Annotated in this window: 217 protein-coding genes, 8 tRNA genes, 6 rRNA genes and 1 pseudogene (2 of these 232 running past the window's edge); 75 read left to right on the forward strand and 157 right to left on the reverse strand. The window is 38.7% G+C overall.

Annotation, left to right across the window (positions count from 1 at the left end; all coding sequences use genetic code 11):
* A protein-coding gene (locus tag I9192_RS18535; protein ID WP_005033774.1) for a YwqG family protein crosses the window boundary here: on the reverse strand, window positions 1-368 show its beginning. 430 nt of this gene lie to the left of the window's left edge; only the first 368 of its 798 coding nucleotides appear in the window; the start codon lies at window positions 366-368; the stop codon falls past the left edge of the window.
* Window positions 369-538: 170 nt separating this feature from the next.
* On the opposite strand from I9192_RS18535, the gene thyA reads away from it, so the two are divergent.
* The 4 genes from thyA (at window position 539) to I9192_RS18555 (ending at window position 3589) form a co-directional block, all read left to right on the forward strand.
* A complete protein-coding gene (thyA, locus tag I9192_RS18540) occupies window positions 539-1381 on the forward strand; it encodes a thymidylate synthase (protein ID WP_005033776.1) in 843 nt (280 codons plus the stop codon).
* Window positions 1382-1460: 79 nt separating this feature from the next.
* Entirely contained in the window at window positions 1461-1973 is a 513-nt protein-coding gene (locus tag I9192_RS18545; RefSeq protein ID WP_005033778.1) for a dihydrofolate reductase, read from the forward strand.
* Between the two features lie 31 nt (window positions 1974-2004).
* Window positions 2005-3066 (forward strand): Lnb N-terminal periplasmic domain-containing protein, encoded by a 1062-nt coding sequence (locus I9192_RS18550; protein WP_005033780.1) that lies wholly within the window; start codon window positions 2005-2007, stop codon window positions 3064-3066.
* Between the two features lie 82 nt (window positions 3067-3148).
* On the forward strand, window positions 3149-3589 hold the full coding sequence (locus tag I9192_RS18555; RefSeq protein WP_005033782.1) for an META domain-containing protein: 441 nt from the start codon (window positions 3149-3151) through the stop codon (window positions 3587-3589).
* Window positions 3590-3904: 315 nt separating this feature from the next.
* On the opposite strand, the gene I9192_RS18560 is transcribed toward I9192_RS18555, so the two are convergent.
* On the reverse strand, window positions 3905-5941 hold the full coding sequence (locus I9192_RS18560) for an Ig-like domain-containing protein (protein ID WP_005033785.1): 2037 nt from the start codon (window positions 5939-5941) through the stop codon (window positions 3905-3907).
* A 143-nt stretch (window positions 5942-6084) separates the two neighbouring features.
* Between I9192_RS18560 and I9192_RS18565 the strand changes: the two genes are divergently transcribed.
* Complete coding sequence (locus I9192_RS18565; protein WP_005033788.1) at window positions 6085-7464, forward strand: dihydrolipoyl dehydrogenase; 1380 nt, start codon at window positions 6085-6087, stop codon at window positions 7462-7464.
* A 159-nt stretch (window positions 7465-7623) separates the two neighbouring features.
* Here I9192_RS18565 and rrf (I9192_RS18570) read toward each other — a convergent pair.
* From rrf (I9192_RS18570) to I9192_RS18590, 5 genes are all read right to left on the reverse strand, one after another.
* Window positions 7624-7738, reverse strand: a 5S ribosomal RNA gene (gene rrf, locus I9192_RS18570).
* Between the two features lie 170 nt (window positions 7739-7908).
* Window positions 7909-10799 (reverse strand): 23S ribosomal RNA (locus I9192_RS18575).
* A gap of 357 nt (window positions 10800-11156) precedes the next feature.
* Window positions 11157-11232: transfer RNA gene (locus I9192_RS18580), tRNA-Ala, on the reverse strand.
* A gap of 44 nt (window positions 11233-11276) precedes the next feature.
* Window positions 11277-11353: transfer RNA gene (locus I9192_RS18585), tRNA-Ile, on the reverse strand.
* A gap of 59 nt (window positions 11354-11412) precedes the next feature.
* Window positions 11413-12951: ribosomal RNA gene (locus tag I9192_RS18590) — 16S ribosomal RNA — on the reverse strand.
* Together the 16S, 23S and 5S rRNA genes with 2 tRNA genes alongside form the textbook arrangement of a ribosomal RNA operon.
* Before the next feature lie 614 nt (window positions 12952-13565).
* On the opposite strand from I9192_RS18590, the gene I9192_RS18595 reads away from it, so the two are divergent.
* The 3 genes from I9192_RS18595 to I9192_RS18605 are packed head-to-tail and all read left to right on the forward strand — an operon-like array spanning window position 13566 to window position 15691.
* The gene (locus I9192_RS18595; RefSeq protein ID WP_009584663.1) at window positions 13566-13973 is read left to right on the forward strand and encodes a YfiR family protein; all 408 of its coding nucleotides are present in this window, start codon (window positions 13566-13568) and stop codon (window positions 13971-13973) included.
* A gap of 4 nt (window positions 13974-13977) precedes the next feature.
* Window positions 13978-15195 (forward strand): sensor domain-containing diguanylate cyclase, encoded by a 1218-nt coding sequence (locus I9192_RS18600; RefSeq protein WP_200149986.1) that lies wholly within the window; start codon window positions 13978-13980, stop codon window positions 15193-15195.
* A 16-nt stretch (window positions 15196-15211) separates the two neighbouring features.
* On the forward strand, window positions 15212-15691 hold the full coding sequence (locus I9192_RS18605) for an OmpA family protein (RefSeq protein ID WP_004830223.1): 480 nt from the start codon (window positions 15212-15214) through the stop codon (window positions 15689-15691).
* Window positions 15692-15831: 140 nt separating this feature from the next.
* Here I9192_RS18605 and I9192_RS18610 read toward each other — a convergent pair.
* The 8 genes from I9192_RS18610 to secA all read right to left on the reverse strand — a co-directional run bounded on the left by I9192_RS18610 (window position 15832) and on the right by secA (window position 22226).
* Window positions 15832-15908, reverse strand: a tRNA-Pro gene (locus tag I9192_RS18610).
* A 23-nt stretch (window positions 15909-15931) separates the two neighbouring features.
* Window positions 15932-16007 (reverse strand) — tRNA-His (locus I9192_RS18615).
* Window positions 16008-16048: 41 nt separating this feature from the next.
* Window positions 16049-16125 (reverse strand) — tRNA-Arg (locus I9192_RS18620).
* A gap of 44 nt (window positions 16126-16169) precedes the next feature.
* Window positions 16170-16246, reverse strand: a tRNA-Pro gene (locus I9192_RS18625).
* A 152-nt stretch (window positions 16247-16398) separates the two neighbouring features.
* Entirely contained in the window at window positions 16399-17466 is a 1068-nt protein-coding gene (gene nadA / locus I9192_RS18630) for a quinolinate synthase NadA (protein ID WP_004830225.1), read from the reverse strand.
* A 149-nt stretch (window positions 17467-17615) separates the two neighbouring features.
* Window positions 17616-18836 carry a bifunctional glutamate N-acetyltransferase/amino-acid acetyltransferase ArgJ gene (argJ, locus tag I9192_RS18635; protein WP_151781589.1) on the reverse strand — a complete coding sequence of 407 codons (1221 nt, stop codon included), beginning with the start codon at window positions 18834-18836 and terminating at the stop codon, window positions 17616-17618.
* A 168-nt stretch (window positions 18837-19004) separates the two neighbouring features.
* The gene (locus tag I9192_RS18640) at window positions 19005-19367 is read right to left on the reverse strand and encodes a hypothetical protein (protein WP_004830228.1); all 363 of its coding nucleotides are present in this window, start codon (window positions 19365-19367) and stop codon (window positions 19005-19007) included.
* Between the two features lie 138 nt (window positions 19368-19505).
* On the reverse strand, window positions 19506-22226 hold the full coding sequence (secA, locus tag I9192_RS18645) for a preprotein translocase subunit SecA (protein ID WP_046760118.1): 2721 nt from the start codon (window positions 22224-22226) through the stop codon (window positions 19506-19508).
* A 331-nt stretch (window positions 22227-22557) separates the two neighbouring features.
* On the opposite strand from secA, the gene I9192_RS18650 reads away from it, so the two are divergent.
* On the forward strand, window positions 22558-23196 hold the full coding sequence (locus I9192_RS18650) for a peroxiredoxin (RefSeq protein WP_004830231.1): 639 nt from the start codon (window positions 22558-22560) through the stop codon (window positions 23194-23196).
* 177 nt (window positions 23197-23373) lie between these two features.
* Here I9192_RS18650 and lysM read toward each other — a convergent pair whose 3' ends face one another.
* The 6 genes from lysM to I9192_RS18680 form a co-directional block, all read right to left on the reverse strand.
* Window positions 23374-23847, reverse strand: a complete 474-nt coding sequence (gene lysM / locus I9192_RS18655; RefSeq protein WP_004830234.1) for a peptidoglycan-binding protein LysM — start codon at window positions 23845-23847, stop codon at window positions 23374-23376.
* A 288-nt stretch (window positions 23848-24135) separates the two neighbouring features.
* The gene (gene acpP / locus I9192_RS18660) at window positions 24136-24372 is read right to left on the reverse strand and encodes an acyl carrier protein (protein ID WP_004723957.1); all 237 of its coding nucleotides are present in this window, start codon (window positions 24370-24372) and stop codon (window positions 24136-24138) included.
* A gap of 86 nt (window positions 24373-24458) precedes the next feature.
* Window positions 24459-25193 carry a 3-oxoacyl-ACP reductase FabG gene (gene fabG / locus I9192_RS18665; RefSeq protein WP_005031128.1) on the reverse strand — a complete coding sequence of 245 codons (735 nt, stop codon included), beginning with the start codon at window positions 25191-25193 and terminating at the stop codon, window positions 24459-24461.
* Window positions 25190-26176 carry an ACP S-malonyltransferase gene (fabD, locus tag I9192_RS18670; protein ID WP_004830238.1) on the reverse strand — a complete coding sequence of 329 codons (987 nt, stop codon included), beginning with the start codon at window positions 26174-26176 and terminating at the stop codon, window positions 25190-25192. Before fabD ends, fabG begins: the two co-directional genes overlap by 4 nt.
* Window positions 26177-26342: 166 nt before the next feature.
* On the reverse strand, window positions 26343-26528 hold the full coding sequence (gene rpmF, locus I9192_RS18675; protein ID WP_004830240.1) for a 50S ribosomal protein L32: 186 nt from the start codon (window positions 26526-26528) through the stop codon (window positions 26343-26345).
* Between the two features lie 74 nt (window positions 26529-26602).
* Window positions 26603-27166, reverse strand: coding sequence for a YceD family protein (locus I9192_RS18680; RefSeq protein WP_005031131.1), 564 nt, complete (start codon window positions 27164-27166; stop codon window positions 26603-26605).
* 97 nt (window positions 27167-27263) lie between these two features.
* Between I9192_RS18680 and I9192_RS18685 the strand changes: the two genes are divergently transcribed.
* Window positions 27264-27929 carry an elongation factor P hydroxylase gene (locus I9192_RS18685; protein ID WP_004830244.1) on the forward strand — a complete coding sequence of 222 codons (666 nt, stop codon included), beginning with the start codon at window positions 27264-27266 and terminating at the stop codon, window positions 27927-27929.
* A 268-nt stretch (window positions 27930-28197) separates the two neighbouring features.
* Window positions 28198-28815: an L-threonylcarbamoyladenylate synthase gene (locus I9192_RS18690; protein ID WP_004830246.1), complete on the forward strand. Its 618-nt coding sequence runs from the start codon at window positions 28198-28200 to the stop codon at window positions 28813-28815.
* An 85-nt stretch (window positions 28816-28900) separates the two neighbouring features.
* Here the strand turns inward: I9192_RS18690 and I9192_RS18695 are convergent, their stop codons facing one another.
* Window positions 28901-29695 (reverse strand): MipA/OmpV family protein, encoded by a 795-nt coding sequence (locus I9192_RS18695; protein WP_005031134.1) that lies wholly within the window; start codon window positions 29693-29695, stop codon window positions 28901-28903.
* Between the two features lie 476 nt (window positions 29696-30171).
* Here I9192_RS18695 and I9192_RS18700 point away from each other — a divergent pair, with 476 nt between their 5' ends.
* Window positions 30172-30987 carry an MBL fold metallo-hydrolase gene (locus I9192_RS18700; protein ID WP_005031136.1) on the forward strand — a complete coding sequence of 272 codons (816 nt, stop codon included), beginning with the start codon at window positions 30172-30174 and terminating at the stop codon, window positions 30985-30987.
* A gap of 2 nt (window positions 30988-30989) precedes the next feature.
* On the forward strand, window positions 30990-31586 hold the full coding sequence (locus I9192_RS18705; protein WP_005031138.1) for a dual specificity protein phosphatase family protein: 597 nt from the start codon (window positions 30990-30992) through the stop codon (window positions 31584-31586).
* A gap of 23 nt (window positions 31587-31609) precedes the next feature.
* Here the strand turns inward: I9192_RS18705 and I9192_RS18710 are convergent, their stop codons facing one another.
* Genes I9192_RS18710 through trpA form a run of 4 tightly spaced genes read right to left on the reverse strand, consistent with a single transcriptional unit; the run spans window position 31610 to window position 35587 of the window.
* Window positions 31610-32614, reverse strand: coding sequence for an SPOR domain-containing protein (locus I9192_RS18710; RefSeq protein WP_005031140.1), 1005 nt, complete (start codon window positions 32612-32614; stop codon window positions 31610-31612).
* Complete coding sequence (gene folC, locus I9192_RS18715; protein ID WP_005031141.1) at window positions 32605-33894, reverse strand: bifunctional tetrahydrofolate synthase/dihydrofolate synthase; 1290 nt, start codon at window positions 33892-33894, stop codon at window positions 32605-32607. The genes I9192_RS18710 and folC overlap by 10 nt, the downstream gene beginning before the upstream one ends.
* On the reverse strand, window positions 33891-34787 hold the full coding sequence (gene accD, locus I9192_RS18720; protein WP_005031142.1) for an acetyl-CoA carboxylase, carboxyltransferase subunit beta: 897 nt from the start codon (window positions 34785-34787) through the stop codon (window positions 33891-33893). The genes folC and accD overlap by 4 nt, the downstream gene beginning before the upstream one ends.
* A complete protein-coding gene (trpA, locus tag I9192_RS18725) occupies window positions 34784-35587 on the reverse strand; it encodes a tryptophan synthase subunit alpha (RefSeq protein WP_005031143.1) in 804 nt (267 codons plus the stop codon). Before trpA ends, accD begins: the two co-directional genes overlap by 4 nt.
* 422 nt (window positions 35588-36009) lie before the next feature.
* On the opposite strand from trpA, the gene I9192_RS18730 reads away from it, so the two are divergent.
* Window positions 36010-37335: a Na+/H+ antiporter NhaC family protein gene (locus tag I9192_RS18730; RefSeq protein ID WP_200149987.1), complete on the forward strand. Its 1326-nt coding sequence runs from the start codon at window positions 36010-36012 to the stop codon at window positions 37333-37335.
* A gap of 75 nt (window positions 37336-37410) precedes the next feature.
* Here the strand turns inward: I9192_RS18730 and I9192_RS18735 are convergent, their stop codons facing one another.
* Window positions 37411-38445, reverse strand: coding sequence for an AraC family transcriptional regulator (locus I9192_RS18735; protein ID WP_005031146.1), 1035 nt, complete (start codon window positions 38443-38445; stop codon window positions 37411-37413).
* 154 nt (window positions 38446-38599) lie between these two features.
* Here I9192_RS18735 and I9192_RS18740 point away from each other — a divergent pair, with 154 nt between their 5' ends.
* Window positions 38600-39475, forward strand: coding sequence for a metal-dependent hydrolase (locus I9192_RS18740; RefSeq protein WP_005031147.1), 876 nt, complete (start codon window positions 38600-38602; stop codon window positions 39473-39475).
* Window positions 39476-39524: 49 nt separating this feature from the next.
* A complete protein-coding gene (locus tag I9192_RS18745; RefSeq protein WP_004830260.1) occupies window positions 39525-40400 on the forward strand; it encodes a metal-dependent hydrolase in 876 nt (291 codons plus the stop codon).
* A gap of 131 nt (window positions 40401-40531) precedes the next feature.
* Here the strand turns inward: I9192_RS18745 and I9192_RS18750 are convergent, their stop codons facing one another.
* The 7 genes from I9192_RS18750 to I9192_RS18780 all read right to left on the reverse strand — a co-directional run bounded on the left by I9192_RS18750 (window position 40532) and on the right by I9192_RS18780 (window position 48122).
* Window positions 40532-41527 (reverse strand): DUF2804 domain-containing protein, encoded by a 996-nt coding sequence (locus tag I9192_RS18750; protein WP_200149988.1) that lies wholly within the window; start codon window positions 41525-41527, stop codon window positions 40532-40534.
* 218 nt (window positions 41528-41745) lie between these two features.
* On the reverse strand, window positions 41746-43878 hold the full coding sequence (locus tag I9192_RS18755; protein WP_046760127.1) for a 3-hydroxyacyl-CoA dehydrogenase NAD-binding domain-containing protein: 2133 nt from the start codon (window positions 43876-43878) through the stop codon (window positions 41746-41748).
* A gap of 11 nt (window positions 43879-43889) precedes the next feature.
* A complete protein-coding gene (locus tag I9192_RS18760) occupies window positions 43890-45095 on the reverse strand; it encodes an acetyl-CoA C-acetyltransferase (RefSeq protein ID WP_009584685.1) in 1206 nt (401 codons plus the stop codon).
* A 208-nt stretch (window positions 45096-45303) separates the two neighbouring features.
* Window positions 45304-45786 carry a hypothetical protein gene (locus tag I9192_RS18765; protein ID WP_227567209.1) on the reverse strand — a complete coding sequence of 161 codons (483 nt, stop codon included), beginning with the start codon at window positions 45784-45786 and terminating at the stop codon, window positions 45304-45306.
* A gap of 94 nt (window positions 45787-45880) precedes the next feature.
* On the reverse strand, window positions 45881-46405 hold the full coding sequence (locus tag I9192_RS18770) for a GNAT family N-acetyltransferase (protein ID WP_200149989.1): 525 nt from the start codon (window positions 46403-46405) through the stop codon (window positions 45881-45883).
* A 92-nt stretch (window positions 46406-46497) separates the two neighbouring features.
* Entirely contained in the window at window positions 46498-46971 is a 474-nt protein-coding gene (locus tag I9192_RS18775; RefSeq protein WP_200149990.1) for a GNAT family N-acetyltransferase, read from the reverse strand.
* A gap of 140 nt (window positions 46972-47111) precedes the next feature.
* A complete protein-coding gene (locus I9192_RS18780) occupies window positions 47112-48122 on the reverse strand; it encodes an AraC family transcriptional regulator (protein ID WP_004724010.1) in 1011 nt (336 codons plus the stop codon).
* Between the two features lie 211 nt (window positions 48123-48333).
* On the opposite strand from I9192_RS18780, the gene I9192_RS18785 reads away from it, so the two are divergent.
* The 3 genes from I9192_RS18785 (at window position 48334) to I9192_RS18795 (ending at window position 53655) form a co-directional block, all read left to right on the forward strand.
* Window positions 48334-49452, forward strand: coding sequence for a CaiB/BaiF CoA transferase family protein (locus I9192_RS18785; protein WP_200149991.1), 1119 nt, complete (start codon window positions 48334-48336; stop codon window positions 49450-49452).
* Window positions 49453-49864: 412 nt separating this feature from the next.
* Window positions 49865-51118 carry a carbohydrate porin gene (locus I9192_RS18790; protein ID WP_005031158.1) on the forward strand — a complete coding sequence of 418 codons (1254 nt, stop codon included), beginning with the start codon at window positions 49865-49867 and terminating at the stop codon, window positions 51116-51118.
* Window positions 51119-51267: 149 nt separating this feature from the next.
* Window positions 51268-53655, forward strand: coding sequence for a glucose/quinate/shikimate family membrane-bound PQQ-dependent dehydrogenase (locus I9192_RS18795; RefSeq protein WP_004830273.1), 2388 nt, complete (start codon window positions 51268-51270; stop codon window positions 53653-53655).
* 72 nt (window positions 53656-53727) lie between these two features.
* Here the strand turns inward: I9192_RS18795 and I9192_RS18800 are convergent, their stop codons facing one another.
* From I9192_RS18800 to I9192_RS18850, 11 genes are all read right to left on the reverse strand, one after another.
* Window positions 53728-54132, reverse strand: a complete 405-nt coding sequence (locus tag I9192_RS18800; RefSeq protein ID WP_005031160.1) for an NUDIX hydrolase — start codon at window positions 54130-54132, stop codon at window positions 53728-53730.
* 28 nt (window positions 54133-54160) lie between these two features.
* Complete coding sequence (locus tag I9192_RS18805) at window positions 54161-55330, reverse strand: low temperature requirement protein A (RefSeq protein WP_005031162.1); 1170 nt, start codon at window positions 55328-55330, stop codon at window positions 54161-54163.
* A gap of 431 nt (window positions 55331-55761) precedes the next feature.
* A complete protein-coding gene (locus I9192_RS18810; RefSeq protein WP_004830276.1) occupies window positions 55762-56226 on the reverse strand; it encodes a YybH family protein in 465 nt (154 codons plus the stop codon).
* Window positions 56227-56881: 655 nt separating this feature from the next.
* Window positions 56882-57226, reverse strand: coding sequence for a YegP family protein (locus I9192_RS18815; RefSeq protein ID WP_004830277.1), 345 nt, complete (start codon window positions 57224-57226; stop codon window positions 56882-56884).
* Between the two features lie 238 nt (window positions 57227-57464).
* A complete protein-coding gene (locus tag I9192_RS18820) occupies window positions 57465-57923 on the reverse strand; it encodes a hypothetical protein (protein ID WP_004830278.1) in 459 nt (152 codons plus the stop codon).
* A gap of 99 nt (window positions 57924-58022) precedes the next feature.
* On the reverse strand, window positions 58023-58667 hold the full coding sequence (gene bioD, locus I9192_RS18825) for a dethiobiotin synthase (protein ID WP_005031164.1): 645 nt from the start codon (window positions 58665-58667) through the stop codon (window positions 58023-58025).
* Window positions 58664-59452 (reverse strand): malonyl-ACP O-methyltransferase BioC, encoded by a 789-nt coding sequence (gene bioC, locus I9192_RS18830; protein WP_005031166.1) that lies wholly within the window; start codon window positions 59450-59452, stop codon window positions 58664-58666. The genes bioD and bioC overlap by 4 nt, the downstream gene beginning before the upstream one ends.
* 23 nt (window positions 59453-59475) lie before the next feature.
* Window positions 59476-60645: an 8-amino-7-oxononanoate synthase gene (locus tag I9192_RS18835; RefSeq protein WP_005031167.1), complete on the reverse strand. Its 1170-nt coding sequence runs from the start codon at window positions 60643-60645 to the stop codon at window positions 59476-59478.
* The gene (gene bioA / locus I9192_RS18840) at window positions 60642-61961 is read right to left on the reverse strand and encodes an adenosylmethionine--8-amino-7-oxononanoate transaminase (RefSeq protein WP_005031168.1); all 1320 of its coding nucleotides are present in this window, start codon (window positions 61959-61961) and stop codon (window positions 60642-60644) included. Before bioA ends, I9192_RS18835 begins: the two co-directional genes overlap by 4 nt.
* Before the next feature lie 110 nt (window positions 61962-62071).
* Window positions 62072-62791, reverse strand: coding sequence for an alpha/beta hydrolase family protein (locus tag I9192_RS18845; RefSeq protein ID WP_010590849.1), 720 nt, complete (start codon window positions 62789-62791; stop codon window positions 62072-62074).
* Window positions 62792-62917: 126 nt separating this feature from the next.
* Window positions 62918-63274: a DUF6176 family protein gene (locus I9192_RS18850; RefSeq protein ID WP_005031170.1), complete on the reverse strand. Its 357-nt coding sequence runs from the start codon at window positions 63272-63274 to the stop codon at window positions 62918-62920.
* Between the two features lie 131 nt (window positions 63275-63405).
* Here I9192_RS18850 and I9192_RS18855 point away from each other — a divergent pair, with 131 nt between their 5' ends.
* Window positions 63406-63975 carry a peroxiredoxin gene (locus I9192_RS18855; protein ID WP_005031171.1) on the forward strand — a complete coding sequence of 190 codons (570 nt, stop codon included), beginning with the start codon at window positions 63406-63408 and terminating at the stop codon, window positions 63973-63975.
* Window positions 63976-64130: 155 nt separating this feature from the next.
* Here the strand turns inward: I9192_RS18855 and ftn are convergent, their stop codons facing one another.
* On the reverse strand, window positions 64131-64595 hold the full coding sequence (ftn, locus tag I9192_RS18860) for a heteropolymeric bacterioferritin subunit Ftn (RefSeq protein ID WP_005031172.1): 465 nt from the start codon (window positions 64593-64595) through the stop codon (window positions 64131-64133).
* 386 nt (window positions 64596-64981) lie between these two features.
* On the opposite strand from ftn, the gene I9192_RS18865 reads away from it, so the two are divergent.
* The gene (locus tag I9192_RS18865) at window positions 64982-66046 is read left to right on the forward strand and encodes an SDR family oxidoreductase (protein ID WP_005031177.1); all 1065 of its coding nucleotides are present in this window, start codon (window positions 64982-64984) and stop codon (window positions 66044-66046) included.
* A 102-nt stretch (window positions 66047-66148) separates the two neighbouring features.
* Here the strand turns inward: I9192_RS18865 and I9192_RS18870 are convergent, their stop codons facing one another.
* The 7 genes from I9192_RS18870 to I9192_RS18900 all read right to left on the reverse strand — a co-directional run bounded on the left by I9192_RS18870 (window position 66149) and on the right by I9192_RS18900 (window position 77814).
* Window positions 66149-68296, reverse strand: a complete 2148-nt coding sequence (locus I9192_RS18870) for a TonB-dependent receptor (protein ID WP_200149992.1) — start codon at window positions 68294-68296, stop codon at window positions 66149-66151.
* A 385-nt stretch (window positions 68297-68681) separates the two neighbouring features.
* The gene (locus tag I9192_RS18875) at window positions 68682-69461 is read right to left on the reverse strand and encodes a hypothetical protein (protein ID WP_005031181.1); all 780 of its coding nucleotides are present in this window, start codon (window positions 69459-69461) and stop codon (window positions 68682-68684) included.
* A gap of 70 nt (window positions 69462-69531) precedes the next feature.
* Window positions 69532-71562, reverse strand: coding sequence for an NAD-dependent DNA ligase LigA (gene ligA, locus I9192_RS18880; protein ID WP_004830293.1), 2031 nt, complete (start codon window positions 71560-71562; stop codon window positions 69532-69534).
* A gap of 80 nt (window positions 71563-71642) precedes the next feature.
* Window positions 71643-72680: a cell division protein ZipA C-terminal FtsZ-binding domain-containing protein gene (locus I9192_RS18885; protein ID WP_005031182.1), complete on the reverse strand. Its 1038-nt coding sequence runs from the start codon at window positions 72678-72680 to the stop codon at window positions 71643-71645.
* Window position 72681: 1 nt separating this feature from the next.
* Entirely contained in the window at window positions 72682-76134 is a 3453-nt protein-coding gene (smc, locus tag I9192_RS18890; protein WP_005031183.1) for a chromosome segregation protein SMC, read from the reverse strand.
* A 13-nt stretch (window positions 76135-76147) separates the two neighbouring features.
* Window positions 76148-76843, reverse strand: coding sequence for a GntR family transcriptional regulator (locus I9192_RS18895; RefSeq protein WP_005031184.1), 696 nt, complete (start codon window positions 76841-76843; stop codon window positions 76148-76150).
* Window positions 76844-77010: 167 nt separating this feature from the next.
* On the reverse strand, window positions 77011-77814 hold the full coding sequence (locus tag I9192_RS18900) for a sulfite exporter TauE/SafE family protein (protein WP_005031185.1): 804 nt from the start codon (window positions 77812-77814) through the stop codon (window positions 77011-77013).
* A 30-nt stretch (window positions 77815-77844) separates the two neighbouring features.
* Between I9192_RS18900 and I9192_RS18905 the strand changes: the two genes are divergently transcribed.
* Together I9192_RS18905 and I9192_RS18910 are read left to right on the forward strand one after the other, a co-directional pair.
* Window positions 77845-78600, forward strand: a complete 756-nt coding sequence (locus I9192_RS18905; protein ID WP_005031186.1) for a biotin--[acetyl-CoA-carboxylase] ligase — start codon at window positions 77845-77847, stop codon at window positions 78598-78600.
* A 99-nt stretch (window positions 78601-78699) separates the two neighbouring features.
* Entirely contained in the window at window positions 78700-79437 is a 738-nt protein-coding gene (locus I9192_RS18910; protein WP_004830299.1) for a type III pantothenate kinase, read from the forward strand.
* Between the two features lie 2 nt (window positions 79438-79439).
* Here the strand turns inward: I9192_RS18910 and I9192_RS18915 are convergent, their stop codons facing one another.
* The 3 genes from I9192_RS18915 to ffh all read right to left on the reverse strand — a co-directional run bounded on the left by I9192_RS18915 (window position 79440) and on the right by ffh (window position 82405).
* Window positions 79440-80036: a glutathione S-transferase family protein gene (locus tag I9192_RS18915; RefSeq protein WP_004830300.1), complete on the reverse strand. Its 597-nt coding sequence runs from the start codon at window positions 80034-80036 to the stop codon at window positions 79440-79442.
* Window positions 80037-80295: 259 nt separating this feature from the next.
* Window positions 80296-80865, reverse strand: a complete 570-nt coding sequence (locus I9192_RS18920) for an RBBP9/YdeN family alpha/beta hydrolase (protein WP_004830301.1) — start codon at window positions 80863-80865, stop codon at window positions 80296-80298.
* A gap of 133 nt (window positions 80866-80998) precedes the next feature.
* Window positions 80999-82405, reverse strand: coding sequence for a signal recognition particle protein (ffh, locus tag I9192_RS18925; protein ID WP_004830302.1), 1407 nt, complete (start codon window positions 82403-82405; stop codon window positions 80999-81001).
* Between the two features lie 144 nt (window positions 82406-82549).
* On the opposite strand from ffh, the gene I9192_RS18930 reads away from it, so the two are divergent.
* On the forward strand, window positions 82550-83359 hold the full coding sequence (locus I9192_RS18930; RefSeq protein WP_004830303.1) for a cytochrome C assembly family protein: 810 nt from the start codon (window positions 82550-82552) through the stop codon (window positions 83357-83359).
* Window positions 83360-83497: 138 nt separating this feature from the next.
* Here I9192_RS18930 and I9192_RS18935 read toward each other — a convergent pair whose 3' ends face one another.
* Window positions 83498-84244, reverse strand: coding sequence for an IS5-like element ISAbe13 family transposase (locus I9192_RS18935; protein ID WP_058971775.1), 747 nt, complete (start codon window positions 84242-84244; stop codon window positions 83498-83500).
* A 268-nt stretch (window positions 84245-84512) separates the two neighbouring features.
* On the opposite strand from I9192_RS18935, the gene I9192_RS18940 reads away from it, so the two are divergent.
* Window positions 84513-85439 carry a tRNA dihydrouridine synthase gene (locus tag I9192_RS18940; RefSeq protein WP_010590853.1) on the forward strand — a complete coding sequence of 309 codons (927 nt, stop codon included), beginning with the start codon at window positions 84513-84515 and terminating at the stop codon, window positions 85437-85439.
* On the opposite strand, the gene I9192_RS18945 is transcribed toward I9192_RS18940, so the two are convergent.
* The 16 genes from I9192_RS18945 to I9192_RS19020 form a co-directional block, all read right to left on the reverse strand.
* Window positions 85428-85805, reverse strand: coding sequence for an SseB family protein (locus I9192_RS18945; RefSeq protein WP_004830305.1), 378 nt, complete (start codon window positions 85803-85805; stop codon window positions 85428-85430). The genes I9192_RS18940 and I9192_RS18945 overlap by 12 nt on opposite strands.
* A 36-nt stretch (window positions 85806-85841) precedes the next feature.
* Complete coding sequence (locus I9192_RS18950; protein ID WP_005031187.1) at window positions 85842-86396, reverse strand: hypothetical protein; 555 nt, start codon at window positions 86394-86396, stop codon at window positions 85842-85844.
* Window positions 86393-86956, reverse strand: coding sequence for a hypothetical protein (locus I9192_RS18955; RefSeq protein WP_010590854.1), 564 nt, complete (start codon window positions 86954-86956; stop codon window positions 86393-86395). Before I9192_RS18955 ends, I9192_RS18950 begins: the two co-directional genes overlap by 4 nt.
* A gap of 20 nt (window positions 86957-86976) precedes the next feature.
* Window positions 86977-88040, reverse strand: a protein-coding gene (locus I9192_RS18960; protein ID WP_128080853.1) for an IS3 family transposase whose coding sequence is annotated in 2 segments (ribosomal slippage) — window positions 86977-87788 and window positions 87788-88040 — 1065 coding nt in all. Because the reading frame shifts where the segments join, the coding sequence is not laid out codon by codon here.
* A gap of 65 nt (window positions 88041-88105) precedes the next feature.
* Window positions 88106-88303: a hypothetical protein gene (locus I9192_RS18965; protein WP_005031193.1), complete on the reverse strand. Its 198-nt coding sequence runs from the start codon at window positions 88301-88303 to the stop codon at window positions 88106-88108.
* A gap of 41 nt (window positions 88304-88344) precedes the next feature.
* A complete protein-coding gene (locus I9192_RS18970; RefSeq protein WP_005031194.1) occupies window positions 88345-88938 on the reverse strand; it encodes a hypothetical protein in 594 nt (197 codons plus the stop codon).
* A gap of 27 nt (window positions 88939-88965) precedes the next feature.
* Window positions 88966-89691 carry a hypothetical protein gene (locus tag I9192_RS18975; protein WP_005031195.1) on the reverse strand — a complete coding sequence of 242 codons (726 nt, stop codon included), beginning with the start codon at window positions 89689-89691 and terminating at the stop codon, window positions 88966-88968.
* Window positions 89669-90382: a hypothetical protein gene (locus tag I9192_RS18980; protein WP_005031196.1), complete on the reverse strand. Its 714-nt coding sequence runs from the start codon at window positions 90380-90382 to the stop codon at window positions 89669-89671. The genes I9192_RS18975 and I9192_RS18980 overlap by 23 nt, the downstream gene beginning before the upstream one ends.
* A gap of 60 nt (window positions 90383-90442) precedes the next feature.
* A complete protein-coding gene (locus tag I9192_RS18985; protein WP_200149993.1) occupies window positions 90443-91132 on the reverse strand; it encodes a hypothetical protein in 690 nt (229 codons plus the stop codon).
* Window positions 91133-91166: 34 nt separating this feature from the next.
* Window positions 91167-91889, reverse strand: coding sequence for a hypothetical protein (locus I9192_RS18990; protein WP_005031198.1), 723 nt, complete (start codon window positions 91887-91889; stop codon window positions 91167-91169).
* 20 nt (window positions 91890-91909) lie between these two features.
* Window positions 91910-92524, reverse strand: a complete 615-nt coding sequence (locus I9192_RS18995) for a hypothetical protein (RefSeq protein ID WP_010590856.1) — start codon at window positions 92522-92524, stop codon at window positions 91910-91912.
* Between the two features lie 47 nt (window positions 92525-92571).
* Window positions 92572-93291: a hypothetical protein gene (locus tag I9192_RS19000; protein ID WP_005031201.1), complete on the reverse strand. Its 720-nt coding sequence runs from the start codon at window positions 93289-93291 to the stop codon at window positions 92572-92574.
* A gap of 20 nt (window positions 93292-93311) precedes the next feature.
* Window positions 93312-94616 carry a hypothetical protein gene (locus tag I9192_RS19005; RefSeq protein WP_200149994.1) on the reverse strand — a complete coding sequence of 435 codons (1305 nt, stop codon included), beginning with the start codon at window positions 94614-94616 and terminating at the stop codon, window positions 93312-93314.
* A gap of 1 nt (window position 94617) precedes the next feature.
* The gene (locus I9192_RS19010) at window positions 94618-95223 is read right to left on the reverse strand and encodes a hypothetical protein (RefSeq protein ID WP_005031205.1); all 606 of its coding nucleotides are present in this window, start codon (window positions 95221-95223) and stop codon (window positions 94618-94620) included.
* Window positions 95223-95771 carry a DUF4123 domain-containing protein gene (locus I9192_RS19015; protein WP_005031207.1) on the reverse strand — a complete coding sequence of 183 codons (549 nt, stop codon included), beginning with the start codon at window positions 95769-95771 and terminating at the stop codon, window positions 95223-95225. Before I9192_RS19015 ends, I9192_RS19010 begins: the two co-directional genes overlap by 1 nt.
* Before the next feature lies 1 nt (window position 95772).
* Window positions 95773-98412: a type VI secretion system Vgr family protein gene (locus tag I9192_RS19020; protein ID WP_010590858.1), complete on the reverse strand. Its 2640-nt coding sequence runs from the start codon at window positions 98410-98412 to the stop codon at window positions 95773-95775.
* Between the two features lie 420 nt (window positions 98413-98832).
* Between I9192_RS19020 and I9192_RS19025 the strand changes: the two genes are divergently transcribed.
* Window positions 98833-99096: a hypothetical protein gene (locus I9192_RS19025; RefSeq protein WP_004830319.1), complete on the forward strand. Its 264-nt coding sequence runs from the start codon at window positions 98833-98835 to the stop codon at window positions 99094-99096.
* A gap of 7 nt (window positions 99097-99103) precedes the next feature.
* Window positions 99104-99970 (forward strand): patatin-like phospholipase family protein, encoded by an 867-nt coding sequence (locus I9192_RS19030; protein WP_200149995.1) that lies wholly within the window; start codon window positions 99104-99106, stop codon window positions 99968-99970.
* A 12-nt stretch (window positions 99971-99982) separates the two neighbouring features.
* Here the strand turns inward: I9192_RS19030 and I9192_RS19035 are convergent, their stop codons facing one another.
* From I9192_RS19035 to I9192_RS19055, 5 genes are all read right to left on the reverse strand, one after another.
* Complete coding sequence (locus I9192_RS19035; RefSeq protein WP_005031218.1) at window positions 99983-100366, reverse strand: hypothetical protein; 384 nt, start codon at window positions 100364-100366, stop codon at window positions 99983-99985.
* Window positions 100367-101050, reverse strand: coding sequence for a hypothetical protein (locus tag I9192_RS19040; protein WP_005031219.1), 684 nt, complete (start codon window positions 101048-101050; stop codon window positions 100367-100369).
* Window positions 101047-101706, reverse strand: a complete 660-nt coding sequence (locus I9192_RS19045; RefSeq protein ID WP_005031220.1) for an HAD family hydrolase — start codon at window positions 101704-101706, stop codon at window positions 101047-101049. The genes I9192_RS19040 and I9192_RS19045 overlap by 4 nt, the downstream gene beginning before the upstream one ends.
* A gap of 71 nt (window positions 101707-101777) precedes the next feature.
* The gene (locus I9192_RS19050; protein ID WP_151807403.1) at window positions 101778-102686 is read right to left on the reverse strand and encodes a pyridoxal-phosphate dependent enzyme; all 909 of its coding nucleotides are present in this window, start codon (window positions 102684-102686) and stop codon (window positions 101778-101780) included.
* Between the two features lie 26 nt (window positions 102687-102712).
* The gene (locus tag I9192_RS19055; RefSeq protein ID WP_005031222.1) at window positions 102713-103144 is read right to left on the reverse strand and encodes a GNAT family N-acetyltransferase; all 432 of its coding nucleotides are present in this window, start codon (window positions 103142-103144) and stop codon (window positions 102713-102715) included.
* 110 nt (window positions 103145-103254) lie between these two features.
* On the opposite strand from I9192_RS19055, the gene I9192_RS19060 reads away from it, so the two are divergent.
* Window positions 103255-103941 carry a hypothetical protein gene (locus I9192_RS19060; RefSeq protein ID WP_005031223.1) on the forward strand — a complete coding sequence of 229 codons (687 nt, stop codon included), beginning with the start codon at window positions 103255-103257 and terminating at the stop codon, window positions 103939-103941.
* A gap of 148 nt (window positions 103942-104089) precedes the next feature.
* On the opposite strand, the gene I9192_RS19065 is transcribed toward I9192_RS19060, so the two are convergent.
* Window positions 104090-105337: a class I SAM-dependent methyltransferase gene (locus I9192_RS19065; protein ID WP_005031224.1), complete on the reverse strand. Its 1248-nt coding sequence runs from the start codon at window positions 105335-105337 to the stop codon at window positions 104090-104092.
* Between the two features lie 101 nt (window positions 105338-105438).
* On the opposite strand from I9192_RS19065, the gene trhA reads away from it, so the two are divergent.
* Together trhA and I9192_RS19075 are read left to right on the forward strand one after the other, a co-directional pair.
* Complete coding sequence (gene trhA / locus I9192_RS19070; protein WP_005031225.1) at window positions 105439-106083, forward strand: PAQR family membrane homeostasis protein TrhA; 645 nt, start codon at window positions 105439-105441, stop codon at window positions 106081-106083.
* A 137-nt stretch (window positions 106084-106220) separates the two neighbouring features.
* Complete coding sequence (locus tag I9192_RS19075; RefSeq protein ID WP_004830329.1) at window positions 106221-107531, forward strand: MFS transporter; 1311 nt, start codon at window positions 106221-106223, stop codon at window positions 107529-107531.
* Between the two features lie 592 nt (window positions 107532-108123).
* Here I9192_RS19075 and I9192_RS19080 read toward each other — a convergent pair.
* The 7 genes from I9192_RS19080 to I9192_RS19110 all read right to left on the reverse strand — a co-directional run bounded on the left by I9192_RS19080 (window position 108124) and on the right by I9192_RS19110 (window position 117752).
* Window positions 108124-108789: an RluA family pseudouridine synthase gene (locus I9192_RS19080; protein ID WP_005031226.1), complete on the reverse strand. Its 666-nt coding sequence runs from the start codon at window positions 108787-108789 to the stop codon at window positions 108124-108126.
* 154 nt (window positions 108790-108943) lie between these two features.
* Window positions 108944-110884 (reverse strand): acetyl/propionyl/methylcrotonyl-CoA carboxylase subunit alpha, encoded by a 1941-nt coding sequence (locus I9192_RS19085; RefSeq protein ID WP_005031227.1) that lies wholly within the window; start codon window positions 110882-110884, stop codon window positions 108944-108946.
* A 359-nt stretch (window positions 110885-111243) separates the two neighbouring features.
* Complete coding sequence (locus I9192_RS19090; RefSeq protein ID WP_005031229.1) at window positions 111244-112077, reverse strand: enoyl-CoA hydratase/isomerase family protein; 834 nt, start codon at window positions 112075-112077, stop codon at window positions 111244-111246.
* 17 nt (window positions 112078-112094) lie between these two features.
* The gene (locus I9192_RS19095) at window positions 112095-113252 is read right to left on the reverse strand and encodes an acyl-CoA dehydrogenase family protein (protein ID WP_042089013.1); all 1158 of its coding nucleotides are present in this window, start codon (window positions 113250-113252) and stop codon (window positions 112095-112097) included.
* A 99-nt stretch (window positions 113253-113351) separates the two neighbouring features.
* The gene (locus tag I9192_RS19100; RefSeq protein WP_004830334.1) at window positions 113352-114965 is read right to left on the reverse strand and encodes an acyl-CoA carboxylase subunit beta; all 1614 of its coding nucleotides are present in this window, start codon (window positions 114963-114965) and stop codon (window positions 113352-113354) included.
* Window positions 114962-115873: an SDR family oxidoreductase gene (locus I9192_RS19105; RefSeq protein ID WP_005031233.1), complete on the reverse strand. Its 912-nt coding sequence runs from the start codon at window positions 115871-115873 to the stop codon at window positions 114962-114964. The genes I9192_RS19100 and I9192_RS19105 overlap by 4 nt, the downstream gene beginning before the upstream one ends.
* 88 nt (window positions 115874-115961) lie before the next feature.
* On the reverse strand, window positions 115962-117752 hold the full coding sequence (locus tag I9192_RS19110) for an acyclic terpene utilization AtuA family protein (protein ID WP_005031235.1): 1791 nt from the start codon (window positions 117750-117752) through the stop codon (window positions 115962-115964).
* Between the two features lie 167 nt (window positions 117753-117919).
* On the opposite strand from I9192_RS19110, the gene I9192_RS19115 reads away from it, so the two are divergent.
* Both I9192_RS19115 and I9192_RS19120 read left to right on the forward strand, forming a co-directional pair.
* Window positions 117920-118519 (forward strand): TetR/AcrR family transcriptional regulator, encoded by a 600-nt coding sequence (locus I9192_RS19115; protein WP_010591459.1) that lies wholly within the window; start codon window positions 117920-117922, stop codon window positions 118517-118519.
* A gap of 68 nt (window positions 118520-118587) precedes the next feature.
* Window positions 118588-119019 (forward strand): hypothetical protein, encoded by a 432-nt coding sequence (locus tag I9192_RS19120; RefSeq protein WP_005031237.1) that lies wholly within the window; start codon window positions 118588-118590, stop codon window positions 119017-119019.
* A 54-nt stretch (window positions 119020-119073) separates the two neighbouring features.
* Here I9192_RS19120 and I9192_RS19125 read toward each other — a convergent pair whose 3' ends face one another.
* Window positions 119074-120243: an acyl-CoA dehydrogenase family protein gene (locus I9192_RS19125; protein ID WP_005031238.1), complete on the reverse strand. Its 1170-nt coding sequence runs from the start codon at window positions 120241-120243 to the stop codon at window positions 119074-119076.
* Between the two features lie 74 nt (window positions 120244-120317).
* Complete coding sequence (locus I9192_RS19130; protein ID WP_005031240.1) at window positions 120318-121481, reverse strand: acyl-CoA dehydrogenase family protein; 1164 nt, start codon at window positions 121479-121481, stop codon at window positions 120318-120320.
* A gap of 194 nt (window positions 121482-121675) precedes the next feature.
* On the opposite strand from I9192_RS19130, the gene I9192_RS19135 reads away from it, so the two are divergent.
* A complete protein-coding gene (locus I9192_RS19135; RefSeq protein ID WP_200149996.1) occupies window positions 121676-125032 on the forward strand; it encodes a DEAD/DEAH box helicase in 3357 nt (1118 codons plus the stop codon).
* Between the two features lie 492 nt (window positions 125033-125524).
* Here the strand turns inward: I9192_RS19135 and I9192_RS19140 are convergent, their stop codons facing one another.
* From I9192_RS19140 to I9192_RS19180, 9 genes are all read right to left on the reverse strand, one after another.
* Complete coding sequence (locus I9192_RS19140; protein ID WP_200149997.1) at window positions 125525-126109, reverse strand: hypothetical protein; 585 nt, start codon at window positions 126107-126109, stop codon at window positions 125525-125527.
* A gap of 112 nt (window positions 126110-126221) precedes the next feature.
* Window positions 126222-126336 (reverse strand): 5S ribosomal RNA (gene rrf, locus I9192_RS19145).
* Window positions 126337-126503: 167 nt separating this feature from the next.
* A 23S ribosomal RNA gene (locus tag I9192_RS19150) occupies window positions 126504-129394 on the reverse strand.
* A gap of 357 nt (window positions 129395-129751) precedes the next feature.
* A tRNA-Ala gene (locus I9192_RS19155) sits at window positions 129752-129827 on the reverse strand.
* 44 nt (window positions 129828-129871) lie between these two features.
* Window positions 129872-129948: transfer RNA gene (locus tag I9192_RS19160), tRNA-Ile, on the reverse strand.
* Between the two features lie 59 nt (window positions 129949-130007).
* A 16S ribosomal RNA gene (locus I9192_RS19165) occupies window positions 130008-131546 on the reverse strand.
* Between the two features lie 436 nt (window positions 131547-131982).
* A complete protein-coding gene (locus I9192_RS19170; protein WP_005035692.1) occupies window positions 131983-133068 on the reverse strand; it encodes a DUF6670 family protein in 1086 nt (361 codons plus the stop codon).
* 34 nt (window positions 133069-133102) lie between these two features.
* A complete protein-coding gene (pssA, locus tag I9192_RS19175; RefSeq protein WP_004826732.1) occupies window positions 133103-133930 on the reverse strand; it encodes a CDP-diacylglycerol--serine O-phosphatidyltransferase in 828 nt (275 codons plus the stop codon).
* A gap of 163 nt (window positions 133931-134093) precedes the next feature.
* Entirely contained in the window at window positions 134094-134951 is an 858-nt protein-coding gene (locus I9192_RS19180) for a 23S rRNA (adenine(2030)-N(6))-methyltransferase RlmJ (protein ID WP_005035691.1), read from the reverse strand.
* A gap of 115 nt (window positions 134952-135066) precedes the next feature.
* Between I9192_RS19180 and I9192_RS19185 the strand changes: the two genes are divergently transcribed.
* The gene (locus I9192_RS19185) at window positions 135067-135669 is read left to right on the forward strand and encodes a 2OG-Fe(II) oxygenase (RefSeq protein WP_005035690.1); all 603 of its coding nucleotides are present in this window, start codon (window positions 135067-135069) and stop codon (window positions 135667-135669) included.
* A 188-nt stretch (window positions 135670-135857) separates the two neighbouring features.
* Window positions 135858-136385 carry a hypothetical protein gene (locus I9192_RS19190; RefSeq protein WP_005035689.1) on the forward strand — a complete coding sequence of 176 codons (528 nt, stop codon included), beginning with the start codon at window positions 135858-135860 and terminating at the stop codon, window positions 136383-136385.
* Window positions 136386-136489: 104 nt separating this feature from the next.
* Here I9192_RS19190 and I9192_RS19195 read toward each other — a convergent pair whose 3' ends face one another.
* The 4 genes from I9192_RS19195 to I9192_RS19210 all read right to left on the reverse strand — a co-directional run bounded on the left by I9192_RS19195 (window position 136490) and on the right by I9192_RS19210 (window position 140898).
* Window positions 136490-136747 carry a DUF2789 family protein gene (locus I9192_RS19195; protein WP_004826725.1) on the reverse strand — a complete coding sequence of 86 codons (258 nt, stop codon included), beginning with the start codon at window positions 136745-136747 and terminating at the stop codon, window positions 136490-136492.
* Between the two features lie 235 nt (window positions 136748-136982).
* Entirely contained in the window at window positions 136983-137969 is a 987-nt protein-coding gene (locus I9192_RS19200; RefSeq protein WP_004826724.1) for a malate dehydrogenase, read from the reverse strand.
* 258 nt (window positions 137970-138227) lie between these two features.
* On the reverse strand, window positions 138228-138887 hold the full coding sequence (locus I9192_RS19205; protein WP_010590786.1) for a ribonuclease T2 family protein: 660 nt from the start codon (window positions 138885-138887) through the stop codon (window positions 138228-138230).
* A 37-nt stretch (window positions 138888-138924) separates the two neighbouring features.
* The gene (locus I9192_RS19210) at window positions 138925-140898 is read right to left on the reverse strand and encodes a lytic transglycosylase domain-containing protein (RefSeq protein WP_005035688.1); all 1974 of its coding nucleotides are present in this window, start codon (window positions 140896-140898) and stop codon (window positions 138925-138927) included.
* A 286-nt stretch (window positions 140899-141184) separates the two neighbouring features.
* Between I9192_RS19210 and miaB the strand changes: the two genes are divergently transcribed.
* The 3 genes from miaB to ybeY are packed head-to-tail and all read left to right on the forward strand — an operon-like array spanning window position 141185 to window position 144282.
* Window positions 141185-142639: a tRNA (N6-isopentenyl adenosine(37)-C2)-methylthiotransferase MiaB gene (miaB, locus tag I9192_RS19215; protein WP_004826717.1), complete on the forward strand. Its 1455-nt coding sequence runs from the start codon at window positions 141185-141187 to the stop codon at window positions 142637-142639.
* 38 nt (window positions 142640-142677) lie between these two features.
* Window positions 142678-143787 carry a PhoH family protein gene (locus I9192_RS19220; protein ID WP_005035687.1) on the forward strand — a complete coding sequence of 370 codons (1110 nt, stop codon included), beginning with the start codon at window positions 142678-142680 and terminating at the stop codon, window positions 143785-143787.
* A 9-nt stretch (window positions 143788-143796) separates the two neighbouring features.
* Complete coding sequence (gene ybeY, locus I9192_RS19225) at window positions 143797-144282, forward strand: rRNA maturation RNase YbeY (RefSeq protein ID WP_004826711.1); 486 nt, start codon at window positions 143797-143799, stop codon at window positions 144280-144282.
* A 312-nt stretch (window positions 144283-144594) separates the two neighbouring features.
* Here ybeY and I9192_RS19230 read toward each other — a convergent pair whose 3' ends face one another.
* Window positions 144595-145446: a PHP domain-containing protein gene (locus I9192_RS19230; protein ID WP_200149998.1), complete on the reverse strand. Its 852-nt coding sequence runs from the start codon at window positions 145444-145446 to the stop codon at window positions 144595-144597.
* Between the two features lie 44 nt (window positions 145447-145490).
* On the opposite strand from I9192_RS19230, the gene I9192_RS19235 reads away from it, so the two are divergent.
* The 4 genes from I9192_RS19235 (at window position 145491) to mnmC (ending at window position 149160) form a co-directional block, all read left to right on the forward strand.
* Window positions 145491-146105 carry an inner membrane-spanning protein YciB gene (locus tag I9192_RS19235; protein WP_004826707.1) on the forward strand — a complete coding sequence of 205 codons (615 nt, stop codon included), beginning with the start codon at window positions 145491-145493 and terminating at the stop codon, window positions 146103-146105.
* Between the two features lie 27 nt (window positions 146106-146132).
* Window positions 146133-146435, forward strand: a complete 303-nt coding sequence (locus I9192_RS19240; protein ID WP_004826704.1) for a YciI family protein — start codon at window positions 146133-146135, stop codon at window positions 146433-146435.
* Between the two features lie 4 nt (window positions 146436-146439).
* Complete coding sequence (locus I9192_RS19245; RefSeq protein WP_004826701.1) at window positions 146440-146964, forward strand: hypothetical protein; 525 nt, start codon at window positions 146440-146442, stop codon at window positions 146962-146964.
* A gap of 285 nt (window positions 146965-147249) precedes the next feature.
* Window positions 147250-149160, forward strand: coding sequence for an FAD-dependent 5-carboxymethylaminomethyl-2-thiouridine(34) oxidoreductase MnmC (gene mnmC, locus I9192_RS19250; protein WP_200149999.1), 1911 nt, complete (start codon window positions 147250-147252; stop codon window positions 149158-149160).
* Between the two features lie 41 nt (window positions 149161-149201).
* Here the strand turns inward: mnmC and I9192_RS19255 are convergent, their stop codons facing one another.
* Entirely contained in the window at window positions 149202-149516 is a 315-nt protein-coding gene (locus I9192_RS19255) for a rhodanese-like domain-containing protein (RefSeq protein ID WP_005035678.1), read from the reverse strand.
* A gap of 91 nt (window positions 149517-149607) precedes the next feature.
* Between I9192_RS19255 and I9192_RS19260 the strand changes: the two genes are divergently transcribed.
* The 3 genes from I9192_RS19260 to I9192_RS19270 all read left to right on the forward strand — a co-directional run bounded on the left by I9192_RS19260 (window position 149608) and on the right by I9192_RS19270 (window position 151282).
* On the forward strand, window positions 149608-150096 hold the full coding sequence (locus tag I9192_RS19260) for a YajQ family cyclic di-GMP-binding protein (RefSeq protein ID WP_004826694.1): 489 nt from the start codon (window positions 149608-149610) through the stop codon (window positions 150094-150096).
* Between the two features lie 28 nt (window positions 150097-150124).
* Entirely contained in the window at window positions 150125-150628 is a 504-nt protein-coding gene (locus I9192_RS19265; protein WP_005035676.1) for a DUF4442 domain-containing protein, read from the forward strand.
* Window positions 150629-150766: 138 nt separating this feature from the next.
* The gene (locus I9192_RS19270) at window positions 150767-151282 is read left to right on the forward strand and encodes a nuclear transport factor 2 family protein (protein ID WP_005035674.1); all 516 of its coding nucleotides are present in this window, start codon (window positions 150767-150769) and stop codon (window positions 151280-151282) included.
* 71 nt (window positions 151283-151353) lie between these two features.
* On the opposite strand, the gene I9192_RS19275 is transcribed toward I9192_RS19270, so the two are convergent.
* From I9192_RS19275 to I9192_RS19285, 3 genes are all read right to left on the reverse strand, one after another.
* A complete protein-coding gene (locus tag I9192_RS19275) occupies window positions 151354-151722 on the reverse strand; it encodes an acyl-CoA thioesterase (protein ID WP_181447883.1) in 369 nt (122 codons plus the stop codon).
* Between the two features lie 74 nt (window positions 151723-151796).
* Window positions 151797-152228 (reverse strand): thioredoxin TrxC, encoded by a 432-nt coding sequence (gene trxC / locus I9192_RS19280; protein ID WP_004826686.1) that lies wholly within the window; start codon window positions 152226-152228, stop codon window positions 151797-151799.
* Complete coding sequence (locus I9192_RS19285; protein WP_004826684.1) at window positions 152229-153125, reverse strand: alpha/beta hydrolase; 897 nt, start codon at window positions 153123-153125, stop codon at window positions 152229-152231.
* Window positions 153126-153251: 126 nt separating this feature from the next.
* Between I9192_RS19285 and I9192_RS19290 the strand changes: the two genes are divergently transcribed.
* Window positions 153252-153590 (forward strand): TIGR01244 family sulfur transferase, encoded by a 339-nt coding sequence (locus tag I9192_RS19290; RefSeq protein ID WP_004826681.1) that lies wholly within the window; start codon window positions 153252-153254, stop codon window positions 153588-153590.
* Window positions 153591-153822: 232 nt separating this feature from the next.
* Here I9192_RS19290 and I9192_RS19295 read toward each other — a convergent pair whose 3' ends face one another.
* From I9192_RS19295 to I9192_RS19310, 4 genes are all read right to left on the reverse strand, one after another.
* Entirely contained in the window at window positions 153823-154602 is a 780-nt protein-coding gene (locus I9192_RS19295) for a hypothetical protein (protein ID WP_005035670.1), read from the reverse strand.
* 75 nt (window positions 154603-154677) lie between these two features.
* A complete protein-coding gene (locus I9192_RS19300) occupies window positions 154678-156036 on the reverse strand; it encodes a metal-dependent hydrolase family protein (protein WP_005035669.1) in 1359 nt (452 codons plus the stop codon).
* A 129-nt stretch (window positions 156037-156165) separates the two neighbouring features.
* Window positions 156166-156945, reverse strand: a complete 780-nt coding sequence (locus I9192_RS19305; RefSeq protein ID WP_005035668.1) for an alpha/beta fold hydrolase — start codon at window positions 156943-156945, stop codon at window positions 156166-156168.
* Window positions 156942-157820 (reverse strand): fumarylacetoacetate hydrolase family protein, encoded by an 879-nt coding sequence (locus tag I9192_RS19310; RefSeq protein WP_005035665.1) that lies wholly within the window; start codon window positions 157818-157820, stop codon window positions 156942-156944. The genes I9192_RS19305 and I9192_RS19310 overlap by 4 nt, the downstream gene beginning before the upstream one ends.
* Before the next feature lie 157 nt (window positions 157821-157977).
* Here I9192_RS19310 and I9192_RS19315 point away from each other — a divergent pair, with 157 nt between their 5' ends.
* The 3 genes from I9192_RS19315 to msrA all read left to right on the forward strand — a co-directional run bounded on the left by I9192_RS19315 (window position 157978) and on the right by msrA (window position 160369).
* Entirely contained in the window at window positions 157978-158694 is a 717-nt protein-coding gene (locus I9192_RS19315) for a FadR/GntR family transcriptional regulator (protein WP_227567183.1), read from the forward strand.
* A gap of 72 nt (window positions 158695-158766) precedes the next feature.
* Window positions 158767-159420 carry a haloacid dehalogenase-like hydrolase gene (locus I9192_RS19320; protein ID WP_005035662.1) on the forward strand — a complete coding sequence of 218 codons (654 nt, stop codon included), beginning with the start codon at window positions 158767-158769 and terminating at the stop codon, window positions 159418-159420.
* 427 nt (window positions 159421-159847) lie between these two features.
* Window positions 159848-160369 (forward strand): peptide-methionine (S)-S-oxide reductase MsrA, encoded by a 522-nt coding sequence (gene msrA, locus I9192_RS19325; RefSeq protein ID WP_005035659.1) that lies wholly within the window; start codon window positions 159848-159850, stop codon window positions 160367-160369.
* A 91-nt stretch (window positions 160370-160460) separates the two neighbouring features.
* Here the strand turns inward: msrA and I9192_RS19330 are convergent, their stop codons facing one another.
* The 5 genes from I9192_RS19330 to I9192_RS19350 all read right to left on the reverse strand — a co-directional run bounded on the left by I9192_RS19330 (window position 160461) and on the right by I9192_RS19350 (window position 164194).
* Complete coding sequence (locus tag I9192_RS19330; protein WP_004826673.1) at window positions 160461-160865, reverse strand: ExbD/TolR family protein; 405 nt, start codon at window positions 160863-160865, stop codon at window positions 160461-160463.
* Window positions 160865-161488 carry a MotA/TolQ/ExbB proton channel family protein gene (locus I9192_RS19335; protein WP_005035657.1) on the reverse strand — a complete coding sequence of 208 codons (624 nt, stop codon included), beginning with the start codon at window positions 161486-161488 and terminating at the stop codon, window positions 160865-160867. The genes I9192_RS19330 and I9192_RS19335 overlap by 1 nt, the downstream gene beginning before the upstream one ends.
* A gap of 28 nt (window positions 161489-161516) precedes the next feature.
* Complete coding sequence (locus I9192_RS19340) at window positions 161517-162332, reverse strand: energy transducer TonB family protein (RefSeq protein ID WP_005035655.1); 816 nt, start codon at window positions 162330-162332, stop codon at window positions 161517-161519.
* Window positions 162333-162551: 219 nt separating this feature from the next.
* Window positions 162552-163418 carry a formyltetrahydrofolate deformylase gene (purU, locus tag I9192_RS19345; protein WP_004826668.1) on the reverse strand — a complete coding sequence of 289 codons (867 nt, stop codon included), beginning with the start codon at window positions 163416-163418 and terminating at the stop codon, window positions 162552-162554.
* A gap of 83 nt (window positions 163419-163501) precedes the next feature.
* Window positions 163502-164194, reverse strand: coding sequence for a TetR/AcrR family transcriptional regulator (locus tag I9192_RS19350; RefSeq protein ID WP_004826666.1), 693 nt, complete (start codon window positions 164192-164194; stop codon window positions 163502-163504).
* Window positions 164195-164305: 111 nt separating this feature from the next.
* Here I9192_RS19350 and I9192_RS19355 point away from each other — a divergent pair, with 111 nt between their 5' ends.
* The 4 genes from I9192_RS19355 (at window position 164306) to I9192_RS19370 (ending at window position 168225) form a co-directional block, all read left to right on the forward strand.
* On the forward strand, window positions 164306-165754 hold the full coding sequence (locus tag I9192_RS19355; RefSeq protein ID WP_009586118.1) for a coniferyl aldehyde dehydrogenase: 1449 nt from the start codon (window positions 164306-164308) through the stop codon (window positions 165752-165754).
* A gap of 165 nt (window positions 165755-165919) precedes the next feature.
* Window positions 165920-166156: a 50S ribosomal protein L28 gene (gene rpmB, locus I9192_RS19360; protein ID WP_000048256.1), complete on the forward strand. Its 237-nt coding sequence runs from the start codon at window positions 165920-165922 to the stop codon at window positions 166154-166156.
* A gap of 12 nt (window positions 166157-166168) precedes the next feature.
* Window positions 166169-166324, forward strand: coding sequence for a 50S ribosomal protein L33 (gene rpmG, locus I9192_RS19365; RefSeq protein WP_003654787.1), 156 nt, complete (start codon window positions 166169-166171; stop codon window positions 166322-166324).
* Window positions 166325-166506: 182 nt separating this feature from the next.
* Window positions 166507-168225 (forward strand): cation:proton antiporter, encoded by a 1719-nt coding sequence (locus I9192_RS19370; RefSeq protein WP_005035651.1) that lies wholly within the window; start codon window positions 166507-166509, stop codon window positions 168223-168225.
* Window positions 168226-168324: 99 nt separating this feature from the next.
* Here I9192_RS19370 and I9192_RS19375 read toward each other — a convergent pair whose 3' ends face one another.
* From I9192_RS19375 to I9192_RS19395, 5 genes are all read right to left on the reverse strand, one after another.
* The gene (locus tag I9192_RS19375; RefSeq protein ID WP_004826658.1) at window positions 168325-168603 is read right to left on the reverse strand and encodes a hypothetical protein; all 279 of its coding nucleotides are present in this window, start codon (window positions 168601-168603) and stop codon (window positions 168325-168327) included.
* A gap of 108 nt (window positions 168604-168711) precedes the next feature.
* Window positions 168712-169215 (reverse strand): DUF6586 family protein, encoded by a 504-nt coding sequence (locus I9192_RS19380; protein WP_004826657.1) that lies wholly within the window; start codon window positions 169213-169215, stop codon window positions 168712-168714.
* A gap of 318 nt (window positions 169216-169533) precedes the next feature.
* Complete coding sequence (locus I9192_RS19385; RefSeq protein WP_005035646.1) at window positions 169534-169785, reverse strand: RNA recognition motif domain-containing protein; 252 nt, start codon at window positions 169783-169785, stop codon at window positions 169534-169536.
* Window positions 169786-169870: 85 nt separating this feature from the next.
* On the reverse strand, window positions 169871-171862 hold the full coding sequence (locus I9192_RS19390; protein WP_200150000.1) for an ATP-dependent helicase: 1992 nt from the start codon (window positions 171860-171862) through the stop codon (window positions 169871-169873).
* Between the two features lie 180 nt (window positions 171863-172042).
* Window positions 172043-173179: a glycerate kinase family protein gene (locus I9192_RS19395; RefSeq protein WP_200150001.1), complete on the reverse strand. Its 1137-nt coding sequence runs from the start codon at window positions 173177-173179 to the stop codon at window positions 172043-172045.
* 100 nt (window positions 173180-173279) lie between these two features.
* Between I9192_RS19395 and I9192_RS19400 the strand changes: the two genes are divergently transcribed.
* Complete coding sequence (locus tag I9192_RS19400) at window positions 173280-173732, forward strand: carboxymuconolactone decarboxylase family protein (RefSeq protein WP_005035639.1); 453 nt, start codon at window positions 173280-173282, stop codon at window positions 173730-173732.
* A 135-nt stretch (window positions 173733-173867) separates the two neighbouring features.
* Here the strand turns inward: I9192_RS19400 and I9192_RS19405 are convergent, their stop codons facing one another.
* The 6 genes from I9192_RS19405 to I9192_RS19430 form a co-directional block, all read right to left on the reverse strand.
* A complete protein-coding gene (locus tag I9192_RS19405) occupies window positions 173868-174431 on the reverse strand; it encodes an HdeD family acid-resistance protein (RefSeq protein ID WP_004826648.1) in 564 nt (187 codons plus the stop codon).
* Window positions 174432-174566: 135 nt separating this feature from the next.
* Window positions 174567-175325 carry a hypothetical protein gene (locus I9192_RS19410; protein ID WP_005035637.1) on the reverse strand — a complete coding sequence of 253 codons (759 nt, stop codon included), beginning with the start codon at window positions 175323-175325 and terminating at the stop codon, window positions 174567-174569.
* Window positions 175326-175330: 5 nt separating this feature from the next.
* Window positions 175331-176125, reverse strand: a complete 795-nt coding sequence (locus tag I9192_RS19415; RefSeq protein ID WP_004826644.1) for an NYN domain-containing protein — start codon at window positions 176123-176125, stop codon at window positions 175331-175333.
* A gap of 79 nt (window positions 176126-176204) precedes the next feature.
* Complete coding sequence (gene topA / locus I9192_RS19420) at window positions 176205-178847, reverse strand: type I DNA topoisomerase (RefSeq protein ID WP_121775431.1); 2643 nt, start codon at window positions 178845-178847, stop codon at window positions 176205-176207.
* Between the two features lie 26 nt (window positions 178848-178873).
* Entirely contained in the window at window positions 178874-179323 is a 450-nt protein-coding gene (locus I9192_RS19425) for an ammonium transporter (protein WP_004826640.1), read from the reverse strand.
* 106 nt (window positions 179324-179429) lie between these two features.
* On the reverse strand, window positions 179430-179768 hold the full coding sequence (locus tag I9192_RS19430; RefSeq protein WP_004826637.1) for a winged helix-turn-helix transcriptional regulator: 339 nt from the start codon (window positions 179766-179768) through the stop codon (window positions 179430-179432).
* 149 nt (window positions 179769-179917) lie between these two features.
* On the opposite strand from I9192_RS19430, the gene I9192_RS19435 reads away from it, so the two are divergent.
* Window positions 179918-180664 carry an SDR family oxidoreductase gene (locus I9192_RS19435; protein WP_200150002.1) on the forward strand — a complete coding sequence of 249 codons (747 nt, stop codon included), beginning with the start codon at window positions 179918-179920 and terminating at the stop codon, window positions 180662-180664.
* A 73-nt stretch (window positions 180665-180737) separates the two neighbouring features.
* Here the strand turns inward: I9192_RS19435 and I9192_RS19440 are convergent, their stop codons facing one another.
* From I9192_RS19440 to I9192_RS19475, 8 genes and pseudogenes are all read right to left on the reverse strand, one after another.
* Window positions 180738-181775, reverse strand: coding sequence for a hypothetical protein (locus I9192_RS19440; RefSeq protein ID WP_200150003.1), 1038 nt, complete (start codon window positions 181773-181775; stop codon window positions 180738-180740).
* A 129-nt stretch (window positions 181776-181904) separates the two neighbouring features.
* Window positions 181905-183644: an acetyl/propionyl/methylcrotonyl-CoA carboxylase subunit alpha gene (locus I9192_RS19445; protein ID WP_199935343.1), complete on the reverse strand. Its 1740-nt coding sequence runs from the start codon at window positions 183642-183644 to the stop codon at window positions 181905-181907.
* Window position 183645: 1 nt separating this feature from the next.
* Window positions 183646-185226, reverse strand: coding sequence for a 5-oxoprolinase subunit B/C family protein (locus tag I9192_RS19450; RefSeq protein WP_151824567.1), 1581 nt, complete (start codon window positions 185224-185226; stop codon window positions 183646-183648).
* A gap of 18 nt (window positions 185227-185244) precedes the next feature.
* Window positions 185245-186051 carry a putative hydro-lyase gene (locus tag I9192_RS19455; RefSeq protein ID WP_151713996.1) on the reverse strand — a complete coding sequence of 269 codons (807 nt, stop codon included), beginning with the start codon at window positions 186049-186051 and terminating at the stop codon, window positions 185245-185247.
* Between the two features lie 12 nt (window positions 186052-186063).
* Window positions 186064-186822: a LamB/YcsF family protein gene (locus tag I9192_RS19460; RefSeq protein ID WP_200150004.1), complete on the reverse strand. Its 759-nt coding sequence runs from the start codon at window positions 186820-186822 to the stop codon at window positions 186064-186066.
* Window positions 186823-186857: 35 nt separating this feature from the next.
* A pseudogene (locus I9192_RS19465) lies at window positions 186858-188109 on the reverse strand (NRAMP family divalent metal transporter).
* Between the two features lie 340 nt (window positions 188110-188449).
* Window positions 188450-189361 carry a LysR family transcriptional regulator MumR gene (gene mumR, locus I9192_RS19470; RefSeq protein ID WP_004826621.1) on the reverse strand — a complete coding sequence of 304 codons (912 nt, stop codon included), beginning with the start codon at window positions 189359-189361 and terminating at the stop codon, window positions 188450-188452.
* 126 nt (window positions 189362-189487) lie between these two features.
* Window positions 189488-189733, reverse strand: a complete 246-nt coding sequence (locus I9192_RS19475) for a SlyX family protein (RefSeq protein WP_004826619.1) — start codon at window positions 189731-189733, stop codon at window positions 189488-189490.
* Between the two features lie 35 nt (window positions 189734-189768).
* On the opposite strand from I9192_RS19475, the gene I9192_RS19480 reads away from it, so the two are divergent.
* On the forward strand, window positions 189769-191676 hold the full coding sequence (locus tag I9192_RS19480; protein ID WP_151750660.1) for an ATP-binding cassette domain-containing protein: 1908 nt from the start codon (window positions 189769-189771) through the stop codon (window positions 191674-191676).
* Window positions 191677-191810: 134 nt separating this feature from the next.
* On the opposite strand, the gene I9192_RS19485 is transcribed toward I9192_RS19480, so the two are convergent.
* Genes I9192_RS19485 through I9192_RS19505 form a run of 5 tightly spaced genes read right to left on the reverse strand, consistent with a single transcriptional unit; the run spans window position 191811 to window position 196147 of the window.
* The gene (locus tag I9192_RS19485; RefSeq protein ID WP_005035617.1) at window positions 191811-191984 is read right to left on the reverse strand and encodes a hypothetical protein; all 174 of its coding nucleotides are present in this window, start codon (window positions 191982-191984) and stop codon (window positions 191811-191813) included.
* Window positions 191974-193281, reverse strand: a complete 1308-nt coding sequence (locus I9192_RS19490) for a type VI immunity family protein (RefSeq protein ID WP_151750661.1) — start codon at window positions 193279-193281, stop codon at window positions 191974-191976. Before I9192_RS19490 ends, I9192_RS19485 begins: the two co-directional genes overlap by 11 nt.
* Window positions 193278-194573, reverse strand: a complete 1296-nt coding sequence (locus I9192_RS19495) for a type VI immunity family protein (protein WP_151750662.1) — start codon at window positions 194571-194573, stop codon at window positions 193278-193280. The genes I9192_RS19490 and I9192_RS19495 overlap by 4 nt, the downstream gene beginning before the upstream one ends.
* An 18-nt stretch (window positions 194574-194591) precedes the next feature.
* Window positions 194592-195605: a nuclease gene (locus I9192_RS19500; protein WP_151750663.1), complete on the reverse strand. Its 1014-nt coding sequence runs from the start codon at window positions 195603-195605 to the stop codon at window positions 194592-194594.
* Window positions 195606-195616: 11 nt separating this feature from the next.
* A complete protein-coding gene (locus I9192_RS19505) occupies window positions 195617-196147 on the reverse strand; it encodes a PAAR domain-containing protein (RefSeq protein WP_005035611.1) in 531 nt (176 codons plus the stop codon).
* 391 nt (window positions 196148-196538) lie between these two features.
* Here I9192_RS19505 and I9192_RS19510 point away from each other — a divergent pair, with 391 nt between their 5' ends.
* The gene (locus I9192_RS19510) at window positions 196539-196754 is read left to right on the forward strand and encodes a hypothetical protein (protein ID WP_227567181.1); all 216 of its coding nucleotides are present in this window, start codon (window positions 196539-196541) and stop codon (window positions 196752-196754) included.
* A 124-nt stretch (window positions 196755-196878) separates the two neighbouring features.
* Here the strand turns inward: I9192_RS19510 and I9192_RS19515 are convergent, their stop codons facing one another.
* Window positions 196879-197856: an acyltransferase family protein gene (locus tag I9192_RS19515; protein ID WP_200150005.1), complete on the reverse strand. Its 978-nt coding sequence runs from the start codon at window positions 197854-197856 to the stop codon at window positions 196879-196881.
* Between the two features lie 33 nt (window positions 197857-197889).
* A complete protein-coding gene (locus tag I9192_RS19520; protein WP_005035604.1) occupies window positions 197890-198441 on the reverse strand; it encodes an O-acetyl-ADP-ribose deacetylase in 552 nt (183 codons plus the stop codon).
* A 115-nt stretch (window positions 198442-198556) separates the two neighbouring features.
* Here I9192_RS19520 and I9192_RS19525 point away from each other — a divergent pair, with 115 nt between their 5' ends.
* Window positions 198557-199492 carry an LpxL/LpxP family acyltransferase gene (locus I9192_RS19525; protein WP_005035602.1) on the forward strand — a complete coding sequence of 312 codons (936 nt, stop codon included), beginning with the start codon at window positions 198557-198559 and terminating at the stop codon, window positions 199490-199492.
* 97 nt (window positions 199493-199589) lie between these two features.
* On the opposite strand, the gene I9192_RS19530 is transcribed toward I9192_RS19525, so the two are convergent.
* From I9192_RS19530 to I9192_RS19540, 3 genes are all read right to left on the reverse strand, one after another.
* Complete coding sequence (locus tag I9192_RS19530) at window positions 199590-200039, reverse strand: membrane lipoprotein lipid attachment site-containing protein (RefSeq protein ID WP_227565884.1); 450 nt, start codon at window positions 200037-200039, stop codon at window positions 199590-199592.
* Between the two features lie 77 nt (window positions 200040-200116).
* Entirely contained in the window at window positions 200117-200434 is a 318-nt protein-coding gene (locus I9192_RS19535; protein ID WP_004826606.1) for a hypothetical protein, read from the reverse strand.
* 313 nt (window positions 200435-200747) lie between these two features.
* Complete coding sequence (locus I9192_RS19540) at window positions 200748-201887, reverse strand: endonuclease/exonuclease/phosphatase family protein (RefSeq protein ID WP_005035596.1); 1140 nt, start codon at window positions 201885-201887, stop codon at window positions 200748-200750.
* A gap of 185 nt (window positions 201888-202072) precedes the next feature.
* On the opposite strand from I9192_RS19540, the gene asd reads away from it, so the two are divergent.
* The 5 genes from asd to truA all read left to right on the forward strand — a co-directional run bounded on the left by asd (window position 202073) and on the right by truA (window position 208056).
* Window positions 202073-203191 carry an aspartate-semialdehyde dehydrogenase gene (asd, locus tag I9192_RS19545; RefSeq protein ID WP_005035594.1) on the forward strand — a complete coding sequence of 373 codons (1119 nt, stop codon included), beginning with the start codon at window positions 202073-202075 and terminating at the stop codon, window positions 203189-203191.
* 162 nt (window positions 203192-203353) lie between these two features.
* Complete coding sequence (locus I9192_RS19550) at window positions 203354-204823, forward strand: type IV pilus assembly protein FimV (protein ID WP_005035592.1); 1470 nt, start codon at window positions 203354-203356, stop codon at window positions 204821-204823.
* A gap of 48 nt (window positions 204824-204871) precedes the next feature.
* Window positions 204872-206182 carry a hypothetical protein gene (locus tag I9192_RS19555; RefSeq protein WP_005035590.1) on the forward strand — a complete coding sequence of 437 codons (1311 nt, stop codon included), beginning with the start codon at window positions 204872-204874 and terminating at the stop codon, window positions 206180-206182.
* 93 nt (window positions 206183-206275) lie between these two features.
* Complete coding sequence (locus tag I9192_RS19560) at window positions 206276-207250, forward strand: asparaginase domain-containing protein (protein ID WP_199958205.1); 975 nt, start codon at window positions 206276-206278, stop codon at window positions 207248-207250.
* A gap of 8 nt (window positions 207251-207258) precedes the next feature.
* The gene (truA, locus tag I9192_RS19565) at window positions 207259-208056 is read left to right on the forward strand and encodes a tRNA pseudouridine(38-40) synthase TruA (RefSeq protein WP_004826595.1); all 798 of its coding nucleotides are present in this window, start codon (window positions 207259-207261) and stop codon (window positions 208054-208056) included.
* Between the two features lie 93 nt (window positions 208057-208149).
* On the opposite strand, the gene I9192_RS19570 is transcribed toward truA, so the two are convergent.
* Window positions 208150-209160, reverse strand: a complete 1011-nt coding sequence (locus tag I9192_RS19570; RefSeq protein ID WP_004826594.1) for an AraC family transcriptional regulator — start codon at window positions 209158-209160, stop codon at window positions 208150-208152.
* 228 nt (window positions 209161-209388) lie between these two features.
* Here I9192_RS19570 and infA point away from each other — a divergent pair, with 228 nt between their 5' ends.
* On the forward strand, window positions 209389-209610 hold the full coding sequence (gene infA / locus I9192_RS19575) for a translation initiation factor IF-1 (protein ID WP_004718087.1): 222 nt from the start codon (window positions 209389-209391) through the stop codon (window positions 209608-209610).
* Between the two features lie 379 nt (window positions 209611-209989).
* A complete protein-coding gene (locus tag I9192_RS19580; RefSeq protein WP_004826592.1) occupies window positions 209990-210397 on the forward strand; it encodes a hypothetical protein in 408 nt (135 codons plus the stop codon).
* A gap of 71 nt (window positions 210398-210468) precedes the next feature.
* On the opposite strand, the gene leuB is transcribed toward I9192_RS19580, so the two are convergent.
* The 4 genes from leuB to leuC all read right to left on the reverse strand — a co-directional run bounded on the left by leuB (window position 210469) and on the right by leuC (window position 214370).
* Window positions 210469-211548, reverse strand: coding sequence for a 3-isopropylmalate dehydrogenase (gene leuB, locus I9192_RS19585; protein WP_009586108.1), 1080 nt, complete (start codon window positions 211546-211548; stop codon window positions 210469-210471).
* A 41-nt stretch (window positions 211549-211589) separates the two neighbouring features.
* Entirely contained in the window at window positions 211590-212159 is a 570-nt protein-coding gene (locus I9192_RS19590) for a hypothetical protein (protein ID WP_004826588.1), read from the reverse strand.
* 106 nt (window positions 212160-212265) lie between these two features.
* Window positions 212266-212916, reverse strand: coding sequence for a 3-isopropylmalate dehydratase small subunit (gene leuD, locus I9192_RS19595; RefSeq protein ID WP_005035580.1), 651 nt, complete (start codon window positions 212914-212916; stop codon window positions 212266-212268).
* 20 nt (window positions 212917-212936) lie between these two features.
* Window positions 212937-214370, reverse strand: a complete 1434-nt coding sequence (gene leuC / locus I9192_RS19600; protein WP_200150006.1) for a 3-isopropylmalate dehydratase large subunit — start codon at window positions 214368-214370, stop codon at window positions 212937-212939.
* A gap of 531 nt (window positions 214371-214901) precedes the next feature.
* Here leuC and I9192_RS19605 point away from each other — a divergent pair.
* The gene (locus I9192_RS19605) at window positions 214902-215144 is read left to right on the forward strand and encodes a DUF2061 domain-containing protein (RefSeq protein WP_004826583.1); all 243 of its coding nucleotides are present in this window, start codon (window positions 214902-214904) and stop codon (window positions 215142-215144) included.
* A 24-nt stretch (window positions 215145-215168) separates the two neighbouring features.
* Here the strand turns inward: I9192_RS19605 and I9192_RS19610 are convergent, their stop codons facing one another.
* Entirely contained in the window at window positions 215169-216038 is an 870-nt protein-coding gene (locus I9192_RS19610; protein WP_005035577.1) for a glycine-rich domain-containing protein, read from the reverse strand.
* 208 nt (window positions 216039-216246) lie between these two features.
* On the opposite strand from I9192_RS19610, the gene I9192_RS19615 reads away from it, so the two are divergent.
* Window positions 216247-217104, forward strand: coding sequence for a LysR family transcriptional regulator (locus tag I9192_RS19615; RefSeq protein ID WP_200150007.1), 858 nt, complete (start codon window positions 216247-216249; stop codon window positions 217102-217104).
* A gap of 65 nt (window positions 217105-217169) precedes the next feature.
* On the opposite strand, the gene I9192_RS19620 is transcribed toward I9192_RS19615, so the two are convergent.
* Window positions 217170-217412, reverse strand: coding sequence for a DUF2789 family protein (locus tag I9192_RS19620; RefSeq protein ID WP_005035573.1), 243 nt, complete (start codon window positions 217410-217412; stop codon window positions 217170-217172).
* A 353-nt stretch (window positions 217413-217765) separates the two neighbouring features.
* The gene (locus I9192_RS19625; RefSeq protein ID WP_005035571.1) at window positions 217766-218416 is read right to left on the reverse strand and encodes an HAD family hydrolase; all 651 of its coding nucleotides are present in this window, start codon (window positions 218414-218416) and stop codon (window positions 217766-217768) included.
* A gap of 184 nt (window positions 218417-218600) precedes the next feature.
* On the opposite strand from I9192_RS19625, the gene I9192_RS19630 reads away from it, so the two are divergent.
* Window positions 218601-219101, forward strand: a complete 501-nt coding sequence (locus tag I9192_RS19630) for an RNA pyrophosphohydrolase (protein ID WP_005035569.1) — start codon at window positions 218601-218603, stop codon at window positions 219099-219101.
* Window positions 219102-219182: 81 nt separating this feature from the next.
* Window positions 219183-221477 carry a phosphoenolpyruvate--protein phosphotransferase gene (gene ptsP, locus I9192_RS19635; RefSeq protein WP_004826571.1) on the forward strand — a complete coding sequence of 765 codons (2295 nt, stop codon included), beginning with the start codon at window positions 219183-219185 and terminating at the stop codon, window positions 221475-221477.
* A gap of 18 nt (window positions 221478-221495) precedes the next feature.
* Here the strand turns inward: ptsP and I9192_RS19640 are convergent, their stop codons facing one another.
* Window positions 221496-221684 carry a DUF7230 family protein gene (locus tag I9192_RS19640; protein ID WP_004826569.1) on the reverse strand — a complete coding sequence of 63 codons (189 nt, stop codon included), beginning with the start codon at window positions 221682-221684 and terminating at the stop codon, window positions 221496-221498.
* 327 nt (window positions 221685-222011) lie between these two features.
* On the opposite strand from I9192_RS19640, the gene I9192_RS19645 reads away from it, so the two are divergent.
* Window positions 222012-223037 carry an OmpA family protein gene (locus tag I9192_RS19645; protein WP_005035567.1) on the forward strand — a complete coding sequence of 342 codons (1026 nt, stop codon included), beginning with the start codon at window positions 222012-222014 and terminating at the stop codon, window positions 223035-223037.
* 385 nt (window positions 223038-223422) lie between these two features.
* Window positions 223423-223617 (forward strand): hypothetical protein, encoded by a 195-nt coding sequence (locus tag I9192_RS19650; RefSeq protein WP_004718119.1) that lies wholly within the window; start codon window positions 223423-223425, stop codon window positions 223615-223617.
* 212 nt (window positions 223618-223829) lie between these two features.
* On the opposite strand, the gene I9192_RS19655 is transcribed toward I9192_RS19650, so the two are convergent.
* Entirely contained in the window at window positions 223830-225488 is a 1659-nt protein-coding gene (locus tag I9192_RS19655; protein WP_005035564.1) for an acyl-CoA dehydrogenase family protein, read from the reverse strand.
* Between the two features lie 81 nt (window positions 225489-225569).
* On the opposite strand from I9192_RS19655, the gene I9192_RS19660 reads away from it, so the two are divergent.
* The 4 genes from I9192_RS19660 to I9192_RS19675 all read left to right on the forward strand — a co-directional run bounded on the left by I9192_RS19660 (window position 225570) and on the right by I9192_RS19675 (window position 229177).
* A complete protein-coding gene (locus I9192_RS19660; protein WP_005035562.1) occupies window positions 225570-226205 on the forward strand; it encodes a TetR/AcrR family transcriptional regulator in 636 nt (211 codons plus the stop codon).
* A gap of 528 nt (window positions 226206-226733) precedes the next feature.
* Window positions 226734-228254: a catalase gene (locus I9192_RS19665; RefSeq protein ID WP_004826559.1), complete on the forward strand. Its 1521-nt coding sequence runs from the start codon at window positions 226734-226736 to the stop codon at window positions 228252-228254.
* Between the two features lie 91 nt (window positions 228255-228345).
* Window positions 228346-228801, forward strand: coding sequence for a thiol-disulfide oxidoreductase DCC family protein (locus I9192_RS19670; RefSeq protein WP_005035560.1), 456 nt, complete (start codon window positions 228346-228348; stop codon window positions 228799-228801).
* Window positions 228779-229177, forward strand: a complete 399-nt coding sequence (locus I9192_RS19675) for a DoxX-like family protein (protein WP_005035558.1) — start codon at window positions 228779-228781, stop codon at window positions 229175-229177. The genes I9192_RS19670 and I9192_RS19675 overlap by 23 nt, the downstream gene beginning before the upstream one ends.
* Before the next feature lie 2 nt (window positions 229178-229179).
* Here I9192_RS19675 and I9192_RS19680 read toward each other — a convergent pair whose 3' ends face one another.
* The 3 genes from I9192_RS19680 to I9192_RS19690 form a co-directional block, all read right to left on the reverse strand.
* A complete protein-coding gene (locus I9192_RS19680; protein WP_005035556.1) occupies window positions 229180-229830 on the reverse strand; it encodes a hypothetical protein in 651 nt (216 codons plus the stop codon).
* Between the two features lie 67 nt (window positions 229831-229897).
* Window positions 229898-230398: a hypothetical protein gene (locus tag I9192_RS19685; protein WP_005035555.1), complete on the reverse strand. Its 501-nt coding sequence runs from the start codon at window positions 230396-230398 to the stop codon at window positions 229898-229900.
* Between the two features lie 24 nt (window positions 230399-230422).
* Window positions 230423-230686 carry the final stretch of an MBL fold metallo-hydrolase gene (locus I9192_RS19690; RefSeq protein WP_005035552.1) on the reverse strand. Its footprint extends 867 nt past the window's final position, so the window shows 264 of its 1131 coding nt (coding positions 868-1131); its start codon lies off the right edge, out of view — the gene reads right to left on this strand; it ends in the stop codon at window positions 230423-230425.

The raw sequence follows: 230686 nt of genomic DNA on the forward strand, positions 1-230686 counted from the left end.
TCATGTTCAATGCTGTCATGAAAGATGATTTTAAAACCATCTTGCTTTTGCTGATCATCAAAATCCATTCCATATAAGTCATCATGTGGATTGATAAAAAATTGCAAAATCCCAGATTGGGGATAAATATTATTTTCTGGTAATTCAGCAAAATTGATTTGCGCCAATAATTGTAAATTTTCGCCTTCTGAGCTTTGCGGATATTGCTGCACTAAAGGTAAATAAGGATGTCCGCCAACCTTACTCTGCCAAATTTCTAAATGCTCAGCAGGCAGTAATGATATTTCGATGCTGTCTTTTTTAGTTGCCGCAATTTGTTGTTTATACGCTTGTAAAGCTACTGGAAGTTCATTCAAATTTATACTCATTTTCAAATTCTCTAAATATTCGATTAAAGTCACAAACAGAAAAATATTCTTTGTTAAAAACAAAGCCAGATTAGTATAAACTCTGAGACTATTCGAAAGTATTACGAATGGGTAATGGTGCGACATAATCTGTCATTTGTACCATCCCCCCTTCCCAAATTGGAACTTCTATGAAAGCGTATTTAGACCTTCTACAACATATCCTAGACAATGGCGGTGACAAAGGTGATCGTACAGGTACAGGTACTCGTTCTGTATTCGGTCATCAAATGCGTTTTGACTTGTCTAAGGGCTTCCCTTTACTTACCACTAAAAAAGTTCATTTCCGCTCAATCGTGATTGAATTATTGTGGTTCTTAAAAGGTGACACCAATGTTCAATATCTAAAAGACAATAAAGTGTCGATTTGGGATGAATGGTCTACTGCGGAACAAACTGCCCGTTTTGGTCGTCCTGAAGGCGAACTTGGTCCTGTTTATGGTCATCAATGGCGTAATTTTGGGGCAACTCAAAAAGAAAATGGTTTATTTGAAAATGATGGTTTTGATCAGATCAGTTGGTTAATTAATGAAATTAAGACCAATCCAAACTCACGTCGCTTAATTGTATCAGGTTGGAATCCAAAAGAAGCAGGCAAAGTTGCTTTACCGCCATGTCACACTTTATTTCAGTTCTTCGTTCAAGATGGAAAACTGTCTTGCCAACTGTATCAACGTAGTGCTGATGTCTTCTTGGGTGTTCCTTTCAATATTGCCAGTTATGCATTACTGACTCATATGATTGCACAAGTTTGTGGTCTAGGCGTAGGAGACTTTGTTTGGACTGGTGGTGATACACATTTATATGTGAACCATTTTGAACAGGCAAAATTACAGTTGACCCGTGAACCTTTGCCATTATGTCAGCTTAAACTTAACCCTGCGATTCAAGATATTTTTGATTTCAAATTTGAAGATATTGAAATTGTGGGTTATGAATCCCATGCTGCAATTAAAGCTCCAGTTGCTGTGTAATTTTTAATAATCCAATTTGTGATTTTGCTCCCTCTTTCAAGGAGGAAAATCATAGAATGGATGACGAAGTGGATTGAGTATGACATTTAAAAATTTTGAAATTGTTCATGTGGTTGCCATGGATCAACAACACTGCATTGGTAAAGCAAATGATCTTCCTTGGCACATCTCGGCAGACCTAAAACATTTCAAAGAAATTACCCAAGGTGGCGTGGTTGTCATGGGGCGTAAAACACTTGAATCAATGGGACGCGCACTACCAAAGCGTGTAAATTGGGTCATTACACGTGATTCAGATTGGCAGTTTGAGGGTGTAAAAACGGCCAACAATATTGAATCTGCTTTGGAACAAGCCATTCCTGATGTTTTGGCTTCAGAAAAACCAACCAGCATCTTTATTATTGGTGGTGGTGAAATTTTCAAGCAAACGATTCATATTACAGATCGACTTGAATTGACTCATATTGATCTTGATGTTCAAGGTGATGCACATTATCCAGAAATTCCTCAAGAATTTAAGAAAGTCGCCAGCGAGTCACATGTTGACGACAAAACAGCTATTGCTTTTGAATTTGCAACATATAGAAAATAGCACTGAACTTTATTAATAAAAATAGCTGCTTATGGATAGCTTAAAAACGAAACCAATGCTAAACAGATTAGGAATGGGTTTACTCCATTCCTTATTTAGCTTATTTGTTTTCATGACGAGTATTTGGTTTTGTCTTGCCATTTGGATTCAACAACCTTTAGGTCAAATCTTTAGCTATTTTATTATTATCCTATGGGCGATTTTTGCGCTGAGCATTCTTGGAATTTATTTCAACAAGAATCTATTTACTCGAAAAATTGACAGTTTGATTTATTTGGTTGCATTTCTTCTGAGCTTGGTTTGGTATTTTAATATCCCCGCTAAACAAGACCGTGAATGGAGTCCTGAAGTTTCCAGAATTTTTAGCTATGAAAAGCAAGGTCAACTGGTCACAATTCATAATGTTCGAAATTTCGATTGGCGCACAGCCGATCAATATGATGAGCGATGGGAAACACGAACGTATAATTTAGATGATATTACAGGTGTAAATATCATCACCTCATATTGGATGGGACCACAAATTGCTCATACCTTAGTGAGTTTTAATTTTTCAAATCAACGACCTTTAGTCTTCTCAATCGAAATTCGTAAAGAAAAAAATGAAAGTTTTTCTGCGATAGGTGGTTTCTTTAGACAGTTTGAGCTAAGCCTCATTGCCGCAGATGAAAAAGATATTGTCTATACACGAAGCAATATCCGAGGTGAACAAGTTTATTTTTTCCCTGTTCGATTACCAAAGGCTGAAAGCCAAGCATTATTTGAAGAATACTTATCTAAATCTGCAGATTTAGCCAAGCATCCAAAATGGTATAACACCCTAACCAGCAACTGCACAACTTTGGTTTTTGATATGGTTCAAGCTATTTCAGCTCAAAAACTTCCAACAGACTATCGTTTAATTGCTTCTGGATATTTACCCAATTATTTGTACGATCTAGGTGCTCTAAATCATCAGTGGTCTATGCATGAATGGTACGAAAAAGCCCATGTGAATCCAAGAACTGATGAATATGCACATTTTAAATATCAAAATAGTGCTAATTTTTCTAAGGTTCTCCGTTTAGGCTTACCAGAAGAATATGCGAAATAATATGTAACGGTGTTTAAATTAATCCAGTGATATACTTCATTTCTATTGATATAAAATTATGACAAGATTAGGGAGAACACTCATGTTCAAAGCCATTATTGTAGCGACAATAATAACATCAACACTTTTTGCAACTGGATGTACCTCAACAACAAGTAGCACTCAGCAAGCACAAAACCTCAGTTTATTACAAAATAAAAATTGGACCCTCACACATATTGGTGCAACAGAATATAAGGCTGACCCAAGCTCACGTAATGCTCCCAGTATTCAATTCGGTTCAGATTTACGTGTAAGTGGCAGTGATGGCTGTAATCGCATCATGGGACAATATGCATTAAAAGGACAACATATTACGATCGGGCAATTGGCTTCGACCAAAATGCTTTGTCCAAGCAGCATGCAAATCGCCACACAATATACTGAAGCTTTAAGCAAAGTTCAGGGCTTTCAAGTCTATGACAAGACCTTAAAGTTAGTCGATCAATATGGTAATCGTGTTTTGCAATTTACGACACCTTAAGCTTTGAAAAGCTAATAACAGACATTGGCTAAAAGTTTAAGCTTTTAGCTTTAAATCAGTAATCAGTAATCAGTAATCAGTAAAAAAATAAAGACAATAATTTTACTACACACGCAAACGAATAATTCGACTTACAATAGTGCTGATTTAAAATTGAGAATATTTAAATGAAAGTTGTTGGTCTGATCTTAATCTCTTGCCTATTTTTATCTGCATGTAGTTCAATGAATGTAAGACCCACTGTTGGCGTGAGTATGGGTACATCCGTAAAATAAAAAACAGCGCAGAAGCGCTGTTTTTTTAAATTAATTCAGACTATTTATAATTTGAACAGCTAGAAATATCTGTTCCATAGGGACTAACACGATCAGGTCTATATTTACCATTTAAATTATCAACATCATCTTCCGCAACAGATGGCATAAAAGATAAAGCCGTTTTGTTATCTTTCGTTGATACAATTGTTGAAGCTGTTAAATTAACTCGTAACCAATTTGAATAGTTTCGATTGTACCTAATTCTGAATGCAAATTTACCTTGTGAATCAGTAACAAAGCTACCCTTTGTATTCAATATGGAGCCATCCGCTGCCAGGATAGAAATAGGATTTGGGAATTCTGTACTTGGACACTGAACATAAGTAACTACACGCTTAGCAACCTTATTTTCGTAAACTGTATAATCACGTGACCAATCAAGATAACTATACCAATCCCAAATTCCAGAACCATCTTGACCATAGGTATAATCACGCACCCACTTAAACTCACCTTTGTAAAAACTGTCTAAATCTAAAGAAATACTAATCTTTTGATTTGGAATAGGATTACCCGCCGTATCAACTACAGTCGCAGAAAAATCTTTATAATAATTGGTATCATCACCAACAATTTTTAAAATCTGTTCATTATGGGCAACTGTGATAAATGCGGATTGCATAGAAACTGTAAGTAATAAGTTTTCAGAATAAACTGGGGCTGGAGCAACAGCACTTTCAGTTGAAGCCTGAATTTCAACGCCCCCACCTAATGTTTGAGCAGAACCAGCAGTATAAATAACTGTAGCACGTCCCGCAGAATCGGTGATAGCAGATGGCTGAGAAATACGACCACTGAGCGAAGTATCTTTCAGAGTTTTAAAGTTAACTTTTATGTTTGGAATTGGTGTACCATTTTGATCCTTTACCAATGCAATAACTTTAGTATTAGCTCCTGGAGCCAAAACACTTGCCTCGGATTGAATTGAAATAGTTTTTGGAACGCCGGCACTCACTTGTTGTGAGATATAAATTACATTGTTGCCAAACTGTGCAGAAATTGTCGCGATAGCTGCAATTGCTCCATTTAGAACAGTTGTAGCATCACCAACCCACTGCCCATTTTCTTGACGAATATTTGTGATTGCAGCTGTTGGAGTTACAGTGCCATTTGTTGTCTCAAAGCTTACTGTCTTCCCTTGCAATTCAGTTTGTGTAAGAGCTGAAACCTTAACCGTAATATTCTTATTTACACCAACACCAACAGGATTACTATCTGAGACTGCTTGAATTACTTTATTGGCAATATTAGCAGTTAAAATAATACCACCTGAGGAAAGTAAATTTGAAACTGTTTGATTTTGTCCTTCTACCGCAATTTTAGCTATTAGCTCCAACTTTTGATTCGTCGAATTTCGAACAGTAACATACGGTATTTTGAAAATAGCATTTCCACTGACATCAGTCGGGATAGCTGAAAAAACCTCTTCACCCGATGCATTAACAAGTGAAGCTTTTGCACCAACCAATGCTTTTCCTGCAGCATCAACTGCAGTTACAGTAACAGTGCCAATTTGGTCTTGTTCAAGTAGACTAACATCAGAAGATATCGCTACAACTGTACCATTTACAGGTATTGTAAGTTCTTGTTTCACTTTTCCAGATGTAATAACGATGGTAATTGTTCGATTCATCTTAAAATTTAAATTTGAACTCGCTGACAGTACAACATTAGTTGTTACAATACCTTTGTCATCACTCGGTAAATTTCCCAGGGTGCTTAAGCTTGCACCAGAATTAGCAGCATCAACAATTTCAATTTTGACATTAGCCTTTGGAATAATTGCACCATTCTTATCTAATGTCCTAATTGTTAAAGTTAAACTATCATCAGTTCCAGCATTCAAACTTGCTTTACTTTGCCCTACAGACAAAAGTTCAGCTGAAGTCAGAGCTATTTCTGTGCCACCGCCATTATTACCATTATTTGAGCCGCTATTATTACCATCATAATAACCGCCACCGCCACCACAACTTGCTAACAAAATTGAAATTGCTATAGCACTTAACTTGCCAGTAACCTTCTTAGTGTCCATAATTTTACTCAACGTAAGAGTCCCCAAAAAATTGTTGTAGATTATTTTGAGTGCTATGTAACCATAGATATTTATATGTGTAAATACGCTATTTCAAAATGTTTTTTAATGTAATTTTTATTATTTAAAATCAGGTTTATACAATGTACGACATCATTATCATTGGTGCAGGAACAGCAGGCATCAGCGCATATAAAGAAGCAATTAAATATACCTCCAACCTATTGATAATTAACAAAGGACCTTGGGATACTACCTGTGTTCGAGTCGGATGCATGCCAAGTAAAGTTTTAATTTCAACAGCCAATCAAATGCATGATATTCAACACGCGGATGAAGTTGCCTTAAGTGTTCAATCAGAAATTAATACAGATCGAGTGATGAAACATGTCCAAAATTTACGTGATCGCTTTGCACGAGCAACACTGAAAGATGTAGAAAGCTGGGAAGAGAAACATAAAATTGATGGTGAAGCTAAGTTTATAAATGCCCATACAGTTGAGGTCAATGGTCAACAATATCAAGCAAAGTCATTTATTTTGGCTGTCGGTTCAACACCAACCTACGACAAAGATTGGAAAAAGAATATTGGGAATAAACTCATCACATCCGATGAAGTCTTTGAACTTAAAACGCTACCTAAATCAATTGCAGTAATTGGGAGTGGCGTAATTGCTATTGAATTAGCCCAAGCCATGCATCGTTTAGGCGTGAATACGACTATTTTTGCTAGAAGTAAAAAAGTTGGTGTATTGACCAGCCCAAGTTTACAAGCAATTGCGCAAACAACACTTTCAAAAGAGCTGGATATTAAATTCGAGATTTTACCCAACTCAATTGAAGACACAGAGCTTGGGGTTGCAGTTTCATTTATAGAAAATGATGAAACCAATACAATACAGGTAGATTATGTTTTAACGGCAACAGGTCGAAGTTCAAATTTATCAACTCTTGCGTTAGAAAATATAGATGCTTCATTTTCAGATTTAAAAAATCTACCTATTCATAAAAACTCAAAACAACTCGCTAATTTTCCAATATTTATTGTTGGAGATGCATTTACACAAACGCCATTACAACATGAAGCAGCGCATGAAGGGAGGAATGTTGTTTCAAGCTGTTTAAATTTCCCAAAAATTCAAGATTTAAATACGCTGGCACCGCTGGGTATTGTCTTCTGTAGCCCTGAAATGGGAATGGTCGGTCAAAATTATGCTGCACTGTCTAAATCAAATATAGAATTTATTACAGGATTCGTTTCTTATGAAAAACAAGGGCGAGCATTAGTTTTAGGAAAAAATAAAGGTGCAATTGAAGTTTATGTGGATAAAAAAACCAGAAAGTTGCTTGGTGCTGAGCTTTTTGTTGAATCTGCAGAACATATGGCACATTTACTGTCTTGGATGATCGCTGAAGATCTCACTATCGATGAAATATTAAGCAAGCCTTTCTATCACCCCACATTGGAAGAAGGCATAAGAACAGCTTTAAAACATGCAAGACGACAATTAAATTTGAGATAAAAATTCCTTTCAGTTAAAAGCTCTACCACAAGGTAGCGCTTTTATTTCTATTCTTAATTTCTTATCATTTCTATCTTTTTCTTTTCTTTATTATTTTCTTTTCTTTACGCATAAAAAAACACCCCCAACATTTTAGTTGAGGGTGTTTTAAGAATTAAAAGCTGGCGATGACTTACTCTCACATGGGTAACCCCACACTACCATCAGCGCTAAGAGGTTTCACTTCTGAGTTCGGGAAGGGATCAGGTGGTTCACTCTTGCTATTGTCGCCAGCAAACTGTTATGGACTTTTTCGGGTCTTATGGGTATGCCTTACTTTGTTCCAAATGAGTTTAACAGAAGAACATTTGAGTTGGTTATTGTAACTAGCTTTACAACTAAATCAAGTTTCTTTGATCTTTTATGAATCAAATGATGCTTCACATACAACTGCTTGGGTGTTGTATAGTCAAGCCTCACGAGCAATTAGTATTGGTCAGCTTCATGCGTCACCGCACTTCCACATCCAACCTATCAACGTCGTAGTCTTCAACGGCTCTTTAGAGGACATAAAGTCCTAGGGAAATCTTATCTTGAGGTAGGCTTCCCGCTTAGATGCTTTCAGCGGTTATCCCTTCCGAACATAGCTACCCGGCGATGCGACTGGCGTCACAACCGGTACACCAGAGGTTCGTCCACTCTGGTCCTCTCGTACTAGGAGCAGATCCTCTCAAATTTCCAACGCCCACGGTAGATAGGGACCGAACTGTCTCACGACGTTCTAAACCCAGCTCGCGTACCTCTTTAAATGGCGAACAGCCATACCCTTGGGACCTGCTTCAGCCCCAGGATGAGATGAGCCGACATCGAGGTGCCAAACACCGCCGTCGATATGAACTCTTGGGCGGTATCAGCCTGTTATCCCCAGAGTACCTTTTATCCGTTGAGCGATGGCCCTTCCATACAGAACCACCGGATCACTAAGACCTACTTTCGTACCTGCTCGACTTGTGGGTCTCGCAGTTAAGCGCGCTTTTGCCTTTATACTCTACGCGTGATTTCCGACCACGCTGAGCGCACCTTCGTACTCCTCCGTTACTCTTTAGGAGGAGACCGCCCCAGTCAAACTACCCACCAGACATGGTCCTCGTCCCGGATAACGGGACAGAGTTAGAACCTCAATATTACCAGGGTGGTATTTCAAGGATGGCTCCATAGCAACTGGCGTCGCTACTTCTAAGCCTCCCACCTATCCTACACAAGTAAGATCAAAGTTCAATGTCAAGCTGCAGTAAAGGTTCACGGGGTCTTTCCGTCTAGCCGCGGGTACACCGCATCTTCACGGCGATTTCGATTTCACTGAGCCTCTGCTGGAGACAGCGCCCCCATCATTATGCCATTCGTGCAGGTCGGAACTTACCCGACAAGGAATTTCGCTACCTTAGGACCGTTATAGTTACGGCCGCCGTTTACTGGGGCTTCGATCAAGAGCTTCGCTTACGCTAACCCCATCAATTAACCTTCCAGCACCGGGCAGGCATCACACCCTATACGTCCACTTTCGTGTTTGCAGAGTGCTATGTTTTTAATAAACAGTTGCAGGGGCCTGGTTTCTGTGGCTGCCAATAGCTCAAGGAGCAAGTCCTATCACCGTCAGCAGCGTACCTTCTCCCGAAGTTACGGTACCATTTTGCCTAGTTCCTTCAGCAGAGTTCTCTCAAGCGCTTTGGTCTACTCGACCTGACCACCTGTGTCGGTTTCGGGTACGATTCCTGTGTAACTGAAGCTTAGAGACTTTTCCTGGAAGCATAGTATCAGCCACTTCACGAGTAAACTCGCTTGCTATCAGTTCTCAGCATAGAGCACCCCGGATTTGCCTAAGATGCATGCCTACAACCTTCCACCTGGACAACCAACGCCAGGCTGACTTAACTTTCTCCGTCCTCTCATCGCATTACACAGAAGTATTGGAATATTAACCAATTTCCCATCGACTACGCCTCTCGGCCTCGCCTTAGGGGTCGACTCACCCAGCCCCGATTAACGTTGGACTGGAACCCTTGGTCTTTCAGCGAACGGGTTTTTCACCCGTTTTGTCGTTACTCACGTCAGCATTCGCACTTCTGATACCTCCAGCATGCTTCTCAACACACCTTCATCGGCTTACAGAACGCTCCCCTACCACGTATACAATGTATACATCCGCAGCTTCGGCATATAGTTTTAGCCCCGTTACATCTTCCGCGCAGGCCGACTCGACTAGTGAGCTATTACGCTTTCTTTAAAGGGTGGCTGCTTCTAAGCCAACCTCCTAGCTGTCTATGCCTTCCCACATCGTTTCCCACTTAACTATAATTTTGGGGCCTTAGCTGGCGGTCTGGATTGTTTTCCTCTTGACTACGGACGTTAGCACCCGCAGTCTGTCTCCCGGATAGTACTCATAGGTATTCGGAGTTTGCATCGGTTTGGTAAGTCGGGATGACCCCCTAGCCGAAACAGTGCTCTACCCCCTATGGTATTCGTCCGAGGCGCTACCTAAATAGCTTTCGGGGAGAACCAGCTATCACCGAGTTTGATTAGCCTTTCACCCCTATCCACAAGTCATCCCCTGGCTTTTCAACGACAGTGGGTTCGGTCCTCCAGTTAGTGTTACCCAACCTTCAACCTGCTCATGGATAGATCACCCGGTTTCGGGTCTATACCCAGCAACTAAACGCCCTATTAAGACTCGATTTCTCTACGGCTCCCCTATACGGTTAACCTTGCTACTGAATATAAGTCGCTGACCCATTATACAAAAGGTACGCAGTCACCGAACAAGTCGGCTCCCACTGCTTGTATGCATGCGGTTTCAGGATCTATTTCACTCCCCTCACAGGGGTTCTTTTCGCCTTTCCCTCACGGTACTGGTTCACTATCGGTCAGTCAGGAGTATTTAGCCTTGGAGGATGGTCCCCCCATATTCAGACAAGGTTTCACGTGCCTCGCCCTACTCGTCATCATTATATGTGCACTTTCGTGTACGGGACTATCACCCTCTACGGTAGCACTTCCCAGAGCTTTCCGCTAATACACATATAACTTAATGGGCTGATCCCCGTTCGCTCGCCGCTACTGAGGGAATCTCAATTGATTTCTTTTCCTAAGGGTACTGAGATGTTTCACTTCCCCTCGTTCGCCTCGCATGACTATGTATTCATCATGCGATACCTACCTTATGGTAAGTGGGTTTCCCCATTCAGAAATCTCCGGATCACAGGATATTTGCCGCCTCCCCGAAGCTTATCGCAGGCTATTACGTCTTTCATCGCCTCTGACTGCCAAGGCATCCACCACATGCACTTAATTACTTGACTATACAACCCCAAACAGTCGTTAATCCCTACAAGGAGGATCAACAATGTGGATTTAACCACTTCTATTTGTTGCTTGTGAACTTAATCACTGTACAGCTTCAATTTAATTCATATACCAAAACGCTTGATTCAGTTTTATCGCTAGTTCTCATTTCATTCCGCTTTAACAATTGCTTGTTAAGCTTCATAAAACGAGTTAAACAATTATTTCAACTCAAATATATTCTGTTAATGATTCACTACCGCCTCGTCAGCAAGTAGTTCACTGTGATAAATCACAGAAGTTAATAAACTCTATAAACTTCAGTTCATTAATTTCTATAATCAATCTTTTTTAATCAGGTAACTGCGTAGTAGTGGTGGAGACTAGGAGAGTCGAACTCCTGACCTCCTGCGTGCAAAGCAGGCGCTCTACCAACTAAGCCAAGTCCCCAGCTTAAGATCTTAATATATCTGCTCTTCTGTGTTCAGTAGACTTGGTGGGTCTGACAAGACTTGAACTTGTGACCCCACGCTTATCAAGCGTGTGCTCTAACCAACTGAGCTACAGACCCTCAGATACATCAATGAAGAACAACTTGTTGTGGATTCTTACCAATCGTCAATCTTTCGTTAAGGAGGTGATCCAGCCGCAGGTTCCCCTACGGCTACCTTGTTACGACTTCACCCCAGTCATCGGCCACACCGTGGTAAGCGTCCTCCTTACGGTTAGACTACCTACTTCTGGTGCAACAAACTCCCATGGTGTGACGGGCGGTGTGTACAAGGCCCGGGAACGTATTCACCGCGGCATTCTGATCCGCGATTACTAGCGATTCCGACTTCATGGAGTCGAGTTGCAGACTCCAATCCGGACTACGATCGGCTTTTTGAGATTAGCATCCTATCGCTAGGTAGCAACCCTTTGTACCGACCATTGTAGCACGTGTGTAGCCCTGGTCGTAAGGGCCATGATGACTTGACGTCGTCCCCGCCTTCCTCCAGTTTGTCACTGGCAGTATCCTTAAAGTTCCCATCCGAAATGCTGGCAAGTAAGGAAAAGGGTTGCGCTCGTTGCGGGACTTAACCCAACATCTCACGACACGAGCTGACGACAGCCATGCAGCACCTGTATGTAAGTTCCCGAAGGCACCAATCCATCTCTGGAAAGTTCTTACTATGTCAAGACCAGGTAAGGTTCTTCGCGTTGCATCGAATTAAACCACATGCTCCACCGCTTGTGCGGGCCCCCGTCAATTCATTTGAGTTTTAGTCTTGCGACCGTACTCCCCAGGCGGTCTACTTATCGCGTTAGCTGCGCCACTAAAGTCTCAAAGACCCCAACGGCTAGTAGACATCGTTTACGGCATGGACTACCAGGGTATCTAATCCTGTTTGCTCCCCATGCTTTCGTACCTCAGCGTCAGTATTAGGCCAGATGGCTGCCTTCGCCATCGGTATTCCTCCAGATCTCTACGCATTTCACCGCTACACCTGGAATTCTACCATCCTCTCCCATACTCTAGCTTCCCAGTATCGAATGCAATTCCCAAGTTAAGCTCGGGGATTTCACATCCGACTTAAAAAGCCGCCTACGCACGCTTTACGCCCAGTAAATCCGATTAACGCTCGCACCCTCTGTATTACCGCGGCTGCTGGCACAGAGTTAGCCGGTGCTTATTCTGCGAGTAACGTCCACTCATCTTGGGTATTAACCAAAAGAGCCTCCTCCTCGCTTAAAGTGCTTTACAACCATAAGGCCTTCTTCACACACGCGGCATGGCTGGATCAGGGTTCCCCCCATTGTCCAATATTCCCCACTGCTGCCTCCCGTAGGAGTCTGGGCCGTGTCTCAGTCCCAGTGTGGCGGATCATCCTCTCAGACCCGCTACAGATCGTCGCCTTGGTAGGCCTTTACCCCACCAACTAGCTAATCCGACTTAGGCTCATCTATTAACGCAAGGTCACAAGTGATCCCCTGCTTTCCCCCGTAGGGCGTATGCGGTATTAGCATCCCTTTCGAGATGTTGTCCCCCATTAATAGGCAGATTCCTAAGTATTACTCACCCGTCCGCCGCTAGGTCAATTACCGAAGCAATCTCCCCCGCTCGACTTGCATGTGTTAAGCCTGCCGCCAGCGTTCAATCTGAGCCATGATCAAACTCTTCAGTTAAAATCATTAGTGACTTAAGGTCACAATTCTGGCTCATCAATTACTGACAAATTCTCTCAAATAAACTTCGAGTAATTTAAACCAATCAATCAATGATAATATTTCGATCAATCAATCAGTAAAAATCCACACAAGTTGTTCTTCATATTCTCTTAATGATCTTCTTCATGCTTCGTCAGCATCAAGCTAGGTCGGCTATATTACTCTCTATCTCTAGAAAGTCAACTGTGATTTCAAATTATTTTTTAAACTTCCTTTCTAAAACCCAACTTAATCAATTCAACCAAGTCATTGTTTTATCAGAAGTTTTAATCTTCATCACCGCCGATGGATGTGCATTCTACAGCATTCCTCAACCAACACAACCCCTTTTTTTAATTATTTTTTGATTTTAGTGCTCAGTTGTATTTTTATTAATCATATTTTAAAATTTTTATTTAAATTTTGACCTATTTATATTTGAATTTTTTCTTTAAACTACTTCAAATGATTTTATCATTAAATAAATTAAGTAAAATATGGCCCTTCTTATAAATAGAAAAACATTCTGTTTAGGAATTTTGCTCTTGTGCTGCAATTATTCCTGGGCCAACTCGTCACATAATATTTTTGTGATGACCTTATCCATTTTGAGTTATGCAAAGTGGAATACACCCTCACCTGAATTATGTGTTGCAGACAATCCAAATTATGCTACTCAATTTTCTAATTACGCAAAATCCAACAAATCATCTTTTAGTGTAAATGCTATTCATGCAACAGATTTAAAAAGTCGTCACTGCGATGCAGTATTCTTTTCGAATATCACCGCGCAAGCTGAGCAGACATTAATAGATAAATCATTGAACTCCACAATTTTATCATTTAGCTCAAATAATGCTGAGTGTGAAATAGGAAGTGTTTTTTGCCTCTCTACCAACAAAACAGGGAATACTATTTTTAAAGTTAATTTAGATAGCTTAGCTCGATCTAAAATACATGTTGATCCGCGTGTTTTGTTACTCGCAAAAAATTCGGATTAAAATCATGATCAATAAGTTTTTTAAATCGAGCTCTTTGCAAACGCTTTTTCGTAAATCACAATTTACAACTTTTGCAATCACGCTATTTATTTGCACATCAACTTTTGTCACGATTTCAGTCTTTACAGTTGAGTCTTATGCAAAACAAAATTTACTATTAATCAGTCGTACAGTTTCTGAACGTGTGCAACCAGCACTCGTATTCTCAGACAAAATCGCGATTTCACAAATTATCAATGAATATACTTTCCAGCATTCTGTACGTCTTATTGAGGTATACGATGCGCAAGGACAAAAGGTTGCACAAAGTTTAAAAAATATTGAACACTATTCTTATATTCAAAATATTTTTGATCATATTTTTTTAAAAGAAGCAATTAAATTGAATGTGCAACACCAAGGACAATTTGTTGGACAAGTTGTTTTATATGGTAGCTCGAATGAAATTTTAATGTTTATCTTTAAAATTTTTCTAGGTCTAGCATTTGGAATGCTGTTTATGGTTTTTGCGGTATGGTGGTCTGTTAATCTCACCTACCGTCATATCATGGGCTCATTTTCTCCAATTATCCAAATCGCGCAACTTTTAAGAAATCAAAAAGCTTATAACTTAAGATTCCCTAAAAGTGATGTTAAAGAGTTCCAAGAGTTAAATAGTGTTTTTAACCAACTCCTTGATGAAATCCAGTCTTGGCATACACATCTTCAAAATGAAAATAGCGAGCTTTCATATCAAGTTCAACATGATCACTTAACACAACTGCCAAACCGTAGTTATTTTTATCAAGTGCTCTGTAGTTTATTTGATGATGCTCATCAACGCCAAAATTTAGCATTACTGTTTATTGATAATAATAATTTTAAAGCCATTAACGATCAGTATGGACACTTGGTTGGTGATGAAGTGTTAAAAGAGATGGCGGTTCGTTTAAGACGTCATATTCGTCAAGATGACTTCGTTGCACGTCTTGCCGGTGATGAATTTGCAATAATTTTACGTTCAATTTCTAAAATTGAGCATTTAATTTCTATTGCAGAAAATCTCATTAAATGTTGTGAAGATCCTTTAATTTACAAAGGACAAGAGATTTATTTTAGTTTCAGTCTAGGCATTGCTATTTCAAGTAAAGCCTCTAGTCCAGAAGACTTAATTTCTCAAGCAGATCAAGCTATGTATAAAGCAAAATCGCTACAACACCATTGGTTCATTTATCATTCTTAATGTTTAGAGGATTGTTATGATTGCAAAAAATATACGTCTTTCTATTCTTGCTTTCGTTTGCTTAGCTCTCACAGGCTGTATGAACCTGGGTGGTCTAAGCTATAAGCAAGCACGCGTACTCAAGAAAGAAGGTTTCGTATTGACGGATGAAGGTTGGAGCTTAGGCTTACCTGAACGCTTGTTGTTTGGTTTTAATGAATCCAATATTCAGCCAGAACATCAAGTTGAGTTGATTCGTTTAGCGAAACAACTCAATAAATATCACTTAGATAAACTAAAAATTGTAGGTCATACTGATAATGTCGGTAATCCTGAATACAATTTAAAGTTGTCCAAAGAACGTGCTCAAAATGTCTCTGATATTTTTATTGCAGAAAAATTTAATCCTGCAAATATTCAAATCATTGGTAAGGGATCTGATCAACCTCTTAAATCCAATGATACTGAAGAGCATAAGGCTGAAAATCGTCGCGTAGCTGTGATTATTATTCCTTAATCATTTTCTTTTATTCAAAATAGATCTCAATAGAGGTCTATTTTTTGTCTTCATTTTTTATATGGATTGAAGCAATACAAATTTCAGGCATAAAAAAACCGCTTCAAAGCGGATAATTTATATTTAAGCTTTAACTTAAATGGTCGGAGCAGTAGGATTCGAACCTACGACCCCCTGGTCCCAAACCAGGTGCACTACCAGGCTGTGCTATGCTCCGAATTTACAACAAACTTAAGGAATTGGGGTGAATGATGGGGCTCGAACCCACGACAACCGGAATCACAATCCGGGGCTCTACCAACTGAGCTACATCCACCGTCACATTAAGTTTTAGGCTCTATAATATCAAGCAACATATGGTGCGCCTGACAGGATTCGAACCTGTGACCATCCGCTTAGAAGGCGGATGCTCTATCCAACTGAGCTACAGGCGCATGACCAATGATACTGATATCACCGTTACCTTGCCTTGAAGAATTGGTCGGAGCAGTAGGATTCGAACCTACGACCCCCTGGTCCCAAACCAGGTGCACTACCAGGCTGTGCTATGCTCCGTTCATCTCAGCTTTAGTGTATCGCACATCGTGCGGTACGGTGTGCATTCTAGGCGTGACGCCACAAGACGTCAACACCTATCTTGAAAAAAAGTTAAAAAAACAAGTCAAATGTATATTAATCAAGCATTTCAGGTGTTTTTTATACAATTTTTAACGTTTCAATTGCGCACTGAAGTTCAACATACGATCTAATGGCAATTTTGCACGCTCTGCTAAGGCTGGATCAACAAATATTTCTTGATCAGCATTTTGTAAAACTGCCAAGATTCCATCGAGTTCATTCATTGCCATCCAAGGACAATGTGCACAAGAACGACATGTCGCTCCTTCACCTGCTGTTGGTGCTTCAATTAATGTTTTATGAGGTACAGCTTGTTGCATTTTATAGAAAATGCCACGATCTGTAGCCACAATCAAGGTATCTTGCGGTAGTGTCTGCGCTGCTTTAATTAATTGTGAAGTACTGCCTACAGCATCTGCAATATCAATCACCGACTCAGGTGACTCAGGATGCACCAAAACAGCAGCATTTGGATACAAGGCTTTCATCTTTTCGATACCACGCGCACGGAACTCCTCATGCACGATACAAGCACCATCCCACAACAACATATCAGCGCCCGTTTTCTTTTGAATATAGCGTCCTAAATGTTGATCTGGTGCCCAAATAATTTTTTCACCCAGACTGTCTAAATGCTCAATAATTTCAACAGCACAACTTGAAGTCACAACCCAATCTGCACGCGCTTTAACTGCTGCCGATGTGTTGGCATAAACCACAACCGTGTGCTCAGGATGTGCATCACAAAATGCTGTGAACTCATCTACTGGGCAACCTAAATCCAGTGAACAAGTCGCTTCTAGTGTTGGCATTAATACTCTTTTTTCAGGGGAAAGAATCTTTGAAGTTTCTCCCATAAATTTAACACCAGCGACAACCAGTGTGGATGCCTCATGATCTCGACCAAAGCGTGCCATTTCTAAAGAGTCTGAAACACATCCCCCAGTCGCTTCTGCAAGTTCTTGCACTTCCGGATCACAGTAATAATGCGCCACTAAAACGGCATTTTGCTTTTCCAGTTCAGCCTTGATTTGATCAAACTTTTGTTGTTTCAGCTCTGGACTTAAACGATTGTCCTTTGGCTCACCCAAACGATCTAAATGCGCTTGCACAATCGATTTTGCTTCGTTGGCAATTAAATTATTCGCATCATTCATAAGAGGTCTTCTCATCCCTTGTCGCTGGCATCATGCTAGCGGTATACCTGTGTGAATTTATTGTACTTTTTACTGCACATAAATTCACCTCGAAAAATGTTTTGTTATAAAAAAGCCTCACGAATGAGGCTCAATTCAAATATCAATGTTTAAGAGCGATAGTCTGCATTAATTTTTACATAGTCATAGGATAAATCACAGGTATAGACGGTATCTTTGGCTGGTCCTCGCCCAAGATCTACACGAATAGTCATCTCAGTTTGTGACATCACACGCGCGCCTGCTTCTTCAGTATAATCTTCTGCAGCACCACCATCTTTACAAATCTGTACGTCATCCAACCAAACTTGAATTTTTTCAACATCTAGATCTTTCACACCTGCATAACCAATTGCTGCAAGGATACGTCCCCAGTTTGGATCAGATGCAAAAATTGCCGTTTTTACAAGTGGTGAATGCGCAATACTATATGCAATATCACAGCACTCTTGTGTATTATGACCACCTTCAACTGCCACAGTAATAAATTTGGTTGCTCCCTCGCCATCACGAATGATCAGTTGCGCCAAACGCTTCATTACACGGGATAAAACCTCAAGCACTACCGTATAGCGGACATCATCTTCTGTAGTGATTTCTACACCACCAGCACATCCGGTTGCTGCAAAGATACATGAATCATTGGTTGATGTATCACCATCCACCGTAATACGGTTAAATGATTGGTCTGCACTAACTTTCAGCATCTTTTGTACAAGTGTTCGTGCAATAGGCATATCTGTTGCTACAAAACTCAACATGGTTGCCATATTGGGACGAATCATACCTGCACCTTTAGAAATGCCGGTCATGGTATAAGTAATACCATCCAGCTCAAATTGCTCTGAAGCGCCTTTAGGTGTGGTATCCGTGGTCATGATTCCAGTTGCGGCATCACTCCATGCATCGTCACGCAAACTTGCTAAAGCAGGTTGTAATCCTTGAGTTAAACGCTCAATTGGTAATTGTTCACCAATAACACCTGTAGAAAATGGCAGGACTTCAAAAGCCTCTACTTGCGCCAATTCAGCAAGCTTTAAGCAGGTCAATTGAGCATTTTGCATACCTAATTTTCCCGTACCCGCATTGGCATTCCCGGTATTAATCACCAGGTAACGAGGATTCGCCTGTGCCAAATGCGCTTTAGAGACATGAACAGGTGCTGCACAAAATGCATTTTGGGTAAATACCCCAGCAACATTGGTACCTTTTGAAAATTCAAAAATAACTAAATCTCGTCGATTAGGATAACGGACATACGCCTCAGCAGAGCCAATTTTTACACCTTGCACCACATGCATATGTGGCATAGACACGTCACCAACAGCCATTTTTAAATGTCCATATGAGTTAAATAAGAACAACAGCTTATTAGAATTCTTGCTAAAAATCGAGCTTATTAAAAAGCTTATTTATTTTTACTATAAGAAATGTTTATTCATCTGAATATAAAATAAAAAAGCCAGTAAATTTACTGGCTTCATACTTTCTATCGCTTGTTATTGTTGCGCTGGAGCTGTGGTATCCACAGCCAATAACGCTTGTTTCACTTTTTCTTGACTAGATGCTGAAAGTGCTGGATTTGATGCAACAACTCGATTTACTGTCGCAGGTGTCACTGCCGCAATTGCTGCTGTTTTGAGAATAATTGGACGTCCACCCGTATTCCCCAAAGTATAACGAATACCTGTACGTGGGCTAATCACTGTGGTTGTTTCGTTTTTAACTTCTGCTTGCGCTGTTACCGCACCTGTCGCTGCTTGTACTTTTTCTACAGTGGTGGTTTGTGGTGCTGTATCTGCAAATGCCAATACTGGAAGGGCTAAAGTTGCAACAAATAAAGGTTGTAATAGTTTTTTCATTGTCTTTCCGAATATCTATTCAATTGAGCAACTTAATACCATTTTATTATATTTCCTGCAATCAAAATTAACTCACCGTAATAACTTGTAAAAAAAGCAGAACAATTGTTCTGCTTTTTTATTGAATTTTCAGTCGGTTTAATTAATTTTACCGTGGCACTGCTTATATTTCAGTCCAGAACCACATGGGCATGGTGCATTGCGACTTTCTGGTGGCTCAACCACATCGTCATTTGCAAATTGTGCATCAACGATATCATTGGTCACATTACCACTTAAACCATCTACTTCATCATGAGCAAAGTTCAAGCGCATTGCATCTGCTTGTGCTTGTTGTTGAGCTTCCATTTCAGCAAGCTCTTCAGGTGTTGGAATATGAACACGAGAAATATCAGTCACCACATCTGACTTAATTACACCTAACATATTAACGAATAAGTTAAATGCTTCTTTCTTGTATTCTTGCTCAGGATTCTTTTGTGCATAACCACGTAAGTGAATGCCTTGACGTAGATAATCCATCGCAGCCAAATGATCCTTCCAATGACGATCTAATGAACCCAACATGAAGTGACGTTCTAAAGTCGCTGCTGTTTCAGCACCCATTTGCTCACGACGACCACGATAACGTTCAACAATCTCATCAGAAATACGCTCAACCAAAGCTTCTTCATCAAGACGGCGGTCTTCTTCCAACCAACGATTAACAGGAAGATCAATCCCTAAATCTTCTTTTAAAGCATTTTCCAGACCATCAATATCCCATTGATCATGGATGGATTCTGGTGGAATATAAGTCTCAATCAAACCTTTTACAACTTCGCGATGCATTTCTTCAATATAATCTTGAAGTGAGCTCTCTTCTAAAATCTCATCTCGTTGAGAGTAAATAATCTTACGTTGCTCATTATTGACGTCATCATATTTCAATAAATTTTTACGAATATCAAAGTTTCGTGCTTCAACTTTACGTTGCGCATTTTCAATCGAACGAGAAACCATCTTATGTTCAATAGCTTCGTTTTCTTGTAAACCCATTGCACGCATCATTGCAACAACACGATCACCTGCGAAAATACGCATCAAATCATCTTCTAAAGACAAGAAGAAACGTGAAACACCAGGGTCACCTTGGCGACCAGAACGACCACGCAATTGATTATCAATACGACGAGATTCATGACGTTCAGAACCGATGATATGTAAACCACCTGAACTCAACACCATTTCATTATTGTGTTCCCATTCTGCTTTTAGACGTGCTTCATCTTCAGCAGTAGGTTGTTCAATTTTGGCTAATTTAGCTTTCCAGTTACCACCAAGCAAAATATCTGTACCACGACCTGCCATGTTTGTCGCAATCGTAACAGCACGTGGTGAACCTGCTTGTGCAATAATATCAGCTTCACGTTCATGCTGTTTAGCATTCAGCACTTCATGCGCAATGCCCGCTTCTTTAAGCTTATCCGATAAAATTTCAGAAGCTTCAATCGTTGCAGTACCGATCAGGATTGGAGCAACACCAGCTTCATGGATTTTTTGAATCTCTTCAATAATCGCGTTGTATTTACCATTACGGTTTAAATAAATTAAATCGTTCTGGTCATTACGAATCATTGGACGATGCGTTGGAATAAGTACAACATCCAAGCCATAAATTTCTTTCATTTCCGCAGCTTCAGTATCAGCAGTACCTGTCATACCTGAAAGCTTTTTGTATAAACGGAAATAGTTCTGGAATGTTGTTGTCGCTAAAGTTTGGTTTTCAGGTTGAACATCTAAGCCTTCTTTTGCTTCAACTGCTTGATGTAGACCTTCTGACCAGCGACGTCCCGGCATGGTACGACCTGTATTTTCATCGACAATAATCACTTCACCATCATGGATGATGTAATGAACATTACGTTGATACAAGAAATGCGCGCGAATTGCTGCTGAAACATGATGAACAAGGTTAAGATTTGATGGTGAATACAAGCTTTCGCCTTCAGCCAACAAACCCATTTTGATCAATTCATCTTCAACAGTTTCATAACCGACTTCAGTCATTTCCACTTGGCGTTGTTTTTCATCAATCCAGAAATGCCCACCATCTGCAACTTTTTCTTCTTTCTGTGCATGAAGCTTAGGTGGAATACTATTGATTGCGACATACAATTGTGATGAGTCATCACTTTGACCAGAAATAATCAACGGAGTACGTGCTTCATCAATCAAGATCGAATCGACCTCATCGATAATCGCATAAACCAAACCACGTTGCTTTTTCTCTGCCATAGAGAAAACCATGTTATCGCGAAGATAATCGAAACCAAATTCGTTATTGGTACCATAAGTAATATCTGAACGATAAGCTTCAGCTTTTTCGATTGGTGATTGCATTGAATAAATCACGCCAACCGTTAAACCTAAGAACTCATAAAGCGGACGGTTTAATTCAGCATCACGTTGTGCCAAATAATCGTTAACCGTAATCACATGAACGCCTTGCTCACTTATTGCATTGAGATAAACAGCCAAAGTTCCCATCAGGGTTTTACCTTCACCTGTACGCATCTCAGCAATTTTACCTTCGTGCAAAGTAATACCACCAATGAGCTGCACATCATAATGACGCATACCCATAACACGCTTTGCTGCTTCACGACATACAGCAAATGCTTCTGGCATTAATTTATCTAGGCTTTCACCATTCTTATATCTTTGTTTGAATTCTTCAGTTTTTGCAGATAAGTCTGCATCGCTGAGTGCAGATATCGTCGGCTCGAGCGCATTGATCTTATCGACAATTTTACGCATACGTTTTAGTTCGCGCTCGTTTTTAGTACCGAAGATTCCTCCGATCAGACTTGCCAACATATAAACTCTCTAAATCTTGTGAAATAAATTTTTCTCAGACGATATTATGGTGTTAGAAATTTGAAGTACAAGGGTTTTGCACAAATCCAATCAAAAAAATCTGACGACCAGTTGGGTACGCATGAGTTAAAGCGCCTTAATGTAGCAAATTTAACCGATATTTACAGCGAGGTCGTGCGCAATTCTGTGTTTTTTTCACATCAACACACCAACATATCTGTTTTTTTCATAAAGAAATAAAAAAACACTATTTTTAATTATAAAAAAACTGCGCAATAGTATTTTGGACGAGCTAAATAACAGATGATTTTTTAATTTTGAGGTTTTTATCATGACGCTACGATTAGGTGACATTGCACCAGATTTCACCCAAGAATCCAGTGAGGGACCCATTCACTTCTATGATTATTTGGGCGACAGCTGGGGAATTCTGTTTTCGCACCCTGCAGACTACACACCTGTATGTACCACTGAACTTGGCTATACTGCAAAGTTAAAAAGTGAATTTGAAAAACGTGGCGTAAAAGCTATTGCCCTTTCAGTAGATGATGTTGAATCACACCGCGGATGGATTAACGACATCAACGAAACACAAAATACTCAGGTGAACTTTCCGATACTTGCAGACAAAGATCGTAAAGTTTCAACGCTTTATGATTTTATCCATCCTAATGCCAGTGAAACTTTAACTGTTCGCTCCTTAATTATTATTGATCCCAATAAAAAAGTACGCCTCATTATTACTTACCCAGCGTCAACTGGACGTAATTTTCATGAAATTTTGCGGGTGATTGACTCATTACAACTCACAGACAACTATAAAGTAGCAACACCTGCCAACTGGCAAGATGGTGAGGATGTTGTCATTGTGCCTTCACTCAAAGATGAAGCGGAGTTGAAAGAGCGCTTCCCAAAAGGCTATACGGCGGTTAAACCTTATTTACGTCTTACACCACAACCGAACAAATAAAATAACCAGCAACTACGTCATTTATTTAAACTAACTACTCTTTCAAAAGATCACATTTTATATGTGATCTTTTTTATGCCATTTCTCTATTCAAGTCCAAGACACTCCTCGTTAAAACCAGACTGAGTCTAAAATCAAAAAAAGGCACAGAAGTGCCTTTAATTCTATCTGTAGCACTTAAGCTGGAATACGCAAAACTTGTCCAGGAAAAATATCATCTGCATTTTTCAGTAATGGGCGGTTTGCTTCAAAAATTTTATTGTATTGATTTGGATCACCATAAAATTCTTTTGAAATTTTTGACAAATTATCACCTGACTTCACCGTATAGAATTTACTTTCTGGCTCTGGTGTAGCAACAGTCATTTGATCATCCACTTGAGCAACATGATCAACATTACCAATCGCAAGAACAATTTTCTCTTTATCTGCTTGGCTGTGTACTTGTCCACGAACAGTAGCTAAGTCTGTTTGAGAATTATAACTCACCGATAAACCGTCAATAGACAGACCTAAACTCTTCACGAGTCCAAGGAGTTTGTTCGCAACTTCTTGTGCAGAAGGTTCTGCTGGTGTTGCTGGTGCAGCTTGTGGCTCAGCAGGCGCTGTATTTTTTTTACCGATACCTTTTACGAAATCAAAAAGACCCATTTATGTTCTCCATATTTTATTTGGAACTTGTTTTTACTGTGAACTTTTATAAAAAATTATAAACTCTATTTTTATAGCGAAAAAACACAGCGAAATGCGTAGTCATTAGTGACAGAAAAGTAACCGTATGTAACCACTATTTTTTTGATTTTAGAATTATTTCAGCATGATCAAATATTTTGTTTAGGTGATTAAGCTTGATTTCATCTTTAAAAATATCCAGCAATAAAAAAACCACCTTTACGGTGGTTTTTACGCATAACAACGACGTGTTATACAATCAACACATTAACCAAGTTTTTTAGTTACATAGTCGATTGCTGATTGAACAGTCGTGATTTCGTTAGAATCTTCATCAGGGATAGTGATGTCGAAGTCATTTTCGAAAGACATAACAAGTTCTACTAGGTCTAAAGAATCCGCACCCAAATCATCCATGAAAGATGCTTCGTTTTTGATTTCTTCAGCTTTAATACCTAATTGTTCTGCAACAGCTTGTTTAATGCGTTGTTCGATATCGCTCACAGGAATTCTCCTCATTGCTTGTGGCGGCTTTTAATTGCCTGATAGTTTAATTGAATATTTACTTTTTTCAAAGTTTATACATCGCATTACGCCATGTATAAACCACCATTTACGTGTAATACTGTGCCTGTAATGTAACTAGCTTTGTCAGAAGCCAAGAAACTCACAGCATCCGCAATGTCTTGTGGTTGACCAAAGCGGTTTAAGGCAACTTGATCACTCATTTTTTTACGAATGTCTTCGCTTAACTGCTCAGTCATTTCAGTCGCAATAAAACCTGGAGCAATGCAGTTCACTGTAATTTGACGGCTACCCATCTCTTTTGCAAGGCTACGGCTAAACGCTTCAATACCTGCTTTTGCCGCTGAATAATTGGCTTGACCTGGGTTAGCAAAATGAGCAACCACAGAACTAATATTAATAATACGTCCAAAGCGAGCTTTGGTCATACCTTTCAATACACGTTTAGACAAACGGAAAACAGCCTTGAGATGAATGTTGAGAATATCGTCCCAATCATCTTCAGACATACGCAATAATAAATTATCTTTGGTAATCCCTGCGTTATTGACCAATATCATCACTGAACCATATTTTTGTTCAATGTCAGATACCAATGCATCAATGGCTGTACCGTCGCGTACATCAAGTACTGCGCCTACACCTTGCTCTGCAAAAGTCACAGAAAGTTTTTCTGCACCTGCTTCAGATGTTGCTGTACCGACAACAAAATAACCATCTTGAATTAATTGTTGAGCGATGGCAGCACCAATTCCTCTGCTTGCGCCTGTCACTAATGCAACTTTACGTTCTTGTGTCATGCAATTTTCCCTTCAGCCACTAAGATAGCATTCAGTGCATCTTCCATACGTGCTTGCGTATCAAGTGGAAATGCTTTTTCAATATTAGGTAAACGTTTTGCCAAATTTGCCAGTACATTACCAGGTCCGCACTCTGCAACATACTGGATACCTTGATCTTGTATGAATTGCATAGTTTTGGTCCACTGTACAGATTGGTACAATTGCGCTGTTAACGCCTGACGTAACTGTGTGGTATCTGTGGCAATTTCAGCATTGACATTTTGTATTACAGGAATACTTGGAAGCTCAATGGCAGTTTGTTCCAAAGCTTCTGCAAACCGTTCAGCAGCAGGTTTCATCAACGAACAATGAGATGGTACGGATACTGGTAAAGCAATCGCTTTGCCACCATTCTCTTTTGCCGCAACCATAACCGCTTCAACCAGCGTCTTATCCCCTGCAATTACAACTTGACCTTGTGCATTATAGTTTGCCGCTTCAACTGAGCCACGCCCTTGCACATTGGCTTGTTCACACAGTTCAATGACTTTTGCATCCTCCAAACCGAGAATCGCAGCCATTGCACCTTGCCCTTGAGGTACTGCAGATTGCATCAACTGACCACGTAGATTGACCAATTTAACTGCATCAGCCAATGTCATTGCATTTGCAGCAACCAAGGCGCTGTACTCACCTAATGAATGACCTGCAAGATACTTTGGTGCAACACCACCAAGATCCAACCATACACGCCAAAGTGCAATACTGGCTGTTAACAGTACAGGTTGAGTGTTTTCAGTTTGATCTAAACCCTCACCACTTTGCGCAATGTGCCATAAATCAAAACCAATGGCATCTGAAGCTTCAGCAAAGGTTTCTTGTACACCACTAAACTGTTCTGCAAGTTCAGCAAGCATACCTACTTTTTGTGACCCTTGACCTGGAAACAAAAATGCAGTTTTTGTTGCTTGAGCTGCTTGTTCGAGTCGTTTGGCAGACATATAAAAAGTCCCTTATTTAATCTTGATCGTTTCCGATGCGGCAATTTTACAGAAAAAAAAAATTTATTTAATTGCGAAATACAACAAAAAATACGCATATACAAAACAAAAAAAGGGAGCTTTCGCTCCCATTTTTTCACTAAGCTTACGCCTAATGCGTCAACAATTATTCAGCATCAGCTGCTTTAGCGAATAATTGACGACCACGGTAGAAACCATCTTTAGTCACGTGGTGACGACGGTGAGTTTCACCTGAAGTTTGGTCTACAGTTAATGCATTCTCGGTTAAAGCGTCATGTGAACGGCGCATGTCACGGCGAGAGCGACTTTTACGGTTTTGCTGAACGGCCATGATGGCTCCTTACAAATCGAAAAAATGGATCAGAACAAATTCGGTTGTCTTAACTTAACAGTATAACACAAAATTTAGTTAAGTTTACCCTTCAAACTTGCCAAAACATCAAACGGGTTATCCCGTTTTTCTTCAACAATGTCCTGAACGGCTGGCTGATGCTTATGTTCACAAGCGTCATGCTTAGGAGACAAAGGCATCAACAATAACAATTCATCTTCTAAAAGCGCGAGTAAATCAACAGTTGCAGGAGTATTGGTTAAATAATCTCCCTTGGTTGTTGCTTCACTTTCACCTAATACGATGAAATCAGCATCCTCATCCAAGCGCTCTATCAGTGACTCATCATCTATTAAAGCCAAATGGAAATCAGAAACCAGAGGAATTTCAACAGAATCCAGACAACGCTGACATTCCATTGGAACTTTGGTATCTACATGACCATCCAACCATACGATACGATGATACGCATCCATTGATAGCTTACAGTCTATATTGATCAATTGATCATCAATTGATCCAACAGCTTCACGGGAAATACGAACAAAGCGAGACAATGGCAGTGTACCTGACCATGTAAAGCCTTGTTCAGCCCATTTAAACGGCTCTATCTGTGCCGGAAAGGTATTTGCTGACATAATTAAGGCGGCAATTCTACAAATTCATAGGTACTCTGTCAAAGATTAAGATACAATTTTGTACTTATTTAGACAGATCTCTTGAGTAATACAAGCCATGCATCAGTTGCAGCCGCAACCTGAAGTCACTACTTCATTACAATTTAACACCCGCTTAACCTCTGAAAACACATTGGAAGTGACCGATGTGCAACGCTCCCAATGGGAGAATTTGCAAACAGAAGCTCAGCAAGTAGATTGGCTTATCTTACACTTTAATCGTTGGTTTTCCCACCTAAATGTAATACTTGTTCGTGGCGATTTTGAACCTGAATATTTTCCTGCAACAAAAGATCAGCCTGCACGTATTCAATTTGCACATGGATTTTTTAATAGTGCTTTACATGAAATTAGTCATTGGACCATTGCAGGTGAACAACGTCGATTGTTACCTGATTTAGGCTATTGGTATGCGCCAGACGGACGTACAGCTGAACAACAAGCATTGTTTGAACAAGTCGAAATCAAACCTCAAGCCATAGAATGGTTATTTTCTAAAGCATTTGGACGAAAATTTCGAGTCTCACTGGATAATCTCACTGGTGAAGGGGGTGATGGTGCTAGATTTAAAGATCATGTTTATGCTCAGGTACAACACTTTTTTTCAGGTGAAACTAAACTTCCTCGCGATGCAAAACACTTTATTGAATGTATTTGTGCATACACTCGAGGTGGCAAAACATTACAAAGCACTGAGTTCAACCGAAATGATTTAGATGGTTAATCAAAATAAGTTAACTCAAACATCTTTACCAACTCATTTCGCCATCTTGATTCTATGGCTGGCGATATAATTGCAATCAGAGTCCACTCATTCGCACTAGATCGACATAGATTTTAGTGAATGTCATATTCAAAAGCCAAAATACCTGAGCCATCGTTCTAATATTATTAAAATATGAATGAGTTCAAATAAAATTACAAATAATGGTGTTCTTAACCATTTATTTTCAATACCATATATCAATAGATAATAAATCAGGAGAATAAATATGCTGCATTTAAGAGTACATCCTGACAATCCTCAACCACGTTTAATTAGTCAAGCTGTAGAAAGAATTCGAGCAGGTGATGTTGTGGTCTATCCAACAGATGCGGCTTATGCCATAGGCTGTCAGATTGGAAATAAGAATGCGATGGAACGTATTGCTCAGATTCGCGGCTTAGGTGCCAAACATCAATACGCCATTATTTGTGCTGACTTATCAGATATCGCCACTTATGCCAAAGTAGACAATGCAATGTATCGACTACTTAAAGCCAATACACCTGCAGTCACCACGTATATTTTACCTGCGACCAGTGAAGTACCGCGTCGCTTAATGCATCCAAAGAAAAAAACCATTGGTCTACGTGTTCCAAGTAATCCTGTTTGTCAAATGCTGTTAAAAGAGTTGGGAGAACCCTTACTGACAAGTACCTTGATTTTACCCGGTCAAGATGCACCAATGGATGATCCCTACGATATTGAACAATTATTGGAAAAACGCATTGATGTATTTATTGACAGTGGTTTGGGAACTTTAACCACCACCAGTATTGTCGATCTCTCTGGAGTAAATCCAGAAATTGTTCGTCGTGGTGTGGGCGATGTCAGCGCTTTTGAATAAGCGCTGGACATTTAAGTTTTAAAGCGATCTCTTTCTCGAAGTCACATGAATAACATTAATCACTCTAATATTAATCATGTGATCATCAAAAATTATAGGTTAATCCCGTATAAAAGATAGTTGTTGTTTTTTCATTTATTAAAGGTCCATTTTGGGCTTTATTGGGTAAGAACTCTTGCTTGACTGCACCACTCAAACTAATGTTCTTTGTAATATTATAGATTGCACCTAGCGAAACTTGCGGGACAAGCAATTGATTTGGTTTGTAAGATGTAACACCTCGAGCAACTTCACTATCCAATACACCATAGTAATAATTTGCTCGCTTATCAGAGAGCCAATTTACACCAACATTTGGAATAATGGTGAGCTCTGGGGTAAGACTCCAAAAATATTCATATTTTAAACGCAACTCCGCACCTTTACTCGCTCCACCAACATCATTGACAGCTTGTAAAGAAAGTTGGCCATAAGGTGAATGAATAAGCCCTTCAAAACCTAAATCAACACTTAAATCTCGGTCTTCCAATTGAGATTTGTTTAGATTTTTTTCTGCTAATTTTCTTCTACTGAGTTTATCAACGTCTAAAATCATCATACTGGCATTTGCAATCGCACTAAATTTAACCACCTGATTTTGATATAGATTAGCACCTGCATACAAACCACGAACAAAAAAACGATCACTTTCATATGCAATAACAGGAACAGGGATAACTTCTGTTTTTTCTCCTACATACATTCCAGTACGCCCAACTACCCCCATGCCTAAACTCACACCCTTAACCTTATTAATTTGCTTAATTGTTTTATCTACATCCGCCGCAAAAACAACAAAAGGGAAACACAATAACGTGGTAAATACAGTTCTTTTCAACATCTTCCATCCCACCTATATTAAGAAATTTTAAATAATAACACTTATTAAACAACGCAAAACACCAACTTAAGTAAATTTAATCAATTAATTAAATTTACTATAGCCGTTATAAATTATTTTTAAATTTACATAAAAATTAATAAAAACAAAATATTACAAACATAATTTATTCAAAAAGATATATCTGATTTTAAAAATAAATGCGAACTTCGTTACAAAGTTGTATACAACCCTACCCCATCATCAAAAAATTATTTAAAAAATCTTAAATTCAACTCTTAATTTATGAAGATACAGCGCATAAAAATTTTGATTTTCAAACAAAGCCCTTGTTGTGATTATTGATCCAATTGAAGATTTCTCTTTTGAAATGCGCTTCCAAGGTAGAGATTTGAGTAGTTTATGATTATTTTAGATTGGTATTTTTTCCAATTCAGTTTATAAACAAAGCACAATCCTAAAAACAAAGCATCATTATGATATACAACATTCATCATTTACATTGTGGAACGATGTGTCCAATCTGTGCACCCATTTATGGGCAAAAGGGCTTACATGCAAAAATGGTCTGCCACTGCCTCTTAGTTGAAACCGATAAAGGCTTAGTACTGATTGATACAGGATTTGGGACCCAAGATTATCTTCACCCTCAAGTACGCCTAGGCAAGTTATTTTCAAAGGTCAGTGCTATTCAATTTGATTTTACACTGACCGCACTCGCACAAATTCAACAACTCGGCTTTCAGCCTTCTGATGTGAAACATATTTTAGTCAGTCATTTAGACCTAGATCATGCTGGAGGAATTTCAGACTTTCCTCAAGCCACGATTCATATTCTATCCAGTGAATATAATGCCGCTCAAAAACTATCGGTGATGAATAAATTACGTTATCGCCCACAACAATTTAAAAATCATCGTCACTGGAACTTTCTTGAGCCCAAGAATGGAGAATCTTGGTTTAATTTTCACAAGGTTCAAGGTTTTCATATATTTAATGATGAAATTTTATTGATTCCATTACTGGGACATACCACCGGACACTGTGGTATTGCGATTAAACAACACAATGGATGGGTATTCTTCTGTGGGGATGCTTATTACAGCCATTTGGAATTAGATCCAAATCATAAGCTTCCACTATTGGATAAACTTGAACGCTTATTTGCAGAAAATAATACCGCTCGTTTAAAAACACTTTCTGAAATCCAACGTTTGGCACACAATGAGCCTCGCATCGAAATAATTTGTGCGCATGATCCCGTTGAACTTGACCGCTACCTTGTAAAATAATCATGAAATTGAAATTACTCGCCTCTACCGTCTTAGTCAGCTTAAGTTTACAGTTTGTAGGCTGTATGACGACATCAGCACTTCCTGATCACCAACGCCCACAGCAATGGGGTACTGTGGTGAATAAACAGCATAATTTTTATCGTATCAGTGACAGCGTTTTCCGTAGTGAACAGCCCAGCACAGAGATTATTCCTGCCTTAAAAGAGCATGATATTGCTGTGGTCATCAATCTAAGGAGCCGTGATAGAGATAAAACTGTTTTGGCACAACAAGATTTTCAATTGGTACATATTCCAATCAACACTTGGGCAATCGATCGTGATGATTTACTTCAAGTCATGAAAACGATTCAAACGGCTGAGAAAAAGCAGCAAAAGGTTCTTATTCACTGTTATCACGGCTCAGATCGTACGGGTGCAAGTGTTGCCATGTACCGTATTATTTTTGAGAATTGGTCAGTCGATGATGCATTAAAAGAAATGAAACATGGTGGTTATGGTTTTCATCCAATTTGGAGCAATATTGAAAAACTTTTTACCCCTGAAAATATAAAATGGATTCGTGAGCAACTCACGAATCCATCTTTAGCGACCTAATCTATAACACTTAACATCAGCTCTTAACGGCGATCCAAAGGAACCCATTCGATCACCCAAGCGGATTTCATGCCTAAACTTGCATCAGCATTGATCTTTTTACGTGATGCATCAGCAGACTCTCGATCTTTAGATGGTCCAACCATGATACGAATACCTTTCGAGGTTGGGCTTTTGGTGACTTTATACCCTTTGGCACGGAGCTTTGCAGCGACTGCATCTGCATTGGCTTCATTGGCTGCAAGTGCAACTTGTACCATCCATTGTTTATCACCATTTTCCAGTAAATCGCGTGCTTTTTCTGCCTCAACTTTCTTTTTAGCTTCCTCAGCTTTACGCTTTTTCTCAGCTTCTGCTTTCTTCTCTTCAGCTTGTTTTTTCTCAGCAGCGGCTTTCTTTTCAGCTTCTACTTTGCGTTTCTCGTCAGCTTTCTGTTGTTCTTCTAGCTTACGTTTTTTCTCTTCAGCTGCTTTACGCTCTGCTTCTGCGGTAGCTTGTCGCTTCTGCTCAGCGAGCTTTTTTTCAGCTTCGGCTTTCTGTTTCAACTGTGCATTTTGTTGCTCAAGCTGTTTCTGTTCAGTTGCTTTCTGCTGCGCTTTGGCTTTTTCATCTTGCACCAGCTCAGGAGGAATATCTGCACCCTCTTGTGCTGCCGCTGCTGCACCACGTCTTGCATTTGCAGCAGCATATTCTTCAGCCGCTTTACGTGCAGCATCAGCCTCTGCCTGTTGTTGCATACGTAAAAACTCAGCAGCCTTGGCTTCTTGTTCAGCCACAGCTTTTTCACGAGCACGCTTTTGTTCTTCCAACAGACGTTTTTCTGTTGCAACATCCACAGTCAATGGTTGTAATTGTACAGCCTCGCCTGCAGGCGTAGTTTTGTTTGGCTGAGTTTGACTTGCAGGTTGTGTTTCAGCCTGTCTTTGGTGGATTTCTTCTTTACCTTTTAGAAGCAATGCCGCCAATAGAACACCACCACTTAATAAAACAACACCGCCCATCCAGCGTTGTTTGTTATTCATTGACATTCTTCTAAATACTCCCAGACCGCTTCTAAGGTATGGAACGAACCACACACCAAAATCAGCTGATTATTATTGGTTTCTGCAAGCGCTGATTGAAATGCGGCTTGTACACAATCAAACTGTTCAACTGTCTCATTCTGCAATGCAGTGTGCAACTGTTCCATTGATGCTGCACGAGGCACAGTTAATGGAGCAATTTTCCACTTTAAGACAGTATTTTTCAACAACTTGACCACAGAATCTATATCTTTGTCAGACAACATTGAAAAAATAGAGACAACTTCTGTGTACTGTTTATTGTATTCTAAGAATTTTCGCAATTGCTTTAACAAAAATTCAACACCATGCGGATTATGTCCCGCATCAAAGATGACTGTTTTATCTTGTATTTTTCTAATTTCAAAACGACCAGCCAATTGTGCCTTTTTGATTCCCTGAGCAATTGCCTGTTGCGAAACATTTAAATCACTGAGTACAACTGCGGCAACAGCAGTAGAAATATTTTCTAAAGCAAGCTGCCCTGTTGGAAATTTCAAAGTCGTACCTGAACTTGCAAAGTTCCAAGTCTGACCATCTTCAGATAGCTGATAAAAATAATCACGATTTACAGCATATAGCTGAGCATTACATTGTTGTGCTTTGTCCTGAATCGCTTGTGGCATTGCTTGTAAGCCACCAAAGACGACAGGAATATTTGGACGAATAATTCCTGCTTTTTCAAAAGCAATTTTTTCAATCGTATCGCCCAACCAGTCGGTATGATCTAAACCAATATTGGTAATCACAGCGAGATCTGGGTCAATCACATTGACCACATCTAAACGTCCACCTAACCCTACTTCAAGCACCCAAACATCACATTGTTTCTGTTTAAAAATAACAAATGCTGCCAGTGTGGTTGCTTCAAAAAAGGATAATGATAAATTGCAGATACGACGTGCTTGATCAACTTGAACAAAAGCATCAATCAGAGTTTGATCATCAACTTCCTGACCAGCCAATTTGACACGTTCATTGAATCTGTAAATATGTGGGGATTGATATAGACCTACATTCAAACCTTGCGCATTGAGTATGGCAGCGAGGGTGGTTGTGGTTGATCCTTTACCATTAGTGCCAGCAACAGTGATCACTTTTGCTGAGGGACGCATGATTTCGAGTTGTTCAGCTACAGGAATGACTCGCTCTAAGCCTAAATCAATTCCTGTAACGTGAACATGGCTCCAATAATCGAGCCATGTTTGTAATTTATCAGTATTTAAAGGTGCTGTTTCGTTGTTCAAGGCAAGTTCATCAGTTTCGCTACAATACGATATACAGTATCACGTAATGCATGACGATGAACAATTTGATCGACCACCCCATGATCAAGCAAGAATTCCGCACGTTGGAACGGTTCTTCAAGTTTCTCACGTACGGTTTGTTCGATAACGCGCTTACCAGCAAAGCCAATCATCGCTTTAGGTTCTGCAATTTGTACATCGCCCAACATTGCCAAAGACGCAGTAACACCACCATAAACTGGGTGTGTTAACACCACGATATAAGGTAGATGTGCATCTTTCATTTTTTGAACCGCAGCTGAAGTACGCGCCATTTGCATAAGCGACAACATGCCTTCTTGCATACGTGCACCGCCAGAAGCTGCAAAACAGACTAATGGCTGTTTGTCTTTAATGGCTTTTTCAGCAGCCTGTACAAAGCGATCGCCCACGACAGTACCCATTGATCCAGCCATAAAGTCGAATTCAAAAGCACAAGCCACCATTGAAATATTTTTCAACTGCCCTTGCATGGCGACCAGCGCTTCAGTTTCACCTGTTTTATCCTGCGCTTCTTTTAAACGCGCTGGATAAGGTCTACTGTCGACAAAATGTAACGGGTCTTTAGCAACAAATTCTTGACCAAGTTCATTGTTAACTTGATCAAAGAACCAGTTCAAACGATCACGTGCTTTCATTTTCAAATGTTCATCACATGACGGACAAACATAAGCATTAAAAGACATCGCTGTACGAGTCACGAGTGCATGACATTCAGGGCACTCAATGGTTGGTTCAGTAAACGTCGCTTTGAGTGTTTGTTGTTGATCAGGCACATCAATGCCTGGAACTTTACGATCTGTCCACGGCGTAATTGCGCTGAGGATTTTCCCTGATTTCACTTCTTGATTCATACTAACTCATCGAGCGCCGCTCGAAGCTCCTTGACTTTATTCACTGCTGCTTCAACAGCTTGTTCTGGTGCAAGATTTGCAAAAGGTTTGACAAAAGCACTTCCAACAATCACAGCATCTGCAACTTGACCAACAGCTTTAGCAGAAGCAGCATCACTGATTCCAAAACCTACACCAACAGGAATATCGGTAAAGGTTTTAATTTTTTGGATACGTGTTGCGACTTCAGTTGTGTCTAATGTTGCAGCACCAGTGACACCTTTTAGAGACACATAGTAAATAAAACCACGGGCTTGATTTACTACATGTTGAATACGCTGTTCAGTAGAGGTTGGTGCGAGCAAAAAGATTTGATCCATATCGTATTTTTGCAATACGTCATCTAATGTTTTTGCTTCTTCTGGAGGTAAGTCCACAAGCAACACGCCATCTACGCCACATTCATGGGCATAAGCCACAAACTTTTCATATCCAATGACTTCAACAGGATTTAAATATCCCATTAAAACAACAGGTGTAGTGGTGTCTTTTTGACGAAACGCTTTGACCATATTCAAAGCATCAAGTGTGTTGGTGCCGGCAGCCAGAGCACGCTCTGCTGCAAGTGCGATTACAGGACCATCTGCCATCGGGTCGGAAAATGGTAATCCAAGTTCTACAACATCTACGCCTGCTTCAACCATCTGATGCAACAATGGTACCGTTACATGAGGTTGTGGATCACCCGCCATCACATAAGAAACCAAAGCCTTACGCTGTTGAGATTTAAGTTGTGCAAAACGAGTGGCTAAACGTGACATAGGATTGTACATTCCTTGAATTGTTCAAACTTGAGGAGTTTTTAGATGATCAGACAACTGAGATGAATTTAAAATTCATTGACTTATTATCTTCCATCATCCAAATGTATAAATACAAGACACTGCATTGTAACGCTATTTTTTACTCAAAGGATAGAGTCACATAGTCGCTCAAACGTATCTTGTTTTATATGACAAATAATAAAACAACCCATATGTACATTTAGCGCTATTTTCAAAATGAGGACAATGATCAAAGTTACCTATTTTTAATATAATGAAAATCCCACATATTTTTTAAAAAATAAAAATAAATCATAACTATAGGGTAAAAAAAGCACTTCTAGAAGATACACAATCATTTTTCAGAAATTGCAAAAGCTGTTTATACTACGCGGGATTCTGATTTTTTATCTCCTCTTATGACCACACTCCCACAGGCTAAAGTGCAAGCCAGTGCGCTTGCGCTATTACCACTTATTGTATTTTTAGCCATTTTTTTAGGCAGCGGTATTTACCATACCATCATTGGTACTGAATTTGCTTTTTATCAAGTCAAAGCCCCGATCGCAGCGTTGCCTGCGATTATATTGGCGATTTTGCTGTATAAAGGAAAAATAAACTCAGCAATTGAAGCATTTTTAAATGGTGCAAGCCATCCAAATTTGATCCTCATGTTTATGGTTTTCATGTTGGCAGGCGCATTTGCGAGTGTGACCAGTAGCATTGGAAGTGTGGATTCAACTGTTCAATTTGGTTTATCCATCATTCCACCGACATTTGTCTTGCCCATGCTGTTTGTGATTTCAGCTTTTATTGCAACTGCAATGGGAACATCAATGGGCACAATTGCAGCTTGTGCTCCGATTGCGTTTGGATTCTCCCAAGCCACAGCGATTCAGCCCATTTATGCCATAAGTGCAGTGGTTAGTGGTGCAATGTTTGGTGATAATCTATCGATGATTTCAGATACCACCATTGCGGCAACGAGAAGTTTAAATGTAGAGCTACGCGACAAATTTCGGGTCAACATTTGGATTGCACTACCGGCTGCAATCATCACCATCATGATTTATTTTTTGACCAGTCACCAATCTCAACTCATTGAGTATAAAAGCTATAACTTATGGTTGATTGTGCCTTATTTGGCTGTTTTCTTTTTGGCTTTTACCCGTTTGCACGTGCTTGCTGTGTTGACGATTGGTATTATCCTTTCTGTCTTAATCGGTCTGGTTGCAAAGCCTGAATTGGATTTACTCAAATTAAATAACGCAATTTATGACGGATTTATGGGAATGTTTGAGGTTGCGCTACTTTCCATGTTTTTAGGTGGACTTTCTGCCATTATGCAAAAGGAAGGTGGTTTAGAGTGGTTAATTCAACGGATTTATTCTGCAACCCGACGATTTAATATTGGTCGACAACGTGCAGGTGAAATTGGTATTAGCTTTTTGGTGATTTTCTCGAATTTATTCGTTGCCAATAATACTGTGGCAATTATCTTATCTGGTGATATGGCACGAGAAGTTGCCAAAGAATATGGTGTAGACCCCAAACGTGCTGCTGCATTCATGGATATTTTTTCATGTGTGATTCAAGGCATTATTCCCTATGGTGCACAACTTTTACTCGCATGCTCAATTGCTAAACTTTCACCTATGGAACTCATCAGCTCCATTTATTACTGCTGGGTATTGGCAATATTTGCAGTTTTAGCTATCGCATTTAGATTTCCAAAATTAAAATAGAAATCATAAATAATAGGCATGAAAAAATTAACTTAGCCTACCGCCATATTGTCTAAGTTAGTTTTTGCAAAGCATTTATGAAGACTTTAAATCTTGCTTTTTTTCTAACAACGTTTGACCACTATATGCTTTATAGGCTCGGGCTAAAGCGGACTGATCCGAGTAACCTAAACGCATTGCAATTTCAGAAAGTTGTATGTCACCACTCAGTAAAAATTCACATCGTTTCATGCGTTCACTTTCAACAATTTTTTTAAAAGAAGTGCCTAAATCACTGAGTTGACGTTGTAAAGTACGTGTCGAAATATGCAGTTCCTGTGCAACATCCTCAATCTTTGGCGCTTGTTCTTTGAGTTTTAAATACTCCGCCACGATAATATGCAATTGCTGGGCAATGGTTTTATAGCGAGGTTTTGCTGCGATCGCTTCTTCTGCCTGCTTGACCAAGAGTTGCATCAAAGATGGGTCAGCTTGTTGTATCTTCAGTTCCAAGCCTTCCATACGCAATACAAAACTATAGTGAGGTTGATTGAATAGCACCTCGCAAGCATAGAACTTTTGATAATGATAGAGTGCCATCTGTGGGGCGTGTGCAAAGTATACTGCTTGTAGGGGAAATTGATTTGGGGGTACGATTTTCCGTGCAAGATGCATCATCAGCGCATTGGTAAATTCATTAATTAAAATATATTTATCATGATGAAATGGCCAAATTAAATGAACATACTGCCCTTTTTGTTGCATCTGCATGGGAATTACTTCATCCCCATCAATCACCAAACGACTAAAGCGCATAATATTTTGTAATGCTTCGGCAACGGTGGTACTTCGGGATGCCATATAACCCAACACTCCAAAATGTTCTGGTCGAACATATTCCGCCATTTCAAAAACAATTTGTGGACAATCGAAAGCCTGTTTGGTTTTTTCAATCAATTTCTGAAAGAATAAATAAGCCGATTGTGTATCAATAGGTAATGACAGGATACTCAGCAAATGTTGTTTTTCATCTGCCTGCAAAAAATCAAGTGTGGCAACATCCACGCCTCGCTCAGCCAAGTACATCTGCCAAAGATGGAAATAGCCGTTCGGAATCTGAAGCTCTTGCATATCCTTGCACTCTTTCAATTCTATATATCAACCAATTTGACATTATAAATTTTCATTCTGTCATAAAATGTATAAAAATTGGCAATATCTGTCAAAACAAAGCTGCAATTTCCCGACATACTGAAATCATCGAAAGCAATGCAAGTAAAACAAAATGAATGCATTAGTTAAATATCAGGTGGACCCAGTCGTTCGCACCAAGCTCGATTTCAAGCTTGAGGATGTTCCTCGCTTCTGGTTTGGCGGAGATCCATTCCGTACACGTTTATTTGATGCTTTGAGCCTAACCTTTCCAGATGGAGAGCGCTACTTTATTGAAAGTGTTCGTTTATTTCGCAATAAAATCACTGATCCAGATTTGCAACAACGGGTTGCTGACTTTATTCGTCAAGAGGCTCAACACGGTATGGCACATGACAAAATGAACCAAGTCATGAAAGACCAAGGAATGCCTGTTGATCGTTTTATTCAGCTTCTACAGAAAATATTTAAATTTGAACTCAGCCAACGTTCTCCACAGTACAACATCGCTATGACCGCTGCAGCGGAACACTTAACCGCACTTATGGCAGAAACTTTTTATCGTCATAAAGCAACTTTAGCTGAAGCACATCCTTATGTTCGCGCTTTGTTAGCATGGCACTCTATTGAGGAAATGGAACATCGAGATGTGGCCTTTGATGTGATGCAACAAGTGGGGGAAGTTCCAGATCATTTACGCCGTTTCGCTTTGGCGTTTACCACAATCATGATGTTCAACTTCACGCTGTACCGAGCCAATATCATGTTGAAGCATGATGGTTTCAGCCGTCTAGAACGAATCAAGATGGCGGCTCAAGGCTTACCCTGGTTCTTTGGAAAGCAAGGTATTCTTTCAGCAATGAGAAGTGAATATTTGGATTGGTTTAAAAAAGATTTCCACCCTAGCCAACATCCAGTAATTCGCCAATATCAAGTTTGGGTCGATACCATGGCTACCACCAATGATCCAATTCAAGCAGGTGAAGCATTTTGGCAAGCAGGTTTATAAGTCTGCTTATGCTACACCTTTGTTGATGGGTAAATGTGAGAATAAAATAATGAATGCATATGTACAACACCAAGTTGATCCTGTAGTCCGAACTAATCTAGATTTTAGATTAAATGAAGTTCCACGTTTTTGGTTCGACAACGACCCTTTCCGAACACGTATGTTTGATGCACTTAGCCTGACTTTTCCTGTCGGTGAACGCTATTTCATCCAAAGTGTACGAGCACTTCGCGATAAAATCACCGATCCAGATTTACAACAACGCGTAACAGATTTCATTAAGCAAGAAGCACAACACGGTCTAGCCCATGACAAAATGAATCAGGAAATGCAACGCCAAGGTATGCCTGTAGATCAGTTTGTTCAGTTTATGGGTGAACATTTTGAGTACATCCTCAAACATCGCTCTAAGCAATACAACATTGCCATGACGGCTGCAGCAGAACACCTCACCGCACTTATGGCAGAAACTTTTTATAGTCATAAAGAAACTTTAGCTGATGTACATCCCTTTGTACGCGCACTCTTTGCTTGGCACTCAATTGAAGAAATGGAGCATCGTGATGTGGCTTTTGATGTGATGAAAGAAGTGGGCGAAGTGTCAGAGAATCTGCGTAAATTCGCGCTGGCTTTTGTAACACTACAAATGTTTGGTTTCACTTTTTATCGTGCCAATGTGATGTTAAAACATGACGGCTTTAGTCGCTTACAACGCGCCAAATTTGCGCTCAAAGGTATTCCTTGGTTCTTTGGTAAGTCTGGAAAATTATCTGCCATGCGTCAGCAATACCTAGATTGGTTTAAAGCCGATTTTCATCCGAGTCAGCACCCTGTGATCCGACAATATCAAGTCTGGGTAGATACTTTGGCTGAAACCAATGATCCAATTGAAGCGGGTGAAGCCTTTTGGCAAGCAGCCCAATAAGACATTGAAATAATTACCCCCCTAGCTGATCAATTTCTTTTTCGGCAACATAAGATTTTATCCAAACCCTTCTTATGTTGCTTTTTTTGTCCTAAATGCTCAATCCAATATTTTAATTCCGAAACGAAGTCTTACCACTTTGCATAATGCTGTTCAAGCAAACCATATTCTTGATTAAGCTGAATGGTTTCACCTGTTTCTGATTCGATGCTACCACTGATCCGTGATTGCCATTGGCTAAATTGACTCCCCACCAAACGTAGGTTTAAATTCTCAAATCTACGCCAACCCGTTTCTATGTGAAGATTGAGTTTCTGATCTAGGGAACGTACTGACCATACATTGGTATCCATTTTTTCAAACAATACATCCGCAACTGCATAGAGTATACCATTGACCCAAAGGCAGTTTTCATTACCAAAACTTTCATTTACACCTGATGCAAGGTTTAAACCAATACGTTGACCTTGCTGATCCCAAAAATTACAAGAAAGCCAAAACCAAGCCGTTTCAGGTCTTAAAAAGCCACAGGTATCATCTAAAGAAGCCAGTGATTGATCATTGAAATGAATCAATTCTTTATGCTTATCAACAAAAAAACCCTCCACAGCCAATGTTGTTTTCTTTTGAGTATAGGTCCAACCATTGATGCCATTAGGACTACATAGGCTTAAAGGTTCAGTACCAGCACAAAATATTCGTGCTTTTAACTGCTCCTCACCATGACGGGTTGCACGAATATAACGCACCCCATTGGCATGTTGCATTTCGAATGCAAACGGCGACTTACTAAAATGGCTTTGGCTATATAAAGGCTGTTCATCAAGTGAAGTACCACGTCCTAAAATGGTATTGGCATTCCACTCTAAAACCTCTTGATTGGTATGATCATATATATAGATGAAACCGTGTCCAGCCCAACCAATATCTGCTATTGCAATCCCAATTGAATATTGTTCGTGCTGAATACCACAAAATTTAAACTTTTTATATTTTAAATGCTTGCGCCAGCCTGTTAATGTTTTTCCATAGGGTGTTTTATAGACATAATCATGAACATTAATTTTGCTGGGCACTTCTTTAAAGCGTCCATAACGTGGCTGACCGTTGCTTTGTATTAAATCCATGTGAATTCCCAATCCTTTTTTATAAGGGAAATATTAGACTTTAGTCGATATTTTGATTATTGCTATTTTTCCACATATAGCAATCTGATTGATCGCAAATCGTAAAAATGGTTTCGCGCATTATATTGAAGAAAAGTGTCACAAATGTATAGTATTTAATCAAAATAAGATAATAAAAAAATAGGGCAATTGCCCTATTTTTCAATGAGATCAATTGATCAGATAATTTTCCCTACTGGAATCTGGTCTATCAATTTCTGTGGTGCTTTAAAACGCTCACCATACTTTGCTTCTAATGCGTTTGCGCGAGCCAATGCTTTTTCCAGACCATATTGGTTGAGGAATTGGATCGCACCTCCTGTCCACGGCGCAAAACCTATTCCAAAAATCGAACCAATATTGGCATCAATTACAGATTCCAAAACATTTTCTTCATAGCAACGTAAAGTGTCCAATGCCTGAACAAACAGGAAGCGATCTATCATTTCTTGCTCAGAAATAACTACATCTTTCTTCCAGTGGCTTAGACCCTCCCATAAATGCTTCTTCCCACCTTCTGGGTATTCATAAAAACCTGCACCTGCTGCTTTACCCTTACGCTCAAAGGTATGAATCATGGTTTCAATCACATCATCTGCACCTGAAAGTGGTAAATCTTTACCTTCTGCTTGCAGTGCTTTACGGGTTTCTTTCGCCACATGTTCAGAAAGCGTTAATGCAACTTCATCCTGAATGGCAAGTGGACCCACTGGCATACCTGCTTTCAATGCAGCCATTTCAATGCGTGCTGGATGGACACCTTCATGCAATAGACGTAAACCCTCTTGTACAAATGTGCCAAAGACACGACTGGTAAAGAAACCGCGACTATCATTGACAACAATAGGCGTTTTACCAATTTGCTGCACATAGTCATAGGCTTTTGCTAAAGTTTCAGCAGAAGTATTCTTACCTTTGATGATTTCCACCAATTGCATTTTATCGACTGGGCTGAAGAAATGCAGACCGATAAAATGAGTATCATCTTTAGAAGCTTTGGCTAAACCCGTAATCGGTAATGTTGAAGTATTTGAAGCCATCACACCACCGTCAACCAAGAACTGTTCAGCTTCTTGAGTCACTTTGGCTTTCAAATCTTGATTTTCAAAAACAGCTTCGATAATCAAATCACAGCCTTTTAAATCTTCTGCAGAAGCAGTTGCTGTAATCAAACTTAAAACTTGATCACGTTTTTCAGCCGTCATACGCCCCTGTGAGACACGCTTATCCAAAAGTTTTTGGCTATATGCTTTGCCTTTTTCAGCATTTTCAACAGATACATCTTTCAGAACAACTTGTATTCCTTTGATCGCTGTAGAATAGGCAATACCTGCACCCATCATGCCTGCACCTAACACACCAACTTTGGTCGCCTGCCATTTTGCAATATCTTTAGGGCGACTTGCGCCAGCTTTGATTGCATTTAAACCATGCCAGAATGTACCGATCATATTTTTCGCCACTTGCCCTGTTGCAAGGTAAGTGAAATAACGATTTTCAATACGGAAAGCTGTATCTACATCAACTTGTGCCCCTTCTACTGCGGCAGCCATGATTGCTTCTGGTGCAGGGTAGCATCCTTTGGTTTTGTCTCTTAACATTGCAGGTGCAATAGCAAGAATTTGCGCAACAGCCGGTGTTTTTGGATCTCCCCCAGGAATCTTATAGCCTTTTACATCATAAGGCTGTTGTGATTTCGGATTCGCCTTAATCCAAGCAATGGCTTTGTCGAGCATGTCTTTCTCATTCTCAGCAAGCTCATTGACTAAACCGAGAGACTTTGCTTTATCCACCCCAAATTGCTTACCTTCCATCAGAAATGGAAAAGCGTTTTGCAATCCAAGTAGTCGTACCATCCGTACGACACCACCACCGCCAGGTAATAAGCCAAGCGTCACCTCAGGCAGACCTAATTTGATTTTAGGATCGTTTAGAGCAATACGATAATGACAACTTAACGCAATTTCCCAACCACCACCTAAAGCAGTTCCGTTAATCGCAGCAACGACAGGTACTCCCAAAGTATCAATTGCACGTAGATCATCTTTGAGTTTTGCAGTCATGTTAAAGAATTCAGTCGCATGCTCTGGTGTTGCTTCAATGAGTTCATCCAAATCACCGCCAGCAAAGAATGTCTTTTTTGCAGAACGATAAATCACACCTTTGAGGTCAGTTTCAGATTTAAGTTTTGAAACAACATTTTCTAAAGCCACACGGAAATCAGCATTCATGGTGTTGGCAGATTGGTTTGGAGAATCCATTGTTAGAATGACAATGCCATCTGCATTTTTTTCATATTGAATTGCGCTCATTATTCTTCTCCTTAAACCAACTCAATAATGGTCGCAATACCCATGCCACCACCCACACACAAGGTTGCTAAACCACGCTTTTTCCCTTGACGTTCTAATTCATCCAACAATGTACCTAAAATCATTGCACCTGTTGCGCCCAGAGGATGCCCCATGGCGATTGCACCACCATTGACATTGACTTTTTCAGCAGGAACGTTAAGTTCAGACATAAAGCGCATCACAACCGATGCAAAAGCTTCATTCACTTCAAATAGATCAATATCATCAATGGTCAGACCCGCTTTTGCCAATGCCTTACGCGCAGCAGGTGCTGGACCAGTCAGCATAATGGTAGGATCTGTTCCAACTAAAGCCGTCGCCAACACTTTGGCACGAGGTTTTAAACCTTGTTCTTTTACTGCTTTTTCAGATGCCAATAACACCACAGCCGCACCATCCACAATTCCTGATGAATTTCCTGCATGATGTACATGGTTAATTTTCTGTGCTTCTGGATATTGCTGTAAAGCAATCGCATCAAAGCCCATGCTACCCATCATTTCAAAACTTGGATTCAGCTTTGCCAAGCCTTCCGCTGTAGTGAGTGGCTTAATAAATTCATCTTTTTCAAGAATCATCACCCCTGCTTTGTCTTTTACCGCCACAACAGATTGATCAAAATAACCTGCTGCTTGCGCCGCCGCTGCTTTACGTTGCGAATTCGCAGCAAACTCATCGACATCCGAACGGCTATAACCATCTAGTGTTGCAATTAAATCAGCGCCAATCCCTTGAGGAACAAAATGTGATTTTAAATTGGTCTCAGGATCAAGCGCCCAAGGTCCACCATCTGAGCCCATTGGAATACGAGACATCGACTCTACGCCACCCGCAACCACAACATCTTCCCAACCAGAACGGACTTTTTGAGCAGCCATATTCACCGCTTCCAAACCTGATGCACAGAAGCGGTTGATTTGTACACCTGCAACATCATTGTCCCAACCTGCTGCAATCGCAGCAGTTTTTGCGATATCACCACCTTGATCTGCAATTGGCGTCACACAACCCAATACGATGTCATCAACTTTGGAAGTATCCAATTGGTGGCGATCTTTCAATTCATTGAGTAATGTTGTTAATAAAGTGATTGGCTTCACTTCATAGAGTGATCCATCTTTCTTTCCTTTTCCGCGTGGTGTGCGAATGGCATCAATGATGTAAGCCTCGCTCATAGCTGTTCCTTCTTATGACTTCTAGATTGTTATGTGCTTCGAGTGTACTTTATAAAGTCGAGAGATCAATGACGAGAACGGAATAGTCGCTTGATATTTTTTGTCAATTGAAAAAAGCTGCAAATTAAAGAGATTTAAATGCCCATATATCAGCACCAAACATTGCTCATTACCTACTAAAACTCATATAAGCATTAAAATCATGTTGCTAAACAAAATCGATATCGAGAATATCACTGAATTCTCTTTTCCCTGTCTGGGCTAAATCAGTTTCATTCCTTGGATAGCTGATGGGTTGATCTTCACTTAAATCTGAATGTAATGTCCCTATTTTTAAGTAGTCTATTTCCGCAAATTGAGGAAATTCATGTTCAACAGCTTCTAATCGTTGAATACATGCAATCGCTTCAGCTTGTGTGAGCGTAATTGCTTTTAAAACCCTTACAATTTGCCCAAAACCCTCAATATATTCACTAATTTCAAAAACAATTTCCCCATTTCGGAAATTACCATCCACAGTAATGATACGGAGATCATCAGCTAAAGATGACTCACGATAAGCTTGATCATGCCAAGGATCATGATCTTTGCGGTATGTCATATACTGTATTCTAGCCTTTTCGGCATCTTCTAAAGTGGTAAAAATACCTAAAATAATGTCAATAAAACGATAAGCTGAGATTGTTCTCATCAACATCCACATACTGTTCTACACCAAATCTTGAGTCCTAAATATTTAATCAAGAATCATCAGTAAACAAATTAACATTCATACTGTATTCACTTTAAATGGATAAAACATTCAATGTCATCGCACAACGACTTTCTCGAAGAAAACCGCATTCAACCTCATGTTGAATTTTTTTTTGGAGATAATCTGGTAAATGATCGTCATCCAGCTTTTGAAAACCTAACTTCTCATAAAATGGGCGATTCCAAATCACATCATTAAATGTCGTTAATGTCAGATTTGAAAAATCATGCTTCCGAGCAAAATCGATAATGTATTCCAGTAATTGCCGTCCAATTCCTTGCTTTTGCAATGTCCCATCCACATCTAATTCAATAATATATAAATCTTGGTTTTGTTTTTCAGCATATAAAAACCCAGTGGCTTGATTTTCAAGATTTACCGAGACAAAGCCATACGCTTTTGAAATCAACTGCATGTGGTCATCTACAGATAAAACTGAGCTGTCTGCTAACCAAGCAAGTGCAGGAATATTCAAAAAAGCTTGCGTTGCCGATTTTTCAATTTCAATTAAGCGTGGAATATCTAAAGTTTCAATTGTTCTAATTAAACATGTCATTTATTGATCTAGCCATACATTTAGCGTTAAGTATGATCAAACTCCCCACTTAAAAAGTTTGAAATTGACATACATCTCCGCTTTACAGAATATCATGCAATGAGCGATGTAACAGACAAGTCTAAATGATAGAACTGATTAAATTCGGTGGCTTGATAGCTTGAGAAAGCATCACCTTTGATAAATCCAAACTTTTTATACAAATGAATTGCTGGATCAAAAGAGGAATGTGTTCCTGTTTCAAGACTCAATTTTTGATATTTTCTCAACTGCGCAATATGCAACAGATGTTTTAAAACTGTAGTTGCTGCGCCTTTACCTAAATGTTGAGGATGAGTCCGCATGGATTTGATTTCGGCATGAATTGGCGAGAGTTCTTGAATAGCGCCACATGCCAAAAGCTCATCTTGATCCCAAAGGGTATAAAAACTGATCTGTGGCTGTTGTAATGCGGCAAGGTCTAAAGCAAAACTATGTTCAATTGGTGAGTTCTCATGCATGCCTGCTAAATGAATGCGAAGCAAGTTTTGTACTTGTATCTCATCAAACTGCCCGAGTTTAATCATTTTTTTAATGCCCTATCGTTTAAACCCATTCCATCATATATCAGAAAATGCATCGACAAAATGCTTAGACATAAAAAAGCCCAAGTCAAACTTGGGCGGAGGATAATCAAAAAATAGTTTTTGATTTCATCATGTTGTCATCAGTGATAACCATGTAATTGGCGATAGAGCCCCGGCGTAACCCCAGTCCATTTTTTAAATGCACGGTGGAAGGTACTGGTTTCACTAAAACCAACTTGTTGAGCCACATCTTCAAGGGTTAAATCTGGATTTAATAACAAATGAATAGCAGCATCACGGCGTAATGCATCTTTAACACCTTGATAGCTTTTACCTTCAGCTGCTAAACGACGGCGCAAAGTTTGTGGGGATAAATACAACATGGATGCTACATCATTCAAGGTCGGCATTTCCTCGCCGATCTGACTCTTCAACACTTCACGGATACGTGATGTCAACGAATTGGTATTTTTAAATTTCACCAAAAGTTGTGCAGGTGCAGCTTTTAAAAACTCTTCTAAACTCGCCTCATCCTGACGAATCGGCAGATCCAAATAGTCGGCAGCAAAGGTAATTTCCGTACGAGGCATGTCGAACTGCATGACAGGTGCAAAGAATAATGCATCATATTCATCTGCATGATTTGGGCGTGGGTAGCCAAAATGTACACGCTCCAGAGGAATACGACGTTCAATTAACCAAGATGCCAAACCATGCCAAATCATCAGCATACTTTCAGTAATGAAGTGATCAGGATCCATGGTTTTTGGAATCAAAGGCACCAAACGTGCTTCATGTTTATCTCGTTCAACTGCTACAGACCATTCATCACCAAATAATTTATAGAATTGGGAGGATAGTTCTAAAGCGTCACCCAGTGTTTTAGCATGGATGATCAATTGGCACATAATGGCAAAAGAGCCTAGACGACGTGGTTGAATATCAAATCCAACATGTTCATCTTGGGTAACCATCCACAACATTTTCACGAAGCGAGTATATTGCTCTGGTGAAATACGTGCTTTAGGCTGACGCAGTAATTCTGCTTCTATGCCAACATGTGAAAGTAAAGTATCAACGTCCATTCCTAAACGTTTTACACCGGTTAAGGCTGCATTCACAAAATGGATACTGATCGTATCACGACTCATGGTAAATCCTTCACTCTCTTTGATGTTCACTAACAATTGACCTAAATGACGCTAAAAAATGTTTTATTGGCGATTTACAACAGTGCAGATCACCTTTTTACATCATAAATTGCCGAAATGATCAAGGTAAATGGCTGAACATGACATTGTTTTGTTAATTTTATATTTCTATTATGGATGTAAAATCAACACTATATTGGTAAAAACAATTATGACAAGCGCTTTAAAGGGATTGAAAGTACTCGATTTTTCGACTTTATTACCCGGTCCATTCGCAACTTTATATCTTGCCGACTTAGGTGCAGAAGTGATCCATATCGAGTCACCTACTCGTCCAGATCTGGTTCGTTTGTTTCCTCCCTATGCAAATGGACAAGCAACATCACATAGTTATCTGAATCGAAACAAACAATCTGTCACCTTAGATTTAAAAGATCCTGCCAGTATAGCGCAGGTCAAGGAAAAAATTTCTGAATACGATATTGTGGTTGAACAATTCCGTCCCGGAGTAATGCAACGTTTGGGTTTAGACTATCAAACCCTGTCTGAAATTAACCCTCGTCTGATTTACTGCTCGATTACAGGTTATGGGCAATCTGGCACATATAAAGATAAGGCGGGACATGATATTAACTATATTGCATTGTCTGGAATCGCGGGGCATTGTGGTCGTCAAGACAGTGGACCACCACCGATGGGAATTCAGATCGCCGACGTCGCAGGTGGTTCATTACATGCGGTGATTGGGATTCTTGCGGCTGTGGTCGAACGTCAAAATAGCGGACTTGGACAGTACATTGATATTTCTATGACAGACTGTGTGGTTGGGCTCAACAATATGGCTGCCGCAGCCAGTTTGGCAGGTGGGCAACATCAACAGCGTGAGTTAGAACAACTGAATGGCGGTACATTCTATGATTATTATGCAACTGCCGATGATCGTTACTTATCGATCGGTAGTTTAGAACCACAATTTATGACAGGTTTAGCAACAGCGCTCGAACTGCCAATTCTATTAGAAAAAGGTACTTCTTTTGACCCTGAAGACCGCCAAATGGTCAAACAAGCAATTCGAGAAAAGATTAAAACTCAAACACTTGCAACATGGAATGATTTATTTAGCCAACTGGATGTTTGTGTAGAGCCAGTCTTAAGTTTGGATGAAGCCCTAAACTCCAAAATTTCCAAAGAACGCGGTTGGGTGATCAATGTTCCATTAAAAGCCAATGCAGATCAAACCGAACCCCAGTTAGCATGTCCAATAAAATTTTCAAGATCACAAATGCGTTATCAATATATTGGTCAGCAACTCGGCGAAGGAAATTTGTAGCAACACACTCACTACAACATCTTTTAAGTTAAATAAAATTACAAATTGGTCATTTTATTTACAATTTGTATGAATTGTAAGCAGAGCATCCTGTGTAATCTTGATACTAATCAATTACACAGGTGTTCTGATGATGCTTCATTATTCCTGCTTCTTAATGCCTCTAAAATCCTCACCCCCTACGTTTCATAATCATTTCAAGCACTATACAAATAAATTTAGTCCAACAAAAACAACAGAATAAATTAACCACAAAGATACCCTTATTTTAATTATGTATTTACAAAGAATTATCACCATACGATAAACCTTTTGCATAAATTACAATTAAAAGTCAAAATTAATAGATTTTTATACGAATATGAGAGTATCATAAACAATTAGTTACAAAGTGTTATCAAGGTCACCAAATATGAATAAATCTAAAGGTTACTTTTATGGGGCAATCAGCCTATTGTCTTTATGTTGTTCTTTTCAAAGTACACAGGCAGCTGATGCATTTGATCCACAAAGTCCGTGGATGCTTGGCGACTGGAATGGCAAGCGAACCGAGTTGCAACAAAAAGGTTATGACTTCAGTTTCGGTTATACTGGCGAATTAGCCACATTACTGGATTCAAAAAATCATTCAAGCCACGGTACCGAGTATGCAGATCAGTTTGCATTGGGTACCCATATCGACTTAGAGAAAGTATTGGGTTGGAAAGATACAGAAGCCCAAATCACCATCACTGAACGTAATGGTCGCTCGCTCTCACAAACCTCAGACGCGCTTGCTGGACAACTCAGCTCGACCCAAGAAGTTTGGGGACGAGGTCAAACTTGGCGCCTTACTGATTTCTGGATCAAGAAAAAATTCTTTGATCAAAAATTAGATATTAAAGTGGGTCGTTTTGGCGAAGGCGAAGATTTTAACAGTTTTGACTGTGATTTTCAAAACCTTGCACTCTGCGGCTCTCAAGTGGGGAACTGGGTTGGTGATCAATGGTACAACTGGCCTGTCAGTCAATGGGCAATTCGAGCGAAATACAATCTCAACCCTGAACTTTATGCGCAACTTGGCGCTTATGAATATAATCCTGAGAACTTAAAGCGTGGCAAAGGTTTCAACCTCAGCACAGATGGTTCTCATGGCACAATTATTCCAGCAGAAGTGGTTTGGCAACCTAAACTCAGCACAGCCAATTTACCCGGCGAATATCGTTTGGGCTATTACTACAGCACAGTCGATGCGCAAACCATCAAAAACCCAAATAAAACCGATCATAAACAAGGCGGATGGGTCGTTGCAAAACAACAATTCACTACACACCAAGGTGATGTAAACCGTGGTTTGACGGGTTTTGTGAATTTAACCTTGCATGACTCAACCACCAATACGGTAGACAATATGCAAAATATTGGACTGGTCTATAAAGGTCCATTTGATGCACGCCCTCAAGATGATATCGCCATCGGCTTTTCACGGATTAGCATCAATTCTGATGTCAATGACATTCAAACTCGTCAACAAGACGAAGAATATAACACCGAAGTTTATTATGGTGTACATGCCACCAACTGGCTCACAATTCGTCCAAATGTACAGTATATCCGCCATGTCGGTGCATATAAAAATGGCGAAAATGCGTGGGTTGGCGGCATTAAATTGCAAACTGCATTTTAGTTTGTAGACGATAAATATTTTGATGCCTACTCATATGTTCTCCCAAGGCATTAAAATATTTAAAGTCTAGTTTTTTAAGTTCTCTGCTTCATCAAACCTTATGGGAATGATCAAGCATTCAAAATTAATTAAATAGATAGGTGGTCAATATGCAAACTCCATCTTCAGGATTTAGAACATTTACCATTGCGATTGCAATCGTATTTGGTTTAGTCCTCTTTATTGGTGGCGTATGGCTTGCAGCACTTGGTGGGTCTTGGTACTACATCATCGCAGGCATACTTTTCATTGCAACAGCAATTTTATTACGTAAGTTAAGCAGTTCTGCTTTATATGTCTATGCCGCATTGGTACTCGGTACTGTGGTATGGGGGCTTTGGGAAGTCGGCTCTGACTTTTTCGCACTTGCGCCTCGTTTAGACATCTTAGGCGTGTTTGGTTTATGGTTGCTTATTCCAGCGGTAACACGTGGTTTCGATGCCAAAAGCGCTAAAATTGCACTTTCTGGTACTTTGGCAATCACGATTGCTGTTATGGCATATTCGATCTTTAATGATCCACAAGAAATTCGTGGGACATTATCCGCAAAACAACCAACCCCTGCTCCAATTGATGGAATCGCTGATGCGGATTGGCCTGCATATGGGCGCACTCAATCAGGTTTACGTTATTCTCCATTGAACCAAATAAACTCGGACAACGTGAAAGACCTGCAAGTTGCATGGACTTATCATACAGGCGAGTCAAAAACCGAGAATGACTCTGGTGAAACAACCAATCAGGTTACTCCGATTAAAATCGGCAATAACATGTATTTGTGTACGACCCACCAAAAATTGGTTTCTCTTGATCCCTCTACAGGTAAAGAAAAGTGGGTATTTGATCCAAAACTTAAATCAGATAATACTTTCCAACACTTAACCTGTCGTGGTGTTTCTTACTACGATGCAAATAACACTGTAGGTTTTGCAACAAGCCTGCAAGCAAAAAAATCATCTTCAACAGAATGCCCACGTAAAGTCATTTTACCTGTAAACGATGGTCGTATCGTTGCCGTAAATGCTGATACAGGTAAAGCATGTTCTGACTTTGGTCATAACGGTGAAGTTGATTTGCAAAAAGATATGCCATTCCCTTATCCGGGCGGCTATATTCCAACGTCTCCACCAGTAGTTACGGGTACAACTATTATCATTGGTGGTTCAACAACCGATAACTATTCTACGCAAGAACCCTCTGGTGTAATTCGTGGTTATGACGTGAATACAGGTGCTTTGCTTTGGGTATTTGACACAGGTGCTGAAGATCCAAACCAGATTCCAGGTCCTGGTCAAAAATATGTCAACAATTCACCAAATGCATGGGCACCACTCGCCTATGATGCAAAACTCGATATTGTTTATGTACCCACTGGTGTAGGTACACCTGATATCTGGGGCGGTAACCGGACCAAACTGCATGAGCGTTATGCCAACTCAATGTTAGCATTGAATGCAACGACAGGTAAATTGGTCTGGAACTTCCAAACCACTCACCATGATTTATGGGATATGGATGTACCTTCTCAACCAACCTTGGCTGATATTAAAGATAAAACAGGACAAACTGTTCCTGCCATCTATGTATTGACCAAAACAGGAAATGCCTTTGTTTTAGACCGTCGTAATGGTCAAGCTATCGTTCCGATTAATGAACGTCCAGTACCACAAACTGTAAAACGTGGTCCACAAACCAAAGGCGAATTCTATTCCCCAACTCAACCATTCTCAGACTTCAACTTAGCGCCTAAAGATAAATTGACAGATAAACAAATGTGGGGCGCAACCATGTTTGACCAATTAATCTGTCGTGTCTCATTCCATCGTTTAAATTATGATGGCATTTATACTCCACCTTCAGAAAATGGCACGCTCGTTTTCCCGGGTAATTTAGGTGTATTTGAATGGGGTGGTTTATCACTGAACCCTGACCGTCAAATTGCTGTGATGAACCCAATTGGACTGCCATTTGTCAGTAAATTGATTCCAGCTGACCCTAACCGTAAGCAAACAGCAAAAGGTGCAGGTACCGAAGCAGGTGTTCAACCGATGTATGGTGTTCCTTATGGTGTTGAAATCAGTGCTTTCCTTTCACCATTCGGCTTACCATGTAAACAACCTGCATGGGGCTATGTTGCTGGTGTCGATTTAAAAACACATGATGTCGCATGGAAACGTCGTATCGGTACCATCCGTGACAGTATGCCAGGGATTCCATTACCGCCGTTCAAAATGGGTGTACCAATGTTAGGTGGCTCTATTTCAACAGCTGGTAATGTTATGTTCATTGGCGCAACGCAAGACGATTATATTCGTGCCATTAATGTCACCAATGGTGATGAATTATGGAAAGGTCGTTTGCCTGCAGGTGGACAAGCAACCCCAATGACCTATGAAAGCAACGGCAAACAATATGTTGTGATCATGGCAGGTGGACATGGTTCATTTGGGACCAAGATGGGTGACTCTATTGTCGCTTATGCCCTACCAGATAAATAAGGTAATGAACTGAGAATAAAAAACAGGTCTTGATGACCTGTTTTTTATTGTTTCCGAAAAAGAGACATCACCTTAAAATGACCGGCTGATGACCTGACCATCAAAGTTAAAACAATCTTCGACCCGAATTTTTTGTACAGGGGAAAGCTGATCAAAATCAAACCATTGGTATTCAGAATGCTCTTCACTTAAATGAATCTGTTGATCACTTGGCAAAGTACATTTAAAAATAAAGGCATGGGAATTAACGGTAGGGTGATAATAAATACCGGATAGATATTCAATCTTCACATCACAACCCAATTCCTCTTGGCATTCACGGCGTAACGTTTCATGTACTGTTTCACCTTGATCCAATCCTCCACCAGGTAAACCCCATGCACAACCTGCATAAGTTGCCTTTAATAAGAGGACTTGCTGTTGTTCGTTGAAAATAACAGCATGTGAACTCATTCGGTAAAAATCATGAAACCCCATTTACGCCACCCTGATCATAAGACTCTGCTTATCTTGCTAAATAACATTTTGAAAAAATAAGACGTAATGCATAAATGATGGCGATCACAAATACAGCATAGCCCGTTTGATGCAATATCATAGGAATACACAGCACAATGACAGCGGTTATTGGATAAAACCATTTCTTTATACCAGACAAATGATGAATATCCTGTAATAACCATAGGCTAGCGCTATATACAATCAAAGAAATTGCAATAAAATATGTTACGATCTCAGCAGAAATTTCAGCTTTATGGGTCACAACATCAACGGCAGCAGCCAAGCCGGCACCCAATGCAGCAATACTCACGAAAATAAAAAAATGACCATAACCCCATGAGAATGCACGTTTACGACTATTCAATCTTTCAGCAACATCGTGATCAAAATACGCCCACCACATGGTAAACATGATCAATAAGCCACCAATGGTTAAAAAGATCAACTCTTGGCTTAACAGCTGATTATTTAAAGCATCAGAAATTGCTGCAAAACATCCTATGATCGACTCACCTAACACAATGATGGTGAGCAATGCATATCGCTCTGAAATATGATGCGGATGCCAAGGTGTCATATTATGTGCTTCGGCAAAGATAGGGACGCTGAGTTCTGCAATCACCAAAAGCACAAATAGATATAGGGTAAAATGAATCGGCGAAAAATGAAAAAGTAACCAACCAATCTGCACAAGGATAATACCAAAAGCATATCTCAAAGCCGTTTGCTTACGCTCTGGATCATTTTTCGCAACCCGAAACCATTGTGTTACCAATCCAAGGCGCATAATGACGTAGCCGATAATAATCACATCAAAATCTTGCTGCTGAAAAGCACTCGGAATGCCAGCCGCCATAACCAAAGAACCGATGATTTGTACAAAAGTCATGATGCGATAAAACACATCATCATTGTCATAAGCCGAGGCAAACCAGCTAAAATTCATCCATGCCCACCACAGTGCAAAAAACACCATGAAATAAAGCAATAAACCATGTGATAAATGGTTTTCAATAATACTATGATGTAATTGCTGCCCTGCTGTTGCGATTGCCACCACAAAAATCAAATCAAACAACAATTCTAAAGATGTTGCCACTCGATGTGGCTCATGAGGATTACGTGGAGTTAAGGGTTTTAACCAACCATATTTTGCAAACAATGAATTTGGCATTATTTTTCACATTTTGAGATTATTTTCATGATTTTTTCAAAACTCGATCTGTGATTCAAGTAGCAAACCAACAAGCACTGAAAAATCTTTTTTGCCACTTCAAATGATTGCTATTGAATTTAAATAAACGCCCAAGAAAGAGCGTTTATTTTATAAAGATTAGGGTCTGTGGGCATTTCATAAATGGCTTGCGTTGTAGGTTAAAATTGAGCAGGCAAGGCATGAAATGAAAAGAATAGCGAGACTATTTTTAAGTTTCATAACGTAGCCTGAGATAATTTTAGCCACAACCCTTCGGGACTAGCGTGTTTTTTGTCGCTTCGTCGTTACGAACTACTCATTTAGAATGACTAAATTTCGTATTTCGCGCCTAGAATCGCCTAAAAAACACACCTAGTCGCAAACATAGACGAATTGTCCACAAACCCTAATTATACTACTAATCTCAATTTTGCCTTGTCTTTTAACATAATGGCTTTGCCAGTCATCATATCTATTGGCATTGAGATATGTTGATGTACCACCAACCATTGCCCTTCTTTCTTTTGAAGACATAATGTGGTTCGACACCAAGGCATTTGTAACTTATCTTTCAGTGCCGTATTTTCCACTTTAGAATGACAATGCAGTATGGCCAAATCGTTTGAGGCATATATTTTCATATTACGTCGAACAATTTTTATATTCTCGCTAAAATAAGGGCTAAACTTTTCCCATTCCTGTTTATAGGCGTGAATACCATCCATTTGAGTACTGACGTCAAACAGACTGACATCTTGTGCACATTGATCTAAGAGGTGTTCAAGACTGTTACCAACAACAGCAGCATCCCATATTTGAATTTGGGAAATAACCTCAGCAGCAATTTGTGAATTACCAGCGATTTCTATTTTCATCGAGAAACCTCACTTATTTGTGACCAATTTAACACTTAATAAATATTATGTGAATTATATTAGTGTTTATTTAAGTGACTGCTGAATCTAAATCAAACCTATCTCTTGTGATTATTCCAATATGATTATTTTATGGAATATCTCCTATAATCTAGATACACTCACCCAACTCCATCGATATAATTCTTCATTACATTAGCAATATTTAAAAATACTCAATTTAATTCACATATTTTCCGAAAAGTATTTGATTAAATGGTCAAATACCCTAATCGCAAATTATTTATTAAAACTCAATAATACCAAACCGATACAGTGAACTTAATTTGATAATAAATTGACCATAACATATTTAAATTTTAAAAATGCTTAAAAATAGTCATATAAATTTATGATAAAAACTCAATTAAGATTTAAAAGTAAATGCAAAGCTAATAAATATAATACTCTTGATGTTTTTATATTCTATCTTTTTAAAATGTATTTGAAGATTTATGTCAAAATTGTAATTTTAAACTTAACAATTTCATTAAAATTCATTTAAATAATTTCATTGAATTGATCAATTTTGATAAATAATGGTATTTTTAATCAACTTAATATTGCCATAAAAAAAGCATGTAAATCACATGCTTTTTTAGAAAATTTTAACAGTCTATTCTGCTTGTTCAGTTAAATCTTTAATTTTCTCAGAAGGACCATTTTTCTTTACAGATTCAATCCCATTATCGCGCGCTGCATCACCCGAATAAAATTGGCTCGTTCCAATGATTTGATGATTTGCGGCTTTTAAATTGAAGTAGGGTTTACCATTTTTGGCTTCAAGGCGATCATAACGAGCATCATCGGGGCTATTTTTTTGTACAGAAGCAATACCGTTCTGTGCTGAAGCCTTTGCTTTATACAATTCACTGGTAAGAATAATTTCTCCATTTCCTGCTTTCAATACAAAGCGATATTGACCATCTTTTGCTTGACTAATTTCATACCATCCTGACATGGCTCACCTCTTGATTGTTTTCAGTTTATTTTATTACACAGCGCTTATTGGATATAAATTACGCTACTGATATGAAATATAAATGACTTTTGATTTTTTAAAAAGACTAATTTGTTATGACTTTATGCTGAATGTAACGACGATAAGAAGCGATTAGGAAAATTTTTAAATATTCTTTATTATCAAACAGAAACATATCTTTAATTAATTTCCTCATTACAATTTAATGTTCAATCATTTATCGACTAAATGCATCTGTATGACCATAGCTTTTATATTTTATCTTGAGTAGTCGTTCAATTTCGGAATCATTGCCACGCAAAAACTTTTCCAAACAGTCACGAAATACCTCAAAAGGCACATCATCGTTATCAAAGCTTGGCATGCTTTCAGATTTAAATAAACCAAAAAGATGTGACTTTTGCTGTTTTTGATACAGTTCTGCATGCACATTAAAATTATATTGATCGTGACTGTAGGCAATCAAAAGACCACCAAACTTACGCCCACTCTGTATCTGCTCAACCTGAAAAAAGGGAAACTCGCCTTGATGTTGCTCTAACATCCCCCAAACAGCTTGTTTCGACCAATCAATTTGATCAAAGCTATTTAAAATTTGAGTGGATGCATTACTTTCAAAATCTAAAGAAGAGCGTTCAGACTCATTCAATAATTCAATTTGAATTTTAAAACTCATCAGCAGCATCCTCTCTCTGTTTAAGCGCTTTCAAGTTAAAACCTACTCTCGAAAGCAAAGTATTTTTATACAGCATCAAGCACTTGATAGCGTGCTTTATCATGAGATTACTGGAATATCGATCCAGATACTGTTCGGAAAATGTTTCCCTAAATAGGCTTTTAAATATTCTGCGGTATCTTTTGAAATTAGTTCATCCTGAGATTCATCATTTAAGTTATAGGCAAGCGCATACAACTCTAAATCACGACTCTTCAATGCTTCTAAACTTAAAATCGTATGATTAATACTCCCTAAACGACCAGAACTCACTAAAATCACTGGCAGTTTTTTCTGAGCGATATAATCAATTGTCAGCAGCTCTGTAGTGAGTGGCACCATCAAACCACCGGCACCTTCCAATAAAACAGCTTCATAGTTTTGTGCAAGTTGATCTGTGGCAGATTCAATTTTTTGGAAGTCGATTTCACGTCCATCTATTTGTGTTGCCAAATGTGGTGATGCAGGATAAGTAAAAATTTCTGGCATGGTCAGTTTGGTTTCATCTTCTGGAAACCAGCCCATGCCCATAATTTCTCGATGTTGTTGAATATCTTCTGATATATCTGTATTACCAGTCTGAATCAACTTTTGAGTAATAGTTTTACGCCCTTGCGCATTCCACAATTTTGCTAAATATCCCGTCGTATAGGTCTTGCCAATCCCCGTATCTATTCCACTAATAAAGTAAACTGATCCAGTCATGACATTCTCCGCGCGATACAATAAATAGGATGATAAGTCAGGCGATACTGAAGTACTCCTGCCTCATCAACATAAGAAAACTGTTGATAATTTTGGTAAAAATCCATAAGGCTTTGCTTTGTCCAACGGAATGAAGAAGCCGTTGCGGTTACACCTGTGGCTTTTAAATGTTGTAAAACTTGTTTGGGATGGGTAAAAGTCAACTGTTCAATCTGCTCAGATAAATGCAAAATTTCAAAACCATTTTTCTGCAATTTAGCCTGTAAGTCCTTGATAGATAAATAGCTCAATCCCTGCCCTGTTAAGCTTTTAATTTCTCGCAAATTGTGCTGACCAAAACTCGAAAAACACAGTTCGGCTTGTGCGGTTAAATGATGAAACGCCTGTTTAAAAATCGCATCTAAATCATTTATCCACTGTAGGGCAGAGCTTGAAGCAACCAAGTTCAAGTTTTGTGGAAACTCAAGTTGTTCAATATCCCCAATTAACCAGTTTACCTGAGGGTTACTTATTACATTAAAGTTAAAATGCTGCTGAACATCTTCATAAAGATCATTCAAAATCAAATCTTTGATATTGAATTTTTGTATTAAAAGCTGGGTTAGATTTCCTGAACCACAACCAATTTCAAATACTTTGTCATACTCACCAACACCATATTGAGTGATTAAATCAGACAAATGCTGAGCAATTTTTCTTTGCACGATTGCTTGTTCTGGATAGCTCTGCCCTGCCTGCGCAAAACGCAACGCAATCTGTGACATATCAAGTTTTAGAGATTTCACATTCAGCTCACAATACGTTCTGCTTACAATAGGGGAATCAGCTGATCTAAATCAGCTCGAGATATTTGAGCAGTTAAAGAAATACGTAACCTTGAGCCGTGTTGTGGAACAGTCGGTGGACGTACAGGCATAATGTAAAACCCTGCTTCTTGTAAAGTTTTTGCCTTCATCACTGTTTGGCTTGAGTCGCCAATAATCACGGGAACAATATGAGAAGTAGATGGACAATCAAAGCCCTTCGCTTGTACAGCCTGTTGTAAGTACCCACTGGTATTGTATAAATGTTGGCGCAATTGATTTAAACCTAAAACTTTCTGAAAGATAAAATTTGTCCAAGCCATACAAACTGGGGGTTGAGCCGTACTAAAAATCAAAGGACGCATCGAATTAATCAGAAACGCTCGAATGACTGGGTGACAAATTAAATAGCCACCAACTGATGCAATTGCCTTACCGAAAGTTCCAACTAAAAAATCAATCTCTTCGATCACTTGATATTGCTCAGCACAACCCAAACCGTGCTCACCTCGAACACCGATTGCATGTGCTTCATCTACATATAACATGACTTTGCAAAACTGCTTTTTAATCTCAACCAATTTTGTTAAATCTGTTTCATCACCATCCATACTAAAAATGGATTCAGTCACCACAATAATCCGCTCAAAAGCCTCATCATCATGATATTTAAGCAACAATTGAGCCAAATGTTCGAGATCATTATGTCGATAGCGCACATATTTTGCGGATGACAAACGGATGCCATCAATCATGCTGGCATGAATTAATTTATCAGCAAGAATCAGTGTCTTACTATCAGCAAGAGCAGGCAGAATACCAATATTCATATGATAGCCACTGTTAAACAGCAACGCAGCACGACCGTTAAAAGCTTGAGTTAAACTTTCTTCTAGCAATTCATATTCTGGAAAATTCCCCGTCAACAAGCGTGAAGATGAAGAGCTCATTCGGTGCTGAGCATTTGGCGTTTCATCAAAGAATTGCTTTCTTAGTTCAAGGTCAGAAGCCAAACCTAAATAGTCATTTGAAGCGAAATTTAGCATTTGCTGATCATGGATATATATCTCACGACCTTGCTGTGTATTTGAACTAAATTGTCGAAAGTTTCCTTGTTGCTTTAGCTCATCCAATTGTTTGGCATAGTGGTCCAGCAATCTATTGGTTGCACTCATATGTTTTGCTCCATACCGCTAACAACTTCAACCAACTGTGTAAGTAAAATATAAAGCTCACTGTCCTTAATCACATAAGGCGGCATCACATAAACCAATTTACCAAACGGACGAACCCAAATACCACGACGTACAAATTCTTGTTGTAAGGTTTTCATATCTACATTAACGGTGAGTTCAACCACACCGATTGCTCCCAATACACGGACATCAGCAACATGCTTGAGTGATTGTAATGGTGTCAAATGGCGATTAAGCTGAGTTTCGATACGCTGAATATTGTTTTGCCAATCTTGATTTATGAGTAATTCAGTGCTTTTTACCGCCACAGCACAAGCTAAAGGATTTGCCATAAAAGTAGGACCATGCATAAATACCCCCGCCTCTCCCTGACTAATCGTTTCAGCCACCTGCTTTGAGGTAATCGTCGCTGAAAGGGTCATATATCCACCCGTCAAACCTTTACCTATACACATGATGTCAGGTTCGACTTGCGCATGTTCCCATGCAAATAATTTTCCTGTGCGTCCAAAGCCAGTTGCAATTTCATCAAAAATTAATAAAACATCATATTGCTCACAGAGCAATTTGGCTTGACGTAAATATTCAGGATGATAAAAACGCATCCCTCCCGCACCTTGTACAATCGGCTCAAGAATCAAACCTGCAATACTGGCATGATGTACTGCCAAAGTTTCTTCAAGTGCCGCTATATCTTGTTGATCCCATTCTTCATAAAAACCAACTTTGGGTGCAGGGACAAAAAAACGGTTGGGTAAACTTGATCCAAAAATTTGATGCATACCTGTTACGGGATCACAGACAGACATCGCATTCCATGTATCTCCATGATAACCAGAGCGGGGGGTGACAAAATTGGTTTTTAGCGCGTTGCCTTGAGCAGACCAATATTGCACTGCCATTTTTAATGCGACTTCAACTGCAACAGAACCGGAATCTGCAAAGAAAATTTTGTCGAGACTTGGCGGAGTGATTTCAAGCAACAACTTTCCCAATTGTATCGCAGGATCATGGGTAAATCCGCCAAACATAATATGTGACATATTTTGGAGTTGATCGGTGACTGCTTGATTTAATTCAGGATGGTTATAACCATGAATCGCACACCACCATGAGGACATACCATCGATGAGTTGACGACCATCTTCAAGTTCAATTGTTGCACCAAACGCCTTTTTGACTTTAAAACTGGGTAAGGGCTGTGTCATGGATGTATAAGGATGCCAAAGATGTTCACGATCAAAACCTAGATCATCTGCGACCAATTCGTTCGCTCGGTTGTTTAAATCGGTCATCCATTTACTCCAGTATCCATAGGTAAAGCAGTTACAGCAAAAACAGTGTACCGATGTTAAACCTACAGAGAATAAAAATAAATTGCGAGATTTACCACTCGTCCAATGATTTATTCTATTTTTTGTAAATATTGGCAGATTTTATCAGAAACCAATTCAAAATTAAAAACTGGAAGCCCATGTGAACCTGTAAATAGCTCAACATCCAAAAACTTTGCATTGAATTTCTGGAAATTTTCAAAGACTTTGTGACTAACTAAGAAATCTTGCTCTGCAAACAAGTGATATTGCTTTCCAGTATAATTTTTTAAGATCTCAACATGATTTAATTGCTCTAAGCACAACAAACCCTGTCTTAATAGTTCTAAATTTTGTGGCTTAATCAAACTTTGCAATTTAGCAAAATCTGCTTTGCTGGTTTCGCTGCCCTGGCAGACCATAAAACCAAATTTTTTCAGTGTGGCAATTGCATCATCTACAAAGGATTGTTTGAAGTTTTGAAATGTAGTTTGAGGCATTGCCGTTTGCCATTCAGCATTTGCGACAAAACATGGATTTGAAGCCAGTGTGATCAATATCTTCTTTTGCTGATATTGTTTTTCGATTTGGTCGACCAACAAGGTTGCCAACTGCCCACCTAAAGACCAGCCACAAATCACATCAAAGGATTGAGCCTTTTCAACATAGTATTGTAAGACTTGTTGATCCAAGGCATTAAAAATATTAATCAGCTCAACGGCATGACCTTGCTGTTCTAAGCGTTGTTGTAATGCCATGAGCAGCTTTGTTCCACCGCCCCAACCAGTAATCAGCAAAATACGTCGATTCAATTCAAATCACTGTTAAAAATCATCAGAAGCGTTGATTAGAGCATGCTTAAAATAATAGAACAACAGATCTGATTACAACGCCAGAATTAGTATCTAAAAATCAAAACGTTAATGTCAATTTTTTAGTTATTGTTGCTTAACATCTAAATCAACCAATAATTGTTGCTTAACATCTAAATCAACCAATAAGCTTGCAGGAATCACTTTTGCCCATGTACTTTTAAATTGTTGATGGAGTTGATCTATTGCAAATTGACTATTTCTCGAAGTTTCATGCGCTTTAGAAATATCATCGGCACGAGTATAAGCAATCAAATAGTCAAGACCATCCAGTTCCACATGAAACCATGATTCTACATGCACACCTTCAGCAACAAGTGTCTGTATTGCCTCAGCTTGTCTACGATGTAATATTTCCTGCCATGCCCTCACATCATCTTTCTTATCCATTTTCAATTGGATGAGTACTGCACCGACGTCCATATTGTTCTCTTGATGATATACAACTTTAAAAATCATAAAGGCGTTTCAAATAAAAGCCAACATTTCTCCACGCGCTGTACAGCTAAACTTTGTTAGTATGGATTTAGGCTCAACGCAGCAAAGGATATACAATGAAATCACTTAAAATATTAGGTATAGGGTTACTTTCTATTTCTACCCTGTTGATGTTGAATCGGGTCAGTCATGCTGAAAATTCAATTTTTTCTTCTTATGAATCAGAACGACAATGGGTTGGAAAACCTGCGCCCAGTTTTAAACTACAAGATCAAAATTCAAAATGGCATGAACTGAGTCAATATAAAGGTAAATGGGTCGTTCTGTACTTCTATCCAAAGGATGATTCACCTGGTTGTACTCAAGAAGCCAATCAATTCAAATCACTCTATCCACAATTCATTAAGAATAATGCTGTAGTGCTTGGTGTAAGTTTGGATGATGTAAAATCTCATCAGAAATTTTCAGAAAAATTGGGACTCAATTTCCCGATTCTTGCGGATACCAATCACCAATTGGCGAATCAGTTTGGGATTGTGCGTAATCTCGGAATTACCAAAATCGCAAAAAGAGAAACTTTCTTAATTGATCCTCAAGGCTCAATTGTGTATCACTACAGCAGTGTAAATACTCAAACGCACGCAAATCAAGTGCTTGCTGATATCCAAAAATTTTCAAAAAAATAATTGTATAAAGCCTTAGCTATGATGGCATGCTATTTAATTAGCACTTAAACATCGAACAAATGATTGAGCTTGTTTGGTGCTGAAATAGCTCGACACCAATAAAAAAAGCCTTTAGATGATAAAATCTAAAGGCTTTTGATCTCATACAGCAACTCTTACATTTGCGACTGAATATAGTTTTGCAAACCAATCAATTCAATCAAACGCAATTGTTTTTCTAACCAATACGTATGGTCTTCTTCTGTGTCATTCATTTGCTGACGAAGCATATCACGGGTAACGTAGTCACCTTTTTCTTCACACAGTTTTACGCCCTGTGCAAGTTTTTCACGCACATGATATTCCAACGCCAAATCTGCTTTTAAGCAAGTCACCACATCTTCACCAGTGACGATATCATCTCGATTCATATTCGGTGTACCTTCAAGGAAAAGTACACGGCGAATTAAAGCATCAGCATGTGAAGCTTCTTCTTGCATTTCATGATCGATACGCTCATAAATTTTGCTTAAGCCCCAATCCTCGTACATACGAGAATGAATGAGGTATTGATCACGAGCAGCCAGTTCGCCACCGATCAACATATTTAGATAGTCTACGACTTCTGGATTGCCACGCATTTCAATTACTCCACATTCTTTTGCAATAGTATGGGCAAATTTTATAAAATTTGCAAAAGGCAAAATGTGTAAGTTTATGATTTTTATAAAATTAAAATGAGAAACATACGCATTTGCAATTCAAATAAGTAATTTTCTATATATAAAATAACCTCTTGCAATAATTCACCATACTTTTGATGGCGATTTATTGCTAAAAATGACAATGATTTATTTTGTAACCATTAAAAATGCTTCTTATTTGCCATCATGATTTTGTTTTCTATTAAATTTTAATCGCGAAACTCAAGCGATCACTTTTTTAATTTTTTTAATGCTAATATTTCAAGACAACATTCGCCTTAATATTTATGATATTGAATATTAAAAATTAGAAGGAAAAAATAATGGTTCAGGGAAATATTTCAGCCCCAATTTTGGTCACAGGTGCAACAGGCTATATTGCGAGTTGGGTGATTCAAAAGCTATTGGAGCAAGGTTATACCGTTCATGCAACTGTACGGGATTTAAATAAAAAACAAAGCTTTGCCCATCTTGAAAAAATAGCACAGCAAAGCACAGGAACACTTAAGCTTTTCAAAGCCAATCTGCTAGAAAAAGATTCTTTCGATGAGGCGATGCAAGGTTGTGAAGTTGTATTACATATGGCATCACCATTTGTAGTGACCAACTATAAAGATGCCATTAAAGATATTATTGAGCCTGCAATTTTAGGAACAGAAAATGTCCTCAATAGCGTCAATAAAACAGATTCTGTAAAACGTGTCATTGTGACATCAAGTATTGCTTCAACCTATGGTGATGCAATCGATATATTAAAAACTGAACACAATCAGTTTGATGAGTCCCATTGGAACATAACCAGTTCAACGACCCATCAACCTTATCCTTACTCTAAAGTCATGGCTGAACGAAAAGCTTGGGAAATGGCAGAAGCACAAAATCGCTGGGAGCTTATTTGTGTAAATCCAGCTTTAGTGCTTGGACCATCACTAACGGCAAATACTCAGTCAGGCAGTGTTGAAGTCCTCGAACAATTTGCCAACGGAATGACGCTATTTGGTGTTCCACCGATGTGGAATGGTATTGTTGATGTTCGAGATGTAGCTGATGCGCATATTTTAGCCGCGTTTAACCCACACGCGTCTGGTCGCTACATTATTAGTGGTGGCTCACTCAGTCTCTTGGAAATGGGAAAAATTTTACGTCAAAATTTTGGACAAAAATTTCCTTTTCCCCGCAATCAAGTTCCGAAAAAAGCTTTTAAATTTATTGGACCTGTATTTGGTTATTCACGTGACTTTATTGAAAAGAATATGGGCTATCCGATCTTCTTTAATGCAGATAAAAGTATCAAAGAATTGGGCATCCACTATCGTGATATTGAGACCAGTTTAGTGGAGCATTTTCAACAATTGCTTGATGATGGTGTGGTGAAAAAATATATTTAGCGTCTCCCAACATTTCAGCCATACACGTTTTCTTTAAAACAACAAGCCTTTTTCATATATGAAAAAGGCTTGTTGTTTTATTACGCTCAAAATCAGCTAGGCTTAGAAATCAAAGGTTACACCAACCTTATATGTTCTAGCACCACCCACCAAAGCGTAATTTGAATTAAAAACTCCTTCCCAATATTTTTTATTGGTCACGTTATCAACATTGGCAAGAAATGTGGTATTTACCCCACCAAGTTTAGTTTTATAACGTGCACCTAAATCAACAATTGTATAATCAGGAAGTTTTAAGCTGTTCTCTTCATTCAAATATTGTTCACTCACATAACTCACACGCGTGTTTATATTGAGACCGTCAATTTGAGGAATCGCATAATCAAGTCCCAAAGAGGCAGTAAAATCAGGAACACCATAAACGTTATTTCCCTGAATCGCTGTTTTACCAGATTTCACGTATTCCGCATCGATATAAGCCAAGCTCCCCATTAAAGATAATGCATCTGTTACATTTCCAGAGAAAGACCATTCGATACCACGTGAACGAGTCTCAGCATCATCTTTAACCTTATTTGTTATAGTGTCCTGATATACCTCGGGCTTTTCAATTTGATACAACGCCACAGTGTTTAACCATGAACCCCATTGATATTTGGCGCCCAATTCATACTGTTTAGTTTGGTATGGTGCAAGCGTATCTCCCTGATTGGTTGCAGTCGGATAGGTAATCTCAGAGACCGTCACGCCTTCTGCTAAACCCTCGACATAGCTTGCATAAAAAGACAGATCCTCGCCAAAGGGTTTAATCACAATGCCCAAACTTGGAGAAAGTTTATCTGAATTATAAGATGTTTTTTTAACCAAGTTCTTTGTATCAATATCTTGATAGCGAGCACCTAAAATGAGTTGCAACTTATCATCTAGCATTGAAATCTGGTCAGTTAAGGTGTAACTCACATACTCATTATCACCATAAGGCACAATTTCAGGATAAGTTGTTGGCATCTTTCCGGTATTGGATGGATGGTATAAATTCGTTGTAAAACTCGAACTGGTTGCTGCTTTATGTTGGGTATACTGACGCGTTAAATAATCCGCACGTAAACCTAATGTATGTTGAATAGAACCTGTATCAAACTTCCCCTCAAAGCCAAAGTTTGCTGCGGTGTTATGTTCTTTTGAACCCACGCGATAATATTGAGATGTGGCATTTCCATTGACATTATTCACAATCATACGCGTACCAAAAAGATGCCCATCGTATGATTTTTCAACATAACCAATACCCGCAAATGCTTTTAAATCAGGGGTAAATTTATATTCACCAGATAACCCCACAAATTGACTGTTGGTATTGCCTTTTAAGTCTGAGAAATAGTTTAAATCACCTTTTGGTGCGGCAAGAACCTGATTAACACTTCCCTTTCCTCCCATCGCAACCATCGCAGGTGAGCCCCCCTTACGATTTCCTTTTACCGCATATGCATCTAAGTTAATTTTGACTTTATCTGTAGTGTAATCGGCAGCAATTGAGCCCAGTGCTTGACGATCATTCATACCATCAATGATATGCTCACCATCTGCATAAGCACCATTTACACGTAGTCCAAATTCTTTCTCTTGACCAAAACGACGTGATACATCAAATCCCGATTGGTAATATCCTCCGTCTTCATATACAGCTGAAACACGTGTTAATTCTTTATCGGCTCGTTTTGAATGACCAATAATAATCCCCCCCACACTTCCTGTAGGAGCAACACCCGCGACCAATGCATTTGGTCCTTTAAGCACTGAAACGGATTCTAAAAACTCTGTTGGCATACGCCCATAAGGGGCTACACCATAAAAGCCGTTATAATTTAAATCTTCATGATTGACATCAAAACCACGGATTTTAAAGTTTTCATTGAGATGCCCTTGATTGGTCGTCGTTCTTACACTGGCATCATTTTTTAAGACTTCACCCGCAGTATTTGCTTGTTGGTTTTCAATCAACTGCTCAGAATAACTATTTATACTAAATGGGGTATCAATAATTTGCTTGTTGCCCAATGGTCCTAACTGGGTATTTTTTTTCAAAGCGCCATTGGCAAAAGTTGCCTCCTCTTGCTGTTTTTCAGCAGTAACTTTGATTGTCGGTAAGGTTGAAACCTCCGTATCAGCCAAAGCTGTTTGTAGAGTCCCCCCACCAAGAAGAGCAACCGCAATAGAATTAACTAAAAGAGTTTGGGAAAAAAGTTTCATATTCAACAAATTATTTTTCAATTGATAATGATTATTATATACACTATTACTATTGTTAAATATTGTAATTTTTCATCTAAAACTTTTTTTAATGGAAAATTCTAATAAATAGGAATGATTATCATATAAAAAATATGAGACTTCTTCGCCATTCAAAATAGGATTCAATACTTTTAAGTATCCATGAAATATGAATAATCGCTTTCTATGGCTAAGCATCGCCTAGCTTAATTGATGTAAATTTTTCATGTAAAGCTTGGTGTTGCAAATAAAAGTCTTACAGATTTATTTTTATCTCATGATCAAGGTTTCATGCTTGATCAAGCTAAAATACATTTAAACGTCTTCCCAAAAATTACTTTTTCAAGCTTTATGAAGAAACTGATTATTGCACGATTAAGTAATGCCCAATATTTTCATATCCCACATTCAACCTATTCACATTAAATTCAGTTGGCATGAGCAACACATCTGGCTCATCAACAAATTGACCGATCGCATATTCTAAGATCACACTTTTTTGTTGATTTAACATTAGCTTCATTTGGCAATATGAAATTCGTTTGTCTTGATCATGTTCCTGATTTAACGTCTTAATTTCTGTAAAGTTAAAATGAAAATTTTGTTGGATCTGTTGTTTTAATAATTTGTCCTCATGAATGTCATACTGAAAAAGCGCATTGATCGCTTGATCTTTCTGAGCATCATAAACCATCAAAAGTTGCTTTTGTTGTTTATCTAATTGCATTGCGATATAGGGTTCTAATAACTTTTCATAATTGGCAATATAGTGGTAAACATCATCCAATTCTGTTTCTTTTGCCTGTTGTTGTTGAGCAATTTTGACAAACTGAGTATTCAAATCATGGAAGATGTTTTGGTTTTTTTGTATCAGTTTTTGTTTGAGTTGGGCTTGTGTATATTGCTTTGACCAAATCAAGTCATTCACCGATTGTTGATCCTGTTTAAAGGATCTAAGCATGAATTCGTTAAAATGTTTAATTCGCAAATACCAATAGTGGTATAAATCATTTTCAATGGATTGATTTAAATGCTCATTCAACTGTTTTAAACCACTCGTATGCTGACAATCATTCACGGCAAAAACTGAGGTTGTTGGCAATAACAGTAGAAAGCAAGCAACATATCGTTTTATTATTTTCATGACCTAAAGATGATTGTAAAGACACACAGAATGTATCTTTACAATAGCTTAGGAATTTATTCAAGCATATTTAAGCTTGACCATAATCAGCCATCAACGCTAAAAAGGCTTGCTCATCCAACACTGGAATGCCCAATTTTTCTGCTTTTTCGAGTTTAGAACCCGCCTTTTCTCCAGCAACCACACATTTGGTTTTACTTGAAACACTGCCACTCACACGAGCACCTAAAGCTTGAAGCATCTGAGTCGCATCATCACGCCCCATCGTTGCTAGTGTTCCAGTAATCACCCAACTCTCACCATTTAAAGGCTGACGTGTTGGAGCTATTGGAGCATCCCAGTGAATTCCTGCCGCCAGTAACCGATCAATAACTTCAAGATTATGTGAGGCTTGGAAAAAATCGACGATCCATTCAGCTGTAATTCCACCCACATCTGGTGTCTTTTTCAAGGCTTCGAGATCAGCATGGCGAATTGCATCAAAGGTTTGGAATGTATTGGCAAGCATACGCGCTGTCGTTTCACCGACGCCACGAATTCCAAGTGCATAAATAAATGCAGCTAAGGTTGTTTTCTTACTGTTTTCAATGGCATCCAGTAAATTCTGAACAGATTTTTCGCCCATTTTCTCAATGGTCAATAGCTGTTCACGATGTTCATGTAAGTGATAAATATCAGCAACATCTTTTAATAAATCAAGATGAAGTAATGACTCCACCCAACGATCACCTAGACCTTCGATGTCCATCGCTTTACGAGAAACAAAGTGTCGAATGGCTTCAATACGTTGTGCTGAACAATACAAACCACCTGAACATCGAGCTAAAGCCTCACCTTCTGGCATCACCACAGGTGACGAACATACAGGACAGTTTTCGGGCAAATGCACTTCAACCACATCGTCTGGACGAAACTCTAACCAAACTTTCTCAACTTTGGGAATCACATCACCACTGCGATAGACACTTACAGTATCGCCAATTCGAACATCTAAACGATGGATTTCACCAATATTATGCAAAGTCACATTTGAAACGGTGACACCACCCACAGCCACAGGGTTTAAACGAGCTACGGGGGTTAATGTACCAGTTCGCCCCACTTGCCAATCAATATTTTCAACTGTTGTCAAAGCAGCAACGGCGGGGAATTTATAGGCTGTTGCCCAACGTGGCTCTCGACTTAAAAAACCAAGCTTTTGTTGTTGTTGTAGGTCATCCACCTTAATGACCATTCCGTCAATTTCAACCGCCAAATTCGGACGCTCTTGATTGATTTGCTGATATTTTTCTTGAACTTCCTGAATACTGTCACAAATAAAATGACGTTCGCCTACGGCAAAGCCAAAATTAGTCAACCATTCAAGGCTTGCTGACATCGAGCTTAACCCATGATTAGGTTCGCACTGTGCAATCCCATACGCATAGAATGCCAAAGGTCGTGATGCAGCAATATTTGGATCTAGCTGTCGCAAACTTCCTGCTGCGGCATTGCGAGGATTGGCAAATGTTTTTTCACCTTTGGCTTCATTCTCAGCATTCAATCGCTCAAAACCAGCTTTAGGCATCAGCACTTCGCCACGAACTTCTAGCAAACGAGGTACTGCAACTTTGTCAGAAGACAACACTTTGGGTAGATTGCGAATCGTTTTGACATTTTGAGTAATCACTTCGCCTGTTTCACCATCCCCACGGGTAACACCACGAGTCAACACCCCGTTTTCATACCAAAGTGAAATCGCCAATCCATCGAATTTCAACTCCACATCATACTGAATTTTCTGGTTGGGTAAGCGTTCCTCAATACGGCGGGCAAAAGCAAACAATTCTTCCTGATTAAACACGTTGCCCAATGACAACATTGGTACAGTATGAGTAATGGTTTCAAATTTAGCCAGCGGTTTACCTCCGACTTTATTCACAGGGCTATCTGCCTGAACTAAGTCTGGATATTGCTGTTCTAATGCTTTGAGTTGGTGAAATAGCTGATCATATTCACTGTCTTCAATACTGGGTTGATCCATCACATAATAAGCATGGTTATGTTTGGCTATGAGCTGAATCAATTGACGCATTTGCGTCACGACAGGATTATTTTCCATAAATTATTTCACCATCTAAAAAGGCGGATAACTCCGCCTAAAATTTTGAATACCAATTATAAAGTAAATATACGCTTATGCTAAGCTTCATGCCCTGAGCGATAATCAATCGCCTTATGACGCCAATGCTCTTTCAACTGTGGTGTAAACTCAAGGTTGTTCTCATCATAGACCGTACCATCAATCTCACGAGCGATTAAACCGGCAATACTGACCATGGTATCAAAACCTTTCTGCACATCTGAGTGTGGCAATGCCAAGAAAAATGCTAATCCTTGTACTTGTTCTGTCGACAAAGTTTCAAGATCAAATCCATCAGGTCCGTTGTCTGTCACCCGCAACACAGAAAACAGTAAATGGCTTTCTTCCTCCGGGTTTTCATAACGATGAAAACAAGAAAGTTCACCAAAACGTAAACCATACTTCAAAAGCATTTTAAGTGTCTTATCACCTGACAATGCTTTACGTGGGTTTGGATATACATTTAACGCAATAATCGTTTCCGCTTTTGAAAGCACACTTTCATCATCGTATTTTTGCTGTTCATTGAGATGCACATCCAAAATACTACTTTCTTCATCAAACTCTTTGATTTCAGCAGTTTCTACATTGGCATTGAGTTGAAATACTGACTCTTTTTCTTTCTCTACAACACTTTTGTCTGATTCAATGGTATCTACAGACGAATTCTCGTCAGTCTTTGTAGATAAATCAGTGCTGTTCAATGCTTCAGATTCAGCATGATCAGTTTTCTGATGCGCTTCAACATTTGCTGGATCATTTTGATCAATATCTTTAATTGAATCTACTTCAGTTGACTGCGTTGAATTTGCATCTTGAACGACATCATCAAGCTTTTGTACTTTTTCTTCAGCAACTTCAACGGAGTCTAGTGCATTTAAATTCGGTTCAACACGTTGTTGTTCTGGCGTAGCACGTGCAATCTGTAACTGGTCACGCACATGACGAGGAATCACAGGTTGCTGACAGTCAGCATTGATGTGTAACTCAGACTCAAGAGAAGGTGCTGCATCATTTGGCTTTCGTAGCATCATTCTCAAACCAACCAGAATGATGATTACGGCAGCAACAATTCCAATAATTGTGGTGATTTCCATACTACGACTCCGCGGCTAAACCGTACTCTCTTGCCTCTTCCAAATTCACAGTGACGAGTTTTGAAGTGCCTGGTTCAGGCATCGTCACCCCCAGCAAATCGGTTGCCATCGTCATTGCAACTTTATTATGTGTAATGTAAATGAATTGCACTTGATCAGAAAGCTCTTTTACCAAATTACAAAAGCGTCCTACATTGGCATCGTCTAAAGGTGCATCAACTTCATCCAAAACACAGAATGGTGCAGGATTTAATCGGAAAATCGCAAACACCAATGCCAGTGCTGTTAAAGCTTTTTCGCCACCTGACAATAATGCCAAAGAACTGTTTTTCTTGCCTGGTGGACGCGCCATTAACTTTACGCCAGACTGCCAATCGTCTTCAAGGCTTAAACTCGCTTCACCACCATTAAAAACTTTAGGGAATAAAACTTTCAGCTCTGAATTAACTTGATCAAAAGTTCCCATAAACAGTTTTTTGGTTTCTTGGTCAATTGTTTTCATGGCATCTTTTAATTGCCCAACGGTATTTTCCAAGTCCTGCATTTGATGGCTTAAATCTTCAAAACGCTTGGACACTTCCTCATATTCTTCTGAAGCTGCAAGGTTAACCGCGCCTAGTTTTTCAAACTGACGTTGTGCTTTTTCAAACTTCTCTTGGTGTACAGGCAAATCTATCAAGACACCTTGCTTAATTTCAGCATTCATTTCTTTCAATTGATCAGAATAATGCTGTAAATCCGATTTTGCCGATTGCCAAGCCAAACGACGTTCTTCTAGCTTGCTACGCAATTGTTCATCGTTCTGTTGGTGCAAATGACGCATTTCAGTAAGCTGCTGTTGTTTTGACTGAATATTGTTCAACTCAACTTGCCACTCACTCCAAGTTTTCTGCAACTTTTCAGTTTGCTGTGCTTGCTCAGCATATTGCGACTCTAGGCTTGGTAACTCCAACTGAATAGGATCAACAAATTTCTTCGCTTGTTCCATTTGAGCAATAATTTGTTGATATTGAGTTTTAGAAAAAGACAGATCTTTGTCTAATAATTCAATCTGCTGTTTATTTTGCTCAGCCAAACGACGGGTCGTTTCAAAGTCCTGCTGTTTAAGTTGTAATTGCTGCTGTTGTTCTTCTACTTGCTCATTTAACTCATCCAACTTGTATTGCAGTGCCTTAAATTCTGGAAGATTTTGCTCAAGTTTGAGAATGACCGAATGCATATCGATCTCAAGATCATCTTTTTGCATTGCATCTTCTTCAAGTTGCTCATCCAGTTGTTGCAACTGATTATTCAGCTGGACTTTATGTAGTTCAAATGCTTGGGAGGCGCTTTGCTGTTTGGCAATTTGTACATCAAACTGTTGTACTCGCGTTTGCTCTTGCTTGAGTGCATCTTGATCTATTTGAATATGTTTTTGCAACTCAGCAAAACTTTGGCTGAGTTGAGGCAAAGCATGTTCAGCATCTATCAGTTTAGGCTGTAGATCGGCAAGCTGATGCTCAATTTCTTCAATACGAATACGATGGCTTAATGCACCCTGAGCTGCTTGACTGGATTCATCAAAGAACAGACCAATCATCCAGTCTTGACCGACATGATAACCGTCCAAGGTTAATATACTTTGTCCTGTCTTGAGCTGTGATTGAACTGTCAGTGCTTGCGCCTTATTTTCAGCAATCGCCACATGATTCCATAATGAATACTGCGGTGACTCAATCCAGTCCGCTAAACAAACCAGACCTGACAACTGGATTTTTTCTAATCCTTGTAATGCTTTAAGCTGACGTGCTGAACTGTCAGCAAAATCTGCACTTTGATCTAAAACTTCTGCTGATAACCACTTGGCTAAGAATTTTTCGATCAAATTGGCATGTGCTTTACCCTGATCATTTAACTGCAAAACCTGCATCAATTGCACTGCATGGATATCTGTTTTGACCGCATGCTTTGCAATGAGCTGATTTAAATTTTTCTGTTCTGACTGCAAAACGTGTAATTCAGATTTCAAACTCGATATCAGCGTTTTTTGCTGGTTGATTTGTTCTTGCAATTGTTCTAATTGCATTTTAGTTTCAGCAATACTCTGCTCTAATTGCAAAATACTTGCTTGCGCTACAGCTTTGTCTTGTTCGAGTTGTACTAAATCTTCAGTCTGAAATTGGCTTTGGATCTGACTTGCCTGAGTTTTTAAGGTTTCTTTTTGCTGCTCAATACGTGCGACATTTTTGGCAAGTTGCTCAACCTGTGCTTGCATCTGAGCTTTTTGCTGCTGTTGCTTTTCAACTTGAACTTTAACCTGTTCATAGTGTTGTTGTGCTTGCAACTGCTGTGCTTTTAAATCACTAAATGCTTGTGTCCCTTGTTGAGTTTCAGACTCAGATTGTTTTAACTGTTCAGCTTGTTGATCCAATTGACTATGCAACGTTTCTAATTGCAACTCCATCAATTGAATTTTTTCTTTGGTTTGCGCTTTTTGTTGCTCAAAACTGCCCAAAGCTTCTGAATTTTGTTGAAACAGACTTTGTTTTTGCTCCAAGGTCATTTTCAACTCAGACAGTTTTTTCTCTGCCTGTTGCCATTCATTTTGCAATGGCGTCGATTGTTGAATTAAACGCTGAAACAGTTCATTGGTAGAGGTGAGATCATGTTCCAAGGTACTCATATCGGAACGAACCAATTTGAAATGTTCACCCAGTTCGTTCATTTCAATCGTATATTGTTCTTGCAAACGAGAACTACGTTCACACTGAAATGAAAGAATTTCAATCTTGAGGGTACGGATCTCAGTTTCCAGGGTCTTATATTGAACCGCAGTTTCAGACTGGCGCTTTAATGTTTTTAATTGTGATTTGAGTTCTGAGGCAATATCTTCTAGACGATCTAAATTTTGGGTGGTGTGCTCTAAATGTTGCAATGTCTCACGACGACGCGCTTGATAACGAGAAACACCCGCAGCTTCCTCAATAAAAACACGCATTTCTTCTGGTTTGGCATCGACCAAACGATTGATCATCCCTTGTTCAATGATTGCATATGAACGCGGTCCTAAACCTGTGCCCAGAAAAATATCGGTAATATCACGACGACGACATTTGGTTCCATTGAGAAAATATTCAGATTTACCGTCGCGATTGACCTGACGACGAACGGCTAATTCCGTATAAGCATTATACGCACCGCCAAGCTTGCCATAGGTATTTTCAAAGCGTAATTCTACACTTGCCATACCGACAGGCTTTCGCTTTGCCGTTCCAGTAAAAATAACATCCTGCATACTGCCACCACGTAACTGGCGTGCACTGGATTCCCCCATGACCCAACGAATGGCATCAATCACATTGGATTTACCACAACCATTTGGACCTACGACCGCGGTACGGTTATCTTTGAATTGTAATGTTGTACTATCGGCAAACGATTTGAAGCCTGAAAGTTTTAAGCTGCTTAAACGCATAATGTCCTAGTTACTACCGACGCGATCTCCGCGCCCAAGCGAGTTCAATTTGTTTCATCCGTGTCAGAGATTCCAACACGAGATTACGCAAGTGTCGACAAAAATCTTCCATAAATAAAGTAGCTTGTTGTGATTTTCGGATTAAAATTGCATCAATCACCAACTTAAGTAATTCTAATGCTTCTTGAAGCTCGCGTCTTGAAGTATTTAAGGTTAAAAAATAACTTCTACGTAGTGATGGTAACAGTTCACGATAAAACTTCATTAGATATGGATTACCCACCATATCTTGCTGAGCAGAGAGAAATTGGAAAATACCATCATAAAATTTTTCTGTATTGCCTTGTTTTACCTGTTCAACCAAATGATTCATCATGTGTTGAATTGCATCAGCTTCATGATTGCGCCATGTTTCACTCATCCGTTGCACAATCTGTCCCAATAATAAAGCACTGGTATCAAACAATGCTCGCACTTGTTGTGCGGACATTTCAGATACGATTGCTCCACGGCGTGGGTAAATTTCAATTAGATGCGTTCTTTCTAAAAGCAAAAGGGCTTCGCGTACCGAGCCACGACTGACATCCAGTTCTTTGGCAATACGTAGTTCTTGTATACGTTCACCTTCAACCAATTCGCCACTAATGATTTGTTCGCTAATATGTTTGGCAATTTGTTCTGAAAGGCTGTCCACTTCTTCCAAATGCATATCGTTCCTATCTCGGTTTATTATTCTTGGACAATGTCAATTGTCATTATTTTAGTTTTACCTGATTTAATTCAAAATAAACCATGACATTGTCCGACAATTTTAATGCATTTTAAGTCAACTTTGCTTGAGGGAGAAGTGCTATTGATCGGATATCAAGCAACAGACTACCTCATAAAACCTTGATAAATAAAATAAAGACCAACCAATGTGAGTAGACATGCAAAACATTTTTTTAACATTGCAGGTGAAAGTGCATGGGCAACTCTTGCTCCTAGTTTAGCCGTGATAAAACTCATCACACTAATCCCAATGAACGCATAGATGTGCACATAACCAATCGCATTCTTAATCTCAGTCTGCTCCTGTGCACCGAAGAACATAAAACCTAATGCCCCTGCTATTGCAATCGGTAAACCACAAGCCGCTGAAGTCGCTACGGCTTTCTGCATGACCACACCATTTTTATTTAAATAAGGTACTGTCAGACTTCCACCACCAATACCAAATATTGCGGAAGCAATCCCAATTCCGCCACCAGCAAGCATTTGTTTGGGTGCAGAAGGCAATTGTTTAGATTCATCGACCTGAACATTTGCCCCTTTAAACATTTTAAATGCCACCCAAAGTGCAAAGGCACCGATAATCAGCTGTAAATGTTGCCCAGATAAAATGTCCGCGATTCCAGCACCAATGAATGAGCCAAGTACTAAACCTGGTGCGAGATTTTTAAAAACATTCCAAAGCACTGCGCCCTTTTTATGATGTGCAGTGACAGAGCTAATAGAGGTAACAATAATTGTCGCCAGCGAAGTTCCTAATGCCATGTGCATGATGACCGATGGATCATAGCCCATTTTGGTAAACACCACATAAAGAATAGGTACAATAATTAAGCCACCACCAACACCAAATAAACCAGCGGCGAATCCAGCGATTGCACCAATACCTAAATATATGATTAACTCCATAAATGTTCCTTCACTCTTCTCAGATTCAACATGGATTTAGAGACTCGTCATCTTAGACAACTGCTTACACAAGCACATCAGCTCCCCGAAGTGCTGCTTTTAAAACAGACAACAACATCAACCAATGATGATGTACGTGAGATTGCGCTTAGTGGCGTCAAGACGGTTTTGGTCTGTAGTGAAACTCAGACTCAAGGGCGAGGTCAGCACCAACGGGAATGGGTTTCCCCAGCCGGCAATATTTATTTAAGCACATTGCTTGAAACTCGAACACCCTTAGATGGGCGTTTAGCCTTAGAAATTGCCTTAAATATCTTACAAATGCCGTCACTAAAGGGCTTAACTGGATTACAAATTAAGTGGCCCAATGATCTCTATAGTGCTCAAGGTAAATGGGGCGGTATTTTGGTTGAACCGATCTCGCCGCATCAAGCAATTGTTGGAATTGGTATCAATCTATTTCCGGTTTCCGAGCAAGAGATTACTCAACAAGCCACCTCAGTAATGCAATTAGGTCTCCAGTTCCCGAACCGCATTCAAATCATTTCTGAAATGTATTTGGCGATTCAACAAGCTGGGCAATGGTTTGATCATGGTTGTTATAACCTTGCTGCACGATTCAATCATTATGCTGCGTTTATGGATCAAGCGGTACATTTTGAACAAGTCCATAATTCAATCAATGGGATTTTTAAAGGGATTTCGGACGATGGCGCACTCAATTTAGTGACACCTCAAGGCTTAGTCAGTGTATACCAAGGACGTTTACGTTTAGCGGAGTCATAAGTTTATGTCTGCTTGATCTTATTGAAACATTTGATTTATAAAGCATGAGGATTCAATCTAAAGCGACTCCTCATTGTATCCCCCATACGAGTTCTGTTAATGAAAGCACTTTGGTTAGATATTGGAAATACCCGGCTAAAATATTGGATCACTGAAAATGACCAAATCATCGAGCAAGCAGCCGAATTGCACTTGCAATCTCCTGCGGATTTATTACTTGGTTTAATTCAACATTTTCGTAGTTTAAGTTTAGACAGCATCGGCATTTCATCTGTTCAAGATAAAAAGAACAATGAACGTATTATCCAGATTTTGAAGTTACTGGATATTCCGGTCACTTTTGCCAAAGTCCATGCAGAATATGCTGGCTTACGTTGTGGCTATGACCATATTGAACAGCTCGGAATTGATCGATGGTTACAAGTTTTAGCGGTTGCGAAAGCTGAAGAAGACTTATGTGTGATTAGTTGTGGAACAGCATTAACTATTGATTTAACACAAGGTTTTCAACATTTAGGCGGTTATATTCTTCCTAATCTCTATTTACAGCGAGACTCTTTGATTCAAAAAACCAAAGGAATTAAAATTCCCGATGCTGCATTTTCAGAGTTAAGCCCTGGTCGCAACACCATAGATGCTGTCCATCATGGGATTTTCTTGGGTTTATTAAGCACGATTGAAAAAGTGCTTGAACAACAACCTCGAAAGCTGATTTTAACGGGCGGTGATGCTTATCTGTTTGCTCAGTTCCTTGAGAAGTATCAACCTCGCATTGAAACAGATTTATTACTCAAAGGCTTACAGTTTTATATAGATCGACAGACAATCATAAAATAGTCTTAAATTGCGAATTTAGGCATTGCCTTAAATTTTGGCAATGCTTCAAAAGCATTAATCCACCGTTGTACATTTTTATAATCCTCTAATGAAATGTTACCTTCTGGTGCATGAGCTACATATGCATAACAAGCAATATCAGCGATAGTTACTTGATCAGTTGCAAGCCATGTACACTTGACCAAATGCAGATCCATAAAATGTAAAATGCGATGCGCGATTCGTTGAGCTTGTGCTAAATCCCAATCACCACCCCATAGTTTTACCATCCGAGAAATAGCACAACCATATTTTATTTCACCCGATGCAATTGATAACCATCTTTGTATTTGAGCAATTTGTGATGGGTCATCAGGTAACCAATGACTATTAGGAGCATAAACTTTTGCAAGATAAACGAGAATAGCGCAACTATCAGATAAAATTAAACTATCATCCACAAGAACTGGAATTTGACCTAAAGGATTCAAATCTAAAAAAGCCTCAGTAGCCCTGAAATCAGCTTGAGCATCGACATATTCAAAAGGAATATCTAAGAACCTTAGAAATTGTTCAATCCTATGCCCATGACCAGAAAAAGGACTTGAATATAATTTCATAGAGCTAATCCTCTAATTATCTATTTTTATTTACATACCATATACTACATTTGGCTTCTTTCATCAGTCCTGTTTAAAACTATAAATCAACATAAATTCACCTCGTCATAGCCATCTACCTTCAAGAGATGGCACTTTCAGTACCTATGTGATTCGTTCAACATGATCATTTTTTGTTTTATGAAAGAGATCTATTCATCAGTGATTTATTTTGTTTATGAGCCAGTAAATTTTAAAAATATCACTCCACAGCCTGCGCTTAGGGTTCCGAGTTGAGTAAAATAACCAGCTTTTCCCAGAGGATCGTAAGCGTATTAAAACCATCCGTTACCATAAAATGCCCTGCACCTTTCACTTCAATCATTTGAGTATTCAACAAATGCCCTAGTTGAATACTGAATGGTGCTGGAACAAAAGGATCATTGTTGGAAAAAAATATAAAACGATGAACGATGTTTAATCGAAGCAAAGCATCATCAATACGGGCGCTATTTAAAAATAAATTAAGCTCTGGCAATGTCGGTAAATTTTGATTGAATCCAGCCACTAAAAACAATGCACCTAATTTTCTTCCAAGTAATTCACTAGAAAGAAAAGCTAAGCTTGCAACACAACCTAGACCATGAGCAACAATAATCACATCTTCATTTAGTGTTTTAATCTGTTGTACCAGATTATGTTTCCAAACTTCATATTGAGGATGATCTGCCTGCTCCAATTGCACAATTTCACACTCATTTCCCGTCGCAAGTATTTGTAATTTAAGCCATGGATACCAATGATCCTCTGAAGAAGCATGATAACCGTGTACGATCAAGACTCTTTTCATAGACCTTTTCTTATCAGAAATTTAAATTTTATCTAAGTAATTACATCAGAATATCTAAAGAATAAGGAGAAGTATGTTGTTTTTAGTTAACAAAAAAGCGCCCTAAGGCGCTTTTTATAGAGGAAATAGAGACTTACTTCTTATCATTATTTCCAAATAGTGGTCCCATACCACCACCGCCACCAAATTGCTTTTGCATTCCACTCAAAGAACGCATCATTTTTGCCATACCCGATGGATTGGCGAATTTTTTCATCATTTTCGCCATTTGTGCATGTTGTTTAATCAGTTTATTCACTTCAACAACATCCATACCACACCCAGCAGCGATACGCTTTTTACGGCTTGGATTCATCAAATCAGGGTTGCGGCGTTCTTTAATGGTCATCGATTGAATAATCGCTTCCATTTTTTTCACTTGTTTTTCAGGGTTTGCTTGTGCAATCGCGTCTTGTATCCCTGAATTACTCATGCCAGGCAACTTATCTAAGAAGCCCATCATTCCGCCCATTTTGTTCATTTGTTCAAATTGCATCAGCATATCTTCAAAATTGAAGTTTCCGCCTTTCTGCAATTTTTTCGCCATCTTCTCGGCTTTTTCTTTGTCGATTTTACGTTCAACTTCTTCGACAAGAGAAAGCACATCACCCATACCTAAGATACGTTGTGCAACACGCTCTGGGTGGAATGGTTCTAAGGCATCGAGTTTTTCACCCATACCTAAGAATTTGATTGGCTTACCTGTAATTGCACGTACTGAAAGCGCTGCACCACCACGCGCATCACCATCAGTTTTAGTCAGAATGACCCCTGTAAGTGGCAATGCATCATTAAAGGCTTTGGCTGTATTTGCAGCATCTTGACCTGTCATTGCATCGACAACAAACAGTGTTTCTGTTGGTGCAACTGCTGCATGTAATGCTTTGATCTCGTCCATCATGTCATCATCGACATGTAAACGACCTGCGGTATCGACAATCAAAACATCGTTAAAATTAATTTTGGCTTGCCCGATGGCACGCTGTACGATTTTAATTGGATCTTCAGCAGCATCTGACTCAATAAAATCAACACCAACTTCACCAGCAACCGTTTGAAGCTGTTTAATTGCGGCAGGGCGATAAACGTCGGCAGAAACCATGGCGACTTTTTTCTTTTGACGTTCTTTTAAGAAACGTCCAAGTTTTGCAGCAGTGGTGGTTTTACCAGCACCTTGCAAACCTGCTAAAAGAATCACAACTGGTGGTTTAGCAGCTAAATCTAGGCTTTCATTCGCCTCACCCATCATTTTGGTGAGTTCATCATAAACAATTTTAACGAAAGCCTGACCTGGTGAAAGCTGGGTCATCACCTCTTGTCCCAATGCTTCTTCCTTAACTTTCGCAATAAACTCACGAGTTACAGGCAAAGCAACATCGGCTTCAAGAAGTGCCATACGCACTTCACGTAAGGTATCTTTAATATTATCTTCGGTTAGCTGCCCAGAGCCAGTAACATTTCTGAGACTCTGCGTGAGTCGTTCTGTTAAGGTATCAAACATTGCAAAATCCGCTTAAAATAGCTAGTAGCAAAAAAATCTTTCTTAAAATAGAAAATTTATGCTCAAGATGCTATAGGATACTGTAGTTCACATAGAATTTATATCATATAGCATGAATATTCATCATCCTGAAAAAGGTTTGACATGATTAGCCTACCCTTGGTTTATACGATTTTAGCATTAATTGCCTATACCTCTTCGTTTTGGTATTTGTTTATGCACTTAATGTCTAAACGTCCTGCAAACCCTTGGTTTATTGGCATCGTGTCAGGTTTAGGGCTGATATTACATGCAAGTGTACTGCATAACGATATACTTACACCACTAGGGATTAATTATGACGTCTTTAATTTGATGTCGTTTACCTCCGCATTAATGTTACTTTTAAGTATGTTGTACAGCACCTATCGACCTGTACTTTCACTCAATTTGATTGGGATTCCCGTTGCTGCTTTTGGATTGATTTTAGGTTTTGGCTTTAGTAAACCCGATCAATTCATCGAACAGCACTCTTTAGGATTAGACATTCATATCATCTTGTCCTTATCCGCCTATGCAGTTTTACTCATGGCAACCATACAAGCTGTACTGATTTGGTTTCAAAATCGTGAATTAAAAAAGAAACAGAAAAAACGTATTTGGGTGAATTTCCTTCCCGCCTATCAAGCAATGGAATCTTTACTTTTTGATATGTTAATCACAGGCTTTGTTCTACTCACGGTAGCCTTATGTTTTGGTTTCTTTACTATTGATGATTTCTTTGCCCAACACTTAGCGCATAAAACAGTTTTTAGTATTGTGTCTTGGTTTGTATATGGTGCATTGTTAATCGGTCACTATAAGTTTGGTTGGCGTGGTCAAAAAGCCATTCGCTTTACCATGATTGGATTCTTCTTACTGGCAATTGGATTTATTGGTTCTAAATTCGTTTTAGAAATGATTTTGCATCGTTGATAAACAGAGCACTTCGCGAGAGTATGCGGTTTTTGTATTGTTAAATAAATATATTGACACAGAAGCGGAAAAAATCGTTTTATATGAATTAGATGAGTAATATTAGGGTCTGTTGACATTTAGGGTTCATAATTTAACCTACAAGGGGAGCCATAAAAATATACAAGCTAATGCAACAGAACTTTCATAGTTCCGTTTTAACTTGTCGTATCGAGTGGCTATCCCTCTAAATTGCTTTAACCTACAAAACATATTTTCTACTAAGTGCCTGATTTTATATAAATACCAATCCATATGGTCATTGTTTGATTGGCTATTGGATTTTTTAGGTATATTCGCTTTTGTTCCAGTTGCTCTAATCTGCTGTCTTAATGGCTCTGAATCGTAACCTTTATCTGCACATACAATCTCTGCCTCATTTAAATTGAGTTTTGAAATTAAATCAGGTGCGACCTTAACATCATGTGTGGTTCCATCAGTAATAATGAAATCAATAGGATTCCCATTTGAATCTACAACTAAATGTATTTTGGAGGAGTTTCCTCCAGCACTTTTAGAGATTGCCTGATCAGCGATACCCGCTGAATGTTGATGAGCGCGAATATGAGAACCATCGATGAACAGCCATTCCATATCTGTATTCAGCGATAATAATTTAAATATAGTGAGTAACTTACCACTGCTAGACCAACGATTAAAACGTTTAAAAATAGAGTTCGGTTGTCCAAAGCAAGTGGGTATGTCACGCCAAGGACACCCAGTTCTAATCCTATAAAGAATCGCTTCAATAAAATTTCTTAAATTTGAGTTGAGATGAATGGATAAATTACGCAAAATAGCTTTCAACTTTTGCCAGTGTTGATCTGTTAACATGGTACGAGGCATAGCGAATAGTAGAATTGGGTTTGGCGATTTAATTTTACTACTTCGCTATTTTTTAATCTAAAAGTGTCAACACGCCCTATTCTTAAGTTAAAAATTAAGCTTTCTATACAAAACTTCAAGCTTAAAACCCTATAGATGAATTTCTCAATCTTTCCAAATTAACAATGCCTCCTCAAATTGACAAGCGCTGCCAGATTATATTTGTATGAGTAGACATCTATTTCAAAAATGCGTATAACGCTGTTTTATCTGATCGGGTAACTCCACTGTGAAACTCATTCTTGCTCCCATGGAAGGCTTAACTGACCCCATCATGCGTGATGTTTTAACGCATGTCGGTAGTTTCGACTGGTGCGTGACTGAGTTTATCCGTGTAACAGACTCTGTCCTACCTGATCATATTTACCATAGCTACTGCCCAGAGCTCAAAAATGAAGGGAAAACTGCTGCTGGAACACCTGTACATGTACAGTTTCTAGGAAATAATCCTGAAATGTTGGCTGCCAATGCCGTACGTGCTGCCGAACTGGGCGCACCTGCCATCGATATGAATTTTGGTTGCCCTGCAAAAACAGTCAACCGTCATCGAGGAGGTTCCGTACTTCTCGATGAGCCTGAGGTTGTACATGAGTTGGTTAAAGCAGTACGTGATGCTGTTCCACAACACATTCCAGTTTCTGCCAAAATGCGTTTGGGTTACATGGATCGAAACTTTACCCTTGAAAATGCGCATGCCATAGAAGATGCTGGCGCTTCATGGCTTACAGTACACGCTCGAACCAAAGCGGACGGTTATACGCCACCTGCTTTTTGGGATCAACTTCAACCTATTCGTGAAGCCATTAAAATCAATGTGATTGCCAACGGTGAAATTTGGACCAATGCCGATGCCAAGCAATGCCAACTTGAATCAGGGTGCGAAGATTTAATGATCGGGCGTGGTGCAGTCACGACACCAGACTTAACACAATGCATCCGTAAAAATACAGATGAGCCGCTGATTACATGGTCAGAATTATTAAATTTACAGATTCGTTTTTTGAACGGCACCTATAAAAAAGAAATGAATATGGTTGGGCGTTATAAACAATGGCTTGGAATGATGTCTAAGCATTACCCCGAAGCCAAGGCATTGTGGGATGAAATTAAGCGTTTGAAAAAAATTGATGAAGTACTCGAAAAATTAAATGCTTAAATTATTAGAGTCTATTTGATCAATTTCTAAAATAGCTTTGATCTCTTCGGGTTGGAATTCTTTTGATAATGCTGAGGTTGGGTTCAATACTAAGGTTGCCCCTTTAGTCATTTCAAAAAACTGACGAGTATTCAAAGCAATATATTCAACATCTACACCAATATCATTTTGAATGGTTTCAAGTTCAATAAAAAATGGAATGGCTTGATCACCTTCTGGTGTTTCCAAAATGCGGAATTCAACGTTCTTGTCTTTGTCCTGCGTCGCTAGACAATAAATTTCTGATGCTAAAAGTTGATCAATGAAATCAGGGATCAATTCGTAGTTTTCTTGAGTTTGAACAAAAAGTTGTTGTAAATTTGACATGTTATATATTATCTATTTTGGTGTTGCTAATATAGCTTATTCTCGATAGATATGGAATTGACCAGAAGAGTCAATTGGATCGCATGATGCTTCAACTATAGTATGTGTCTTAAGCTTGACTTGATTTGTTGAAATTTCATCTTTTTCAAATGCAAAATTAAACAAAGAGTTTATATCATATTTTTCAGTTATTAAAAAATTTGAAAGCTTCAGAATATTATTTAAATCATTTTTTGAAATTTTATTACAATTTGGAAATAAATAATCAATAGATTTTAGCTTACCAGGGTTTTGTGATGGATTTACAATTAACATTGAGGACTCCTCTAACTGGATATATTTTGAATTATCAATATCATTTTCATCGTAATTTTTTAATTTTTCAACTTTTACGATTTCAATTTTAATTAAATAATCCTTTAAGCTAGCAACTGTTACACTTTGCAAATCCAGCTTACTATATAAGGGTAAATTATAATATGGCGTAGATAGCTCTCTTGGTGTACAATCATGATCACAATCAGATTTCTTATAATCATCACAAGATGTAAGTAAAGGGATCAAACAAATCAGCCAAGTAAATAATTTCATAAATCACACTTCTCAGGCACTTCTTTACTCTGATAAATATTAAAATAGGTATTATTTTTTATGCGTTCAGTATTAAATTCCAACCAATAATCTTGAACATTTACTCTAGTCGTCACTAAAAAATTACAATATACATTCACATTGTTTTTGATATTTAAAAGATGCTGATTCATTAGTGATGTATATACTTTTTTCGCTTTCTTTTCATCAACTATGTTTAATGATGAAACAAGACTTATAGGAATAGTAGTATCTATATTGATTTTTTCAAATCTATTTCCATTATACCCTGCACTCAGATTTAATCGAATACTTTTGATTTTATTGAATTTAGGATTCGCTGCATAAATTTCAGAGAAGAGCTCTGGTGTATCACTGACACCATCAAAAAAATAGATTTTCTTTACTGTTCCGCCATATGAAATCACTTCAAAGTGTCGACTGTTTTTGGCTACTTCATTATTCACATATCCGAATTTTTCGATATTTTTTATAACTTTATCTAAAATTATTGGGGTAATACTCCCATTTTTAATTGATTTAATAAGTAGAAAAGCCAAAGTCCTTATCACTGTTTAAATTAAGGTGGTTTACCATCAACTGACATATGTGGTCGTTCATGATTATAAAAGTGTTGCCATATTGTTGTATAGTCTTCAACTTCTTCAAGCTCTCGAAATAAATATTGATTCAAACATTCATATCTCACCGTCCTGTTGAAGCGATCGACATAAGCATTCTGTTGTGGATGACCAGGTTGGGTAAATACATGCTCAATTCCATGTTGAGTACACCATGCTTGCATTAAATCACTAACATACTCGGGTCCATTATCACTACGGATACGCTTTGGCTTACCTCGCCATGCAATTAATTGGTCTAATCCCCTCAGTACTCGTTGAGCTGGCAAAGAAAAATCAATCAATATATCCAATGCCTCACGGTTATAATCATCAATAACATTGTGAATTCGGTAACTGCGACCATCACTCAGTTGGTCATGCATAAAGTCCATTGACCACGATTCATTTGGTGCTGATGGAACTGTAAGCGGTTCAGGCTTTATTCGCTGAATGCGTTTGTTTGGTTTAATTCGTAGGTGAAGCTCAAGCTCCTTATAAATTCGGTAAACACCTTTATGGTTCCATGAGTAGCCTTTGACATTACGTAGGTACAAGAAGCAAAGCTGAAAGCCCCAAGTCTTATTCTCGTTGGTGAGCTTCAGTAGCCAGTCTGCAATCATCTTATTTTGCTCATCTAATTGAGCTTTATAACGATAACAGGTTTGACTAAGTTGAAATATAAAGCAAGCTTTACTCACTGAAATCTTAAATTGTTCAACAGCTCGCTGAGCAAGAGATTTACGTTGTGCAGGCTTTATAACTTCTTTGACAGTGCATCCTGAAGAATATCTGCTTTAAGGCGTTCGTCAGCATACATACGTTTCAGACGAGCATTTTCAGCTTCTAATTCTTTAAGTCGTGTCATCATTGAAATATCCATACCTCCATATTTCGCTTTCCATTTATAAAATGTAGCGGAATTCATACCATGTTCACGGCATAAGTTAGGCACAGGTGTTCCTGATTCAGCTTGTTTTAAAATACTCATGATTAAGCTGTCTGAATATTTAGATGTTTTCATAAAAAATCTCATTGAACAGGATTATTCGATTTTCTACTTTTGAGTTCAATTATTTTGAGGGGGGATTATCTTGGCATTGCATTCAAATTCAGCTGATTGACTGGTGCAAATCTTAAATAATTTATTTCTGTTGATAAGACTGATTTATTTTTATCTTCAAAAATAAAAAAACGCTGATCTACATTCGTTCCATAACTATAGTACGATACAGAAGTACTAATTAAAAATACCACCCCACTCCAAACAAAAATATTATATTTCATAAACTTAACCAAAAAATCACTTGAAACAAAAAAATTAATATTTATCTGCGATATATATTTACTTGTCCAGAATTATTGTTTGGATCACAATTCACCTCCAAGCCAACTCCCTTCTCGTAAAAATTATTAATCATTATTTCACCACCATTCTTGCTAAAATCATAAAAATCTTTATCTGTTTTATCAAAATTAATTAAATTTAGAATATTCCTGACATTATTTTTATCAAAATCAGAAATTTGATTACAGTTCTCAAATCTATATTCAATAGATTTAACACCTGAACCGCCTGAATCTGGATTAACAATTAGAATAGAATTTCTAATTAAAATAGTCAAAGAATTAAAATTATCATCAAAATTTACATTTCTATAATCATTTTCAGTTATGACTTTCTTATAGACCAAACCACCAATAAAATCTTTAAACACAACCTTATCAATTCTTTTTCCTTCAGTAAAAACAATACGATGATATGGTGTGAATAAAGCTCTAGGTGTACAATCTGCACTTAAACAAGGATCATTTATTTTGTGCTCATACTCTCCCATAATTTTTAAGTAAACACTAGGTTTCGCATTAAAATCATAAGATAATAAAAAAGCAAGAATAACAATTAAAAATATTTTACCCATTTTAAATTTTCACAATTAAAAGTTATATTATTCAGTAGCATTTACCCTAGGTGTACCATTGGTTTTGTAAATATAAAAAGTAGTATTATTATGTGTTTGTTCAGTATTGAATTCAAACCAATAATCAGCAATTTTAATTCTATTTGTGACTAAAAAATCTCCATATTTATTTATTCCATTCTCTATATCAGCAATATGTTCATGTAGTAATTTTTCATATACTTTCTTTGAATCTGTCTTATTTAGCCCTAAAACTTTAGCATAAATAATGGGAACTTCTGGATTCAAATTAATTTTTTTATATTTTCCAGTAGATTTGTCAAAATCATGACCCAAATAAATAACGATCTTACGTTGATACTTTAAATTTTCTCCATTTGAATACACTGTAGAAGAAATTTCAGGTAGTTCAAAACCTTGACTATAAAAGAAAATCTTATTTATACCATATGAGTTTGGTTCTATTTCATATCGTTTATGAACTATTGAAGCATCTTTATTTGATTCAATGTATCCTGAAGTTAAGATTGCATTTTCGATTTTAGAAAAACTAACAGGAATCTCTTCCAATTTAAGTTGATTTACAGGTGAGTTTTTACTGAAATCTATTTCTGGAACGACTTGATGTTCTGTAGTACTCTTAAAAATATAATATTTTTTAGAATCTTCAATATTATTCTTACAGCCATAGCATGCCAGAGAAAAAAGTATTACAAATATGGCTTTAATTTTAATAATACAATGATTTTTCATAAATTTTATCTGTCACCTTGGTATAGTAAACAGTATAAGCAAAACTATTGACTTGCCCTTTTCCTACAAACCACTCTGGCTCAGACTCTAAAATGATATGAACACCATTAAAATTTCTTTCAGAAATAACTTTTCCATATTTATCTCCACCTTGACAGCGCCCTTTGGTTAAAAAATTTTCAATGAATTCATTAATATTTTTCTTGTCTAAAGCTGCAATACCTATTAGAAAAGCTTGGTCTGTAATTGATTGATTAATATTTTTATGGATATTATCATCAAATGGCACAAAATTATCACTGGAGTAAAAGTTTGTGTTTGGACCTTGCCCAGTAGTTCGTACTTCTAGCGTAGACATATGATGGTCGTTATCTTCAAAATTTTCATTATGAACGACTCCATTATCAAAACCTTGTACAGCAGATAATCGATCTATAACTTTTAACTTTAGATAATTTGATTTCATCTCTTTATACTTGTTATATATTTTTTTAAAATTATAGTCCAAATACAAATCATTATCCACAACAAATAAATTAATAGCTCTAGACAGATTCTTTTCTATATTTTGATATTTCTCTTCTTTAGCTTTTTTACCATCAACTTTGCATAGGTAACTTAATACTTCTTTAGATGAACAGCATTGTAATAGAGAAAAGCTTAGTATGAGACTTAAAATTATCTTGATCAATATTACACCTCATCATATGCTACATAAATTAAAACAAAATTAACCACCACATAAATAAAACTAATATATTGATGTTTCATACTTTTTATCCGTTTTCCTTGTAAAATAAATAAAAAAGTTCAAACTATTATATTTACTATTTTTAATTTGTTTCCCATCAGCCTCTAAAATAATATGCATATCATTTATATTCCATTCTTCCACTTCAGGCATATTTGAATCACCACATTGTAATTTCCTTATAAAAGCATTAACTTTACTATTTAAATCAACACTACCCACTTTCTCACCACTTACCACATAAATCTGATCCTCAATCATAGACACAATTTTTTCTTCTATATTTTCATTATAAGAAACATAGTTATCGCTACTAAAAAATATATGATTACCCTTTAAATTACTATTAGCTAAAAGGTCGGAAATGTAATCAAAATTCCTCTTCACACTATTATTAACAGTACCATCTGCAAATCCAACTTCAGGAGAAAGACTATGTAAAACTTTCAATATTAAATAATGACTATTTAACTCAAAATACCTTTTTATAATTTCATTTTGATTATAATTTAGATAAATTTTATTATTTTCAACGAATAATGATATATTCCTACCTACTCGAACATCGTAACTATTCCCAGCATCTGAATTTTCACTATTCCTTACCTTACAATCACTATTATTCGATTTAAATAAAAAAGCAAATGCGCTTATTAAAAAAATCGTTAATATCAAAATTAAAAATTTCATAAAAACACTGCCTAAAAACTATAAAATATATTAATTATTTTCTATATATTGAAAAAAACGAAAGCTCTATATCACTATAATTATGGTATTTTCTAGTTTTACAATTAACATCCTTAATTTCACCACTAGCAACTTTAGAAGCAATAAATTTTTTATTAATTGTTGAAATCTCATATACAATTTCATTATCTTTAAAAGACCCTGAATAGATACCATTTTTTAAATTAAACACACCATTCTTCATATTTACCAACAAGTCTCCTAACATCTTATTATACGCGATCTCTGAATCACCATGATTATTCAACACATTTATTACACCTACTATCGTTTTCTTTAAAATTTCTTTTTTAAAAATATCAGGAGCAGATCTAACTTCTAAATTAATATATTTGACATATTCTCCATCTGGAATTATTATAATCCTACCTATTGAATCATAATTATCATCAATAATATAAATATACCCCTGATTTTCATATATATTCATATTATCCAATGTTTTTCCATTTTGAATTTTATCAAAAAAATTCACTACACTTATTCCTAAATTCTTCTTTATAGGATTTTCCATTAAACTTTCCGAAGGTAAATACTTGTTTATATCCAGATTTACATTAGGTTCTTTATTTAGACAGAACTTATTTATCAAATCTATATCTTTACTATTATTCGTTATTACTTTACCATCACAACCAACAGTAAAAGCTAGAACCAACCCTAAATATATCTTGTAATTACCCTTATTAAAAATCATTATTTTAAATCACTTAAAATTTATTTTCTATAAATATGAAATTGACCATTCTGTGACTTAATATCACATGAAATTTCATAAACAATCTTATCTCCATTGTAAATTGTATTAGTTAAAAAACCTTCCTTAATGTTATTAATATCAAATTTAAAAAAACCTTCATTAACTTTAGTATTTTTAAAAATGTTTATAATTTTTTTTATTCTATCTTTATCTATTAATTGAATTGATGAACACATTAAAAATTCATAATCTATCGATTTAACCTTGCCTGTTGATAGATTTGGATTGATTGTTAACATAGCTTCATTTTCAAGATCTATATAATTTGAGTTATCTTTATCTTTAAAACTATATCCCTTCAAAATTTCACTACTCAAGACATCTTTGCTTAATAAGACAGTAGCAAAATTTTCATAATTTAAAAACTCAAGATCCTTTAACTTCTCATATGGAATTTTATAGTAAGGCGAATTAAATTTCTCTGGAGTACAATCTGAATTAAAACATGGATCATTTATATTCTTTTTATTGACACTATGAGCCTCTAATTGAGTATCCCCTTTATTTTCAGAAGAACAAGACACACACAAAATAAAAAAAACTATAAAAAAAAATTCGCTTTCAAAACTCATATTCTCCATTAAATGTAGAAATTTTTTTCTTTAAATTACTAAATTTATTAGAAATCACACTTCTTAGGATTATCTTCACTCTTATAAATATTAAAGTAAGTATTATTTTTTATACGTTCTGTATTTAATTCCAACCAATAATCTTTAAAATTTATTCTTGTTGTCACCAAGTACTTACAATATTCATTTATATTATTTCTTATATTTAAAACATGCTTATTCAAAATTGTTTGATATATATATCTCGACTCATCTTCATCAGCAATATCCAACGACGAAATCAGAGATACAGGAATTTCTGTATCCAAATTTATTTCTTCAAATTTATTTCCATTATATCCCATACTCAAATTCAATCTAACACTTTTGAGTTGATTAAATTTAGAATTTGTTGCATAAATCTCAGAAAAAAAATCTGGCACATCCCCCCCATTATTAAAAAAGTATATTTTCTTCATAGTTAAGCCATAATCAATAACTTCAAAATGTTTTTCATTTATTAATTCATCACTATTTTTATATCCTTTCTTTTCAATATTATTTATTATTTTACCTAAACTGATTGGTATCTCTTTTAATTTAAGTTGATTTACTGGAGCAAACCTTGAGTAGTTTATTTCAGAACTTAACTCTATATCATTCTTATTTTCAAAGACATAAACAGATTTTTCTCTTTTAATGAATTTCTTCTCTGAGTTATTTCCAGAACTACAAGATGAAATAAAAAAAGAGCATATTAAAAAACTTATCTTAAAATAAATATTCATAACGATTCTCCATCATTTTATCAATTCATACTTTTGTCTTGGCGCATGATATCCCACTGCCATTTAAAAAATGTAAATGACTTTTTATCAGTATGAAAAGGGTTGTTATTTCCCAAACTATCTGTCATATAATCCATATAGTTTTCAGTCGAACCACGATAAAAAGTGTGTTTTGCCATACTTCCCTTTTGAAATGTATGAGGTAATGAAAATGAATGACCAAGCTCATGTGGATAAGAATGTGCATGATTCAAATTTGATTTAAAAACAATAACCATATCCCCCCAGACATGACCATCAAGTGTACAAACACCTCCAGCTTCTGTCTGCTTTGTAGTTAAGAAAACGAATGTTTTCTTACTATTTGATATTCCATTTCCATTTTGATCAATTCCACCATTAACCTGTATTGGACCATACTTATTATATAATTCTCGTAAAACTCTTGCGAAATTAGAAGCTTGTGTTTTGCTAGTTGCTCCTTGAATAAAATTTACTAAAGGATCATTCTGATACTTTGTTAAGTCTAACACCGCCTCTCTTTTAATTTCTGCACGAATCAATGCCTGATTAAATGCTATACGTTTTATCAGATATTCATAAGCATCTACACGATCAGGTAGAACTGGTTTTCCACCTCTATATTCAGTAACAACTGGAATCAATATAATATCTGCATGTTTCACAATGCTATTCTTATAGAGCATTAATTTTCCTACTTCAACTTTCACACTTCCTTTCTTTGCAAATACTTTAATTTCCTCATGGTCATTTAACCATCCACCTTGACATTTAATTAAAATACTACGAACCAGATGATAGTATTGTTTTTTTCCATCTGAATCTTTTACTTTCTTTTTAAGTGCATTTACTAAAAGGATTTGTTTAGGTGATAGTTGAATAAAGTTATTTTGACATTCAAAAATCAATTCTGTTCCATCATTACTTAAAGGTTCTATTTCTTCTATAAATAAATCTAATTTTACTCCATCTTTTGTCATCTTTGATATATGTGGGCTATTAGAATCCTCAATATAAGAAAATAGACTTAACCAAGCAGGAAAGTATTCTTGTCCATAAGGTGAGATTGGATTTTTAACATCAGTTTTATATTCATTTTTTAATTTTTGTACGTCAACACAAAGAGGTTTTTTCGCATTACTTGCTTCTGCAATAAATTTATTCGCATAAATATAGTCATCTCTCAACCAATCAAAGCCATAGTTACCACTATAGTCTTGAGGTCTACGAAAATGTACTAAAAATTTTTTCAAACACGTTGCACACGAAGTACCCGCTGTCGGACTTGCGCCACCCACACCCATCTTACACCTCCAAATACGTTATATTTTTTATAAAGACATTTTGATTAAACTCATTTCCTAGCACATATGCGCTATAAGATTGAAGATCATTTGAATAATGATCTTGAAGCGAATCAAATACACCTTTTTCTCTTAAAAACTCAGCTTTTTCTGGATAAAGAATTGAAAATTTTTCTCGATGATCTATTTGACTAAGATTCTGTTTTAATTGAGCTATTGCTGTTAAAAAAAAGTTGAAATCTTGCCCTAAAACACGTTTCTTATAGTCTTCTAAAAGTTTATCGAAAGCCTCGACATAAGTGACTTGCTCCCCAATATCGTGATGCTGCATTTCATTTTCAATCCAAACAAATTGCGGATCAGTTGGATAATCCATTCCCAAATACACATGGCTTTTCACCATATATTTGAGTGTGTTGATTTGGTTGATTCCTTTTTCAAGATATTGATCAACTAGCGTCTGGATAGGTCCTAATAACTGATCGAATTGACCATTCAGCTTTAATACTGGATTTTCCTTAATAATTTCATAAACTAAGTCGTATAAAAACTCTTTGTTTTGTTCAACATCAAGTTCAAATAGTTTTTTTTGGCTCAATACAAACATCAAGCATGCTCCAATATCATTAATTGATTCGTATGCACATCCTGATAATTTCGAATTGCAATCACCCAACGCTCAATGCCTTGAAAAAATTCATCAACCTGTTCATCTTGCAGTATTTTATTAATTTTCTTGATGATTCTTGGGTCAAACCATCTAAATAATTTTTGGGTTCCATCAGGAAACTCAACCGTTAAATAACTTTTCATTTTCTTAACAAATTGAGTCAGATCTAATGAGCTCAATACAATATTGAGCGCCTGTTCGTCTTTCCAGGTTTGATGAATAAAGTTAAATCTCTCATCATTGAAAAGATCTGAATCATGGATGAGTAAAAGAACAGGTGCGACTTCAAAAGGTGCATTCCCCTCTGTGGTACCTGAAAATAAGGAATAGAATTCTATCCTTGAGTCATTTTGAAACTCATGAATAAATGACAGGGCTTGATCTGAAACTTGTGCTGCATCCAAGATTAAATACATATTCAAGTCATCTTGATAATCTTCGATGCAGCGCTGTATCGGTTTAAATGGAATAATTTCTCTTTTCATTTTATTTATCTACAAATGCCATTCCAAACTTTGCGGCATTTAAAAGGCATGGCTTACAGATATTTTCATAGAAAGTAGGCAATGAATAATCTACTTTTGCTCCACCAATAAAACTGTGCTGTCCAGCCTTAACCTCAAACATACCACCAGTCGTCACAAATACGCCTGAGCCATTAATTTTTAATTGTGAAGTGCCAGATGTAAGAATAATTTCTTTTAGGCTTTTGACTTCAATTACATCTTCAGTCGAAATAATCTGAATACCTTTACGGGCAATCAAATCTGCACCATCTCCTTGGGCTTGAATCTCCACTTTACCATTTCCAGCATAAAGCCTTGCGCCTTCCTGTGCTGCAAACATACTGATCTTGTTTTGTGCATGCACCAAGAAATTCTTTTGCGTACTCAGATTGACGCTATCCCCCGCACTATGACTAATTTGTTTATCCGCAGAGACATGAATGTCTTCATTGCTCGACAAGCCAATTGAATTGGGCGAGGCTAAAACCATCAAGGCTTGTTTAAATGCATCGGCTTTATCTTTTTCACCTTTTTCTATTTGATTCAGGAATTGTTTTAACTCATTCAAGACTTCTAAAGGATCGGTCTGTTGGTTCTTGGCAACTTCACTTAAGGCTTTGGCATTGTTCAGGCTACTTTCTAGCTGACTTTTGGCTGCGGTTGTATCTAGATGATTACCTGATGCCCCATCTTGTGCATGCGTACTCAGCAGTAAGCCTTGACCTGCACGTACCGCACCCCATTGATCCGTTCTTAGCTCAAAGCCTTCTCCTCGCCCTTCACTACTATCTGTCTCTTTTGGATGACTGAGGTTGCCAAGATTGAGTTGAGTTGCGCCATGACTACTGTGTAACTGACTGCTGATCTGGTTGGTGGTATCATCAAATCTCAGTTGGTTATAGCCACTGCCTTGATATTCCTTGCTTTTAATCCCTGCCAACTTCTTGGTATCGGGCAACTTGCCTTGGTCATCAAACTTGCTCGGGCTGCGTTGCGCTTCATGGATTCGACCCACCACAAATGGTCTGTCAATGTTGCCATCAAAGAAGTCGATAACAACAATCTCTCCTATCCTTGGTAGGAAGCGAGCTCCATAACCTTCGCCTGCCCATGGGGTCAAGACATCAACCCAAGCTGAGTCGGTATCATTGTCATTCGAGCCTGCACCACCATCGTGACTGTGGTCTTCATTTCGGGTAAAGAGGAAGCGAACCTTGATGCGTCCCCATTCATCTACATGGATTTCTTCTCCACTCGGACCAACCACTTTGGCGCGTTGTGGATACGCCACTGGACGGTGTTTGAGTGGGTTGTATTCTGGCGCTGTACTGATGTTTCTGCGTTGTAAGATCAGCTGATTGGCTTGGCGTTCTTCACTGTTGTTTGTGGGGATACTGGTGAGCTGCCAATGGCTGTGTTCAACTAAACGATTGATTTGTTCGTTGAGGTCTTTGGGTAAATTATTTTGGTTATAAAAGTTTTTGGAGATGATCAAGAACTGCTGATCGGCAGAATCTTTTTGATCGATTTGAGGATGCCCTTTTAGCTCAAGGTAATAGCCGACTTGTGCATCTCGTACCGTCGATATTGCCGTGAATTGTTTGGCTTGGGCATCGTAGTAGTTGCTGAGGTTTTGGTTAAAGCGTTCGATCTGACTGTTGCCTGATGCCGTTGCACCATCTTCCCCATTCAGGTCAGGTATCCATGCAGGGCTAAAGTGCCATACTTGTTCTAAGCCTAGACTGGCGTTGTCGTACTGGTCACTGTGCTGATGTCTGCTTTGTACATTGCCAGCACCTTCTTCGGTTTCAAGAATATCAGCTTGCCAACGGTGAATATGTACTGAAGTCGGTTGGAGTGAACGTATACCTGTAAATGTGGTAATAGTATCTTGCTGTTCTACCGCGGAGCTGCGGTGAAAGCGGATGCTTCTGCGTTCTAGCGCAGTGTATTGGCTGTTGTCATCAATTAAACGTAGTTTTTGAGCTTGGATCGGTGCTGAAATGTTGGCAACATTAAGTTCTGCTTCATCAATCAACCAGCTTAAATTTTCACTTCTCATCAAACGAGTGAGTAGATCGTGGTCGCTTTCGTTCATCTGTATAATCAATGGACGAACATCGTAGTCTTTGGTCAGCCCAGTTTTATCTAAACTCAAACTAGCAGCAAACAGCGGACTTCTTTGCTGCCATTCTTTATGAAGTATTTCAATGACTTGTATCACTGACTTATTCATAAACACTCTGCTATTACGGCGTTTATGCCACAGTGATGTCGCATCCTCAAGTTTGAGCTTATAGACCGTCAGTGCACCATCACTTTGTCCCTGTGCAGCTTCGGTAATGATGCCTGTGGTACGGAACAGTTGTCCTCGGTCGGTGACTTGGTCGATTGCAGCTTGGCAACCGATAAACTGTTTGAGTGGAATATTTGCAGATGTTGCAAGACAGATCAGTTCCACAGACACGCCTTGATTGATGGCATGTTGTCCATCAATACGTTGCAAGAACACTTGGGCAGTCAAATCAGGATTGCTGAACTGAATATGCAAAGCTCTTTTTTGAGCGGTTAATCCTAACTGATCCAATACTTTATAAATACTATTTACTAAGCTATTCATTTTAATAATTTATTCATTTTTAGTTGAGCCTATTATAAATCAAAATCATTTTTTTTCTATTCAAAGAAACAATTTCATACACTAAAGTCCTTAAATTCAAATACATTTTTTTATTATTTGTTGAAAAGTTAAATAAAAATAAAGAAACTAAATCTCATTATTATTTTGATATTTTAAGCTTTAATTTAAATGTTGATGTTATAAACATTGAGAAATGAGTTAAAAAAATGATAGGAATTTATATGATTTGAAGGATGGAAAGTTGAGCTACCATAGGCTAAATCTTAACGCTAATCACTCTTAATTCTTCTCTAACTAGAAAGTCATATTTATTTTATGCCTTTCTTCTTCAAGCTACACTATCAATAGAATTTTTGAGATAAAATAATTGCTATAGTTCATTCTATTAGGCATTTTCCTATGAACGATATAAAAACTCCCAAAAAACCGTTATGGAAATCGAAAGCTGTTATTTTTGCTACGATTTTTAGTTGTCTTTTCCTATTGTTTTTCTATATGGCTGTAAGTAATGAACCTGATTACATGCCGAGTCAACAAAACAAAGTAAGCTCTCATACAACAGCACACACAGAATCTGAACACTCAAACCATGATAAGCAAATGTCTGATCAACAAATGAAAAATATGCCTCATAATGATAGCCATACAGAATCTTCTCGTTAAGTAACCAATGATGACTAATTTACGTAATGCCCTTGTTGTAGAAGGGGGCGGTATGCGTGGCGCGTTTACCTGTGGCGTACTCGATGCTTTTCTTCAACAAAACTTCAATCCATTTGATCTATTTGTGGGTGTTTCATCAGGTTCAACCAATCTTGCTAATTATCTTGCCAAGCAACACGGTCGCAATATTGAACTATACCTCGACCATTCACTGCGTCCTGAATTTATCCGCTATGGTCGTTTCTTTAAAGGCGGTGATTTATTAGATATGCAGTGGATGTGGGATACTGTTGAAAAGGAAAACCCTTTAGATCAAAACACGCTGTTTGCACAAAATCCTGATTTTTACATGGTCTTGACTCATGCTCGATCTGGTCATGCCGAATATTTACGTGCAGGGAAAGACAATATTATTGAGGGGTTACGTGCCTCAAGCTCTATTCCCTATCTTACAAGGAAAGCTGTTGAGATTTTTGGTGAACCTTATTTTGATGGTGGTGTCGCAGATGCTCTTCCAGTGCAATGGGCAGCTCAGCAAAGTAATATTAAAAACTTATTGGTTATACGTACTCGAACCCAAAGTTATTTCAAAGCCAGTAGCAAAGCAGACCAATTTTTTGCCAAATATTTAATGAATCAATATGCTGGATTTTCAGATAGTCTTAAGCAACGTTGCCAACGTTACAACGCAACTGTCGACTTTATGCTTCAAAATAATCAGCAAGGTATTTTAGAAGTTTGTCCACCTGACGATAAAATGTTAGCTGGTCGTTTATGCAAGGATAAACGAAAATTGCAATATACCTATGAGGTTGGCTTGGATTGTGGTCGCAAAGCCATCGAAGATTGGGAAAGATTTTCCAAACAAGCATAAAGTCTTTTTAGTTTAGTTTGTCTTCAACAAGTATGTTGTGTCATACCCTTCACGAGGAAATGCATCTTTGGTGATACTTTCTATCTCAATGATTTGACCTTTTCTTAAAGTCACTGGAAGTGGATGTTCAATTTTTATTTTCATGGTTTGATTGACGAATGTTTGACATCCACTATCAGCTCTTCCATGCTTTTCTGCTTTAAGCACTTTTATGTTGATGAATAATTGACTTTTAACAAGCTTATCTTGGTGCTGATTGTTAACGTTAGCTATTGTTGGGGTTTTAACATCTAAGACCTTAGCACTCAATAAGCAGTGGTTGACATAAGATGCCCAAGTAAAATTAGGAACAGTCACAGTCAACATCAACCCAAAAATATGAATCAAACACTTCATCTAATGGTCCTTTTTCCAAAACTTCCATGACTTTTCAGGGCAAGTATAAAGTTTGTCAGAAACTGAGATTTGAGCATTGGTTTTGAGATCAAATACTTGAAATTGGCATTGGTTATTTTGATATTGACCTAAAATTTCGTAATCATGCCCAGCCTGAGGTCTAAAAGAAGCAACAGCATCCACACATTGATCAATCACTTGTGCTTTCGTCCGAGATGAATCAGTCGCTCCAAATACAAAACCATATAAATTCACTGGTTGATCTGCATTTAAAATAAACTCTTTATAGGAAATCAGTTGGTAGGTTCGCATCGCATTGCTTTCAGCTTCTTTCTGGATTGCACTACGTGGCATCCCTTCTTCGATATTAAAGGTGATTCTCGCGTACGCTTTTAGCGCAGATAATGCACCATTTCCACTTAAGTAATCCCGTATCCCAGCTTTTCTTCCTACACAATCAAATGAATGTTGAATTAAAGTTTTTGTCGCACCCTTTCGATAGACTCGAATCCGCGACTGTGTCGCTGGGTCATAAATTTTTGGCTTTGTTTCCACCTGCACCTCATAAGGTAATGGTGCTGATTGCTGTGTTTCGGCATGTGTAAATACACTGAATTGAAATACGACTCCAAATAAAAATAAAACCTGAAGTCGTACTATGCCATGCTTATATAATCTGTTCATTTTATTTTTAAAATACTAAGTATGTCTTGAAAATACTTTACACGATGATCTGCTTGTGTCGATATTACTTTTTGTTCTGGATCAAATAAAATGGTCTGCATACCGACAGATTTTGCTCCCACAATATCAACAACTTCATTATCACCCACGAAAATACATTGCTCAGGCAAAAGTTCAAGTTGGTGACACGCCAACAGGAAAATTTTGGGATCAGGCTTTCTTAACCCAACGGCTTCTGAAACGATAATGCTAGAGAAAAGCTTCTCTAATCCTAATGCCTGAAAATTACGCTCTTGAAATGGGCTCCGACCATTAGAAATGAGCCCAAGCGAAAAATTAGTCTTAACCAATCGATCAAGTACCGAATCAACACTTTGAAAAGCTACACAAAACTTGTTGAAATCTTGAATATAACTCGCGAGCAAATCTTCTGTTGTATATTTGGAAATCTGAAACTCTTGAATGAGTTGTGCATAAACTTTGTCTTTCCACACAGCACCATTCGCATCGAGAGCAATAAAACGTTGAATAAAGTTTTGCTGTTGTGACAGTGGAACAAGGGTTAATGTATTGAGTTGCCAATTTAAAAATTGCACAAGTGAGGAAGTTCGATCTAAAAGTGTTTGATCTAAATCAAATAATACAGCTTGTATCATTTTATCGTCTACTCAATAATCAAAATATTCCATTCAAAAAATATCTAAGGTTTATGCCTGATTCAATCAGTTTATCCATTAAATCCTTGTAATGTCTCTAAGGTGATACCTGCTCCACCACAGACTATAACCAAAACCTGATCAGATAATTTAAACTGAATTTTTTGATCATAAAGTACAGATAGTGTTGCGCCACATGCGGGTTCAACCAAAAGACGATGATCATCAACAAACTTTAGACATGCATTGACAGCCTCTTGATCTGAAACAATTCGACTGTGTACATCAAATTGTTGACTCAGTTCAAATGCATTTTGACAGACTTTTTTTGCAGCCAAAGTGGTCGCTATACCGCTTACACAATCCAACTCAATATGCTGCTTAGCCATCATTGATGCATTTAAAGATGCTGTGCCCTGTGTTTCAACAGCATAAACTGGAACATGCCCTAGCCCATGTTTATTTAAACCAGCAACCACACCGGAAAGTAGGCTTCCACCACCAACTGATAAAACGACGGCATCAGGTATAACCCCCTCAGCAATCACTTCATCAATCATTGGGATTATACCTTCCCATAACAGTGGGTCATCAAAAGGGTGAATAAAAACATCGTTTTGTGTTAATAAAGACTGTGCTAATGCATTCGCTTCACCCCATGAAGCACCATGTACAATCACTTCAGCGCCTTGTTGAGCAATCAATTCTCGAGCGCGTTGTGCTGTAGTCTCAGGAACAACGACTGTTACAGGAACACCGAGTTGTCGTCCTGTATAAGCAACCGCTAAACCAGCATTTCCCCCTGAAGAGCTGACAAATCGCTGAGCGCCTTGCTCAAAATATTTTTGACAAGCATAACTAATACTTCGCTGTTTAAAAGAAGCAGCAGGTTGTAAAGCCTCCATTTTTAGCCATACCTGACATTGATTGATTTGACTTAAAACGAGTGACTGTATTAACGGGGTTTTTATACTGAGCATTGATGATGATATTCTCTTGCTTGATTTCAACTATTTTTTAAATTTTGGTACATATCGATATGTGGGATTCCACAATCCAAATATGCTTCACCTTGTAATTGAAAACCCAAGTTCTCATAAAATTTTGTTGCATAGGCTTGCGCAGATAGTTTAAGTACGGTTCTACCTTCCTGTTTTGCAACATCAATAATATATTGCATAAGCAGCTTACCGATCCCTTCACCACGGTATGTTTTTAATACCGCAACGCGCCCAATACTGTCATTTTGTAATAACCGCGCAGTTGCAATGGGTTGATTCTGTTCATACATGACAAAATGCAATGAAACAGCATCTTGGTCATCCCATTCTTCCACTTCACTGATATTTTGTTCTTCAATAAAAACCTTTCTACGAATCAATTGTGCATCGTATTGAAGTTGGCTCCAAGGTCCTGATTGAATTTCAAATCGACTCATTTGTTAAATCCTAATATCCAATAAATTGATCATTGATTGTTTCAAATTATGCTACTGTATGCTGACAATGCATTCATTATCACTTACTTAACCAAACCTGTAGAATAATTATGTTTCTAAATCAAAAATTTAAAGTATTTCTTTATAGCGCAATTTTACTCTCCACTCAAAGTATTTACGCTAAAGCATCCGATCTAGATCGTGTCAAGATTATCACCCAAAGTATGATCGGATTATTTTCTCAAGATGATCACCAAGATCAACTCAATATAAAAATGGCTGCGGCAATGGCAGGTATTTCAGAAGCTGAAGCAAAAAAGAACAGTGATGAAAGTGATGAAAAGCAAATAACGGCATCTCAACAAATGAAGGAGATTCTTAAAGAACAGTTCAATACTGATGACTTTAAAATTGTTGCGCCTGCATTTGAACGTCACTTAAAAGCGCAAGGCTCTGCATATAAAAGCTGTCAACAAAGCGGCAAGATCATTGAAAATAATGACAATTTTCAAGTTCCATTAAGCTGTAAAGTTCCGGTCATTAATTTTGATAATATTCAAATGCCTGTACGAGACAGTAAAGACAGTGAAGCAAAATCCGTTGCGAAAGGTACAGACTTTTTAACTGATCTCATCAATAAAGCACCACGTGAAGTATTCGCAACCAGTATCTTGATTCATAAGATAGACGGACAATTGATTCCAGAAATGGATAATCCACAATATTTCCCTGATACTGTTGCTCAAAAAACAGCAGGTGAAACAGAAGCTGAACTCAATAAAACCAACCAAGAATAGCATGTAAACTTTGACCTGATCTTGGTATTTCCTTGTACCTAAATATCAGGTCACTATGGGTTAAGCGTATAAACTTACGCCTAGCCCATACAAAGTATCGGGTGTTTCAATCTGTACAAGATTAATCCACTTCTCAGCTATGCTATAATCAGCACTTTTCTCCAATATCTTGTTGATCCCATTGATTATTTAACAACAATTCCAAGGATTGTTTGTGAATGCCATACATGGTTTTCAAGGCTTGAATCTGTGCCAGAACGGCAGGGTCTGGTTCAACAAAATCTTTACGTTTCGTTGCCAAAATCATTTTATTTTTACTGGTATGTTCCAAAGCAACAAACTCAAAAACTTTGGTTTCATAGCCATAGGCTTTGAGTAATAAAGCACGAATCGTATCTGTTAACATCTCTGCCTGTTGTCCAGCGTGAATACCAAACTGCAACATCGGTTGTAAAACTTGTGGGCTTTTCAACTGTGGTCGTAATTCTTTATGGCAGCATGGCGCGCACATGATCATTTGTGCATTTAAACGAATCCCCGTATGAATCGCAAAGTCCGTTGCAACATCACAGGCATGTAGGGCAATCATCACATCCAGATGTGAAGGATGATAGGTTCTTACGTCCCCTTGGAAAAAGTCCAATTGCTCAAAACCTGAGGCTTTTGCCACATCTTGGCAGAACTTCACCATTTTATCATTCAGCTCTACCCCCGTCACATCAGCAGTTTGATGATGTTTAGTCAAATAATCATACAAAGCAAAGGTCAAATACCCCTTGCCTGAACCAAAATCTACCACCTTTAATGGCTGTTCTTGAGATTGTGTCTGGTCGCGTAGTTCTTGTGGCAGTATCTGGGTCAATGCCCCTGAGAAAATTTCAATAAATTTATTAATCTGCTTCCATTTACGTGCCATGCTTGGAATCACTTGTGCATTGGCATCGGTAATTCCAAGCGGTTGTAGGAAATAACTCTGTTGATCGACAAAACGCTGTTTACTACGGTCGTGTGCTTGCTGTTCGGTTTTAGGGGATTTGCCCGCTTTGTTTTTGCTTACTGTGAGTAAGGCTTTCTTCTTATTCTTTTTAAGCTGTATCTCTGCTTCATCGGTAAATAAATTGGCTTGTTTACACTGTTCTGCCAACTGTTGAATCGTGCTTAAAGCATCGGATAAAGAATAGTTTTTTGTAATATCATTGGTTTTATAACGATATAAACAACTCAAAACAGACTCTTGTTGTAATTGGATGACTCGAAAGGTCATTTTCTCCAAATCAGTCAATTCACCTTTATACTGACTTAAAATTAAACGATCTAAATTTTGATTATCAATAGCTTGCTGTACGCTATCAAAAAACTGTTGTTCTTGCACAGATAAACTCGCGACATCAGACATGATCAAAACTCGTATTAATTAAGTTACCTATTTTAAAACGTCTTACTTTAAAGGTAAAACTGCATTACTATACAAGTGTATTTTTAAGGTCATAAAATCTAATGTCGAATGATCAAATGATTCATACTTATGCCGCACACGAAGAACGCATCAATGCTTTGAGTCATGCATTTGGTGCCATTTTGGCTGCAATTGCGACTGTATTTATGCTGATTAAGGGACATGATCTACACGGATGGCAATTTTTTGGGTTAGTTGTTTATGGATTGAGTATGATTCTATTATTCTCAAGTTCAGCAATTTACCACTTTGCTGTCGATGAAAAAAAGCGACATTGGTATAAAAAACTTGACCATACGGCGATTTATTATTTAATCGCCGGAACATATACACCATTTTTGGCCATTGCAATTCCAACAGCTAAAGCTCATTACTTACTGATTGCACTTTGGGTGATTGCTGCTATTGGAACACTATTCAAGTTAATATTCATCCATCGTTTTGAAAAGATTTCCTTGGCTGCCTATTTAATTATGGGATGGCTTGCTGTGCTTGTTATGGATGATATGCAACAGTTTTTGCGACCAGAAGCATTAAAATTATTGGTCATTGGCGGTTTAGCATATACAATAGGCGCATTGTTTTATGCCTTAAAAAGCGTAAGATACACACATGCTATTTGGCATATATTTGTTCTGATCGGTGCAGGATCACATTTCCTTGCAATCTATCTTTACGTCATTTAATTCATAGACACTCAAAATTCAGTGACCCTGATGGAGTGGATTTGAGTTGATCTCGTTGTTTTTTTAAGAAATTACGCCTTTTTTAAAAAGATTACGCTTTAAAGACTCGTTTTACTTTTAAAAGTGTAAGGTTCACCATGGCGTCATCAACTATTGCTACTCCAGAAATTCAAACAAATTCAAAAACTCGCGTTCTTTTCGCAAGTCTTGTCGGCACAACAATCGAGTTCTTCGATTTTTATATCTATGCCACTGCCGCAGTCCTGATTTTTCCACACTTGTTCTTTCCAGCAAGTACAGATCCGATGACGGCAACCATTCAATCACTCGCGACATTTGCCATTGCATTTATTGCACGTCCAATTGGTGCTGCTGTGTTTGGTCACTTAGGTGATCGTATTGGTCGTAAAGCAACACTGGTCGCAGCCTTGTTGACTATGGGTATTTCAACAGTGTGTATTGGTCTGCTTCCAACTTATGCTCAAATTGGTATTGCTGCTCCACTGTTACTTGCTCTCTGCCGTTTAGGTCAAGGTTTAGGTCTGGGTGGTGAATGGTCAGGTGCTGTATTACTTGCTACTGAAAATGCGCCTGAAGGCAAACGTGCTTGGTATGGGATGTTCCCACAGCTAGGTGCGCCGATTGGTTTTATTCTTGCAACAGGTTCTTTTCTTGGTCTTGGCGCATTGATGTCTGAAGCAGACTTTATGCAATGGGGCTGGCGTATTCCATTTCTTGCAAGTGCTGCATTGGTGATTGTCGGTTTATATATTCGTTTAAAACTGCATGAAACTCCTGCTTTCCAAAAAGTATTGAACAAGCAGAAAGAAGTAAATGTCCCGTTTAAAGAAGTTGTGACCAAACATTATAAAATGTTATTCCTTGGCACAATTGCGGCGGTTTGTACTTTCGTTGTGTTCTATCTGACCACTGTATTTGCGCTCAACTGGGGAACCAAACAACTGGGTTACTCTCGTGCACAATTCTTAGAAATGCAACTTGTTGCGACCCTTTGTTTTGCTGCCTTTATTCCACTGTCGGCTGTATTTGCTGAGAAATTTGGACGTAGAGCAACCTCAATCGGGGTATGTGTTGCCTCAGCACTGTTTGGTTTAGTGTTTGCAAGTATGCTTGAGTCAGGTAGTACAGTGATTGTGTTCTTGTTCTTATGTGTAGGTTTAGCACTAATGGGCATGACATATGGACCGATTGGGACTGTTTTATCTGAAATCTTTCCGATTTCTGTTCGTTATACAGGGTCAGCATTAACCTTTAACTTGGCGGGTATTCTAGGTGCATCATTTGCTCCTTTAATCGCAACAGAGCTTGCGACCAAGTACGGTTTACAAGCTGTTGGTTACTACTTAACAGCTGCATCTATTCTTTCGCTTTTGGCATTCTTGGCAATTCGTGAAACTAAAAATGATGATGTAAACAATCAAGTTTAATCGCGCGATAAGATCAAAGAAGCCTGCAATTTTGCAGGCTTTTTCATTGATTTTTTGAGCTTAGTCAAATTTAATTTAACCTGAGTTCGATAAAAATCCTTGATGAAAGGTGATACAGTCAAACCGCCTGATTACTCATACAAGTGATTTGGATGATTCATTTATTTTGTACTTTTTGAATCATTGATGGTCTTGCTATCGTGAGGCGACATGGATGTCGCTATGTTGAGCAGGGGTAAAGGATGTACCCCTCGCTCAACGAAAGATTTTTGTCACTTTTCATCTCTGAAAAGTGAGGCATCGCTTACGCAAAAGAATTTAAACTTTAGCACTAAAGCGTGGCAGTGCAAGCTTTAGATCATCAAACAATCTATTGATCGCCTTCATTTTATTGATCAAGAGAAATGAAGCTATATTGATGGTTGCGCTTACGGAGCTTCGCTCCTCATGCCAAAACAAGTATGGCGAACCCTTGCGGAGCTCCGCTCCTCATCCAAAATCGGATGAAAATCCACAAAAAATCCACATAAATTTATTATCTTTCAATAATTTGAATATTTAATCGCATCGAATTCACGTTAATTTAATGTGGCTAAAAATCTGGCTTAGAGACGATTTCCACAAGCTGATTGGTAAACGGCTGTAAAAATGATAAATAACTTGCGTGTAGCGCCATACGATTTAAATCAGTATTGAAGGGTTCAGGATGATACAACTTATCTCGGATAATCGGATGTCCGATATACTGCATATGTACGCGTAATTGATGTGAGCGTCCTGTAATCGGAGTGAGTAATACTCGGCTGATATCCTTTTCAGCATCATAGCTTACTGATTCAAACAAAGTTTGTGCAGGTTTTCCCAATTCAAAATGCACAATCTGACGGGGACGATTCTCCCAATCAGTAATGAGTGGCACATCAACTTGACCATTACTATTGATTTCCCCTTGAACCAAAGCAATATAATTCTTTTTGACTGTTCTTGCTTGAAACATTTTACTGGCTGCCACTTCAGCATCACGATGCTTAGCAAAAAGCAAAATGCCTGAAGTTGCCATATCCAGACGATGCGTGATTTTGGCATTTGGATATAGTGCTAATATTCGAAAGTAAGCACTGTCATGATGTTCAGTTAAACGTCCAGGAACAGATAACAAACCTGCAGGTTTATGAATGGCGACAAAATCATCATCTTCAAAAATAATTTCGAGTGGGTCTAAAGGTGGCTGATAAACAAAGCCATCATCAATGGGCATGTGGATTGTGTGTTGATAAGAATTGCCGAAAAATAGCAATAGACTGAAAAGCTGTCAAGAGAACAACAAAGAGATTACTTTGCAAAAATAAAACTCCAATATCCAACGATATTGAAGTTTTATATCAAACCAACATCATTCAACCTAAAACAGCTCAAGCCTGAATATTTAAAACCAGCTGTCGTTTTTTCACCTGTTGCCCAACCTGCCCCACGACCTCTTCAACCACACCATCCACATCAGATTTAATCTGCTGTTGTATTTTCATTGCTTCTAAAATCAATAAAGTCTGCCCTTTAGAAACAGTATCTCCAGGATTGACAAGAATATTGATGATTGCACCATCCATTGGAGCACGGATTTTACCATCCCCAACAATATCTGTACTTTCTGGTGGTGCATAAGTAACATTTTCAACCGCAATATTGCCATTTACGGCATCTAAATATAATCGATTTCCATCTAAGACATAGTCGACTAAACGACGTACCGAATGTGTTTCATAAATCAGTTGTTGTGCATTTTGCTCAATCAAGTGGATGTCAAAGGTCTGTCCACAAATTTCAACACCCACTAAGTTTTGATCACGTTTTACCAGTACCTGTATGTGCTGATCGTCATGTTTCAATTTCAACGGTAAAGATAAAGCAATACCTGTATTCCAACTGCTTTGACTGGCAGCATTGGTGAATAGTGCTGCTGCGACAGCCAAATGCTCTAAAGCTAATGTTTGTGGATGTAGACTTGGATCCGTTTGAAAATGCTCTTGAATAAACGCCGTGTTGGTATCACCTTTGACAATGATCGGATGTCTAAGCAAATTTACCAAAAACTGTTTATTGCTGTTTACTCCCAAAAGAACACAGTCATCTACAGCACGCGCCAATAGCCGAATAGCATCTTGTCTGGTTTTACCATAGGCAATGACTTTCGCCACCATTGGATCATAAAAAGGACTAATTTCATCCTGCTCAAGCAAACCATGATCAATGCGTACATGAGGCAGCTCCGCAGCTTGCCAACGGTATATTCGCCCCGTTTGAGGTAAAAAATCCTGACGAGGATCTTCTGCATATAAACGAACTTCGATTGCATGTCCTGTTAAGCTCAACTCAGATTGCTGAAGTGGTAGGATTTCTCCATTGGCAACACGGAGTTGCCATTCCACGAGATCTAGTCCAGTAATCAACTCAGTTACAGGATGCTCAACTTGCAAACGTGTATTCATTTCCAAGAAGTAAAATTCACCCGATTGATCCAATAAAAATTCGACTGTTCCCGCCCCGACATAATTACAAGATTTTGCTGCGGCTACAGCAGCCTCCCCCATTTGTTGGCGTAAGTTTTCAGTCATGACTGGACAAGGTGCTTCCTCAACCACCTTTTGATGACGGCGTTGAATCGAACAATCGCGTTCAAACAGATAGACATAATTGCCATGTGTATCGCCAAAAACCTGAATTTCAACATGACGGGGGGCGATCACCGCTTTTTCAAGAATGAGCTCACCTGAACCAAATGCATTTTCAGCTTCAGAACGTGCTGTTTTTAAGGCTTCGACAATATCGGCTGATTGTTGAACCAGACGCATGCCTCGTCCACCGCCCCCTGCGGATGCTTTGACCATCAATGGATAGCCAATTTGATTGGCTTGCTGTTCTAAGTATTCAATATCTTGCTGATCACCTTCATAGCCAGGCACACAAGGCACACCTGCCTGAATCATGGCAATCTTTGAAAGTCGTTTACTTCCCATCAATTCAATCGCGGAAGCAGGCGGTCCGATAAAAGTAATCTTATTTTCAGCACACGCTGCGGCAAAGTCAGTATTTTCAGAAAGAAAACCATAACCGGGATGTACGGCATCTGCTCCTGTTTTTTGACATGCTTCGATAATATTCTCTATAGAAAGATAGGATGCTGAAACCTTTGACGCACCGATATAGACAGCTTCATCTGCAAGCTGTACATGCCGTGCATGACGATCTGCATCTGAATACACAGCGACTGTTTGATAGCCCATTGCTTTTGCTGTTTTCATTACGCGAACAGCAATTTCACCACGATTCGCCACCAATATTTTTGAAAATGCCATTCTCGTTTTTCCTATTTTTTATATTCTATTGTGTTGTTTATCTGGATGTTAGGGTCTGTTGACAATTCGTCTATGTTTGCGACTACGTGTGTTTTTTAGGCGATTCTAGGCACGAAATACGAAATTTAGTCATTCTAAATAAGTAGTTCGTAACAACGAATCGGCAAAAAACACACTAGTCCCGAAGGGTTGTGGCTAAAATTATCTCAGACTATGTTATGAAACTTGAAAATAGACTCGTTATTCTCTTCGTTTCATGCCTTGCCTGCTCAATTTTAATCTACAACGCAAGCCATTTATGAAATGTCAACAGCCCCTAATGATAAATCACTCATTTAAAATCAATCCTAATGTCTTGGCTATCTATCAAACCAATTCGGTTCTCGTTTTTGTATAAATGCCATAGTCCCTTCCATGCCTTCCTCTCCACCGACAGCCTGCGCAAATTGCTGTGCTGCATCATCCAAAAGTGCTGTTAAAGGCTCATTTAAGGTTCGATGCAATAATGCTTTGGTCATACGAGAGGCTTGTGGTGCAGTCCGTTTAATTTGCTGAATGGTTTCAACCAATAACACTTCCAATGCTTTTTCATTCTCAACGACTTCATGTACTACACCAACTTTCAATGCGGTGTGACCTTCAAAACGTGATCCCAACAGCGCCAAACGACGCGCTTGTGTTAAACCAATACGCTTGACTACAAAAGGTGCAATCTGCGCTGGAATCACACCTAAACCAGTTTCAGGTAAACCAAATTTGGCATCCGCAAGGCTGATTGCAATATCTGAAACACAGGCTAAGCCAAAACCGCCACCCAGCACTGCACCTTCTAATACCGCAACTACGGTTTGTGGAGCTTGATCAACTTGTTGAATCATATGTCCAAATTGACGATTAAAATCGACATAGGGTTGATGAGAGCCTAGATTCATTGCCTCGCCACGCAGTTGTGCCATATCTTTAATGTCACCACCTGCACAAAAATGCCCACCTTTACCACGTAAAATGACCGCACGAATTGATAAATCTTGTTCGATGACTTGGAATACCTGCTGAATCGCTTTGACCATATTCAAACTCATCGCATTACGACTGTCAGGTCGATTAAGCCATAAAGTTAAAATACTGCCCTCTTGCTCAAGTTCTATACTTGAATCAAATACATGCGCTACTAGAGATGCTGAAAGTGTCATATCGATACTCTCCCTATTTATTTACGCTTAGACGGTAAAATATCCATCAGTTTACAAATAATACCAAGCATGATTTCATCAGCGCCTCCACCAATTGAGCCTAAACGCCCATCTCGATACAGTTGAGAAGCAGGGTTATCCCACATGAAGCCATTGCCACCCCAAAATTGTAAACAACTGTCAGCCACTTCACGGGTTAAACGCCCTGCCTTGAGTTTTGCCATAGACGCTATTTCAGTTGCATTGCCACCATCAATATGAATTTCACATGCACGATAGGTTAAAGCACGTAAAGCCTCGACTTCTGTCATTAACTCTGCAAAACGAAAGTGTACATATTGGTTGTTGATCAAAGGTTGTCCAAATGTGCTACGTTCTTTGGTGTATTGAATGGTTTGCTGAATGACATTCTCTAAACCACCAATGGCATTGGCAGCCGCCCACATACGCTCTTCTTGAAATTGCATCATCTGCATCATAAAGCCCATGCCTTCAGCACCCACCAAGTAACGCTGTGGTACACGAACATTGTCAAAATAGACTTCTGCGGTGGTGGTTGAGCGCATGCCTAGCTTATTTAAAGGTTCTGAGAATGAGATGCCTGCGGATTTTGCAGGAACAATAATCATTGATTTGTTAACATGCGGTTTGTCATCAGACGTATTGGCAAGTAAGCAAAAGAAATCTGCTTGTAATGAGTTCGTAATCCACATTTTACTGCCATTGATTACATAATCATCACCGTCTTTTCTAGCAGTGGTTTTAATTGCCGCAACATCTGAACCCGCATGAACTTCTGATACTGCTATAGAGGCAACATAATCACCTGCGATTGCAGGAGTTAAAAATTCATCTCGTAATTCTTTGCTTCCAAAACGTGCCAAAGCAGGGGTTGCCATATCTGTTTGCACACCTATCGCCAATGGTACGCCACCACAAGCTGCACGCCCAAGTTCTTCAGCCACCACAAGGTTATATGAATAATCTAAGCCCAACCCTCCATTTTCTTCAGGTTTACAAATTCCCAATAACCCCAAGTCAGACAGCTTTTTAAAAACATCATGAATTGGAAAACGCCCTTCGGTCTCCCATGTCGGAATATATGGATTGAGTTCGGTCTCAACAAACTGGCGTGTGGTACGGCGTAGCGCTTCATGTTCTGGTGTAAATTTCATTGTTTTTCCTTAATCTAATTTCCCCAACCTTTCTTTGATCAGGTGGGACATTGTTCCTTTTTAAAGGTGAGGTATGTTGAGTTCCACAATGGGGAATTTTTAAAGCCTTGACACTCCAAATCGTATTGGATTCAATTTTCGATGTTCAGCTTCGTAAATAGTTTCAAGCAAAAAAATCAATACTTTGCGTGTGTCTCTTGGATCGATAATTCCATCATCATGAAGCATTGCCGTATTGAATAAGGCGGTAGACTGTTGTTCTAATTTTGCGGCTGTACTTTGTTCCAAAAAGTCCAACATCTGTTCATTCGGCTCCATGCCTGAAGCTTTCTGTTTGCCTTCAGCCACAATCCGTAGCACCTTACCTGCTTGAGCAGACCCCATTACTGCCACATGTGAGTTTGGCCATGCAAAGATAAATTGTGGTGACAGTGGACGACCACACATGGCGTAATTTCCTGCGCCATATGACCCCGCAACAACAATTGAGATTTTTGGGACCGTCGTATTTGCTACTGCTTGGATCAACTTCGAACCATGTTTGATGATGCCGTTTTGTTCTGCATCTGTTCCAACCATAAAACCTGTGGTGTTATGTAAAAACAGTAAAGGACGCTTGGTTTGCTCGCAGAGATGAATGAATTGAGCGGCTTTGGTTGCACCTTGTGGAGTAATCGGTCCATTATTGGTAATAATACCAATGTGTAATCCACCAATTTTTGCCCAACCGCACACGGTCAATGCATCATATTCTTGCTTCACTTCGAAGAAATCAGAATCATCGACAATCCGTGCAATCACTTCCTTCATATCAAAAGGTTGTTTGGGATTTGCAGGAATAATGCCGAGTAATTCCTCAGCAGGGTAACGTGGCTCTTGATAATTTAAATTGAGTTTTTGCGTTTGCTCTTTCCAATTGAGATGTTCAAATACATCACGTGCAATACGAATTCCATCTGCATCATTTTCAGCCAAGAATTCAGCCGTTCCAGCAACCTGTGCATGCATTTCCGCACCACCAAGTTCTTCAGCAGTGGCAACCTCACCTGTAGCGGCCAAAAGCAAAGGAGGACCTGCAAGCAACATCTCGGTTTGTTTGCGCACAGCAATCACATAATCAGATAAGCCCGGTTGATATGCCCCACCCGCTGTTGCATTACCATGTACTACAGAAACTTGGGGTAGACCTGCCGCAGAAAGTCTGGCTTGATTGGCAAAGGTCATTCCACCATAGGTAAATACTTCAGCCGCGTAGTTGAGATTTGCACCGCCACTTTCGGTCAGGGTCAGCATCGGTAATTTTTGTTCGAAAGCAATCGCTTGTAGGCGTAAGGTTTTTTGAACTCCCATCGGAGACATCGTCCCACCTTTGATCGCACTATTACTTGCAGAAATCAGACAGCGAACACCACTGACAAATCCAATCCCTGAAATAATGCCCCCTCCTGCATCAGATCCATCTTTATCATCATGCATGCCGTAGCCGACTAAACCACACAACTCAACAAAAGGGGAATCCGCATCTAAGGCTAGACGAACACGCTCATGTGGTAAAATTTTGCCTTTTTTATCAAATTTAGCTTTGGCAGCATAAGACTTTTCAATGTTCTTATTTTGAACTGCACGCACTTCAGCAATTTGATTCAATAATGCTTGTTTATTCTGTTCAAATTGCTCACTGCCGACTGCAATTTCGGATTGGAGAACAGTCATGTATTTTCTCCTATTGTTGAGTTATTTGATGAATTGCCTAATTGTTCTTTGAGTACATCTGGAATAAAAGCACGATGGAAGCCATTGAATGATTCGCTATTCACAGCATCCGCCAATGGATACATACGCGTCCCTAAAGAAGCTGCTCCATCGATACGGAGTGTAACTCCAGAAATAAAACCTGCCGCTTCTGAGAGCAAATAACAGATTGCTGAAGAAATTTCGGACTCTGTTCCCATACGTTTGAGTGGCACATTACCTGCCAAGCTTGGAATGATAAATTTGGCAAAATCACCTGAATAATTATCCATTCCCGATGAGATAATCCATCCTGGTGCGACACAGTTCACCCGAACACCTGAACGTCCCCATTCTACAGCCGCTGTTTTGGTCAAATTATCCACACCAGAACGGGCTGCACCTGAGTGTCCCATTCCTGGCATGCCTCCCCACATATCGGCTGCCATATTGACAATACTGCCACCATGTTTTGCCATCCACTGGTTATATGCTTCTTTCATTAAGTAGAAAGTGGCATGCAAGTTATTGCGTACCACGGCATCAAATCCATTGGCTGAAATACCTTCTAAGTTTGAAGGGAATTGCCCACCTGCGTTATTCACCAGACCATCAAGTTTGCCAAATTTTTCAATCACTTCAGCAATCATGTCTTTGACTTGTTGTTCTTCACGGTTATCGCAAACGATCTGATGTACTTTCCCACCATCTTCAATAATTTCTTGACTTACTTTATTGAGCTTTTCAATTTTCCGCCCAGTAATAACAACTTGAGCACCTAAAGATGCCAACTCATGCGCAGTACAGCGACCAATACCAGAGCCACCACCTGTCACAATAATGACTTTATCTTGAAAAGCATCCGATCTAAATATTGAGTGATAATGCATTGTTTTATTTCCAATTTGTTTTCTTTTAGATTGCTTATTTCCTTAGCCTCCGCTTGATCAAGGCAAAGAATTCCACCTTGCCAGAAACTTATACGGGCTTTAAATGTTTAGGAATTTTGACAGGCATATCCAACAGTTGTTGTGCAAAAGCTTTGCCTTGCGGATCAATACGTAAACTGGCAATTCCACCGCCACCCAGTGCATTTTCCAGCATAAAATTCAGCGCATTCAATCCAGGAATTTCATAACGAATCACTTGAGATTTTTCTGGGTCTAACACATGCTGCATATATGCTTTGACATTTTCTTCAGTCAAGTTGGCACGAATCCAAGGCAAATATTCAGCTTGACGTGCAATCACCCCAATATTGCTATGGTTACCCTTGTCTCCACTACGCGCATGAGCGATTTCAACCAAAGGAACCGTTATTTCCTGACCTGAGAATTGGGCAATGTCTCCAACAGGCAATACATCATAGGTCTGTTCATTTGAACCTGATGGAATTTCAACTTTATGGCGCTGTCCAGCAATATCTATTTCTATATTGAGTGTTGATTTGTCCACTAAGAATGAAAAGAGTTTGATCACGGGTGAGGCTTTAGGGCGACCGCCAACGATGCCTGCCAGTGCAGGTGCCATTCCTGTAGATGCTTGTGCAATTTCCGAAGCAAAAAACAGACATGCTTCTTTAAACATATGTTTTACTGCAATTTTGACCACGACTTCACGGCTTTGAATAGGTTTTGCATTGCCCCCATAAGTACTTTCAGTGCCCAATATCTCAACAGACTTTTCAGAAAATGGCGGCACTGAACGTAAAGCTAAAACACGTTCGCATTTATTAAGGATCGCATCTGCAATCACCTGAGCTTTTTCTGGTGCTTCACGCCCTGCGATCAAAAAGCTTACCAACACCCGATATCCATCTGGGTAAGTTGCACTGACCTTATATTGCTGAGTGGGCGCTCGACCTTTTGCACCAATAACCAAAACCCGATCCTGTTCGAGTTGTTGTAATTTTACTTGGCTAAAATCCGCAGTGACATCGGGTAGCAAATAGGCTTGAGGATTACCGATTTCATAAACAATTTGTTCAGCAACTGTCGCAGTCGAAACCAGCCCCCCTGTACCTTTGGGTTTAGTTACAATGAATGAGGCATCGGATTTAACTTCAACAATCGGAAATCCCATATTGTCAAAACCTTGGACCAAACGCCAATCGGTGAAATTCCCCCCTGTGCATTGCGCACCACACTCAATGATATGACCTGCCAAAGCACCTTGGGCAAGTTTGTCATAATCATCCAAAGACCATTGATATTCATGCAATAAGGGTGCAAGTACAACAGCAGAGTCCACCACTCGTCCTGTAATCACAATATCTACGCCTTGATCAAGGGCATCGCGAATTGGAATTGCACCGAGATAGGCATTACAACTGGCAAGCTGATCGGGTAAGTTTTCTCCACTAAACATTTCTTGAATATTTTGTGCTTTTAAAGTGGTCTGTTGAGCGAGTAAGTCATCTCCCAATACCACAGCAATTTTTAAATTTAAGCCTTGAGCATCAATCACTTTTTGCAAAGCATCACGACAAGCCAAAGGATTCACCCCACCAGCATTGCTAATCACTTTAATATTTTTATCGCTAATTTTTTTAAGTAATGGTGTCATCACGCGACTAACAAAGTCTAAAGCATAGCCATGCTCAGGATTGACCATCATCGCTTTTGCCATGATTGACATCGTGATTTCAGAAAGGTAATCAAACACAAGGTAATCAATGTCAGACATATGTACCAGTTGAAATGCGGCAGTATTGGTATCGCCCCAGAAACCTGAGGCACATCCAATTTTCACAATACGCTGATCGTCCATTTTCACACCTATCTTGTTTTGATTGTTCTGAATAAAATTTATGCATCAATTTACCAAGCAAGCGCTTGGTTTGTAAAGTACAAAATGTTATCCTAAATTGGCAAATGTGTTAAAACGCATTTCAAACAATAAAAAAATGGCTTAACTTTATGGAAAAAAATGATCCGATGATCGCTAATTCAATCAATGATATTCAACCCATTGCCTGTTTTGATGACAGCCCTAGAGGTCGTTTATTGCTGGGTGCTGCCTACCTTTTTCACAAACAAGGTTATGCCAAAACAACTGTGCGTGAGTTAGCCAATTTTATTGGAATTCAATCAGGTAGCTTGTTTCATCATTTTAAAAGTAAGGATGATATTCTTGCCCATGTGATGCAACAGACCATTATTTATAATCATGCTCGTCTGTTGGATGCGATTAAAATATCAGATGATCCTGAGCAACAATTGAAACATTTAATTAAAGCTGAACTGATCTCTATTAGCGGTGATACAGGTTCAGCGATGGCTGTTCTGGTTTATGAATGGTTTGCTTTATCCAAACCAAGACAGGATGAGTTGCTTAAACTTCGCAATGCTTATGAAGACATTTGGCTGACTGTGATTGAAAAGCTACGTGAACTCAATAAAGTCCAACATGATGCTTTTATTTGGCGTCGCTTATTGGGAGGTGCAATTGCTTGGACAGTGACGTGGTATAAACCCAACGGTAAAATGACAATGGATGAATTGACTGAAACCGTTTTAAGTATGGCTTTGAAATAAATATTGGTTGATTTCTCTGCGTCAATTTCTTATTTTTTTAAAATTCGAAATGAAATAGTTTTGTTTTCATGATAAAACCGACAAAAATAATCGTTAAAACATACTCTCAACGACACATTACCGCTTCGGCAATTCACGCATTGGCTCAACGCTTTAATTTACTCTATGATCATTTTATGCAAGATTGGGAATATGAGGTTGCTGATCCAAATCGTATTGATGAATTTATAGATGCTTATCTTTCAAATGAACTCAATGAAGACGAAAAATTTGCACTGATGGAAACGATTTTACAATCGTTTGAGGAATCTTCTAAAACGCTAGATTCAGATCAGCAATGGAACACAATTCTTCAGCTTTTAGAAGATAACCTCGACATTCATGCAACGACAATTTGTTATTGGGCATGTGGAAATTCAGCTTACACGCTGTGTTGGAGAATAACGCCCGACTTACGGAAAATTAAACTTCGAAATCATTTAAAAATTACCCCAAAATAAAAGAGATTCTCCTTTGGCATTTCATCATAAACAGATCATTTAATTTGCAAAAAATCAAAACCCCAACTGCTTACTGATCAAATCCTTCATGATTTCTTCTGCACCACCACCAATCATATTAACCTTCACTTCACGGTAGATTCGTTCAGACTTCGTTCCACGCATAAAGCCCATTCCACCAAGCGTCTGTACCGCGGCATCTGCACAAAATTGCATGCATTGTGTTGCAACATTCTTCGACATACAAATCTGTGCGATTAAATCACTTCCCTGTAATTCAGCTTTACTCATACGATAAGCTGTATCTTCCAACAGTGCCCGCGTATAGGTTAAACGCGTTGCCATATCCACCAGTTTATGACGTACCACTTGATGATCAACCAAGCATTTACCAAAAGTTTTTCGATCTTTAGACCACTGTAAAGCTTCTTCATAACATACCAACGCATAACCATATGCCATAGAAGCTAACCAAAAACGCTCCATATTAAAGTTTTTCATAATCACTTTAAAACCTGCGTTTTCTTCTCCTAAAAGATTGTCTACAGGTACTTTGACCTGATCAAAATGCAAATGTGCTGTATCTGAAGCCCACCACCCCATTTTCTTTAACGGAGATTTGGTAATACCTTCACTATGCGCATCCACCAATAGCATCGAAATTCCATTGGCACCTTTTATTTCTGGATTGGTTCTTACAGCAACAGTGTAATAGTCAGCTCGCATGCCTGAAGTAATAAAGGTTTTTTCTCCACTGAGCAGGTAAAAGTCACCGTCTCGTATCGCTTTAGTTTGTAAGGCAGCAACATCTGAACCACCAGTAGGTTCAGTGATTGCCAGCGCAGAAATTTTCTCGCCTGCAATAATTTGTGGCATTACTTGGTCACGAATATGAGGCTGTGCAAAATAATGGATCGGAGGCGTTCCAATGGTATGAATCATCAGTGAGATATGTACTCCGCCTGAACCCGCTTTAGCTGTTTCAACTGCTGCAAGGAACACATGAAATGCATCTGCGTCTGGTATTCCTCCATGATCTTCATCAAACCCTAAACCCAGTAGTCCTATGGATGCAGCTTTTTGATAAAGTTCTCGTGGAAAACTTCCCGCCTCATCCCATTCATTGACATAAGGGCTGATTTCTTTTTCCACAAACTTCTTCACACTGTCAGCAAATGCACGATGTTCAGCGGTGTAGTAAATCGGGTTATTTAAATGATCCATCTCTTGTTGTTCCCTGTTTATTTTTATAACACTTTATTTTCCATACAATACTATCTTAACCAATTACTCAAATTCTAATAGCCCAATTGACGACTGGCGAGATCTTTCATGATTTCTTCTGCGCCTCCACCAATCATATTCACTTTAACATCACGATAAATACGTTCAGACTTCGTTCCACGCATAAACCCCATCCCCCCCAAAGTTTGTACAGCTGCGTCTGCACAAAATTGCATGGTCTGCGTTGCCACATTTTTTAGCATACAGATTTGAGCAATCAATTCATTGCCCTGCATTTCAGGTTTTCCCAGACGATAAGCTGTATCTTCCAATAAAGCCAGTGTGGTGGTAAGACGAGTCGCCATGTCCACAAGTTTATGACGAACCACCTGATGATCTAACAAACGCTTGCCAAAGGTTTTACGTTCTCGTGCCCATTCCAAGGCCTCCTCATAGCAAGTTAGTGCAAAACCAAAACTACTTGCAGCAAGAAAAAAACGCTCCATATTAAAGTTATTCATAATCACCAAAAACCCCATATTTTCAGCACCTAATAAATGATGTGCTGGAACACGGACTTGATCAAAATGTAAATGTGCAGTATCTGAAGCCCACCACCCCATCTTGTCCAATTTTGACTTGCTAATGCCTTTGCTATGGGCATCAATCAATAACATAGAAATACCATTTGGACCTTTGGCATCTACATCTGTACGTACAGCGACCGTATAGTAATCTGCACGAATGCCCGAAGTAATAAACGTTTTTTCTCCACTCACAATATAATCATCACCATCTCGTAGTGCTTTAGTTTTCAACGCCGCGACATCTGAGCCACCAGATGGTTCGGTGATGGCTAAAGCGGAGATTTTCTCACCTGCTAAAATCTGCGTCAGCACTGTCTCTTTAATTTCATCTGAAGCAAAATGATTGATCGGCGGTGCGCCAATTGAATGTGACAATAAAGAAGCGCACAAACCACCTGAACCAGTTTTAGCAAGTTCAATGGAAGATAAAAGGACATGAAAAGCATCAGTTTCAGGGATTCCACCATAGCGTTCATCAAAACCTATGCCTAACAAGCCAATTTCAGCTGCTTTTTGATAAAGTTCTTTTGGAAATGTTTCAGCTTCTTCCCACTCATTGATATGTGGCATTAACTCCTTTTGAACAAACTTACGAACTGAGTCTGCAAAGGCAAAATGCTGATCTGTATAGTAAATTGGGTTATGTTTCATCTTGATGTGCTTCCCAGCATTATTTTTAAAAACTTATACTGACAGATTTTAAAGCATTTAAAGTTGCAGAAATGATCAATTTATAATTAAAAACATGTCAATTTTGCTGAAAACTCATGTATTAATTTCAGCTTCCATTTCAAAAATCCGTTACACTCTTAATAATTTCATTTTAATTTTTAGCTCTAGAAATAATGGCGACACTGAATCAATTTTTATCTCGTTTTAGCCCGGCAACTATTCAACGAAGCTTGAGTTATGTCAAAAAAATTGATCTTAAATCTCTAGAAATTTATCCTGACCGTGACAATTTAGTGATAGAGGCACAAGTTCAAGGGACCGACTATTATGAGACGGCAGTTATTTATAATCCGTTAAAAAATCAGATCGTCGATACCGACTGTAGTTGTCCTGTAGCTTATGATTGTAAACATGCGGCAGCATTAGCCCGTTATTTTTATGATCAAGAAATGTCGAATGCATTGAGTCGACAAAATTTAAACCATTCAGAGCAAACTTCAGCAACAGCCAATCAAACTGCACATGGCACAGCAAAAGCTTGGTTAAATCAATTTAAACAACAATTGGCTCAAATTCAGCCAGCCACAAAAAAAATACCGCATCAACTGGTATACATTTTTCAGGCCAAAAATAATTCGGCTCAACTGCAACTTTGCGTATATAAAGCTCGCTATAATAAAGATGGAAAAATTCGTGATACAGCTCTGTATACCAGTTATGACAATGTGCTTAATGAACGCCTAAAAGTCAGTCCAGAAGAAAAGAAAATCTTTAGTCACCTCTATTTTTTTGCAAAGTTAAATTTCAATAATGCCCATTTTTATCCTTCATCATGGGATATTTCGGGTATTTATCAGGAACATCTTAAAACTGCAATTTTGAGTGGTGATTGTTATGGATTGGATGTACAAAGACCTGCATTAACTTGGTCTGAACAGAACTATAAAATCGAATTTAATTGGCAATCTAAACCTGAGCAACAAACTGAAAAATTAAAAGCACATTTTTTTGATGATCAACAATTAGAAATTACCGGTGAACATGCACAACATATTTATATTATTCATTCTCACCCTTTAAGCTATTTAGATTTGTTCAAAAACCAAGTGGGTGCGCTTGAATCTTCATATTCTAGTGAAATGATTGAAGAACTGCTGAACATGCCTCAGATGCCTGTTGAACTTATGCCTGAATTTCAACAAGCCATCCAACCTTATTCATGTTTTGAAGATTTTCCACAAGCTCAATCTACACAAAATGTAGATATCCTAACTGGCAAACCAACGCCAATTTTACGTTTTGGTACGCATCCACAATATGATCGCTTAGGTCATATGCACCACTATGCTTTTGCAGAAATCGAATTTGAATACCAAGCTGGAAGAATCAAAGCTGGTTTTCCAGATGAATGTTTTGTCAGTAACGTTCAACAAAAAACGGTACGACAACAACGTGATCTTGCCATAGAAAAACAATATATTGCGACCTTAATGGACGCTATTCCATCCCTACAATGGATCACCAAAATACCGAAAAGCAAGAGACCTGCGTTTGATAACATTACTGAAAAATCAATTATTTGTGCAGATCCTACTGCATGGATTGATCAACTGATTCCTGAAAATAAAATTGAACTTCTCGGTTGGAAAGTTGAGCACACTGCCGATAGCCAATTCAACTTACGCGCCACACAAAATTTGCAGTTATCTTTAACCGAATCTGAAAAAAAGCAAGATTGGTTTAATGTTGGCGCAACCATTCAAGATATACATGGTCAAACTTATAATCTAATCGACTTATTGGGCTACGCCATTCAACATAATCCTCATCTCTTAGAAGATGATTATATTATGCAAATGAAGGATGAAAGTTTTCTCATTGTTCATTTAAGAGAAGCTCAGTCTCAATTGGCGTTAAAGGTTCAGGACATCAAACCTATTTTGATTTATCTGAAAGAAATTTTACGCCATCCAGAGTCTGCCTCATTAGACCAATACGATGCTGCACAATTTTTGGATTTACAACATCATTTGGGCATGCCGTGGCAAAGTAGCGAACGTTTACAGATATTTGCTGAGAAGTTGCAAAGTAGTTATCAACATCAAATTGCGACACCTGAAGGCTTTCAAGGAGAATTACGTCCTTATCAACAGCAAGGTTTAGCATGGTTACAGTTTTTACGTGAAACTGAACATGGCGGTATCCTCGCCGATGACATGGGCTTAGGTAAAACAGCTCAAACACTTGCGCATATACTGATAGAAAAACAAGCAGGGCGATTGAAACAACGCCCAGCCTTGATTATTGCACCCACATCTTTAATGCATAACTGGCGTAAAGAAGCTGAAAAATTTACCCCTGAATTAAAGGTTTTAGTCCTTCAAGGTCAAGATCGCTTGGAATATTTTCAAGATATTAACAATGCGGATGTGGTACTAAGTACCTACCCATTAATTGGTCGTGATGAAGAATTTTTATTGCCCCACCAGTACCATTTACTGATTCTGGATGAAGCACAAAACATCAAAAATCCACGGGCTAAAGCATCTCAAGTAGTTCGTCAAATTAAGGCAAAACATCGTCTGTGTTTGACTGGAACACCGATGGAAAACCACTTAGGTGAATTATGGTCTTTATTCCATTTCCTTATGCCCGGTTTTCTTTATAGCCAAGAGTTATTTAATAAAAAATATCGAAATCCTATTGAAAAGCATGCTGATATTCCAACAAAAGTTAAGCTTGTTTCACGTATTAAACCATTTATGTTGCGCCGCTTAAAAACAGAAGTTGCCAAAGAACTTCCAGAAAAGACCACAATTGAAGTCAATATTGACATGAATGAACAGCAATCTAAACTCTACGAGGCTGTTCGTGCAACAATGCAAAAGAATATCCGAGAACTCATTGCAGCCAAAGGTTTTCATCGTAGTCAAATCCAGATCTTGAGCGCCTTACTAAAACTTCGACAAGTATGTTGCCATCCTAGCCTTTTACAGCTTGATCAAATTAAAAATCAAAATGTCGAATCTGCTAAGTTGGATCATTTATTAGAAATGGTCCAAGGCATGGTTGAAGAAGGACGCAAGATTTTAATTTTTTCTCAATTCACAACCATGCTTCAACTCATTGAAGAACATTTAAAAGCATTAAATATTCGAAATGTAAAATTGACAGGACAAACCAAAAAACGTGATGAAGTGATTACTGCATTCCAATCAGGAGAAATTCCTGTTTTCCTGATCAGTTTAAAAGCGGGTGGCGTTGGACTAAACCTAACTGCTGCGGACACTGTAATTCACTTTGATCCATGGTGGAACCCTGCCGCTGAAGATCAAGCTTCAGATCGTGCATGGCGAATCGGTCAAGACAAACCTGTCTTTGTTTATAAACTGATTACCAACCAAAGTATCGAAGAAAAGATTTTAGCCTTGCAGAAAAATAAAGCTGATCTTGCCAAATCTGTATTGAGTATTGATCATGAAAATGAAGTGAAATTGTCTGAAGATGATGTCATGAGCTTGTTGGATTGAAACTAAATACCTAGTTAAGCATTACTTTTTATCTAGCCAATGCTTTCATTCAGCATGGAATTTTGCATAATATCCACGAGTAAATGCTTATTAAAATGGTTAACAGCAATTTTCTAATCCGTTCAATGTAAGCATTTACCTACAACTCCTGCCGAACTTAGCGAATATACGGCTGCTTTAAATTAACCTATTCTATCGTTATTGGGAACAGGAAGTTTCCCAGACAAAACAACAATAACAAAACGTCTGAGCATCAGGAACGTGAGATTCGACAGGAGTCAGATCTAACTCACCAATACGAAGAAAACCCCATCAGGATGATGGGGTTTTCTTTTTGTATTCAATTATTTATTAAAACCTTCTATAAATCAAAAAACGAGATTGAATCTTCATCATATTCTTGATGCTCCCACTTCCTTTGAGAAATGATTGGGATAAGTGGTTATTAGTAATAACTCAATATTTCTTATCATTAACCTTGAATCAATACTTTTAAAAGTTGACTAGTTTTAGAGCTTTGTTAAGCTCTCTACCTCTTTCAGCAATCCTATATTGTAGATTTTGTACATGTTGATTAATCTCCTTACCAGCTTCTAAAACTTTTGATAGATTTTCGTGCCACCCTTGGTTATTTGCTTTAATGTCAATTTGCATAACACTTTCCTGATACCCCCAAAAACAGTTTGCTTGACCAAATATTTTTCTTATTGAATCAGACATTTCGGGATAATATAAATCTGTTATTGCATGTGCATCATGAAGACGATTACAGTTTTCAATATATCTTTTACGGAAATCTGTAAGTTCAGTCTCTGCTAATTTGATATAGCTCATGGTTTGTGAATTTTCAAAAGAAATGATTGAGAGAATTTTATGCAATGTCTCCAATTTTTCCCGTTCTAAAGAAACTTCATCCTTTAATCGCTCATTGGCTAAACGATCCAATTGAAGCTGAACATCTTTCTCGGAATTTTTTTGTGCTATTTTTAATTGAATTCCACTAGTATAACGCGCAACGATATAGCCAAACAAAGCAGTAATCGTAGCACCTAAAAGTATATATATTTCTTTTTCCATTTCAACATCCTTACTCTATTCTTGTATTAAACTGATTATCAACATTATTTTCTTTTCTTCATGCATAAAAAAACACCCTCAACAGTTAGTTGAGGGTGTTTTAAGAATTAAAAGCTGGCGATGACTTACTCTCACATGGGTAACCCCACACTACCATCAGCGCTAAGAGGTTTCACTTCTGAGTTCGGGAAGGGATCAGGTGGTTCACTCTTGCTATTGTCGCCAGCAAACTGTTATGGACTTTTTCGGGTCTTATGGGTATGCCTTACTTTGTTCCAAATGAGTTTAACAGAACATTTGAGTTGGTTATTGTAACTAGCTTTACAACTAAATCAAGTTTCTTTGATCTTTTATGAATCAAATGATGCTTCACATACAACTGCTTGGGTGTTGTATAGTCAAGCCTCACGAGCAATTAGTATTGGTCAGCTTCATGCGTCACCGCACTTCCACATCCAACCTATCAACGTCGTAGTCTTCAACGGCTCTTTAGAGGACATAAAGTCCTAGGGAAATCTTATCTTGAGGTAGGCTTCCCGCTTAGATGCTTTCAGCGGTTATCCCTTCCGAACATAGCTACCCGGCGATGCGACTGGCGTCACAACCGGTACACCAGAGGTTCGTCCACTCTGGTCCTCTCGTACTAGGAGCAGATCCTCTCAAATTTCCAACGCCCACGGTAGATAGGGACCGAACTGTCTCACGACGTTCTAAACCCAGCTCGCGTACCTCTTTAAATGGCGAACAGCCATACCCTTGGGACCTGCTTCAGCCCCAGGATGAGATGAGCCGACATCGAGGTGCCAAACACCGCCGTCGATATGAACTCTTGGGCGGTATCAGCCTGTTATCCCCAGAGTACCTTTTATCCGTTGAGCGATGGCCCTTCCATACAGAACCACCGGATCACTAAGACCTACTTTCGTACCTGCTCGACTTGTGGGTCTCGCAGTTAAGCGCGCTTTTGCCTTTATACTCTACGCGTGATTTCCGACCACGCTGAGCGCACCTTCGTACTCCTCCGTTACTCTTTAGGAGGAGACCGCCCCAGTCAAACTACCCACCAGACATGGTCCTCGTCCCGGATAACGGGACAGAGTTAGAACCTCAATATTACCAGGGTGGTATTTCAAGGATGGCTCCATAGCAACTGGCGTCGCTACTTCTAAGCCTCCCACCTATCCTACACAAGTAAGATCAAAGTTCAATGTCAAGCTGCAGTAAAGGTTCACGGGGTCTTTCCGTCTAGCCGCGGGTACACCGCATCTTCACGGCGATTTCGATTTCACTGAGCCTCTGCTGGAGACAGCGCCCCCATCATTATGCCATTCGTGCAGGTCGGAACTTACCCGACAAGGAATTTCGCTACCTTAGGACCGTTATAGTTACGGCCGCCGTTTACTGGGGCTTCGATCAAGAGCTTCGCTTACGCTAACCCCATCAATTAACCTTCCAGCACCGGGCAGGCATCACACCCTATACGTCCACTTTCGTGTTTGCAGAGTGCTATGTTTTTAATAAACAGTTGCAGGGGCCTGGTTTCTGTGGCTGCCAATAGCTCAAGGAGCAAGTCCTATCACCGTCAGCAGCGTACCTTCTCCCGAAGTTACGGTACCATTTTGCCTAGTTCCTTCAGCAGAGTTCTCTCAAGCGCTTTGGTCTACTCGACCTGACCACCTGTGTCGGTTTCGGGTACGATTCCTGTGTAACTGAAGCTTAGAGACTTTTCCTGGAAGCATAGTATCAGCCACTTCACGAGTAAACTCGCTTGCTATCAGTTCTCAGCATAGAGCACCCCGGATTTGCCTAAGATGCATGCCTACAACCTTCCACCTGGACAACCAACGCCAGGCTGACTTAACTTTCTCCGTCCTCTCATCGCATTACACAGAAGTATTGGAATATTAACCAATTTCCCATCGACTACGCCTCTCGGCCTCGCCTTAGGGGTCGACTCACCCAGCCCCGATTAACGTTGGACTGGAACCCTTGGTCTTTCAGCGAACGGGTTTTTCACCCGTTTTGTCGTTACTCACGTCAGCATTCGCACTTCTGATACCTCCAGCATGCTTCTCAACACACCTTCATCGGCTTACAGAACGCTCCCCTACCACGTATACAATGTATACATCCGCAGCTTCGGCATATAGTTTTAGCCCCGTTACATCTTCCGCGCAGGCCGACTCGACTAGTGAGCTATTACGCTTTCTTTAAAGGGTGGCTGCTTCTAAGCCAACCTCCTAGCTGTCTATGCCTTCCCACATCGTTTCCCACTTAACTATAATTTTGGGGCCTTAGCTGGCGGTCTGGATTGTTTTCCTCTTGACTACGGACGTTAGCACCCGCAGTCTGTCTCCCGGATAGTACTCATAGGTATTCGGAGTTTGCATCGGTTTGGTAAGTCGGGATGACCCCCTAGCCGAAACAGTGCTCTACCCCCTATGGTATTCGTCCGAGGCGCTACCTAAATAGCTTTCGGGGAGAACCAGCTATCACCGAGTTTGATTAGCCTTTCACCCCTATCCACAAGTCATCCCCTGGCTTTTCAACGACAGTGGGTTCGGTCCTCCAGTTAGTGTTACCCAACCTTCAACCTGCTCATGGATAGATCACCCGGTTTCGGGTCTATACCCAGCAACTAAACGCCCTATTAAGACTCGATTTCTCTACGGCTCCCCTATACGGTTAACCTTGCTACTGAATATAAGTCGCTGACCCATTATACAAAAGGTACGCAGTCACCGAACAAGTCGGCTCCCACTGCTTGTATGCATGCGGTTTCAGGATCTATTTCACTCCCCTCACAGGGGTTCTTTTCGCCTTTCCCTCACGGTACTGGTTCACTATCGGTCAGTCAGGAGTATTTAGCCTTGGAGGATGGTCCCCCCATATTCAGACAAGGTTTCACGTGCCTCGCCCTACTCGTCATCATTATATGTGCACTTTCGTGTACGGGACTATCACCCTCTACGGTAGCACTTCCCAGAGCTTTCCGCTAATACACATATAACTTAATGGGCTGATCCCCGTTCGCTCGCCGCTACTGAGGGAATCTCAATTGATTTCTTTTCCTAAGGGTACTGAGATGTTTCACTTCCCCTCGTTCGCCTCGCATGACTATGTATTCATCATGCGATACCTACCTTATGGTAAGTGGGTTTCCCCATTCAGAAATCTCCGGATCACAGGATATTTGCCGCCTCCCCGAAGCTTATCGCAGGCTATTACGTCTTTCATCGCCTCTGACTGCCAAGGCATCCACCACATGCACTTAATTACTTGACTATACAACCCCAAACAGTCGTTAATCCCTACAAGGAGGATCAACAATGTGGATTTAACCACTTCTATTTGTTGCTTGTGAACTTAATCACTGTACAGCTTCAATTTAATTCATATACCAAAACGCTTGATTCAGTTTTATCGCTAGTTCTCATTTCATTCCGCTTTAACAATTGCTTGTTAAGCTTCATAAAACGAGTTAAACAATTATTTCAACTCAAATATATTCTGTTAATGATTCACTACCGCCTCGTCAGCAAGTAGTTCACTGTGATAAATCACAGAAGTTAATAAACTCTATAAACTTCAGTTCATTAATTTCTATAATCAATCTTTTTTAATCAGGTAACTGCGTAGTAGTGGTGGAGACTAGGAGAGTCGAACTCCTGACCTCCTGCGTGCAAAGCAGGCGCTCTACCAACTAAGCTAAGTCCCCAGCTTAAGATCTTAATATATCTGCTCTTCTGTGTTCAGTAGACTTGGTGGGTCTGACAAGACTTGAACTTGTGACCCCACGCTTATCAAGCGTGTGCTCTAACCAACTGAGCTACAGACCCTCAGATACATCAATGAAGAACAACTTGTTGTGGATTCTTACCAATCGTCAATCTTTCGTTAAGGAGGTGATCCAGCCGCAGGTTCCCCTACGGCTACCTTGTTACGACTTCACCCCAGTCATCGGCCACACCGTGGTAAGCGTCCTCCTTACGGTTAGACTACCTACTTCTGGTGCAACAAACTCCCATGGTGTGACGGGCGGTGTGTACAAGGCCCGGGAACGTATTCACCGCGGCATTCTGATCCGCGATTACTAGCGATTCCGACTTCATGGAGTCGAGTTGCAGACTCCAATCCGGACTACGATCGGCTTTTTGAGATTAGCATCCTATCGCTAGGTAGCAACCCTTTGTACCGACCATTGTAGCACGTGTGTAGCCCTGGTCGTAAGGGCCATGATGACTTGACGTCGTCCCCGCCTTCCTCCAGTTTGTCACTGGCAGTATCCTTAAAGTTCCCATCCGAAATGCTGGCAAGTAAGGAAAAGGGTTGCGCTCGTTGCGGGACTTAACCCAACATCTCACGACACGAGCTGACGACAGCCATGCAGCACCTGTATGTAAGTTCCCGAAGGCACCAATCCATCTCTGGAAAGTTCTTACTATGTCAAGACCAGGTAAGGTTCTTCGCGTTGCATCGAATTAAACCACATGCTCCACCGCTTGTGCGGGCCCCCGTCAATTCATTTGAGTTTTAGTCTTGCGACCGTACTCCCCAGGCGGTCTACTTATCGCGTTAGCTGCGCCACTAAAGTCTCAAAGACCCCAACGGCTAGTAGACATCGTTTACGGCATGGACTACCAGGGTATCTAATCCTGTTTGCTCCCCATGCTTTCGTACCTCAGCGTCAGTATTAGGCCAGATGGCTGCCTTCGCCATCGGTATTCCTCCAGATCTCTACGCATTTCACCGCTACACCTGGAATTCTACCATCCTCTCCCATACTCTAGCTTCCCAGTATCGAATGCAATTCCCAAGTTAAGCTCGGGGATTTCACATCCGACTTAAAAAGCCGCCTACGCACGCTTTACGCCCAGTAAATCCGATTAACGCTCGCACCCTCTGTATTACCGCGGCTGCTGGCACAGAGTTAGCCGGTGCTTATTCTGCGAGTAACGTCCACTCATCTTGGGTATTAACCAAAAGAGCCTCCTCCTCGCTTAAAGTGCTTTACAACCATAAGGCCTTCTTCACACACGCGGCATGGCTGGATCAGGGTTCCCCCCATTGTCCAATATTCCCCACTGCTGCCTCCCGTAGGAGTCTGGGCCGTGTCTCAGTCCCAGTGTGGCGGATCATCCTCTCAGACCCGCTACAGATCGTCGCCTTGGTAGGCCTTTACCCCACCAACTAGCTAATCCGACTTAGGCTCATCTATTAACGCAAGGTCACAAGTGATCCCCTGCTTTCCCCCGTAGGGCGTATGCGGTATTAGCATCCCTTTCGAGATGTTGTCCCCCATTAATAGGCAGATTCCTAAGTATTACTCACCCGTCCGCCGCTAGGTCAATTACCGAAGCAATCTCCCCCGCTCGACTTGCATGTGTTAAGCCTGCCGCCAGCGTTCAATCTGAGCCATGATCAAACTCTTCAGTTAAAATCATTAGTGACTTAAGGTCACAATTCTGGCTCATCAATTACTGACAAATTCTCTCAAATAAACTTCGAGTAATTTAAACCAATCAATCAATGATAATATTTCGATCAATCAATCAGTAAAAATCCACACAAGTTGTTCTTCATATTCTCTTAATGATCTTCTTCATGCTTCGTCAGCATCAAGCTAGGTCGGCTATATTACTCTCTATCTCTAGAAAGTCAACTGTGATTTCAAATTATTTTTTAAACTTCCTTTCTAAAACCCAACTTAATCAATTCAACCAAGTCATTGTTTTATCAGAAGTTTTAATCTTCATCACCGCCGATGGATGTGCATTCTACAGCATTCCTAACCTAACACAACCCCCTTTTTTAATCTTTCTGTTCGGATGGATGTTTTTTCCTCAAATTCACCCTTTTTTTTGCTTTTTTATCTATTTTTTGAGCATTATGAGCGCAGGTTGGCTCGATTTACTGGATAATTTATTTTCTTTATCGATTTCTTGCCACTTTAAAGGGCGACAATCAATATATTCACAATAACCACTTTCGCCTTGGTAGCTTTGTTCATTGATTTGCAGTTGATAACTAAAACTACCGACATAACCTGCCGCTAAACCAAATTTATAATCACCCCGACTTTGAGCTTGGATACTGATAGAAATTTTTTCATCTTGGTATTGCCATTCAAACTCTCTGGGCAAATACATTTCTTGTTGGTTAACCGTTTTGACTTTAGGGAAAACACGCTGAATATTAAATACAACTTGTCGATCAAACATTTTGGCTTCAAGTGTTTGGATATTTCGCATATAGATACGAGAATACAAGGTATTATTCATTTGGTCACAACTATAAACACAAATGATTTGTAACTCATCACTCAATTGAATGAGTTGATAAGTGTAGAGCGCATAAGGAAGATATGGAAAATTCACCATACGCATATATTCAAAAGCCGCGTATTGTTGAATATCATATTTTTGATCTTTGTATTGGATACAACCTTCACAGTGCGCAACCAAAGACCAATTCTCAGCAAAACCAAATTTCAAATGAATAAAATGCGAAACCAAAGGCAAAGTCGTAATCTTTAAATCAAAACTTAATTCGCTATCCCACCTTCGCATTACAAAATTTGGAATTTTTCCAAAAACCTGTTCTTTTTGACCAAACTCAAATTTTACTTTGGATTGATCATCAACCTGAAACTGACAATCATGCTGAATCGAATAGCCATTGAGTTGTCCCACCATATGGGCACTTGTACTGCCCAATACAGTGGCAGTATCTAAAGCAGTGGTCGAGATTTCATTTTGATTGCAGAAAACAGCGTTATTCGGTTGCCCGATCAAACTATAGAAATTGAGATAATGTAATGGAGCCGGTAAGTTAGCCAAAACCAACTTTTGATGCGCAATTTTGTATTTATCTTTGGGAGGGTGATAGCAAAGTTCAGTGGGCGTTTGAGCTTGATTCAGTTGTTTAGACTGATCTAAGAAATCTTGAAACAACCGCATATCAAGCTCCTTACCATAGGTTTTATTTTATATCTTATTCAACCGTATTCTTTCTTGCCAAGAATGTTGTTACAAAACCAGAAATAGCATAGATAATTGAAATCACCAATATGCCTACAGGAATATTATAAGTCATTGCTGCAAGGATAAATACAGCGATTGGCAATACAAAGAATGGTACTCGCTTACGATCCACTGTTTTAAATGAATAGTATTTAATATTGGAAATCATCAACAAACCAACGGCAATAATGACAAACGCATTGGTTGCCTGAATAGCACCATCTTTAAGATTAAAAATATAACTGAAATCTTGTCCAACCCAAACCCATGCGATAATAATGATTGCAGCCAAAGGACTCGCAACACCGATAAAATAACGTTTATCGACCACACCAATTTGTACGTTAAAACGTGCTAAACGGAATGCAGCACAAGCTGTATAAACAAAACAGGCAGCTAAACCAATTCTACCTAAATCATGCATACTCCAGCTATACATTAAGATAGCAGGTGCAACACCAAACGCCAGCAAGTCTGAAAGTGAATCGAATTGCTCACCAAAAGCACTCTGTGCACCAATTGCGCGTGCCACTCGACCATCCAAACCATCAAATAATGCTGCCAGGAAAATGGCATAAATCGCTTGAGTAAAATCACCATTCATACTGGCAATAATGGAATAAAAGCCTGATAACAACGCTGAAGTTGTAATCAGGTTAGGCCACAAATAGATCCCGCGACGTTTTACTTTTTGCCCTTCATGCGTATGCTCTTCCTCTTCAACCTCAAAAGTAATGCCATCAAATCCAAGGTCTTGGTTTGAAGAGTTTGGGCTTTCTGGTTTATTTATATTTGTCATTTTCGAATCCTATCTATGGCTCTTATTTTGGAGCTGTTGATATCTCACCTAAGATTTTATCACATTCATTTCTAAGTGAAATTGATACGAATTACTCAAATTATTTGGTCATAATTTGTAATTCGCATCATTATTCACCTTTCTAGCTATTGCCAGAAATGAATTATTCGCCCACCAACCAACGCACAGCAGCATGCCCACCATTTTCACTCATGCGCAAATGTGGGAATAACCATTGCAATGCTTCATCCGCATCTTCAGAAAATTTCCATGGTGGATTGATGACCAACAAACCACAACCATTTAATCCAACTGGTGTATCGTCGGGCCATACACAAACTTCACAAATTAACTGACGGCGAATCCCTGTTTTAATCATTTTCTTTTCAAAACGTTCAATCATGGCACGGTCTTTGATCGGATACCAAATTGCGAATACACCTGTAGACCATTTTTTATATGCAGCAGCGATTAATTCAACCAGTTGCGGAAAGTCTTTACGTTCTAACTCATAAGGTGGATCAATCATCACCAAACCACGTTTTTCTTTTGGTGGAATTACCCCTAAAAGCCCTTCGTATGCATCACGTTCATGCAAGCCTGCACGTTTGTCGCGGATATTAAAATACAATTGCTGAAACACATCACGCTGCATTTCAAAGATTGTTGCCTTGTCTATATCTCGCATTGCTTCAAGTGCAAACCAAGGTGAGCCTGGATAAGCACCTTTTCCAGAACCTGCACGCATATCTTCAACCACTTTGAGGTATTGTTTTACCCCTTCTGGTGCATTGCGTTTAATTGAATCATCAAGCTTAACGAGACGGTGAATGCCCGTTAAGAATTCACCTGATTTTTGCGCTTCAGATGTAGATAAATCGTATTTGCCCGCACCACCATGTGTATCTATATAACGATAGGGTTTGTCTTTAGCATTGAGACGTGTCAATAGTTGGAGCAATAACACATGTTTCATGACATCGGCAAAGTTGCCTGCATGGAAATGGTGACGGTAATTCATGTTTCGATTAATTCCTGAGTTCAATGGTTATTTTAACACGAAAAAATATTTCTTCACTGTCCATCGTTTGTTCTAATATAGCAACAGCCCCTCAAACACTAATTTTTGGTTATTTATGGAAGCACTTTCCCTCCCAAAGTCATGGAATGTTGATCAAATTCTTGATGATTTAGATCAACATGGATTTACTGTTATTGACCATGCCTACCCGGCTGAATATGTACAACAATTGATGCAAGAGTGTACCGAAAATTTAAACCGTTTCCGTGATGCGGCAATTCAAAATGGTGTAATCAGCAAAATTCGCAGTGATCATATTTTATGGATCAATGAAGATTTAGAAATTGCTCAACAGCATATCCAAGCGTTGCAACAGCTCGTTCAAATTTTCAATGCAACATTTTACTTGGGAATCAAAGAAATCGAAGCTCATTTTGCTTGCTATAACGCAGGCGAGTTTTATGCCTTGCATCGAGATAATCCTCAAGGCAAAAATGGTCGTATGATTTCTACAGTGTATTATTTACATAATGAATGGCAGGATAACTGGGGAGGTAAATTGCATTTACAAGACAAAAATAATGTATGGCATACTTTAGAACCCAAACCCAATCGAATCGCCTTATTCCAAAGCGACTTATTGCATGAAGTTCTTGAAGCTAAACATCAACGACTTTCAATTACAGCATGGCTCAGAAGCGATACCCCTATCCTATAAGTGCTTTAACGAAAAGATCAGCCATATTGCAAGTTCTTGTAGTTATAAAAGCTTTTAGGACTATTGAATAGCTTTGACCATTTTGGTCTTGAGTATTTAAATATGCAACGCTCCATCTCAAAGTAATTGGCTTTAAATTATTGAAATAAACCTCATAATAGAGTGTAGAAATTAAGAGGATTCAGCATATGTTTGATAATACAAAACAAATCATCTCGCGTATTGGTGAAACTGATCAATTGTATTTGTCAGGCAATACACCTGAACTTGCACTTGAACGTGGTGATCTACGTTTACAGTTAGTCACGCAAAGTCATTCAAAACAGGAACAGATACATTTTTTACAAGAAGCGATTGTATTGCTTGAAACTGCGCGTCTGGAATACGAAGAAATGCCGATGTCATTGTATATACAGCTTTCTTTGCATTTAGCCAAAGCCTATATGATTTACTTTGAACTGACTAAAGAATCGCGTTATGCCCTGATCACACAGCAAATCTTGAAACCGATGACTCAACATGAGCATGCGGATATTTACTTTATGTTGGCTTATGCTTCTGTAAGCAAGCATGATTTTGCTTTGACTCGTCATTGGTTAAATAAATATATCAAAACTGCAGATTTTGATTTAACACTACTTCGACAACATCATGCTTTTCAACCTGTTCGAAGTGAACATTGGTTCAGCCAAATGATCCAAAGTAAATTACATTAAGCATTTAGTGTAAAGTCACCATGACATGAACTGGCAAACCATAAAAAAAGAAAAGATGGCTAGTGTAGCCATCTTTTTTGTTGCGCTTGGGAAAAGTGAAAGCGTTAAGCTGTTTGTAATTTATAAGCATCTAAATGGAGTTGTTGGTTTAACTCGTCAATCCAAATTGCCCAATCATCATCTTGCACCAAATGACTGATTAATAAATCACGCTGAGATCTATTCCAAAATGGTGCTTCATGTAGAGACACATTTGCGGGTAGCTGGTGGGTTCGTACATAAAGTTCAATCGCTGCTGAACTATTGGCTAAACCCAGTTGGGAAAACAGTAACTCTAAGGATGGTTTGTTCGTCCTGAGCATATCGCCCTCCTTATATAAGTTTATTTGTCATTAGATATACAATTAACTTATAAGAAAGGTCATACAAAAGATAGTTGTATTTTTGGTTTTCTTGTTTCAATTTGTGATTAAAATTCAAACAAAGCTTGCTTCAACAGACAGTATTTCATTGTATTGTGTTGAATTTCACCAATAAAAAAGCACTCTATGTAGAGTGCTTTTTCAAAACTAATCTTAAATAGATTAAATTTTTTAATTATTTAAGCATATCTGCAATTGCAGCACGCTCTTCTTCAAGTTCTTGAAGTGTTTTATCCATACGTTCACGGCTGAATGCGTCAATTTCTAAGCCTTCAACACGTTTGTATTCGCCATTTTCACAAGTTACTGGAACACCGTAGATTACGCCTTCAGGAATACCATAAGAACCGTCTGAAGGAATACCCATCGTTACCCATTCGCCATTTGTGCCGAGTGCCCAATCACGCATATGGTCGATTGCAGCATTTGCAGCAGAAGCAGCAGAAGAAAGACCACGTGCTTCGATGATCGCAGCACCACGTTTACCAACAGTTGGAAGGAATACGTTTGCGTTCCAATCAGCATCGTTGATTTTGTCTTTTAAGTTTTCGCCATTTGCAGTTGCAAAACGGTAGTCAGCATACATTGTTGGAGAGTGGTTGCCCCAAACTGTAAGGTTTTTGATGTCAGCTACAGCAACACCAGCTTTTTGAGCAATTTGAGTTAACGCACGGTTGTGGTCAAGACGTAACATTGCAGTAAAGTTTTTCGCTGGAAGGTCTGGAGCAGATTTCATTGCGATATAAGCATTTGTATTTGCAGGGTTACCTACAACAAGTACTTTTACATCACGGCTTGCTACTTCGTTAAGCGCTTGACCTTGACCAATGAAGATTTCACCGTTCACTTTCAACAAGTCAGCACGTTCCATACCAGGACCGCGTGGACGTGAACCAACCAATAACGCGTAGTCAGCATCTTTAAATGCAACTTTTGGATCATCAGTACCGATCATGCCAGCCAATAATGGGAAAGCACAGTCATCTAATTCCATCATTACGCCTTTAAGCGCAGCTTGAGCTTTCTCAAATGGAACTTCTAACAATTGCAAAATAACGGGTTGGTCTTTACCAAGCATTTCACCGCTAGCGATACGGAATAATAAGCTGTAACCGATTTGACCAGCTGCGCCAGTAACGGCAACGCGAACAGGTTGCTTCATGTAATTATCTCCAATGAGGATCGTTAATGTGATTAAACGGTTAAATCCGTTTTAATCGAATTATCATAAACGGCAAAGATTGTACTCCAATCCTTTAACACTTGCATGTAAAAGAGAATGAATTTCAACAAAAGTATGATAGGAAATATAAATAAAATAGCTCAAAAAGAATGGGTTCTAACGACAATTCAACTTTGTTTGTGAGTATATCTGCTTTTCAGGGATGACCAGACACAAAATCTAAAATACCAACAGCGGCTAATATGTACCCTTGATTGAGAATGTATTTGGGCAATTTGAAACAATATGATTCGAGCATTGTTTATACTGCCCATTGACCCGATAACACACTTGAACTTCAGTTAATACTGGATTTGATGATGAACTTTGACAAGTGAAGCGAATACTATCGTTGTTCATTCCTGGGTTTAATCTTACAAATTGTGTTTTTAAAGCATTGTGCTGAACGTTTTTATTTTCTGAACTGGTCAAGTCTGCTGGAATTTTAAGTCGATCAGCCAAATTGATAACTGTTCTAAAATACTGACTGGCATTCATCGGGACACATCCCCCCACACTCCGCCAAAGTTGAATGCGGGCATTTTCCTCTGGCATCACTCGAGCTACGACCTTTGCCTGTAAGGGCGTTAAGCTTGCAGATGAATTGGTGGTGCAATTTCTCTCAGTTGTTTCGGGCAATAAACCTGAAATCGTTAATGAATATCCTTCTAAACATTTGCGTTGTTTTTGTTTAGACGAATCCAAGGCACAAACCGCTGGCGTCAATTGCACCTGCATCACATAACCTTGTAATTGCGGTGCTGCATGCAACGGCACATTGACCAAAAAAAATCCCGCACAGCATACAGTCAATGCCATGCAAAACTTCTTTAATTTACGAAAAATATTGAAAATCATTGATTTACCAACAAAGTTTCATCCAAGTTTAAAGCGATTATTGCGATACACGAGTTGGAATCACAGGCATACGACTTTCAATGGCTTGAGGTCCTTGTCCTAATAAAATTCCATAATGCGCAGCATTGGTCATCACATTTTTTACATAGTCACGAGTCTCATTCAAAGGAATTGACTCTGTATACTGATCTGCTGAAAGATTTTGATAATCAGGTTGCCAACGTTTAGCACGGTTTGGTCCAGCGTTATAACCTGCTGTTGCCAAAACTGGATTACTGCTTAATTGCCCATGAATCATTGACAAATAGAAAGTACCATAACGAATATTAGTATTGGCATCACTGAGTGCAGCAGGATTATATGTTTCACCCATCTGTCTTGCCACCAATTTTGCCGTGCCTGGCATGATTTGCATCAAACCGCCCGCACCTACATGTGAACGAGCAGCGGTGACAAAACGACTTTCTTGGCGCATTAAACCATATGCCCAAGCAGGGTCAATCCCAGCATTTCGACTATGGCTAACGACTAAAGATTGATGTGGTGTCGCATAACGATAGGTATAGTTATGTTTTTTCTCTGTACGTTCTGCCGCATAAATTGCCCGATCATACCAGCCCATATCAGTGGCACGTTTTGCAGCAGCAAGCAGCAAGCCATCATCATGCTTCAAGTATGCCTGACGTACAGCCCAATTCCATTCTCTATTGGTATAGGTTGCTGGGGCATTGATATTACGTAAAGTAAACGCACGACGAAAATGAATATCACTATTTAGACGTTGTTGATCGTCTGTCGAGGGTTGCTCTCTTGCTGGGCTATCATTATATTTTTGCCCCAAATGATCTTTGGCAAGCAAATTATGATAATCATCGCCTGACATAGCCAAACGCTGATAAATCTCACGTGCTGTTCTTTTCGATTGCGCATCACTACGTTGTTCAGACGCACGTGCTAACCAATATTGCCAACGATCTTCTTGTTTTTGCGTGACGCTCATACTGTCAATTGCACGAATCACACTTTCCCACGCACCAAATCGTATCGCTTGGCGTGCATACACCTCAGCTTCTTCAGCGCTAAAAGGCACACCATAACTGGCATCAAAGTTTTGCAGCACTTCGCGATTAAAATTATTTTTCATGACTGTTGTGCCACCTATATAGCCCACAGTACGATAAATATATTTTTGCACATCTTCTGGCACACCCTGAACCAACTTAGGTACAGACTGCAAAGCACTGGTTAAATCTGTATCCGCTGCACGACCCAAGGCATACACTAAATAGGCATAATCTTGCACATTCGTTTTCGGTGCTGACCATAAGTAATTGAGTGGATTTGCTTGAATTTGATTTAACTGGGTCAAAGATAAATTAATACCAATTGATTGTGCTGTCGCTATAGCCAAACCAGATTGTCCTGCTCTTAATTGTGCATAAAGACGTTGTTGACGATCTTGTGTCGTCATCAGTGGACTAGACAACATCATCCGCCCCAAACCATTACAAGATTCAGGTTGAGTGTTGGTCGTCAGCCAAACATCTTTGAATTCGGCAAAAACCAAGGCATCGCCTGTTTTGGCACGAACTTGTGCGACTGCACAGCGTTCTGCTTGGTCTGGATTGGTCACATATTGCAATACGGGTTGGGCGCTTGAAAAATCTGCCTGTTTGACTTTTTCTTCCACATAGTCTGCCGCTAGCTTTTCAGCCATTGCCGATTGTGGGTAACGTTGCGCAAAGCTAATAATGTTGCCAGCAGGTTGAAAAGCAAGATTAGCATTCAACATCCAATATTCAGGATAGTAGCCTAAAGCATCATTTTGCATTGAAACACGGTACTGTTCTAAAGCACTCGAATTATTCGCATTACGCAAAGCATCATTAAACTGCTCTTCAGCAGCATAAGTCACTTGCAGGCTTGTGCATGCAACTGTGCCTAAAAGGTAAAGTTTTAATTTATTTTGCTTAAGTTGCTGCTTTAACACCGTTTTTCTCTCAACCTGCATGATGTGCCTTAACTTGCTGATGCACTTATTTGTGCCTAGTTTAATTATTCTAATCCATTTCTACTGTTGTGTTATGTAACCTCATGATTCATCATTAATAATCTATTCTGTTTTTCTTGATTTTTTTCATTTGTGTTCCTCACTGTTCTTAAGCTAGCGGTGATATTTAAATATTTCCCTGAATTCCATTTAAATGCTGTAAAATAGCGCGCCTTTTGCAAGTCTGTTAAAATAACAAACTCAATGCGAATTTAAAATTCCCTTTATTCATAGGATAGACCCCTCCATGACGGTTCAAACCTTCATTCCAAATGGTGCCAAAGCTGCCTCAGAAAACACTGTAACCCAGCCACAGCACACCCCAGCCGACGGTACGGTTAAAAAACTGTATATCGAAACGCAAGGGTGTCAGATGAATGAGTATGACAGTCATCGTATGGCAGATCTTTTAGGCGACTCACACGGTTATGTGCTCACAAGCGATCCAAGTGATGCAGATATTCTACTGATGAATACTTGTTCAATCCGTGAAAAAGCCCAAGAAAAAGTATTTTCGGAATTAGGACGCTGGCGCAAACTTAAAGAAAAAAATCCTGATCTTGTTATTGGTGTCGGCGGTTGTGTTGCTTCACAAGAAGGTGACAACATCCAAAAGCGTGCGCCTTATGTTGATATGGTTTTTGGTCCACAAACTTTGCATCGTTTACCGCAAATGTTAGATCAACATGTTGATCAAATTGAAAAACCTAAAAAAGATAAAATCAAGCTGGTGGATATCTCATTCCCTGACATTGAAAAGTTCGACTTTTTGCCTGAACCGCGCGTAGAAGGCTACAAAGCATTCGTTTCTATCATGGAAGGCTGTTCGAAATATTGTTCATTTTGCGTAGTTCCCTACACACGTGGTGAAGAAGTATCTCGTCCTCTGGATGATGTCTTGGCAGAAATTGCAGGTTTGGCTGAAAAAGGTGTGCGTGAAATTAGCCTACTGGGTCAAAATGTGAATGGTTATCGTGGTGAGACCTTTGAAGGCGAAATTTGCACATTCGCAGATTTATTGCGTCTTGTTGCAGAAATTCCAGGTATTGGTCGCTTACGTTATACCACCTCACATCCGCTCGAATTTAATGACGATTTGATCCAATGCTATCGCGACTTACCACAAATGGTTTCACATTTGCACTTACCTGTGCAAAGTGGCTCAAATGATGTTTTACAAGCGATGAAACGTAATCACACCATTGATGTTTATATCGAAAAAATTGCCAAATTGCGCAAAGTTCGCCCAGATATGCATTTATCTTCAGATTTCATCATCGGTTTTCCGGGGGAAACAGATGCGCATTTTGAAGAGACTTACCAGTTTATCCAAGATTTAGACTTTGACCATTCTTACAGTTTTGTATATTCAAAGCGTCCAGGCACACCTGCATCTGAATTACCAGATGACACACCTGATGAAGTGAAAAAGGAGCGTTTAGCCAAAGTTCAGCATTGGATTAAGCAATCCAGTATCCGTAAAACAGATGCTATGTTGGGCACTATTCAACGCGTTTTGGTTGAGAATGTTTCGAACAAAGATCCAAATTTATTGGTGGGTACAGCCGACAATACACGTTTAGTAACATTTGTAGGTGATGCCTCTTGGGTCGGACGCTTTGCAGAGATTGAGATTACGGAGATTAAGACCTTAAATTTAGTTTACGGAGAACTCTTGAATCTTGAGCCTGACGTGGCGTAATGTAAGGGTATAGACTTTACTTTTAAAAAGGATATCTCTTGACTGCAGCGATTCGACGTACAGTAGCTTTTCCAGGTATTTCAGTTGAACGTTTAAAAAGCATGCTTGGTGCTTATAACGGTCATCTGAAACAAATCGAACAACGTTTAAATGTCAGTATTTCACACCGTGGCGACAGCTTTTATATTGATGGTGAATTAGAAGCAGTGGAGCGAGTTGAAGGCTTATTGCAGCGTTTGCATGCTGAAGCTGAACTCTCTCAAGAAATCAGTGCTGATACGATCCATTTAATGATTCAAGGCAGTCAAACTGACCGCGAGTTACAAGAAGACCTTTCGGACAATGAGCACACAGGCTTAGATGAAGTCTGGTTGCAAACCCGCAAAGGTCGAATTAATCCTCGTGGTGCCAATCAAAAGCGTTATGTACAACGCATTTTACAGAGTGATATTTCTTTCGGGATCGGTCCTGCGGGTACAGGGAAAACCTATCTTGCCGTTGCTGCCGCTGTCGACATGCTCGAACGCAACGAAATTCAACGTATTCTTTTGGTTCGCCCTGCTGTTGAAGCTGGTGAAAAATTGGGCTTTTTACCCGGTGACTTGAGTCAAAAGATCGATCCTTATTTACGTCCACTCTATGATGCACTCTATGAGATGCTTGGCTTTGAAAAAGTTGCAAAACTTATCGAACGCCAAGTCATTGAAGTCGCACCACTTGCCTATATGCGTGGTCGAACATTAAACCACTCATTCGTGATTTTAGATGAAGCTCAGAACACCACGCCAGAACAGATGAAAATGTTCTTAACGCGACTAGGTTTTGGTTCTCGTGCAGTCATCACAGGTGATATTACACAGGTCGATTTACCACGAGGACAACAGTCTGGTCTGGCACACGCCTTACGAATCATCGAAAAAATCAAGGAAATTCATATCACACGTTTCCATTCTCGGGATGTGGTTCGTCATCAGCTGGTACAGAAAATCGTCGAAGCTTATGAGGGATGGGACAGTGAACAATATCGTTTAAGTGCTGAAGCACGTGCTGAACGTAAAGCGCGTCAGGAAGCCTTAATTGCTGAAAATGATTCTGCGGCAGATGCTCAACACCAAGACGCAGTTGCTTCAAATCAGGAAAATGTTTAAGGATTGTTTTTGAAACTTAGCTTATCGTTACAACAATCGTTTGAAGCACCAACTCTGGTGCTCAAACGTGCCTATTTAAAGAAAGTCATTGAAACCACTTTACGTCATATCGAAGTTGATCAAGATTGTGAAATTGGAATCGCTTGTGTAGATAATGACGAAAGCCATCAGTTAAACGCTGAATATCGAAAAAAAGACAAACCCACCAATGTGTTGTCTTTTCCAAGTGATATCCCTGAAGAAGTGCTACCACTTTTGGATGCGTTACCTTTAGGTGATTTAGTCATTTGTATCCCGGTGGTGTTGCAAGAAGCCATTGAACAGCAAAAAACGCCGATTGAACATTTTACCCATATGTTGGTTCATGGAACACTGCACTTGATGGGTTATGATCATGAAACTTCAGACCAAGATGCCGAAGAAATGGAAGCATTAGAAATCGAAATATTAAACAAACTTGGTTTCGAAAATCCCTATTCCGTAAAGGAAGATTGATCTTCCAATCAAACTGAAATCCTTCTAAAAAGAAGGATTTTTTATTTCATCAATACAGTACCTATGCACATCATTACTACGCACCACTCGCACGCATAGCGATACCTTAGAATCACCAAATATAAATCAACCTAAGCATATAGTTTGGTATTTTTCATCATAGATGGTCGTACTTACATATGACATGTGGATGCCTTCCAATGCATGGAAGACTCCAAATATATGAATTGTAGCGCTCACACAGCATCAGTAAATCCTAAGCACCAGCGACACAAAATATTTTAGACTGCACGTTTAAGACTTCAAAAAATATTATCGAAAACTTTCCCAAATTCCAATTTGACCTTCTTTCACGTGTGGAATATTGCCCAGTTTAATCCAGGGCATATTATCTCCATGAAAATCACTGCCTACTGAAACCTTTAATGCATGTTCAGCAATCATTCGATCAACCATTTGGCGTGTTGAAGCGGTTTCAATCGCAGGAGGTAACTCAATAGCATCGCCCCCGTGTTGAGCAAATAATTCAATCAAATATCGAATATTGGTTGCTGATAAATCATAGCGTGTAGGATGTGCCAATACCGCAAAGCCCTGACTTTCATGAATCACCTGTATGGTTTCTGCCAAGCCTAAACCATCAAACTTCACATAAGCTTTTTTGCCCTCTTTGATATATTTATCAAATGCTTGCTGTGCGCGCTGCACAATGCCCTTTTCAACCAATGTTTTCGCAATATGCGTTCGTGTAATTCGATCAGGCTCACCATCTACCTTTGCCACAACATCGGCATAAATATCTTGGTAAATCAAAGGAATCAACAACTCACAAATTTCCTTTGCTCGTTCGGCACGAATTTTTTTCTGTGCGGTTAAAAGCCGTTGTAAAGGTTCAGGATTTTGCATATTGAGTGCAACGATATGTACGCCATAACTCTTTTTTGTGGCGGGTCTAGACCACTGACTCGATATTTCTACACCTGAAATGATTTGAATTGGTTGATTTTTTGCAAATTGTTCAGCTTGTATTAAGCCATCCATGCTATCGTGGTCCGTCAAGGCAAGCGTATGTATGCCTTTCTCGATGGCAGCTTCAACCAGTAATGCTGGTGTTAAAGTTCCATCAGAAATATTACTGTGAGTATGTAAATCTATGCCTTGCATCTTTTATACTATCCCATCAACCTGAACAGACTAGATACTTTAACATGAAAGCACTTTTAGACTTTGTGCCCCTCATAATTTTCTTTTATTTATACAAAACGGTTGATCCCAAAGATGTTGATCATCCCTTACTACAGTTGATCGGCTCAGCAGGTGGTGTAAATAACAATAACATTCTTGTTGCAACAACAGGTTTGATTATTTCAATGCTTGTTGTCTATGGTGCTTTATTCATTTCACAAAAATTCCGTCTGGATAAACAACAATGGTTTGTTTTATTTATGACTGTGATTTTTGGTGGAATCACTTTAATGTTAAGTGATGACTTCTATATTCGCTTAAAAGCTGCAATTCTGAATTTAGTTTTTGCAGGCGCTTTCTTGCTTTCTCCTTATTTTGGTAAAGATAAAAAACCACTCATTCAACGACTATTTGGTCCGGTTTTAGACCTGACTGAAAAAGGTTGGAAAAATTTAAACTTTGCTTGGGCAGCGATGTTCATTGTGATGTCAGGTTTACATGTTTTCTTTGCTTTTTTATTTGCAGGCGGCAAATATTGGGGAGAATTTACAGCATTTGGTGACATGATTGTGATGTTTTCCTTTATCATTATCCAGTTTGTTATATTACGAAAACACTTCAAGTCAGGCGACGAATAAAGTGTTTTAGAAAAATCGAGAAATATCATGCCATTATTTGTAATTACCTGTACTGATCAAGAAGGTACAGTAGAAAAACGTCTTGCTGTACGTCCACAGCATTTGGCTCGACTAGAAAAATTAGATGCTGAAGGTCGTGTTATTGTGGCTGGAGCAATGCCCGTTGATCGTGAAAATCCCCAAGCAGGTTTTTATGGCAGTACGATGATTCTTGATTTTGAAAGTCGTGAGGCATTAGATGAATGGCTGAAAGACGAACCTTTCCTTAAAGAAGGAATTTATCGTCATATCGATGTTAAGCCATTCAATAAAGCATTACCTAAGGGATAACAAAATGCGCGTTGTCGTTCAAAGCTTACTTCGTCTGACTTTAAGTTCTACGATACTTCTATCTCCTATGTTATGGGCAGAGCCAACACAGGCACTCACAGCTCAAACAACGACAGCAGCGCCTTCCGCTCAGGCGAACCCAACTGTCGCGCCACCAAAACCCAATATCATTCCTGCAGTTGCTGGTGCAAATGCTACAGTTCAAACTCAGGCACAGGCACAAGAAAATAAACCTTTGACTGCTGAACAAATTGTCAAGGAAAAAGCGTCTCAAGATGCCAAAGTCAAGGCTTTAGTTAAAGACCAAGCAACTCGGTTGCAACAGCTTGAAAAAGCCAATTTAGAAGCCTTGGCGCAGAACCAAGAGTTACAATTGAAAAATGATAATCTTGGAGTGCAGGTTCAAGTCCTACAAAGTGAACAAAGCGCACAAATGTTTTTATATGGTGCAGCTACCATTGCCGTGGGTGTATTACTTGGCTTTTTAATCGCAAGCTATATCTATACCAAACGCCGTCGTCAGTGGTAAACCACGATCAAGACCGCATTCATCCAGATACTCTAATGCCCTCCACGTATAAAAGTTGTTTTCGACATTTTTATGCCTGCAGGGCATTCTTATTGAAATATGTTTTAGAACAGCTAGACTACATTTAAATGCGATTTACCTACTGGAAAAAGTTGTAAATAGTATCTAGCGTCAAATCAAGTGTTGTAAATCTCCGTGATCTGTTGGCATCATAATGCTCTATCATTTTGAATATGAATAATTTCAAGCGTTCTCCACATCTCAATCATTAAAAGGTAATTCACGTTGTCAAATGCCATTCAAACTGCCGACTTAGACTGGCAATGTGTTGATGGAATTGAAGTTCCAATTTCAAAACAATTTGGTGATGTCTATTTTTCAAAAGACAATGGACTACTAGAAACACGACATGTTTTTTTGAATGGCAATGACCTTGAAACCAGACTAGGGGCTTTGCGTGATTTTGAGTATTTTTGTGTAGGTGAGACAGGTTTTGGTACAGGGCTCAATATTCTCGCCTTATGGCAACTTTGGCAACAGGTTCGTCCCGATAATCATAGTCACTTACACATCATCAGCGTCGAAAAGTTCCCACTGTCTAAGCAAGATTTAATCCGTGCTTTAGCAGTCTGGTCTGAGCTAAAAGGTTTTTCACAACAACTGATTGAACAGTACCCCTTACCAATTGCAGGATGCCATCGTTTAAACTTTCCTGAAGCCCGATTTTCAATTGATCTTTGGTTAGGTGATGCACATGATGTCTTTCCCCTTATTGCAAAAACCCATCCCGTCAATGCATGGTTTTTAGATGGTTTTGCGCCTTCATGCAATCCTGACATGTGGGAAGCCAATGTTTTAAACAATCTCATCAGACTTTCTGACATAGGAACAACATTTGCCTCATTCAGTGTAGCAGGCGTGCTTAAGCGCGGTTTAACACAACACGGTATCACCATTTCACGTCCACGTGGTTTTGGACATAAACGCGAGATGTTAAAAGCGATTTGGAATGCGTCTGAGCCCATTGCAGAACAAAGCCAAGAACTACAACTACACAATCATCGCAACTCAACAGATCATTTTGGTCAACGTCAAATTGCGATTATTGGCGCAGGAATTGCGGGTTTAAGTTGTGCATGGGGATTAGCTCAACGTGGACATCAAGTTACGATTTACGAGCAATCTGCCCCATTATCAGGTGCATCTGGTAATCCCTTGGCATTGCTTAATCCAAAACTCAGCCCGATTGAGCAGAGTCCAGAACATTTAATGACCTTAGCTTGGCAATATGCGCTTAATCATTATCAAAATTTTAGTGCCTTTCGTCCGATTGCCGTTCAGCAACTGGCACAAAAAAATCCGGATGAATTACTTCACTTAGCGAGTGAATATCCTCAAGATTTACTTAAAGCACAAACAGCGGAACAACTCGATCTGCACACCCAATACAAAAGTTTGCAGTTGACTCAAGCAGGTTCAGTCTATACGCAACAACTCAAAGATCAAATTCTTGAACATCCGTTGATTCAATTAAAACATGCCAAAATCGAAAATATTACTCAAACAAATGTTCAGCGACTGACCTTATTCGATCATCAGCATAGCCATCTGGGCGACTTTGATCATGTGATTGTTTGCTGTGCCAAAGACAGCCAACATTTTTTTGAAAACTTTCCCTTACTTAAACCCATCCGTGGGCAAGTGAGTTGGCTCAACAACAGTCAACACAAACTCAATCCCAAACATGCTTATAGCTACGGCGGTTATTGCATGCAACTTGATGATCAACAGTTGATCTTAGGCGCTTCTTTTTATCCTAATCGAGATGATACTGAAGTATTAGCGGAAGACCATGTGCATAACTATGATCTTATCCACAGTGTATTTCCACAATATGCAGAAAGGCTCGCACCTGTTGCAGAATGGCATGGTCGTGCATCCGTACGTGCGCAGAGTTTGGATTATTTCCCATTACTCGGAAAAGTTGAGACAGACAAAGAAATTTATACTTTTTCAGGACTGGGTTCTAAAGGTTTTTTATTTGCACCATTGTGTAGTGAAGTTTTGATTGCAATGATTTTAAATGAAGCTTGCCCTGTGCCAGAAGCGCTTTTGAGAAAATTGGATGTCAAACGTTTCAATAAAAAACTAAAACCAAAGAAACCATACTTCAAGCCAAATCATATTGATCGTTAATCACATCTACTGGCAATAAAAAAGCGCCTTTCGGCGCTTTTTTACGAACCTTGTTCTAATGGTAAGCCTGCATCACGTGCAGCACGAGTACCGCCCATAAGCACGACATAATCGCGAGAACCATCTAAACTTTCTAATTTTTCAGCAGCACGAGGTGCCTTACTTCCACCACCACATAAGATGTAGATGGACTGATCCGAATTCACTTGAGTCAAGCTCTCTGCACTTAGGCTATCGATGGGCTGATTTACAGCACCTTTCACATGACCTTCAGCAAAGGCTTTTGCGTCACGAACATCCCAGATAATGGCATCTTCTGGGAACTCAAATGTTGTAATTTCTAATTTACGGATCATTGTGCACTCCTTTGATGTAAACAACACTTGGCAAATGAAGAAAACATCCCTAGCATCTCAGATATTCTTTCTATTTGTAAAGGTCTAAACTATGCCATCTTTCGATATTGTTTCAGAATTAGAGATTTTTGAAGTCAATCATGCGGTTCAAAACACCCAAAAAGAAATTGCTACACGCTTCGACTTCCGTGGTCAGGATGTTTCTATCGAGATCAACGAAAAAGCCAAAGAGATTAAAATCTCAACTGAAAGCGATTTCCAATGTGAACAGGTTTATAGCATGCTTGAAAATCATTTCTTTAAACGTAAAGTTGATATCCAAGCACTTGATCCTCAAAAAATGACGGCTTCAGGTAAGAATGTTATTCAAGTGATCAAACTCAAAGATGGACTTGACTCAGATACCGCAAAAAAAATTAATAAAGCCATTAAAGAAAGCGGCGTCAAAGTGCAATCTTCTATCCAAGGTGACAAGATTCGTGTAACGGATAAAAAGCGCGATACATTACAGCAAGTTATGGCGTTTTTAAAAGAACAACAGTTCGGTGTACCTTTACAATTTAACAACTTCAAAGACTAAAGTCTTTAATAGCCCTATAGGTTAAGACATGACTCAGACCAATCGTTTATCTAAACTTGTAAAAGCGACTTCTAAATTCCCTAAAGGCATTCGTAGTACGCTCTGGAGTAAAGCCTTTGGTCGAGTTGTCCCTATGGTGGGTACAGCCAATATTAAATACCTCGAGGTCAGCTCTTCAAAAGTGGTGGTGGAGATTAAAAACCATCGCGCTATGCAAAATCATATTGGTCAATTACACGCTGTTGCGATGGCATTAATTGCAGAAACAGCCACAGGTTTTGTGACAGGAATGAATGTTCCTGATAGCTCAATTGTATTGATCAAAAGTATGCATATTGACTACAAACGCCCATCTAAGGGTGACATGACAGCAACAGCGACCCTTAGCGCTGAACAAATTTTAGAAATGCAAACGTCTGAAAAGGGTGAAACCCTAGTTCCAGTTACGATTATGGATGAATCAGGCAAAGAACCTGTAGAGTGCCAAATGGTTTGGGCATGGGTATCTAAAGATCGCCTAAAAAATAAATAAATGTAAATAAAACTTACTTTTAAGTAAGTATAAAAATTACTAAAGTCCCCATAATGAATGACGATTGGTCACTATATTCATCAATATTTATTCATCAAGATGATGTTAAAACATCATCTTGAAATATTGAGAATAATCATGAAATCCAATATCCCACCTAAATTAATTGTATTGACGCTCATGCTGAGTCCTGTTTTATTTTTAACAGCATGTGCCCAAAATCAAATCAACTCCAACCTCACTAACAACAGCACAAAAGTCGTGGCGGCAAACCAGCTTGCACAACAGAACAAAGCGCTTGTGACTGATTTTTATGAGGGTGTATTTCAGAAACACCAAGTCAAAACTTATGCTGATCGCTATATTGGTGAACAGTATATTCAGCACAATCCACGTGTTCCTGACGGCAAAGCACCATTTGTGAACTACTTTACCCAATATTTTCAAGACAATCCGGAAGCAAAAAGTGTGATTAAACGTGCGGTCGCTGAAGGAAATTTAGTATTTCTGCATGTTCATTCCACAATGAATCCACAAGATCGAGGTGTTGCGATCATCGACATTTTTAGAGTTGAAAATGGCAAGATTGTTGAACACTGGGATGTACGACAACCCGTTCCTGAGACAAGTGCCAATCAAAACACCATGTTCTGAAACAGCAAATCTGTACTGTTCGAACCCATAAAAAAATCCCAAACAATGTTGGGATTTTTTAGTTGAAGCCATCACACTGTTTGTGATGCAAGGTGCTTTTGTTTTACATCCTCAGGAATTTGTCGTTTATTCCCTGTAACGTCCACAGCAACAAAAGTGAATACACCTGCTGTCACACGCTTGGCAGCACGTGAACTGTCGTGACTGTCCCACACTTCAATCTGCATTTGAATGGAGGTATTCCCCACTTTTAAAATTTTGGTATAACAACTAATCACATCACCCACTTTCACTGGAACAAGGAAAGTCATTTGATTAATCGAAATAGTTGCACAACGCCCTTTACTAAAACGTTCTGCATGAATAGCGCCAGCCAAGTCCATTTGTGAAACAATCCAACCACCAAAAACATCACCACTCCAGTTTGTATCTGCTGGCATTGCGATGGTTTGTAAAGACAGTGTACCTTCAGGTTTTACATGAGAATCTGACACAATAACTCCGAGCCCGTGAATTACTTAAGGGCATTCAATTGTTGATCTAACCATTCTTGTAATTGGTTAGCCCGTAACGCACCGCTAATTCTAGCAACTTCTGTGGTTTTATTCATTAAAACCAAGGTTGGTATGCTACGAATATTAAATGCACTACTCAAACGAGGGTTGGCTTCTGTATCAATTTTGGCAAAAACCACATTGGGATTACTGCCCGCCACTTGGGCAAAATGAGGTGCCATCATTTTGCATGGACCACACCACTCTGCCCATAAATCAATCAGGATAGGTAAGTCGCTGTGACTGACGAAATTACTAAAATTCTGTTCATTTAATTCAATTGGAGCAAGTGGTATAAGATTTTGATGGCATTGCCCACAACTCGGCTGCGCATTCAGCTTGTCTTCAGGAACACGGTTTTTTGCGCCACATGATGGACATACGATAATCATCTAGCTCACTCCTATATGTTGGTGTAAAAAGTCTAATTGGGTCAAAATTGCTTTTTCCAACCATTTCCCGTGATAAATATCAAAATGCGCCATATCCCACTCATGATATTGCACAAAAGGTGCTATGTTCGTCGCCGTTTCTCGACTAGATTCTATTGGGATAAAACTGTCTTTTTTAGAAGCAATAAATAACACAGGAACATTAATACTTCTTACTGTCTGAATTGGTCTAAAACGAATTAAATTAAAGAAAACTCGTGCAGGAACTTCACCACTCCAAAAATAATCAGGATGCACAATCGACATATAACCGTTGTAGCTGTCTTTGGTTGGAATGAAGCAAAGGTCATAGGGATGCACGACAGGTAAGGTACGTGGCAGCATGCCAACTTTTGCCCCCATATAATCTTGACTGGATATTTTTAAAGCTTTAGGAAGCTGCTGAATCGGGAATGATTTTGCCGTTTCTGCCCCATCGACATAAGGTACCTGTACCATGATCCCTTGAACATTTTTAAGTTCACTGGCAAGGCTCAATACATAACCACCACTCAGCGATGTCCCCCATAACACCATTTTCTTAGAATTTATTTTCTTTTGTGTTGCCACATAATTAACGACCGTTTTCCAATCTTCCATCTGATTTTGTAAAGAAATCAGTTCACGGGGAAAGCCGGTACTCCCTCCCCAGAAACGATAGTCAAAGAGCACAACCGCATAACCAGCTTGCGCAAATTTTTGTGCATATGCAATCAGTCTAAATTGTCTAAGACAAGCAAAGCCATGTGCCATAATGATTACAGCTGGTTTCTTTAAGTTTTTAGGACGATAAAAATCTGCGGCTATAACTTCTTGTCCGATCGGGACATACAGTGGTTCAACTGTATATGCGTACATACACACTCCATTGCGTTATCTTTTATAGATATTTCTTTTATAAATCTTTTGTAGTCCAAACTCAGTTCTGAGCTTAATGCTATTATATATAGCATATTTGATTTTAAATAATATAGGAGTGACGAAATGAGTGAAAATGTTGGTTTCGCAGGTCAAATAGGTCCAGAACATATTGCTCAAGTTGCAGAGAAAGGGTTTAAGTCTGTCATCAATAACCGCCCTGATTTAGAGGGTGGTTCAGAACAGCCTACCAGCGCACAGATCGAAGAAGCAGCACGTGCTGCTGGGTTAGATTATGTATTTTTACCTGTTGTTGCAGGACAAATTACAGAAGTCGATGTCAGAACGTTTGCGAATCGTTTTAACGAGCTTCCAAAACCGGTCCTTATGTTCTGTCGCACAGGCAATCGTTCAAATAACCTCTATCAAATTGCTAAGCAAATGGACTTATTAGACGACGAATAAAGATTGTTTCATTAAAACAAATACCATTGAGAAGCATTATTTCTTGATTAATTTTGGAATATGAAAATCATTAAAGCCATTTCAGTATACTGGAATGGCTTAAGTTAAAATATTGATTTAAAGAAAATAAAGCCCATTATATAAGTTATGGTACGTTAATTTTAGGAAATTAATTCATTATAATCTTTTAAAGAGATTAACTACTTGTAATCAAATAATATTATTTTATCCACTAAGGAGTATATTTAAACATTAAAAATGGAGTAAATCTGTCATAATTTCCATTTAATTTTAGTGGATCATTATCATAACTTGCATATTCAAGCCTTACTCCTACTTGAGCTTTAGAATTTCCCCCTATTTCCCATAGGATATCGCCACGTTCAAATACTTCAGTACCATTATTAGTACTTCCATTAATTAAAGAAAGAAGATTAAAATGGAGTTTTTGGTTTTTGACTACTAATGGTTTGGACATTAAGACTGTACGCCATAACCAAGTGTCTGGATCAAAATTAGTATCGCGATAAAGCACTCCTGATTCAAACCAAGAAAAACCAGGAACATCAAAGTTTAAAGAAAATCCATAATTTTGTGCTAGGAACCGATCACTTGATGGATAACTACTAGCTTCCCAACGACTTATTAAACTAACATCACTAATTAGCCCCCAATCTAGTGGCTTATTAGTAAGCTTTCCTATACTTAAACGGGGATTGAGTACTAATAAATGTTGTGTGCTATTGCCATTTTCGACTGGAGTTCCGACATCATTCCCATAAAATAGTTCAGCATCAAAATAAATATCACCCCAATTATGCGTACTAAAATGTTCATATTGAAACATTTGTAAATCTTTGTCATTACTTCCATAGCCATAGATTGCATCAGGTTTAGCTTGGTTCGTAATTAAAAATGAAAATGAATTAAGTGTAAAATTTTCAGCAGAAGTATTTGTAGAAAATATATAGGCGAAAAAAAACACACCCTTTAGCCAATTTAAATGAGCCATGGCGAAATATCCTTATATGTATGAAGGCTGGTTTTACCCTATTCATCAATTAAGGGTAAAACCATTGATAAAAAGTTAAGAGGTATAAGAATCCATTGGATCTATTGGTGCTACTTTGCGTATACCTGATTCTACAAGTGGATTGCCACCATAAACTGAATGAATTACACCACGCGGAGGAAGTATAGTTCTAACATTTTTAAAAATTTCACCATCCTTCATAACCATTAATATTTTTTCTGGATCTTGAAGTAGAGCTAAATTCTCAAGTGGATTACCATCAACCAAAATAATATCAGCAAGGTAACCTTCTTTTATTTGACCTAATTCATCTGATCTCATCATTAATTCAGCACCATGCTTTGTTGCTGCTAATAATGCTTCTTTAGGAGTCATGCCAACATATTGAACTAAATATTCTAAATCACGTGCATTAGTACCATGAGGCATCCAAGCAAAACCATAATCCCCACCTGGTAAAATTCGAATACCACGTTTATGCATTTTAGAAAGTGTTTCTGATGCTACCTCGAGTTCACGCTTATATCCCATTTTGGTAGCAATTTCTTCTGTTATGCCAAATTCACTAGCATTGTAAATTGTATTTATCAACCAACCTAAACCTGGTACCACAAAGTGTTTATCTTTATTTTCTGCTAACATATCTATGGCTTCATCATCAGCAAAGCTCGCATGAAATACGAGTTCAAAACCATGTTTTACGCATGCTTTAACAGACTCATTGGAACGCGCATGAGCCGCAACTCGTTTACCTGCAAGTTTAGCTTCAGCAGCTAACATAGCAATTTCTTCTTCAGAAAATGGGTTAGCTTCAGCTGGAATACCTGTAATATATTCACCAGACAAATTGATCTTTAAGTGGTCAACTCCATATTTTACAAACATTCGTACTATACGACGCATATCTTCTGGTCCATTACAAACTTGACCAAAATTCATAGCAGGGTCGGTAAGATGAGGGAGTGTATTATCACCTAATCCTCCTGATGTTGTTATTTCTTGACTACCAGCAAGGTAGCGTGGACCAGGGAAAAGCTTATCTTCAATGACATTACGAGTTACGACATCTAATCTTGGTTTTGCTGTTGCTGCTCCTAATGCACTTGTCCATCCCATTTCTAAGTAACGTTTTGCAACACGTATACACCAAACAATATGCTCTTCAGGAGGCATAAATTGGATAGCAGATAAACTAGGCTGATCATTCCATGAAAAATGGGTATGCCCTTCTGTCATACCTGGCATTAAGAAAGCACCATGCCCATCAATAATTTTAGCATCTCCAGTTTCCAAATATTGCCCATCTCGAGCAATTGCTTTGATTTGGTTGTCTTCAATCAATACTTCTCCTTTGAAGGGATCAGTACCAGTTCCGTCAAAAATTAATACATTAGTAATAGCTATAGTTTCCATACTTTTATCCTAAAATAATTGAATATTTCTTTTAGAGACTTTTATGAAAGTCCATTAAAATTATTTTTCAACGGACTATTCATAAGTCATCTTGTTAATTAATCTTTCCTTGATGAATTTACAATTTAACTAAATCTTATAAAAATCCGCTAAAATGCGAATACATTCAAAAGGCTTTTCATAAGTGGTCCAGTGACCACATCCCTTCAGAATAAATTGATAATGATCAGTCAATTGTTCAGACATTGCCAAAATTCCCTCTGGTGTGCCGACACGATCCTCATCACCAGTTACAAGTAATACAGGTATTATTAATTTCTTAATATCCGCAGCTTGTGCTTCAGCTAATGCTTCACAATTTAATGCATAACCTTCGGCAGATTGACGCATAATAGATTCACGTATTAAAGCTAATGCTACAGGTCGGTCCTTTTTGGTTTCAGCACTAGTCGCTGCCTGACAAATAGCATCTGCAATTTCTTGCATTGCTATATTCCCTGTACGCGCCTGATTTGCTCTGTTACGCGTTGCTTCACGTGCTGTATCAGTAGGTGCTGTTAATGGACCGAATAATGCTAATGACAGTACGCGATCAGGATGAGAAACAGCTAAATGTTGTGCAATAATAGTACCCATTGAATGAGCAACAACGTGTATTTTATTAATACCAAGTTCATCTAAAATCGTAATTAACGAAGAAACATGGCTACGAATGCTTAACTTTTCAACACATTTAGTACTACGTGCAGCTCCTGCTAAATCTGGACGAATAGTTCGATAACCACTAAAAACTGATAGTATTGGAGACCAAAAGTTAGAACTACCGCCCAAACCATGAATAAGTAGAACTACCTCTTCGCCAATTCCTGAATCTTCAACCCAAAGATTATTAATATTTACAGAACTCATAGGCCAATCTCATTTTCAAGGAGGCCAATTCCTTCAATTTCAATAGCAACTACATCACCGCGCTTAAGAAAACGTGGAGGATTGAAACCAATGCCAACACCTTCAGGTGTACCAGTTGCAATAATATCTCCAGGTATAAGTGTAATACCGGCAGATATTGTTTCAATTAAAGTTGGAATGTCAAAAATTAAGTCTCGAGTATTAGTATTTTGACGAAGTTCACCATTGATCCAGCATTTAAGATTTAAATTACTGGCATCGATGTCATCTGCTGTTACAATAACTGGACCCATTGGACCGAACGTATCAAATGACTTTCCTAAATGCCATTGTTTGTGACGTTTTTGCCAATCACGAGCTGTCATATCATTAATAATTGTGTAGCCCCACACATGATCTAAAGCATTTTCTTTTGAAATTCCACGGCCACCTTTACCAATAATAACAGCTAATTCTGCTTCATAATCCAAAGCATCACTTACACCCTCAGCCTCCCAAATTTTATCTTTGTGAGCAATTACCGTTTCAGGTGTTTTAGAAAATACAATAGGATCTGTTGGAATTGCATCCTTGGCAGTTTGCCCAGCATCAAATCCACTCTTAGTAAATTCGTGAGCATGGTTAATATAATTTTTACCCACACAGAAAATATTTCGTTTTGGTTGAGGAATTGGAGCTAGCAATTTGATTGAATCAAAAGTTAGCTCAGGGCCATCAAACTTAAGTAAGGCTAATGATAGATTGCTTTCAATTAAAGCCTGTAGATCATTAACAGGTCTGCCGTCTGGGTAAGCTAATGGCTGAACATTTCCTGTAGATGTTAGTTGAGCTACAGTATTTTGACCATTTGTATTGCGAAAAGTTAATATCTTCATATTTTAAACCATTTTTAAACCAATATCCATATTTCATGAACCATTATTAATACATTGGTTTATAATGTCAACAAAAAATAAACCATATCCAATTAAATATAGACTTTTTTATTTAATTGGTTTAAAATTGGTTCAATTTATAAGTTATGGTTTCTCTATGAAAGGCTCTATAAAAGGGGTGCGAAAAAAAGCACAAAACAGCAGCGTTGAACTATTACACTACATTCATAAGTGTATAAATGACGAAATTTGGCCAGTGGGCTATCGCTTACCTGCTGAACGAGACTTAGTTGAACAGTTTGGTATTGCTCGTAACACTTTGAGAAAAGTTATGGATAAATTAGAAAGTGAAGGGATAATTACACGCCATGTAGGTCGTGGTACTTTCGTCGCAACTATTCCTAAAACTGAAAGTAATAATGAAGCCGAATCATTATTACAAAGAATATATGGGGCTAGTCCTGCCGAAGTCATGGAATTACGTTTATTACTAGAGCCCCAATTTGTTGAGCTAGCTGCAACACGATCTTCTGGACGTGATTTACAGCACATTAACTATTGTTTAGAAGAAAGTGAGAAAACCACTACTGTACGAGACTTTGAATATTGGGATGGAATGTTACATCAAGCTATTTTAGCTGCTGCCCATAATAATCTTCTAACGGATCTTTATGAAGCTATAAATGGGGTTCGCAAACAACCAGAATGGGAATCTTTAAAACAGCGTAGTCTAACGCCTGAGCGTTTAAGTCAATATCGCGCCCAACATCGTGCACTTGTAAATGCGTTATGCCAACGTGATGCGAAAGCAGCGAGTATTGCTGTGTATAATCACTTAATAGAAATTAGAAATGGTATGATTGGAGAAGTCTAACAACTAAAAAAACTTTACAATTATGTGATATGTTAATTTTAGAAAAACGACTGAAATGGATTAAGACAAACTATGGAATTTGTTGTTTTTGATCTAGATGGAACACTTCTATCAACAGACTCCACAAGAGTCTGGTTAATAAAACAATTAAAATCACATCCTCTCAGGTTTATTGGGGCAATTTCTATTATGCCTATAGCGATTCCTCTAATGAAAGTTAAGAAATATAAGTCCATTGGAGCTTCATTCTTTTTATGGATCGCCACATTCGGGCTGAATAGAAATCAACTGATAGAAAGGTTCAAAATCTTCTCAACTGAAGTTAATACTTCTTCTAATACAAATTTATATTGGTTTGATAAAGGTATTTCTGAATTAAAAAAACATTTAAAAGCTGATCGAAAAATTATCATAGTGACAGCAGCCCCAGAACTTCTAGCACGAGAATTGTTCAAAACTTTAGGTTTAAATATAAATGTTATTGGGACACCACTAAAAAATAAAATGGGGGGATGGATTAGTGGAATCCATTGTAGGCACGAAGAAAAACTTAAACGATTAAAGCTTCTTGGTATAAACTCACCATGGTTAGCAACATATACTGATGATATTGAAGAAGATTATCCGATTTTAATAAATAGTCAGCACCCTTATTTAATTAATAGTGAGGAGCAAAGAGAATTAAATAACAAACTTAAAAATATTCATTATTTAAAATGGAATTAACTTAAATCTGTGTGCAATTCCACCTAATTTCGAGTCGATTTAACACAATCGATCTCACACTAAATAATTGTTTTTAAAGCTTATGCAATTCAAAAAAAGCATCAAAAATTAATTTTTTCTTGATTTCATATCAGGGGTTTGCACAAATCAAAATGACAAATATAAGGTAAATCTCAATCTTGTATTGGGTTGAGATACCAAAAGCATTCTTTTTCAAATGTCTTTTACTCACACGAATGCAATAAGCTTTGACAATTTATTTATATTTTTTTGATGTTAAATCTAGCTACAATTTCCACTGACTGATCAACTTAATCAGGTTGTAATACTATCTATTCTGAAATAGTGATATGACACAATCACATCATTCACGCTATGATCATTTTGATCATATATTTTTCCTATTCAATAATAAAAGGATTTCTCAATGCAACAAGCTTTATTCGGTGGTGGCTGCTTTTGGTGTACAGAAGCCGTTTTTTTACAGCTTAAAGGTGTTCAAAAGGTGGTAAGTGGTTATGCTGGTGGGCATACAACCAATCCTACCTATGAGGCGATTTGCAATGGAGATACCAATCATGCTGAAGTGATTTTGATTGATTTCGATGAACAACAGATCAGCTATCAACAATTGCTCACTGTATTTTTTGCGATACATGATCCAACCACATTAAACCGTCAAGGCAATGATATTGGCACACAGTACCGTTCTGTCATTTATTATTTCAATGAACAGCAAAAGGTCGAGTCTGAAAGCTTTATTGAGCAACTCAAAGCAGATGGGCTAAATATTGTCACTGAACTCAGTCCAGCCCCAATCTTCCATCCTGCGGAAGAATATCATCAAAACTTCTTTGCTCGAAACCCTGCGCAGGGATACTGTAATTTTGCCATTCCTCCTAAACTGCTCAAATTACATAGCCAATTCCAAGACTTACTCAAAGATTAAGTCTTTTTAAAATTTAAAGCGTTTAAAATCCGTATAAAAAAACCTCCCATCAGGGAGGTTTTAAAAAATATTATCATTTTCTTGTTATTTATTAATTATCACTCATAAACGCAAGATCATTTAATCCTGCCTCACTTGCACGTGACATCACTTGTGCAACAGTATCATAACGCGACTCTTTATCGGCTCTTAGCTGAACAGCTGGTTTAACAGCTTTTTGTCCTGCTTCATCAAATCGTTTTGATAATTCATCTAAAGTAATGATTTGATCATTCCAAGCCACTTCGCCTTGCTGATTAATACTAATCGTAATGGCTTCAGGAGGTGGAGCATTCACTTCAGCGGTAGTTTTCGGTAAGGTTAACGGTATCGATGGGTTAGCAACGGTTGCTGTCACCAAGAAGATGATCATCAATACCAACATAATATCGATCAGCGGAATAAGATTCATCTCATTCATGCCAGAATCGTTGTCTTCTCCCAATTGAAAAGCCATTAAGCTTGACCTCCAACTAAACCTTTATTTGTTGCTTCAGCTTCAACTTTTTTTGTTGAAGATTCTTGCTGCAACATCGTATCAATCAATAAACCATGTGCTTGATCTTGTAATTCATTTGACAAAGTGCGATTGAAACGTACACAGATGTTATACGCCAATACAGCAGGAATTGCGACTGCAAGACCAAGCCCTGTCATGATCAACGCCTCACCAACAGGTGTTGCAACTTGCGCTAAACCTGCTTGACCGCTTTTACCGACAGCAACCAATGCATGGAAAATTCCCCATACTGTACCAAATAAACCCACAAATGGTGCCAGTGAAGCAATGGTACCTAATACAGAAACACCCTTTTCAGCATTGGCTTTCTCTACTGAAATCTGACGCAATAAAGCTTGTTCTGCAACTGCTTTACGTTGGTCAAATCCAAGTGGGGTAAGTTTTGTCTTTAATGCACTCAACGCTTGAGCGAGATGGTCTTGAGCAACCTGCTTGAGTTGACGCGTGCCCAAAATACGCAAAATGAACACAGTCCACGTTGCAATAGACATTGCCAATAACACGAAATACAGTGTTTTACTGACCGCATCAGCATGTTGCCAATAAACTGAAAAGTTCATATGCACATTTCCTAATTCTTAAAAAAAATCATTTTTTAGAGACTGACAACGCAAAATCCTGCCTAATTTTAAATGGTACACCAGTGCCATTTTCTTTGTAGGCTTTAAATTTTGCAGATTGTGTCTGTTTAACAACGTAACTGTCTAAACTTGAGTTACCACTCGATTGGATCACACGTACATTGGTAATATTTCCATTCGCATCTGCGGTAATTTCAAGATTTACAACCTTTGTACCATCTTCAGGTGACATCAGTTTAAGTAACTGGTCTTTTGCAATTCGAGGACTGCGATTCCAAGACACTTGTCCGTCACTTACATTACGTGGCGTATTTCTTTGTTCTTGCTCACGACGCTGACGATCACGTTCCTCTTGTTCACGCTTCTGTTGATCCAAACGTTTTTGATCTTCTAAACGCTTTTGCTCATCTAGACGTTTTTGCTCATCCATACGCTTCTGATCTTCTAAACGTTTTTGATCATCTAAACGTTTCTGCTCTTCAAGCTTTCTTGCACGATCGTCATTTACAACAGGTTTTTTTTGTTCAATGATTTTCGGTTTAACCACAGGTTTCGGTTCGATTTTCTTCTCTACCGGCTTGGGTTTAACTTTAGGCTTGATCTGTTCAACAGGAGGTGGAGGCGGTGGTGGAGCATCTTCTTTGAGCTTTAAAAATTTGATTTTTAAAGGTTCTTTCTTGATTTGTGGTAATTCAAAAGCCTTCATATTACTGATTCCCCACAATACACCTACATGCCCAACAATAACTGCTAAGACTGCAGCAAGGACTTTTTTCTTCATCGGTGGAGGCGTTTGAAGTGGTGCAGAGGAAGACTGACTCATAAGAATCTAAATACCTAAAATTGAGTAAACTGTAAAATAGTCAATTTACAGATTAAGCTCATCGGATAGAACAATTAAAGTGCAACAATGATAAATGAGAAGTGTTTTCATTTGCAACAGCTTTTTTTGCGTTTTTTATCATTTTTACAAATAAAAAAATAAAAAGGGATGCTTAAAGCATCCCTTTTTCATCTTAAAAATTTACCCAACATTCACATATTATTGAAATACAACAGTCTTGTTGCCATCGACAATAATACGATCTTCAAGATGCCATTTGACTGCTCTTGCCAAAACATTACGCTCAACATCCTGACCTAATTCACGTAATTGCTCAACAGTAAAATCGTGATTTACACGTTCTACATCTTGCTCAATAATTGGTCCTTGGTCCAAATCAGCTGTGACATAATGGGCTGTTGCACCAATCAACTTCACACCCTTTTCATAGGCTTGCTTATAAGGATTAGCGCCGACAAATGCAGGTAAGAATGAATGATGAATATTAATCACCTTCATTTCCCATTTTTGTACAAACTCTTCATCAAGAATCTGCATATAGCGTGCAAGTACCAGCAAGTCATTGCCTTGCATGAGTTCATCAATTTGCGCATACGCTTCACGCTTATTTTCTTTATTGACTGGAACCACATGGAAAGGAATACCAAAGTTCTCTACTGACTCACGCAAATCTTCATGATTTGAAACCACTTGTGTGATTTCACAATGTAAACCGCCACGTGAATGACGCCAAAGTAACTCAAGTAAAGCATGGTCGACTTTAGAGACCAAGATACCTACTTTTTTAATATCGCTCACCAAGCTTAAACGCCAATGCATGCTATAGCGTTCAGCAACATTACTTGCAAAAGTTTGGATCAGACTTTCACGACGAGATTGCAAATGGTCAAGTTCAAATTCAACACGCATGAAATAACGTCCGCCCTGAGCTTCAGTTGCGTATTGATCAAGCGCGGTAATATTTGCGCCCTGATGATACAAAAAGCTCGATACAGCTTGCACGATTCCTGGCTTGTCTTCACAAGTAATCAGTAGACGTGCTGTGTTGGCAGTAGTCATGTTCATGTTGAAGGATATCACTTATAAATTAGTTTAAAACAGCCGAGTATTCTAACGCTTTTTTAGCAGCTTTCAATCTTGATTCGGCATCAATCGTGTTTTACTGCCGATAAACTTGCAAATAATTCTGAAGAACCAAAACTTTCCAACAAGCGCTCATAGGTTTCACGGCTTTCACCACGCAAATACGGACCTTCTAAAAACACCATTTGACGTAACGCTTGCCAAATCCATTTTTCATCCAAATGATTGGAATCACTCAAATGCCCAGACATATAAAGGAAGTTTGTCCAGTTGGTCAGTACAATCCAAATATTGATAATCAACGCTTCAATTTCAGATGCTGTCATCTGCATCAAGCCCGCTTGAACAAAGGCATGATAAATTTTTTGTCCCTGCTGCATCACTTTTCCAGCGAAACGAGGATATATTTTTCTAAAATCATCATTATTTTCTATTAAGTGATAAACATCACGATGTAAGAAACGATATTCCCAAAGTTGGCTACTCAAAACTTGAAAATAACGAATCTTATCATTTGCATTGACTTTACGGTCATCGGGTAATGAAAGCATATCTAATGTTTCTTTTTGATATTGCTCCATCAACTCTTTAATGATTTCTTGCTTGTTTCGAAAATGATAATACAAATTTCCAGGACTAATCCCAAGCTCAGCTGCAATATGATTTGTCGTAACTGCACGCTCTCCGCGTTCATTAAAAAGTTGCAGACTAATCTGCAAAATTCGATCTTTCGTTTTCAAAGTTTTGGAGCTTGACATCCTATTACCATTTTTAACCGTTAGCACAAGCTAACATAAAGTGACTTGACTATTTAGAGTATTTACTCTAAAAAATATATTATATTAACCTATTCGTAAATGGTGTTTGTCATGAACAGTCATACAAAAACAAATTCAATGACTTCCTATTCACCTGAAGTTCAACATATGCACGATCTGCTTGAACAACAGAAAGCTGCTTATCAGCGTTATCCTGTTCCTACAGCCAAAGAGCGTATTGAACGTTTAGCTCGCTTGAAAAAAGTTTTGGTAAAATATCAAGATCAATTTGCAGATGCAATCAATCAAGACTACGGCAATCGTTCAATCAGCGAAACTAAAATCGGTGAACTACTTACCTGTTTAGAGCAAATTAAATATTATAGCAAGCATTTAACAGCATGGATGAAACCATCTAAGCGCCATGTCTCTATGTTACACCAACCAGGCAAAGCGTGGGTGCAATATCAACCTCTAGGTGTAATTGGAATTATCGCACCTTGGAATTACCCATTGTTACTGTCAGTTGGACCGCTGATTTGCGCCTTGGCTGCTGGTAATCATGCCATGTTAAAGATTTCCAGTTCATCTTCTCAATTTGGTTATGTGCTTGAAAATGCGTTATCAGAAGCATTCCCACAAGAGTTGGTTGCAGTCGTGAATGGTGGTGGACAAATTTCTGATGCTTTTTCGCATTTAGCCTTCGATAAAATCATTTTTACTGGTTCTACCAATGTGGGTAAAACAGTGATGAGTGCAGCGGCAGAGAATCTTGTGCCTGTTATTCTTGAACTGGGTGGTAAATCACCAGTGATTGTACATCCGTCTAGCGACTTAAAATTGGTGGCTGAACGAATTGCATTTGGTAAGCTTTGGAATGCAGGTCAAACCTGTGTTGCACCTGACTATATGTTCCTGCCTAAAGGTAAAACTGCTGAGTTCATTGATTCATTTAAAGAAATCGCTACAGCAATGTACCCAACCTTGCGAGACAATCAGGATTACACCAGCATCATCAATGACAAACAGTACAATCGTATCCAAGGGTATTTAGAAGATGCGCGTCAACAAGGCGCTCAATTCACTGAGATTAATCCCAATCATGAGGATTTAACTGCTGTACGAAAAATTGCCCCAACATTCTTAACAGGTGTCTTACCGACTATGGACATTATGAAGAATGAAATTTTTGGTCCAGTCCTTCCAATCATGGAATATGATCAAATCGACGATGTGATTGACTTTATTAATGGCAGACCTCGTCCACTTGCTTTATACTATTTCGACTTTGACAATGCTCGTGCTGAATATGTTTCCCAACGTACTCACTCAGGGCATTTCGGTCAAAATGCCGTTCTAACCCATGTTGCACAAGACGATCTACCATTTGGTGGCGTAGGTGCTTCGGGTATGGGCAAATATCATGGCCCAGAAGGTTTCTTTGGTTTATCACATGAGCGTTCAGTGATGTCTATTCCTAAGCTATTCAGCTTAAAATTCATCTTAGCGCCTTACGATAAACCCCTAAATAAAATTTTAGAGAAAACTTTCTTACGCTAACTGATCAAGGCATGATCTATCACAATAGATCAGATTGCGTTTTGACGAATTCCGCTTGTCTTTTAAGCGGAATTTTGGTATAAAACGCCCCTTGAATGAATTCAATCCGTTTTATTTTGACTGGCCATACAGATTTGCTGTTGGCTAAATCAATGGAGTTACACCATGTCTAAGGTTTGCCAAGTTACCGGCAAGCGTCCAGTCGTTGGTAACAACGTCTCACACGCCAACAACAAAACTAAACGCCGGTTCGAGCCGAACCTGCATCACCACCGTTTCTGGTTAGAAAGCGAAAAACGTTTCGTACGTCTTCGTCTAACTACTAAAGGTATGCGTATTATCGACAAATTGGGCATTGAAAAGGTTGTTGCTGACCTACGTGCTCAAGGTCAAAAGATCTAAGGAGTCTGAACCATGCGTGATAAAATTCGCCTAGTTTCTACTGCTGGTACAGGTTATTTCTATACCACTACTAAGAACAAACGTACTATGCCGGAAAAAATGGAAATCAAAAAATTTGATCCAAAAATCCGTCAACACGTTATCTTCAAAGAAGCTAAAATTAAATAATTTTAGTTTTCTTAAAAAATACGATCCATTTGGGTCGTTTTTTTTGCCTTTTTTTTCTCCAGCTTGTTAAACTCTTCAACAAATTTGGCACTATTCGTGCATTTTCTATGGTTTCACACAGAGCCATATCCTTCTAGAAATGATTTTTTGAATGATTTCTCCTAAAAATTAAGGAGTATTTAGTGCCTCATGACGTAGATCTGATTATTTTGCTTGCAGTTGGCTTTGGTATAGCCCTCATTTTTGGCTATATCGCTGCACGTTTACGCCTTCCTCCTTTGATTGGTTATCTTATTGCTGGGATTATTATTAGTCCTAATACACCCGGTGTGGTCGCAGACATCACACTTGCCAATCAGCTTGCTGAATTAGGCGTGATGTTTTTGATGTTTGGTGTAGGCATGCATTTTTCCCTCAATGATTTAATGCAAGTTCGAAGAATTGCTTTACCTGGTGCAATTTTACAAATCGCAGTTGCAACCTTGTTGGGAATAGCTGTTTCCATGTTTTGGGGATGGAGTTTTGGATCTGCACTGGTCTTTGGTTTAAGTTTATCTTGTGCCAGTACCGTGGTTTTATTGAAAGCTTTGGGTGATAAAGGTTTACTCGATTCGATCAATGGTAAAATTGCAGTTGGCTGGTTATTGGTCGAAGATCTGGTCATGGTACTGGTTTTGGTTCTGCTTCCTGCAACCGCAGTACTTTTGGGAGGACATCCCATCGCAGGGCATGAGTCAGATCAAAACATTTGGATGACCTTAGGCATCACGCTACTCAAAGTCACTGGCTTTATTGCCTTTATGCTCATTATTGGTAAGCGTCTTGTTCCAATGATCATGCAATATGTCGCTCGTTTGGGTTCTAGAGAGCTTTTTACCTTAACAGTGGTTGCAGCAGCAGTTTCAATTGCCTATGGCTCTTACGCGATCTTTGGCGTCTCTATGGCATTAGGAGCATTCTTTGCGGGGATGGTGGTAAAAGAGTCTGATTTTAGTCATCGTGCAGAAGAAGAAACCTTACCATTAAGAGAAATTTTCTCAATCCTCTTCTTCGTTTCTGTGGGAATGTTGTTTGATCCGCGCATTATTATTGAACAACCTTTACATATTTTAGCCGTGATTGCCATCATCATGATTGGTAAAACACTCGCAGCAATGGCGTTGGTTTTATTCTTCCGCTACCCGATCAATACTGCATTGACTGTTGGTGCAAGTTTGGCACAAATTGGGGAATTCTCATTTATCCTTGCCACACTCGGTCTCTCACTTGGCTTACTCAGCCCTGAAGCACAAAACTTAATTTTGGCAGGTGCATTATTCTCGATTACCTTAAACTCATTCCTGTTCTCAGCCATTGAGCCTGTACAGAACTGGATTCGTGAACGCTCACATTTAGCACGCTTGCTTGAACGTAGTGGTGACCCTTTGGCAATGCTTCCTGATGAAGTCGATCAAGCTTACTTGCGTGACCAAGTGGTGATTGTCGGTCATGGTGAAGTCGGTCGTCGTATCACCAAAACACTTATGGAAGATGGTATTAAAGTCGTGATCGCAGAAGAAAATCGTGAAATCGTAGAAAATTTGCGTGAAAAAGGTATTGCTGCGGTTTCAGGTCGTGCCACTGAACCCAGTGTCCTTATTCAAGCGCATATTCAACATGCAAGACTATTGGTTATTTCACCGATGGATATTGTCGATATTCATAAAATTGTCGACACAGCAAAATTACTGAATCCAGAAATTCAAGTTTTGGTTTGTGCTGAAAATAAAGAAGAGGCAGAAGTTATTCGCAAAGACAATGTTGGTGAAGTCTATTATGCAAAAGAGGAAATGGCGAAAAATATGAGCAATCATATTTTGAATCAAATTCAAATTGCACATCATCATGAACCAACACATTGAATTTGAAATGAGCTTTCAGCCAATTTAAAACATGTGACAAAGAAAACGCACTTTAAAGTGCGTTTTTTAATTATTTTAGAAAACCAAACCTTAGCTGTACTAGCTCATATATTTCGGCTGCACATCAACAACTTCCGCATGCCATTCATCCGCCTGCTTTTCAAGTAAAGCGAATAATGCAGCTTGAATCATTTGTTGAGCTATTGCTGGTGTTTGATCACCCAATAACGCTTTCACTTCTTCATTAAATTGGATCGTGACCAATGGATCCTTTTCAGATCCTGCATTACGCAATGCCAATTCACCACCTTCGAGTTGTACTAACTCCAAAATAGCTTCTTGATTCCCAAATAACTCTTTTAACTGTTCGATAGACATAAATCCTCCATGCTCAACATGGGGCAAAGCACTGAATGCACTTTGCATCTTGTAGATATTTTATATAGTCATTTAAAACAAAATTTCAAGTGAATCTGATCAAAAAGATCAGAATTCAACCATTTCATTACGAAAACCATCAATAAGTTGTGATAAATCACGATGCCATTCTCTTAAAATTCTGGTATCTGGCAACCATGCTTGTGGTGTTTGTGTCACTTTAATAATTAAATTAGAAGATGTCTCGTCTTCAGGTTCTGGCGCACTCGGTTCAGGTGCATATTGGCAAAGTCGATATGCTCTTTTAAGCTCAGCAATAAATCCTTCTTTTGCCAATTTTTGCATCACCAAAACTTCAGGTGATACTTGCCCTTTTGCTGCCATGTTCTCTTCTATCGACTTCAACGTAGGAGACAAATCATTTAAGCGATAATAACGAACCAATTCCTGTAAAAATGCCAGAACTGCGCCATGTAAATGAAATACGGCTGCTTCACGCTGAGCTTGAGCTTGCTGCACATTTTCAGTTTGCTCTGCCTGCATACATGAAAGACGAGCAAAATAAAGTTTTTGGTTGGTACGGTCCGCATGAAAGCGAGCTACACGTGACATGGATGTTCCCTAAGATTTTGGCATTTACTATATAACACCTGTTGATATTTCAACCATGCAATGCTTTATCAGTTAAAACTACATAAACAAGGCATGAAAAAATGTCCACTGTCGCAGATATCTGTGAAGTGTCAACATACTTTACTTAGCTTAATCTTTATTTCACAAAAATCACAATAAATTTTATCCATGTCGAATGTCAATAAAATGAATAGAAAAAATCTAGCAATAAAACATATTTAAATTATTATCTTATAATATTTTTTTTATAAATCGTATTTGCAATAAAAAGGAGCACTCCCTGCTCCCTCTTTTGATTTAAGCTTCTGGTTTTTCTTCAGCAGCTTTGACACGAATCCCATGACCATGTAAACGCAAAGTATTCAAACCCTTGATCGCTTTTACAGCTTCTCTGCCATGTGGCATTTCAACAAAAGCAAAACCTTTTGATTTGCCTGTGGTTGCATCCAGCACCAATGTACAAGAATTCACTGTGCCAAATTGTTGGAACAACTCTAATAATTCAGCTTCTGTTACAGTGCGTTCTAAACTGCGAACTAAAATTTTCATCTTACAACCTTAAATATAAACGAGGCAAAAAACATCAAAAAGCACTCGCCTACCTACTTTTTGAATGAAAAACGATTGCTATAGTTTAATCCAGATCAATGCCAAAATCTAAATTAATCGCTTGTCGCTCGATTAAAGCACTTTTAACCGTTTGTTCTCGTTGTCTGTAATGGGTTTCTGTTGTACATAAATTTCGAGTTAAATCATTGAAGAAATAACTTTCAATTTCTCTGCCTTGTTCATCCGTCTGACGATGCGCCCAAAAATTTAAATTTTGCTTGGTTAAAATCAATTCGTTCTGTGCACGGGTGAGTGCCACATAAAGAACTCTGCGTTCTTCCTCAACTTCATCAAAATCACCTTGTGCGCGTGCATGCGGATATTGTCCTGCGGATACATTGGCAACATAACACACTTTTTGTTCAGTTCCCTTTGCCGAATGAATCGTAATCAGTGTCGCCACATCATCTTGCGACTGACGTTCGATCTCACTAATTGAAACAGGGTCAAGCACATACTCTTCTAAAAACTCACTTAATTGGCTATGTTTTGAGGCAAGCTGTTTAACCAGATCAAAATCACCCACGCGTTTATGCCAGTCCTTTTTAGCATAATTTTCTTCTAACTGATTGAGAATTGCTTTAACACCAAGCCGAACACAAGCTTCAACTTCAGTTTTCAACACACTCATTTGCTTCATGATCAACAAGGTATGGTCTGGAATACGCCCAAATTTCTCAAGTTTCTCCGTAATTTTTTCAATATCAGGATCAAGTAACAGCTGTTGAGCAAGCTTACTTGCACCGACATCACCAACACCATTCCAAAGGGTTAAGAAACGCATCCAAGCAATATCATCAAGCGGATTGGCAATCACACGCAATAAACTCAACAAGTCTTTGACATGTGCCGTTTCAAGTAATTTCATCCCACCAATAAACCGGTATGGAACATTGGCTTGAATAAATGCAGCTTCGATATGTCTGGCAGCAAAAGCTGAACGCACCAAGACCATATGATCATTCCATGCCGAGCCTTCCAACAAATGACGTTCTTTAATGTCGATTGCAATCCACTTTGCTTCATCAAACTCGTTTGGGAAAACATGTATACGTGGTTTAAGACCATCGCCTCGGTAAGCTTCTAGTTTTTTATCATAATGAATCGGGCTTTGCTCCAATAGCCAATTGGAGAGGTCTAAAATCTCTTGAGTAGATCGATAATTTTTTTCTAATTTGAAAATCTCTGCGTCTGGTACTCGATCTTTGAAATGATGAATGTTTTCAAAATCTGCACCACGAAAACCATAAATAGATTGTGCATCATCACCGACACAAAACAATGAGGTTTTTTCTTTCAACGGTTCTAAAATCGCCCATTGCAAAGGATTGGTATCCTGCATTTCATCAACCAGCATGTATTGACATAGGCTTGCCACATACTCAACCAATCCCTCCGATTGCGCCAAAGCCGATGCAACAACAGCCAGAATATCATCGTAATCGAGAAAGCTACGAGTGCGTTTACGGCTTTCGTACTCTTTCATAATTTCAGCAATTTGATCTTTATATTCTAAAAACTCAGGCAACTGTTTTTCTAAAGCTAAGCTGAGTTTTTGACGAGTATTGCGAGCAAAAGAATATAAATCACAAAGTTGTTGTGGCTTGGGTAACGCATTCGGGTTCTTTTTATCATCCTTGCCCCGAATCAAACGAAATAACATCAATTGATCATCACGATCAATGATTGAAAACTGGTCCAGACCAAATGCTTTCGGTGCACGGCGCAGTAGATACATGCAAAAGGTGTGGAATGTCGAAGCGCGTAATCCTCTCGCCTGATCACCCAATGCCAACTCTACTCTTGCTACAATTTCACTGGCAGAACGACGAGTAAAGGTCAAAATCTGAATTTGATTCGCAGGAATACCTTGATCTATGAGATATGCAGCACGAGCAACAATGGTTTTTGTTTTGCCACAACCTGCCCCTGCAAGCACTAGACTATGCTTGTTTTTAGTCGTAGCAGCTTGTTTTTGTTGAGGGTTTAATTCATCAATCAGGTTGGCTAAACTCATTTTCACTCATCACTTTATGGATGGTCGTTAGTTTAGCAGAGCTATCATGAAATTATTTAGTTTAAGCTCATGATCAAGTCGTGAATTGACGCTTTACTCTGGATCGAAGATCGAGAAATATTGAAGATAAAAGATTCAACCTCTATAAAAAACAATCAAAATTTACTCGATCTAGAAACACTATAGATTGATTAAGCGAGCCACATTTTCACAACAACGCTGTAAATTTTTCTCACCTTGCTTCAATGCTGTTTGTAAGTCACAAGCACCATCAACTATTCCAAAAATTGCAGTGAAACCCTCAGTGTATAATTCCTCAATTCCTTGCCCAACGTACCCAGCAAAAGCAATCACTGGTTTATTCAACTTCTTAGCAACTTGCGCCACTCCAAAAGGGGTTTTACCGAACTTGGTCTGAAAATCCATACCACCTTCTCCAGTCAAAACATAATCAGCTTTCGCAACTTTTTCAGCAAGTTGAGTTTCTTCAATCACAAGCTCAACGCCTGAACGTATTTTCGCACCTGTAAATACTATCAGACCAAAACCTAAACCACCTGCTGCACCCGCCCCCTGTGCATCGGCAACATCGACATTTAATTGATGTTTTACCAACCCCGCAAAATGTTTTAAATTTTGATCAAGTTTTTCAACCATCTCAGGTGTTGCTCCTTTTTGTGGGGCAAACACATAAGAAGCGCCAGACGCTCCACACAAAGGATTAGTCACATCACTGACAATGATAATCTCGGTCTGCTTTAAACGATGGTCCATTTGCGAAATATCAATGCTCTCAATTTGCTCCAGTTGCCCACCACCAACATTCACAATGCACCTATTTTTATCTAAAAATTTTGCTCCCAATGCTTGTGCCATTCCTGCACCTGCATCGTTGGTGACACTGCCCCCTAAACCGATAATGATTTTAGACACACCCAACCCTAATGCTGCTTTGATCATTTCACCTGTACCCATCGTTGTTGTCACTAAAGGATTACGTTGGGATTTTTCGATCAAGTGAATACCATTCGCCATCGCCATTTCAATAACGGCTGTTTTGCCATCATCAATTAAACCTAAATAGCTTTGAACATTTTGACCGATCAAAGGACCTGTGACTTCAAAATGTACTTTACGACCATCCCGAGCAGCGACTAAAGCATCAACGGTTCCCTCACCACCGTCAGCCATAGGTACATGAATAAACTGCGCATTAGCAATGACTTTTTCAATGCCGCGTTGCATTGCAAAACAGGCTTGTTCAGCCGTCATACTTTCTTTAAATGAGTCTGGAGCAAGAACAAAAACTTTAGTCATGAGAAAATTTATTTTGGTGATATTCAAAAAATAACATAACGATTTTTTTATAGCGAATAAACTGTGAAGTGAAAAAATTAACACTCAAGAAATAATCATTATGCAACGTATAAATCTCGGTAAAACTGCCCCTGAACTCTATAAAACGGTCATCGAACTTGAAAACTTATCTATGCAAAAAGTTCAACAAGCTGGATTAGATATAGGTTTTTCACATTTATTGAAATTACGTGCTTCTCAAATCAACCAATGTGCTTTTTGTGTGCGCATGCATACCCAAGATGCAGTTAAAGCAGGTGAGACGACTGATCGTATCGCCCTGATCAGTGCTTGGCGTGAAAGCGAATACTTTAATCAAAAAGAACGTGCAGCGTTAATTTTAATTGAAGAAATCACATTGCTTGCCCAGCATCATTTTCCTGACCAAGCTTATGAGCAGGCAGCGCAACATTTATCCAGTGCTGAAATTACTGCAATTGAATGGATTGGGATAGTGATTAACACATGGAATCGCATTGCTATTTCTAGTCAATATCGTGTTGCGCCTGAATAAGCCAACAACATTTGTGTTAGATCTGATGTTTGATCAAGATCAAATTTCATCAACTGAAACTGCAAAATAAAAACGCCCGATGTAACACATCAGGCGTTTTTTTATTATTGATCTATTTTAGAAGCAAAGATTAAATTAGTGACTTGCAGGAGGAATCTGCTTAATTGCTGCGGCAAAAGTCAGGTAATTCACTCCTTGAAATAAAATATCTACGCCTAAGAATAATCCAAGTACCCAAAAAGGAGCATCTGGTGAAGCCAGAATAATTGCCCCAGTTGCCAAAGTTAATAAACCTGAAAATAATGTCCATCCCCATCCAGACATTGGCTTGAGCATAAAAGCATTAAAAATACGAATAAAACCACCAATCAATAAAGCAATTGCCAGAAGATTGGTAAGCACCACTGCGGTAGTCACGGGTGACTTAAATGCATAATATCCAGCAATCAGATACAGCACACCAAACAATGCCCAAAGCCAGCGGAACCCGCCATCAAAAATTTTAAATGCTGCGATAAGATGCAAAACCCCACCAATCATCATCAACGCACCAAACAGTACGACAACTGTAAGTGTTGCCATACCCAATGAAGCCAATAAGACCAATCCAAAGATGACCAACAATGCCCCAAGTAAAAGATACCATTTGCGGTTTTCATGGAGTTGGTGACGAACTAAATCATTTCCGACTGTACGCATATTCTTCTCTTGTTTGTTATTCATTGATTTGATTGTTGATCTAATTCAGCATCTTGTCTGTATAAAATCTGCATCTAAAGCATATAAAATATTGCCTTTATACGAAATCAACAAAATAACAGCATTCCCTAGATACTATTTTACCCACCCCATCTCTTGTGCAGTTAAGCGACTGATCATGGTATCTTCCAAATGTTCAGGGGTTTTACTTTTGCTTTGGGAAAGTGGAATATAACCGCCCATAATTTCTGCGCGCTGTTGCGGGTAAAGTGGTTGTTGCTCAGGATTTGCATAACCTGTTGGATAAAGAGGCTGCCCTGTCGATAAATCATATTTATCTTGCGCACCAAAGGTATGTAATAACTCATGTACTAAGACAACTTGATTACTTGCACTTTGCTTTGGTGAGGCAAATAAGTTGACTGAGCCAATACGCCCACGTTCTAAGGCAGTTGAGTGCTTTAAAACTTTCTGTAACTTTGGATCATAATAATTCAAATACAAGGTCACAGATGGCGTTCCATCTACTCCTTGATGTTGGTTCCATGCATAGAACCTGAACTTTAGACTCCATATTATCGTATTGAATATACTTGAAGATTCAGGAAACTTTGGCGGCAGAGTATTTAATTCACGCCCAAGTTGAAAATGAAAAGATAGCGCTTGACCACGGAAAAGTTGAGATTGCTGCGCCAAATAATGCGTCATCTCCTGTAAATCATCGACAGAAATTTGCTGTATATAATGAGACGTGGAGACTTGTCCATCTGCATTGATCGGATGGAGTAAAACCACAATCGGTTTTGTCCAATCTTGATTCATATCTCGCCAAGCATTCATTCCTACAATAAGCAGAATGATCAATAAAATTGCAATTCGAAGTTTTTTCCACATTGAATTTAGCTCTGTTTTTTACGCTTTTTAAGAAACATTTGACTCCCCTCTATTTTAGTTTCAAAGACTTCCACAGCTTTTATCAGTCCTGATAACTTCGTATAACCATAATCACGAGTATCAAAATCTGGCTTTACTGTACTTAAATAGGTACCAATAGAACCTAGATATGCCCAACCGTTGTCATCTGAGTTGTCTTTTACCGCCTTATAAATCAAATTTAAAGTGGCTTTATCAATGGGTGTTTTCGTTTCTTCTTTGTCGATTGGAGAAGGTTTTTTGGTATCTTCATTATTTTTAGTTTCAGTACTTTGTTTTTCTTCTTCTTTCTCTTCAGCAATCAAGTTTTCAATCGAAATAAATTTATCACAGGCTTTTTTAAATGGCTCAGGTGTTTTCTTACGCCCAAAACCATAAACAACTAAACCACTTTCCCTTATTCTTGAAGCCAAAGGGGTAAAATCACTATCACTAGACACAATACAAAAGCCATCCAATGCACCACCATATAATAAATCCATCGCATCGATGATCAAAATCATATCTGTAGCATCTTTACCGCTAGTATATGCAAATTGCTGTACAGGGGTAATCGCATGCGGCAATAAGACTTCTCTCCATTTTTTTAGAGAATCACTGCTCCAATCTCCATAAACACGCTTTACACTGGCAATCCCATATTTTGCCACTTCCTCCAATACCGACGAAATTGAGTTCACAGATGAATTATCAGCATCAATTAAAACCGCAAATTTTTTAGTATTTTCCACAATATCCCCAATTTTTAGTTTTTTATTCATTCATTTATCATACCGCTTCCCATAATAATTGATATAAAAAATGCCCACTTTTGTGAGCATTTTTATGAGTAATTAAAACTTAGGCTTCAACCCATTTTCCATCTTGGTAAACCAAGGACCACTTGGTTTGTTTACCTTCAGGTGTTTCCGAACCAATATACTGTGCTTGATTCTTACGACTGAATTTCACCAATGTCGGATTTCCATCTGGGTCTTGATCAGGTGCTTGCAAAATAAATTGATATTTTGGATCGAGTTGATCTGCAACAGAACGCAATTCAGCAACCTTAGGTGCACGTGTTTCACGTACTTTCGGGAACTTACTTGCAGCCAAGAATAGACCCGCAGCACCATCACGAAGAACAAAGAAGTCATCATGTTTGGTTGAACGTAAATGTTCCATTTTGATTGGATCTACACGTGGTGGCGCAGGTTGACCATTCTTCAATACTTTACGGGTATTATCACAGCTCATACAGGCAAAATAAGGACCAAACCGACCATTTTTTAACTGCATTTCACCATCACACTTGTCACAAGGAATGGTTGGACCATCATAGCCCTTGATTTTGAACTCACCTTCTTCAAGTTCATAACCATCACAGTCTGGATTGTTTCCACAGATATGCAGTTTTCGACCACCATCAATGACATAGCTGTCCATTGCAGTACCACAAATTGGACAGCGTTTTTTCGACATCAAATCGGCAGTTTCAGCACCATCATCATCGGAAAGTGCTGCCAGTGATTCGACAGGCGTTAGGTTCAACGTGCCCTTACAACGTTCTTTTGGAGGTAAGTTGTAACCTGAACACCCCAGAAAGACACCTGTCGTCCCTGTACGAATCTGCATTGGGCGTTCGCATTCTTTACAATGAACATCCTCAACTTCGACAGGTAAGTTACGGCGCATGCCATTCTCACCTTGAGCTGTGGTTAAACGCTTTTTAAAATCGCCATAGAAACTATCAAGAAGCTCTTTCCAATTACGTTCACCATCTGCAACTTTATCCAACTGACCTTCTAAATCCGCTGTAAAAGCGTAATTCATTAGATTGTTAAAGTTCTCATCCAAACGGTCTGTGACAATTTCCCCCATCTTCTCAGCGAAAAGACGGCGGTTGTCTAACTTGACATAGCCTCGATCTTGAATCGTCGAAATAATCGCAGCATATGTCGATGGTCGACCGATACCACGTTTTTCCAATTCTTTGACCAATGATGCTTCAGTAAAACGTGCAGGTGGTTTAGTGAAATGTTGAGAAGGATCAAGTTTCTCAAGTTTTAAAATTTCACCCACTTTAACTGCTGGTAATAGAACATCATCATCAGATTTGTTTTGACCACGAACTTTGGTAAAACCATCAAAAACTAGAGTACGACCTTTGGCTTTGAGCTCTACGCCATTGGCATCCACTAAAATTGTTGAAGATAAATACTCTGCAGGTGTCATTTGACATGCAACAAATTGACGCCAAATTAAATCATATAAACGTTGTGCATCACGCTCAACGCCAGCCAAGCTGTCGCCTTTTAATCCAACGTTTGAAGGACGAATTGCTTCATGGGCTTCTTGTGCATTTGCCTTGTTGCCATAGCGATTGGCTTTTGCAGGTAAATATTTCGCACCAAACTCTGTTTCAATGTGCTGCCGCACCATACTGACTGCATCATCACTTAAAAATGTTGAGTCAGTACGCATATAGGTAATAAAACCAGCTTCATATAAACGTTGTGCAAGCATCATGGTTTTCTTTACTGAGAAACCTAAGCGTGTACTTGCCGCTTGTTGTAGCGTTGAAGTGATATATGGCGCACTTGGATTAACCTTAGTCGGTTTATCTTCACGAGTGGCAACTTTATATTCAGCATCTTTTAAAATTTTCAACAAAGCATCAGTTTGCGCTTTATTCTGTAATTTTAATGTCTTACCAGCTTGCTTCACTGCTTCTAGGCGAATCTCGTCTTTTTGAGATTTAGTGTCTGCAAAAACTTGCCAATATTCTTCAGGAATAAAGGCACGAATTTCACGTTCACGTTCCACCACCAATTTCACAGCTACAGATTGCACGCGACCCGCAGATAAACCACGTGCAATTTTTTCCCATAACAATGGTGAAACCATAAAGCCAACAACTCGGTCTAGAAAACGACGAGCTTGTTGCGCATTGACTCGGTTTAAATCTAGACGTGTCGGCTGTTTAAATGCTTCTTGGATGGCATTTTTGGTAATTTCATTGAAAACCACACGATGGTAACGGCTATCATCCCCACCAATGACTTCTCTCAAATGCCAAGCAATTGCTTCCCCTTCTCTATCCAAATCCGTTGCGAGATAGATTTCATCTGCATCTTTGGCAAGCTTTTTGAGTTCGGCAACAACATTCTCTTTGCCGGGAAGGACTTCATACTTAGCTTTCCAACCATGTTCTGGATCAACACCCATACGATTGACGAGTGCGGATTGTGCCTTTTCAGCCTTCTGATCTTCCGTCAACTTGGTGCGTGTTGCTGGCTTTTTTTCTGCTGTTTTACTTGAGCCGCCTGTAGGTAAATCACGGACATGACCTACGGATGACTTTACAATGTAATTTGAGCCTAAATATTTATTAATCGTTTTCGCTTTTGCAGGCGACTCCACAATCACTAATGCACGCTTTTTTCCAGCATCAGGAGATTTTGCTGTAGTGCTTTTGGATGTGGACCGAGGAGCGTTCGCCATAATAAACCACTGTTCCTATTATTAAGTTAAATTTCAGCCAATTTGAGTAAATATGCTTTCATATCATCAAGTTGTGTTGCTCTTAGGTCAGATTCTTCATCCCAATATAGCCCTACACAATTTGCCTGCATATCAATAGCATAAATCCCCTTTAATGCAATGGGAAAATCTTTAAATTTCGCATCACCTTGAATCACGTGAAGCTTTTCATCTTCGACACATGCACGCATCAGCGCTAAACGTGCATCAGGAATAAGTACACTATAATAAGCCACCATACTTGCACGAGATTCTGTTGCCATTGGGATTTTAGTCCATTCTGGCGCAGCCACCAAACGCGGATGCAAACCCATCTTTCGGGCTTTTTCACGCATTAAACCTAATGCCTTTTCTCTTGGGCTTACGCGTAAGCCAAAAATTGAGCCCAATACAAAAACAACGATTACGAGCGCAACCCAAAGACCAGTGTGTTCCATAGTTCACCTTTAAATTCCTATATTAGAGTTGCATAAGCTGAATATAAAACGCAAGTTTAAAATTAAAATTACAACGAATCTGTAATTTTAAAGTCAGTTTAATGTCTTATTTTTCATCTCTATTTTTTTCGTAAAACGTCATCCAATCACCCAATGAGCGAATCGAACTTTCCAAAGATTTTCCCAATGCAGTAATTTGATATTCTACACGTGGAGGTACTTCTGGATAAATCTGTTTGGAGATCAGTTGGCATTCTTCTAAAAGCTTTAACTGTTTTGAAAGTTCCTTTTGAGGAATCGGTGCTAAAGCCTTTTGTAATTGATTAAATCGCACAGGATGTTGAGCTTGTATAAGATGATAAACAATCGGCAAGACCCATTTACCTGAAAATATCGCAACGAATCGCATAATTGAACAGTTTTGCTCATATTGCACAGTTGTCATTTTTCACCTTACATAAAGCTACAATTTATAAAAGCTGATTTCAGCCTATTTCAAACCCAACAGCGACTTAGTTACCATTTGGTAAGTTCTTACATCTGCGCATAAATTTTCACAATATACGTGTTTCTTAATGACATTATAGTGAAAAAATGAGATTAAAAGACAAGACTGTTTTAATCACAGGTGCAACCAGTGGAATTGGCTTTGCTGCCGCACAACGAGCCATTGAAGAAGGTGCACGAGTAGTCTTTACTGGACGGAATATCAATCAAATTGCACAAGTTCAACAGCAATTAGGATCGCAAAGTTTCGGTTTTACATGTGACCATGCTGACTTAAATTCACAGCATGATTTTCTCAAAAAATTACAGCAATTATCCTTTATCTTTGATGTGATTTATATCAATGCAGGCAATGTGAACCATCAACGTTTTGGGCAATGGAGCGTTGAACAATTTGATGAGGTGTTAAATACCAATCTAAAAGGTCCTTTCTTTTTGATTCAAAGCCTTCTTCCCATGATTAATCCAAACAGTTCAGTAATTTTATGTGGTTCAACCAGCATTCATATCGCATTAGAAAAAAGCAGTGTGTATGCTGCTTCAAAGATCGCCTTACGCTCCTTGGTCAAAACACTTTCAACGGAACTGTTAAATCATAAAATACGCTTTAATCTGCTTTCTCCTGGACCGACATTTACACCTGCACTGAATAAAGTCGCAGACAGCCCTGCTGAAGTTGAACAGCTCAAAACCAGTATTGAAAATTTAGTCCCACTACAAAGACTTGCCACAGCAACAGAAATTGCCAACGCCTTTATTTATCTTACTTCTGATGAGTCTCGTTTTGTTGTTGGAACAGAACTATTGATAGATGGTGGTGTTGCCAACTTGTAAAGCATTTAAATCAAAAAATCTGAAAGTAGATCAGAGATATCTTGAAGTGTTTCTCTCATCTACTTGAACAGCATTAATTCAAATACATTTCATGACTGTAGACCACTTCATGCCCATTCCAATAAATATAGCCTTTTTCAATCAACTCTTTAAGCAATAAACGAACATCAGATTTAGGGAACATTTTTTCCAATAGATCGCGCAATGCATAAATATCTTTGGGTTTCGATGTTTTTAAATCATTCAGTTTATGAATCACTTCAATTTGAACAGGATCAATCTGCTCAAAGTTTTTAAACAGCACCTGTTGTACAGCTTCAAGTGATTCCTGATCATCTATTTCTTGGATAACCTGTTGCGGATGCGCATGTAAGCTTTCTAAAATTTGATCAATTTTATGTAATTTAATATGCGATTGTTTGTCCAGCTGTTGATCAGCTTGGTCATGAGAATTTGAATTTTCTATATCGAGACTGATCCACTGTTTTAAGACCTTTTTCCGATAAGAAATTTGTTCATCAAGGCATTTCACAATTCTTAAATTAATCAGCATTCCTACAAGATGCTGTGCTTTTTCTGGCACAATTTGCAATGTATTGGCAACAGAGTTGCGTAATTTTTCAATTGTATTCGGCTTTCCTGTCATCTTTGCTAAAGCATCACAATACTTTTTAACCATTTGTAAATACGGTTTATTTTGAATTGTTTCAAGACTTGGAAGCTGTCGTTTTTGACTTGGCAATTGATCAGTTGGATCAATTTGAACAAGACGGCAATCAAGATGTACATTACGGATGATATCTAACAGCGCCGTACAAGTGGGTGTGGCAGAAATAATTTCGATCTGTGTATCTGGCGTTAAGAGTGCCAATAATTGCCCTGCAATCACGGCATACTCATATTCTTTTTGAGCCGCTTGAGGAACGTCTAAAATCACCACTTGACCACTGTTGATCCAACTGGAAAGCGCTGTGAGATCAGTCAGTGAATAATGAAAATACCCAGTACAATTAAAAAGATATAATGTAGCGTAATGCTCAACCATTTTACCCAGCATTGGTGCTGTAGGCATATTATTTTCAAGGTCAAAAAGAACAACTGTATCCGGCATGGTCAAAAGTTTGCAATTAAACAGTGGCGTGCATTACAGCGGGCTTTCAGTAAAAGGTCAAATAAAATTGGAAATTTAACTATAAATTTCCAATTTTTACGCTCAGGTTAAATTGCACATGTCTAAAGACTATTGAATACTGGCAATCACATGATCAGCCTGACAAGTTGTCCCCACGTTTGCCGATATTTGTATTTGACCACTTTGGTGTGCGAGCACTTGAACTTCCATTTTCATGGCTTCCATAATCGCTACTACTTGCCCTTCAGTGACGTGCTCGCCTGTTTGAACTTTCCATGCCACGATTGCACCATTAATGGGTGCAAGCAAATGCTCAGGTAGAGTCTCAAACGATGTTTTTTGTTCTACATGTTGACTCGTTGGCATAATATTTTGGGCAAACAGCCCCGCAGGCAGTCCCAAACGGTGTAATTTCCCATCAATTTCGATATAGCTCAATGTCATCGCTTGCTGATGTTGAGGAATACTTCGCTGCGTCGGTTTTAATACCTGCTTAAAGTCATTTTCAATCCACCGAGTATGGACTTTAAATTCTTCAGTAAAATCAGGTTCATTCAATACAGCACGATGAAAATCTAGTACTGATGCAACACCTTCGATTTTAAATTGCTTTAATGCACGTTTTGCACGTGCAATTGCGATCTCACGGGTTGAGCCTGTCACAATGAGCTTCGCCATCAAAGAATCAAAGTGGCTTGAAACTAACGAGCCTGTACGCACCCCTGTATCAACACGTACACCATGACCAAAAGGTGCTTCAAATAGACTCAATGTGCCAAATGCAGGAATAAAGCCACGACTTGGGTCTTCCGCATTAATCCGGAACTCAATAGCATGCCCAAGTGCCTTTGGTGTATCTTGAATAGACAGTTCTTCACCTAATGCAACTCGGATTTGTTCAACCACCAAGTCTACCTGTGCTGTTTCTTCAGTCACAGGATGTTCGACTTGCAAACGCGTATTTACTTCAAGAAAAGACAATGTACCATTTTGGCTCAACAAATATTCAACTGTTCCAGCTCCGACATATTGTGCTGCCTGACAAATATTTTTTGCAGAACTAAGGATTTCTTGATAAATCTCATCACTGATAAATGGCGCAGGAGATTCTTCGACCAATTTTTGATTACGGCGTTGTAGAGAACAATCTCGTGTCCCCAACACCACCACATGTCCATGCTGATCAGCGATCACCTGTGCTTCTACATGACGAGGATTATCTAAATATTGCTCAACAAAACACTCTCCACGACCAAATGCAGCCTTGGCTTCTCGAACCGCAGACTCATAGAGCTCTTTCACTTCTTCAAGTTTCCAAACCACTTTTAGACCACGACCACCGCCACCGAAAGCAGCTTTAATTGCAATAGGCAAACCATGCTGTTTGGCAAAGGCTAATGCTTCTTCTGCATTATTCAAAGGATCTTGTGTACCTTGAACCAGAGGTGCGCCGACTGAAGCTGCGATTTTACGTGCTTCAATTTTATCTCCTAATTTTTGAATCGCAGTTGGAGATGGACCTACCCATTTTAAACCAGCATCAATTACTGCTTGAGCGAACTCTGCACGTTCTGATAAAAAACCATAACCAGGATGCACCATCGTAGCTTTAGATTTCTTAGCAACATCAATGATGGCATCGATATTTAAATAGGTTTCTTTAGCGGTTGCTCCCGCTAAACCCCATGCCTCATCTGCAAGCTCGACATGTAAGCTGCCGATGTCATCATCTGCATACATGGCAATAGATGTGATACCCATATCACGACACGCTTGAATAATACGTACAGCAATTTCGCCACGGTTGGCGATTAATAGTTTTTCATTGGCATAATTTTGCTTGTTCATTTCAATTCTCTATCTCTACAAATTCGGCAATTTTTCTAAACTTGACATGGCAATCTGCAGGTATTTGCGCCACCAGATTCCAATGGTGTTTAGCAACCGAGGCAATCACGGGATAACCACCAGTAAGTGGGTGATCGTTCATAAACAAGACCGGCTGACCATTTGGTGGAATTTGTAAAGCGCCAATACAGGTACCTTCACTTTCCAACTCATGGGTCACTTTACGGTTGAGTGGTTGTTTACCCAACAAGCGCAAACCAACACGGTTACTTTCATTGGTGACTAACCAGGATTGATTGCACAGTTTCTCAATACTGTCTTGATCGAACCAATCCGTGCGGGGTCCCATCACAATATCCAGTTCAACCGTGTCGCCAAGTTGAGGGAGATTGGCTTTTGCCACGTCATTGATCGTGATATTGGATGGGACAACTTGACCTTGGTAAAGCACATCCCCCACTTTTAAGGGATGTGGACCAAGAATTGCTAAACTGTCAAAAGAACAGCTATTTAAAACAGGCTGAATGTCGAAACCACCACGAACTGCAAGATAATTTCGTAGTCCAGCACGAGGAGTTTGTATGTGAAACTCATCACCACAATCTAATGCGATGGGTTGATAACACTCAAAATCAGCGTTTTGACCATCTGCAAATTTCACATGAATATTTGAAATTGCACCCGCCACAGCAATAACCGCTGAATGTTGCATTTTTGCTTTTAAACCGCCATTTAAAATCTCAATTATGGGTGTGTCAGTTGGATTACCCACAATTCGATTGGCACTGTGCATAGAATCAATATCCATCGCACCTGCTGTCCCAACACCAATACTGGTCTGTTGAAAGCGACCTTCATCTTGAATCGAAGTTTGCAGTCCAGATGCAGTCAGTTTAAATAAAGGTAATTTTGAACCATTGTCTTGCACCGAGGTGATCTGTTTTGGTACATCTACAGAAATAGGATGACGTGTCACATCTTCAAAATTTACAGTCATTCCGGGTCTTAACAGTGCAGGATTCGAGCGTTCCAAATCCCACATTTTTTCAGTTGTTGTACCAATCAATTGCCAACCGCCAGGGCTATCCTTCGGATAAATGCCTGAATATTGACCTGCTAAACCTAGAGAGCCTGATGGAATTTTTTTACGGGGCGTTTTTAAACGCGGAATATCCGTAAACGGCTGGTCAGGACTATTCATATAGGCAAAACCAGGCGCAAAGCCAATAAATGCTACATCCCAAGTACTTTGATGATGTTTACGAATCAAATCTGCGACAGATAAGCCCTGTAACTCTGCCACTTGTGCTAAATCTTCACCATCATAACGAATGGGAATAATCACTTGCTGGCAATGTCGCTGAATATCTAAATCTATATTTAAGCTACCGATTAAAGTCGATAAGGTTTTGAAGTCAGTGTTGATCTCATCAAAAAACACCAAAATCGTCTTTGCAGCAGGAATTAAATCTTTGATTCCTTTCAAGTGTAAATTTTGCAATTTGCTGTATAACGCCAAAGTTTCTTGCAAACTGGCAAGTTCAATCAAGAAACTATCGGAATTTACTGATAAAAATCGCATTTACTGATCCTTTCTTTTTTAACCCATCCAGACACGATCTGGAATGTCGGTAATCAACATGTGTCCCGGTGCATGACTAATTGCAAATGGAATTTTTGAGTTCATTACAGCTGCTTGAGGTGTTACACCACACGCCCAAAACACCGCAATCTCGCCCTGTTCAATACGAGATGCTTCACCAAAATCAGGTTGATTAATATCTTGAATACCTAAACTTTCAGGATGTCCAATATGCACAGGTGCACCATGCACACTTGGCATACGTGCGGTAATTTTCACAGCTTCTGAAACTTGATCAGCAGGAATTGGTCGCATGGAAACCACCATATTTCCTGAAATGCGCCCTGCTGGTTCGCAACTAATGTTACTCAAATACATGGGTACATTGGTTTTATCATGAATATGACGGACTTCTATACCAGCATCTTGCAATGCCGTTTCAAAAGAAAAGCTACAACCAATTAAAAATGTCACCAAATCTGGATGATCATTGTAAATCTCAGTTGCATCGGTCACTTCATCGACCATTTCACCATCTTTCCAAATTCGATAGCGTGGAAAATCGGTTCGAATATCTGCATCCGATGCCAATTTTGTGGCATAAACACCTTCTTCTAGAACATCGAGAACAGGACAACTTTGAGGATTACGGTGCGCATATAATAAGAAATCATAAGCCCAATCTTTGGGTACAGAAATCATATTCACTTGGGTCATACCCGGTGCCATACCAGCCGTAGGTCGATCAAAACCTGCACGAATTTGTTGTCTTGCTTCACGTGTCGCTTTTAACTGCGCTGGATCAACTTTGATATTTTTCAACATGTGTATCTTCCTTTATCCACAAAATGAACGAATCTGAATATCATTTTTTAACAGTTCAGCTTTAATCGCAGCAGACATTTCTAAAGCACCAGCCGTATCACCATGCAAACAAATCGTATCGGCTTGGATCGGGGTAAATACCCCATCAATGGATTCAACTCCACCGTTTTTCAGCATAGACACCACGCGTTGAGCGACAAAATCAGCATCATGCAGCACTGCACCTTGCAAACGGCGTGAAACCAATGAACCATCTCGGTTATAAGCACGATCTGCAAATGCTTCAGAAACCACTGTTAGCCCTGCTTGACGCGCCTGATCGAACAGATTAGACCCAGCTAAAGCGACCAATACCAACTTGGGGTTATACATTTTTATCGCTGCAATGACGGCTTCAGCCTGAACTGCATCTTTGGCAATCGTGTTATAAAGTGCACCATGTGGTTTAACATAGCTCACTGCCGAACCAGCCACTTTGGCAAGCCCATCCAATGCAGAAATTTGGTAGAGCACATCAGCAATCAGCTCATCCCGAGACAAATCCATATTGCGACGACCAAACCCAACTAAATCAGGATAAGCAACATGCGCACCGATACACACATTTAATCGCACAGCCTGCTTTAATGTTTGTAATATCCCTAATGGATCACCTGCATGAAAACCGCAAGCAATATTGGCACTACTGACCACAGGCAAAATTTGCTCATCATTGCCCATTTTCCATGAACCGAAACTTTCACCCAAGTCACTATTTAAATCGACAAACATCAGCGTACTTCCTTTTTAATTGAGTGTTAGATTGATTACAGTTTAGTGAGATAATTAAATACTGTTGTGAATGACATATATCCCATCCACCATGTCAGTAAGCAGGTCAGCACACCTAAAATCAATAACCATTTTGGATAGTTATAATTGCCCATGAGGTCTTTACGACATGCAGCGACATAGACAAAAATTGTCAAACCAATCGGTAAAACCAGCCCATTAAAACCACCGACAAAGATCAATAATCCAGCTGGTGTTGCACCTAAAACTACATACAACAGTAATGCCAAAGAAATAAAGCTGATGGTGATATAGTTGGTTTGTTTAGCATTTAGATTCTTTTTAAAAGCTGAAATAAATGAAACTGATGTATAGGCTGCACCGATGGTACTACTGATCCCTGCTGCCCAAAAAATCAAACCAAACAGTTTAAACCCAAAAGTACCTGCGGCATATTGAAATGCTTGTGCTGCAGGATTGGCATCATGGCTGGCTAGATCAATTGTTGCACCACTTACCACCACACCTAAAAATGCTAAGAACAAAACATAGCGCATGATCCCAACAACCACGATCCCTTTGGTTGCTGCCTTTGCAACTTCATCAATGTTTTCTGGCCCAACAGCACCCTTATCGAGTAAACGGTGTGCACCTGCATAGCAGATATAGCCTCCGACGGTTCCACCGACAATCGTGGTGATAATCGCAAAATCAATTTGGTCAGGTGCAAAAGTTTGTTGAACAGCTTGTCCCACGGGTGGCATGACAATAAAGGCGACTATGACAATTAGAATAATTTTGAGCAGACCCAAAACAATCATACTTTTGTCCATCACCAGTGTGGCTTTTCTGGAAGCAAAAATAAGAATAGCCAATGCACCACTGAGTACACCACCAACTTTGGTATCTAAACCAAATAAGGCATTTAAGCCAAGTGCTGCACCTGCAATGTTCCCGATACTAAAGAAGAAGCCGCCAAGAATGACCAAAAATGCAAGTAAATAACCACTGCCGGGTAAAGCCTTGTTGGCAATATCAGAGGCTCGCATCTGAGTCAGGGTCACCACACGCCAAATATTTTGTTGAACCACATAATCAATCAGAATAGAAATCAAGATCGCAAAGCCAAATGCTGCACCTAATTTCACTGTAAATACAGCAGTTTGTGTAAGGAACCCCGGACCCATTGCAGAAGTTGCCATCATAAATATCGATGCAACAATTGCCCATTGACGGTCAGATAATATAGAAGATTTCAATAAAGACATGTATGCGTTCCTCATCCATTTGAGCTTAATCAACGCTATTTCAAGTTAAACAAAGAACATCAATTTTTCTGAAAATATGAAATTCTTTTATCCTTTAAATCTTGAAGATTTTTTTTGGTAGTGCCCTACCAAATCTATATTTGAAATAAAAGCATAGGAAATGAGCCAGAACAATCAGCCAAAAAGATTAGCAATAAAATTTTAAAATATTGAATTTAATATATTTTATTTTAATAATATCATTTTAATAATGATTCATTATAGATACCGATAAGTTCTAATTATCAATAATGTGACAATTTTGGAACTTTAAAAGATCAAATTATGAATCAAAAATAAAGTACAACAGTAATAATTACTTAATTTTTAATTTTATCATTCAACTTTTTCATTGCTTTATCGGAGATTAACACCGCCAAATCCGTTAGTTTTTCCTTTAGAGCAGTATTATTTCCCTGAGTATAAATTGCAGTGAAATGAAAAGTCTTGAGCTGAATCGGGGTATCCAATATCTCCAAGCGACCATCTAAAATTTCCTTGAGTGCAGTCAATTTAGGGACAACAGCTATTCCTAAACCTTGTTCAGCTAAACGTAATAAGGTTGCCAATGAATAACTGGTAATTGAAAGTGGCTCATCTATTGCCTGTTCTTTCATTCGAGCTTTGAGTTCTTTATAAGGATAAGTAATTCTTGGATAAGTCAAAATAGTATGCGACATCAATGTACGGAATGACATTTGTCCGATGCCTCCTTTAAAGGAAGGGGATGCTAAAAAACTTAATTCAAAATCACACAGTGAACGTTCAATACATTCAAAGGGTAAAGTCGGTCCAAGCAAAAAAGCCATATCCAAATCCCCTACGCGTACACCTTCTTGCAGATCAGGAGTCAAACTCACCACAATTTCGATAGAAACTTTAGGAAACTCTTTTTGGACTTGCTCCATATATTCCACTAACCATGTGTGTACGATGGTTTCAGAGACACCTAAACGAATTGTACCCGTTAAATATTGGCTTTCAGTAAGCTCGGCAACCAGATCTGTTTCAAGCCGCATAAATTTTTCAGCATACTTGAATAATGTGGTTCCCTTATGAGTGGCTTTGATTTGACGAGAACTACGATCCAGTACTTTAAAGCCAAGGTCATTTTCAATCGCAGTAATTTTTTGTGAAATTGCGGGTTGTGTAGTTTGAAGTTTGGTCGCTGCTTTATTAAAACTTTTTAAAGTCACCACCCAATAAAATGCTTCAAGGTTTTTTAAGTTCATGATCCATCTTGACCTTATGTATGAATGATGACGGTATGCAAATCCTTTGCCAGCGTAACGGATAATTGTGTAAATGCATAAGCAGTTTAAATCATGCCAGCAACATTCAAATTACATTTTATCTCCTCAGTAATGCGGTGGACGATTGGTCATTGGATCAAAAGCAGCAATACCTTCTGACAAATCAGCGGACTCTACACGTTGATAAAGTAATTGCATTTGTTTTTTTAAATCAGCAATTTCCAAGCTCTGTTGCACAACTTGATCATTTAATTGTTCGACTAAATCATCTAAAAATGCAATTCGGACTTGCAAATCTTCGATAGGTGCGGAAAATGACGCCTGATCATCAAGATTTTTATGTTTAGTCATTTTTAGTCCTCACTGTGGGATGTTTAGGAAACCGTATGGCCTATATTACTATAAGGGATGTCCAACTTGCGTTTGGTGGACCTGCCCTGCTCGATGGCGCAAACTTCAATTTAGAACGTGGCGAACGAGTCTGTTTGATTGGCCGTAACGGTGAAGGTAAGTCTACTTTACTCAAACTGATTGAGGGAAGTTTATTACCCGATCAAGGTGAAATTGCCTTACAAAACGGAATCACCATTTCTATGCTTGCTCAGGATGTCCCTATGGACTCTGGCAAGGTTGCAGATATTGTCGCTGAGGGTGCAGGTGAAGCTGCTCAAGTCCTCAAAGAATACCATGAAGCGAGTGATGCTTGTGTATTAGGTGATATGGATGCTTGTGACCGCATGGGCAACTTGCAACATAAGCTTGACCTACTTGATGGTTGGGCTTTAGAAACCAAAGTTAATGCTATTCTCAGTAAAATGGGCTTAGATCCAGAAGCTGATTTGGCAGATTTATCTGGTGGTCGTAAACGCCGTGTTTTGTTGGCACGTGCTTTACTTACCCAACCTGATGTTTTATTACTTGATGAACCGACCAACCATTTAGACGTTGAAAGTATCGAATGGTTAGAAAAATTCTTACTCGACCAAAATAATCTCACGCTGTTATTTATTTCACATGACCGAGCTTTTGTCGACAGTATTGCGACCCGTATCGTTGAATTAGATCGTGGTATTTTACGTAGTTATGAAGGCAACTACTCAAGATATCTCGACTTAAAAGCCCAACAAATGGAAGCAGAAGAAAAACAAAATGCTTTATTTGATAAAAAACTGGCTGAGGAAGAAGCTTGGATTCGTCAAGGCATTAAAGCACGACGTACCCGTAATGAAGGTCGTGTTCGTGCATTAAAAGATTTACGTGAACAGTCTAAAGCTCGTCGTTCGCAGCAAGGCAAAGTCAGTATGGCAACGCAAGAAGCCAATCGTTCAGGTAAGTTAGTCTTCGATATTGAACATTTACGTGTTGAATATGATGGTTACCCGATCATCAAAGATTTTTCTGCGTTGGTTCTGCGTGGTGATCGAATCGGTTTGGTAGGTGATAACGGTGTCGGTAAAACAACATTGGTAAAAGCCATACTGGGTGAACTTGAACATGGTGGTTCGGTTAAAACAGGTACACAACTTGAAGTGGCTTATTTTGATCAACTGCGTAATGCGCTAGACCTTGAAAAATCAGTCATGGCAAATGTGTCGGAAGGCTCAGACTTTGTGGATGTTAACGGTGGTCGCCGTCATATCTACAGCTATTTACAAGATTTCTTATTCTCTCCTGAGCGTGCACGCACACCCGTTAAAGCCCTTTCGGGTGGCGAACGAAATCGTATTCTTCTGGCAAAACTATTGCTTAAACCATCCAATCTGATTGTCATGGATGAACCAACCAATGACTTGGATATGGTGACTTTAGAGCTTCTTGAAGAAATGCTCAGTGAATATAAAGGGACCTTGTTGTTGATCTCGCATGACCGTGCCTTTATGGACAATGTGGTGACATCGACTTGGGTATTTGATGGTAAAGGCAATATTGATGAATATATTGGTGGTTATCAAGATTACCTTGAGCAACGTCCTGATCAAAAAGTTGTAGACCAAAAGAGTGATGTAAAAAAAGCCATCGCCAAAGCTGAGGCAGCCTCAGTAGCCGTTGAAGCACCAGTCAAGAAAGTAAAGCTGAGTTATAAAGACCAACGTGCTTTAGAACAATTGCCTGCCGAAATTGAGGCATTGGAAAAAGAACAGTTTGAACTCTCAGAAAAACTCGCGGACGGTTCATGGTTTGTCACAGATGCCGATGCAGCAACACAAGCTTCTCAACGCTTGGCTGAAATCGATGATCTTCTGTTGGAAAAAATGGAGCGTTGGGATCAATTAGAAGAGATGACCAAAGGTTAATTTTTTATTGTTTCTTCCAAAAAACTCCGTAAATCTGCGGAGTTTTTTATTGTAGCAATGCTCCAATAAAATCAGCACAGTTTTCACTGTAGGTATTCCCATCAGGATAAATCGCTAGCATTCCTTGATAAGTATTAAGCGTATAGATCATCTAAAGCTTGGCGTTTTTCAGGGCTATGTCCTGCAAAATATAAAAAATGTGCCTGAAATTCAGCACCCCTAATAAATAAGGAGGGTTGATCTTTTCGATGTTCTAACCACTGAAAATCTTTTAAATAAGGCTCTAAATCTGCATAGCTATTGATCATTCTTTACTCGCACGATCTCACTCACCAAATGCCATTTAATTTTCTTGGCTTGTTTTAAAACCATATGGTCATAACATTCTAAAAATCGAGGCGCAATATCACCTTTCAATAAAACCACATGTTGTCGATAATCATCCGTTGAATTTATTTCATAATGATTTCTATCAGCAAAACCGACAGACATTGGTTGACCATCTAAATCTAATTGCTCATCATAGCGATAGATACCATCAATTTCACAAGGTCGTCCTGATTCTAGGTAAATATTCTTCTTCGCTGGCGCACGCTCTTGATAATGTCCACGATCAGGAAATATATCAGGCGCATCCAAACGACGAATCCACTTTCGACTTTCATCAACATCTAAAACTTTATAATTATAACCAACATCATCACTAATAGCCCAATATGCACCATTTCTTAAAGGGCGTAGTGCCTTATTCAGATTGTAATAACTGTCTAAAACAGGTTGATTGCTTGGGAGTAATTGAGGAAACTCTTCAAGTTGAAATAGAAAACCTTCTTGTTGTTGCTGTGGTTGAAGATTGAAATGTTCACAATATTTAGGAAAAGTTTTAACTTCACAAATTCGTTGTATCAAGGTATGACTGACATAGGTCAGCCAATCAATGCTCTTAATTCCATTTTTTATTAAATTAGTTTCACTCTCATCCGCTCCTAAATATATCCCCCAAAAACGCTCTCCTTGTGTACAAGCATAGTCTCCAACCGCAATAGGTCTATAAGGAAGAATACTTTGTAATCCTGCTACAGCATGATAAGCCCCGAGTTTATCAATAAACATTTGAATGAGAGAAATTAAAATATTCTTTTGTTCTTCATCAAAAATAAACTTATTTGGAACACAAAATTTAATTTCAGAACAATATAACAGGTGCCCTTGCCAGCCACGATTGGTCATCACTGAAATCATATATTCAGGAGCTTCTTTTTGTTCTCCCGATGCACAATACCATTCTATAACATCATCTGGATGTGATTTCTTTTCAATCACTTGCTTGATGGTTGGCATTCTAGGGTCATCTAAATCGGCATAATGTCCTTCGCCTTGATCATCATAATATCCGCCCCAAACCAAATGTTCACCAAAATATCGATTATAAGCTTCAATACACTCAATTAAAGCTTGGCGCTTTTCAGGACTATGTCCTGCAAAATATAAAAAATGTGCCTGAAATTCAGCACCCGTAATAAATAAGGAGGGTTGATCTTTTTTATGTTCTAGCCACTGAAAATCTTTTAAATAAGGCTCTAAATCTGCATAGCTGTTGATCATTCTTTTACTCGCACGATCTCACTCACCAAATGCCATTTAATTTTCTTGGCTTGTTTTAAAACCATATGGTCATAACATTCTAAAAATCGAGGCGCAATATCACCTTTCAATAAAACTACATGTTGGCGGTAGTCATAAATATCATTTTGCTCATAATCATTACGATCATCATAGCCAACATACATAGGCTGACCATCTAAATCTAACTGTTCATCATAGCGATAGATACCATCAATCTCGCATGGTCGTCCAGATTCCAAGTAAATATTCTTTTTTTGGGGTTTACGCTCTTGATAATACCCACGATCAGGGAAAATATCAGGTGCATCTAAACGTCGAATCCATTTACGACTTTCATCAACATCTAAAACTTGATAGTTATTACCCGTATCCCAACTAATATGCCAATATGCACCATTTCTTAAAGGGCGTAGTGCTTTATTGAGATTAAAATAACTGTCTAAAACAGGTTGATTGATCGGCAGTAATTGAGGAAATTCTTCAAGTTGGAATAAAAAACCGTCCTGTTGTTGCTGTGGTTGAAGATTGAAGTGTTCACAATATTTGGGGAAAGTTTTAACTTCACAAATTCGTTGCGCCAAGGTATGACTGATATAGGTCAACCAATCAATACTTTTAATGCCATCAGAGATCATATTATTTTCCCTAATACTAGCACCTTGATAAATTCCCCAAAAGCGCTCGCCTTGTGCCAATGAATAATCACCAACGCCCATTGGCTTAAAAGGTAAAACCCCTTGAAAACCAGCCACTGCATGATATACCCCAAGTTTATCAATACACATTTGGATTAAAGACATCAGGATTTGCTTTTGTTCAGGATCAAAAATCAATTGATTGGGCACATGAAAGGTTAACGTTGAGCAAAATAGCTTATGACCTTCCCAACCACGATTGGTAAATGCCATCAGTGCATATTCTGGTGCCTCATCACGTTCGCCTGATGCGCAGTACCATTCAATTTGATCATCTGGATCTGGATTCTTTTTAAGCACTTCACGAATACTCGGCATTTCTGTAATATCGGTATAATGGATTTTTCCATTCTTATCAAAATCAATGCCCCAAGTGAAATGCTCTGCAAAATATTGGTTATAAGCTTCAACACATTCAGCTAAAGCTTGACGCTTTTCAGGAGTATGCCCTGCAAAATATAAAAAATGTGCCTGAAATTCAGCACCCGTAATAAATAAGGAGGGTTGATCTTTTTTATGTTCTAGCCACTGAAAATCTTTTAAATAAGGCTCTAAATCTGCATAGCTGTTGATCATACTGTTGTTTCCTATTTTTTATGAATGTGCCAAAGTGGCAAAGCCAGTAATCAGCAAACCACCACCCACTACCTCACTTGTACCGATTGCCCCCGCTGTAGCCATTGCACCACCTACTGCGCCTGCCAAAACCACTGTTCCACAAATAAATGCCCCTGCGACCCCAACACTGGCAGTTATCGGAACCATCATGCTTTGATACTCTTGAAGCGGTACAAGCTTGCGATAAAACTGTACTTGAGGTGAGGGTGGCGCAATCAATTTACCTAAAGCACCGAGCATGCTTGGAATGCCTTTTTTAGCTGTAAGACCTGTGTTAGCAGAGCGAAATATGGCATTTTTATATGGAGTTGGATTTTTAATCGGTGGATAAACTGGAATTTTTATTCCACCACTGGGTGGTTTTCGGGTATCACAACGACAATCTTTATCGGAGACTTCTCGTACCTTTTTGGGAGCAATTATTTCATATGCTCTGTATTGTCCAAGCGCCCAATCATCTTTACCAAACTTAATTTCAACCAAACGCTCAATACTTTTCCCTTCAGGATAGAAACGCTTCCAATCAATTGTTCCTGACATGCGCATTTCAATAATTTCTGCAGCCTTAATGGTTAAAATGGTCAGGTCAGGAATACGAAAATCACCTTTGGCAAGGTTTTCAATTTGTTTTTGTGCTGCACCAAGTGGAAATGTAGAAGGACGATGCATCCGTTCAGGGTTATCACTCATTAAGGGTTTAGGTGGATTTGTACGCATGTTATAACCGACTTCAGCAAGATATGCCCATACCCCAAAGTTTAAATCAGCTTCAGCACGAATCGCTGTTGTAACGGTTTGTTGGTAAAGCTTTTGTCCAATTGCTCCAATTTTAGGGGCTTTACTTGCCGCGCAAATATGTGCACATAAATAGGTTTTATTCATACCCGTTTCTAATTTAATTTCCGTACCTTTGGTACTGGGTTTTGTCGTTGATGATTTGGTTTTATTGGGACTGGTAGAACCTGAACCACCTGTATGACGTCCAGCCATTTTTCTTATCCTTATTCTTTATCTGTGATGTGGTATTTATCGAAATCAGTATCTTCATCATCGTCAAGTGTTTCAAAATTGACTGGCAATTCTTCATGAGTCCACAAATGTTCTGTTTGCCCTTGTGCGTTGGTATAACCTTCAATGAAAGAACCGTCTTCTGACGTTAAACGATATTTTTGATTGACGACTGGGTGATTATCATGGTCATACAGGGTGAAAAATTCATAATACTTTTGAGGTTTAGAAATCAATTGTTCTGGAATGCTTGTATCGCTACGTCCATCACTCCATCCCATTAAGTTCTGACTGGCTTTAACCGTATGCCCGCAACTCAGTACACAACCATCATAAGCAATCTGTCTATCTTGATCGAGATGTCCTATCCAGCCTTGTTGAATGGTTTGAGGACGATTACAGCAAATTGCTTTCATTCCCACTGAAGCGACAGGTCGCCCTAAAATGATATTACTCACATTACCTTCAACCACGACCCCACCACCCGAAGTGCGATCACCAATACAGATATAATAATTAACCATTATATTTTGTTCTCTCTTTAGATATTCTAATAATAAAAAAACATCAAATAAAAAAATTATTTTATTAACAATGACATAAAATAAACATCACTATCAAGAGCAATAGTTAAGTTAAGAATAGCATTAAAAAACAGACTTTTCATTGTTAATTTGAAAGTTCAAAAGGCAACAAATCTTATTTAAAGAATAAATGGAGGCGATACTTTAAGGATTAAAATTAAATAAATCTTAAAAAATTAAAACACTTACCATTCCCCTATCATCTCACTCCATATCATTGCATTTATACTGATTTTTGCTACAAGCACTTCATGATGTTTCCATACAAATACCTGAATATACAACTATCGAATCTAATTCAGATCTCGAATTATTTAGTGAGAATATGATCATGAAAAAAGTTACATCATTACTTATTGCAGCATTTACAACAGCAGTTTTTGCAGGTTCTGCAATGGCAGCAACACCAGCACAACATTCCTCTCAACCAGTGAAAACACATCAGGTTCAAAAACAGCATAAAGCTGGACATGCCAAAAAACATCATGCAGCTACTCATAAATCAGCAACAGCAAAAAAAGTAGAGGATAAAGCTGCAACTAAATAATCGAGTGAATTTAAACACTTTATAAATCAATGATCCTCATGCTTAAAAGCTACATCAATGATGTAGCTTTTAAATTTTTATCGCTAGAAATAATATAGATAGAGATCATTTTAAAACTTTTGCTCTACTTAAACCCCAATTTTTCAGCAGGCTTGATCAGCCACAATGATAATTTTCTTAATCCTCTATCAAATATAGACTGTTGTAAAATCCAACAGGTCAAAACAGATAAAATGATACAAATACTCACTTCAATAAAAAGATTGAAATCCAATTGCCAATAACGTGCAACCAACATCACCACAAATCCATGTAATAGATAAACAGCCAGTGTATTTTGCCCCAAGTGTACAAAGTGCTGATTTAAACTTTTAATCCATACAAAAGTCGCATAAATCCCCAACGATGAAATGAGCAGACATGCTAGTCTCATTCCGATTCCTACAGGTATGCTGACTTTAAGTTGCGAATAACTCAAACTGCCATATAACCAAAATGGATTCAGTTGCGTAAAATAGACCAAAATAGCGATCGCCCCTAAAAGTGATAGGCTCACAACTTGGCTAAAGTGACTTTGCTGAATTTTGACTAAAATCTCTTTTCCATATAGTGCACCAACAACAAAAAAGGGCAAGAAAGTAAAAATTCGTCCAATTGAATATTGATAATTGTTCCAAGGGCTTAAACCAATACATAAAGCAAAAATCAGTGCAATCAATAGGGGAAATTTTGTTTTTATCAAAAAGTGGGTAATCATTGTCCATGCAATCATGCCCAACAGATACCATAGAATCCAGTAAGGGCGTTCAAATAAATTCCAATTGATTTGGAACTGCCCAGACCAGATGGCATCAAAGGCAGGAAATAAAATTTGAAAAGGTAGATACAGCGAAATAAAAAATAAAATATTCTTCCGCCATTTTTTTTCGTTAAACAACATGCCTGAAATAAAAATAAATGCAGGCATGTGTATAAAATAAATAGTCCCCAACAAGGCATGGTTAAATGGGTCATCCCATCCAATCATTCGTTCGAGGAAGTGTCCGAGAACCACAAGAAATATAAGGGTTGCCTTACAACTGTCTAAGTAAGTATCTCTCATGATCAAATGGTCGAGAATAATGATTGATCATCATTATATACCTAAAATCTGTAATTGATTTTGCTCAATCTCAGCAAGAAGCTGTCGATAAATTTTAAAATTTTCTAAATCAAAACAGACAAAATTGACTTCTTGTAAATGTGCTGTTTGCTCCAAAAAATCTGTCGTGGCTTTGATCGCAATCGATGCTGCATCATTTTTTGGAAAACGATAGATTCCTGTAGAAATATTGGGAAATGCCAGTGTATTCAATTGCTGTTGTTCCGCCAGTTTCAGACTATTGGTATAAGCGGATTCAAGCAGTAGAGCTTCTCCTTGTTGCCCATCTTGCCAAGTCGGTCCTACAGTATGAATAACAAAGCGACTGGGTAATTGTCCAGCTGTTGTGATTACGGCTTCACCTACTGCACATCTCCCTTGTCTGGCACGGATTTTTTGACAATCAGTTAATATTGCTTCCCCACCTTTCCGATGAATTGCTCCATCTACACCACCACCACCAAGTAAAGAGGTATTTGCAGCATTTACAATCGCATCAACCTTTTGCAGCGTAATATCACCTTGAACTAATCGAATAATTTTCATTTTACTTCCTTGCTCATCATTGTTGATGATGATTCACATCTCGAGTTTTCTTCTTTAAACGGCTTCATGCTACACTTCTTTCAGTTTTAACCACCCCCAAATTTACAAAATTGCTATGAGTAAAAAGCTTCAATACGAACCTGGAAAATTTTATTGGGCGTTTTTACATCCAAAATATTGGGGAATATGGATTGCAATTGTGTTCTTGATGTTACTAGCGATCTTACCTTGGGCAATTCAACACCGACTCGCGACGGTATTAGGAAATATTGCCTTTGATCGACTTAAATCACGCCGTGAAACAACTGTGCGCAATTTGGAAGTCTGCTTTCCAGAATGGTCATCGGAGCAAGTATTTGAAAATTCAAGACAAGTCTTTGTTGACCAAATGATAGGTGTATTTGAAACACTGAATGCATGGTATTCCCCGCAGTGGTTTAAAAATCGTGTCAGTATCGAAGGCTTAGAACATATTACAACTGCAAAACAACAAGGTCAGGGCATATTACTTTTAGGTACACACAGTACAATGCTCGATGCAGGTGGTTATTTATGTGCCCAATTCTTTGAACCCGATGTGGTGTATCGTCCGCAAAATAATCCTTTGTTAGATATGCTGATTTATCGTTGCCGTGCAACCATTTATAAGGCACAGATTGATCATGACGATATGCGGGGATTGATCCGCCACCTCAAGGATGGCGATGCGATTTGGTACAGCCCTGATCAAGATTTTGGACTGAAACAAGGCGTGATGGCGCCATTTTTTGGTACACCTGCGGCAACAGTAACCGCACATCGACGCTTATTAAAAATATCAAAAGCTGTGGCGATTCCTTTGTATTTTTATCGTCATGGAGATATTAAAAATCCCAAATATCATGTCTTGATTGAACCTGCCGTCGAGCCCTTACCGAGTGATGATGAATTGGATGATGCTATTCGTGTCAATAAAATCATCGAGAATCAGCTTCGGATCGCACCAACACAATATATGTGGTTCCATCGTCGTTTTAAAACCCGTCCAGAAGGTTATGAAAAAATTTATTAAGTTCTTACTTTAATTTGGCTCGAATTTTAAAATTAAAAAAGCAAAGTTAAATATCCTGTAATATCGTTTCAAACATGGGCTAACAAATATAGCCGATTCAATCATCATCAAATTTCACAAATTGATATGTATTGATATGGCTATATTGGTCTCTTATTTTGAGCTGTTGTTTATCCAGTGATATGATTTCTAAATCTTCATTTTTTGACTTGCCTGAACCATCATCCCATAGAATGCTCATTTGTATGCCATCTTGAGTTGAGTTCAATGCTTCGATAAATCCTGTTTGATTTTGAGTGATGAGCAAATAATAAGACGAAGCTTGAGAAAAACTGATTTCGGTTAAATCTTTGCGTGAACAAGGTTGCTGGCAATGATAAATACGGCGATTGAGACGTTCCCAAATCTCGCTGGATTGTAAATCATTTAAATTCTGTTTGTTCTCTTGCCGTTGTTCAACCTCTTGAGACTTTTGAACCTCAACACTCGACTTTTCACAGCCTGTTAAAATTAAATTTAAGCAAAATAGTAGAATTATTTTTTTCATTTGATTGTGGATCATCATTCAAGTCAGCGTATTTAAAAAATTGAAAATCAATACATATAATTTTTAGGTTGAAGTCATCAACCTTTCCATATTCTAAAGCGAGCCATTGCCCAAATCACATAAGGCCAAAAAATCATATTAACGATGCTATGAATACTGCTCCAAATTCGCCAATACCCCTTACCAAAAATATCTGCTCGCGCATTAAAAATCTCAATACTAAAAGCCAAGACAACCGTGAGAATCATAGCAATATTGGATTTCAGTTGGCGTTTATGAATTGCAGCGACAATAAAGTACAAGATTAAACCTGCATAGACAAACAAAGCATCACTACTTAAACCTGTAAAATGTTTAAGGCTCAGTGCAAATTCTTGGATTTTTGATAGCAACATAAGGACTCAATTTTTATTTTCGATCTTGTCTATCACAAATTATATACTATAAATAAAGCATAACCCGAGTTCTGCGTCCTGCAAAACTCGGGTTTATGAGGTTGTGCTTTCAAATCTTATTGTTATTTTACTGTGGTTATCCATTCCAACATCAAATCCTTGATGATTGCTCCATCGACTTCGTCTTCCTTAGTGAGATTTTCCGTTCTCATTCCCTGTGTCGATGAGTAAAGATTAAAACGAATCGTGTGCAGATACTACCCGCTTAGAGACTAAATCCACGTAAGAAATTGCTTACAAAAAATCGCCTTTTTCAAGATTTATTGTTAGACAATGACATGTCCATTTTATAGTCTTGAGCCAATTCATCGGTCACGATCTTCTCTTCTTTTTCTGCTTTTTCAATACCTTCCTGAATAGCTTCTTGAGCTTCTTGCTCATCAGAGTCAGTTTGTTCCAACTCCTCTTGACATTGTTCAAAAATACGACTTGATTGTAACACCACATAGATTGGGAAATGATCTGAACCAATATGAGGCAAGCGCTCCATATGTACTAAAGCAAAATCTGTACTGTGAAATAAGTGATCCAATGACCACCTTAAAAACTTATAGTCGGCATGAAAAGTGTTGATATATCTACGCCCCACACGAGGATCAAGCAAACCACTGATCCGTTGAAACAATCGTGTTGTTCGAGACCAAGCCACATCATTTAAATCCCCCATCACGATACAGCTTTCATCTAAATCTTTGATTTGATCACCCACAATCAATAATTCAGCATCTCGTAAAGTTGAATCTTTGGCTTCTGTCGGGCTGGGTGGTTTTGGATGCAGGCAATACAATTGTACAGCCTGTCCAGAAGGCAAAATCACTGTGGTATGGATTGAAGGAATTTCATCGCTGAGAATAAATTTAACCTCGCTATCGACCAGCTTTAACTTGCTATAGAGATGCATTCCATACAAATTATCTAAAGGAACAGGCACACGATAAGGATAGTCTTTTTCGATCTTCGCTAACTCATTTTGCCATGTTTGATCCGTCTCAAGCGTAAGCACGAGATCAGGCTGATGTTTTTCGATTTGCTCAATCAGTAAATCATATTGCTGATTTGGCGTTAGTACGTTCGATACAATGACTGAAATCTGTTGATCTGGATTCAATTGATCTTGTTGCACATGTTGAACTTGCTTTTTCCAGATAAAGGTATAAGGCAAAACCATTTTTAACTGAAAAGCTAAAGCAACAATCAATAAAAATAAAATAATCTCACGCGCCAAGTCCCAAGGTGCATCCCAAAATAGCAATAACACCAAAGCAGTCAAACCCACACATAAAATCTGTAGTCGTGGAAAATCTGCACCCCTAAACCACCATTCATCTCGTGGAATCAGTGACCAGAAGCTGAGCCAAATCACGATCACAGCAAGGATTTCTATCCAAATCATATTTTGTCACTCTTATATTCTTAATTTTTGCATGATTCATAAATTAATATCAATTTTGCATGTATCATAAACAAGATATATTGCACAATATAGTTGTGTTTTCATTGTGTACGCTATTGCAGTTACACGTCCTTTTGATACACTCAAACCCCTTTTAATTTTTTAACGCACCGAGGCAAAGTGACATGAAAGTAGGTCTGGTCGGTTGGCGCGGGATGGTTGGTTCCGTCCTTATGCAACGTATGGTTGAAGAGAATGATTTTGCTCATTTTGAGCCATTCTATTTCTCTACCAGTAATGCAGGTGGTGAAGCCCCTGCTTTTGGTGGTAAAACTGCTCCAGCACTTATGGAAGCGACGGACATTACCAGTCTGAAGCAAATGGATGTCATTATTACCTGTCAAGGTGGTGATTATACCTCTGAAGTTTTCCCAAAGCTTAAAGCTGAAGGTTGGTCAGGCTACTGGATTGATGCAGCGTCTACTCTACGTATGGATGACGAGGCAATCATTGTCCTTGATCCTGTAAACCTAAATGTCATCAAAGATGGTTTGGTCAATGGGATCAAAACCTTTGTCGGTGGCAACTGTACGGTTTCATTGATGTTGATGGGTATGGGTTCACTATTCCAACACAACTTGGTGGAATGGATGACTGCGATGACCTATCAAGCAGCTTCTGGAGCTGGCGCACAAAACATGCGTGAATTGATTACAGGCATGGGCTATTTATATAACAATACTCAAGACTTGTTAGATGATCCTCGCTCTGCGATTTTAGATATTGACAGTAAGATTGCCGAATTACAACGTGGTGAAGGTTTCCCGAAAGCCAACTTTGGCGTACCTTTAGCTGGCTCTTTAATTCCTTATATTGACAAGCAACTTGAAAGTGGTCAGTCAAAAGAAGAATGGAAAGGTCAAGTTGAAACCAACAAAATCTTAGGCAATGCTCAAATTGTTCCGATTGATGGTCACTGCGTACGTATTGGTGCAATGCGTTGCCACTCTCAAGCATTGACTTTGAAATTGAAGAAAGATGTGCCGCTTGATGAAATCGAAGATATGATTCGTCAGTCTAACCAATGGGCAAAAGTTGTACCCAATACACGTGAAGCATCAATGAATGATCTTACGCCTGTAGCGGTTACAGGAACGCTCTCTGTGCCTGTAGGTCGTCTGCGCAAATTAAATATGGGTAAAGAATATTTAGGCGCATTTACTGTGGGTGACCAATTACTTTGGGGTGCAGCTGAACCTTTACGTCGGATGTTACGTATCTTAATTGACTATAAAAATGCTTAAAGTCACAAAAAAGCCTTAAACATTGAAAAAGCCGATCTATCTTGATCGGCTTTTTTATGTAACTATATTTGTGTAACTCTAATGTTAATAATTTACATATAGACTACAGCGAAATATTGTATCATTGGGATGCCTTGAAATTTGTCAGAGCAATGGATAGAGATGACTGTATATAACAAATTAAAAATTGCCATTTTAGCCATCATGACGTCGCAAACAATCAGTGCGATTACGATAGATCCGATTCAAGTTCAATCGGGGTCTGGGGATCTTCTGTACGCAGAAATGAAATTTAGCAATGCCAATCCAAATGAAAAAATAGAAGTGGGTTTGGCAGATGCAGACGATATACAACATATTGGAATTACCACACAGGCACCTGGACATTTAAATTTTTATACGCGTCGTTCTGGCGATGGGACTGGGGTTATCGTCATTACTTCTTCTCGCCCCATTGTTGAGTCTGAACTCAATATCTTACTCAAGATTAAAGAAGGCAGTGCTACACATATTCAACAAGTAAGAACACCTTTAACACGTGGACGCAATAACATTCCTGCACCTATGGTAAATGCCAATGCTAAAGAACAGCCACTTAAACCTCAAATTATTGTGAGTGAAAAAGACATTGCATTGAATTTGCCAACCAGCACTCAATACCAAGTTACAACACCACAAACGGTAACATCACCAACAATCAAAAAATCTAATGTAGTGCCGGATACTCAACAATCATTGGCAATCAGTGTTATTGCACCTCCCCCACTAAAAACTGAGCAAAAAACTGCGGTGACCAATAGCGTAAGTTCGCAAAACACCACCTCTGTAGCGGTCAATAAAGACGACACTCATTCTACTGTTGTTGCAAATCCGCAAGTGGTGATCCAACCCAAACCTATTGCACAACCTGAAAAATCATCCCAACAGACTCAAACAGCACACACCCCGGCACCAAAAGCTGAACCACAAAAAATAGAAAAAACTGCTGCTGAACATAAATCTGAAAAAGCCAATACGATCAAGCCTAAAACTGACACTCAAAAAGCGTCCCAACAAAATAAACCGACCGCCAATAATAGTTTAGACAAAGCACCAAGACATGTTGTTCGTGCCAACGAATCACTTTGGAAAATTGCATCTCGTATCGCAGCAGAAACACATCAAAGTGTTCCTGAAGTCATGCGTCAAATCAAAGAGAATAATGCAGATGCCTTTATTCAAGGGGACATCAATCGTATCCGTCGAGGTGTTGCATTGAATTTAGCTGCAAGTTATCAACAAGTTCCACAACCGAAATCTAAAGTTCCACCTAAGGCACCTCAGATTGCCAAAAAGCAATCTGGTTCTGCCAAATACCGTTTAGATCAGGCGGAGATGAGTTTGGTTGCAGATAACGAGCAATCTTCTGCACAAGGTTCTGCAAAACAAAATACACAGGTGAATCAGACAACTGCTGAATTATCTACAAAAGTTATGACATCTCGTGAAAAAACAGTTAAATTACAGAAGAATGTGACCCAACTTGCATCGGCTTTACAAGAAAAGAATCAGCGAATTCAATTATTAAATGCTCGGCTTGCTCAATTGCAACAGCAATTACAACAGCAAAATGTAAAGAAGCCAAATAGTTAGGATATATTAAGGAAATTGATTCATTGTGCTCAATGAAGGGGAAATAAAATGTTGTTGTATGTGATTCCATTTGTTTTACTGTTGGTGGTTGCCATCGTTTTAAAGAAACGTGAAGATGCCAATAAAGAAAATACCAATACGACGAGTAAAAAGACCAACAATAAAAAATCGTCAAAAAAGAATGTAGCACGTACTGCACGTACCTCGCAAAAACAACAACGCACAGCTGTTGTTGAAAACGAAGTTGTGGTGCAACAAGCAACAAAACCATTAAGCCCTGAATTAAAAAGTAGTATCGAAAAACTGATTGCTGCAAAAAACTATTTTTCAGCTGAAGCAAAAATCAATCAAGCACTCAATCAAGATAATGCTCAACATGAGCTCTATCTTTACCTCTTGGATGTGCATTTAGCACAAAAAGATGAATTTGCAGTGAATCAATTGATTAACCATATTCGCTCATTGGGTCTTGATGATATTGTTGCTCAGGCTGAAGAAAAGAAAAAAGCTACTCAAACTGAAAGCCCGATTGAGTCGATTGCTTTTGTTCCAACTACACCAGAGCCTGCTGTTCCAGAAGTCAAGAATACTGCTGCATTCGATGCTTTGATTGGCAATATAGAAACACCCCCAACACCATCTACTGCAACTTTAGAAACACCTACTCGCAATGATGTTGAGACACTTGACTTCACCCCATCAGTTGCTCAAGAAAAATCAGAAGAAAAGCCACAAGCACAAGCACTCGAATTTAATTTAGATTCATCCCCACAGACACAGACAGAGCCTCCTGTAGAGTTTTCTTTCGAAACAGTTAAACCAACAACTGAGACTGCAAAAGAAACCATAACGCCTTTAGAATTTAGTTTTACACCTAATGAGCCTATCGTTGCGCCAGTTGAAAAGCCTGTCGAAATTGAAATTGCACCTGAATTTAAACTAGATTTTGCTGAGCCTGTTGCAACTCCAGAAAAAGAACAGATGGCAGCGCCTCAAGCATTCGAATTTAAATTAACACCAACAGAAGCTGAAACACCTGTTGAAACACAGCCTGCTTTTGTTTTTGATCAAGAAATAAAATCAGAAAGTGTTGAACCTGAATCGGTAGCTTCTCAGTTGAATTTAGAAGTACCTAGCCAAGTTGAAGCAGTTACGCCTGTTGAAACAACTGATCCATTGCTAACTTCATTTCCTGAGCTTGCTCAAGTCAATGAAATTCAGCTTAATTTAGATCTTGCCCAGCAATATATTCATCTAGGTGCTTATGCTTCAGCACGTGCATTATTGTCACAGGATGAGTCTGTATATACGGCTGAGCAACGCCAACAATCACAAAATTTACTGAACCAAATCGCTTGATGAGGTTATTGTCTGTTGCAATTTGATAATACGAATTGTCAGACATCACTAAGCGATTTAAGATAAAGCAGTCATTCATGGCTGCTTTTTATTATGAACAAAAAAATTGCTTTAATTTACATGGGTGGAACTTTTGGGTGTATTGGTGAGCCTTTAGCTCCCATGCCTGAACATAAATTCATTCCACAGCTCAAACGGATTCTCCCACCTCAACTGAAAATTGAATGCTTTAAAGCGCCCAGTATTAAAGACAGTAGTGCATGTACTGCAATTGATTGGTTAATGCTGATTCAACAAATTCAAAGCTTACAACTACAAAATTTTGAACATTTTGTTGTGATTCATGGGACTGATACCCTCAGCTATGCTGCTGCAACTTTATCTCGTTTCCTCGCTGAATCATGCCATGTTATTCTTACAGGAAGCCAATATCCTTTACTCAATCTTCAAGGCGATGACACACGTGACTTTACTGATGCGATTGATAATTTAAATACAGCACTCGATGCCATCACCAAGTTACCTGTAGGTGTTTATCTCACATTCTTCCATCAAGTGATTCATGCTCGTACTGCGTTAAAAACCCATAGTACTGCTTTGGACGCATTCAGAGGCTTAAAAGCGGAAGAACCTATTGATCATGACTCAACTGTTATTCAAATCCAGCTATCCCATATTGAAAAAGCCAAATCATTAAATATCGTGAATTGGATGATGGTACCCACTGAATTATTACAGTTTGAAAATAATCTCAACAGCCTCATTCAACAGCCTCCAGAATTTTTAGTGATTCAGGCTTATGGTGTTGGAAATTTAGCGGTTAATGAAATGATTATCCAAAGTTTTAAAAACTTACAAGCCAAAGGTTGCCAAATTATTTTATCAACTCAAGTCCCTCTAGGCGGTATGGATCAACGTTATGCGATTAGCCAATGGATTCAGGACTCAAAAATTTTAGTCAGTGATGCACTCAGTCAAGCAGATCTTTATGCCAAAATTCTAAAAATTTATTTACAATACCCAACTTCGCAACAATGGCATGACCATTGGTATGATCATCCTGAATAGAGGTATTTATGCAACGCTTTGCAATTGGTATTGAGTTTTGTGGCATTCGATATAAAGGTTGGCAAACTCAACAGCCTGGCGTACGTAGTATTCAGGAGACAATGGAAAAAGTACTAAGCACCATCGCGGATGAACCCATTATCTTACACGGTGCGGGTCGTACTGATGCAGGTGTCCATGCCACCAATATGGTTGCTCACTTTGATACCAATGCGATTCGTCCCATGCGTGGCTGGTTAATGGGATCTAATAGCCAATTACCCAAAGATATTTCTATCCAGTGGATCAAAGAGATGGATCGTGATTTCCATGCTCGTTTTAAGGCACAAGCACGTCGTTATCGCTATGTTGTCTATCAATCAGCGAATCGCCCTGCTTTATTACACAAGCAAGTTACCCATGCTTATTATCCACTTGATGTCGATAAGATGATTGCAGCCGCGCAAAAATTTGAAGGAACACATAATTTCGAAAGTTTCCGTGCTGCGGCATGTCAATCCAATCAACCTGTACGCCATGTTAAACACTGTCGTTTAATTCGTCATGGCAATTATTTGGTTCTGGATATTCAGGCTGATGGCTTCTTGCATCACATGGTTCGCAACATTATGGGCTGTCTACTTGAAATTGGTCAGGGCTTGTATGAAATTGATCACATTGACGAAATTTTTGCCGCACAAGACCGTAAAGCTGCTGGGATTACAGCACCTCCTGACGGTCTATATTTCATTCATGCAGATTATCCAGAACAGTTTGAATTACCGCGACCACCTCTAGGACCACATTGGCTAAATATGCCCGAATAATTATTTTTCAAATGAGATAAAAAATCCTTCACAATTGAAGGATTTTTTATCTAGAAAGCAGTTTAAAATTTCTCAATAATTAAAACGTTGCACTTAACGCTGTTTACGTTTTCTATATTCCACAGGTGTTTCATTGGTCCAACGTTTAAAGGCACGATAGAACGTACTTGGCTCAGAAAAACCTGTGAGATATACAATACGCTCAACACTTTCATTGGTATTCGCCAATAATTTTTTGGCTAAACGGCAACGGTAATCTGAAAGGATTTGCTGAAAACTGGTATTGGCTTCTGACAATTGGGTGCGTAACCGACGAGGGGTGATGCTCAGTTGAGCCGCCACTGTTTCCAAGGTTGTTTCACCGCTCTCCAAAGTTGAACCAATTGCTCGGCGAACTTCGCCAACCAAATCGTAACGCGCCAATTCTTGAAGTTTTTCAATTGCCAACTGCTCATGTAGCTGTAACAGCTCTGGTTCAGCTTGCCACAATGGATAGTCTAAAATTGAAGGATCAAAATACAACCGTGTTTCTTTTTGCCCCAAACTTACAGGACAGCCATACACACGATAATACTCACCATCTGAAGCACCTTGAGAAAAGTTAAAATCGATGTAGATCGGTTCAAAGCGCCCTTCAGTAATGAATTTAAAGAAGCGTAAAATCCCCGAAATGGCACACTCAGAAAAATGACGATTGACAATATTTTCGCCCCAAGGTTGTTCACCATTGGTTAAATAACAACGTCCATTGTCATCAACCACCAACTTCGCATGGAAAGCGTCACTGATCAGACGTTGATACGCAAGTGCTCGTTTGAGTCCTTCACCAAAGTTTTCACTTGAAATGAATAAATGCTCAATCACCTGCCCACGATAAAGAGGCAAATGCTCGCCAAGGTGTAAACCAATATCTGGATCGTTACTGACTTCCTCGGCAGCCACCCAAAATGCAAATTGTGCATTTAATGGCGTTCGTGCATTTTGATCAACCTGACCCAATGCCACGCCTGCCTTTGATAATATTTCTTCTGTCGGCAATCCTGCACGACGGATCGCTTGATAGCCTAATCGTAAAACAACCGAAGCATCAGTTAGCTGGCTCACGCAGTGCCCTTCCTTGTATGTTATTCATTTATACTTAAAACCTTTGATTTAGATTACCGTCGATTGACCGAACTGACAATATTTATCCGCTTTTTTTTGTAGAAATTGTTTAACAATATGTTCGCCTATTTTCAAGTCATCTGCCACCTTCCCATGCCGAATAATCTTGTTTTTCTATAAAAAATTGCCTATAATTTGCGCCTTTCCAATTTGATCATCAGGTAGGCTATGGCCAATAAAGAGGAACTTATCGAGTTCGAAGGCGTTGTCACCGAAACGCTTCCTAATACTATGTTCCGTGTACGTTTAGAAAACGGTCACGAAGTGATTGCTCACATTTCTGGTAAAATGCGTAAACACTATATTCGTATTTTAACTGGCGATAATGTAAAAGTAGAAATGACACCTTATGACTTAACTAAGGGTCGTATTACTTATCGTGCACGCTAAGTTTTAGTGTAAGCAAAAGCCACTATTAGGTGGCTTTTTCAATATCTATACAATATACCATCTGGCTTACGATACATTGTTATTGTCTAGTTATTACGCTCCTGACGCTAAAATCTATTGTTAAATCTGTTTATTGATTGCCATACGTCGCATGTCATCAATTTATAATTATCCGTAAAATTCTCATTTTTACACTGCCTCTAATTATTTGTGGTGTATTTTCAACATCTTCGTCACTTTTCCCTTAATCGCATTTCAAATTTAAGCTTAGGGGTTCAATCCAACTTCGCAATCTGTCTACAGACACTTGCTTGTAGATTGATTAAACTCATTGCATAGAGCGTTTCAAATCAAACTCTCACTTGATTGGGTGAAGCTGATGAAAAAATATTTATACACCTCTACATTTGTTTCGATCGCTTTCAGTATTGCAGGCTGTCAGAGTGTTGATACCCGACCTGCAAATTTAGATCAATATTTACAACAGTTTATTGGTAAATCCAGCGCTGAAATACAAGCCGAACTAAACTTTAAAGCTTTAGGTTATCAAGTCAGTGATCATATCCAAACCACCAATGACACATTAACATATACCATCCTTCGCCCTATCAATATCCCGATGACAGGAAGCAATGCAACGGTCGGCTCAAATGCAATGGGAATGCCTGTCATTCGCTATGATACGGCAAGCACACCGAGTTACGATGTTAACTTTAATTGCAAAGTCAGCTTTAAATTAAACAATGATATTGCCGAGTCCGTTGAATATATGGGGAGAGCCTGTTAAATGTATTTGATCACAACGCAATAAAAAACACAGCCTAGGCTGTGTTTTTGAAAGTGATCTAAAATCTAGACTTAAGCAATCGCTGTAACCACAGCTGTGCCCATCTCAGCAGTACCTACTTTGGTCATCCCTTCCGACATAATATCGCCTGTACGTAAACCTTGGTCCAACACTTGCCCTACAGCATCTTCAATTGCTTTTGCAGCCATTTCTTCACGGAAGGTATAGCGAAGCATCATTGCGACAGAAAGAATTGTTGCCAGCGGATTCGCCACGTTTTGACCAGCAATATCAGGCGCAGAACCATGACATGGTTCGTACATCCCTTTGCCATTTTCATCTAAAGATGCAGATGGAAGCATACCAATCGAACCTGTGAGCATCGCAGCTTCGTCTGAAAGAATATCACCAAACAAATTACCTGTAACAATCACATCAAATTGCTTTGGTGCACGTACCAATTGCATTGCAGCATTATCTACATACATGTGTGAAAGATTGATATTTGGATAGTGCTGTTCTTTCAATGCAGTGACGGTTTGTTTCCAAAGCTCAGTCACTTCAAGAACGTTGGCTTTATCCACCGAGCAGACTTTACCGCCACGTAAATTCGCCATTTCAAAAGCAACTTTCGCAATACGCTTAATTTCAGACTCTGCATAGACGTCGGTGTTATAACCCTGCTTCTCACCATTTTCGAGCTCACGAATACCACGTGGCTGACCAAAATAGATACCACCTGTGAGTTCACGAACGATCAGAATATCTAAGCCTGCGACAATTTCAGGCTTAAGGCTTGAAGCATCTGCCAACTGTGGATAAAGAATTGCCGGACGTAAGTTTGCGAATAGATTTAATTCACTACGAATTTTTAATAAACCACGTTCAGGGCGGATCGAGCGCTCAATCGTGTCCCATTTTGGACCACCGACTGCACCGAGTAAAATTGCATCTGCTTTTTTTGCTTGTTCTGCTGTGACTGCTGGATAAGGTTCACCGTGAGCATCAATTGCAGCACCACCCAATAAACCATGTTCCCATGTTAAACCTAAATTAAATTTTTCATTGACACGTGTAAGTACTTTTTCAGCAGCGGCAACGATCTCTGGACCGATACCATCACCTGCCAAAATCAAAATTTGTTTAGACATTTGCAGTTCCATTTTTATTCAGCATCTATACTGATTTGAGATTAAATTTTTTGCTCAACAAATTCGCTCACCCCTGTCACTGCATTATGAGGACGACAGAAACGGCGAATTGTTCGAGTTTCTTGAAGCATATCGACACAGAGTGGTGTTGGTGAGGAAACATTCAATAAGCTTCCTGCACCCTGTGATCTTTGGCGATACATTTTAAATGTATATTTTTGATTTGCTTTAAAATCATGAATCACATGAAAAACTTCAGCATGATCTTTGGTAATTGGATAGAACCGAACCACCATTTCATATTGCTGCGGTGGAATCGTTAAATACACACCAATTTGATCTAAAGGCTTACCTGTTAGCTTTAGATAACCTTTATCAATGGCTTTACGATTCGCACGCTGTGTATTTTCCTGCATGATAATCAAATCATTTAATCGCGCAAATTCACAATGCTCTGCACCTGAGCAATAAACTGAAACTGTATTTTGGCTCATCTGATTTTTTTCAGCTTGTTTAATACGAACCAAATCAACCATTTGTGCTGATTGGCATGCACTCAAGATTAAACCTGTCAAACTGATTAAAACACCACGAACTAAAAACTTAGTCATCGCTCAACCCCAACCCTTGCATTACCGAGCCAACATTCATTTTGTTATGCTTTGCATGTTAGCAAGAGTTAGGCATTCACGCTACGAGTAAAATGTTCACTGAAAATCAACCTTGAATTTCAGCAAATACCCAAGGACGTGATTGCTTGGTTTTTTCTTCATAAGCACGAATTTCATCTGCTGCCTGTAAAGTCAAACCAATATCATCCAAACCATTCAATAAGCAGTGCTTGCGGAATGGATCTACTTCGAATTTGAATGCCTCACCACTTGGTGTACGGACTTCCTGTGCTTCTAAATCTATCGTGAGCTGATAGCCTTCAGTAGCAGCACATTCTTTAAATAATTGATCAACAATTTCTTCAGACAAAATTACTGGCAACATGCCATTTTTAAAACTGTTGTTGAAAAAGATATCTGCATAACTTGGTGCAATCACGGTACGGAAACCGAACTCTTCCAATGCCCAAGGTGCGTGCTCACGACTTGAACCACAGCCAAAGTTTGCACGAGAAATTAAAACCGATGCACCTTGATAACGCGGCTGGTTTAAAACAAAATCTGGATTCTTAGGACGCTTAGCATTATCCTGCCCAGGATAACCCTCATCCAAATAACGCAATTCATCAAATAAATTGTCACCAAAACCCGTACGTTTAATCGATTTTAAAAACTGTTTTGGAATAATTAAATCTGTATCAACATTGGCACGGTCTAATGGTGCAACAATACCTTGTTCAACGGTATAAGTTTTCATAGTTTGCTCCTTACCCCAGCTTAGAATGAACGAACATCGACAAAGTGACCTGCAATCGCCGCAGCTGCTGCCATTGCTGGACTCACCAGATGAGTACGACCACCATTCCCTTGACGACCTTCAAAGTTACGGTTTGAAGTTGATGCACAGTGTTCGCCAGGCTGTAACTTATCCGCATTCATCGCTAAACACATCGAGCAACCCGGCTCACGCCATTCAAATCCAGCTTCGATCAAGATTTTATCTAAACCTTCAGCTTCTGCTTGTTGTTTCACTAAACCAGAACCCGGTACAACCATCGCTTGCTTAATACTTGAAGCCACTTTTTTACCTTTGGCTACAGCAGCAGCTGCACGAATATCCTCTATACGAGAGTTGGTACAAGAACCAATGAAAACACGGTCCAATTGAATATCTGCCAACGCCTGACCAGCATTTAAACCCATATATTGATAAGCACGAGTCCAGTCATTACGTTGCACGTCATCTTTGGCTTGTTGTAAAGTTGGAACCGCTTGAGAGACTGGAATGACCATTTCTGGAGACGTTCCCCAAGACACTTGTGGTTCAATTTCTTCACCATTTAAAACCACAACTGTATCAAAGTGCGCGTCATCATCAGAATGCAAAGTATTCCAATAAGCTACAGCAGCATCCCATTGCTCACCTTGTGGTGCATAAGGACGACCTTTTACATACTCAATCGTTTTTTCATCAACAGCTACCATACCGACACGCGCACCGCCTTCGATAGCCATATTGCACACCGTCATACGACCTTCAATCGACATATCACGGAAGACTTGACCACCAAATTCAATCGCATGACCTGTACCGCCAGCAGTCCCAATTTTACCAATAATGGCTAACACCACATCTTTAGGCGTCACACCTTGACCCAATGTACCATCGACACGAACCAGCATATTCTTCATTTTCTTTTGAACTAAGCATTGTGTTGCCAATACATGTTCTACTTCTGAAGTTCCGATTCCATGTGCCAAACAACCAAATGCACCATGTGTGGCTGTATGTGAATCACCACATACCACCGTCATTCCTGGTAAAGTCAAACCTTGCTCTGGACCAACCACATGTGCAATCCCTTGACGAATATCATTAATGTCAAATTGCACCACATTAAATGTTTTACAGTTATCATCTAAAGTTTGAACTTGGATACGTGAAGTATCATCTTCAATTCCAGCAATTCCTTCAGAACGTTCTTTGGTTGAAGTGGGTACGTTATGGTCAGGAGTCGCGACATTGGCACTCAAACGCCATGGTTTACGCCCAGCAAGCTGCAGACCTTCAAATGCCTGAGGAGAGGTTACTTCATGCAATAGATGACGATCGATATAAAGTAATGCAGAGCCATCATCTCGTTGTTTTACTAGATGGTCATCCCATAATTTATCATATAAGGTTTTTGCTTTTTGGTTTTCGCCTGCCATGTCGATGTGCTCCACTGGACTGGGTAATTCTTTCATTAATGTCGATTATAACCACGTTTTTACATAAATCTAATTTATCATTTTTATCAGTTTAAAAACTTTTTGGAATCCATTAAAACTATTTCCATATCATTCTTTGCCAGATAAATGACTTGAAATCATGCTCTATTTTCAGCTCAAAAAATCATATTTTCAAATAATAGGCATGATCAAAATTCAAAGATTCATTGTAGATAAGCTTAAATGAAGTTAAAAGTTTAATCCTCATCAACCCTAGCTCTCCAATGAAATCAGTTTGCTAGATCACCGATTACACCATGACCTAACTTTCACTTTTCCCAGAACTTTTAAATAGAATGATAAAAGTGAGCATCGATTTATTTCACCTTAATCTAGGCGGTTAACAACCTCTTTTCAATTATTCTTTATTGTTTATTTAGAAATCCAATCAGCATGAGTCAAAAAAACCTTTTTACATTACAATTGATAATGATTATTATTTAAATAATGAATCAATAAGTGGTGAACCTGATGGCGAATATTCAAAACTTTTTACAAAACAATCAACGCGTTTTCAAGAAAACATTAAGCTACTACATCATGCACATTACTGTCGCAATGTTGGTTGCTTATGTGGTGACAGGTAACTTTTGGATGGCTGTGACATTAAGTCTACTCGAACCTACAGTTCAAGCCTTTGCATTCTTTTTCCATGAAAAAGTCTGGAATAAAAGAGATCAAAAAATTGCTCAAAGAACAGAAGTGAAAGCTTAGATAAATTGACTGTAGCGGGAGGTGTTAATCACCACCACCTCCACAGCTACTACAACTACTACAAGAAGATGAAGAGTCTGAACTATGACTATGAGAGTGTCCAGAATCATGTGAAGAACTCGAACCAGAACAGGAACTTGAAGAACATGACGAGGTTGAAGATGAACAAGAGGATGTCGTGGCTGTAGAAGAAGCGTCTGATGTGGAGCTCATCATTTGACTATACATTCCAAGCATGAACGGCAAACTAAAAATCAGTCCTTTTTCCCAACGAATATGACCATCGACTTGAAACAATCTCGGTAAAACTTGAGTATTTTCTGGATTTAAACCATGTAAATGGCATGTACTTTGCCATGTATTGAGCAATTGTTTTTTTTGAGAGGCTCTTTGTGCTTCTGTCGGTAGTGGATCATGGGGTTGATGAATTAATTCATAACCTAAGAAGTTTAGGCACATCGTTCGATAAAATGTATCAAACTCTTCAATTAATACATGCCATAAGGCATCTACAGAATGAGAAGGCATAGCATACGCATCTTTACGCAAAAGATGAATCGCTAAATAATCTTTAAAACCCTCTTCAATATAAGGATATGATGATGTCGCAATATTGGGATGTCGCTGTTTAAATACCCGCCAAACTTCAGCAGGAATTTTAAAATCATTCCATGCGCGGATTTTTCGTAGTCTGTGTATGCGTGCTCTCAACCAAAATATACCGATGATGCCGACAAGAATGGCAAGAAAATAAATTTGGAATAAATATAACAATACTAAACTGATTCCCCCGAGAATCAGCATAATCACAAGAAATCTTCCCCAAGATATTGGCAATGTGTCACGAGCGCGTTGTTGAAAGTCATGAATGGTGCTTCGAGTAGGTTGAGTCAAATAATATTTCCTTGATTATTTTTATTGTCACACTATAAATCAGTCAACTTAGCTGTGTACAGTTTAAACCTGTATGAAAGTTTTATCATTGTAACCAAGCACAGATCACAATAGCCAAAATCGAAAAAAAGTGAAAATTACTTTGATTAATTCTTAAAACTTCTCAATAATGAAATACGCATAAAAATTCTTTATGGATGGAAAGATCATGAATCTCGCTGCTTTTGAAGCTTTTGTCAAAGTTATGGAAACTGGTTCTATTTCGATGGCAGCAGAAAATCTATTTATTACCCAACCTGCTGTGACCAAACGGATACACAGTCTAGAAGAATATTTTGGTGTCAAACTATTTGAATCCGCAGGACGTGGTGTTCAAGCAACACATGCAGCACATTCACTATTGCCCAAAGTAAAAAACTGGCTCAATGAATTAGGGGATATTCACCATACCCTCAGCCATGAGCAAGGTGAAGTAAGAGGAAAACTCAAAATTGGAACCAGTCACCACATTGGTTTACATCATTTACCACAGCACTTAAAAAAATATGTACAACTTTTTCCAGAAGTTAAACTGGATGTACATTTTGTCGACTCTGAACAAGCGCATGAACAAGTGCTGGCAGGCGACTTGGAACTTGCTTTTTTAACCCTTCCCCCTCAAGGAGATGAACGTTTAAGTTACATCACCATCTGGAATGATCCTTTGGTTTTTGTTGTGGCTCCTTTTCATCCTTTGGCGCAAAAAAGAAATCTTAAACTTGAAGATTTAATTGAGTACCCAAGTTTATTGCCAGCTGCACAGACGTATACCAGTCAGATCACCTTAGCTGAGTTTGAAAAGAAAGGCTTAAAACCTAAAACCACCATGAGTAACAACCCTTTAGAATCTATTCGCATGCTGGTTTCAATCGGTTTAGGTTGGTCTGTTTTACCCAAAACCTTGCTCAATCAAGATTTACAACAGTTGGATCTTCATTTCGAGATGAACCGTCAATTGGGAATGGTTTGGCATCCTGCACGTACTCAATCCAGAGCTGTTCAGGAATTAATTGAAATGATGAAATAAAAAAAAATAAAGCGCTGATTATTTGAATAATGAGCGCTTTATTTAGGTTGAGAATATCCACAGCCTTATTTGACTGAATCTTCATGCAAAGACTCATTTAATTGGTCAACAATGGTTGCCCACTCCCCATCAGAACTCAATTTTTCATCTAAAAACTGACGTTGTGCATCGGTCCAAAACTCAGCTTTAGTCAAAAATGTGTCGGCATCTAACTGATGATTTTCAATAAAATTTTGAATTGCTTGTTCGCTAGAGTCTAAACCAAGTTGTTCAAATAAATTGGTCATTCTTGGACGTGTCTGGCTCATTATTTAATCTCCATCAGTTTTAAAAGTTCTCAGCTCAACATAGCATTTTTACACTGAAAATGAAGCACAAAATATTCATTTATAAAAATATTTACAATTGATGAACAGATCAAATTTAGCAACCCATTCAGCATTTTCTATTCAGTGATTTGAACAGGATTGGACCGAATACATTGCTTGAATAACGCTGCAAATCAATCATAAATCTAGTTCAAAAGTTACCTTTTTATCACAAATCATGCTGTATTTTTTTATTGTTGCTGGGTTTTAAATGACAGACTCTGCTGCTGTATTTTTACTAGATTTTTATAAAAAAACAGCACCGAAGTGCTGCTGATAACGAACAAGCTGGATTAGATCGACCAATCCTGAATATCCCAACCTTGTGCTTTGGCTAACACTTCTAAACGATCATCTGGGTTTACCGCAATCGCATGATCTGCATACTCCAATAAAAAGCGATCATTGATCGAATCTGAATATGCCCAGGATTCAGTCACATCACGTCTCTCAAGCCATTGATCCAAACGTGCTAATTTGCCCTTTTGATAACATGGGATATTGGTGACTTTGCCCGTGTATTGTCCATTTTTAACTTCTGCATTGGTTGCGATAATTTCAGTAATTCCAAATTCACGAAAAATAGGCGCAGTGATAAAATCAGAAGTTGCTGTAATCCCTACTAAAGCATGCCCTAAATCTTTGTGTTTTTGAATCGCAGCAAAGCCTTTCGGGCGCATTTGTGCGCGAATGACTTTTTTCATAAACAACTGATGTAATTCAGTTAAATAGTCATTATCATGTTGAGTCAAAAACTCAAAAACAAACTCATTATAAGCAATCGGGTCAAGTTGCCCTGCTTTATAATCTTCATAAAACTGATCATTCATCGCACGATGGCGAACTGGATCGACCAAGCCTTCATTGACCAAAAACTCTCCCCAAGAGTGGTCCGAATCTGTATTTAATAAGGTGTGATCTAAGTCAAACAGCGCCAATTTCATGAAAATACTCGTTTAAACTGAAATTTAAGAAAAAAATTGTAAATCTATCACCGCTAGTCGATAGAAATTCGTTAAGATCATAGCAATTTTACAACATTATTACTTTGACTTTATCGAGTTGGACAAAAGAGTGTCAGTCCCCATATATAAAGTCAGATGAAATTAACAAATTTTAGGTAGCCAAATGATCGACTCAGAAGGTTTCCGACCCAACGTCGGGATCATTTTGGCAAATGATATTGGACAAGTTTTATGGGCAAAGCGCATTGGGCACAATGCATGGCAATTTCCTCAAGGAGGTATCCAATTTGGAGAAACTCCTGAGCAAGCTCTTTTTAGAGAACTACGTGAAGAAGTTGGGCTCTTACCCGAGCACGTCCAAATAATTGCCCAGACAGATGACTGGTTGCATTATCGTTTGCCACTTCGATACATTCGTTCGGACTCCGATCCGATTTGTATTGGACAAAAGCAAAAATGGTTTTTACTCAAACTCACAGCTTCAACGAAACATATTCAGTTGAATCTCTCTGATCCGCCCGAGTTTGATCAATGGCAATGGGTCAGTTATTGGTATCCACTTGGTCAAGTGGTTAATTTTAAACGAGATGTTTATCGTAAAGCGATGATGGAGTTATGTATGCAAATGCCACACTACACCCCTGAAATTTCTTCAAAAATATGAATGATTTTTCAAAGTAGTGCTGTTATAAATAATACTGATGAAAACGCTTTAAAACATAGCTTAGATTAGGAGCATACACCTATGTCGAACATGCAACTGGACACCTTAAGACGCATTGTACAAGAGATCAATGCATCGGTCAGTTTGCATGAATCTTTAGAAATCATGGTCAATCAAGTTTCTGAAGCAATGCATGTAGATGTATGCTCGATTTATCTGTTAGATGAACGTAATCAACGCTATGTACTCATGGCAACCAAAGGTTTAAATCAGGAGTCTGTTGGCAATGTTTCCCTACAATTAGGTGAAGGTCTCGTTGGCTTAGTCGGTCAACGTGAAGAAATTGTCAATTTAGACAATGCATTTAAGCATGAACGGTTCGCCTATTTCCCTGAAACGGGAGAAGAAATTTATAATTCGTTCCTTGGCGTACCTGTCATGTATCGCCGCAAAGTAATGGGCGTAATGGTGGTTCAAAATACTGAACCTCAAGACTTTAGTGAAGCAGCGGAATCTTTTTTAGTGACTTTGTGTGCGCAGCTATCAGGCGTTATTGCACATGCTCATGCTGTTGGAAATATTGACGTATTCCGCAAGCCAAGTAACTCCTCTAATTATAAAACGTTCCAAGGTTCATCGGGTGCAGGAGGAATTGCTCTAGGTCGTGCCATTATTCTTTATCCTCCCGCGGACCTTGCGGCTGTTCCAGATCGTGATGCCGATGACATTAGTGAAGAACTCAAGCTTTTAGATCATGCGATTGCTTCTGTACGTGAAGAAATTCAATCACTTGATGACAAAATGCAAGACTCACTTATGGCTGAAGAACGAGCGTTGTTTAGTGTGTTTTTACGCATGCTAGATGAAAATGCTTTGCCTACTGAAATCAAAGAAATTATTCGAGATGGCAGTTGGGCGCAAGGTGCTGTAAAGCATGTGATTGACCGTCACGTTGCTCTCTTTGCTCAAATGGAAGATGATTATTTACGAGAACGTGTTTCTGATCTCAAAGATTTAGGACGGCGAATTTTAGCAGCCTTACAAGAAGGTGATACCAGTCATAAGGAAATCACCTCTGAAAGTATTCTGATCGGAGATGAGATTAGCACTGCTGCATTAGTTGAGCTTCCTGTCGATAAGATTGCAGCAATCGTCACCTCTGAAGGTGCAGCTAACTCACATATGGTGATTGTCGCCCGTGCACTCGGTATTCCAACTGTAGTGGGTGTCACTGAATTGCCCGTCAATACCCTTGATGATGTTGAAATGATCGTGGATGCATATCAAGGACGTGTTTTTGTTAACCCACCACGCCGTCTACGTACACGATATAAAGAAATTCAAAAAGAAGAAGAACAAATTGCCAAAGATTTAAAGCAATACGAAACCAAAGATGCCATCACGCCTGATGGCGTTGCTGTAAAGCTTTATGTCAATACAGGCTTGATGATTGATGTAGTTCGTGGTGTTCAACGTGGCGCCAAAGGTGTAGGACTCTATCGTTCTGAAATTCCGTTTATGTTACGCGAGCGCTTTCCTGGCGAAGAAGAACAACGTGCTATTTATCGTCAACAGTTGAGCCATTTTGCCAATAAACCTGTGGTGATGCGCACCTTAGATATTGGCGCTGACAAAGACTTACCTTACTTCCAAATTGAAGAAGAAAACTCAGCTTTGGGTTGGCGAGGCATTCGTTTTACCCTTGACCACCCTGAAATTTTTTCTTCGCAAATTCGTGCCATGCTTAAAGCCAGCATTGGCTTGAATAATCTTCATATTTTACTGCCGATGGTAACCAGTGTCAGTGAAGTTGAAGAAGCCCTCTATTTACTAGAGCGAGACTGGATTGCAGTTCAAGAAGAAGAACAGGTTAAAATTACCAAACCTAAAATTGGTATCATGGTTGAAGTACCAAGTGTGCTTTTACAAATTGGTGAATTTGCGGAATTGGTTGATTTCTTCTCGGTGGGTTCAAACGATTTAATCCAATATCTGCTGGCTGTCGATCGTAATAACCCACGTGTTTCAAGTGTTTACTCACACTTTCACCCGTCCATCTTGCGTGCTTTAACACGTTTGGTTCAAGAGTGTCATAAATACGATAAACCAATCAGTATCTGTGGAGAAATGGCGGGAGATCCATTGTCTGCAATTCTGCTGATGGCAATGGGTTTCAATACTTTATCGATGAGTTCAAGCAATATCTTACGTGTGCGTAAGGCGATTTGTCACGTTTCAATGAGTGATGCAGAAAAGCTACTTGAAGAAGTTGTGGCAATGAATAACCCATTGATGGTGAAAAGCTGGATGGAGTATTACTTTAAACATCATGGTCTAGCTGACATGGTAAAATCAAATCGTTTAGTGAATATTTAATTCTTATTTTTCTTAAGATTAAGCAAAAATCGTAGTCCACAAAAAAGGTCGATAATCATCAGAATATCGACCTTTTTTGTGTTTATCATAACCGCGTTTTGCATTCTTTTTACGATCTACAAACACTTGGCTCTTGTTGACTTCGTGCATGTGTTTTGCCACAAAGTTGTGAATCACAACCTCAGGCATGACTTTTTTCTTTGCCATTTTATTTACCTATTTTATGATTTACCACCTCATGAGTGGGACTGTGATATTACGCTTTTTTGTGCAGAATACAAGTATTTAAATTAATCAGCTTTGTCACTATTTAATGCCTAATCCTTGTATATATTATATTGAGACAATCTTTTAGATTGATCTTAAATTGATTATATTCACCAGCCGATATCTTTTGAATTCAATTAAAGTTTTACAAATCAAATTAAAAATCACGTATAAATTTTAAACACCGTTCTCTATAGTATGCACATAAATTTGAATATAAACATGCTCAATACAACATAGGGTCATAAGTTAAAATTGGAGAATAATGTGTTCAATCAAAAAAAATTATCAAGTGTTCTACTCTTGTTGGTGCTTCCAACCTTCGGCTTAATGGGATGTAGTAAACCTGAGAAAGCTGAAGTCATTACAACCGAATCAAGTGCAAGTTCTGTTGCCTCAGAAACAGTAAAAACCGAATCTATTCAAAACACTTTTGATCTTTCACAGATTCCAATTTCAAATATTACGCTCGGTCAATTCCCCTATATTTCCTTGCCGAATGGCTATCAGTTTCATGACGCAATCAAAGTAAATTTTGAGAAAATACCGTTTTGGACAGGTCAACATATTCAAAACATTGAAGGGCAATTATATAGCGCAGCTATTCAACAAAATGAGGATTACAAAGAAGGTAGCTTCTTAGAGTTACAACGTAATTTGGAAAATGTAATTCAACAGTTGGGGGGCAAGCAAATTACAATGAGTAAAATTCCTCAACAAGCGTTAGACAAGCTTCCACAAAAGTTCCAAGTAGATTATGTTGCTGGTTTAGGAGATGTTTTTAATAACCCAACCCAGACCTTTGTCGTTCGTCAAGCGAATAAGAATATCTGGTTTCAACTTACTCAAACAGGAAATGGAAATGCAGGCTTATTGGTTGCTGAAACAAAACCTGTTGAAATTACAGCAAAAGTATTAAATCCTGATCAATTAAAAACTGCTTTAGACAAAGAAAATAAGGTCAATATCGAGGTCAACTTCGCCACAGATCAAGCCAACATTTTGCCTGAATCTCAGACTCAAATAGAACAAGTCATTCAATTGTTAAAAAATAATCCTGAACTCAAATTAACTATTAATGGTCATACCGATGGTTCAGGTGATGCAAAACACAATCAAGCCCTTTCAGAACAGCGTGCAAATGCTGTTGTTAAAGCCCTCACCGATAATACTGGGATTCAACAAAATCGATTAACTGCAAAAGGTTTTGGTGATACTCAACCAGTTGCAGAAAACTCAACAGAAAATGGTAAAGCTTTAAATCGCCGAGTTGAGCTGATTAAGTCTCATTAATTTTTCTGATGAAATATTGAATTTCTCAAATTAACAAAACCCATTTTAAATCAATGGGTTTTGTTTAAGATCTATTTCTTGCATATGCAACACACTTAGCAAAATGCTGCCTAGAATAATCAAGTAAATAGTCAAATGATGTTCTAAAACGATAAATCATCCACTTATAACCTGCGATTGATTTGCTATTTTTCAAATCTTTTTTGATTCAAAAAATAAAAGTTTTAGTAACAATCACTTATCAACATAAAAGAAAGATAAATTACAAAAAAAATCAATAAAACACAAAATATTAAATATTTTCAATAATATAAATTTGCTTAACTTAAAAAATGCATATATATTGTATATACATTTTTGATTATCACCTTTGGGGATATACGTCATGGCTGAATTACCCAAAAAGACAAAGGTGAATAAAAAAGATGGGCAACTCTTAATTCGCATTAACAGTGCTGAGCGTGATCAGTTTTTACAACTCTGTGAAACGATGGACACCAGCGCAGCACGTGAGTTAAGAAAATTTATCCGTAGTTTTATCAAAAAACATCAGCCAACGGATACTCAAACTAAGGAGTAACATGATGTCTAAGCAAGTTAAATCTTTAAAGCAGAAAATCAAAGCACGTTTGGAAAAAATCTCCAAACACGAAGGTAAATTAAAAAAGCTCAAGAAAAAGCTTAAAAAGCAGAAGTAATTCCGATAACCTATTTTAAGTTTGAACTTTGATAAAAGTCGCTTAAAAAGAAGGGCATTATGTAAATAATGCCCTTTTTACACGGCTAAAGAAATTAGGCAAAAGCTCTACCTAATAATCTTTCTACATCTACCGATTTGGCATCCAGCATTCCAACCACCCTTCCATAAAACGCACTATAACGTGTTGCAATAAAAGCATCCGCAACAAAACCGGGTGCATGTTGTTTCAGCAAAATAGCCTGTGCCAAAATAACTAATCGGCTGACTAAGCTACGTGCCATAAATTGCAATTCATCTGCTTGTAAGCCATTAAATAATTTAAATAAAGCTTGTAATTCATTTTGTAGAATTGAATCTTGAGATGCGACTTGTGCCAATGATTTAAATAAGACTTCAATTGAATCGCGGTCACGTTGAATGGCACGTAATACATCCAAGCACATCACATTACCAGAGCCTTCCCAAATCGTATTCACTGGCGCTTCTTTAAAAATACGCGCCATAATTCCTGTATCAACATAACCATTGCCACCAAAAACTTCCATCATTTCGCCAGTCAATTCCACAGTACGTTTACATATCCAGAACTTTGCGGCTGGGGTCATGATCCGTTTCCACGCCAGTGATAATTCATCTGTATTTTCATAGCAATGCGCTAAATGAAAGCTCAATTGCATGGCTGCTTCCGTTTCCAAGGCTAAATCGGCTAACACCGCTTGCATCAAAGGGTGTTCTGCCAAATGTTTACCAAAAGCTTTTCGTTGGCGCGTATAGGCAATGCACTGCACCAATGCTTGTCTTAACATCGCACTTGAGCCTACAGAACAAGTCAAGCGCGTATAATTTGCCATTTCAATAATGGTTGGAATGCCCCGTCCCGCTTCTCCGATCATGATGCCCCAAGCATTTTTAAATTCGACTTCTGAACTTGAGTTACTACGATTACCCACTTTATCTTTTAAACGTTGCACATGGATATTGTTTTTCGTGCCATCTTCCAACCAACGAGGAACAAAGAAACACGCCAAACCATCTTGTTCAGTTTTCGCAACAACTAAATGTGCATCACACATGGGAGCTGAGAAAAACCATTTGTGTCCTGTCAGTAGATAAGCCTGTCCACGACCTGATTCAGCAACAGGTACTGCGATGGTTTGATTGGCTCGAACATCTGAACCACCTTGCTTCTCCGTCATCCCCATACCTAACCAAATTGACTTTTTTTGAGCAATTGGCAAATCTCGTTCATCATATTCAGTAAATAATAGTTTTTCACCCACTTTTGCCCATAATTCAGGTTCATTTTGAATGAGTGGAATACTGCCTAAAGTCATCGAATTTGGACATAAATTGCCACACTCAACTTGTCCACTCAGAAAGAAACGTGCTGCCCAATCCACCCATTTGGTACTCGATTGTGGATGATTAAATGGATAAGCATGGGTATTAAATTGACGATTGAGCTTCATCCATTGGTGCCATGCTGGATGAAATTCTAAGAAATCTTTACGACGACCACGAGCATCAAAAGCATGTAATTCAGGGGTATGGCGATTGGCTAAATCGGCATATTGATAATATTCTGTGGAACCCACAATCTGCGCGAGTTGACTGAGGTTTTGCTGATCTGTACTGCCATAACGTTGCAATATTTCCTGCAACACCTGATCCGTTTCAAATAGATTGTAAGCTTGTAACTCGTCAAACTGGTTACTGATTTCATGGGTTTGCCAATTTTGTAGCGTGTTCATCCTGAAAATCCTATCTTGTTGTTTTAACCAATTACATTCAGTATAGAAGAAAATACCTTCAAGGATGTTCGGATTATTTTTATGGCTTTACCTACAATCAATGTACGTCGTAAACCTCGCCAATCAAGGGCTCGTATCACGCAAGAAGCGTTGATTGAAAGCTTTGTTCGGCTTTTACATGAACATCCTGCTCATAAAATTACCATTCGAGAAATTACCGATATTGCTGGTGTTGGTTTAGGTACCTTTTATGAGTATTTTTCTAAAAAGCAAGATTTGATAGCGTTAACCATCTATCAACATGTTAAAAACAATGCTGAAACTCTTAAAAGTTATGCACAAAGCAGATATGACTTATCCACAGATTTGAGTTTTACTGACTATTTAGCGCAAATTATTCATTTTCAACTTGAGCAAATCCAATCCCAACAGTTTTTATGGGCGCAGTCTTTTCTCTTAGAACGGCAGATTTCAAGTATAGAAACTTATCAAAAAAGTTATGCCATGATGATACAGATGTGGCAAAACATACTTAAACCTTTTATTCAGGATAATGAACAACTCGAACAGATCAGTCTAAACGTACAACGGATTTGCTATGGTTTTGTCTCTCAGACATTGTTGATTGAACCTGAGTTTAAAGATTGGAAAGTTTTAGAAAATGAAATCCTTCAGCAACTCAGCGTAATTTCAGATAAGGGAGGATCGCTGAGTTAAAAAGAAGAGGATAGTCGCATGACTCTTCATTTTTACCATTCACTTTTCTTAGGCGAAATATCTTATGTTTTATAGGAAATTCTACAGGATTATCTTAACTTTCAGATTTAAAGAAGAGACCACTATCCCAACTGAAGCTGTATTTTGATTTCAATATTGCAAAAATTTATTGATTCATTCTTCCTAGCTGGTAAATGGGTATACACAACCATTTAATCGCAAAAACAAATCAAATATAATATTTTTATCAATTTTACAAATATCAAAGTTCAACTTAAAGTGTAATTGTCTCTTTTAAAAAAGCACACAACGCTTCGTATAGAAGCTGTGTATTTAAAGCAGATATCTAGTACTGCCCTGTGTCTTAAATTAAAAGATTAATCATTTAATTTAAGGACAAATAGATTTAACAATTGTTCACTATATTGGTTTTTGAAATACAGTTAATGTCATGTAATAGCGAATATTCTTTATCTATTCCATCTATTCAAAAATGAATACATGATTAATTAAAAATGGAGAAATAGAATGAGCCAAGACTCAAAAAAATGCCCTGTCACCCACCTAACAACTGCTTTTGGTGCACCTGTTGTAGACAACCAAAATAGTTTAACGGCAGGCGCACGAGGTCCTCTGCTTGCACAAGATTTATGGTTAAATGAAAAGCTCGCTAACTTTGTACGTGAGGTAATTCCAGAGCGTCGCATGCATGCCAAGGGTTCTGGTGCTTTTGGTACATTTACTGTCACTCATGACATCACACAGTACACACGCGCTAAAATCTTTTCACACATTGGTAAGAAAACAGAAATGTTCGCTCGTTTCACAACAGTCGCAGGTGAACGTGGTGCAGCAGATGCAGAACGAGATATTCGTGGTTTCGCATTAAAATTCTATACTGAAGAAGGTAACTGGGACCTTGTCGGAAACAATACCCCTGTATTTTTCATGCGTGACCCACGTAAATTCCCTGACTTAAATAAAGCCGTAAAACGTGATCCTAAAACCAATCTACGTAGTGCAACCAATAACTGGGATTTCTGGACATTATTACCAGAAGCGTTGCATCAAGTTACGATTGTAATGTCTGATCGCGGTATCCCGAAAAGCTTCCGTCATATGCATGGTTTCGGTAGTCATACTTATAGCTTCATCAATGCAAACAACGAACGTTTTTGGGTGAAATTTCATTTCCGTACACAACAAGGTATTGAAAATTTAACTGATGCCGAAGCTGAAGCAGTCGTAGCAAAAGACCGCGAAAGTAACCAGCGTGATCTATTCGATTCAATTGAAAATGGCAACTTTCCAAAGTGGAAACTTCAAGTTCAAATCATGCCTGAAACTGATGCAGAAAAAGTTCCTTATCATCCATTTGACCTCACCAAAGTTTGGCCACATGCAGATTATCCATTGATTGATGTTGGTGAATTTGAGCTGAATAAAAATCCTGAAAACTTCTTTTTGGATGTTGAACAATCCGCGTTTGCACCAAGTAATTTAGTGCCAGGAATCAGCGTCTCACCTGACCGCATGTTACAAGCACGACTTTTTAACTATGCAGATGCGCAACGTTACCGTCTTGGTGTGAACTATCAACAGATCCCAGTCAATGCTGCACGTTGCCCTGTCCACTCCAATCATCGCGATGGTCAAGGTCGTGTAGATGCCAACTATGGTGGCTTACCGCACTATGAACCGAATAGTTTTGGTCAATGGCAAGAACAGGCTGAGTTTAAAGAACCTCCATTAAAAATCAGTGGTGATGCCGATTATTGGGATTTCCGTCAGGATGATGCAGACTATTTTAGCCAACCGCGTGCCTTGTTCAACTTAATGAATGATACACAGAAACAAGCTTTGTTTGACAATACGGCGGGTGCAATGGGCGATGCCTTAGACTTCATCAAGTATCGTCATATCCGTAACTGCTATGCATGTGATCCTGCATACGGCGAAGGTGTTGCAAAAGCATTAGGGCTCAGTGTTGCCGATGCGCAAGCTGCTCGAGACAGTGATCCTGCTAAAGGGCATCCTGGTTTTCTATAATTGATTGAAACATGAAAAACCACCTTCGGGTGGTTTTTTATTGTCTATAAATCAACTATATTGAAAAAAAGCTCCCATCTAGAGTGAAAACATGCAACAGAAAATTGAAGAGATCATTCAACAATATGACATTATATTATTCGATGAAATTTGTGTGTTATGCAATGCTTGGGCAAAGTTTTTAATCCAGCATGATACTCAAGCAAGATTTAAGTTGGCTTCCGTTCAATCTCCACTGGGTCAAGCCATTTTAAACTACTATCAAATGCCCACTGAACACTTTGACACCATGTTGGTGATTAAAAATGGACAAGCAAGCCGTGAATCTACAGCATTTTTAAAAGTCATTGAAGAACTAGGCTTTCCGTTTTCTGCTTTAAAAATTGGCTATTTAATTCCAAAGTTTATCCGAAACTTTGTGTATCGCCGAATCGCTTTAAATCGCTATCGCCTATTTGGTACCACAGATCAATGCCTATTCATTTCTTCACATCATCAACACCATTTTTTGGAACATGTTGTTTATGAATCCACTTCAAGCAATTAGCCATGCCTTATTGAGTATTCAAATCACTTTAGCTGTATTATGGATTTATCAAGGCTTGGTGCCTAAAGTCATATATAAGGTCATTGAAGAACAGCAGTTTTGGGAATTTACAGGGATTCAATTCCTGAACATTCCAAGCTTAATTCAACTCTCTGGCGTTGGAGAAATCATATTTGGCATATTGTTTTTAATTTTTAGACAATCAAAGGTACTACATTATTTAAATATCATGGCAATGCTGTTCTTTATCGTTGTGGTTGGAGTTGTTTATCCACACTATTTTGTTCAGGGTTTTAATCCCTTTATCATGAATACAGCTATGGCTGCACTGTCGATTGTTGCATTACAGCTTTTGGACACTGCTAAACATTCGTAAATTTACATACGGGCATTGTTGCCAAACTGTTCTTTCCATCCCTGAGTTTCACGAGCAATTTGTTTCGCCAATCTGGTTTTTACTTCTTTAATTAGCAAAGCCCGTTCCTGTCCATGAACAAAACGCCCTTTATATTGGGTTTGCATAGTTTGAACATAATCATTCAATATACGTTGCTGTTGCTTGGTTTTTGGTGGGTGATGTAGAAATTGCAGATAGCCTTCGTCAGGATTTATCTTTAATGGATCATCCATGACATCTTCAATGTAAAGTAACGCACTTACTAGTTTAACATTTCCCTTTGCATCTACAGTATAAGTTTGTTTACGGACGCCATAGGGATAACTCCATATCCCCTGTCGATCCGCGGCAGCCCAGTAACTATAAAAAATAATCTGATTATCTTTGACTGCATAATCACCTACTTCGATTTGAGTGATACTACAGTCGCCAGATGTTGCATATAGGGTATGCGTTAAAAGTTTTTTGCCATGCCGATAAAATTCAATATCATTACGGATAAGGTCAACATCATCTTGATTCGAGGCACTTTTTAACTCAAAAACAGTTTGATTAATCTTTAGATTTTGATTCTCTGCAAAAGCAGTGCTAGATAATGCTAGTGATAACAGGAAACATTGAATTTTATTCATTGTTCAGCTCCCTCTTTTTTTAATCAGGCATAAATATTATGTTCTAATTAAGTTCATCCATTTTAATTTATAAACATAACTTTTCTAAAACTGGAAGCAATTCACCTGCCTGATCAAAAGGTTGTGTTTGACGATAATGCTCTACTCTTTTGACCCGTTTATAATCCTGATCATCTCGACTCTTAAATTGTTCCAGTCGAGTAAATGTCCGATCTTTACATAATAGTTGATAATAATTAATTGTATATTGTTTTTTCGGATGCACACTTTTCACCCAAGCTTGGATAAGTTGATTACCATCAAATATGGTGGTGATACTTTCAAAAAATTGAGTATCTGCATGCTGATGAATTAATTTCCATTCATCCCCTGTGTCTAAATCATATTTTTCATGAAGAGGCTTAATCCGTTCAGAATCATCAGATGATGAACGCAACTGTTCTGCAACAGCACACAGCTCATCTGAAACACAATCTGTTGCATCAGTTGCTGCAACTGATGCAGGTTTTGCCACAACCGAAGTGAATGTCAAACTCAACAACAGTATACTTAAAGCTATTTTTATCATTTTTATCTCAACCATTGATATAAGTTAGACCACCAATTTACGTCCTTCACGAATGCAATAGAATGGATTCACCATTTTCGATGAATTCTTCATGGCCTTTTGTAAATCAAGTTCAGGCTGATCACGATTTTCATCAGTCAATTGGAAAGTACGGTAATGTATCGCCAAAGAGCGTTTAGCTTGTAAATCTAAATGTGCCTGAAATGCATCTTGTGGATTCATGTGCATATATTTCATCAACGCGCGCGGTTCATATGCACCAATAGGCAATAATGCAATACGTGGTGC

The organism is Acinetobacter bereziniae (genome assembly GCF_016576965.1).
Classification (GTDB): domain Bacteria; phylum Pseudomonadota; class Gammaproteobacteria; order Pseudomonadales; family Moraxellaceae; genus Acinetobacter; species Acinetobacter bereziniae.

Coding starts and splice junctions, on each gene's coding strand:
- thyA (WP_005033776.1), top strand. CDS start 539: ATGAAAGCGTATTTAGACCTTCTACAACATATCCTAGACAATGGCGGT.
- I9192_RS18545 (WP_005033778.1), top strand. CDS start 1,461: ATGACATTTAAAAATTTTGAAATTGTTCATGTGGTTGCCATGGATCAA.
- I9192_RS18550 (WP_005033780.1), top strand. CDS start 2,005: ATGGATAGCTTAAAAACGAAACCAATGCTAAACAGATTAGGAATGGGT.
- I9192_RS18555 (WP_005033782.1), top strand. CDS start 3,149: ATGTTCAAAGCCATTATTGTAGCGACAATAATAACATCAACACTTTTT.
- I9192_RS18560 (WP_005033785.1), bottom strand. CDS start 5,941: ATGGACACTAAGAAGGTTACTGGCAAGTTAAGTGCTATAGCAATTTCA.
- I9192_RS18565 (WP_005033788.1), top strand. CDS start 6,085: ATGTACGACATCATTATCATTGGTGCAGGAACAGCAGGCATCAGCGCA.
- I9192_RS18595 (WP_009584663.1), top strand. CDS start 13,566: ATGACCTTATCCATTTTGAGTTATGCAAAGTGGAATACACCCTCACCT.
- I9192_RS18600 (WP_200149986.1), top strand. CDS start 13,978: ATGATCAATAAGTTTTTTAAATCGAGCTCTTTGCAAACGCTTTTTCGT.
- I9192_RS18605 (WP_004830223.1), top strand. CDS start 15,212: ATGATTGCAAAAAATATACGTCTTTCTATTCTTGCTTTCGTTTGCTTA.
- nadA (WP_004830225.1), bottom strand. CDS start 17,466: ATGAATGATGCGAATAATTTAATTGCCAACGAAGCAAAATCGATTGTG.
- argJ (WP_151781589.1), bottom strand. CDS start 18,836: ATGGCTGTTGGTGACGTGTCTATGCCACATATGCATGTGGTGCAAGGT.
- I9192_RS18640 (WP_004830228.1), bottom strand. CDS start 19,367: ATGAAAAAACTATTACAACCTTTATTTGTTGCAACTTTAGCCCTTCCA.
- secA (WP_046760118.1), bottom strand. CDS start 22,226: ATGTTGGCAAGTCTGATCGGAGGAATCTTCGGTACTAAAAACGAGCGC.
- I9192_RS18650 (WP_004830231.1), top strand. CDS start 22,558: ATGACGCTACGATTAGGTGACATTGCACCAGATTTCACCCAAGAATCC.
- lysM (WP_004830234.1), bottom strand. CDS start 23,847: ATGGGTCTTTTTGATTTCGTAAAAGGTATCGGTAAAAAAAATACAGCG.
- fabG (WP_005031128.1), bottom strand. CDS start 25,193: ATGACACAAGAACGTAAAGTTGCATTAGTGACAGGCGCAAGCAGAGGA.
- fabD (WP_004830238.1), bottom strand. CDS start 26,176: ATGTCTGCCAAACGACTCGAACAAGCAGCTCAAGCAACAAAAACTGCA.
- rpmF (WP_004830240.1), bottom strand. CDS start 26,528: ATGGCCGTTCAGCAAAACCGTAAAAGTCGCTCTCGCCGTGACATGCGC.
- I9192_RS18680 (WP_005031131.1), bottom strand. CDS start 27,166: ATGTCAGCAAATACCTTTCCGGCACAGATAGAGCCGTTTAAATGGGCT.
- I9192_RS18685 (WP_004830244.1), top strand. CDS start 27,264: ATGCATCAGTTGCAGCCGCAACCTGAAGTCACTACTTCATTACAATTT.
- I9192_RS18690 (WP_004830246.1), top strand. CDS start 28,198: ATGCTGCATTTAAGAGTACATCCTGACAATCCTCAACCACGTTTAATT.
- I9192_RS18695 (WP_005031134.1), bottom strand. CDS start 29,695: ATGTTGAAAAGAACTGTATTTACCACGTTATTGTGTTTCCCTTTTGTT.
- I9192_RS18700 (WP_005031136.1), top strand. CDS start 30,172: ATGATATACAACATTCATCATTTACATTGTGGAACGATGTGTCCAATC.
- I9192_RS18705 (WP_005031138.1), top strand. CDS start 30,990: ATGAAATTGAAATTACTCGCCTCTACCGTCTTAGTCAGCTTAAGTTTA.
- I9192_RS18710 (WP_005031140.1), bottom strand. CDS start 32,614: ATGTCAATGAATAACAAACAACGCTGGATGGGCGGTGTTGTTTTATTA.
- accD (WP_005031142.1), bottom strand. CDS start 34,787: ATGAATCAAGAAGTGAAATCAGGGAAAATCCTCAGCGCAATTACGCCG.
- trpA (WP_005031143.1), bottom strand. CDS start 35,587: ATGTCACGTTTAGCCACTCGTTTTGCACAACTTAAATCTCAACAGCGT.
- I9192_RS18730 (WP_200149987.1), top strand. CDS start 36,010: ATGACCACACTCCCACAGGCTAAAGTGCAAGCCAGTGCGCTTGCGCTA.
- I9192_RS18735 (WP_005031146.1), bottom strand. CDS start 38,445: ATGCAAGAGCTTCAGATTCCGAACGGCTATTTCCATCTTTGGCAGATG.
- I9192_RS18740 (WP_005031147.1), top strand. CDS start 38,600: ATGAATGCATTAGTTAAATATCAGGTGGACCCAGTCGTTCGCACCAAG.
- I9192_RS18745 (WP_004830260.1), top strand. CDS start 39,525: ATGAATGCATATGTACAACACCAAGTTGATCCTGTAGTCCGAACTAAT.
- I9192_RS18750 (WP_200149988.1), bottom strand. CDS start 41,527: ATGGATTTAATACAAAGCAACGGTCAGCCACGTTATGGACGCTTTAAA.
- I9192_RS18755 (WP_046760127.1), bottom strand. CDS start 43,878: ATGAGCGCAATTCAATATGAAAAAAATGCAGATGGCATTGTCATTCTA.
- I9192_RS18760 (WP_009584685.1), bottom strand. CDS start 45,095: ATGAGCGAGGCTTACATCATTGATGCCATTCGCACACCACGCGGAAAA.
- I9192_RS18765 (WP_227567209.1), bottom strand. CDS start 45,786: ATGAGAACAATCTCAGCTTATCGTTTTATTGACATTATTTTAGGTATT.
- I9192_RS18770 (WP_200149989.1), bottom strand. CDS start 46,405: ATGACATGTTTAATTAGAACAATTGAAACTTTAGATATTCCACGCTTA.
- I9192_RS18775 (WP_200149990.1), bottom strand. CDS start 46,971: ATGATTAAACTCGGGCAGTTTGATGAGATACAAGTACAAAACTTGCTT.
- I9192_RS18780 (WP_004724010.1), bottom strand. CDS start 48,122: ATGAGTCGTGATACGATCAGTATCCATTTTGTGAATGCAGCCTTAACC.
- I9192_RS18785 (WP_200149991.1), top strand. CDS start 48,334: ATGACAAGCGCTTTAAAGGGATTGAAAGTACTCGATTTTTCGACTTTA.
- I9192_RS18790 (WP_005031158.1), top strand. CDS start 49,865: ATGAATAAATCTAAAGGTTACTTTTATGGGGCAATCAGCCTATTGTCT.
- I9192_RS18795 (WP_004830273.1), top strand. CDS start 51,268: ATGCAAACTCCATCTTCAGGATTTAGAACATTTACCATTGCGATTGCA.
- I9192_RS18800 (WP_005031160.1), bottom strand. CDS start 54,132: ATGGGGTTTCATGATTTTTACCGAATGAGTTCACATGCTGTTATTTTC.
- I9192_RS18805 (WP_005031162.1), bottom strand. CDS start 55,330: ATGCCAAATTCATTGTTTGCAAAATATGGTTGGTTAAAACCCTTAACT.
- I9192_RS18810 (WP_004830276.1), bottom strand. CDS start 56,226: ATGAAAATAGAAATCGCTGGTAATTCACAAATTGCTGCTGAGGTTATT.
- I9192_RS18815 (WP_004830277.1), bottom strand. CDS start 57,226: ATGTCAGGATGGTATGAAATTAGTCAAGCAAAAGATGGTCAATATCGC.
- I9192_RS18820 (WP_004830278.1), bottom strand. CDS start 57,923: ATGAGTTTTAAAATTCAAATTGAATTATTGAATGAGTCTGAACGCTCT.
- bioD (WP_005031164.1), bottom strand. CDS start 58,667: ATGACTGGATCAGTTTACTTTATTAGTGGAATAGATACGGGGATTGGC.
- I9192_RS18835 (WP_005031167.1), bottom strand. CDS start 60,645: ATGAGTGCAACCAATAGATTGCTGGACCACTATGCCAAACAATTGGAT.
- bioA (WP_005031168.1), bottom strand. CDS start 61,961: ATGACCGATTTAAACAACCGAGCGAACGAATTGGTCGCAGATGATCTA.
- I9192_RS18850 (WP_005031170.1), bottom strand. CDS start 63,274: ATGGACGTCGGTGCAGTACTCATCCAATTGAAAATGGATAAGAAAGAT.
- I9192_RS18855 (WP_005031171.1), top strand. CDS start 63,406: ATGAAATCACTTAAAATATTAGGTATAGGGTTACTTTCTATTTCTACC.
- ftn (WP_005031172.1), bottom strand. CDS start 64,595: ATGCGTGGCAATCCAGAAGTCGTAGACTATCTAAATATGTTGATCGGT.
- I9192_RS18865 (WP_005031177.1), top strand. CDS start 64,982: ATGGTTCAGGGAAATATTTCAGCCCCAATTTTGGTCACAGGTGCAACA.
- I9192_RS18870 (WP_200149992.1), bottom strand. CDS start 68,296: ATGAAACTTTTTTCCCAAACTCTTTTAGTTAATTCTATTGCGGTTGCT.
- I9192_RS18875 (WP_005031181.1), bottom strand. CDS start 69,461: ATGAAAATAATAAAACGATATGTTGCTTGCTTTCTACTGTTATTGCCA.
- ligA (WP_004830293.1), bottom strand. CDS start 71,562: ATGGAAAATAATCCTGTCGTGACGCAAATGCGTCAATTGATTCAGCTC.
- I9192_RS18885 (WP_005031182.1), bottom strand. CDS start 72,680: ATGGAAATCACCACAATTATTGGAATTGTTGCTGCCGTAATCATCATT.
- smc (WP_005031183.1), bottom strand. CDS start 76,134: ATGCGTTTAAGCAGCTTAAAACTTTCAGGCTTCAAATCGTTTGCCGAT.
- I9192_RS18895 (WP_005031184.1), bottom strand. CDS start 76,843: ATGCATTTGGAAGAAGTGGACAGCCTTTCAGAACAAATTGCCAAACAT.
- I9192_RS18900 (WP_005031185.1), bottom strand. CDS start 77,814: ATGGAGTTAATCATATATTTAGGTATTGGTGCAATCGCTGGATTCGCC.
- I9192_RS18905 (WP_005031186.1), top strand. CDS start 77,845: ATGGATTTAGAGACTCGTCATCTTAGACAACTGCTTACACAAGCACAT.
- I9192_RS18910 (WP_004830299.1), top strand. CDS start 78,700: ATGAAAGCACTTTGGTTAGATATTGGAAATACCCGGCTAAAATATTGG.
- I9192_RS18915 (WP_004830300.1), bottom strand. CDS start 80,036: ATGAAATTATATTCAAGTCCTTTTTCTGGTCATGGGCATAGGATTGAA.
- I9192_RS18920 (WP_004830301.1), bottom strand. CDS start 80,865: ATGAAAAGAGTCTTGATCGTACACGGTTATCATGCTTCTTCAGAGGAT.
- ffh (WP_004830302.1), bottom strand. CDS start 82,405: ATGTTTGATACCTTAACAGAACGACTCACGCAGAGTCTCAGAAATGTT.
- I9192_RS18930 (WP_004830303.1), top strand. CDS start 82,550: ATGATTAGCCTACCCTTGGTTTATACGATTTTAGCATTAATTGCCTAT.
- I9192_RS18935 (WP_058971775.1), bottom strand. CDS start 84,244: ATGCCTCGTACCATGTTAACAGATCAACACTGGCAAAAGTTGAAAGCT.
- I9192_RS18945 (WP_004830305.1), bottom strand. CDS start 85,805: ATGTCAAATTTACAACAACTTTTTGTTCAAACTCAAGAAAACTACGAA.
- I9192_RS18950 (WP_005031187.1), bottom strand. CDS start 86,396: ATGAAATTATTTACTTGGCTGATTTGTTTGATCCCTTTACTTACATCT.
- I9192_RS18965 (WP_005031193.1), bottom strand. CDS start 88,303: ATGAAATATAATATTTTTGTTTGGAGTGGGGTGGTATTTTTAATTAGT.
- I9192_RS18970 (WP_005031194.1), bottom strand. CDS start 88,938: ATGGGTAAAATATTTTTAATTGTTATTCTTGCTTTTTTATTATCTTAT.
- I9192_RS18975 (WP_005031195.1), bottom strand. CDS start 89,691: ATGAAAAATCATTGTATTATTAAAATTAAAGCCATATTTGTAATACTT.
- I9192_RS18985 (WP_200149993.1), bottom strand. CDS start 91,132: ATGAAATTTTTAATTTTGATATTAACGATTTTTTTAATAAGCGCATTT.
- I9192_RS18990 (WP_005031198.1), bottom strand. CDS start 91,889: ATGATTTTTAATAAGGGTAATTACAAGATATATTTAGGGTTGGTTCTA.
- I9192_RS18995 (WP_010590856.1), bottom strand. CDS start 92,524: ATGAGTTTTGAAAGCGAATTTTTTTTTATAGTTTTTTTTATTTTGTGT.
- I9192_RS19000 (WP_005031201.1), bottom strand. CDS start 93,291: ATGAATATTTATTTTAAGATAAGTTTTTTAATATGCTCTTTTTTTATT.
- I9192_RS19005 (WP_200149994.1), bottom strand. CDS start 94,616: ATGGGTGTGGGTGGCGCAAGTCCGACAGCGGGTACTTCGTGTGCAACG.
- I9192_RS19010 (WP_005031205.1), bottom strand. CDS start 95,223: ATGTTTGTATTGAGCCAAAAAAAACTATTTGAACTTGATGTTGAACAA.
- I9192_RS19015 (WP_005031207.1), bottom strand. CDS start 95,771: ATGAAAAGAGAAATTATTCCATTTAAACCGATACAGCGCTGCATCGAA.
- I9192_RS19020 (WP_010590858.1), bottom strand. CDS start 98,412: ATGAATAGCTTAGTAAATAGTATTTATAAAGTATTGGATCAGTTAGGA.
- I9192_RS19025 (WP_004830319.1), top strand. CDS start 98,833: ATGAACGATATAAAAACTCCCAAAAAACCGTTATGGAAATCGAAAGCT.
- I9192_RS19030 (WP_200149995.1), top strand. CDS start 99,104: ATGATGACTAATTTACGTAATGCCCTTGTTGTAGAAGGGGGCGGTATG.
- I9192_RS19035 (WP_005031218.1), bottom strand. CDS start 100,366: ATGAAGTGTTTGATTCATATTTTTGGGTTGATGTTGACTGTGACTGTT.
- I9192_RS19040 (WP_005031219.1), bottom strand. CDS start 101,050: ATGAACAGATTATATAAGCATGGCATAGTACGACTTCAGGTTTTATTT.
- I9192_RS19045 (WP_005031220.1), bottom strand. CDS start 101,706: ATGATACAAGCTGTATTATTTGATTTAGATCAAACACTTTTAGATCGA.
- I9192_RS19050 (WP_151807403.1), bottom strand. CDS start 102,686: ATGCTCAGTATAAAAACCCCGTTAATACAGTCACTCGTTTTAAGTCAA.
- I9192_RS19055 (WP_005031222.1), bottom strand. CDS start 103,144: ATGAGTCGATTTGAAATTCAATCAGGACCTTGGAGCCAACTTCAATAC.
- I9192_RS19060 (WP_005031223.1), top strand. CDS start 103,255: ATGTTTCTAAATCAAAAATTTAAAGTATTTCTTTATAGCGCAATTTTA.
- I9192_RS19065 (WP_005031224.1), bottom strand. CDS start 105,337: ATGTCTGATGTCGCGAGTTTATCTGTGCAAGAACAACAGTTTTTTGAT.
- trhA (WP_005031225.1), top strand. CDS start 105,439: ATGTCGAATGATCAAATGATTCATACTTATGCCGCACACGAAGAACGC.
- I9192_RS19075 (WP_004830329.1), top strand. CDS start 106,221: ATGGCGTCATCAACTATTGCTACTCCAGAAATTCAAACAAATTCAAAA.
- I9192_RS19080 (WP_005031226.1), bottom strand. CDS start 108,789: ATGCCCATTGATGATGGCTTTGTTTATCAGCCACCTTTAGACCCACTC.
- I9192_RS19085 (WP_005031227.1), bottom strand. CDS start 110,884: ATGGCATTTTCAAAAATATTGGTGGCGAATCGTGGTGAAATTGCTGTT.
- I9192_RS19090 (WP_005031229.1), bottom strand. CDS start 112,077: ATGACACTTTCAGCATCTCTAGTAGCGCATGTATTTGATTCAAGTATA.
- I9192_RS19095 (WP_042089013.1), bottom strand. CDS start 113,252: ATGAAATTTACACCAGAACATGAAGCGCTACGCCGTACCACACGCCAG.
- I9192_RS19100 (WP_004830334.1), bottom strand. CDS start 114,965: ATGACTGTTCTCCAATCCGAAATTGCAGTCGGCAGTGAGCAATTTGAA.
- I9192_RS19105 (WP_005031233.1), bottom strand. CDS start 115,873: ATGCATTATCACTCAATATTTAGATCGGATGCTTTTCAAGATAAAGTC.
- I9192_RS19110 (WP_005031235.1), bottom strand. CDS start 117,752: ATGGACGATCAGCGTATTGTGAAAATTGGATGTGCCTCAGGTTTCTGG.
- I9192_RS19115 (WP_010591459.1), top strand. CDS start 117,920: ATGATCGCTAATTCAATCAATGATATTCAACCCATTGCCTGTTTTGAT.
- I9192_RS19120 (WP_005031237.1), top strand. CDS start 118,588: ATGATAAAACCGACAAAAATAATCGTTAAAACATACTCTCAACGACAC.
- I9192_RS19125 (WP_005031238.1), bottom strand. CDS start 120,243: ATGGATCATTTAAATAACCCGATTTACTACACCGCTGAACATCGTGCA.
- I9192_RS19130 (WP_005031240.1), bottom strand. CDS start 121,481: ATGAAACATAACCCAATTTACTATACAGATCAGCATTTTGCCTTTGCA.
- I9192_RS19135 (WP_200149996.1), top strand. CDS start 121,676: ATGGCGACACTGAATCAATTTTTATCTCGTTTTAGCCCGGCAACTATT.
- I9192_RS19140 (WP_200149997.1), bottom strand. CDS start 126,109: ATGGAAAAAGAAATATATATACTTTTAGGTGCTACGATTACTGCTTTG.
- I9192_RS19170 (WP_005035692.1), bottom strand. CDS start 133,068: ATGCGGTTGTTTCAAGATTTCTTAGATCAGTCTAAACAACTGAATCAA.
- pssA (WP_004826732.1), bottom strand. CDS start 133,930: ATGACAAATATAAATAAACCAGAAAGCCCAAACTCTTCAAACCAAGAC.
- I9192_RS19180 (WP_005035691.1), bottom strand. CDS start 134,951: ATGAATTACCGTCACCATTTCCATGCAGGCAACTTTGCCGATGTCATG.
- I9192_RS19185 (WP_005035690.1), top strand. CDS start 135,067: ATGGAAGCACTTTCCCTCCCAAAGTCATGGAATGTTGATCAAATTCTT.
- I9192_RS19190 (WP_005035689.1), top strand. CDS start 135,858: ATGTTTGATAATACAAAACAAATCATCTCGCGTATTGGTGAAACTGAT.
- I9192_RS19195 (WP_004826725.1), bottom strand. CDS start 136,747: ATGCTCAGGACGAACAAACCATCCTTAGAGTTACTGTTTTCCCAACTG.
- I9192_RS19200 (WP_004826724.1), bottom strand. CDS start 137,969: ATGAAGCAACCTGTTCGCGTTGCCGTTACTGGCGCAGCTGGTCAAATC.
- I9192_RS19205 (WP_010590786.1), bottom strand. CDS start 138,887: ATGATTTTCAATATTTTTCGTAAATTAAAGAAGTTTTGCATGGCATTG.
- I9192_RS19210 (WP_005035688.1), bottom strand. CDS start 140,898: ATGCAGGTTGAGAGAAAAACGGTGTTAAAGCAGCAACTTAAGCAAAAT.
- miaB (WP_004826717.1), top strand. CDS start 141,185: ATGACGGTTCAAACCTTCATTCCAAATGGTGCCAAAGCTGCCTCAGAA.
- I9192_RS19230 (WP_200149998.1), bottom strand. CDS start 145,446: ATGCAAGGCATAGATTTACATACTCACAGTAATATTTCTGATGGAACT.
- I9192_RS19235 (WP_004826707.1), top strand. CDS start 145,491: ATGAAAGCACTTTTAGACTTTGTGCCCCTCATAATTTTCTTTTATTTA.
- I9192_RS19240 (WP_004826704.1), top strand. CDS start 146,133: ATGCCATTATTTGTAATTACCTGTACTGATCAAGAAGGTACAGTAGAA.
- I9192_RS19245 (WP_004826701.1), top strand. CDS start 146,440: ATGCGCGTTGTCGTTCAAAGCTTACTTCGTCTGACTTTAAGTTCTACG.
- I9192_RS19255 (WP_005035678.1), bottom strand. CDS start 149,516: ATGATCCGTAAATTAGAAATTACAACATTTGAGTTCCCAGAAGATGCC.
- I9192_RS19260 (WP_004826694.1), top strand. CDS start 149,608: ATGCCATCTTTCGATATTGTTTCAGAATTAGAGATTTTTGAAGTCAAT.
- I9192_RS19265 (WP_005035676.1), top strand. CDS start 150,125: ATGACTCAGACCAATCGTTTATCTAAACTTGTAAAAGCGACTTCTAAA.
- I9192_RS19270 (WP_005035674.1), top strand. CDS start 150,767: ATGAAATCCAATATCCCACCTAAATTAATTGTATTGACGCTCATGCTG.
- I9192_RS19275 (WP_181447883.1), bottom strand. CDS start 151,722: ATGCCAGCAGATACAAACTGGAGTGGTGATGTTTTTGGTGGTTGGATT.
- trxC (WP_004826686.1), bottom strand. CDS start 152,228: ATGATTATCGTATGTCCATCATGTGGCGCAAAAAACCGTGTTCCTGAA.
- I9192_RS19285 (WP_004826684.1), bottom strand. CDS start 153,125: ATGTACGCATATACAGTTGAACCACTGTATGTCCCGATCGGACAAGAA.
- I9192_RS19290 (WP_004826681.1), top strand. CDS start 153,252: ATGAGTGAAAATGTTGGTTTCGCAGGTCAAATAGGTCCAGAACATATT.
- I9192_RS19295 (WP_005035670.1), bottom strand. CDS start 154,602: ATGGCTCATTTAAATTGGCTAAAGGGTGTGTTTTTTTTCGCCTATATA.
- I9192_RS19300 (WP_005035669.1), bottom strand. CDS start 156,036: ATGGAAACTATAGCTATTACTAATGTATTAATTTTTGACGGAACTGGT.
- I9192_RS19305 (WP_005035668.1), bottom strand. CDS start 156,945: ATGAGTTCTGTAAATATTAATAATCTTTGGGTTGAAGATTCAGGAATT.
- I9192_RS19310 (WP_005035665.1), bottom strand. CDS start 157,820: ATGAAGATATTAACTTTTCGCAATACAAATGGTCAAAATACTGTAGCT.
- I9192_RS19315 (WP_227567183.1), top strand. CDS start 157,978: ATGAAAGGCTCTATAAAAGGGGTGCGAAAAAAAGCACAAAACAGCAGC.
- I9192_RS19320 (WP_005035662.1), top strand. CDS start 158,767: ATGGAATTTGTTGTTTTTGATCTAGATGGAACACTTCTATCAACAGAC.
- msrA (WP_005035659.1), top strand. CDS start 159,848: ATGCAACAAGCTTTATTCGGTGGTGGCTGCTTTTGGTGTACAGAAGCC.
- I9192_RS19330 (WP_004826673.1), bottom strand. CDS start 160,865: ATGGCTTTTCAATTGGGAGAAGACAACGATTCTGGCATGAATGAGATG.
- I9192_RS19335 (WP_005035657.1), bottom strand. CDS start 161,488: ATGAACTTTTCAGTTTATTGGCAACATGCTGATGCGGTCAGTAAAACA.
- I9192_RS19340 (WP_005035655.1), bottom strand. CDS start 162,332: ATGAGTCAGTCTTCCTCTGCACCACTTCAAACGCCTCCACCGATGAAG.
- purU (WP_004826668.1), bottom strand. CDS start 163,418: ATGAACATGACTACTGCCAACACAGCACGTCTACTGATTACTTGTGAA.
- I9192_RS19350 (WP_004826666.1), bottom strand. CDS start 164,194: ATGTCAAGCTCCAAAACTTTGAAAACGAAAGATCGAATTTTGCAGATT.
- I9192_RS19355 (WP_009586118.1), top strand. CDS start 164,306: ATGAACAGTCATACAAAAACAAATTCAATGACTTCCTATTCACCTGAA.
- rpmB (WP_000048256.1), top strand. CDS start 165,920: ATGTCTAAGGTTTGCCAAGTTACCGGCAAGCGTCCAGTCGTTGGTAAC.
- rpmG (WP_003654787.1), top strand. CDS start 166,169: ATGCGTGATAAAATTCGCCTAGTTTCTACTGCTGGTACAGGTTATTTC.
- I9192_RS19375 (WP_004826658.1), bottom strand. CDS start 168,603: ATGTCTATCGAACAGTTAAAAGAGTTATTTGGGAATCAAGAAGCTATT.
- I9192_RS19380 (WP_004826657.1), bottom strand. CDS start 169,215: ATGTCACGTGTAGCTCGCTTTCATGCGGACCGTACCAACCAAAAACTT.
- I9192_RS19385 (WP_005035646.1), bottom strand. CDS start 169,785: ATGAAAATTTTAGTTCGCAGTTTAGAACGCACTGTAACAGAAGCTGAA.
- I9192_RS19390 (WP_200150000.1), bottom strand. CDS start 171,862: ATGAGTTTAGCCAACCTGATTGATGAATTAAACCCTCAACAAAAACAA.
- I9192_RS19395 (WP_200150001.1), bottom strand. CDS start 173,179: ATGACTAAAGTTTTTGTTCTTGCTCCAGACTCATTTAAAGAAAGTATG.
- I9192_RS19400 (WP_005035639.1), top strand. CDS start 173,280: ATGCAACGTATAAATCTCGGTAAAACTGCCCCTGAACTCTATAAAACG.
- I9192_RS19405 (WP_004826648.1), bottom strand. CDS start 174,431: ATGCGTACAGTCGGAAATGATTTAGTTCGTCACCAACTCCATGAAAAC.
- I9192_RS19410 (WP_005035637.1), bottom strand. CDS start 175,325: ATGTGGAAAAAACTTCGAATTGCAATTTTATTGATCATTCTGCTTATT.
- I9192_RS19415 (WP_004826644.1), bottom strand. CDS start 176,125: ATGAATAAAAAACTAAAAATTGGGGATATTGTGGAAAATACTAAAAAA.
- topA (WP_121775431.1), bottom strand. CDS start 178,847: ATGGCGAACGCTCCTCGGTCCACATCCAAAAGCACTACAGCAAAATCT.
- I9192_RS19425 (WP_004826640.1), bottom strand. CDS start 179,323: ATGGAACACACTGGTCTTTGGGTTGCGCTCGTAATCGTTGTTTTTGTA.
- I9192_RS19430 (WP_004826637.1), bottom strand. CDS start 179,768: ATGACAACTGTGCAATATGAGCAAAACTGTTCAATTATGCGATTCGTT.
- I9192_RS19435 (WP_200150002.1), top strand. CDS start 179,918: ATGAGATTAAAAGACAAGACTGTTTTAATCACAGGTGCAACCAGTGGA.
- I9192_RS19440 (WP_200150003.1), bottom strand. CDS start 181,775: ATGCCGGATACAGTTGTTCTTTTTGACCTTGAAAATAATATGCCTACA.
- I9192_RS19445 (WP_199935343.1), bottom strand. CDS start 183,644: ATGAACAAGCAAAATTATGCCAATGAAAAACTATTAATCGCCAACCGT.
- I9192_RS19450 (WP_151824567.1), bottom strand. CDS start 185,226: ATGCGATTTTTATCAGTAAATTCCGATAGTTTCTTGATTGAACTTGCC.
- I9192_RS19455 (WP_151713996.1), bottom strand. CDS start 186,051: ATGTTGAAAAATATCAAAGTTGATCCAGCGCAGTTAAAAGCGACACGT.
- I9192_RS19460 (WP_200150004.1), bottom strand. CDS start 186,822: ATGTTTGTCGATTTAAATAGTGACTTGGGTGAAAGTTTCGGTTCATGG.
- mumR (WP_004826621.1), bottom strand. CDS start 189,361: ATGAACTTAAAAAACCTTGAAGCATTTTATTGGGTGGTGACTTTAAAA.
- I9192_RS19475 (WP_004826619.1), bottom strand. CDS start 189,733: ATGACTAAACATAAAAATCTTGATGATCAGGCGTCATTTTCCGCACCT.
- I9192_RS19480 (WP_151750660.1), top strand. CDS start 189,769: ATGGCCTATATTACTATAAGGGATGTCCAACTTGCGTTTGGTGGACCT.
- I9192_RS19485 (WP_005035617.1), bottom strand. CDS start 191,984: ATGATCAATAGCTATGCAGATTTAGAGCCTTATTTAAAAGATTTTCAG.
- I9192_RS19490 (WP_151750661.1), bottom strand. CDS start 193,281: ATGATCAACAGCTATGCAGATTTAGAGCCTTATTTAAAAGATTTTCAG.
- I9192_RS19495 (WP_151750662.1), bottom strand. CDS start 194,573: ATGATCAACAGCTATGCAGATTTAGAGCCTTATTTAAAAGATTTTCAG.
- I9192_RS19500 (WP_151750663.1), bottom strand. CDS start 195,605: ATGGCTGGACGTCATACAGGTGGTTCAGGTTCTACCAGTCCCAATAAA.
- I9192_RS19505 (WP_005035611.1), bottom strand. CDS start 196,147: ATGGTTAATTATTATATCTGTATTGGTGATCGCACTTCGGGTGGTGGG.
- I9192_RS19510 (WP_227567181.1), top strand. CDS start 196,539: ATGAAAAAAGTTACATCATTACTTATTGCAGCATTTACAACAGCAGTT.
- I9192_RS19515 (WP_200150005.1), bottom strand. CDS start 197,856: ATGAGAGATACTTACTTAGACAGTTGTAAGGCAACCCTTATATTTCTT.
- I9192_RS19520 (WP_005035604.1), bottom strand. CDS start 198,441: ATGAAAATTATTCGATTAGTTCAAGGTGATATTACGCTGCAAAAGGTT.
- I9192_RS19525 (WP_005035602.1), top strand. CDS start 198,557: ATGAGTAAAAAGCTTCAATACGAACCTGGAAAATTTTATTGGGCGTTT.
- I9192_RS19530 (WP_227565884.1), bottom strand. CDS start 200,039: ATGAAAAAAATAATTCTACTATTTTGCTTAAATTTAATTTTAACAGGC.
- I9192_RS19535 (WP_004826606.1), bottom strand. CDS start 200,434: ATGTTGCTATCAAAAATCCAAGAATTTGCACTGAGCCTTAAACATTTT.
- I9192_RS19540 (WP_005035596.1), bottom strand. CDS start 201,887: ATGATTTGGATAGAAATCCTTGCTGTGATCGTGATTTGGCTCAGCTTC.
- asd (WP_005035594.1), top strand. CDS start 202,073: ATGAAAGTAGGTCTGGTCGGTTGGCGCGGGATGGTTGGTTCCGTCCTT.
- I9192_RS19550 (WP_005035592.1), top strand. CDS start 203,354: ATGACTGTATATAACAAATTAAAAATTGCCATTTTAGCCATCATGACG.
- I9192_RS19555 (WP_005035590.1), top strand. CDS start 204,872: ATGTTGTTGTATGTGATTCCATTTGTTTTACTGTTGGTGGTTGCCATC.
- I9192_RS19560 (WP_199958205.1), top strand. CDS start 206,276: ATGAACAAAAAAATTGCTTTAATTTACATGGGTGGAACTTTTGGGTGT.
- truA (WP_004826595.1), top strand. CDS start 207,259: ATGCAACGCTTTGCAATTGGTATTGAGTTTTGTGGCATTCGATATAAA.
- infA (WP_004718087.1), top strand. CDS start 209,389: ATGGCCAATAAAGAGGAACTTATCGAGTTCGAAGGCGTTGTCACCGAA.
- I9192_RS19580 (WP_004826592.1), top strand. CDS start 209,990: ATGAAAAAATATTTATACACCTCTACATTTGTTTCGATCGCTTTCAGT.
- leuB (WP_009586108.1), bottom strand. CDS start 211,548: ATGTCTAAACAAATTTTGATTTTGGCAGGTGATGGTATCGGTCCAGAG.
- I9192_RS19590 (WP_004826588.1), bottom strand. CDS start 212,159: ATGACTAAGTTTTTAGTTCGTGGTGTTTTAATCAGTTTGACAGGTTTA.
- leuD (WP_005035580.1), bottom strand. CDS start 212,916: ATGAAAACTTATACCGTTGAACAAGGTATTGTTGCACCATTAGACCGT.
- leuC (WP_200150006.1), bottom strand. CDS start 214,370: ATGGCAGGCGAAAACCAAAAAGCAAAAACCTTATATGATAAATTATGG.
- I9192_RS19605 (WP_004826583.1), top strand. CDS start 214,902: ATGGCGAATATTCAAAACTTTTTACAAAACAATCAACGCGTTTTCAAG.
- I9192_RS19615 (WP_200150007.1), top strand. CDS start 216,247: ATGAATCTCGCTGCTTTTGAAGCTTTTGTCAAAGTTATGGAAACTGGT.
- I9192_RS19620 (WP_005035573.1), bottom strand. CDS start 217,412: ATGAGCCAGACACGTCCAAGAATGACCAATTTATTTGAACAACTTGGT.
- I9192_RS19625 (WP_005035571.1), bottom strand. CDS start 218,416: ATGAAATTGGCGCTGTTTGACTTAGATCACACCTTATTAAATACAGAT.
- I9192_RS19630 (WP_005035569.1), top strand. CDS start 218,601: ATGATCGACTCAGAAGGTTTCCGACCCAACGTCGGGATCATTTTGGCA.
- ptsP (WP_004826571.1), top strand. CDS start 219,183: ATGTCGAACATGCAACTGGACACCTTAAGACGCATTGTACAAGAGATC.
- I9192_RS19640 (WP_004826569.1), bottom strand. CDS start 221,684: ATGGCAAAGAAAAAAGTCATGCCTGAGGTTGTGATTCACAACTTTGTG.
- I9192_RS19650 (WP_004718119.1), top strand. CDS start 223,423: ATGGCTGAATTACCCAAAAAGACAAAGGTGAATAAAAAAGATGGGCAA.
- I9192_RS19655 (WP_005035564.1), bottom strand. CDS start 225,488: ATGAACACGCTACAAAATTGGCAAACCCATGAAATCAGTAACCAGTTT.
- I9192_RS19660 (WP_005035562.1), top strand. CDS start 225,570: ATGGCTTTACCTACAATCAATGTACGTCGTAAACCTCGCCAATCAAGG.
- I9192_RS19665 (WP_004826559.1), top strand. CDS start 226,734: ATGAGCCAAGACTCAAAAAAATGCCCTGTCACCCACCTAACAACTGCT.
- I9192_RS19670 (WP_005035560.1), top strand. CDS start 228,346: ATGCAACAGAAAATTGAAGAGATCATTCAACAATATGACATTATATTA.
- I9192_RS19675 (WP_005035558.1), top strand. CDS start 228,779: ATGAATCCACTTCAAGCAATTAGCCATGCCTTATTGAGTATTCAAATC.
- I9192_RS19680 (WP_005035556.1), bottom strand. CDS start 229,830: ATGAATAAAATTCAATGTTTCCTGTTATCACTAGCATTATCTAGCACT.
- I9192_RS19685 (WP_005035555.1), bottom strand. CDS start 230,398: ATGATAAAAATAGCTTTAAGTATACTGTTGTTGAGTTTGACATTCACT.